Genomic DNA, 219,875 nt, shown 5'->3' on the forward strand with positions numbered 1-219,875 from the left:
TCCTGCCCGCCGTCGGCGCCGGTGTTGGTCACGAGGCGGAAACCCCCTTCCGGGTAGGGCCGGCAGCCTTCCTGCTGCGCCAGCTGTGGCACCAGGCTCATCAGCTTGCCGAGCAAGGGGGCATGGGAAGCGTCGACGTGGGCCATCGACACGATGTGCTGCTTCGGGATGAGCAGGAAGTGGACCGGCGCCCACGGGTGGATGTCGTGGAAGGCGAGGACCTCGTCGTCCTCGTAGACCTTCTTCGAGGGGATCTTGCCTTCGACGATCTTGCAGAAGATGCAGCTGGGGTCCTGGCTCATGGCAGCTGATTGTCGTTGAACCGCAGCCAGCCGCGCAGGTAGCGGTACAGGTACCAGCAGCCGATGATGACCGTGGCGATGAAGCCGGGCAGGACGAACAGCAGGTAGAGCGGCGACGTGACCACCAGCCACAGCAGCGCCCACCAGAAGGTGCGGATCATGTAGCTGTGGTGCCGCGCGTAGAGCGGGTCGGCCTCGTCGGTGCGCTTCACGTAGTTGACGATCACCGCGATGATCGCCAGCGTCCACGCCGTGAACGGCGCCAGGGTGTGCAGGCCGTACAGGACGTGCATCACCGTGCGGTCGCCGGGCGTCTTGTCTTCCAGGGTCGCGTAGTCGGTCTCGGCCATCGCGCTTCTCCTTCGCAGGTTACTCGCCGTTGCCTTCGCGCTCGCGCGCCTTGCGCAGCGCCTTCTCCTCCAGACCGCTCAGGCCCTCGCGGCGCTGGAGTTCCGCGACCACGTCCGCCGGCTCCAGGCCGTAGTGGGCGAGCGCGATCATGCAGTGGAACCACAGGTCGGCGACCTCGCCGACCAGCTTGGCCGGATCGCCGCCGCGATCGAGGTCCTTGGCCGCCATGACGACCTCGGTCGCCTCCTCCCCGATCTTCTTGAGGAAGGCGTCGGGGCCCTTGTGCAGCAGCCGGGCGACGTAGCTCGCCTTCGGGTCGCCGCCGTGGGCGGGCTTGCGGCTTTCGATGACGGCGGCCAGGCGGGCCAGCGGGTCGGTCATGGTTCTACTTGTAGATGGACGACGGGTCTTTCAAGACGGGTTCCACCGCCTGCCAGGCGCCGTCGCGGTAAAGGTGGAAGAAGCAGCTGTGGCGGCCGGTGTGGCACGCGATGGAGGGGTCGTGGCCGTGCTGCGTCACCTTCAGCAGCAGCACGTCGTTGTCGCAATCCATGCGGATCTCGTGCACCTGCTGGACGTGGCCGGACTCCTCGCCCTTGAACCACAGCTTGCCGCGCGAGCGGCTGAAATAGACGGCGCGGCCGGTCTCGGCCGTCTTCGCCAGCGCTTCGCGGTCCATCCAGGCGAACATCAGCACGTCGCCCGTGGCGGCCTCCTGCGCGATGACGGGCACGAGCCCCTGCGCATCCCATTTCACTTCGGCGAGCCAGTCCATGGGGCTATTCTCCCCCAAGGTCCTCAGGTCCTGACGGGGATACCCCGTTCGGCCATCCGCGCCTTCGCCTGCGCGACGGTGTATTCGCCGTAGTGGAAGATGCTCGCGGCCAGCACGGCGTCGGCGCCGCCCTGCTGGATGCCGTCGGCCAGGTGCTCCAGGTTGCCGACGCCGCCGGAGGCGATGACCGGCACCGGCACGGCGTCGCTGACGGCCCGCGTCAGCGCGAGGTCGAAGCCCGACTTGGTGCCGTCGCGGTCCATGCTGGTGAGCAGGATCTCGCCGGCGCCGCGCTGCGCCATCTGGGTCGCCCAGGCCACCGCGTCCAGGCCCGTGTTGCGGCGGCCGCCGTGGCTGTAGACGTCCCAGCCCGGCCCGCGCGCCGCGGCGTCCTCGGGGCTGCGCTTCTTGGCGTCGATGGCCACCACGATGCACTGGGCGCCGTACTTGGCGGAAGCCGCGGAGATCACGTCCGGGTTGGCGAGGGCCGCGGAGTTGAAGCTGGTCTTGTCGGCGCCCGCATTGAGCAGCCGCCGCACGTCTTCGACCGTGCGGACGCCGCCGCCGACCGTCAGCGGGATGAACACCTGCGAGGCGACCGCCTCGATGATGTGCAGGATCAGGTCGCGCCCGTCGCTGGTCGCCGTGATGTCGAGGAAGGTGAGTTCGTCGGCGCCCTGCTCGTTGTAGCGGGCGGCGATCTCCACCGGGTCGCCCGCGTCGCGCAGCTCCACGAAGTTGACGCCCTTGACCACGCGGCCACCGGTCACGTCCAGGCAGGGGATGATGCGTTTGGCGAGCATGGGCCGATTCTAGGCGGGGGCCCTCAGCGGTCCGGCCAGTTCCAGGGCGGGAGGTCGTCCTCGTCGACATTCAGGATGCGCGTCTCCCCCAGCTCCTTCTCCAGCACCACGGAGCGGACGTCGAGGTCCTGCGCGTCCTCCAGCGCCGCGATCAGGCGTGCCGCGTGCGAGACCACCACCACCTGCGAGGACTGCGCGGCATGGGCGATCAACCGCGCCAGCGCCGGCAGCAGGTCCGGGTGCAGGCTCGATTCCGGTTCGTTGAGCACCAGCAGGGGCGGCGGCCGCGGCGTCAGCAGCGCCGCGATCCACAGCACGTAGCGCAGGGTGCCGTCGGAGAGCTCCGCCGCGTCGAGGGGCCGCAGCAATCCCGGCTGGTGCATGCGCACGCCGAACTGGGCGCCGTCGATGCGGACTTCGATCCGCGCGCCCGGGAAGGCGTCGTCCACCGCGGCGTCGAAGGCTTCGCCGTCGCCGATCTCGCGGATGGTGGCGATCGCGGCGGCGACGTCGGCACCGTCATGGCCCAGCACGGTGGTGCGCGTGCCCACCTGCGGCTGCCGCGCCGGCGAATCCGCGTCGGTGCGGAAGTGGTCGTAGAAGCGCCAGCCGCGGATCTGCTCGCGCAGCGCCAGCATCTCGGGCGCCGTGCGCGGGTCGACGAACTCGGCCAGCATGCTGGCGTAGGGAGGCAGCAGGCGGTCGACCGCCTCCCAGCGGCTGCCCTCGCGCGTCTGCAGCAACGCGCCCTGGCGGCGCACCAGCTGGGCGGAGGTCCGCAGCACCGGCCCCGACCACACGGCTTCGGCCTTGATCTCGGGGTCGCGGCTGAACACGGTGGCGGGCACGGGCGGCGGCAGGCCGATGTCGATCGCGTAGCCGAAGTCCTGCGCCGAATCGCCGGCAAACCCGAGCCGCAGGTTCACCGGCTTCGTCCGCCGCCCGCCTTCGACCGGCACGTCGCCGCGGCGCATCGCCGCCGAAAGGCTCTCCGGGCCGGCCCACAGCACCGACGGCAGCCCGCCTTCGCGGGCGAGGGAACGCACGACGCCGCCATACGCCGTCTCCCCGAGCAGCCGCAGGGCGCGGTAGACGCTGGACTTGCCGCTGCCGTTGGGGCCGGTGACGAGCGTGAGCTGGCCGAGCGGCACCCGCAGGTCGCGCAGCGAGCGGTAGTTGGCGATGGCCAGCGTACGCAGCACGCTCGGCCGGGGCGGGCGTCAGCCCTGGAGTTCGTCCGCGCGGGCCTGGGCCTTGGCGAAGTCGAGGTCGCCGGAGTAGATCGCGCGGCCGCAGATCACGCCTTCGATGCCCTCGTCCTCCACCGCGCAGAGCGCCTCGATGTCCTTCATCGAGCCGAGGCCGCCGGAAGCGATCACCGGGATGGTGAGCGCCTGCGCGAGCTTCACCGTCGCCTCGATGTTGATGCCCGAGAGCATGCCGTCGCGGCCGATGTCGGTGTACACGATGGACTCCACGCCCCAGTCCTCGAACTTCTTGGCCAGGTCGACGACCTCGTGGCCGGTCAGCTTGCTCCAGCCGTCCGTGGCCACCTTGCCGTCCTTGGCGTCGAGGCCGACGATGATGTGGCCGCCGAAGGCGGTGCAGGCGTCCTTGAGGAAGCCGGGGTTCTTCACCGCCGCCGTCCCGATGATCACGTAGCGCAGGCCGCCGTCGATGTACTTCTCGATGGTGTCGAGGTCGCGGATGCCGCCGCCCAGCTGCACCGGGATGTCGTCGCCGACCGCCTTGAGGATGGAGCGGATGGCGGCGAAGTTCTGCGGCTTGCCGGCGAAGGCTCCGTTGAGGTCCACCAGGTGCAGGCGCCGGGCCCCGCGTTCCAGCCAGGTCCGCGCCATGGCGGCGGGGTCTTCGCTGAAGGTGGTGGCCTGGCCCATGTCGCCCTGCTTCAGGCGTACGCAGTGGCCGTCTTTCAGGTCGATCGCGGGTATCAGGAGCATGGGAAGGTGCTGCGGTGCGACTGGAGGGAGGGAAAGGGGACCGCTTCCTGGGCGGTCAGGGATTCCAGTGCAGGAAGTTGCGATAGAGGTGGAGCCCCTGGGCTGCGCTTTTCTCGGGGTGGAACTGGGTCGCAAAAATATTATCCCGGGCGACCGCACAGGTAAAGCGCGCGCCGTACTCGGATTCCCCAACACTGTGGCGGGGGTCCGACGGCCGGGCGTAGAAACTGTGGACGAAATAGAACCAGCTTTCGTCCGGGATGCCGTCCCACATCGCATGCGGCCGCGCCTGGCGGACGCGGTTCCAGCCCATTTGCGGCACCTTGTAGCGGCTGCCATCGGGCTGCAGCCGGCCTTCCAGCCGGAAACGGACGACCTCGCCATGCACCAGGCCGAGGCCATCGGTCGGCCCTTCCTCGCTGCGATCGAGCAGCATCTGCATGCCGACGCAGACGCCGAACAGCGGCTTGGAAGCGGCCGCCTCCAGCACCGGCTCCAGCAGGCCCGATTCGCGCAGCTCGCGCATGCAGTCCGGCATGGCGCCCTGCCCCGGCAGCACCACGCGCTCGGCCGCCCGCACCTCTTCGGGGCGGGACGTGACGACGGCGGTGATCGTCGGGTCCTGCGCCGCGACGTGCAGCACCGCCTGAGACACGGAGCGCAGGTTGCCCATGCCGTAGTCCACCACCGCCACCGTCCGACGCGTCAAAGCGATCCCTTCGTCGAGGGAATGGTGCCGGCGGAGCGCGGGTCGAACTCCAGCGCCGCCCGCAGCGCCCGGGCGAAGGCCTTGAACACCGTCTCGCACTGGTGGTGCGCGTTCTCGCCCCGCAGGTTGTCGACGTGCAGCGTGACGAAGGCGTGGTTGCAGAAGCCCTGGAAGAACTCGTAGGCGAGCTGCGTGTCGAACGCGCCGATCATCCCGCTCTTGAACGGCACGTGCATGATCAGCCCGGGCCGGCCGGAGAAGTCGATGACGACGCGGGACAGCGCCTCGTCCAGCGGCACGTAGGCATGGCCGTAGCGGCGGATGCCCTTCTTGTCGCCCACGGCCTTGTACACGGCCTGGCCCAGCGTGATGCCGACGTCCTCCACCGTGTGGTGGCCGTCGATGTGCAGGTCGCCCTTGGCGTCGATCTCCAGGTCGATCAGCCCGTGGCGGGCGATCTGGTCCAGCATGTGGTCGAAGAAGCCGATGCCGGTGGCGAGCTTCGCCTGGCCGGTGCCGTCCAGGTTCACCCGGACGGTGATCTGCGTTTCGGCGGTGTTGCGGGTGACTTCCGCTTTTCGGGGCGCGTTCATAGGGTGGATCGCAGGGCGGCGAGCATCTGCGCGTTCTCGTCGGCCGTGCCGACCGTCAGGCGCAGGCAGTTGGCCAGCAATGGGTGCATTCTAGAAACGTTCTTGACGAGCACCTTGCGCGCCTTCATGCCTTCGAAGCTGCGGTCGGCGTCGGGCACGCGCACCAGCACCATGTTGGCCTCGCTGCGCCAGGCCTTCAGGCCCATGTCCCGCAGCGCGGCCTGCAGCCGCTCGCGCTCGGAGCGGATCTCCGCGGCCTGCGCAGCGAAGACGTCCTCGTGTTCCAGCGCGAAGAGCGCGGTTTCGCAGTTGAGGCTGCTGATGTTGTAGGGCGGCCGAAGCTTGTCGACCTCGTCGACCAGCCGGGCCGGGCCCATCATGTAGCCGATGCGCACGCCGGCCAGGCCGAACTTGCTCATGGTGCGCATCACCAGCACGTGTTCGTGCCGGGTGATGCGGTCCATGTAGCTGCGGGCCGCGAAGGGCTGGTAGGCCTCGTCCATCACCACCAGCCCAGGCGCGGCCTCCACGATCTTCTCGATGACGGCGTCGTTCCAGAGCGTGGCGGTGGGGTTGTTCGGGTACGCGAGGTACACGATGGCGGGCTGGTGCAGCGCCATGGCATCCAGCATCGCGCGCTCGTCGAGTTCCAGGTCGGGCGTGAGGTCCACGCCGACGAACTTCAGGCCCTGCAGCTGCGCGCTCATGGCATACATGACGAAACCGGGCATCGGCGCCAGGACCGTCGCGCCGGGCACGTCGCAGGCCATCGCCAGCAACGAGATCAGTTCGTCGGAACCGTTGCCCAGCATCAGGCCGAAGCCGTCGGGCAGGCCGGCGTGGCGCGCCAGCGCCTTCTTCAGGTCGTCGATGCGGCCGCCGGGATAGCGGTTCAGCGCCACGGCGCCCAGGCGTTCGCCCAGCGCCCGTTGCAGTTCGGGCGCGAGCCGGTGCGGGTTCTCCATGGCATCGAGCTTGACCATGCCGCGGGAGTCCTGGATGGCGTAGGCGTGCATGGACTGCACGTCCTGGCGGATGCGGGTGGCGATCAACTGGTCTAGGCGGGCGCTCATGGCAGGCGGGCCCGCGGGCGCGGGCCGGTCGGAAATTCTCGGGGGATGGCCCCCATCGTACGCTATCGCTTCAGGCGCAGCTCGGCGGCCCGGGCATGGGCCTGCAAACCCTCGCCGTACGCGAGTTCGGCGGCGATCACGCCCAGCACCTGCGCGCCGGCCTGGCTCACCTCGATCAGGCTGCTGCGCTTCTGGAAGTCGTAGACGCCCAGGGGGCTGGAGAAGCGGGCGGTGGTGCTGGTGGGCAGCACGTGGTTCGGGCCGGCGCAGTAGTCGCCCAGCGACTCGCTCGTGTACGCCCCGAGGAAGATCGCGCCGGCATGCCGCAGCAGCGGCTCCCAGCGGTGCGGGTCGGCGCTGGCGATCTCCAGGTGTTCCGGGGCGACCCGGTTGCTGATCTCGCAGGCCTCTTCCATGCTGCGCGTGCGAATGAGGGCGCCGCGGTTGGTGAGCGACGTGGCGATGATCCCGGCGCGCGGCATCTCGGGGAGCATGCGGTCGATGGCCCGCTGCACTTCGTCGATGTACGCGGCGTCGGGGCACAGCAGGATGCTTTGCGCCAGCTCGTCGTGTTCGGCCTGCGAGAACAGGTCCATCGCCACCCAGTCGGCGGGCGTCGTGCCGTCGGCCAGCACGAGGATCTCGCTCGGGCCGGCGATCATGTCGATGCCGACCTGGCCGAAGACCCGGCGCTTGGCGCTGGCGACGTAGGCGTTGCCGGGGCCGGTGACCTTGTCGACGCGCGGCACGGTCTCGGTGCCGTAGGCGAGCGCGGCCACCGCCTGCGCACCGCCGATGGTGAAGGCCCGCGTCGCGCCCGCCAGCCAGGCGGCCGCCAGCAGCAGCGCGTTCTGCGCGCCGGGGTGCGGCACCACCATGATGATCTCGGCCACGCCGGCGACCTGCGCCGGAATCGCGTTCATCAGCACGGACGACGGATAGGCCGCCTTGCCGCCGGGCACGTAGATGCCGACGCGGTCGACCGGGGTGACCTTCTGGCCGAGCAGCGTGCCGTCCGCGTCGCGGTAAGACCAGCTCTCGCCGGACGCCTTCTTCTGCGCCTCGTGGTAGCTGCGCACCCGGCGCGCCGCGTTCTCCAGCGCTTCGCGCTGCCGGGCCGGCAGGCCTTCGAAGGCCGCCTTCATCTCGGCCTGTCCCAGCTCCAGCTCGCGCAGGGAGGTGGCGGCCAGCCGGTCGAAGCGGTTCGTGTACTCCAGCACCGCGGCGTCGCCACGACTGCGCACGTCGGCGATGATGTCCGCCACCACCTTCTCGATCCCGGCGTCCGTGTCCGCCGACCAATGCAGCCGCGCCGCCAGCGCGGCATCGAAGCCGCCCTCGGTGGTCGAGAGGCGCAGGGGTCGGGCGGACAGGGTCATTTCGGGGTGGCGTTGACGGTCTTCGTGAACACGTCGATCAGGTGGCGGATGGGTTCCTGCTTCAGCTTGAGCGCGGCCTGGTTCACCACCAGGCGCGAGCTGATGTCCATGATGCGCTCCACTTCGACCAGGTGGTTGGCCTTGAGCGTGTTGCCGGTGGACACGAGGTCCACGATGGCGTCGGCCAGGCCGGTCAGGGGCGCGAGCTCCATGCTGCCGTACAGCTTGATCAGGTCGACGTGCACGCCCTTGGCGGCGAAGAAGTCGCGCGCGATGGAAACGTACTTGGTGGCGACCTTGAGGCGGGCGCCCTGGCGCACCGCGGACGCGTAGTCGAAGTCGGCGCGCACCGCCACGCTGACGCGGCAGCGCGCGATCTGCAGGTCCAGCGGCTGGTACAGGCCCTGACCCCCGTGCTCGATCAGCGTGTCCTTGCCCGTCACGCCGAGGTCGGCGCCGCCGTACTGCACGTAGGTGGGCACGTCGCTGGCGCGCACCAGGACCACCTGGAGGTCGGGGTTGCTGGTCGGCAGGATCAGCTTGCGGGACTTCTCCGGGTCTTCCAGGACGGTGATCCCGGCGGCTTTCAGGAGCGGCAGGGTTTCGTCGAAGATGCGGCCCTTGGAGAGGGCGAGGGTGATGGCGGGCTTCGCCACGGTGTTCATGCTCACCATTATCCGATGAGATGCCCTGCACCTTTCGGTGCCACCGCGGAACCGGCTTTGCCGGGCCGCTGGTGGCGCCCCCTGGGGGGAGGCGCCGCAGGCGCTTCGGGGGGACCTATTTCACCCGCTCGATGTCCGCGCCCAGCTCGCGCAGCTTGGCTTCCATCTGCTCGTAGCCGCGGTCCAGGTGGTAGATGCGGTCGACCATGGTTTCACCGTCGGCCACCAGGCCGGCGATCACGAGGCTGGCCGAGGCCCGCAGGTCGGTCGCCATGACGATGGCGCCCGACAGGCGCTCCACCCCGTGGGTGATGGCAACCTTGCCGTCGACGTCGATGCGCGCGCCCATGCGCATCAGCTCGCTGACGTGCATGAAGCGGTTCTCGAAGATCGTCTCGGTGATCTTGGAGTCGCCCTCGGCGATGCAGTTGAGCGCCATGAACTGCGCCTGCATGTCGGTGGGGAAGCCCGGGTACTCGGTGGTCTTGAAGCTCTGGGCCTCCAGGCGCCCTTCGGAGCGCACCCGGATGCCGCCCTCGACGGCCTGCACCTCGGCACCGGCGGCCTTGAGCAGGTCGATGACCGCCTCGAGGTGCTCGGCGCGGCCGTCCTTCAGCAGCACGTCACCGCCGGTCGCCGCGACGGCGCACAGGAAGGTGCCGCACTCGATGCGGTCGGAGACCACCTTGTGCGTGGCGCCGTGGAGCTTCTCCACGCCCTGGATGCGGATCTCCGACGTGCCGTGTCCCGTGACCTTGGCGCCCATGGCGTTGAGCATCTCGCCCAGGTCGGTGATCTCCGGCTCCATGGCCGCGTTCTCCAGCACGGTCTCGCCTTCCGCGAGGGCGGCGGCCATCATGAAGTTCTCGGTGCCGGTCACCGTGATCATGTCGGTGCGGATGTTCGCGCCCTTCAGGCGCGTCCAGCCCTTGGGCAGCTTGGCGATCATGTAGCCGTGCTCGATCACGATCTCGGCGCCCATCTTCTCCAGGCCCTTGATGTGCTGGTCGACCGGGCGGGCGCCGATGGCGCAGCCGCCCGGCAGCGACACCGTCGCCTCGCCGAAGCGCGCCAGCAGCGGGCCGAGCGCGAGCACCGCCGCCCGCATGGTCTTCACCATTTCGTACGGGGCCTCGGGGAAATGTAGTTCGCGCGATTCGATCACGACGGTGCCGTCGGGGCTGAACTCGGCCGTCGCACCCATGTTGCGGATGAGCTTGAGCATCGTCGCCACGTCCTGCAGACGCGGGATGTTGCGCAAGGTCATCGTCTCGGGCGTGAGCAGCGCCGCGCACAGCTCCGGCAGCGCCGCGTTCTTGGCGCCCGAGATGCGAATTTCCCCGCGCAGCGGCCGGCCGCCGCGAATCAAGAGCTTGTCCATGGGCGTGTCAGTGTGGGGTTTTGGCCCATTCCTCGGGCGTAAAAGTCTTCATCGACAAGGCATGTACCTCGTCGGTGTGCATTCTCGCACCAAGGGTGGCGTAGACGCGCTGATGCCGCTGGACTGCACGCATTCCGGCGAACTCGGCTGACACGATCACCGCCTGCCAGTGGCGGCCGTCGCCGTCCACCTCGACGTGTTCGCAGTTGAGGCCGGAGGCGATGAGGGCTTGCAGTTCCTGGGCGGTCATGAGCGGGCAGCGTAGGCGGCTTCAGCTGCGGATCTTGTAGCCGATGCGAAGCAGGTGGACGGCGATGGCGCTGACAGCCAGCATCGCGCCCCCCACGATCGCCAGGCTCAGCCAGGGCGACACGTCGCTCACGCCGAAGAAGCCGTAGCGGAAGCCGTCAATCATGTAGAAGAACGGATTGAGGTGGCTCACCTGCTGCCAGAAGGCCGGCAGCGAGTGGATCGAATAGAACACGCCGGACAGGAAGGTCATCGGCATGATCACGAAATTCTGGAAGGCCGCCATCTGGTCGAACTTCTCGGCCCACAGCCCGGCGATGAGACCCAGCGCGCCCAGCATGCCTGCGCCGAGGACGGCGAAGGTGAGGATCCACAGCGGCGCGGCGAAGGTCACCTGCGTGAACCACACGGTGACGAGGAAGACGCCCAGGCCGACGCACAGACCGCGGGCAACCGAGGAGCCGACGTAGGCGATGAACCAGCTCCAGTGCGACAGCGGCGTGAGCAGGATGAAGACCAGGTTGCCCATGATCTTGCTCTGGATCAGCGACGAGGAGCTGTTGGCGAAGGCGTTCTGCAGCACGCTCATCATGACGAGCCCCGGCACCAGGAAGGCGGTGTACTCGATCCTGTCGTACACCTTCACCTGCCCGGACAGCACGTGCCCGAAGATCAGCAGGTACAGCAGCGCGGTGAGCACGGGCGCGGCCACGGTCTGGAAGGCCACCTTCCAGAAGCGCAGCACTTCCTTGTACAGGAGCGTCTGCCACCCCGTCATGCCATAGCTCCTTCGGCGCGGCCCGCGCCCATCACGTCGATGAACACGTCCTCCAGGTCCGCCTTGCGGATCTCGACGTCCTCCACCCGCAGGCCGGCCTGGCGGATCACCGCCAGGTGCTGCTCGATCTCGTGGGCGTCGTGCGCCGGCAACTGCACGATGCGCCCGGTGACGCGCGCCTTGCCTTCGAACTCCGCCGGCAACGGTCCGTCGAGCTTGAAGCGCAGCACGTTGCTCGACGCGGCCTTCAGCAGTTCGCTGGTGCGCTCCAGCGCCACCACCTTGCCGGCCTTGAGCATCGCGATGCGGCTGCAGAGCGCCTCGGCTTCTTCCAGGTAGTGCGTGGTGAGCAGGACCGAGTGCCCCTGGCGGTTCAGCTTGGCGATGAACTGCCACAGGGTCTGGCGCAGTTCCACGTCGACGCCCGCCGTCGGTTCGTCGAGCACGATCACCGGCGGGCGGTGCACCAGCGCCTGCGCCACCAGCACGCGGCGCTTCATGCCGCCCGACAGCTGGCGCATGTTGGACTGCGCCTTGTCCGCGAGCCCCAGGCTGGCGAGCAGTTCGTCGATCCAGTCGTCGTTGTTCTTCACTCCGAAGTAGCCGGACTGGATGCGCAGCGCCTCGCGCACGGTGAAGAAGGGGTCGAACACCAGCTCCTGCGGCACCACGCCGAGCTGGCGCCGGGCCTGCGCGTAGTCCTTCTGGACGTCGTGGCCGCGCACCACCACCCGCCCGGACGTGGCGCGCACCAAGCCGGCGAGGATGCTGATCAGGGTGGTCTTGCCGGCGCCGTTGGGGCCGAGGAGGCCGAAGAACTCGCCTTCCTCGATGTCGAAGCCCACCTGGTCGAGGGCCTGGAAGCTGCCGCGGGGAGTGGAATAGGTCTTGGAGACGGACTGGAAGGAGATGGCGGGCATGGGCAACCGGACATTTTACCGGTCCACCCCGCAGGCGCCCGGCCCGGCGCCAGTGCCCCTACGCCGCCGGCGGCAGCAGTTCGCCGACGCCGTAGAGGCCGGCGAGCTCGCGCAGCCGCGGCGGCAGCTGCGCCACGGAGAAAGTCTTGCCCAGCGCCAGCGCCTCGCGCCGGCATTCCAGCAGCACGGCGAGCGCGGACGAATCGAACTGCCGCAACGCCGACGCGTCGGCCACGGCGTGCCCGGCCGGGTCGGACCGCAGCGCCTGCGCCAGCATCCGGCAACAGGCGGTGGCCGTGGCGTGCGTCAGCTCGGTCGGCAGCACCAGCACGGGCATCAGCCCTTGCGGTTGTTGTTGGCGCGGTTGCGCTCGGACAGCGAGGCGATCAGCCCGTCGACGCCCTTGGCGTTGATCTCCTGCGCGAACTGGCTGCGGTAGGTCTCCACCAGCCACACGCCCAGCACGTTCAGGTTGTAGATCTTCCAGCCCTGGGGCGTCTTTTCCAGGCGGTATTCCAGCTGGATCGGCTCGCCGCGGCCGCGGATCTCGCTGCGCACGACGACGTCCGTGTCGCCGGGCGCGGCGCGCAGCGGCTTCATCGAGACCTGCTCGTCCGACACCTGCGCCAGCGCGCCGGAGTAGGTGCGCACCAGCAGCGTCTTGAACTCCTGCTGCAGCTTCTGGCGCTGGTCGGGCGTGGCCTGCCGCCAGGCCGGACCGACCGCGGAGGACGTCATGCGCTGGAAGTTCACGTTCGGCATGATCTTCGTGTCGACCAGCGTCATCACCCGGTTGATGTCCCCGGACTTCACGGAGGCGTCGCTGCGGATGGCCGCCAGCACGTCGTCGGACAGCCGCTTGATCATCACGTCGGGGGCTTCGTCGGCGGACTGGGCGAACGCCAGCGGGGCGGCGAACAGGCTGGTGGCCAGGAGGCCGGCGGCCAGCTGGACGAGGGAACGTCGTTTCATCTGCATCCTTTTCTGCCGGGCGGACCCGGACTGTTCTTGGAACGCGGCCGTCACGGGGAGTTCAGCCGGCGGGAGCGGCAAGGCAACAGCGTGCAACCGCCTCACTGCGCCGGAGCGCGCTGCGGCGGGCGGGCGCCCGGCGCGGCCGGGGCGTCCGCGGGCGCCGCCGACTCGTCGGGCAGCGGTGGCGGCACTTCGCGGTCGTCCTGGAACCGGTCGATCTCGGCGCGGCGGCGCTGCAGGTAGGCGTCGCGCGTGAAGGAATAGCGGTCGAGCGAAGCCTCGTCCAGCACGTTGCTCACGCGCAGGAGGTTGGAACGCCGGTCGACGATCCGCACGGCGTTGAGCGTGTTGCGGGCGCCGGCGGGGTCGACCTGGCGCAGCAGGTCGCCCTGCCAGTCCACCGGGAGCGCGGCGGTGTCGCGCAGGGTCGAGGGTCCGAGCAGCGGCAGCACCAGGTAAGGGCCGGCGGGCACGCCCCAGCGCCCCAGCGTCTGGCCGAAGTCCTCGCGGTGCTTCTCGATGTTCAGGTCGCTGGCGACGTCGAAGATGCCGAACACGCCGAAGAAGGTGTTGATGTGGAAGCGCGCGACGCTTTCCTCGGCGTCCTGCAGCCGGAACTGCAGCAGGCTGTTGACGGCGGACCAGGCGTCGCCGAGGTTGCTGAAGAAGTTCGACACACCGGTGCGGACCAGCGGCGGCACCGTCTCGCGGTAGAACGTCGCCGTCGGCTTGAGCAGCACGCGGTCGACGCCCTCGTTGAATTCGGTGACCCCGCGGTTGAACGGCTCCCACGGATCCCGCGGGTTGTACGACGCGGACTGCGTGCCGGTGGTGGCGCAGCCCTGCAGCACGGCGAGCGTGAGCGCCAGCAGCAGCGCGGCGGGCGCGCGGCGCGCCTGCGAGCGGACAAGTTTCATTTCTTCTGCGTCCCTGGATTCGTGGCCGGTGGGCCTTCCGCCGCCTTGTTGTAGAGGAACTGCCCGATCAGGTTTTCCAGTACGACCGCGGATTGCGTGGTGGTGATGGTATCGCCGGCGGCCAGCGGCTTGTCGTCAGCGCCCGCCTCGATCCCGATGTATTGCTCACCCAGGAGACCGCTCGTGAGGATCTTCAGCGAGCTGTCCTTGGGGAACTGGTAACGATTTTCCATCGCCAGCCCCACCCGGGCCTGGAAGGACTTGTCGTCGAACGTGATGGATTCCACACGCCCGACGACCACACCGGCGCTCTTGACCGCCGCGCCGGGCTTCAGGCCGCCGATGTTGTCGAACTTCGCGGCCAGGGCATAGGTCGACTGGAAGCTCAGCGACAGCAGGTTGGCCGCCTGCAGCGCCAGGAACACCAGCGCGGCCGCGCCGATGAGCACGAAGAGCCCGACCCAGACGTCGTTCTTGTTCCGTTCCATTTCAGTACTCCAATCTTTCTTCCCAGTGCCGCCGCGGAGCCTGCTCTAGATGCTGAACATCATCGCGGTCAGCACGAAATCGAGGGCGAGCACGGCCAGCGACGCGACGACGACCGTGCGGGTCGTCGCGCGCGACACGCCTTCCGGCGTCGGCTTGGCCTCGTAGCCCTGCAGCACGGCGATGAACGTCACCGCGGTGCCGAACACCAGGCTCTTGATGACGCCGTTGCCGACGTCCTTGAACACGTCGACGCCCCCCTGCATCTGGCTCCAGAAGGCGCCGGGGTCCACGCCGATCAGCATGACCCCCACCAGGTAGCCGCCGAGGATGCCGACGGCGCTGAACACCGCGGTGAGCAGCGGCATCACGATGACGCCGCCCCAGAAGCGCGGCGCCAGGATCCTTTGCACGGGGTCGACGGCCATCATCTCCATGGCGGAAAGCTGCTCGCCGGCCTTCATGAGCCCGATCTCGGCGGTGAGCGACGTTCCGGCGCGACCGGCGAACAGCAGCGCGGTGACCACCGGCCCCAGTTCGCGCACGAGGCTGAGCGCCACCATCAGGCCCAGCGCCTCCGACGAACCATAACGCTGCAGGATGTAGTAGCCCTGCAGCGCCAGCACGAAGCCGACGAACAGGCCGGACACCCCGATGATCGCCAGTGAAAAGTTGCCGAGGAAATGGACCTGGTCACGCAGCAGCTTGCCGCGCGCGAACGTGGGTCCCACCAGGGACAGGAGGCGCAGCAGCAGGCGCGTGGCATGGCCGATGTCGACCAGCTTGCGGCGCGTGGCGAAGCCGACGTCGGCGGGGTTCCACCAGGTCATTTCAGGCCCTCGCTGAAGTCTTCGTTGACCGAGGGACCGGGATAGTGGAAGTGCACCGGGCCTTCCGGCTCCGCGTGCACGAACTGGTGCACCAGCGGGTCGACGGAGCCGCGTACCTCCTGCGGTGTGCCCTGCGCGGCGATCTTGCCGTTCGCCAGGATGATGACGCGGTCGGCGATGCGGAAGGTCTCTTCCAGGTCGTGCGAGACGACGATGCTGGTGATGCCGAGCGTGTCGTTCAGCCGCCGGATCAGTTGCGCGGCGGTGCCGAGCGAGATCGGGTCCAGTCCCGCGAACGGTTCGTCGTACATCACCAGGTCGGGGTCGAGCGCGATCGCCCGCGCGAGCGCGACGCGCCGGGCCATGCCGCCCGAAACCTGGCTGGGCATCAGGTCGCGCGCGCCGCGCAGCCCCACGGCGTTGAGCTTCATCAGCACGATGTCGCGGATCAGGTTCTCCGGCAGCCCGGAGTGCTCGCGCAACGGGAAGGCCACGTTGTCGAACACCGAGAGGTCGGTGAACAGCGCGCCGAACTGGAACAGCATGCCCATGCGGCGGCGCACGCGGTACAGGCCGGCACTGTCCATGCCGCCGACGTCCTCGCCGTCGAACAGCACCGCGCCGCCCTGCGGCCGGACCTGCCCGCCGACCAGCCGCAGGACGGTGGTCTTGCCCCCGCCCGACGCCCCCATGAGCGCAGTCACCTTGCCGCGGGGCACGGTGAAGCTGAGGTCATCGAGGATGCGGCGCTGGTCGTAGCCGAAGCTCACGTTGCGGCATTCGACCAGCGCGCTGGGGTCGGGTTCGGTCATCCGGGGAGGATCGGCCGGGGAGCCGGCCGGGAGCTGAAAGCCACGGATGATAGGTGCTTTGACTCAGGCCGGCCTGAGCCCGGCCGTGCCGGCGGCCGCGCGTGTGGCTTTATCGCGGCAGGTCGGAGAATCCCATGAGGAACTCGTCGACCGAGCGCGCCGCCTGTCGGCCTTCCCGGATCGCCCACACCACCAGGGATTGACCGCGCCGGATGTCGCCCGCGGCGAAGACCTTGGGCACGCTGGTGGCGTAGCCGCCATGGAAATCCGTCGTGGCCCTGGCGTTGCCGCGGGCATCCTTCTCGATGCCGAAGCCCTCCAGGATGGTCTGCACCGGGCTGACGAAGCCCATCGCCAGCAGCACCAGGTCCGCCTTGTATTCCTTCTCGGTGCCGGGGATCTCGACGAACTTGCCGTCCTTCATCTCCACGTGCACCGTCTTCAGGCCCGTGACCTTGCCGTTCGCGCCGACGAACTCCTTCGTGGCGATGGCGAACTCGCGCTGGACGCCTTCCTCGTGCGAGGAGCTGGTGCGCAGCTTGTACGGCCAGTAGGGCCAGGTCAGCGGCTTGTCCTCCTCCTCGGGCGGCTGCGGCATCAGCTCGAACTGCACGACGCTGGCGGCGCCGTGGCGGTTGCTCGTGCCCACGCAGTCGCTGCCGGTGTCGCCGCCGCCGATCACGATGACGTGCTTGCCGTCGGCCCGGATCTGGCCCTTGAGCTTGTCCCCGGCGTTCACCTTGTTCTGCTGCGGCAGGAACTCCATGGCGAAGTGCACGCCGTCGAGGTCGCGGCCGGGCACGGGCAGGTCGCGCGACTGCTCGGCGCCGCCGGTGAGCAGCACCGCGTCGAACTGCTCCTGCAACTGCTTCGGCGCGATCGTTTCCTTCGCCCAGTTGGTGACCTTGGAGCCCTTGGGCAGCTCGCCCACCATGACGCCCGTGCGGATCGTCACGCCTTCGGCCTTCATCTGCTCGACCCGGCGGTCGATGTGGTGCTTCTCCATCTTGAAGTCGGGGATGCCGTAGCGCAGCAGGCCGCCGACGCGGTCGTTCTTCTCGAACAGGGTGACGTCATGGCCGGCGCGCGCCAGCTGCTGCGCCGCCGCCATGCCGGCCGGGCCGGAGCCCACCACCGCGACCTTCTTGCCGGTCTTGATGCGCGCCACTCGCGGCTGCACCCAGCCGTGTTCCCAGGCGCGGTCGATGATCGCGTGCTCCAGCGACTTGATGCCGACCGGCTCGTCGTTGTAGTTCAGCGTGCAGGCGGCTTCGCACGGCGCCGGGCAGATGCGGCCGGTGAACTCCGGGAAGTTGTTGGTGGAGTCCAGCACCGTCCAGGCGTCCTTCCAGTCCTGGCGGTACACCAGGTCGTTGAAGTCCGGGATGACGTTGTTGACCGGGCAGCCCGAGTTGCAGAAAGGCGTGCCGCAGTCCATGCAGCGCGCCGCCTGCACCTTGGCCTGCTGGTTGTCGAGGCCGACGACGAATTCCTTGTAGTGCTTCAGGCGCTCGGGGACGGGCTTGTACCCCTCCTCGATGCGCTCGAACTCCATGAAGCCGGTGACTTTTCCCATAGCTAGCTCTCGTTCTCGGTTGTTCCATCCGGGGGCCACCGCGGAACCGGCTTTGCCGGGCCGCTGGTGGCGCCCCCTTGAGGGGGAGGCGCCGAAGGCGCTTCGGGGGTGGGCCTATTTCGCCGCCACGGGTTCGGCGGGCATCGCCACTTCCTGGTTGGTGCCGGCGCTGGCCAGCTCCACCTCGCGCTCGTACATCTCGGCCAGGGCGCGCTTGTACTCGTTCGGGAACACCTTCACGAACTTCGTGCGGGCGCCGGCCCAGTCGTCCAGCAGTTCGCGGGCGCGGCGGCTGCCGGTCCAGCGGTTGTGGTCTTCCAGCAGCTTCTTGAGCAGGGCCTCGTCGCTCTGGTCGCGGTGCAGCTTGGTCCGGCCGGCCGAAGCCTGCTGTTCGGCGGTGCTGCCCACGCGCTCCAGCGACACCATCGCGGTGTTGCAGCGGCTGGCGAACTTGCCGTCCTCGTCGTAGACGTAGGCGATGCCGCCCGACATGCCGGCCGCGAAGTTGCGGCCGGTCTTGCCCAGGACCACCACGGTGCCGCCGGTCATGTATTCGCAGCCGTGGTCGCCCGTGCCTTCGACCACCGCGGTCGCACCCGAGAGGCGCACGGCGAAGCGCTCGCCGGCCACGCCGCTGAAGAAGGCCTCGCCGGAGGTCGCGCCGTACAGCGCAGTGTTGCCGATGATGATGTTGCGCGTCGCTTCGCCGCGGAAGTCGATGCTGGGGCGCACGATCACGCGGCCGCCGGACAGCCCCTTGCCGGTGTAGTCGTTGGCGTCGCCGATCAGGTACAGCGTGATGCCATGCGCCAGGAAGGCGCCGAAGGACTGGCCCCCCGTGCCTTCCAGCTGGATGCGCAGCGTGTCGTCTGGCAGTCCTTCCGGGTGCACCTTGGTCAGCGCGCCGGAGAGCATGGCGCCCACCGAACGGTTGACGTTGCGCGCCACCTCCATGAACTGCACGCGCTCGCCGCGCTCGATGGCCGCGCGCGACTTCTCGATCAGCACGCGGTCGAGGCTCTTCTCGAGGCGGTGGTCCTGCTCTTCGCAATGGAAGCGGGGCACGTCGGCGGGCACCTTGGGCTGCGCGAACAGGCGGCTGAAGTCGAGGCCGCGCGCCTTCCAGTGGGCGATGCCCTTGCGCGTGTCCAGCAGGTCGCTGCGGCCCACCAGCTCGTCGAACTTGCGGATGCCCAGCTGCGCCATGATCTGGCGCACTTCCTCGGCGACGAAGAAGAAGTAGTTGACGACGTGTTCCGGCTTGCCCTGGAACTTCTTGCGCAGCACCGGGTCCTGCGTGGCCACGCCCACCGGGCAGGTGTTCAGGTGGCACTTGCGCATCATGATGCAGCCCTCCACCACCAGCGGCGCGGTGGCGAAGCCGAATTCGTCCGCGCCCAGCAGCGCGCCGATCACGACGTCGCGGCCGGTCTTCATCTGGCCGTCGGCCTGCACGCGGATGCGCCCGCGCAGGCGGTTCAGCACCAGCGTCTGCTGGGTCTCGGCCAGGCCGATCTCCCAGGGCGAGCCGGCGTGCTTGATCGACGACCAGGGCGAAGCGCCCGTGCCGCCGTCGTGGCCGGCGATCACCACGTGGTCGGCCTTGCACTTGGCGACGCCGGCGGCGATGGTGCCCACGCCGACTTCCGACACGAGCTTGACGCTGATGGACGCATGCGTCGCCACGTTCTTCAGGTCGTGGATCAGCTGCGCCAGGTCCTCGATCGAATAGATGTCGTGGTGCGGCGGCGGCGAGATCAGGCCCACGCCGGGCACGGAGTAGCGCAGCTTGCCGATGTACTTCGACACCTTGCCGCCGGGCAGCTGGCCGCCCTCGCCCGGCTTGGCGCCCTGCGCCATCTTGATCTGGATCTGGTCGGAGGACGCGAGGTACTCCGCCGTCACGCCGAAGCGGCCGGACGCCACCTGCTTGATGCGCGAGCGCAGCGAATCGCCGGCCTGCAGCGGGATGTCGACCTCGACCACGTCCTCGCCGATGATCTGCGCCATCGTCTGGCCGGTCTGGATCGGGATGCCCTTCAGCTCCTGGCGGTAGCGCGCCGGATCCTCGCCGCCTTCTCCCGTGTTGCTCTTGCCGCCGATGCGGTTCATGGCGATCGCCAGGGTCGCATGCGCCTCGGTCGAGATCGAGCCGAGCGACATGGCGCCGGTGGCGAAGCGCTTGACGATGTCCTTGGCGGATTCGACCTCGTCGACCGGGATGGCCTTGGAGGGATCCACGCGGAACTCGAACAGGCCGCGCAGCGTCATGTGGCGGCGGCTCTGGTCGTTGATGATCTGGGCGTACTCCTTGTACGTGTTCCAGTTGTTGGCGCGCGCGCTGTGCTGCAGCTTGGCGATCGCGTCGGGCGTCCACATGTGCTCTTCGCCGCGGTTCCGCCAGGCGTACTCGCCGCCGGCGTCCAGCATGGAGGCGAGCACCGGGTCGCCGCCGAAGGCCGCACGGTGCAGGCGGATCGCTTCCTCGGCGATCTCGAAGACGCCGATGCCCTCGACGCGGCTGGCGGTGCCGGTGAAGTACTTCTCGATCGTGTCGCTGTTCAGGCCGATCGCCTCGAACAGCTGCGCGCCGCAGTAGGACATGTACGTCGACACGCCCATCTTGGACATGATCTTCGACAGGCCCTTGCCGACCGCCTTGATGTAGTTGTAGATCGCCTTTTCGGGGTTCAGGTCGCCCGGCAGGTCCTTGTGGATGGAGACCAGCGTCTCCATCGCCAGGTACGGGTGCACGGCTTCGGCGCCGTAGCCGGCCAGCACCCCGAAGTGATGGACTTCGCGGGCGGAGCCGGTCTCGACCACCAGGCCGGCCGTCGTGCGCAGGCCCTCGCGCACCAGGTGCTGGTGGATGGAGGACAGTGCCAGCAGCGCGGGGATCGCCACCTGGGTCGGCGACACGCCGCGGTCGCTGATGATCAGGATGTTGTGGCCGCTGCGCAGCGCGTCGACCGCTTCCGCGTTGAGCGACGCCAGCTTGGCTTCCACACCCTCGTGGCCCCAGCCCAGCGGATAGGTGATGTCCAGCGTGTAGCTGCGGAACTTGCCGTGCGTGTGCTTCTCGATCTCGCGCAGCTTCTGCATGTCGGCGAAGTCGAGGATCGGCTGGCTCACTTCGAGCCGCATCGGCGGGTTGACCTGGTTGATGTCCAGCAGGTTCGGCTTGGGGCCGATGAAGGACACGAGCGACATTACGATCGCCTCGCGGATCGGGTCGATCGGCGGGTTCGTCACCTGCGCGAAAAGCTGCTTGAAGTAGTTGTACAGCGGCTTGTTCTTGTCGGACAGCACGGCCAGCGGGCTGTCGTTGCCCATCGAGCCGATGCCCTCCTCGCCGGCCTGCGCCATGGGCGACATCAGGAACTTGATGTCTTCCTGCGTGTAGCCGAAGGCCTGCTGGCGGTCCAGCAGCTCGACGTTGTTCTGGGGCGCGTCACCGGCCGTCTGCGACAGGTCGTCGAGGCGGATGCGCAGGTTCTCGATCCACTGCTTGTAGGGCTTGGCGTTGGCGAGGGAGGCCTTGAGCTCCTCGTCGTCGATCATGCGGCCCTGCTCCAGGTCGATCAGGAACATGCGGCCCGGCTGCAGGCGCCACTTGCGCACGATGCGGTTCTCCGGGACCGGCAGCACGCCGGATTCCGAAGCCATGATCACCAGGTCGTCGTCGGTCACGCAGTAGCGCGAGGGACGCAGGCCGTTGCGGTCCAGCGTTGCGCCGATCTGGCGGCCGTCGGTGAACACGATGGAAGCGGGGCCGTCCCACGGCTCCAGCATCGACGCGTGGTACTCGTAGAAGGCCTTGCGGCGCTCGTCCATCAGCGTGTGCTGCTCCCACGGCTCGGGGATCATCATCATCACGGCCTGCGCGAGCGGGTAGCCCGCCATCGTCAGCAGTTCGAGGCAGTTGTCGAAGGTGGCGGTGTCGGACTGGTCGGGGAAGCTGATGGGGTACAGCTTCTTCAGGTCCGCGGCCAGCACCGGCGAGGACATCACGCCCTCGCGCGCCTTCATCCAGTTGTAGTTGCCCTTGACGGTGTTGATCTCGCCGTTGTGCGCGACGTAGCGGTAAGGGTGCGCCAGCGGCCACTCGGGGAAGGTGTTGGTGGAGAAGCGCTGGTGCACCAGGCCCAGCGCGGAGACGCAGCGCGCGTCCTGCAGGTCCTTGAAGTACACGCCGACCTGGTCGGCCAGCAGCAGGCCCTTGTAGATGATGGTGCGGCTGGAGAAGCTGGGAACGTAGTATTCCTTGCTGTGCTTCAGGCGCAGGCGCTGGATGGCGGCGCTGGCCGTCTTGCGGATCACGTACAGCTTGCGCTCCAGCGCGTCCTGCACGATCACGTCGTTGCCGCGGCCGACGAACACCTGGCGGATGATCGGCTCCTTCTTGCGCACGGCGGGCGACATGGGCATCTCGGCGTCGACGGGCACGTCGCGCCAACCCAGCAGCACCTGGCCTTCGGCGCGGATCGCGCGTTCCATCTCCTGCTCGCAGGCCAGGCGGGACGCGTGTTCCTTGGGCAGGAAGATCATGCCGACGCCGTACTCGCCGGGCGGCGGCAGTTCCACGCCCTGCTTCGCCATCTCCTCGCGGTACAGCGCGTCCGGCAGTTGCAGCAGGATGCCGGCGCCGTCGCCCATCAGCTTGTCCGCGCCCACCGCTCCGCGGTGGTCCAGGTTCTCCAGGATCTTCAGCGCCTGGCGAACGATGTTGTGGCTCTTCTCGCCCTTGATGTGCGCCACGAAGCCGACGCCGCAGGCGTCATGCTCGTTGGCGCCCGTGTACAGGCCTTGTTCTTGCAAATGGGCGATCTCGGCAGCCGTCGTCATGGCGCGCACCTCTGGGCGTTCGGGGAAAACCCGAGGGTATCGCAGCGGCCTGCGCTCGCCAAGCAGAATAATTGGGGTCAGATTCCAATTCAGGCCGCCACACTTCGTGTCACTCCTTAATCGGGGACAGATCAACCGCCCTCACGCGCGGCCGTCCCGGCTGGGCGCGGCTCACCCGCCGATCCGTTCGCCGCTGGAGATCAGCCACGTAGTCCGTCTCGCCCAGAGCCCAGCCTCGCAAGGCGGAGTCGGTGAGTGCGCGCTTCTGTTCATCGGACACCCCGGCGCGCACCAGGTCTCCGTAGGCCTGGTCGCGCGCGAACGGCGTGTTGCCCAGCTCCCAATAGAGCGGGTGCGGCGTGATGAGGCGATCGGAACGGCGGCCGATGTAGTGGGCATGGCTGGACCAAGGGTAGTCGGCAGGGTCCGCCACCATCCCGGCGCGCACCGGGTTCAGGTCCATGTAGACCATGCATGCCAACAGGTAGCGCTCCGCCTGGATCAGATTGGACTTGTAGCGGCCTTCCCAGAGCGTGCCCGTCCGCGCCTGGCGCAGGTTGAAGTTGCGGACATAGCGGCGGCCGACCGCCTGCATCATCTGCGGGATGCCCTCCGCGGTCTCCGGCGTGGCGAGCAGGTGGAAGTGGTTGCTCATCAGCACGTAGGCATGGACGGCGACCTGCTGCTTGCGGGCGTGCTCGTCGATGAGGGACAGCAGCAGCTCATAGTCCGCCGGGCTGCCGAAGATCGCCTGCCGGTTGTTGCCCCGCTGGATGATGTGGTGCGGGTAGCCGGGAACCGTCAAGCGCGGGAGGCGTGCCATGCGCGCGATGTTAATTGGAATCTGACCCCGATTCCGACGGCGCGACGCGGCCGGCGACTACACGCCCCGCTCTGCCTCGGCCGCAAGAATGCGGACCCCAGAAGGAGAAGGTCCCATGTCGTTCGCGCTCTACATGCTCGGCTTCATCATCGTCATCGCAGGTCTGGCCTGGGGTGCGATGGTCGCCGGTGTGCCGCAGGTCTACATCCTGATCGGCGCCGTGATCCTGTTCGGCATCGGCATCCTGTCCGCCGTCAAGCGGACGCGTCCGAAGGATCCGCCGTCCGCGCCTCCGGCGCAGTAGGCGCAGCGGGCAGGCCGGGGTAGCGGCGCGCCTCGAGCGCAGCGATGCCGAACTCCGCGAGGATCGCGCGCAAGCGCTCCGCCGCCGCGCGCTTGCGCTGGCCCGTCCAGCGCGCCAGGATCAGCTCGTTCTTGAGCGAGTGCTCCCAGCCGACCAGTTCGGTGACCGTCACCTGGTAGCCCATGGCCTCCAGGTAGAGGCAACGCAGCACGTTCGTGACCTGGCTGCCGATCTCGCGGGTGTGCAGGGGGTGCCGCCACAGCTCCGACAGCGGCGTGCGCGCCAGCGCAATCGCCTTCTGCTCCCGCAGCGCGCTGGCCACCTCGGCCTGGCAACAGGGCACCAGCACCATGAATCTCGCCTGCTTGCGCAGACCGAAGGCGATGGCATCGTCCGTGGCCGTGTCGCAGGCGTGCAGCGCCGTCACCACGTCGACCTGCGCAGGCAGTTGCTGCGCGTCGGCGGCTTCCGCCGCGCTCAGGTGCAGGAAGCTCATGCGATCGAACCCGAGCCGCGCCGCGAGCGCGCGCGACTCCTCCACCAGTTCGGCCCGCGTCTCGATGCCGTAGATGTGGCCATCGCCGCGCGGCCTGAAGAACAGGTCGTAGAGGATGAAGCCCAGGTAGGACTTGCCCGCGCCGTGGTCCGCCAACGTCGGGTGGCCCGCCTGTTCCGGGAGCTCCAGCAGCAGCTTCTCGATGAACTGGTACAGGTGGTACACCTGCTTCAGCTTGCGCCGCGAGTCCTGGTTCAGGCGGCCCTCGCGCGTGAGGATGTGCAGTTCCTGCAGCAGTTCGACGGACTGGCCCGGCCGCAGCCCGAGGTCCTCCGTCCCCTTCTCCCGGCCCTTCATGCGCGGGCTCCCACGTCGAGCGCGTGCCAGCCTTCGGGGCCCAGCCGGCGCAGCGTCTCCATGTTCGCTTCGTAGATGGCGGCAGCGTCCGGGAAGGCCGCCACCGCGCGGTCGATGCTGGCCTCGCGCAGGAGGTGCAGCGTCGGGTACGGTGCGCGATTGGTGAAGTTGGTGATGTCGTCTTCCGCGGTGCCGGCGAACACGAAGCGCGGATGGAAACTCGCGACCTGCACCACGCCTTCGTGGCCGCGCTTGCGCACCAGGCGCTCGGCGCGCCCGGCGAGGTCGAGGAACGCCAGGAAATCGTCCATGCCGTGCGGGATGACCAGCAGCGTGGTGTCACGCTCGGCCGGCGGCCGCGCCAGCAGGTCCTGCAGCTCGCGTTCGAAATCCTCGAGGACCGCGGGCGCTTCCCCGGCGCCGGTCACGGCGAAATGCACCTGGCCCTTGGCGAGCACCGCCTTCGCAAAGGGGCACAGGTTCAGCCCGACCACCGCGCGCTCGAGCCAGCGGCGCGTGTCGGCCACCGCGCGTTCAGGATCGGCCATGGACGGATTTTACGAGGCGCGTCCCGCCGGCGCCGCCGCGCGCTGCGGGTGACCCGCGAGGAAGCGGGAGATCCCCCACGCGATCGCCATGCCGGCCAGGGCGCAGGCCCCGGTCACCCACCAGGTCACGTGCCAGCCGCCCGCGCGCGCGGCGGCCCACGCGGCGACGGGCGGGCCGGCGAACTGCCCGATCGACGACCATTGCTGCATCCAGCCGACCGTGGTGGAGACGGTGCCGTCGTCCGGCGCCACGCGCACGGCCAGGGAAAAGAGCGTGCCGGGAATGAGTCCGCCCACGCTGGAGAAGACCAGCACGCCGGCATAGCGCAACAGGGCCTGCGCGGTTCCCGCTTCGCCCCAGGGGGCGAACGCCACCACCGCGCCGGTGGCCATGGCGACGTAGCCGACCTGCAGCAGTACGGGCGCCGGCACCCCGCGCTGCAGCAGCCGCCCCGAGGCGATGTTGCCGGCCATGTTCACGGCCGCGGCGAGCGCGGTGGCCGGTGCCGCGTAGCCGGTCGCCAGTCCCGCCTGCGCATAGATCGTGGGGAGGAAGCCGATCACCGCGAGCCATTGCGCGGAATACACGGCGAACGCGAGCGATGCCAGCCAGGGACCGCGCGAGCGCACGGTCCGCAGGATGCGGACGCCCGCCCCGCCCGCGCCGGAGGCCGCCGCATTCCGCAGGTCCGCCGCCGCGGGCACCGCCGCCCACAGCACGATGGCCATGGCGAAGGAGAGGCCCCCGAGCAGCCACCACCAGGCGGGCCAGCCGAACGCCACGATGAACGCGGGGCCGGCCAGCAATGCGCCCGCCGTGCCGAACGGCATGTACGCACCCCACAGGCCCAGCATGGAACTCAGGCCCGCCGGTTCCACGAGCCGGCGAATGAGGCCGGGCGCAGGCAAGGAAGCCAGCAGGAATCCGGCCCCCTCCAGCGCGCGCAGGGCGAGCAACGCCTGCGGCGTGGTGGCGAAGGCGCCGAGCACGCTGGCGAGAGACAGCACCAGCAGCCCGGCGATCATCGTGCGGCGGGGACCGAGCGTATCGGCGGCCGCTCCCATCGCCAGCCCCAGCGTCATGCCCGCGAGCTGCACCAGCGAGAGCAGGAAACCCGCCTGCACCAGGGTCACGCCGAGGCTGTCGCCCAGCACCGGCAAGGCGGGCGGCAGCTTGCCGATGTGGAGGGCGGCGCTGATGCCGGCCAGCACGACGACAAGTGCGGCGCGCTGCGTCACTGCGTCGTGGCCAGCAGCCGCCGGCCGGTCAGGCGTTCATGCTCGCGCAGCGCGTAGCGGTCCGTCATGCCGGCGATGTAGTCGGCCACCGCGCGCGGCGTGTCGCTGCGTGCAGCGAACCCGGCCTGCATCTCCGAGGGCTGCGCGAGATAGCGCTCGAACAGCTCGCGCACCACTTCCTGCGCCTGTCCCGTCGTCTCGGTCACGCGCGGGTGCCGGTACAGGTCGCGGAAGAGGAAGCTCTTGAGCTGCGCCGACGCGTTGCGGGTTTCGGGGCTGAAGCAAACGATCGGCGGCAGGGCGCGCACGGCGTCGGCGCTCGCGGGTTGTGCGCGGCGCAAGGCGCTGCCGGAGGCGGCGATCACGTCGTACACCAGCGCGCTCAGCATGCGGCGGATCGCCTCGTACAGCAGGCGCCGCCCCTGCAGGTGCGGGTGGTCACGCCGCGCCTGCTCGCAATGGCGCCCGAACAGCGGCACCTCGGCGACCTGCTCCAGCGTGATCAGGCCGGACCGCACGCCGTCGTCGATGTCGTGCGCGTTGTAGGCGATCTCGTCGGCCAGGTTGCACAGCTGCGCCTCCAGCGAGGGCTGCGTGCGGTCGATGAAGCGGCGGCCGACGCCGCCGGGTTCGTCGCGCTCGAGCCGCTCCGCGTTCGCGCAGGAGCAGTGCTTGAGGATGCCTTCGCGGGTCTCGAAGCACAGGTTGAGGCCGTCGAACTCCGGATAGCGTTCCTCGAGCGCGTCGACCACGCGCAGGCTCTGCAGGTTGTGCTCGAAGCCGCCGTGGCCGGCCATGCAGGCGTTCAGGGCGTCCTGGCCGGCGTGGCCGAAGGGCGTGTGCCCGAGGTCGTGCGCAAGCGCGATCGCCTCCACCAGGTCCTCGTTCAGCCCCAGCGGCCGCGCGATCGAGCGCGCCAGCTGCGCGACCTCGATGGAATGCGTCAGGCGCGTGCGGAACAGGTCACCCTCGTGGTTCAGGAACACCTGCGTCTTGTAGACGAGGCGCCGGAACGCGGTGGAATGCACGATGCGGTCGCGATCGCGCTGGAAGTCGGTGCGCGTCGGCGGCAGCGGCTCGGGGTGCCGGCGGCCGCGCGAAGCCGCCGGGTCGCAGGCGAAGGGCGCAAGGGACATGGCGGCGCGGCTCAGCGCGTGCAGTCGGCGAGCACCTGCCGCACCAGGTCGTCCGGCGCTCCGCGCACGCCGGCGCGGCCCGGCGACTCGATCACCACGAAGCGGATCTCGCCCGCCTCCGACTTCTTGTCCACGCGCATCAGTTCGAGGTAGCGGTCGGCGCCGAGGTCCGGACCACGGGTGGGCAGGCCCGCCTTCGCGACGAGCCGCGTCACGCGGTCCGCGAAGGCCGCGTCGACCAGGCCGAGCCGGCGCGAGAGCTGCAGCGCCATCACCATGCCGCAGCCCACGGCCTCGCCGTGGAGCCACTCGCCGAAGCCGAGGCCCGCCTCGATGGCATGGCCGAAGGTGTGGCCGAAATTGAGGATGGCGCGCAGGCCTGCCTCGCGTTCGTCCTGGCCGACGACGTACGCCTTGATCTCGCAGCTGCGGCGCACCGCGTGCGCCAGCGCCGCGGCATCGCGGCGCAGCAGCGCGTCGATGTTGGCTTCGATCCACCCGAGGAACGCCATGTCGGCGATCGGCCCGTACTTGATCACTTCGGCCAGGCCCGCGGCGAGTTCGCGCTCCGGCAGCGTCGCCAGGGTGTCGAGGTCGCACACCACCCGCGCCGGCTGGTAGAAGGCGCCGATCATGTTCTTGCCGAGGGGATGGTTGATCGCCGTCTTGCCGCCCACCGACGAGTCGACCTGCGCCAGCAGCGTGGTCGGCACCTGCACGAAGGGGATGCCGCGCATGTAGCTGGCGGCGGCAAAACCGGCCATGTCGCCGACGACCCCGCCGCCCAGCGCGAACACCACGGTCTTGCGGTCGCAGCCGTGCGAGAGCAGCGCGTCGAACACCTGGTTCAGCGTCTGCCAGTCCTTGTGCGCTTCGCCGTCGGGCAGCACCGCTTCGTGCACCTGCCGGTAATGCGGGACCAGCGCGGCGCGAAGCTGCGCGGCGTACAGCGGGCCTACCGTGGTGTTGGTGACGATGAGGGCGGCCGCCGCGCGGGGCAGGCCTTCCCATGCCGCCGGTTGCGACAGCAGGCCGGTACCGATGGCGATGTCGTAGCTGCGGTCGCCCAGCGCGATGCGCACCTGCTGGGAGGTTCCGGGGTTCGGGGCTGGCATGCGCCGAGTTTACGGCGCCAGCGGAAGCACGCCGGCCAGCTCCAGCTGCATGACGATCATGTTGACCAGGGTCGGCACCGACGGCCGCCCCGTCTCGATCTGGAAGTGCGCCGCTTCGCGGTACAGGGGGTCGCGTTCCGCGTACATGGTGCGCAGGCGCGCCAGGGGATCGACCACTTGCAGCAGCGGCCGCTGCGTGTCGTGCCGCAGGCGGCGGAACAGTTCGTCGGGCGTCGAGCGCAGGTAGATCACCCGGCCCGCATCCCGCAGGTGGCGCCGGTTGGCTTCCCGCAGCACCGCGCCGCCGCCGGTGGCCACCACCGCGTGCCCGCCCTGGGCGAGCGTGGCGAGCACCTGCTCCTCCACGTCGCGGAAGGCGGCCTCGCCCTCGCGCGCGAAGTACTCGCGGATGCTGCAGCCCAGGCGCTGCTCGATCAGCTGGTCGGAATCGAAGAAAGGCAGCCCGAGCCGCCTGGAAAGCTGGCGCCCGACAGTGGATTTCCCACTGCCGGGCATGCCGACGAGACTGAGGATCAAGGCGGCAGCTGCGCGGACCTTCCGGTCAGCGCGCGGCGCCCACGGCGCGGTCCGTCACCATCTTCGGGGTGATGAAGACCAGCATTTCCTGCTTGTTGGTGGTGCGGTTCCGGTTCTTGAACAGGTTGCCGGCGATCGGGATGTCGCCCAGCAGCGGAACGCGCGCCTCGCTCTCGCTCTCGGCCAGCTCGAAGATGCCGCCGATCACGACCGTGCCGCCGTTCTCCACCAGCACCTGCGTGCGGATGTGCTTCGTGTTGATCGCGATGCCCGCGGCGGTGGTCTCGCCCCGGCTGTCCTTGTTGATGTCCAGGTCCAGGATGATGTTGCCTTCCGGCGTGATCTGCGGCGTGACTTCCAGCTTCAGCGTCGCCCGGCGGAACGCCACCGAGGTCGCGCCGCTGGAGGTCGCCTGCTGGTACGGGAACTCCGTGCCCTGCTCGATCAGCGCCTTGGTCTGGTCCGCCGTCACGATGCGCGGGCTGGACACCAGCTTGCCCTTGCCGTCGGCTTCGAGGGCCGACAGTTCCAGCGCGAGGAAGCGGCTCGCCGAGGATCCGAAGATGGCGACGGCGAAGTTGGCCGGGGCGAAGCCGCCCGCGCCGGCGGAAGGCAGGTTGACGAACTTGGTGTTGTTCTGGTTGAACGTCTCCGCGTCGCGTTCGAGCGAACCCGACTGCGCCGACACGGCGTCGTAGGAGCCGGTGAAGGTGCCGCGCTGGCCGCCGAGCCCGTAGCCGGGCGTGCCGCCGATGGGGTTGCTGGTGCGCAGGTCGACGAAGCCCAGGCGCGCGCCCAGCGACTTGCCGAAGGTGTCCGACGCTTCCACGATGCGGGCCTCGATCAGGACCTGGCGCACCGCGATGTCCAGGCGGGTGATCAGCTGCTGGACCTGTTCGAGCTTGGTCGACACGTCCGTCACGAACAGCTGGTTGGTCCGCGGCTCGGCGATGGCGCTGCCGCGGGCGCTCAGGATCCGCGAGGCGCCGGTGCCGGTCAGTTGGACGGCAACGTCGGCCGCCTTGGTGTAGTTCAGCTGGAAGGCCTGGGTGCGCACCGGCTCCAGGCTCTGGTTCGCGGCGTTGGCTTCGAGCTCCTGCTTCTCGCGGGCGGCGATTTCATCCTTCGGGGCGATCCACAGCACGTTGCCGCCGCGGCGCATGCCCAGGCCCTTGGCCTGCAGGATGATGTCCAGCGCCTGGTCCCAGGGCACGTCCTTCAGGCGCAGCGTGACGGCGCCGGTGACGGAGTCCGAGGTGACGATGTTGAAGTTGGTGAAATCGGCGATCACCTGCAGCAGCGAGCGCACTTCGATGTTCTGGAAGTTCAGCGACAGCTTCTCGCCGCTGTAGCCGGGGCCCTGCGTCAGCTTGTTCGGGTCCTGGCGCTGGGTGCGCACTTCCACGACGAACTGGTTGTCGGACTGGTAGGCGCTGTGCTCCCAGGCGCCGCGCGGCTCGATGACCATGCGCACGCGGTCACCCTGCTGCGCGGTGGTGACGGTGGAGATCGGCGTGCCGAAGTCGGTCACGTCCATCCGGCGGCGCAGGCCTTCCGGCAGCGTCGACTTCAGGAACTCCACCACGAGCTGGGTGCCCTGCTGGCGGATGTCGACGCCGACCTGGTTGCTCGGCAGGTCGACGATGACGCGGCCGGAGCCGTCCGGGCCGCGGCGGAAGTCGAGGTCGCGCAGCGGCTGCGGGTCACGGTTGCGGCTTTCCGCGAAGGCCGGCGCCGCCGGGGCGGGCGTCGTGGCCGCGGCCGACTGCGCCTGCGGGTCGAGGGTGACCAGCAGCGACTTGCCGTCGATCTGCGTGCGGTAGTTGGTGGGCGTCTTGAGGTTCACGACGATGCGCGCACGGTCGCCCGACTGCACCACGTTGACCGAGCGCACGTTGCCGACGTTGAGGTCGACCGCGTTGCGTCCCATCGCGTTGGTGGCGCCGAGCACGTCCAGCGCGATCCGGGGAGGCGACTGGATCACGAATCCCGCGGGCAGGCCCGTGAGGGGTTCGGAGAACTCGACCCGTATGACCTCGACGCCTCCCTGCAGGGAGCCCGCGATGTTCTCGACCTGCGGCGCAGCCTGCGCCGGGGCCGCCCACGCGGTCGCCACGACCGCTGCCGCGGCCAGAAGGGAACGCCAACTCCACTCGTTTTGTTTCTTCATTTGGACTTCTCCTGCAGTTGCAGTGTCGCGGTTCGCTCGATCCATTCGCCGGCTGCGTCCTGTACCAGTTCGCGCAGCACCACCTCGGTCTCGCCGACCTTGGTGATCCGGCCGTAGTTCTGGCCCAGGTAGTTGCCCGGCTTCACCTGGTACAGGAGGTTGTCCACCTTGACCAGGGCCACCGGCTGGCCCTGCTTCATCAGGCTGCCGACCATCGCCATGGCGTCCAGGGGGAAGGCCTCCAGCGGCTCCTTGCGGCGGTTCATCTCGGGGGCCAGCAACGCCGCGCTGGCGGTGCCCGCCTGCTGCGAGTCGCGCTTCAAGGCCGCCGTCAGCTTCTGCGCGCTGAACGGGGACACCGCCGTCTCCTGGGTGTACGCCTGGGGCGTGAACTGCTTGGGTTCCGGGATGGGCTGCACCTGCGGCTTGGTCGCCGCGCGTTCCTGCCGCATCCATTCCTGCAGTTCCTCGTGTTCGCCGAAGCTGCAGGCGGCGAGCACGCTGCACGCGGCCAGCACGATCGGGAGCTTGTGCATCATTTGTTACCGCCCTTCGTCGCCTTGCGCTGCGCGTCCACTTCGTCCTTGTCCAGGTAGCGATAGGTGCGCGCGGTAGCGTCCAGGGTGATCGTTTCATCCCGGCCCGCGGTCATGTCCAGGTTGTGCATCGTCACGATCCGCGAAAGGTGCGCGATGTCGGACGCGAAGGACCCGATGTCATGGAAGCGGCCGGTCACCTTCAGGGTGATGGGCAGTTCGGCGTAGTACTCCTTGACGCTCACGCTGCCCGGGCGGAACAGCTCGAAGGACAGGCTGCGGCCCAGGCCGGCCTGGTTGATGTCGGAAAGCAGCGCGTCCATCTCCGCCTTGCTGGGCAGCTGCTTCTCGAGCTGGGTCACGTACTGCTGCACCTGCTCGCGCTGCTTGCGCAGGGCGTCCAGGTTCACGGCCTGCGCGACCTTCTTCTGGTACTCGGTGCGCAGGGCGACTTCCTTCTGCTGCTCGGTGTCGAGTTCGGTCGCCGAGTCCGTGAGCCAGACGAACCACAGCGCCGCCACGATGGCGGCGGCGACGCCGGCGCACAGGGCCAGCTTGGGCACCAGCGGCCAGGACGCCGGGTCGTTCGGGTTCAGCCCGCGGAATTGCGCCGCGATGCGTTCCTGGAAGGGAACGGCCGGCTGTTGGATTGCTTGCGTAGCCATGTTTCAGTCCGATCCTGCTGGGGTCTGGTGGAGGCTGGCCATCATTTCTTGGCGGGGGCAGGTGTCGCCGCAGCCGGCGCGGCAGCGACGGCCGGGGCGGGGGCCGGGGCGGCTGCCGCGGTCGTCGTCGACGGAGCCGGCGTCGCGGCGACGGGAGCCGCCGCAGCGGGCGCCGCGGCCGGAACGAGGGCCGTCGCGCTGGCCGCGGCGCTCGCGGCTGCGGCCGCCTTCTGGGCCTCGGAAGCGCGCAGCATCTTGACCGTCACGCGGAAATTCGCGACGCGGCGCTGGTCCTTCGAGCTCAGCGCCACGGAGCCGGCCACGATCTCGATCAGCTCCGGCTTGGTCATCCACGGGCTGCCGCTCGCGAGGTTGCGCAGCAGTTCGGACACGCGCTCGTTGGATTGGGCCGTGCCGATCAGCGCCACGGTGTCGCCGCTCTGCTTGAGGCTGTTCACGTACACGCCGTCGGGCAGCAGCCGCACGATCTCGTTGAGCAGGTGCACGGGCATGTTGCGGTCGGCCTGCAGGTCCTCGACCGCCTGCTGGCGCGCCCGCAGGGAGGCGATCTCCGCCTGCAGCGTGGCGATGTCCTTGATCTGCGCGTCGAGCTTCTTGATCTCGGCCGACAGGACTTCGTTGCGCGCCTGCTGGTTGGAGATCTGCGCCCCGTACCAGAGCCAGATGCCGCCGGCGATGACGGCACCGGTCACCGCGGAGGCGCCGAGCCCCGCGTAGAACATCTCGCGGCGCAGCTTGCGTGCCGCCTCGCGGTGCGGCAACAGGTTGATCAGGATCACTGCAGGAACCTCCGCATGGCGAGGCCGCAGGAAGTCAGGTACGACGGCGCTTCGCGGCGGACCTTCTTTTCGCGGACGTTGTCGCCGAACTGCATGCCCTGGAAGGGATCCGCCAGGGCACAGGGGAACGTGGTCTGGGCGGTGATGGCATCGCTCAGGCCGGGCAGCGCGGCCGACCCGCCGGCGACCATGATGTGGTCGACGCGGTTGTGCGGCGTGCTGGTGAAGAAGAACTGCAGCGCGCGGGCGACTTCCTGCGCCATGCTGTCCACGAACGGGCGCAGCACGCCGGCTTCGTAGTCTTCCGGCAGTTCGCCGCTGCGCTTCTTGCTTTCCGCTTCCTCGGCGGAGAAGCCGTACTGGCGCACGATCAGCTGCGTGAGCTGGGCGCCGCCGAAAGCCTGGTCGCGGTCGTACAGGACTTCGTCGTTGCGGATCACCTGCATGCTGGTGGTGGAGGCACCGACCTCGAACAGGGCGACCATGCGGTCCTTGCCCTCGTCCGGCAGGCCGCCGATCAGCCGGCCGGCGGCCAGGCGGGAGGCATACGACTCGACGTCGATGATGATCGGCTTCAGGCCCGCGGCTTCGGCCAGGCCCTGGCGGTCCTGCACCTTTTCCTTGCGGGACGCGGCGATCAGCACCTCCACGTCACCCTGCGACGTCGGACTGGGGCCGACCACGCAGAAGTCGAGGCTCACCTCGTCGAGCGAGAACGGGATGTACTGGTTGGCCTCGGATTCGACCTGGACCTCCAGTTCCGCGTCCGTCATGCCGCCCGGCAGGATGATCTTCTTGGTGATCACCGCCGAAGCCGGCAAGGCCATCGCCACGTTGCGCGTGCGGGTGCCGCTTTTCTTCACCACCCGGCGCATGGCTTCCGCCACCTCGTCGAATTTCTCGACGTTGCCGTCCGTGATCCAGCCGCGCTCGAGCGGCTCGATGGCGCAACGTTCAAGGATGTAGCCGCCATTCTTGGCCAGCCCCAGCTCCACCAGCTTGACGCTGGACGAACTGATGTCCAGGCCCAGAAGGGGGGCGGACTTGCTGCCAAACAGAGAGCCGATTGAGATCAAACCCATCTCCTGAGACGCCTCGTGTCAAGGCGTAACGAACTTAAGATTCCACTTCAATGCTAGCCGTAACATCCTTGTCGCACAAAGGAATTTCCAGAAAGGGACTCCAATCCCGTTGTCAAAAGCCGACGCGGTGAGCTGCCATACTCCGGCGGCTTAAGTCCCGCGCAACAGCCATCCGACGCACGTCACGGAACCGGGCGCCCACCGGTCGGCTCAGAGCAATGCATTTCTATAATGGGCGCGCTCCGGGACGCCCGATGGAGTTTTATGGCTTCCGATCCTTCTCACGACGCTCCCGGCCCCCGCGCGACGCGCCCCTTCTGGCAACGCTTCCTGCTGAAGTTCTTCGGCTGGACCTTCGGCATCGCCTTCGCGCTGGCGGCCGTCGCCGTCACCATCGCCGGCGTCGCCCTGGCGGTGGCGTATCCCAACCTGCCCGACATCACCGACCTGTCGGACTACCGGCCCAAGCTGCCGCTGCGCGTGTACAGCGCCGACGGCGTCCTGATCGGCGAATTCGGGGAGGAACGGCGCAACCTCACCCCCATCAACGAGATCCCCGCCGTCATGAAGAACGCGGTGCTGGCGATCGAGGACGCCCGCTTCTATTCGCACCACGGCGTCGACTACAAGGGCCTGGTGCGCGCCGCGGTTGCCAACCTCGGGCGCGTCAAGAGCCAGGGCGCCTCCACCATCACCATGCAGGTGGCGCGCAACGTCTACCTCTCGTCCGAGAAGACCTTCACCCGCAAGCTGTACGAGGTGCTCCTCACCTTCAAGCTGGAGCACCTGCTGACGAAGGACCAGATCCTCGAGATCTACATGAACCAGATCTTCCTGGGCAACCGCGCCTATGGCTTCGCGGCGGCCTCGGACGCCTACTTCGGCAAGCCGATGAAGGACCTGACCATCGCCGAGGCGGCGATGCTGGCGGGGCTGCCGAAGGCCCCGTCGGCCTACAACCCCATCTCCAATCCCACCCGCGCGCGCTCGCGGCAGCTGTACATCATCGAACGGATGGAGGAAAACGGTTTCATCACGGCCGAGGAAGCCGCCGCCGCCAAGAAGCAGGAATTGCGGGTGCGCTCCGGCCTGCAGGCGATGCCGGTGCGGGCCGAGTACATCGCGGAAACCGTGCGCCAGCTGGTGTACGCCCAGTACGGCGACGAGACCTACACCCGCGGGCTGAACGTGTTCACCACGGTCAAGTCGACGGACCAGGAGGCCGCGTACAAGGCCCTGCGCAAGGGCATCATGGACTACGAGAAGCGCCAGATCTACCGCGGGCCGGAGCGCTTCGTCGACCTTCCCTCCAACCCCAAGGAGCTGGAGGACGCGATCGACGACACGCTGGCCGAGCACCCGGACAACGGCGACGTCCTGGCGGCCGTCGTGCTGGAGGTGTCGCCCAAGAAGATCGTGGCGGTCCGCTCCAGCGGCGACCGTTTCGAGATCGTCGGCGAGGGCCTGCGGGCGGCGCAGTCCGGCCTCTCCGACAAGGCCACGCCCAAGATCAAGATCCGCCGCGGTGCCGTGATCCGCGTGATGAAGACGCCCAAGGACACCTGGGAGATCACCCAGCTGCCCGAGGTGGAAGGCGCCTTCGTGGCGCTCGACCCCCGCGACGGCGCGATCCGCGCCATGGTCGGCGGCTTCGATTTCAACAAGAACAAGTTCAACCACGTCACGCAGGCCTGGCGCCAGCCGGGATCCGGCTTCAAGCCGTTCATCTACTCCGCCGCGCTGGAGAAGGGCTTCGGCCCCTCGACGATCGTGGCCGACAGCCCCCTCTTCTTCGACGCCGGCGTGACCGGCGGCCAGCCGTGGGAACCCAAGAACTACGACGGCAAGTTCGAAGGCCCGATGCCTCTGCACACGGCGCTGGCCAAGTCGAAGAACATGGTGTCGATCCGCATCCTGCAGGCCGTGGGACCGCAGAACGCGCAGGACTGGATCGCGCGCTTCGGCTTCGAGCCCGAGAAGCATCCGCCCTACCTCACCATGGCGCTGGGCGCCGGCTCCGTGACGCCCATGCAGGTGGCCACCGGCTACGCGGTGTTCGCCAACGGCGGCTATCGCGTGAACCCCTGGCTGATCACGCGCATCACCGACCAGAAGGGCAAGGCGCTGGTGGAGAGCCAGCCGCCGCTGCTGAACGAGTCCATGCGCGCCATCGACGCCCGCAACGCCTTCGTGATGAACCGGCTGATGCAGGAGATCACGCGGTCCGGCACTGCGGCACGCGCGCAGCGCGACCTGAAGCGCCCGGACCTGTACGGCAAGACCGGAACGACCAACGACGCCATCGACACCTGGTTCAACGGCTTCCACCCCACGCTGGTGGCGGTGGTCTGGATGGGCTACGACACGCCGCGTTCGCTGGGCGACCGCGAAACGGGCGGCGGCCTGAGCCTGCCGGTCTGGATCTCCTTCATGGAGACGGCGCTCAAGGGCGTGCCGGTGATGGAACCGGCGGCGCCCGAGGGCGTCGTCAATGTGGGCGGCGAGTGGTTCTACGAGGAATACGCGCGGGGCAACGGCGTGGGGAGCCTCGGCCTCTCCGGCGACCTGAACGGCGCGGCCGGCGCGGAGGGTGGACGCCCCCGGGGGTCCTCCGGCGAACAGGCGCCCGGCGTTCCCGGCGACCCGAGCCTGATGAACTCCGACGGCAGGCCGCCCGCGGCCGCCGCGCCCGCCCCGGTGCAGGCGGCGCCCGACGAGCGCCGCAGCATCCTGGACCTGTTCAGGAACTGAAGGCGAGCGGGCGCTTCGCCTGCTCGCTGGCATAGCGGCCCAGGTCGGCGAAGAACTCGTTGCCCGACTTGGTGTCCCGCCACGCCGTGCCGTCGAACCGGTAGTGGAAGCCGCCGGCGCGGGCGGCCATCCAGACTTCCTGCAGCGGCTTCTGCAGGTTGACGATGATCTGGCTGCCGTCCTCGAAGGTGAGCGTGACCATGCCGCCGACGCGCTGGTTGTCCACGTCCGCATCCGTGCTTTCGTTGATCCGGTCGCAGCCCGCCTCGACGCTGGCCAGCAGGGCTTCGGCCCGGTCGAGGTATTCGAGGTCGGTCATTACAATTTCCAGATGCGTGTATCCCAAATTCTAGTCAGCACCGCCCTCGCCGGCCTGCTGCTCGCCGGCTGCGGCCAGCGCGGCCCGCTCTACCTGCCCACGGGCGAAGAGGCGGCCGGCCGCGCCACGCTGCCGCAGACGCTGTCGCCCTCCCGCGCAGCGGCACCCGCGAACGCGAGTTCGGCGCCGGCCGCGGCCACGCCCCCCACCGGCACCGCCGCACCGGTGCGCACGCCATGAACGCCGCCCGGCCCCTCCCCGGCGCGCCGCACGTCCACTACCGCGGCAACGAGCTTTACGTCGAGGACGTGCGCATCGCCGACGCGGCGCGCGCGCACGGCACGCCGCTGTTCCTCTACTCCAAGGCCTCCATGCTGGCCGCGCTGGCGGCCTACCAGCGCGGGTTCGCGGGCCGCCAGGCGAAGGTGTTCTATGCGCTGAAGGCGAACTCCTCGCTGGGCGTGCTGCAGGTGTTCGCGCGCGCCGGCTGCGGCTTCGACATCGTGTCGGGCGGCGAACTCGAACGCGTGCTGGCCGCCGGCGGCCGTCCCGCGGACATCATCTTCTCCGGCGTGGGCAAGACCCGCCGCGAAATGCGTCGTGCGCTCGACGCCGGCATCCACTGCTTCAACGTGGAGAGCGAAGCGGAACTCGACGTGCTCAGCGAGGTGGCGCAGGAGGCCGGCACGAAGGCGCCGGTGAGCCTGCGCGTGAACCCCGACGTCGACCCGAAGACCCACCCGTACATCTCCACGGGCCTCAAGGGCAACAAGTTCGGCATCGCGCACCGCGACGCGCTGCGCGTGTACCGCCACGCCGCGTCCCTGCCCGGCATCCGCGTGGTCGGCATCGATTGCCACATCGGCTCGCAGATCACGGAGGCCGGCCCGTACATGGACGCGATGGAGCGGATCCTGGACCTCGTGGCCGCCGTGGAATCCGCGGGCATCCCGCTGGCCCACATCGACTTCGGCGGCGGTCTCGGCATCAGCTACAACGGCGAGCAGCCGCCCGCGGCGGACGCCCTGTGGAAGCAGTTACTGGAACTGCTCGATGCACGCGGCTACGGCCAGCGCCAGCTGATGGCCGAGCCCGGCCGCTCCCTCGTGGGCAATGCCGGCGTCTGCGTGACCGAAGTGCTGTACCTCAAGCCCGGCGAGCAGAAGAACTTCTGCATCGTCGACGCCGCGATGAACGACCTGCCGCGGCCGGCGATGTACCAGGCTTACCACGCGGTCGTGCCGGTGACGGCCAGCGAAGCGACTGCGAGCAGCTACGACGTGGTCGGGCCGGTGTGCGAGAGCGGCGACTGGATCGCCCGCGACCGCAGCCTGGCGGTGCAACCGGGTCACCTGCTGGCCGTGCTCTCCGCCGGCGCCTATTGCATGAGCATGGCCAGCAACTACAACACGCGGGGACGCCCGGCCGAAGTGCTGGTGGACGGGGCAGCCATGCACGTGATCCGCGAGCGCGAGGACACCGCGGACCAGCTGCGCCGGGAGAAGCTGCTACCTTGAAGCGGTGGCGGTGCGGCCGGGGGCCGCGCCGCGCCGCTTGTGCCAGACGCGCCATCCGAGCAGCACGCCGAGGATGGCCGCATACAGCGCCACCTCGGCGAAATCGTTCTTGCCCGCGCGCATCCAGAAGAAATGCAGGATGGCGAGCGGCGCGATCACGTACACCGCCTTGTGCAGCGCCTGCCAGCGCTTCACGCCCATCGCCTTGACGGCGCGGTTGAAGGACGTGGCGGCCAGCGGCACCAGCAGCACCAAGGCGCTGAAGCCCACCAGGATGAAGGGCCGCTTGGCGATGTCCTTCGCGATCTCCGCGACGTCCAGCCCCTGGTCGAACACCGCGTACCCGAGCAGGTGCAGCACGGCGTAGAAGAAGGTGAAGAGCCCGAGCATGCGGCGGAAGCGCTGCAGCGTCGGCAGGTTGGCCAGCACGCGCAAGGGCGTGACGGCCAGCGTGATGCACAGGAAGCGCAGCGTCCAGTCGCCGGTGGACCGGATCAGGGACTCGGCGGGATTCGCGCCGAGGTTGTCGGTGAACGCCGCGTAGAACAGCCAGGCGAACGGCAGCAGGGAGAGCACGAACACCAGCGGCTTGGCGGCCGGGTGCAGCAGCGCGCGCGCCGGCACCATCTCAGTAGTTCTTCTTGAGGTCCATCCCGGCGTACAGCTGGCCGACCTGCGCTTCGTAGCCGTTGAACATCAGCGTCTTGCGCTTCTTGGCGAACAGGCCGTCCTCGCCGATGCGGCGCTCGGTCGCCTGCGACCAGCGCGGGTGGTCGACGTTGGGATTGACGTTCGAGTAGAAGCCGTACTCGTTGGCCGCGGCCTTGTTCCACGCGGTCTTCGGCATCTGGTCGGTGAAGCGGATCTTGACGATGCTCTTGCCGCTCTTGAAACCGTACTTCCACGGCACCACCAGGCGCACCGGCGCGCCGTTCTGCTTGGGCAGGACCTCGCCGTACATGCCGAAGGTGAGCAGCGTGAGCGGGTGCATGGCTTCGTCCATGCGCAGGCCCTCGACATAGGGCCAGTCGAGAACGCGCGAGCCCACATAGGGCATCGTGGCCTTGTCCGCCAGCGTCACGAACTCGACGAACTTCGCGCTGCCCAGCGGCTCGACGCGGTTGATCAGGTGCGACATGGAATAGCCCACCCACGGCACCACCATCGACCAGCCCTCCACGCAGCGCAGGCGGTAGATCCGCTCTTCCTGCGCGCTCAGCTTCACCAGGTCTTCGAGGCCGATCTTGCCCGGCTTCTTCACCATGCCTTCGACTTCGACGGTCCATGGCGTCGTCTTCAGCGTGTGGGCGTTCTGCGCCGGGTCGGCCTTGTCGGTGCCGAACTCGTAGAAGTTGTTGTAGCTCGCCGCGTCCTTGTACTCGGTGAGCTTCTCCATGGTGACGCCGCCCGGGATCGTGGAGCGCACCACGGTCATCGCCGCGTTCTTGCCGGGCCGCTGCACCTGCTGCGCCAGCGCCTCGCGCTGCGCCCAGGTCGCCAGGCCGGCGCCGGCCACGCCGGTGGCCATCCACTTCAGGAGCCGGCGGCGGTCTTCATAGACCGCGCGCGGCGTGATCTCGCTCGCTATCGGGTGCTGGAAGCCATCGCGGCCGGTGCGGATCAGCATGTCGGTTCCTTTTCAGTGACGCCGGAGTGGATACGCACGCCGGGTGGTTCTGGATGCCATTCGCCGGGACGGCCCCGGAAGTTACAGCTCGCCGTAGCTGTGCAGCCCGGACAGGAACATGTTCACGCCGAGGAAGGCGAAGGTGGTAACCGCCAGGCCGACCAGCGCCCACCAGGCGGACACCGTGCCGCGCAGCCCCTTCATCAGGCGCATGTGCAGCCAGGCCGCGTAGTTCAGCCAGACGATCAGCGCCCAGGTCTCCTTCGGGTCCCAGCTCCAGTAGCCGCCCCACGCTTCGGCCGCCCACAGGGCGCCCAGCACGGTGGCGATGGTGAAGAAGGCGAAGCCGACCGCGATCGACTTGTACATGACGTCGTCGAGCACTTCCAGCGGCGGCAGGCGCTCGGCGATGCGGCGGCGGGCGAACAGGATGCCGCCGACGATCAGGGCCGACACGCCGATGTAGGCAGCCCAATAGCCGCTGCTGCCTTCGGCGCTCTTGCGGAACACCACCGGCTCGAAGCAGAGCACCACGCCCAGCAGCCACAGCGGCGCGAGCTTCCACCAGCGCGTCTCCTCGGCCTGCTGCTTCACGAGGTAGGCAAAAGCCACCATCGCGGCCAGGGCGAAGGTGCCGTAGCCCACGAAGTTGGCGGGCACGTGCAGCTTCATCCACCAGCTCTTGAGGGCGGGCACCAGCGGCTGGATCTCGTGGGCTTCGCGCGCCACGGAATACCACACCAGGAAGCCGACCGCGGCGCTGACCACCAGCATCACGAAGGCGCCGATGGAGCGCGTGCCGTACTGCTCCTCGAAGTACAGGTAGAACGCGGTGGTCATCCAGCAGAACAGGACGAACACTTCGTACAGGTTGCTGACCGGGATGTGGCCGATGTCCGGCCCGAGCAGGTAGCTCTCGTACCAGCGCACCATGGTGCCGATCAGCGCCATGCCGACGGCGACCCAGGCGAGCTTGGAGCCGATCGCCTCCATCGTGGCGGCCTGGCCGCGCGCGAACATGCCGAACCAGTAGAACGCGGTGCTCATGACGAAGAGCACGCTCATCCAGAGGATGGCGGACTGGCTGGAGAGGAAGTACTTGAGCCAGAAGACGCTGTCGGCGCGGGCGAGCTGCCCCTGGTACGACGCGATCCCGAGCAGCGAGAAGGCGGCGACCGCCAGCATCAGCACGCGCAGCGGCCGCCAGAACCATCCCAGCCAGATGGTCGCCGGCACCGCCCCGACGAGGATGCCCTTCTCGTAGACGTCCATGTACTGCGAGTACTGCGCGAAGGCATAGAGCCCACCGGCGGCGACGACGAGCGCGAAGATCCAGTCGAACGCGTTGCGCCGGCTGAAGAAGCCCTCGTGGAGGGTGATGGTCTGGTGGGTGGTGGTGGCGGTATTCATCGCTTGTCTCCGAGCAGCCGGTCCTTCAGGCGCTGGAATTCACGGTCGACGTCCATCAGCTTGCGGTTGGTGGACAGGGCCATGCGCGCCTGCGAGCCCTGCGCGCCGGGGCTGAGCCACACCCAGAGCCGGCGCTCCCGAACATACAGCATGGCGAAAATCCCCAGGATCAGCAAGGCGCAGCCGACGTACACGATCAGCCGGCCCGGCGAACGGGTGACCTGGAACACGCTCGCCTGCACCTGCTTGAAGTCCTGCAGGGCGAAAGCCATGGGCGCCGGGTAGGCGTGCACGTCGCTCAGCGCCAGCACGGCCAGCGACATGAACGCCTGGGTGCGGTCGTCGCGCGGCAGCGGCTGCAGGCCCGCGCGTTCCCGGCTCAGTTGGACCAGTTCGAACAGGGCGCCGTTCAGGATGCGCACCAGCACCTCGCCGGCGCGGGCCCGTTCGCCTTCCGGCACGTTGGCTTCGAGGAAATCGGAGACCGCCTGCAGGCCACCCGCGGGCTTGCCGGGGGCGGCGTCGGCCCCCGCGAACAGGGCCAGCGCCCGCGACGTGGACGCCGTCAGCTGCTGCGCGAGCTCGGGCCGCGCCGGGTCGGTGGCCTGGCGCGCGTAGTTGCGCACCGCCTGCTCGCGCAGCGCCGTGTCGGAAAGCGCGGCGCGCAGGCGGAGGAAGCCGTCCATCGCGCCGTTCTCGTCGGCCGGCACGCGCAGGTAGCGGAAGCTCTCCGCCGGCGTGTCGCGCATCCCCATGAGGAACAGCGGGACGCCTTCGCCGAGGTCGACCGGCAGCATGTAGTTGTGGAACTCGCGCGCCTGGCCGGCGGCGTCGCGCAGCTTGTAGGTGATGCTGGGGCCGACGTTGCGCAGGTTCTTCCTGGTGGTCGTCTTGTTGGCGGCGCCCAGGCGCTCGTCGAGGCTGGAGCGCAGGTCGACCTTGCGCGGGTCCACCGCGCCGCCGCCGTTGGCGTCCGCGATGTTCTCGACGTTGATCACGCGCAGGCCCGTGTATTCGAGGCTCATGCGGTCCGCGCCGCTGCCCTGCCCGCGCGTGAGCGCCGTCGAGCCGCCGATGGTGCCCTCGACCTCGAAGGTCTTGCCGCTGCCGTCCAGGGGCACGGCCTTGAGCTTCACCGAGGAGCCGCCATCGTCGAAGCTCGATTGGTAGATCTCGATGCCGCGGTGGCGCGCCGGGTGGTTCACCTCCACGCGCGCGGGGACCTTCTCGCCCGTTTCGCGGTCGTGGATCACGATCTCGCTGGCGAACAGCTTCGGCATGCCGGTGGAGTAGTACTCCACGATGAACTTCTTCAGCTCGATGGCGAAGGGCAGTTCCTGCAGCACGATGCCGCCCGACTGGTTCAGGATCGCCGTCGAAGACTGCGTGCCCTCGGCCACCAGCAGGTTGCCCCGGAAGGTCGGGTTGCTGGCCGACAGCCGGTGCTGCGCGGGCACTTCCGAGATCATCCCGCCGCCGGCGTAGACCTCCTTGCCGCCCAGCCACATCTGCGCGCGCACGATCAGGTCGCCATCGAGCAGGCCGCCCAGGCAGACCAGCACGATCGCGCTGTGGGCGGCGAGGTAACCGACCTTGTTCACGCCACCGGCCTTGGCGGCCACCATCCAGGCCTCGCCGCGCTGCTGCAGCCGCACCTTCCAACCGCCCTGGGCCAGCGCCTGCCCCACGCGCTGCGCCTCGTCGGCGGGCGACCCGGCCAGCTGCGCCTCGGCACGGTGGTGGAAGGCGAGCAGGCTGTTCTCGCGGATGTTTTCCTTGTACGACTTCAGGTCGGCCAGGATCTTGGGCGTGTTGCGGGCGATGCACAGCGAGGTGCTCACCACCAGGAAGGCGAGGATCAGCAGGAACCACCAGGCGCTGTAGACGGTGTTCAGGCGGATCGCCATGAACAGCTCCGCCCAGAACGGCCCGAACTGGTTCACGTAGTTGGTGACGGGCTCCTGCTGCTTCAGCACGGTGCCGATCACGGAGGCGATGCAGATGACCGTCAGCAGCGCGATGGCGAACCGCATGGAGGACACGAGCTCCACGACACCGCGCAGGGTGTGCGGGGCGTCGTTGCCCGGGCGCGGGCCGGCGGTCGTCGTGTTCATGGGCTCCAGATGTGAAAAGGCGGGCCCTCCTGCGAGGAGCCCGCCTTGGTTAGTGTGCTTGTACGGCGGTTAGTTCAACAGGAACGCGGTCAGCGCAGGCCGGCGATGTAGTCCGAAACCGCGCGGATTTCACGGTCGCTCATCTTGGCGGAGATCTGCGACATCACCGGGCTGTTCTTGCGGATGCCGTCGCGGAAGGCGACCAGCTGGCTGGCGGTGTAGTCGGCGTGCTGGCCGGACAGGCGCGGGTACTGGGCGGGGATGCCGGCACCGTTGGGGCTGTGGCAGCCGGCGCAGGCCGGCAGCTCGCGGCCCTGCAGGCCGCCGCGGTAGATCTTCTCGCCGAGCATCACCAGTTCCTTGTCCTTCGCGAAGCCGGGCTTGGCCTTCTGCGACACCAGGTAGGCGGCGATGTTCTTCATGTCCTGGTCGGTCAGCTGCGCGGCGAAGCCCTGCATGATGGGGTTCGGGCGCTTGCCGTTCTTGAACTCCTGCAACTGCTTGACGATGTATTCGGGGTGCTGCTGCGACAGGCGCGGATTTGCGGGCGTGCCGGAGTTGCCGCCGGCGCCGTGGCAGGCCGCGCACACGGCGGTGTATTTCGCGTCGCCAGCGGCGATGTCCGGCTTGCCCGTGGGCGCCGCCTGCGCCGCGGGGGCGGCGGGCGCCGGCGTGGCGGCGGCGGGGCCCGGGGTCCCGGCGACCGGCGCGGGCGGGGCCACGGTCAGGCCCGAAGCGCCGGGAGCGGCGGCGGTGGCGGCAGGCGCTGCGGGTGCGGCCGGCGCAGCGTTCTGCTGGGCCGAGGTCGAAAGCGCGAACGCGGCCAGCACGGCGGCCAGCAGCAGGGAAGCGGGCGTCTTGATCACGGTGATTGGATTCGTTGGGCGCAAAACCACGGGATTCTACAATGCCCCTCCCTGCCCACTCCCCGCCGCCATGACCTCCCCCACGGGCACACCGCCCCCTGCCTCGCCGCGCGCGGCCCCGCCCGCCTCCGCGGCCGATGCGAAGCAGGCCGTCGCCTGGCTGCACACCGCCCGCTTCCTCACCACCGCGCCGCGGCTGGAACACCTGCCGGAGCCGGGCGTGCCGGAGATCGCCTTCGTCGGCCGCTCCAACGCCGGCAAGTCGACCTGCATCAACACGCTGACGCAGCAGAAACGCCTGGCGTTCGCGTCGAAGACGCCCGGCCGCACCCAGGCGATCAACCTGTTCTCCCTGGGCAAGCAGGGCGTGACCGATGCCGTGCTGGCCGACCTGCCGGGCTACGGCTATGCGGCGGTGCCCAAGGCCGACAAGTTCCGCTGGCAGGAGGTGATGGCCAACTACCTGATGACGCGCGAGTCGCTGCGGGGCGTGGTCATGCTGGTCGACCCGCGCCACGGCCTGACGGAACTCGACGACATCCTGCTGGAAGTGATCCGCCCGCGCGTGGAGCAGGGCCTGAAGTTCCTCGTGCTGCTGACCAAGGCCGACAAGCTCAACCGCGAGGAGCAGACCAAGGCGCTGTCCATCGCGCGACTGCAGACCGGCGGCGGCGAGGTCAGACTGTTCTCCGCCCTCAAGAAAAAGGGCGTGGAGGAAGCCTCGCTGCTCCTCTGGCAGTGGACCCATCCCGAAGCACCCCCATGACCGTCAGCACCTGGCAGCAAGCCCTCCCCCACGGCATCACCCTCAGCTGCCGCGGCGCCGGGGAGCGCGGGCGGCCGGTGCTCCTCTTCCTGCACGGCTTTCCCGAAGCCGCCTTCGTGTGGGACGAACTGCTCGAATATTTCGCCCGGCCGGAGAACGGGGGCTACCGGTGCGTGGCGCCCAACCTGCGCGGCTACGAAGCTTCCTCGCAGCCGGCGGAGGTGGCCATGTACCGGCCCAAGCACCTGGTGCAGGACATCGCGGCGCTGGCGCAGGCCGAAGGCGCGCCGCTCGCCTGCCTCGTGGCGCACGACTGGGGCGGCGCGGTCGCCTGGAACTTCGCCAACCAGCAGCCGGGCCTGGCGCGCCGGCTCGCGATCATCAACTCCCCGCACCCCGGCACCTTCCTGCGCGCGCTGCAGTCCAGCCCGGCGCAACAGCAAGCCAGCCAGTACATGAACTTCCTCGTGCGGCCGGATGCCGAGGCGCTGCTGCGCGAGGACGGCTACCGGCGCCTCTGGAAGTTCCTCACCAGCTGGGGCGACGCCGCCTGGCTGACCGACGAGGTGCGCGCGAAGTACCGCGACGTGTGGGACCGCAGCCTCACCGGCGGCCTCAACTACTACCGCGCATCGCCCCTGCGGCCCGCGACCGCGGAGGATCCGGGGGCCAGTGCCGTCACGCTGCCGCGCGAGATGCTGACCGTGGACATCCCGACCCTGGTGCTGTGGGCGATGGAAGACCCGGCGCTGCTGCCGGAACTGCTGGACGGCCTGGACGGCTACGTGCGCGACCTCACGCTGGAGAAGGTGCCCGGCGCTTCGCACTGGATCGTCCACGAGCAGCCGCAGCTCGTCGCCCGGCGCCTCGCCGCCTTCCTCGGTCAGTAGACGCCGGGCTCGCCGGGCGGGCGCGTCTTGAAGCGCTTGTGGACCCAGTAGTACTGCGCCGGCATGGCGTCGATGTAGCCCTGCAGCCGCTCGTTCATCAGGGCCGTGTCCGCCTCGACGTCCTGCGTCGGGAAGCCGGCCCACGCGTCCAGCACCCGCACCTCGTAGCCCGTCGGCGTCATCCGCGTGACGACCGGCACCACCTTGGCCCGGCCCAGGCGGGCGAAGCGCGAGAGCGAGGGCACCGTCGCCGCCTGCACGCCGTAGAAGGGCACGAAGATGGACTCCTCCGGACCGAAGTTCATGTCCGGCAGCAGGTACAGCAGCTCGCCCGCGCGCAGGGCCGCGACCAGGCCGCGCACGCCTTCGGCCCGCGTCACCGGCTTGGCGGCGCCGAAGCGGTGGCGTCCCTTGAGCACCCAGGCGTCGACGATGGCGTTGGTCTGCCGCGTATAGATGCCGGTCATCGGCCGCGACTGCTGCTGCAGGATCGCCGTGACGCCGGCATCGAGCCCGACGAAGTGCGGGGCGAAGATGATGGTGGGTTCGGTGCCCTCCAGCTCGTGCAGCGCCCCGGTGAGCACCAGGCGCCGCCGCACCACCTCGGGGTCGGCGTGCCACAGCCAGGCTCGGTCCAGCCAGGACTGCGCCACGAAGACGAACACCTCGCGCCCGACCTGGCGGCGCCGAGCCTCCGTCCAGTGCGGGAAGCACAGGCGCAGGTTCACGTCGACCACCTCGCGCCGCTTCCAGACCAGCACGTACAGCGCGACGCCGAGTCCATGCCCGAGCGCGCGCACCCAGGCGAGCGGCAGCGGCGCGATGGCGCGCATGAACAGGATGCCCAGCCGGCTGATCATGCGAGGGCCTCCTGGCGCGGCTGCTTGTAGCGCGCATAGCCCCACAGGTACTGCTGCGCCCCCGCGCGAACCAGGCCCTCCATCGCGGCATTCACCCGGGCGGCGGCCTGCTGCGGGTCGCGCGGCAGCTCGTCGTCGAAGCGCTGCACGTGCACGCGGAAGCCGCGGCCGGCCGGCAGCCGTTCGCCCCAGGCGAGCAGCAGCGCCGCGCCGGTCTGCTGCACCAGGCGCGCCGGCAGCGTCATCGTGTAGGCGTCGCGGCCGAAGAACGGCGCCCAGACACCCAGGCCCTGCGGCGGCACCTGGTCGGGCAGCAGGCCGACGGCTTCGCCCGCCTTGAGCGCGCGCAGCATCTGCCGTACACCGGAGAGCGTGGTCGGCGCCGTGGCCAGGTTGGGCCGGCCCCGTGCCGTGGCGACCAGGTCGCGCAGCCAGGGCTTGCGCGCCGGCCGGTACAGCACGGTGATCGGCCCGAAGCGCCGGGCGTACGCTTGCGCCGTCACCTCGAAGCAGCCCAGGTGTGGCGTGAGGAAGACGATGCCGCGTCCCTGGGCGCGCAGGGCGGCGATGCTTTCCGCGCCCTCCCACTGCACGTCCGGCAACGCGCCGAACCAGAGGGGAGGCACCTCGGCGACCATCTTCCCGGCTTCGGCGACGGCGCGCCGCACCTGGGCGAAGCCGTACCCGGCCTGCGCCGCGTTGGCGAGGAAGCGCCGGCGGTAGGTGGGCGACAGGGCATATGCGAGCCAGCCCAGGCCAGCGCCGAGGCTGTGCAGGAGCGGCAGGGGCCAGCGGGCCAGGAGTTGGAAGAGTCTTTTCACCCGGTTTAGAATCGGTGCGTCGCCGAGTTACGGAACTACTTGCAGGGCGACGTTAAACACCACTGCTAAAGCGTTCGCCCGAGCTCCGGCGGAAGGCAACGCGCCTTCCCATCGACCGACGGAGTGTATTCAAATGGCGAACGACTTCCTCTTCACTTCCGAGTCCGTGTCCGAAGGGCACCCGGACAAGCTGGCCGACCAGGTCTCGGACGCGATCCTCGACGCCATCTTCGCGCAGGACCCGCGCAGCCGCGTCGCCGCCGAAACGCTGGCCAACACGGGCCTGGTGGTGCTCGCCGGGGAGATCACCACCAACGCGCACGTCGACTACATCCAGGTCGCCCGCGACACGATCAAGCGCATCGGCTACGACAACACCGAATACGGCATCGACTACAAGGGCTGCGCGGTGCTCGTCGCCTACGACAAGCAGTCGAACGACATCGCGCAGGGCGTGGACCACGCCTCCGACGACCACCTGAACACCGGCGCCGGCGACCAGGGCCTCATGTTCGGCTACGCCTGCGACGAGACGCCGGTGCTGATGCCGGCGCCGATCTACTATGCGCACCGCCTGGTGGAGCGCCAGGCGCAGCTGCGCAAGGACGGCCGCCTGCCCTTCCTGCGCCCGGACGCCAAGAGCCAGGTGACGATGCGCTACGTCGACGGCAAGCCGCACAGCATCGACACGGTGGTGCTGTCTTCGCAGCACAGTCCCGAACAGAGCGACGGCACGAAGATGAAGGCCTCCTTCGTCGAGGCGGTGGTCGAGGAGATCATCAAGCCGGTGCTGCCCAAGGAGTGGCTGAAGGAAACCAAGTTCCTGATCAACCCGACCGGCCGCTTCGTCATCGGCGGCCCGCAGGGCGACTGCGGCCTGACCGGCCGCAAGATCATCGTCGACACCTACGGCGGCGCCTGCCCGCACGGCGGCGGTGCCTTCTCGGGCAAGGACCCGTCCAAGGTGGACCGCTCCGCCGCGTACGCCGCGCGCTACGTCGCCAAGAACATCGTCGCGGCCGGCATCGCGCGCCAGTGCCAGATCCAGGTGGCCTACGCGATCGGCGTGGCACGCCCCATGAACGTGACGGTCTACACCGAAGGCACCGGCGTCATCCCCGACCACCGGATCGCCGAACTGGTCAACGAATACTTCGACCTGCGCCCGAAGGGCATCATCCAGATGCTGGACCTGCTGCGCCCGATCTACTCGAAGACCGCGGCCTACGGCCACTTCGGCCGCGAGGAGCCGGAGTTCACCTGGGAGCGGACGGACAAGGCACAGGCGCTGCGTGCAGCGGCAGGCCTGAAGTAAGTCCGTCATTCCCGCGGGGGCGGGAATCCCGGGCATGGAAAGAAAAAGGGCCGCGTCGCGGCCCTTTTTTTTTGGACGTCGGCTCAGCGCGCCGCCGTCGTCTCCCGCCCGTAATCCTGCCGCTTCAGCGCGACGTAGCTGGCGCGGTCCATCTCGCGCAGCTGCCTCGGGTAGCGTTCGGTCCCGCTGAACCAGTTGTTGATGCGGCGCTCCACGCGCTGGGCGGCAGGCGCATCCATCGTGTCCAGGTAGGCGTCGATGGCCAGGTAGTAGCGCATCGCGTTGCGCTCCACCGCACCGCGCACGCCGTTGGTGGTGAACCCCACCTTGTTCGCGCCCGCGGTCGCCAGGTAGGCCTGCATGGCGAAGCGGCCGGCGCCGCCGAAGCCGTACGAGTAGCGCATGTGCATGAAGGTCTTGCCGTTCTCCAGCGGCACCGCTTCGGCGCTGATGCGGTAGTCGCGCGTGCCGAACGGTCCCTGGCCGGCGTTCAGCCGCGCCTCGAGGAAGTCCGCGCCTGCCGCCACGTTCTGGAAGTTGAACGCGATCGGGAAGGCCTGGTCGACCGGCTGGTCGGGCTTGCGGGCGATGCGCACCGCGAGCTGGTTGCCGCTGGCCTGGCAGCCCTTCGTGTTGAAGGGCAGCAGCATGATGTCGCACCAGGCGGCGGGGTCCTGCAGCGCCTGCTTCACCTTCTCGTACGGATGGTCGAGGACGGCGTACACGTCGCCCTGCAGCGTGTTGCTGCTCTCCGCCGAATCGATGTGCATCTGGCGGCCGAAGCTGTTGTTGCGCAGCTGTTCGGAGAGCTCGGCATGCCGGGCGCGCAGCGCGGCGGAGTCGGCGTGGGCCGGCAGCGCGGACAGCGCAAGCAGGGAGGCGGCGCCCAGGCTGGCGAGCCAGCGGGCGAGTCGGGGCGATCGCGTCATGCGTGTTTCCTGTGGGGGTCGGCTTCGGCAGGGGCCGCGGCGTCGGTTTCGGTTCCGGCGGCGGGCGTGGTCTCGGACTCGTCTTCCAGGAACGCCTGCACGTCGAGCTGGATGCCCCCCATGAACAGCGAGTGCGGCGCCACCTCGTACAGGTAGCGGCCGCGCGGGCTGAGCACGAGGCGCATGCGCATCTTCGGGTCCGCCACGGCATCCCACGCGCGGATCAGCCGCGTGCGCACCAGGTTGTCCGGGCACTGCAGCGACTTGAGCTTGTGGTAGTTGGAGGAGAGGCTGACCGCGTCGAGGTACCAGGGCGACTGCTTGTTGCGGGCCAGCAGGTTTCCCGACAGGTCGACCTCCAGCGTCAGGACGTCGCCGTCCACCTCGAGCACGAGGTTGCGGCCGAGGAGGCCGCCGTTCGCCTCCCCGTACTTGTACGTGAGGTGGAGGTGGGAGGGCGTCTTGCGCAGTGAGTATTTCATGGGGTTCACCCGATGGGCACAGCGTGAGGCACGCGCCGCGGCCGACATGTAGGACGGTGCTGTGTCCGCCTGTGCGCGCGCTCAGCCACGCGCGGGCCGTCGCGCCGCGCACGACGCGTCCTACACGTGCTGTGGGTGATTGGCGCACGGCGCGGTTGGGCCACCGTCCCAAGATGCGGAGGAACCCTCTTTCCACCCACTACAAGGAGCAAGCCATGGCTGCTGACGAACGCGAAGAACGAGACATGAACCGTGACCCCATCACCGACGAACCGGGTGCGCACCCGATCGGCACGGGCGTGGGCGCGACCGGTGGCGCCGTGGCCGGCGCGGCCGCGGGATCGATCGCCGGCCCGGTGGGCGCGGCGGTGGGTGGCGTGGTCGGCGCCGTCGTCGGCGGACTGGCCGGCAAGGCCGCGGGCGAAGCGATCAACCCGACGGCCGAAGAAGCCTTCTGGCGCGACAACTACGACAAGGAGCCGTACTACGAGTCCGGCCGCACCTTCGACGATTACGGCCCGGCCTACCGCCTGGGGCTGAGCGGCCGCCAGCGCTACGAGGATCCGTGGACCTCGGTCGAGCCCCGCCTCGCCTCCGAATGGGACAGCACGCGCGGCAACTCCACGCTGAACTGGGACCGCGCGAGCCATGCTTCGCAGGCGGCCTGGCGCCGCGCGGATGAACAGGTGCGCGGCAACCTCGGCAGCGGCGGCATGTCGGGCAGCACCGGCTACGGCCAGGGCACCACCGCGGCCGGCATGGGCGCGGCCGGTGCGGTCGGCGCGATGCAGCAGTCCGGCAACAACGACGGCGACCGTGCGGACGTGCTCGACGTGCTGAAGGAACTGGTCGAGTGCTCCAAGGATGGCGAGTACGGCTTCCGCGAATGCGCCGAACAGGCGAAGGACCCTCAGCTGAAGTCCATGTTCCTGCGCCGGGCCGACGACTGCCGGCGCGGCGCGCAGGAGCTCAACGAGCTGGTGCGCCAGTCCGGCGGCAGCCCGGAGGACGGCGGCAGCGCGATGGGCGCCATGCACCGCGGCTGGGTGTCGATCAAGTCCAAGCTGACCACCTACGACGACAAGGCGGTGCTCGAGGAAGCCGAACGCGGCGAGGACAACGCCAAGGCCCGCTACACCAAGGCGCTGCAGAAGAACCTGCCGGCCAACGTGCGGTCGGTGGTGGAGCGCCAGATGCAGGGCGTGCAGCGCAACCACGACGAAGTGAAGCGCCTGCGCGACCAGTTCCGCGGCGCCTGACGACGCAGGGGACGGGCTGCGGCCCGTCCCGCTTGCCGATGGCCGACAAGAGCGCCCTCAAGACGTATCGCGACAAGCGCAACTTCGACGCCACGCCGGAACCGGCGGAAGGCGGCGAGGCGAACGAGGACGCGCGCAGCTTCGTGGTGCAGAAGCACTGGGCCACGCGGCTGCACTACGACTTCCGGCTGGAGCTGGAAGGCACGATGAAGAGCTGGGCCGTTCCCAAGGGCCCCAGCTTCGACCCCAACGACAAGCGCATGGCGATGCCCACCGAGGACCATCCCATCGCCTACAACCGCTTCGAAGGCACCATCCCGGCCGGCAACTACGGCGCGGGCAAGGTGATCATCTGGGACAAGGGCACCTGGCATCCGCTCGAGGATCCGCACAAGGGGTTCCGCGAGGGCAAGCTCAAGTTCGAACTGCGCGGGCACAAGCTGCACGGCAAGTGGACGCTCGTGCGCATGAAGGGGCGCGGCGAAGGCCGGGCCGACCCGTGGCTGCTGATCAAGGAGCGTGACGCCTTCGTCCGCCCCAACACCGAATACAGTGTGGTCGACGAAATGCCCGACAGCGTGCAATCCCTCGCCGACCGCCCCGCCGCGATCGCCGCGCCCGGCGATGCGCCTGACATCGCGACCACGGCCGCTGCGCCCGCCGGGCCGCCCGAAGGCGCGCGGCCGGCCGCGCTGCCGGAGACGCTGCAACCGCAGCTGGCCGTGCTCGTCGACGAAGCACCGGCCGACACGCAGGACTGGCTGTTCGAAGTCAAGTTCGACGGCTACCGCATGCTCGCGCGCGTGGAAGGCGGCGCCATCCAGCTGGTCACCCGCAACGGCAACGACTGGACGCCGCGCCTGGCCGGGCTGGTGAAGGCGCTGCGCAGCATGGACCTGCCCGACGGCTGGTACGACGGCGAGATCATCATGCCGGGCGAGGACGTGCCGGCGGACTTCCAGGCCCTGCAGGGCGCCTTCGACAGCCACCGCACCGAACAGATCGTCTTCTACCTCTTCGACCTGCCGTTCTGCGCCGGCCACGACCTGCGCGACGTCCCGCTGGTGGAGCGGCGGGCCGTCCTGCAGCGCATCGTGGAGCGCAAGCCGCATCCCAACGTGCGCTTCAGCGAAGTGTTCGACGTGCCGGCGAAGCAGATGCTCGACTCCGCCTGCCGGCTGGGGCTGGAAGGCGTGATCGCCAAGCGGCGCGACTCCGCCTACGTCGGCCGCCGCTCCAGCGACTGGATCAAGCTCAAATGCAAGCTGCGGCAGGAGTTCGTGATCGGCGGCTGGACCGACCCGCAAGGTTCGCGCACCGGCCTCGGCTCCCTGCTGCTGGGCGTGCACGGCGACGACGGCAAGCTGCGCTATGCGGGCAACGTCGGCACCGGCTTCAACGAAGCGACCCTGCGCCAGTTGCGCGAGGCGCTCGATGCGGTCGCGCAGGAACGCAGCCCGTTCCAGGGCGGCACCGGCATCCCGCGCGCGGCGCACTGGGTGCGGCCGGAGCTCGTCTGCGAGGTCTCGTTCGGCGAGTGGACGCGCGACGGCAAGATCCGCCACTCCGTGTTCCACGGCTTGCGGACCGACAAGCCCGCGCAGCAGATCGGCCGCGAACCGGTGGTGCATGCGCCGCCGCAGGACGCGCCGGCGAAGGAGCCACGCGCCGGCGCGCGGAAGGCAGGGGCCCCGGCCGCGCCGGCGAAAGCGTCGGCGCCAGCGGCCGCGACCACCCTGCCCGCGAACCTGCGGGTGAGCCATCCGGAGCGCGTCGTCGACCCGCAGAGCGGCATCACGAAGATCGAGCTGGTGCGCTACTACGCGCTGGTGGCGCCGCTGATGATGGAACACCTCAAGGGCCGGCCGATCGCCATGGTGCGCGCGCCCGACGGCATCGAGGGGCAGCTGTTCTTCCAGAAGCACCTGGACCGCTACAAGATGGCCGGCGTGGTGCAGCTGGATCCGGCGATCTTCCCCGGCCACCCCGCCATGCTGGAGATCGCCACGCCCGAGGGACTACTGTCGGCGGCGCAGATGAACGTGATCGAGTTCCACACCTGGAACGGCGTGAAGACGAGGATCGAGACGCCGGACCGCATGACCTTCGACATCGACCCCGGCGAAGGCGTCGCCTGGCCGCAGATCCAGGAGGCCGCCCAACTGGTGCGCGCCATGCTGGAGGAGCTGGGCCTGCCGTGCTTCCTCAAGACCAGCGGCGGCAAGGGGCTGCACCTCGTGGTGCCCTTGAAGAAGCAGTTCGACTGGGACACGGTGAAGGACTACTCGCAGGCCGTGGTGCAGCACATGGCGCGCACGCTGCCGGACCGCTTCGTCGCCAAGAGCGGCGCGAAGAACCGCGTGGGCCGCATCTTCATCGACTACCTGCGCAACGGCTACGGCGCCACCACGGCGTGCGCCTGGTCGGCGCGCGCACGGCCGGGGCTGGGCATCTCGGTGCCGGTCCGCTGGGAGGAGCTCATGTCGCTCAAGGGCGGCAACCACTGGAGCGTGCCCACCGTGCACGAGCGGCTCGACGAAGGCAACACGCCCTGGCAGGACTACGAAGCCAGCCGCGCGCCCCTCGCGGCGGCAATGAAGAAGCTCGGTTTCGAGCCGCGCTGAGTCCTCAGGCGGCCGGGACCCAGGGCAGCCGCAGGTCGATGCGCTCGCCCTCGCGCGACAGCTGCACGCCGTCGGCGGTCGCGAGCGCCTGCAGGTCGCCCCACGCCAGCTTGCGGTAGTTGGGCTCGCCCGCGAAGCCGCGTTCACCGCGGGAGGCCACCACGCGCACGGACACGCGCGCGAACGCGCCTTCGCTGGCGGCCGTGATCTCCAGGTCGGCCGGCGCCGCGGCATGGTCGGTCGCATGGACGATCGCGCCGCTGAGCGCCGCACGGATGCCCGAGCGCCGCACCACGCCTTCCAGCGGCGTGACCTCGTTGCGCAGGGCATAGCCCCGGAAGCCCAGGCTGGTCGCCAGCAGCCCGGCGCATTCGCGCACCGCCGACTCGACCGCGACCGTCACGGCGTCATCGGGTGCCAGCCAGCTCACGACGTCCAGGCTGGAGTTCAGCGCGGCCTTGGCGAAACCGTTGATCTTGCTGGCGCTGTCGTGGACGTGCGCGAGGTCGGGCTCGGGCGCGCGCAGGCGGCGCTCCATCACCTCGTAGATCATGCCGATCGGCTGCAGGTTCACGACCAGGTGGTGCCGCATCGACGGCGCCAGGCGGCGCAACAGTGCATAGCGGGCGGCCTCGGCCTCGGCGGAAGGAAAAGCAGCGCCCACGGGCGCGTTCGGGTCCGGCATCGGCCCAGCGTATTTCAGCGGTGCGGACCTGTCAACGCGAATCGCTGGCTCAACCGAGCCACTCGAGCCCGCGCCGGCGGTCGTGCCTGTCATTGAACGGCAACCGTTGCAGGAGCTGCGGCACTTCGCGGCCCGTCGCGGCCCGGGCCACCAGCAGCGTGCCGGCCAGCGAGGCCAGCACGCGGACCGCCGGCGAGGGGTGCCGCCGCGTCGCGAGCCACAGGCCCAGGCCGGCGGCCAGTGCGAACCAGTGTTCGCCCGGGAGGTTGGGACGTTCGGCGTCGAGGCGCTTGATCCTGTCGAGCAGGCCTTCGTTCATGCGGTTCCTTGCGGTGTGAGTGCCACGCCCGTGCGCGCGATGCGCATCGAGCCGTCCGGCTGCGCGTCGACGAGCCGCCCGTCGTCCAGCCGGTACTCGGTGACGCCGGTGGATTCCCAGTGCTCGCCGTCGGCCAGCGACGCGTCCGGCGCCAGGCGTTCGTACGCGCGGACCTTGTAGGTCCCGCCATCCGATCCCTGCGCCAGGAATGAATCGAGAAGATGCAGCCGCAGCTCCATGTTCACCTCCTTGATGCGATGCACGGATTGTCCCGCGCTCGCGCCGCGCGTGGCGGCCGCATTTGTACAAACTTACAAAGAGGGCCGCGCCGGCTGGCGCGTCAGAACGCGTAGGTGGCCGAGGCGCCGGCGATCCAGTGGCGGCCGGGCGCGGGTTCGAAGAAGCGCCCGTTGCCCTCGTTGACGATCACCGAGCCGGCGTAGGCACGGTCCAGCACGTTGTCGACCCGGATGAACTCGCGCAGGGTCCAGCGGTCCAGCTTCTGCTGCAGGCCGAGGCGCAGGTTCCAGAGGTTGGCCGCGGGCGCGAAGTCGGTGTTGGCGTCGTTCACCGCGATGCGGCCGACGTGGCGGAACTCCACCGCGGCCTCGAAGCCGGTGGGACGGTGCTTCCAGGCCAGTTCCGCGAAGGCGCTGGTCCGCGGGATGCCGGGGATGCGGCGTCCCGCCGGCACCGCGCCGAAACCGCTTGCATACGTCGCGTCGAGCCAGGTGGCCGCCACCAGGAGAGACCAGCCCGTGCCCCAACGTCCGGCGAGGCTGGCCTCGATGCCGCGCCGGCGGGTTTCACCCGCATTGCGGAAAGTGCTGCGCCCACCGGTGTTGCTGGCGACGACGATCTCGTCCTCGGTCCGTGCCTGGAACAGCGCGGCGTTGGCACGCCAGTCCGGCAGCGGCTGCGCCTTGACCCCGATCTCCCAGTGGCGGCTCGCGGCCGGCCGAAGGTCGAAGTTGAGGCCGGGCTGGTTGCCCGGACGGTAGGACAGCTCGTTGAAGGTCGGCGTCTCGAATCCCCTGCCCAGCGACGCATACAGGTTCAGGTCGTCGGTCGCATGGAACACCGCCCCGACCACGGGCGTGCTCGCCGAAAAGCGCGCCCCGCCGCTGTCGTCCGGGTTTCCGCCGGTCACGTAGCGGTCTTCGGAACGGAAGCGCACGGATGCGTGGCGCACGCCTCCCGTCAACGTGAACCGCTCCAGCGACCACTGCGCCTGCAGGTACTGGTCGAAACTGGAGACGCGGTTCTCCTCGTCGCGCCGCAGCGACCCTGCGACACCCAGGCGTGGGCCGATGAAGTTCTGGTAGCCGCGCCGGTGTTCGTCCAGCCTGTCGGCGGCCAGTCCGGCCGTGAGCACGAAGGGCATCCGCAGCCAGCGCGTGCGATGGGTCCACTGCGCGTCGACGCCGCCGAAGGTGCGATCGAGCGCGATGACGCCGCCGGCATGCGTGGCCGCGCCCTGGGGGCCGGGCGGGATCGCCTGGAACTGTTCGGTCGCGCGCCGGCCGCGCCATACCGTGACCTTGGCCGCGTTCGCATCGCTGAAGCGGTGCTCGAGCATCGCGCCGAGCTGCGCCTGCTCCATCGACTTGCGCGTGTCGTACTGCAGGGCCACGGGGGTCGCCCGTCGCGGGTCGGCCTCGTACTCGGCGCGGGTGAGTCCCAGTGGATCCTGCGTGCCGGGCATGTCGACGGCGTTGGCGACCAGCGTGATCCGCGTGTCCGCGCCGGGGCGCCACCGCAGCTTGCCGTTGAAGCCGGTCCGGCGCGCGGCACCGTGCTCGCGCGAGCCGTCGGTGTCGAAGCGCACCGCATGCAGGTGGTAGTTCCAGTCGCCGCTGTCGCCGGCCACCCGCACGTTCTGGCGGCGCGTGCCGAAGCTCCCGGCCGCGACGCCGGCTTCGAGCTGCACGCCGGGCAGGCCGTCGGCCGTGAAGACGCTGATCACGCCGCCCGAGGAGTTGCCGTAGAGCGCCGAGAACGGGCCCCGCAGCACCTCGATCCGGTCCGCCGTGCCGAGGTCGAAGTGCGAGACCTGGCCCTGGCCGTCCGGTGCCGTCGCCGGGATGCCGTCGGCGTACAGGCGCAACCCGCGCACGCCGAAGGTGGCGCGCGCACCGAAGCCGCGCACGGAGATCTGCAGGTCCTGCGCGTAGTTCTGGCGATGCAGCGCGAGCACGCCGGGCACCCGCGCCAGGGATTCGGACAGGTTGATGCCGAGCTGGCCGTTGCGAAGCGTCGCGCCGTCGACCACATCGACGGAAGCCGGCGTGTCGAACGACGCCTGCGGCACGCCCGGCAGGGGCGTGACCACGACCGGCCGCAAAGTGGGATCGCCGTCCGTGGCCTGGGCTGCGGCGGGAAGCGCAGCCAGCAGCGCCAGGGGAAGCAGTGCGAAGCGCCACGGCAGCTGTGGCAGGACGGTGTGCATCGGAGAGGAGGGGCCCACTGGCGGGCCAGGAGGAGATGCGGGCGGCGCCGGCCGGCAGGCCGGCGCCGCGAGACATGTGAAGGTCGATCCGGCCCACGGGAGACCCCGTGGGCCCGGGCTCAATACACCACGATCTTGCCGGTCGGCCGCGGGCTGTGGCAGTCGTTGAAGAAGTACTCGCCCGGCTGGTCGAACACGTGCGTCTGCGACTGCCCCGGCGCCAGGCTGAAGTTGAACCGGCCTTCGAAGAACTGCGTGGCGCACCGCGTGTTGGCGTTGTCCGCCGGATTGGTGAACGTCACCGTGGTGTTGACCGGCACGCGCATGTGCGTCGGCGTCATCGCGTTGACGGCCGTGGACTCGGTGGCGCCCGGGGCGTTGGCGGGGGTCTGCACGCGACCCAGGAACACCGTGTTCGGCGTCGGCAGCGCGCTGCCTTCCACCGCGGTTCCGGAGACCGGCCGCCGCACCTCCGGCGGCTTCGGCGTCGCCGCCTGGGCCACCTGCCCGCCGACCTTGAAGGCCCAGAGGTAGTCGCCGCGGGGCGCCGAATCGCCGTAAGGGATGCTCGTGCCCCCCGCATACACAGCCACGTACTGCTCGCCGTCGACCTCGTAGGTGATCGGGCTCGCGCTGATGGCCGCGCCGGTCTGGAAGCGCCACAGCTCGGTGCCGTCGTCCGCATCCAGCGCCAGCAGGTTGCCATCGGGCTGGCCGATGAAGAGCAGGCCCGAAGCGGTCGAGAGGATGCCGTTGCCGTGCGCCAGCGAATACGGCATGTTCTTCTTCCACTTGACCAGGTTGGTGGCAGGGTCGACCGCCACCACCGCGCCCGTCATGTACTCGCCGGGCGGGCGCAGGCCGTTGCTCGACTCGGTGAGCGAGTGCGCGGCCGCCACGTAGCCCATGCCGGTATACACCAACCCCGTCTTGGCGCTGTACGACATGTGGTTCCAGTTGGCGCCACCGCCGTGGCCGGGGATGGAAAGGATCGGGACGTCCCAGTGGGCGTCATACAGGCAGCCACGGACATAGTTCGGCACGGCACGGTGCGGCAACCCGGGGATCGCGGTGCCCAGCGGCTGGTCGACCACGCACGTTTCCGTCCAGGCACCCTGGCGCGGGAAAGGCTGGGTCGGCCAGCTGGCCTGCCGCGCATCCTGCTTGACCGGCAATTCGTCGATGCCCAGCGGCGCGCTCCCGTCCTTGCGGTCCAGGATGTAGAACATGCCGGTCTTGCTGCCGTAGATCACCACCTTGCGGTTGTCGCCGTTGATCTTGACGTCGGCCAGCACGGGCGACATCACGTTGTCCATGTCCCAGATGTCGTGGTGCACGGACTGGAAGTGCCACTTGTACTCGCCGGTCTTCAGGTCGAGCGCGACGATCGAGTTGGCGAAGAGGTTCTGCCCTGGCCGCGTGGAGCCGTTCTGCGAAGAGCCGCCGCGCACGTTGCCGAAGGTCCAGTACATCAGGCCGAGTTCCGGATCGATGGCCGGATGGATCCACGGCGTCGCCCCGGTGCGGTCGGTTTCGGGCGCGCCGCCCCAGGTGTCGTAGCCCATCTCGCCCGCGCGCGGCACGCCCCAGAAAGAGGTCAGCACCTTGCCCGTGGTGGCGTCGGCGGAGAAGGCCGCGCCGCGGTTGCCGTCGTTCGTGCCGATGTACAGGCGCTTGTCGTGGTAGACCAGCGCCACCTTCTGGATCGTGCCGAGGTAGCTCGCGTCGGTGTTGCTGGTCGGGTACTGCTTGATGAAGACGGGCTGCCCGGTGTCCTTGTTCAGGGCCACCACTCGGTTGCCGCTGGCCACCGTGTAGACGAGACCGAGGTCCTTGGCGACGGCCACGCCGCGGCGCGTGATGTTGCCGTAGGGCGTGGTCCACTTCCACTTGGTCGCGCCGGTCTTGCCGTCGACGGCGATGACGTTGCCCTGCGCGGACTCGATGTAGATCACGCCGTCGACCACCACGGTGGTGCTCTGGTTGTTGCCGGTGTTGATGCCGCCTTCGATGCGGTTCAGCCAGGCGCCGCCCAGGCTGGCGACGTCGCCCTTGTCGATCTGCGCGAGGCGGGAGTAGTTCTGGTTGCCCAGGTTGCCGCCGACCTTCGGGAAGTCCTTGTCGCCGGCGGTGCAGCAGTCCGAGAGGTTCGCGGCAGGCGGGCCGGCGGGCGGCTCGGGTTGCGGCTGCGGAGCCGGGGCGGCGGCGGACGGCGAATCGCTGCCGCCGCAGCCGGCCACGAACAGCGGCGTCGCGACGACGCCGCAGGCGAGCAGCATGGCTGCCATTGCGTTGAGCTTCATGGGAGGGTTCTCCGGTGTTCGGTGGCGGGCTTCACTGGGTGCAGAACGGCGTCAGTCCCATGGCGGACTTGATGCCTTGCACGACGAACTTCTGGAACTCGATGGCGCCGACGCCGCCGAGGTCCGCGGTGAAGGAATGCGCGTTGTGGCCCAGCGTGGTGACCCACGAACGGCCGCCGTCGTAGTACTGGCACCAAGCGACAGGGTGGAAGTCGGCGTGGCCGGGGTGCGGCGCGCCGGTCAGCGGCTTCAGGGTGGAGGTGTCCACCTTGGCGAGGAATTTCACCTTCGTGGGGAAGGGCTCGAGGTTGTACCACTCGTCCTGGAAGGAGAAGCGCACCGGCAGGCCCGCCGTCGACGGGTCCTGCGCGACGATCTCGACGTCGCCCGCGCGGTTCGGCCCGTGGTTGTAGAAGTTCGCGTTCCCCAGCAGGCCTTCGTAGTAGGGCCAGTTGTACTCGGCGCCGAAGGCGTTGTGCAGGGCCACGAAGCCGCCGCCGCGACGCATGTAATTGCGCAGCGCCGTGCGCGCCGCGTCCTGGCTGGTGGCCACGGCACCGTTCCACAGCGTGTCGCGATTGCTGCTGGCGAAGATCACCGCCTTGTAGTTGTTGATGCGGCTCGCCAGGATCGCGACGTCCTCGGTCCAGTCCGCAGTGATGCCCGCTTCCGTCATCATGCGCACCAGGCCGGCCTGCATGATGTTGTCCGGGTTCATGGGCGGGTTCAGGCCGGCCGCCATCGGCGTGCCGAGGTTCGCGTGGCGGGGACCGGCCGTGCGCGAGTAGATCAGCACGCGGTCCGGCGTGGTCGCGAACGCCCCCCAGTCGTGGTAGCACTTCGGATTGGTGCCGCGGCAGACGTTGTAGTAGGTGTCGAAGCTGTCGTCGTCTTCGACCGGCGGCGTCTGCTGCTGCGGCGGCGGGGGCTCGGGTGCCTGCGCGACGGGATCGCTGCCGCCGCCGCCGCAAGCGGCCAGCGCCAGTGCGATGGAAAGGGCGGAGAGGGATGCAAGCCGGAAGGCCAGGTCCTTGAGGGATTTCAAGAGAGTCTCCTTGTGTTGTTGGACAGGAAGCGCAGGGACGGGAGTGCTGCTCCGCAGGGGCCGGGTCGGAGCAGCCGGTGGGGTCGACCGGCCGTGTCGCGGGTTTGCGCCATGCGGCGGCCCGGCCCGGCCCACGGGGGAACGGGGCGCCGGCGGCGCGGTGAGTGGACTCGCCTACTTGCGGATGCGGGCGAGCTCGTCGTTGTAGAGCTTGACGATGGCGGGGTCGTACTGGCCGGCGAACTTCTCCACCACCGGCGCGGCGATCTCGCGCATGCGGGCCTGCTGCTGCGGCGTGAGTTCGTTGAACTGCGCGCCCTTGGCCTGCAGCTCGCCGACGGCCTTGGCCGCGGCGGCGCGGCTGGCCTGGCGCTGGTAGGCGCGCGCTTCGTTGGCCGCCTCCGTCATCCACTTCTGCTCGGTGGGCGTCAGCTGGTCCCAGAACTTCTTGCTCACGAGCACGATGTTGGCCGCGTACACGTGGTTCGTGGCGCTGACGAACTTCTGCACCTCGTAGAACTTGTTCGACAGGATCACCGCGTACGGGTTCTCCTGGCCATCGACTGCCTTGGACTCCAGCGCGCCATACAGCTCGGCGAAGGGCATCGGCACGGGGTTGGCCTTGAAGGCCTTGAAGGTCTCGAGGAACACGGGGTTGGGGATCACGCGCACCTTCAGGCCCTGCAGGTCCTCGGGGCGCGTGATGGGCTGCCGGCTGTTGGTGACGTTGCGGAAGCCCAGGTCCCAGTAGCCCAGGGCCACGAGGCCTTTCTCGGGCAGCCGGGCGATCAGGGCCTGGCCGAGCGGGCCGTCGAGCAGCGCGTCGTCCTGCTCGAAGGAGCCGACCGAGAACGGGAAGTCGACGAGCCCGAACTCCTTGACGATGCCGGCGAGCGAAGTGGTGGCCGGCGCCGACATCTGCTGCACGCCGCCTTGCAGCGCCGACTGCTGCTGCATCTCGTTGCCCAGCTGGCTGGCGGGGAACTCCTGCACCTTCATCTTGCCGCCGCTCTTGGCCGAGAGGATCTCGGCGAAGCGCTTGACGCCGAGGCTGACGGGGTGGTCGGTGTTGTTCAGGTGGCCGAAGCGGAGGACGCGTTCCTGCTGCGCGAAGGCCGGGATCGCCAGGCCCAGGCACAGGCCGGCGGCGGCGAGGGTGCGAAGAAGTCTCAAGGGTTGTCTCCAGGAAGGGCGGGGATCGGATCGCAGCAGATGGTAAGAAATCTGGAAACTGTTTCCATAGTGGAAATCCCTTGCCACTTTTCGCGTCCCTACGCTGCGTGGCGGGCTGGTTGCTCAGCGCAGCCGCGCGCGCAGCGGCACCCCGAGCAGCGTCACGCGGCCGTCGGGACCACTGCGCCAGAGGCGTTCGTTGCCGTTGCCGTCGTCCGCCACGAACAGCACCGACGCACCAAGCCCACGGAAGCCGAGCGGCACCGCATCCCGCGTGCCTGCGGCGAGGTCCGCGACCTGGCGCGTCCCCGCGGCGGTGCCGTCGCTGGTCCACGGCTCGACGCCGCTCGCGCCGTCGGTGGCCGAGAACCACAACTGCCTGCCGATGACCGCGAAGCGCGCCGGCGAGCCGCTTGCGGTGCCGGGCTGCAGGTCCTTGACGAGGACGGTGCCGGCCGCGGTGCCGTCGCTGCGCCAGAGTTCCGCGCCGGTCGCGCCGTCGGTGGCGGAGAAATAGAGCGCGCCCTGCATCGCGACGACCGGGCTCGAGACCGAACCGCCAGGTCCCACGTGGATGTCCTTCACCAGCTGCGTGCCGGACTCGGTGCCGTCGGTGGCCCAGAGCTCGATGCCGTGCACGCCGTCGTCGGCGGCGAAGTAGAGGCGGCCACCGAGCGCGACCAGGTGCGCCGGGCGCGAGGCCCCTTCGCCCGGCCGCAGGTCGCGGACGATCCGCGTTCCTTCGGCGGTGCCGTCGCTGCGCCAGAGTTCGAGCCCGCGCGCGCCGTCGCTGGCGGCGAAGTACACCGCGTCACCCATCGCGACGAGGCCCTGCACCGCGCCGTCCTGGGTGCCGGGGCGGATGTCCTTGACCATCCGCGTGGTGGCGGGCGTGCCTTCGGTGACCCACAGCTCGTGGCCATGTTCCGGCGTGGTGGCGGTGAAGAACATCCGGCGGCCCGCCACGGTGAGTTGCCGCACGACCGCGCGGCCGCCGGCGATGGCGGTCACGGGCGTGGTCGATTTCGCGTCGCCCTGCGTCTTCCACAGCTGGAAGCCGCCGCGGCCGTCCGCAGCGACGAAGTACAGCGCATCGCCGAACACCGTCAGCTCGCCGGGCATGGAACCCTCGGCGCCCGGACGCAGGTCCGCCACCTGCACGGTTCCAGCCGCCGTGCCGTCGGTGCGCCACAGTTCCAGGCCGCTGGCGCCGTCGGTGGCCGTGAAGTAGACGCGCCCGCGGAAAGCGGTCTGCCAGGCGGGGAACGCGCCGCGGAATCCGGGCCGGATGTCCTTGAGCATGCGCGTGCCGGCCGCGCTGCCGTCGGTGATCCACAGCTCCTGGCCGTGTACCGCGTGGAACGCCGCATAGACCATGCGGCTGCCCAGCGGCGCGAAGCCGGTCGGCGAGACGAACGCCAGCGGCTGGCGCTGCTCGGGGACAAGCTCGCGCTCAGGGTCCTGCGCGGCCGCCACGACGGGAAGGCACAACGCCAGCGCCGCAAGCGCGCGGGAAAGGAGGGAATGCAGTTTAGCCACCAAACCACCTCGCAGGGACGGTCACGAGCGGCGGGAACAGCACCATCAGGAACATGATGGCGAATTCCGCGGCCATGAAGGGAAGCACGCCGCGCGTGACGTCGTCCATCCGCATGCGGCCCACGCCCGCGACGACGTTCAGGACGACCCCCACCGGTGGCGTGATCAGGCCGATGGAATTGTTGATGATGAACATCACGCCGAAGTAGACCGGGTCGATCCCGGCAGCAGTGACGACGGGCATCAGCACGGGCGTGAGGATCAGGATGGTCGGCGTCATGTCCATCGCCGTGCCGACCGCCATCACCAGCAGCATGATGGCCATCATCAGCAGGATCTTGTGGTCCATCACCGGCTGCAGCAGCTCCACGACCTTCGACGGCAGGTTCGCGACGGTGATGAGCCACGCACTGACCATCGCGGCGGCCACGAGGAACATGACGAGGGCGCTCGTCTTCGCCGAGTTCACGAAGACCTGCCGCAGCGCGGCGAAGGGCAGCTCGCGGTAGACGACGGTGGCGACGAACAGCGCGTACACCGCGGCGACCACCGCCGCTTCGGTCGGCGTGAAGACGCCCATGCGCAGGCCGACCAGGATGATCACCGGCAGCAGCAGGGCCCAGCCGGCCTCGCGGGCTGCCGCCAGGATCTCGGCAGCCGACTTGCGCGGCGGCGGCGCGATCTTCTCCTTGCGCACGAGCCACGCCCACGTGACCCAGAGCGCGCCGCCGATGAGGAGCCCCGGCACGATGGCCGCCATGAACAGCTTCATGATCGAGACGTTCGCGGCGACCCCGAAGATCACCAGGCCGATGCTCGGCGGGATCACGGGGCCGATGATCCCGGTGGCCGCGATGAGGCCGCCCGAGCGCGCCTTGTCATGGCCGGCGGAGACCATCATCGGCAGCAACAGTGCGGTCAGCGCCGCGGCATCGGCCACTGCCGAACCGGACAAGGCGGAAAGCAGGCAGCCCGCCATGATGGTCACGTAGCCGAGACCGCCACGCACGTGCCCCACGAGCGCCATCGCCAGGTTCACGATGCGCCGCGACAGGCCGCCGGCGTTCATGATCTCGCCGGCGAGCATGAAGAAGGGCACGGCGAGCAGCGGGAAGCTGTCGGCGCCGCCGATCAGGTTCTGCGCCAGGATCTGCGCATCGAACAGGTCGAGCTGCCACATGAGCGCCACGCCGCTGGCGAGCAGGGCGAAGGCGATCGGCATGCCGATCGCGATGGCCAGCAGCAGCGAACCGAGGAACACCGCGATGGTCATGCGCCGCGCTCCAGTTTGCCCGCCGGCAAGTCCTGCCGCGGCGCGAGGACCTGCGCCAGCATGGCGGCTTCTTCCGACTCGCGCACTGCCACCAGCTGGTCGTCCGCCAGCCGGCCGGTCACCAGCTGCACCAGTTCGAGCACCAGCAGGAAGGCCGCACCGAGGGCGAAGACGATGGCGGCGGCGTACACCACCGCCATCGGCAGGCCCGTGACCGGTGCGGCGACGTCCCAGTTGATCTTCGCCTGCGCGACGCTGCCCTGGAACAGCAGCCAGAGCACGTACAGCATGAGCACGTGCGTGATGCCCAGGCAGGCCTTCCTGCCCGCCGGCGGGAGGCGGCCCACCAGGGCATCGACCCCGAGATGCGCGTGTTCGCGCAGCGCCAGCAACGCGCCGAGGAACGTGATCCAGATGAACAGCCAGCGGGAGACCTCCTCGGAGAACGTGATGCCTCCGTTGAAGCCGTAGCGCAGCACCACGTTGCCGAACACCAGCACCACCATCGCGGCAAGCAGCACCGCGATCAGGGCCTCGACGCCCGCCGCGGCGCGGGCCATCCATCGCTTCATGGGGTTCCCTCCACGCGGGCCCGACCCGCGGGCATCACTTCTTGTTCTCGCGGACGATCTCGACCAGCCCGCGCAGCGCGGCCAGGTAGGACTGCGGGCCGAGCCCCTGGACGGTGCCGCGCACGGCGGGGGAGATGATGGAGTGCGAGCGCCACGGCTCCCGCGCGGCGATGTTCGACATGTGCACTTCCACCACCGGGAACGGCATGGCCTTGATCGCGTCGTGCAGGGGCACGCCATGCTGCGTCAGGCCGGCCGGGTTCACCAGGGCCCCGTGCGCGTCGTCGATGTGCTCGTGCAGGAAGTCGATCAGCGCGCCTTCGTGGTTCGACTGCAGGGTCTGCACGGTGACGTCGAGTTCGAGGGCCAGCCGGCCGATGCGCGCATCGATCTCCGCCAGGGTGGTGTGGCCGTAGATGTGCGGCTCGCGGCGCCCGAACAGGTTCAGGTTCGGGCCATGCAGGACGAGGATGTTCATTGCAGATAGGGGCTTTGGCGTGCGCCTTGCGGCGTGCCGAGGAAGGATCGCGGCTGTGGCGCCAGGGCGCCGATGGCACGCATCCTAGGATATATGGAAACTGTTTCCACTATGGAAATCCCTTGCTGCACCGCAAACCGAGTCGATGTATCGTGGCGGCACCGAACCGCAGGGAGAGAAATGGCCGCCACCTTGGAACGCGCCTTCGAGGTGCTCGAATACGTCGCGCGGCATCCGCAGGGCTGCGCGCTGTCGACCCTTGCCGCCGAACTGAACATCCCGCTCAGCGCGTCGCACCGCCTGCTCGCGGACCTGGTGCGCTGCGGCTACATCCGCCAGGACGAACGCAGCGGGCAGTACGTCCTGACCATCAAGATGGTGTCGGTCGCCCTCTCCTACCTGAGCAGCTCCGGCATCGTCGATGTGGCGCAGCCGCTGTTGGAGGAGCTCGCCACCGAGGCCCGGGAACTGGTGCGCCTGGCGGTGGTCGACGGCGACGAACTCACCTTCGTGGCCAAGGCGCAGGGCGCGACGCATGGCCTGCGCTACGACCCGGACATGGGCCTGTCGGTGGCGTTGTCCTGCAGCGCCGCCGGACATGCGTGGCTGTCGACGATGAGCGAGGACGATGCCATGGCGCTGGTGGCGAAGAAGGGCCTCGGCAAGCCGAAGGACTTCGGCCCCAACGCGCCCACGTCGATCAAGGCCGTGATGACGCACGTGAAGGCCGCGCGCCAGCGCGGCTACAGCATGATCAACGAGATGTTCGCCCCGGGCATGACCGCGATGGCCGCCCCCGTCCTGGGCGCGACCGGCGCCGCCATCGGGGTGATCACCATCGCCGGGCCGCTGGTGCGCCTGACGCCGCAGCGCATGGAAGCCCTGGGTCCCACGCTCGTGCGGACGGCGGAAGAAGTGTCGCGCGCGAGCGGCGCGTCGGCGTTGTTCAAGAAGCGGGCGTAAGCCCGGGGACCGCGTGCCCGCGCTGCGGGCCCGCCCTCACTCCACCGTCACGCTCTTCGCCAGGTTCCGCGGCTTGTCGACGTCCGTCCCGCGCGCGCAAGCCGTGTGGTACGCCAGCAATTGCAGCGGCACGACGTGCAGCAGCGGGCTCAGCATGCCGTAGTGCTCCGGCATGCGGATCACGTGCAGGCCTTCGTCGCTCTCGATGCGGGTGTCCGCATCGGCCAGCACGTACAACACGCCGCCGCGCGCCCGGACTTCCTGCAGGTTGCTCTTGAGCTTTTCCAGCAGCGCGTCGTTCGGGGCGACGGTCACCACCGGCATCTCGCTGGTCACCAGCGCCAGCGGACCGTGCTTCAGCTCGCCGGCCGGATAGGCCTCGGCGTGGATGTAGCTGATCTCCTTGAGCTTGAGCGCGCCTTCCAGCGCGATCGGGTAGTGCATGCCGCGGCCCAGGAACAGCGCGTTCTCCTTGTTGGCGAAGTCCTCGGCCCAGCTGATCACCTGCGGCTCCAGCGCCAGCACCGCCTGCAGCGCGGTGGGCAGGTGGCGCATGGCCTTGAGGTGCTCGGCTTCCTGCGTTTCCGTGAGCTGGCCGCGCGCCTGCGCGAGCGCCAGCGTCAGCAGGAACAGGCCGGCGAGCTGGGTCGTGAAAGCCTTGGTCGAGGCGACGCCGATCTCGACGCCCGCGCGCGTGATGTACGCCAGCTTGCATTCGCGCACCATCGCCGAGGTGGACACGTTGCACACCGTCAGCGTGTGCTCCATGCCGAGCGAGCGTGCGTGCTTGAGCGCGGCGAGCGTGTCGGCCGTCTCGCCGGACTGGCTGATGGTGACGACGAGCGAGCGCGGATTCGGCACGCTGTCGCGGTACCGGTATTCGCTGGCGATCTCCACGCTGGTCGGGATCTTCGCGATCGACTCCAGCCAGTACTTGGCGGTGCAGCCGCTGTAGTAGCTGGTGCCGCAGGCGAGGATCAGCACGGAGTCGACGTCCTTGAAGACGCGGTGGGCGCCATCGCCGAACAGCTCGGGCATCACGTGCTCCACGCCCTGCAGCGTGTCGCCGATCGCGCGCGGCTGCTCGAAGATCTCCTTCTGCATGTAGTGGCGGTACGGGCCCAGTTCGGCGGCGCCGCTGTGCGCCTGCACCGTCTTCACCGGCCGGTTCACCGCCTTGTGCGCCTTGTCGACCACCCAGTAGCGCCCCAGCTGCAGGTCGACCAGGTCGCCCTCCTCCAGGTACACGATCTGGTCGGTCACGCCCGCGAGCGCCATCGCGTCGCTGGCCAGGAAGTTCTCTTCCTTGCCCACGCCCAGCACCAGCGGCGAGCCGGCGCGCGCGCCGACCACGCGGTGCGGTTCGTCCTTGCAGAACACGGCGATCGCATACGCGCCATGCAGTTGCGCCACGGCGGCCTTCACCGCGTCGAACAGGTCGCCTTCGTAGAGGCTGTCGACCAGGTGGCAGATCACCTCGGTGTCGGTCTGGCTGGTGAACCGGTAGCCCTTGGCCTTCAAGGCGGCGCGCAGTTCGTCGTGGTTCTCGATGATGCCGTTGTGGACCAGTGCGACGCGGCCGGGACCGGACGCGGCGTTCTCGCCCGGGCCATGGCTGAAGTGCGGATGCGCGTTGTGCACGGCCGGCGCGCCATGGGTCGCCCAGCGCGTGTGGGCGATGCCGGTGCCCCCCTCGATGTGGTCGGCCGCGACCTGCTCCATCAGCTCGGCGACGCGGGCGGTGCTGCGCGCGCGCTTCAGGCCGTCGGCGTAGACGGCGACGCCGCACGAGTCATAGCCGCGGTATTCGAGCCGCTGCAGGCCCTGGACCAGGATCGGGACGATGTTGCGCGTGGAAACCGCGCCGACGATGCCGCACATGACGCACCTCTTGCTGATGGAATGCAGCGACTGTAGGCGCCCAAAGCCGCAAGATGCATGCGAATTTCACCGTGAGATGAACTTTTCTTTCCCGCTTTACCGAAGCTGCAATAAAATTCCGCCGTGGAGCGAGAAATGGAATCCCTTGCCATCGACGGAACCGATCTGGCCCTGCTCCGGCAGCTGCAGGACGACAGCTCCCTCAGCAACCAGGACCTGGCGGGGCGCGTGCACATCTCGCCGGCGACCTGCCTGCGGCGGGTCAAGCGCCTGCGCGATGCGGGCCTGATCGAGCGCGAGATGGCGGTGCTGGCGCCCGCGCGGATCGCCGCCGCGGTGGGCCATGGCATGGAGGCGGTCGTGGAGGTTTCGCTGGACCGGCAGGGCGCCGAGGAGCTGCAGGCCTTCGAAGAGCGCGTGATCGCCGACGACGGCGTGCAGCAGTGCTACCGCGTGTCGCCGGGGCCGGACTTCATCCTCGTGGTCTATGCACGCGACATGCCCGACTACCTGGCGCTGGCGCAGCGCCTGTTCACGAGCGACGCCAACGTGCGCAACGTCAAGGCCTTCTTCTCGGTGCGGCGCGCGAAGTTCAGGCCGCACATCCCCTTGCCGGGCCGCGGCTGACCGCTACTTCTTCGGCGCCTTCCGGGGCCGCGTCCAGCCCGTGATGGTCACCTGCTTCGCGCGTGCGACGGTCAGCGCCTCGGGCGCGGTGTCCTTGCTGACCACCGAGCCGGCGCCCACCGTGCCGCCCCGTGCCACGCGCACCGGTGCCACCAGCACGCAGTTGCTGCCGACATGCACGTCGGCCTCGATGACCGTGCGGTGCTTGTTCGCGCCGTCGTAGTTCGCCGTGATGCTGCCGGCGCCGTAGTTCACGCGCTCGCCCACTTCGGCGTCGCCGAGGTAGGCCAGGTGGTTGGCCTTGGCGCCGCGCGCCATCGTCGAGTTCTTCACCTCGACGAAATTGCCGATGTGCACCTCGGCACCGAGCTTCGCTCCCGGCCGCAGCCGCGCGAAGGGCCCGACCAGCGCACCTTCGCCGATCTCCACCCCCGCCTGCTCGCCGTCGATGTGCGTGAAGGCCTGCAGCACGACGCCGGAGCCGATGCGGGCATTGGCGATGACGCAGTTCGGGCCGATGCGCACGTCGTCGCCGAGGGTCACGTCGCCCTCGAACACGCAGTTGACGTCGATCGCCACGTCCTGGCCGCAGCGCAGCGTGCCGCGCAGGTCGAAGCGCGCCGGGTCGGCCAGCCGCACGCCCTGCTCCATCAGCGCGCGCGCCTGCCGCAGCTGGAAGGCCCTCTCCAGCTCGGCCAGTTGCAGCGGGCTGTTGACGCCGTCGACTTCCACCTGCTCGGACGCGCTCGCGGCGACCACTTCGCAGCCGTCCGCGGCGGCCAGCTGCACGACGTCGGTGAGGTAGTACTCGCCCTGGGCGTTGTCGTTCTTCAGCAGCGACAGCCAGCGCTTGAGGCGCGCGGCCGGCACGGCCATGAAGCCCGTGTAGACCTCGCGGATCCCACGCTGGGCGGCGCTGGCGTCCTTGTGTTCGACGATGGCGCGCACCGCGTCGCCCTCGCGCACGATGCGGCCGTAGCCGGTCGGGTCGGCCATCTCCACGGTCAGCAGGGCCAGCCGCTCGCCGCCGCACTTGTCCACCAGCGCCTGCAGCGTCTGGGGGCGCACCAGCGGGACGTCGCCGTTGAGGATGAGCGCGATGCCGTCGTCGGGCAGGACGGGCACCGCCTGCTGCACCGCATGGCCGGTCCCCAGTTGCGGCTCCTGGCGCACGAAATCCGGCGCGGCGCGCCCGGCCGCGGCCGCGGATTCGCGCAGCCAGGCCTCGACGCCGTCCGCGCCATGGCCGGTGATCACGATGGTGCGCCGCGCCTGCAGCGCCTGCGCGGTGTCCATCACGTGCTGGATCAGCGGCCGCCCGCCCAGCCTGTGCAGGACCTTCGGCGTCCGGCTCTTCATGCGCGTGCCCTTGCCGGCCGCCATCACCACCACATCGACTGCTGTCATTCGCGTACCCTTCGTGATCATGATGAGATCCGTGGACCTCACCCGCATGGGCCGCATTATCCTTGGGCTCACCCTCGCGCTGGCGCTGTCGGCGTGCAGCGCCATCAAGCTGGGCTACAGCAACCTCCCCAACCTCGCCTACTGGTGGCTCGACGGTTACGTCGACTTCAGCGACGAACAGGCCCCGCTCGCGCGCGACGAACTCGCCCGGCTGCACGCCTGGCACCGGCAGCAGGAACTGCCGCAGGTGCTGGACCTGCTCGCCCGCATGGAGCAGTCGGCGGCGGGGGAGGTCAGCGCCGGCCAGGCCTGCAGCTACCTCGGCGAGGTGCAGCAGCGGCTCAAGGCGGTGCAGGAACGCGCCGAGGCGCCCGTGCTGGCGATCGCCGCCACGCTGACCGGGCGCGAGCTGCGCCACGTCCAGCGCAAGTTCCGCCGCAACAACGAGGCCTTCCAGAAGGAATGGATCCACGTGACGCGCGAGGAGCAGGTGTCCAGGCGCTTCGACAAGTCGCTCGAGCGGCTGGAGACCATCTACGGCCGGCTCGACGCCGCCCAGCGCAACCTGCTGCGCCAGCGGCTGGACCAGTCCGTCTACGATCCCGCGCGCAGCCACGCGGAAATGCAGCGCCGCCAGCAGGAACTGCTCACGGTGCTGCGGCGGGTGGCGCAACGCGGCACACCGCAGGACGAGGCGCGCACGCTCCTGCGCAGTTGGTTCGCCCGGATCGAACGGGCGCCGGATCCTGCCTATCGCGCGTACCAGGACACGTTGCGGCAGGAAGGCTGCGACACCTTCGCCGCCGTGCACCAGGCCACGAACGCCGCGCAGCGCGAACAGGCGGTCCGCCGGCTGCGGGCGTACCAGCGCGACCTGCGCGAACTGATGGCGCAGCCGTGAGGGCGGGGTCGGGCGCGGACCTGGCGCTCGTCTGGCGGCTCGGGGCCGCCACCACGCTGATCGTCGGTGCGTTCGCGATGACGGCGCCGGTGCTGGCGGTGCTGCTGCAGCAGGCCGGCGCGTCGGCGGCATGGGGGCCGCCGCGCTGTGGAACACCACCGAGGCGCTGCTCGCCGAACAGGCCCCGGTGGCGATGCGCGGCCGCGTGATGGGGCTCTACCAGACCGCCATGGGCGCAGCGCTGGCGGCGGGGCCTTTCGTGCCGGGCGTCCTGCGTTTACAGGCGCAGGACGTGCTCTGGCTCGCCGTGCTGCTCATGGCGGGTTGCCTGCTGCTCGCGCTCACCGCGCCGGCCCAGGAGCCGGTCGCAGGGGCGCGGGCGGCGACCGGCACGTGGCAGGCGCTGCGCGCCGTGCCGTGGCTCGTGGTGATCGCCTTCGCGGGCGGTGCGTTCGAGGCCGGGCTCGGCGCGATCAGCGCGGCGCACGCCTCCGGCCAGGGCATGAGCCTGCGCGCCGCCGCCAGCGTGGCCGGCGTGATCGGCATCGGCAGCTTCCTCCTGCAGTACCCGGCCGGCTGGGCCGCCGACCGCATCCCCCTGCGGAGCGTGTTCACCGCGGCGGCGATCGGCCTGCTGTTCGCGGGCGTGGCCGTGGGCTTCGCGGGCGAAGCGCCGTGGCTGCTGCCGGGACTGGCCGGCGTCCTGGGCTTCCTGGCGCTGCTCACGCTGGTGGCGGCACGGCGTGTCGCGCCGGCGGCGTGATCAGCGCTCGCCCTTGGAGTGCGACTTGCCTTCGCGCTCGGCCTGCTCGAGCTCGCGCGCTTCGGACTCCGAGCGCGGCTTCGCGGCTTCGGCATCCGACTGGACGTCGGCCTTGTCCAGGTACTCCTTGATGTTCTTCTGGTAGTCGCGGGTGGCGGTGTAGCTGCCCTCGCCTTCCACCTTGCCCGCGTCGCCTTGCTGGCCCTGGGCCTGGCCACGCGACTGGAAGTCGGTGCCGCCGGACTGCTGCTGCTGCGGGTCGCTCTCGCGCTGCGGCTGCTGCTGCAGGATGCGCGGCACGGACGGGTCGTTGGACATGGCTGTCTCCTCGTGGATCGGCGCGCGACAGGGGCGGCACCGGCTGTCCAGCTTAGGAAGGGGCCCCTGGGGCGAATGTCGTCCGCCACGGGGCCGTTCTGTAGTCGCCGGACTACAGAACGGCAGAGCCAGGCCCCAGGTCAGCCTTGCAGCGCCGCCCACATTTCCTTGTCGCGCTCGGCCGTCCAGATGCGCGGGTTCTTGATGCCCTTGGCCTCGTCGTAGGCGCGGCTCACGTCGAAGGGCAGGCAATGCTCGTAGATGAACACGTTGCCGAACACCGGGTCCATGGCCTTGCGCGTGTGCGCCATCGCCGACTTCAGGTCCATGTTCGCGGCCGCCGCTTCCTGGCCGCAGCGATAGAGCGTCTCCACCCAGCGCTTGGTGTAGTCGAGCGCCAGGTTCACCTGCGCGTTGCCCTTCATGGCTTCGCCGCGGCCCGGCACCAATGCCTCGGCCTGCAGTGCGCGCAACGCCTCCAGCGTGGCGGGCCATTCCTCCAGCTGGGCATCGCCGGTGTAGACGCCCGCGTTGTATTCGACCAGGTCGCCGGAGAACAGCACCTTCTCCTCCGCCACCCAGGCGATCGTGTCGCCGCGCGTGTGGCCATGTCCCGGCGACCAGATCTGCACCTTCACGCCGCCGAGGTCGACGGTGAGCTTGCCGGGCACCTCGCCCTTCACCGGGTCGCCGCCGCCGATGACCATGGTGGGCCAGGTCAGGCCCGGCACGCTTTCGGCATTGCGGAACAGGCGGGGGAACCGGTCCATTTCGGACTGCATGTCCTCGGCGCCGCGTTCGACGATCAGCTCGTAGGTGCCCTGGCTGGCGATGACTTCGGTCGCCCCTTCGGCGAAGTACGCGCTCGCGCCCAGCACGCGCACGGCGTGGTAATGGGTGAGCAGCACGTACTTGATCGGCTTGTCGCTGACCGTGCGGATGCGGGCGATCAGGTCGCGCGCCATCGCCGGCGTGGCGGTCGCGTCGCTGACCATGATGAACTGGTCGCCGATGATCACGCCGGAGTTCGGGTCGCCCTCGGCGGTGTAGGCCCAGCAATGCGGGGACAGCTGCTCGAAGGTGATCTTCTTGTCGGCCAGGTCGGCCTGGCTCGCGAACGCTTTGCTCATGGGACTCCTGCTTGCGCGTGGAAGCCGGATTCTACTTAGCGAAACGAATTACGCATTGTTGAACGTGCGCGCCCCCAGCAACCAGCGGGCTGCTTCGTCCACCAGACGGTCCACATGCTGCGTGGCATCGACCACGAGCACGCCCGGCTCACCCGACGGATCCTCCAGCGCGCTGAACTGGCTGGCGACCAAGCTGGGCGGATAGAAATGGTCGGTGCGCGCCGCGACCCGCTCCATCGCCTGGTGCTCCGACAGCGCGAGGTGCACGAAGCGCAGGTCCGCCACCGCGGCCCGCAGGATGTCGCGGTAGCTGCGCTTGAGCGCGGAACAGGTCAGCACCGCACCGTCGCGCTGCAGCCGCAGTTGCGTGGCGAGCTGCCGCAGCCAGTCCGCGCGGTCGGCGTCGGTGAGCGGCGTCCCCTCGCGCATCTTCAGGATGTTGCTCTCGGGATGGAAGTCGTCCCCTTCCACCAGCGGCAGCCCGAGGCGGGACGCCAGCTCGGCGCCGGCCAGGGACTTGCCGCAGCCCGCCACGCCCATGACGACGACGTGGAGCGGCGGGCGGCTTGCGTGCGGTTCGGCCATGGCGGCGATTATGGTCGCCGCCGGGCCTCACGCGGCGTCAGCCCGTGGCGCCGTGGGCGCGCCGGCCGGGGAAGGCGCGGTGCCCGCTGCGCAGCACTTCCCACGCCAGGCGTGCCACGCCGCTGGCCAGCTGGCCCGCCGCGCGCAGGCCCATGCCCAGCGCCATGCGGAGGTCAGCCAGCGGCTGCACGACGAGCGCCATGCAGAAGGCCGGTCGAACCGCGGCCGGCGCCGGAGCCGGCGCGAACACCGGGTCCCACGCGAAGTAGGAAGCCCCGCTGCAGTTCCAGGCCTCGATCACCACGCGCTGGCCGGCCCGCAGGTACATGGAACGGCCGACTTCCAGCACGTGGTCGCCGGAATCGGCGGGGCTGACGCCATGCGGTCCCTCGACCGTCGCCCAGACCCGGCCGTGGGCGATGCGCAGGATGCCGTCGCTGGTCGGGTGGAGCGTGATCGCGCGGCCGCGCGCCAGTTTCCAGGTGCCCGGCAGCGCGGTGGCCGGGGCGGACTGGAGCAGCTGGGTGATGGCGCGTGCGGTCATGGCGATCTCCTTGGGTGATGGCATTTCGGAATGGGATGATCTTTCACGCCCGCTTGGCGGTCCAATGAAATCCCGCTACGCTATTGATTCCCGAACCGCATCAATCGCCCGACGCCCCATGCAGCATTCGCAGACCCACCTGCGCACCCGCCCGATCTCCGCGGGGCACCTGCGCGCCTTCGAAGCCGTGGCCCGCCACCTCAATTTCCGGGCCGCCGCGGAGGAGATGGCGCTCACGCAGTCCGCCGTCAGCCGGCAGATCCAGTCGCTGGAGGAGGAGGTCGGGGTGAGCCTGTTCCTGCGCCACACCCGCGCGGTCGAACTCACGAGCGCCGGCGCGCAGCTGCTGATGGCGGTGTCGCAATCGCTGCCGCGCATCGACGGCGCGGTGCGCCAGATCCGCCAGAGCGCCGGCCGCCGCGCGGTGGCGCTCACCACCTTCGCGTCGTTCGCCTCCATGTGGCTGATCCCGCGGCTGGAGCAATTTCAGCGCGACAACCCGGACATCGACATCCGCATCGACGCCACCGACAACACGCTGGACCTCGAGGTCGCCGACGTCGACATGGCCCTGCGCTACGGTCCCATGAGTTCCATGCCGACCAACGCGGTGCGCCTGTTCGGCGAGCAGCTCACGCCGGTGGTCAGCCCCTGGCTGCTCAAGGGCGGCCACACCATCACCAAGCCGGCCGACGTCGCGCAGTTCACCCTGATCGAGGCGGGCGATGCGCACCACACGCACCTGGAGTGGCTCACGTGGCGCCGCTGGTTCGACGAGCACGGCTTGAGCAAGCTGCAGCCCAAGCGCTGGCTCTACTTCAACTACGCGTACCAGATGGTGCAGGCGGCGCTGACCGGCCAGGGCGTCGTGCTCGCGCGGCTGCCGCTCGTGGCGGAGAGCCTGGCCAACGGCGACCTGATCGAGCCGCTGCCGAAGCTGCGGATGGATTCGCCCATGGCCTACTGGCTGGTCGTCGGCCCGCGCAGCGCCCAGCGGCCGGAGATCCGCGCCTTCTGCGACTGGCTGATGGCGCAGAGCAAGGTCACCCGCCAGACCATCGGCGAGGTGCCCGACCCGGACACCGTGGACGACATCGATTGAAGCTCAGTCGTCGCCCAGGGGGATCGGCCAGACGACGCCCAGCTCGTTCAGCACGGCATCCAAAGCCACGTCGTGCGGTTCCGGCTCGAGGTCGGGCAGGAAGCCGTGCGCGAAGCCCAGGCCGACCGTGTACGGCTTGGGCTGCAGCTGGGCCAGGGTGCGGTCGTAAAAGCCCCCGCCGTAGCCCAGCCGGTAGCCGCCGACGCCGTAGCCGACGCACGGCACGAACAGCAGGGTGGGCACGATCACCTCGGTGTCCTTCGGCTTCGGGATGCCATAGGCGTCCTCTTCCATCGGGCAGCCGGGGAACCATGCGTGGAATTTCAGCGTCTGATGAACCTTGTCGACCACGGGCAGGCCGATGCGGCGCAACTGGGCCTGGTCGGTGAGTTCACCGTCCTCCTTCCAGCGGTGCAACGCCGGCAGCGGATCGAACTCGCCCTTGATCGGCCAGTACGCACCGATGACGGCATCGGTGCGCCCTACCAGCCAGATGCGCATCACGCGCTGCAACAGGTCGGACCGGTGTCCTCGGTCCGGCATGTTCAGGCGTTGCTCGATGAGCTGCTTGCGCAAGACCTTTTTTTCGTCCGACCTGTCCATAATTTCCCGATGAAGTTGAGAACGATTCTGGCATCCCTGACCGTCGCGCTGCTGGGATGCGCCCAGGCGCAGCCCCGCGACGACGTCTTCCTGCAGATGCAGGAGGCTTTCCGGCAGGGCAACAAGGTGCGCCTGGCGCAGCTGCTGCCCCAGGCGCAGGGCCATGCGCTGGAGCCCTGGGCCGCCTACTGGGAGCTGCGCGCCCGCCTGGACACCGCCGCCCCGGCGGAGATCCAGCAGTTCTTCGCCCGCTTCCCCGGCACCTACCAGGAGGACCGGCTGCGCAACGACTGGCTGCAGATGCTGGGACAAAGGCGCGACTGGGACACGTTCCTGCAGGAATACCCGAAGTACCGGATGAAGGACGACCGCGAGGTGCGCTGCTACGCGCTGCTGGCGCAGTCGATCCGTGATCCGAACGCCATTCCCGCCGCTTCCACCGAAGTGCGGCGCCTCTGGCTGGCCCAGCGCGACGCCGACGACGGCTGCACGCTCGCGGCGGCCAGCCTGATGGGCAAGGGCGGGCCGCGCGGGCTGAACACGGCCGACGCCTGGCGCAAGGCGCGCCAGTCGATCGAGGCCAACCGCCCCCGGGCCGCCGCCGCTGCCCTGGAAATGGTCAAGCCGGAAGCGATGCCGCTCTTCAACGAGCTGAACGCGTCGCCGAGCAAGTTCCTGGCCGGCAAGGTCACGGCCATCTCGCGCGTCCGCCGCGAGGTCGTCGGGCTGGCGTTGATCAAGCTGGCGACCACCGACATCGAACAGGCCGCCTCGCAGCTGGAAAACAAATGGGGGCCGCAGCTGCACCCCGAGGAACGCGACTGGATCTGGGGCGTCATCGGCCGCCAGGCGGCGCAACGGCTGCAGCCCGAAGCCAACGGCTATTTCACGAAGGTCGAGCGTGACAAGCACCTGAACGACGAGCTCCTGGGCTGGAAGGTGCGCGCCGCCCTGCGCGCGCCGAAGGGCACCGACTGGCGCAACGTGCTGGAAGCCGTCAACGCAATGGACGATGAGGCGCTGGCGGACCCGACCTGGGTGTACTGGAAGGCGCGGGCCCTGCTCGCCGGCCGACCCAGCGAGGCGCAACGCGCGGATGCGGTGAAGCTGCTCGAATCCATCGCTTCGCCACGCGGCTTCTACGAGCAGCTGGCGATGGAGGACCTGGGCCGCAAGATCACGGTGCCGGCGAAGCCCGCGCCGCTGACCGACGACGAGATCAAGGCCGCACGCCAGCACCCGGCGCTCAATCGCGCGCTGTTCGCCATCGCGCTGGGCCTGCGCTCCGAGGGCGTGCGCGAGTGGAACTACACCACCAACCTGCACACGCCCGGCGGCATGAACGACCGCGAACTGCTCGCGGCCGCGCAGTTCGCCTGCGACCGCCAGGTCTGGGACCGCTGCATCAACACCAGCGAGCGCACGAAGACGGAGTTCGACTTCGAGCAGCGTTTCCCCACGCCCTTCCGCGACGCGGTGGTGCGCCGCAGCCAGGAGATCAGCCTCGACCCCGCCTACGTCTATGGCCTGATCCGGCAGGAAAGCCGTTTCGTCACCGACGCGCGCTCCCACGTCGGCGCCTCGGGCCTGATGCAGGTGATGCCCGCCACCGCCCGCTGGACGGCCCGCAAGATCGGCATGAACAACTTCAACGTGAGCCAGCTGAACGAACGCGACGTCAACATCGCCATCGGCACCGGCTACCTGAAACTCGTGCTCGACGACTTCGCCGGCTCCATGCCGATGGCCGCGGCCGCCTACAACGCGGGCCCCAGCCGGCCGCGCGCATGGCGCAACGGGCCGGTGCTCGAAGGCGCCGCCTGGGCCGAGAACGTCCCGTTCAACGAGACCCGCGACTACGTGAAGAAGGTGCTGGCGAACACCACCTTCTATGCGGCCATGCTCACCGGGCAGCCCCAGTCCCTGAAGGCGCGCCTGGGGGTGGTCGGGCCGCGCGAGGGCTCCCAACCCGCCCCCAACACCGACCTGCCCTAATAGAATTTTTGGATGGGCACCTGGGACACCATCCAACACACCATCGCCGCGGAGTTCTCCGACCTCGGGAGCGCCAGGGAAGTCACGCAGCTCGTGGTGCGGCTCCTGGTGGCCGCCTTCCTGGGCGGGCTCCTGGGGCTGGAGCGCGAACTGCAGGGCAAGGCGGCCGGCATCCGCACGCACATGCTGGTCGCCTCCAGTTCCGCGCTGATCGTCGTGGTGCCGCTGCAGATGGGATTCGAGGGCGACGCCCTCAGCCGGGTCCTGCAGGGGCTGCTGGCGGGCATCGGCTTCCTCTGCGCCGGCGCCATCCTGAAGCTGGAACGCGAGGAACAGGTCACCGGGCTCACCACCGCCGCCAGCGTCTGGATGACGTCGGCCATCGGCATCGCCGCCGGCCTCGGGCGCGAGATGACGGCCGCCCTGGCCACGCTCCTGGTCCTCTTCATCCTGTGGCTGGAAAGGCCGTTGCAGCGCGCCGGGCTCAAGCCGACGCAGAAGCCCGACGACTGAGCATCAATTCCCGCGCGATTCGGCATCAATGGCGCGCCGGGCGGCGGCTAGCATCACGCCCACCTTGGCTACGGAGGGGCATCGATGCTCACGCTCTACATCGGCAACAAGAACTATTCGTCCTGGTCCATGCGCCCCTGGGTGCTGATGAAGCAGGCCGGCATTCCCTTCGAGGAGCGCATGCTGCGCTTCGACAGCTTCGAGGGCGAATCGCGGTTCAAGCAGGAGATCCTGAAGGTCACCCCCACGGGCCGCGTGCCGGTCCTGGTGGATGACGGCTTCGCGGTCTGGGACACCCTGGCCATCGCCGAATACGTGGCGGAGAAGTTTCCCGACCGGCAGCTCTGGCCGCAGGACCCGAAGGCGCGCGCGCGGGCCCGCAGCGTCTGCGCCGAGATGCATTCCGGCTTCGGCGCGCTGCGCAGCCACTGCCCCATGAACATCGAGGCCACGCTGGCGCAGAACGGGGCCATCGTCTGGCGCGACCAGCCGGCGGTGCGCGCCGACGTGCAACGCATCGTGGCGATGTGGACCGAGCTGCTGTCGGAGCACAAGGGCCCCATGCTGTTCGGCGAGTTCGGCATCGCCGATGCCTTCTTCGCGCCGGTGTGCATGCGCATCCGCAACTACGCCCTGCCGGTGCCGGGCCACATCACCGACTACATCCGCCGCGTCTGCGCCCTGCCGGGCGTGAAGGCCTGGATCGACGACGCGCTGCAGGAGCACGACTTCGTCGACTTCGACGAGCCGTATCGCATCAAGCGCTGAAAGCGCGGGGGCTACACTGCCCCCATGCGAATCTTCCGGGTCGGCGGCGCGGTGCGCGATGCCCTGCTGGGGCTGGCGGTGCACGACGAGGACTGGGTCGTGGTCGGCGCCACGCCCGAACAGATGATCGCCGCCGGCTACCTGCCGGTGGGCAAGGACTTCCCGGTCTTCCTGCATCCCGCGACCCGCGAGGAGTACGCGCTGGCGCGCACCGAGCGCAAGACCGGGCGCGGCTACCAGGGCTTCAGCTTCCACGCGGCGCCCGACGTCACGCTGGAGGAAGACCTCGCGCGCCGCGACCTCACCATCAACGCGATCGCGCAGGCGCCGGACGGCGCCCTGATCGACCCGTTCGGCGGGCAGCGCGACCTGCGGCACAAGGTGCTGCGCCACGTCACCGAGTCGTTCCGCGAGGACCCCGTGCGCATCCTGCGCGTGGCCCGTTTCGCGGCGCGCTTCCAGGACTTCACGCTGGACGAGGGGACGCTGGCGCTGATGCGCGCCATGGTGGCGGAAGGCGAAGCCGACCACCTGGTGGCCGAACGCGTCTGGCAGGAGCTCGCGCGCGGCCTGCTGGAAGGCCGGCCTTCGCGCATGTTCGAAGTGCTGCGCGCCTGCGGGGCGCTGCAGCGCGTGCTGCCGGAGTTGCAGGGGGACGCGCACGCGATGGCGGCGGTCGACCTGGCCGCGCAACGTCAGGCCCCCTTGCCGGTGCGCTTCGCCTGCGTGACGCGCGGACTGGGCGACGGCCCGGAAGGTGCCGCCACGCTGAAGGCGTTGTGCACCCGGTTGCGGGTGCCGAACGAGTGCCGCGAACTCGCGGAAGTCGTCCTGCGCGAACAGGCCGCGATCCAGGACAGCGATCCGCTGCCGCCGGCCGGGATCGTCCGGCTGCTGGAGCGCTGCGACGCCCTGCGCAAGCCGCAGCGCTTCGAGCAGGTCCTGCTCGCGTGCGAAGCCGATGCGCGGACGCGGCTCGGGCTGGCAGAGGGAGACTACCGGCAGGGCCGGCGGCTGATGGCGGCGCTGCATGCCGCCCGGTCGGTCGCGACCGCCGAGATCGCGAGCCAGGCCCAGGCCGCCGGCCTGGCCGGCGAGGCGATCGGCGAACGCGTCCACCAGGCGCGCGTGGACGCCGTGGCCGCCGTTCTCTAGCCGAGCAGCGCCAGGGCGGCGTAGTCGCCGACCTTGTCGCCCAGGCCGGCGGGCACCAGTTCGCTGCCGCCCGTCAACGCCGGCAGCTTGCCGCTCACCTGCGCCTGCAGCTGCGGCAGCAGGTAGTCCTTGTTGTTCGTGAACACGCTGCCCCCCAGGCTGATGCGCTGCAGGTCGAGGATCACGATCATGTTGTACAGGGCGCGGCCCATGATGCGGCACAGCTCGTCGACGGTCTTCTCCGCCGCGGCGTCGCCGGCGCGCGCGCGCTGCAGCAGCGTGGCGGCGTCCGCGCCGAACCGGCGCGCCACCGCATTGCCCGCCACGAGCGCCTCGAGGTCGCCGATGTTGCCGCAGCCGCACAGCGCGTCGTCGTTGTCGCTCACGAACATGTGGCCGCCGTGGCCGGCGTTGCCGTTCTTGCCGCGCAGCACGCGGCCGTCCACGCACAGGCCGGTGCCCACGCCGGTGCTCCAGGTGACGTACGCGCAATGCTCGTAGCCTTGCAGCGCGCCCCAGCGCCGCTCCGCCTCCAGCGCGGCGATGCAGTCGTTCTCCACGCGCACTTCGGCGAAGCGCTGGCGCAGCGGTGCTTCCAGCGTCGCCGTCATCCAGTCGTTGGGCAGGCCGCGGGCCGGCCCCGCCATCCCGCCGCAGATGTTGGGCCCGGCCAGTTCCACCAGCCCGGCGCGCAGCACGAACGGCCCGGCCGAGGACACGCCGGCGCGCTGCACGCGGCTGGGATCGATGTTCGCCTCGGCGCAAGCCTCGTCGACCATGCGCATCACCTGGCGCGCGACGGCGTCGTTGGGGCCGGTCTTCAGGGTGGGCTCGCTGCGCCGGGCCAGCAGGTCCAGCCCCGCTCCCGTGTTCAGGCTCACGGCGACCTTGGTGCCGCCGATGTCGATGCAGGCTTTCATGGGTTCACAGCAACTTCGCGATCCCGGCGGCCGCCAGGCTCAGCAGGATGGTGGTGGTGAACGGCAGGAACATCTGCCGCCCGAACAGCTTGAACCGCAGGTCGCCCGGCAGGCGGCCGAAGCCCAGTTTCTGCAGCGCCGGCGAGAACCAGCTGATCAGCAGCAGGGCGAGGAAGACGACGATCATCCAGCGGATCATGGGAGCAGTGTAGGGGCTCCCCACCGCGGCCGGGGCCGCCCGCCGGCGCGCCTCAGGCGACCGGCGTCCACTTCTGCGTGCTGCGCGCCGAGGCCAGCACGGCCTCGATGAAGCGCACGCCGCGCGCGCCGGCTTCCACGTCGGGGAAGTCGGCATCGATCGGATCGGCGGCCTGGCCGCTGCCCTGGGCGCGGATCGCGGCGGCCACGCCGAGGTACACGTTGGCGAAGGCCTCGATGAAGCCTTCCGGATGGCCCGGCGGGATGCGCGAGGCCCGTTTCGCGGCCTCGTGCAGCCAGGGCGCGCCCCGCGTGAGGAGCCGGGGTGCCGCATCGAGCGGGAAGTGCGTCAGCCGGTTCGGCTCCTCCTGCCACCACTCGATCGTGCCGAGCGTGCCGGAGACGCGCAGGCGCAGGCCGTTCTCGAGGCCGGCATTCACCTGCGAGGCGACGAGCACGCCGCGCGCGCCGCCCTGGAAGCGCAGCAGCATGTTGGCGTCGTCGTCGAGTGCGCGGCCTTCGACGAAGGCGGTGAGGTCCGCGCACAGGCTCTCGATGTGCAGTCCGGTCACCGTGGCCACGAGGTTCTCGGCATGCGAGCCGATGTCGCCCAGCGCGCCGGCGCCGCCGCTCTGCGCGGGGTCGCTGCGCCACGCCGCCTGCTTGTTGCCTTCGGCCTCGAGCCGGGTGGCGAGCCAGCCCTGGTTGTATTCGACGACGACCTTGCGGATCTCGCCCAGTTCCCCGCGGCGGACCATCTCGCGGGCCTGCCGCACCATCGGGTAGCCGCCGTAGTTGTAGGTGACGCCGAACACCGTTGCGCGCGAACGCACGGCGGCCACCAGTGCCTCCGCCTGCGCCGCCGTGTGCACCAGCGGCTTGTCGCAGACGACGTGGAAGCCGGCGTCCACGAAGGCCTTGGCCACCGGGAAGTGCAGGTGGTTGGGCGTGACGATGCAGACGACGTCCACGCGGTCGCCGGGCGCGCGCCGCTGCTCGTCCTCGAGCAGGGCCTGCCACGCCGGATGGTTGCGCTCGTCGGGCAGCCCCAGTGCACGGCCCGACGCGAGCGCCCGCTCGGGCGTCGAGGACAGGGCGCCGGCGACCAGTTCGTACTGGCCGTCGAGGGCCATGGCCTGCCGGTGCACGCCGCCGATGAAGGCGCCCTGCCCGCCACCGACCATGGCGTAGCGCAGCTTGCGGACGGCCTGGCTCACTGGTTCTCCCGGGCGAACGCGGCGTCGAAGGCGCCGCTGGCGGCCGCCGGGAAGTCCAGCCGCCGGCAGAAGGCCGCGCTTTCCGTGGCGCCGTGCACGCGGTCCATCCGGCTGTCCTCCCACTCGACGGAGAGCGGCCCGGCGTAGCCGATGTCGTTGAGCGCGACGATGATGGATTCGAAGTCCACCATGCCGCGGCCGACGCTGCGGAAGTCCCAGAAGCGGCGTGCATCGCCGAAGCTGGTGTGGCCGCCGAACACGCCGACGGTGCCGTCGCCCTTGCCCCACCACACGTCCTTCATGTGGGCGTTGTAGATCCGGTCGGGGAAGGTGCGGATGAACTTGACGTAGTCCACGCCCTGGTAGGCCAGGTGGCTGGGATCGAAGTTGAAGCCGAAGCGCCTGTGACCCTTCACGGCTTCGATCGCGCGCTGCGTGGACGCGATGTCGAAGGCGATCTCGGTCGGGTGCACTTCCAGCGCGAAATTGATGTCCTCGCGTTCGAATGCATCGAGGATCGGCGTGAAGCGCCGGCCGAAATCGGCGAAGCCCGCGTCCCAGTATTCCTGGGTCGTCGGCGGGAAGGCATAGGTGGCGTGCCAGATCGACGAGCCGGTGAAGCCGGTGACGGTCTTCACGCCGAACTTCCGTGCGGCCCTCGCGGTGTCCGCAAGTTCCTTCGCGGCGCGCTGGCGCACGCCTTCGGGGTCGCCATCGCCCCACACGTGTTCGGGCAGGATGGACTTGTGGCGCTCGTCGATGAGGTCGCACACCGCCTGGCCGACCAGGTGGTTGCCGATGGCCAGCGAGGTCAGGCCGTGCTGTTTCAGCAGCGCCCACTTGTCGCGCACGTAGGCGTCGCCCTTCAGCGCCTCCTGCACGTTGAAGTGGTCGCCCCAGCAGGCGAGCTCCAGCCCGTCGTAGCCCATGCGCTTCGCCAGCGGCGCGAGTTCGGACAGCGGCAGGTCGGCCCATTGGCCGGTGAAGAGGGTGACGGGTCTTGGCATGTTGCTGCTCCGCTAGCGGTACCAGGTCGCGCAGCATGCAGCGCGACCTCACTTGCGGCAAGGGTCCGGCTTCGCCGGTCCTTGCCGCACTGATCAGGCCACCTTGAAAAGTCGCGCAGCGACTTTTCAAGGTGAATGCCTTAGAACGGGCTGTTCGGGAAGTAGAAGTCCTTCGCGTTCGCCTTGGTGATCAGCACCGACGGGATGATGTTGTTGGCCGGCAGCTTCTGCCCCTTCAGGCGCGCCTCGCCGGTCATCTTGATCGCGTCGTACATGAACTTGGGCGAGTAGGACACGTTGGCCTGGATCAGCGGGTTGCTGCCGTCCATCAGCGTCTTGATCGCGCCCTTGGCGCCGGCGCCGCCGAACACCAGCTTGATGTCCTTGCGCTTGGCCTGCTCGATGGCCTTGAGCACGCCCACGGCCATGTCGTCGTCGGCCGCCCAGATCGCGTCGATCTCCTTGAAGCGCGTCAGGTAGTCCTGCGTCACCTTGAAGGCGTCGTCGCGGTTCCAGTTGCCGTGCTTGGCATCCAGCAGCTTGATGTTCGGGTAGTTCTTCATCACGGCGTTGAACGCGTCCATGCGCTCGTTGTCGAGCGTGGTCGGGATGCCGCGCAGCGCCACGATGTTGCCCTTGCCGTTCAGTGCCTTGGCGATGTACTCGGCGGGGATGCGGCCGAAGGCGGTGTTGTCGCCGGAGACGTAGGCGTCCTGCGCGCTCGTGTCGGTCAGGCCGCGGTCGACCACCGTCACGTAGATGCCCTTGGCCTTGACCTGCGCCACCGGCTTGGTGAGCGCGGCGGACTCGAACGGGAACACGACCAGCGAGGTGATCTTGTTGACGGTCACCAGGTCCTGCAGCTGGTTCGCCTGTTCGGAGGCATTGGCGGCGGTCTTCACGATCACCTGCATGCCCGGGTTCGCCTTTTCCAGGTCCTTCTTGGCCTCGTTGGCCCAGTACACGGCGCCGGCCATGAAGCTGTGGGTGGCGGCGGGCATGGACACGCCCAGGATCTCCTTCTTGGCCTGGGCGAGCGCCGGCGCGGTCGCCAGCATGGCCGCCATGGCCGCGGCGCCCAGCGCCAGCCTGCGGGTCATTTTCGTCATCTTCGTCTCCTTGGGGTTGGAATGGTGGCCTTGCGGCCGGTGGAACAACACGGTTACTGCCCTGCGCTCATCGCCGGCCCCGCTGCAGGAAGGCCACGATGATGATCACGAAACCCTGCACCGCGGCGTTGAGGTACACGCTGATGATGCTGGTGAGGTTGAGGATGTTGCTGATCACGGAAAGCAGGATCGCGCCCACCACGGTGCCGGCCACGCTGCCCGCGCCGCCCTTGAGCGCGGTGCCGCCGACGATCACGGCCGCGATCGCCTCCAGTTCCCACAGGAGGCCGGTGGTCGGCGAGGCGGAGCCGAGGCGCGGCACGTACAGCAGCGTGGCGATGCCGACGCACAGCCCGAGCAGCATGTAGGTGAGGATCTTGACCTTGTCGACGTCGACGGCCGCGTAGCGCGCGACCTGCTCGTTGGAGCCGATCGCCTGCACGTAGCGGCCATACGCCGTGCGGTTCAGGATGAAGCCGCCGGCCAGCGCCACGACGATGAAGATCCACACCGGGTAGGGCACGCCCAGCAGGCTGCCGTAGTACACGGGGCTGTAGACGTCCGCGAGCTCGTTGCCGAGCGTGATGGCGCCGCCGTCGGCGAAGTAGGTGAGGTAGGCGCGGAAGATGCCCAGCGTGCCGAGCGTGACGATGAAGGGCTCGATGCGGCCCTTGGTGATCAGCAGGCCGTGCGCCAGGCCGAACAGCGGCCCCAGCACCAGCGCCACCACCATGCCGATCATGACCACCAGCACCGGCGACTGCACGGTCGCGGCGAAATGGTTCATGACCAGGATCACGCAGCCGGCGATCAGCGCCGCCATCGATCCGACCGACAGGTCGATGCCGCCGCTGATGATCACGAAGCACATGCCCACGGCGATGATGCCGATGAAGGCCGTGCGCGTGAGCACGTTCAGCGCGTTGTCCGCGGTGGCGAACTCGCCATTGAGCAGGGTGCCGGCGATGCACAGCAGCACCAGGCCCACGACGGGGCCCAGGCCGTGCAGCTTGCCCCACAGGGCGGCGGCGCGCGCCGACGGCGCTTCAGCGGGTTCCGGTGGCATGGGCGATCAGTTCCTCTTCGCTCAGTTGGGTGTCCGCGAGCGTGGCGGTGAGCTGTCCGCCGCGCATGACGGCGACCCGGTGGCACAGGCCGATCAACTCGATCAGCTCCGACGAGATCACGATGACGGCACGCCCTTCGCGCGCGAGCCGCTGGACCAGGAAATAGATGTCCCGCTTGGCGCCGACGTCGACGCCGCGCGTGGGCTCGTCGAGCACCACCACGCGCGGCTGCGGCTGCAGCACCTTGGCCAGCGCCAGCTTCTGCTGGTTGCCGCCGGACAGCGCGGACGCCTTCTGGTCGACGTTGCCGGTGCGGATGCCGAAGGCCTGCACCGCCTGCTGCATCGCCTCGCGCTCTCGCGCCGGCTGCAGCCAGGGCCGCGCATAGTCCTTCAGGTTCATCAGCGTGAGGTTCTCGCGCAGGCCGAAGTCGACGTGCAGGCCCTTGCCCTTGCGGTCCTCGCTCAGGTAGGTGATGCCTTCGTTGGCCGCCTCGCCGGGGTTGCGCAGCTTCACCGGCTGGCCGGCGACGACGATGTCCCCGCTCGACGGACGCAGGCCGAGCAGGCCCTCGAAGAGTTCGGTGCGGCCGGCGCCGACCAGCCCCGCGAAGCCGAGGATCTCGCCCGGCCGCACTTCGAAGCTGACGTCGCGCGCCCAGCCCGGCACGGAGAAGCCGCGCACCTGCAGGATGGGGGCGCCCTCCGGCGCTGCCTCCTTGGCCGGGAACAGGTCGGAGATCTCGCGGCCCACCATCAGGTTGGCCATGTCGTGCCGCGTGACCGACGCCGTCGGCCGCCGCGTGACGAAACGGCCGTCGCGCATGACGACGATCTCGTCCGTCACGCGCTCCACTTCGTCGAGCTTGTGCGAGATGTACAGCAAGGTCACGCCTTCGGCCTTGAGCTGCGCCATCAGCGCGAACAGGCGCTGCGTCTCGCCGGGCGTGAGGGTGGCGGTCGGCTCGTCCATGATCAGGAGCCGTGCCTCGCGCGCCAGCGCCTTGGCGATCTCCACCATCTGCTTCTCGGCCACGATCAGCTGGCGCACGCGCGTGTCGGCGCTGCGGTCCAGGCCCACCTGCCGCAGCACGTCGGCCGCGGCCTGGTTCATGGCGGCGTCGTCCAGCAGCCAGCCGCGCTTCTTCTCGTGGCCGAGGAAGATGTTCTGCGCGATGGTCAGGTCTTCGGCGAGATTGAACTCCTGGTGGATCAGGACGATGCCGCGGGCTTCGGCGTCGCGCGAGCTGCGGAAATGCACGGGCTCGCCGTCGACGAGGATGTCTCCGCCGCTGGGCTCCAGGTAACCCGCCAGCATCTTCATCAGTGTCGACTTGCCGGCGCCGTTCTCGCCCAGCAGTCCGTAGATGCGGCCGGGCTCCAGCGCGAAGCTCACGCCGTGCAGCACCTGCACCGGGCCGAAGCTGCGCGAGACCTCGCGGAATTCGACGCGAACGCTCATGCGCGGCTCCCGTGCAGCCGCAGCGATTCCTGCATCGCCAGCGCGCCGGCCCCCACGAGCCCGGCCTGCGGACCGAGCGGCGTGTACTGGATCTCCAGGTGCCGCGTGGAGAGTGCGAGCGAGCGGTGGTAAACGCTCTGGCGCACCGACGCGAGGAACAGCGGCCCGATCTGCGTGACGCCGCCGCCGATGAAGACGTGCGACGGGTTGAAGAAGTTCACCACGGAGGCAAGCATCTGGCCGATCAGGCTGCCGGCGCGCTGGATGATCGCGTTGGCCGCGGCATCGCCGTTGCGGCTGGCCTGGCCGACGTCCATGGCCGTGAGGCGCCCGTTGGCGCGCAGCAGGTCCGCCAGGGCCTGGCTCTCCCCGGCCTGCGCGGCCTCGGTCGCCACGCGCGTGATCGCCGGTGCGGCGGCCATCGCCTCCACGCAGCCGAAGTTGCCGCAATGGCAGCGCGGCCCGGACTGGTCGACGCAGATGTGGCCGACGTCGCCGGCGGAGCCGTTGGCACCGCGGTACACCTCGCCGTGGCAGACGATGCCGCAGCCGATGCCGGTGCCGACCTTGATCACCATGAAGTTCTGCAGGCTGCGCTGCAGCCGCCACAGCTCGCCCAGCGCCATCAGGTTGACGTCGTTGTCGACGAACACCGGCGCACTGAAGGCCTCGCCCAGGTAATCGCGGATCGAGAAGCTGTCCCACTCGGGCATCAGCGGCGGGTTGACGAGCTGCGCGCTCGCGAAGTCCACCGGGCCCGGCACGCCGATGCCGACGCCGATCACGTTCTTCGGCGACAGGCCGCAGCGCGCCAGCAGCTCACGCATCAGGTCGCGCACGCGGGCCAGTACCACGCCGGGGCCGGCGCGCACGTCGGCTTCTTCGCCGTGGTGGGCCAGCACGCCGAGGTCCGGCCGCATCACCGCCACGTCGAGGCTGGTGGCGCCGAGGTCGACGCCGATCACGACGCCGAGCCCGCGCGCGAGCTGCAGGGTTTCGGGACGGCGGCCGCCGGAAGACGGCTGCAGGCCGGTCTCTTCCAGCAGGCCCTGTTCGATCAGGCCGGCGGCCAGGGCGTTGGCCTTGCTCTTGGAGCAGTCCAGTCGGCCGGCCAGCACATGGCGCGAGCTCCCCATCGACCAGAAAACGGTCTGGAGCATGTTCATCTCGGCCGGCGATAACTGGTCCCAGCGACGCACGCGGGTTGTCTCCTGTCCCGGCTATTCCCCCGGGTTGGTTCGGATGCTAGGACCCTGACTTTAGCCGGGCAAGACTGATCTTCGGCCAAAAGCAGGCCGAAGTGTGCGCAAAAGTGGCTGATCCAGGTCGGGTGGCCGGACTCACAGGCGGCCGGTGCGGTCGCCGGTGCGAAAACCGACGGCGTCCCAGAACGCCCCGTGGTGCAGGCCGACGACCTTGAAAAGCTCGCCCATCTCGTGCTCGGCGACCAGGCGCTGCGCCGCGGCCTGCTCCTGCAGGCTGGCGGCTTCCATGCGCTCGCCGATGCCGCAGTTGACGAGGAAGCGGCCCTGGCTGGCGAAGCCCAGGACCCCCAGGCCAGCGTCCTGCGCCGCCACCGCGATGCCGGTGAAGTCGACGTGCGCGGTGATGTCCTTCTCGCCGGGCGCGTCCAGCGGGTCCGGGTCCGCGAGATGCCCCCGGTGGCACATGAGCGTGCCCATGTGCCGCTGCGGGTGGTAGTACTCGGCTTCGGGGAAGCCGTAGTCGATGAAGAAGGCGGCGCCCACCTTCAGGCGCTCGCCCAGCGTGCGGACAAAGGCTTCGGCCTGGTGGTGGATCTCCGTGAGGTAGTCCTGCGTGCCGGTCGGCTCCACCGGCGGCCGCAGGTGCGTGAGCACGTCGGCCCAGGCCAGGCGGCCGTCCGCGATGGTCACGCCGCGTTCGTGCCACACGAGGTTCTTGCGCGCCAGCAGCTTGACCGGCATCGCATCCAGCACCTCGTTGCCGACGACCACGCCTTCCATGCGCTCGGGCAGTTCACTGGCCCAATGCACGCGCGGCGCGAAGGCGGCCAGCGCCTGCTGCTGCCGTGCGCGCAGGCTGGCCGACACCTCCACGACGGTGTAGCGCCGCACCTGGGGGCCGAGGGCCTGCAGCAGCTCCTGCGCCAGCGCGCCGGAGCCGGCGCCGAACTCCCAGAGTTCGTCGGTGCCGGTGCGCTCCAGCGCCTCGCGCAGCTGTACCGCCAGGCACTGCGCGAACAGCGGGCTCATCTCGGGCGCGGTGGCGAAGTCGCTGCCGGAGGCCGGCATCGTGCCGAACTTGCGCGACGCGTTCGCGTAGTAGCCGAGCCCCGGCGCGTACAAGGCCAGGGCCATGTAGCGGTCGAAGGGCAGCCATCCGCCGGCCCGCGCGACCTGCTCGGCCAGCAGCTTCTGCAGCGCGCTCGTTACACTCGTTCCATGCTCGTCCACCCACGGATTGTCCGCCAATGAGCGCCATGCCGGGTCGCACCGTGCTGGTCACCGGTGCCGCGCGCCGGCTGGGGCGCAGCATCGCGCTGGACCTCGCCGCGGCGGGCTGGCGGGTGGCGGTGCACTACCGGGGCTCCGAAGCGCAAGCGCGCGAAACCGCCGAGGCATGCAGGCAGCATGCCGATGCGGACGTGTTCGCGGCCGACCTTTCCGACGCGGCGCAGGCCGGCGCGCTGGTGCCGCAGGTGGTGGCGCGTTTCGGCACGCTCGACGCCGTGGTCAACAACGCCTCCCTGTTCGAGCACGACACGCCGCAGGACTTCAGCGCCGCATCGCTGGCCCGGCACATGGCGACCAACACGGCCGCACCGGTGCTGCTGGCGCAAGCGCTGGCCGCGCATGCCCACGACCGTGCCACGCAGGGCGTCGTCGTGAACCTGCTCGACCAGAAGCTGTGGAACCCCAACCCGGACTTCTTCAGCTACACGCTGTCGAAGGCCGCGCTGGAAGCCGCCACCACGCTGCTGGCGCAAGGCCTGGCCCCGCACCTGCGCGTGGTCGGCGTCGCCCCGGGCCTCACGCTCACCAGCCATCTCCTGCCGCAGGAAAAGTTCGAGCAGCTGCACAAGCTGTCGCCCCTCGGCCGCTCTTCCACGCCGGAAGACGTCGCGCACGCGGTGCGCTTCGCGCTGGAGAACCGCTCGCTCACCGGCACCACGCTGCTGGTGGACGGCGGCCAGCACCTCATGAAGTTCGACCGCGATTTCTCGCTGATGTAGATGACCAAGGCCGGCACCCAGATCCTCACCCTCGAAGGTCTCCGCTTCGATGCCAACCTGGGCATCCTGGAGCAGGAGAAGAACGCGCCGCAGCCGATCCGCGTCGACGCGGAGCTGAACCTCGGCACGCAGCCGCTGCTGCCCGCCGACGACGACATCACGCACGTCCTCGACTACCGCAAGGTGCGGCGCATCATCATCGAGGAGTGCACGGCCGTGCACGTGAACCTGCTGGAGACGCTGATCGGCAAGCTGGCGCACCGCCTGATGCAGCTGCCGGGCGTGCTCGGCGTGCGCGTGCGCATCGCCAAGCTGGAGATCTTCGAGGACTGCGAAGTGGCGATCCGGGTGGAGACGGGGCTCTGGTGAGCAGGAGCCCGGCCGCCGGCGAGCGCGTGAAGACGCTGTTCCAGGTCCTGGCCATCATCGCGCTGGCCGGCATCGTCTTCATGGTGTTCCACAAGGGCTACACCGACTTCAAGGCCCTGGAACGCGCCCATCCCCCCGACAGCTTCTGGCTGGAATACGTGCGCAACCTGTTCCGCAACCTGGCCGGATAGCCCGCCGCGCGCCCGGCGTGCCGCAATGCGAAAATGCCGCCATGAGCGCCGTCTGGATCGAACAGGAAGACCCCTCCCCGCCCGCCGCGGACCGCCGGATCGAGCGCGAGAACCACAAGCTCGAGAAGCGCCTGTGCCGCCTGATGGGCCAGGCCATCGTCGACTACAACATGGTCGAAGAGGGCGACAAGGTCATGGTCTGCCTCTCGGGCGGCAAGGACAGCTACGCCCTGCTCGACATCCTCCTGAAGATGCAGCAGCGTGCGCCGGTGCGCTTCGACATCGTCGCGGTCAATCTGGACCAGAAGCAGCCCGGCTTCCCGGAACACATCCTGCCGGAGTACCTGAAGGCCCTCGGCGTGCCCTTCCACATCGAGGAGCAGGACACCTACTCGATCGTCAAGGACAAGATCCCCGAGGGAAAGACGATGTGCAGCCTGTGCAGCCGGCTGCGCCGCGGCATCCTGTACCGGGTGGCCGACGAACTCGGGGCCACCAAGATCGCGCTGGGCCACCACCGCGACGACATCCTGCAGACGCTGTTCCTCAACATGTTCTTCGGCGGCAAGCTCAAGGGCATGCCGCCCAAGCTGGTCAGCGACGACGGCCGCCACATGGTGATCCGGCCGCTGGCCTACGTGGCGGAGAAGGACCTGGTCCGCTGGGCCGAGGTCCGGCAGTTCCCGATCATCCCCTGCACCCTGTGCGGCAGCCAGGAGAACCTGCAGCGCAAGCAGGTCGGGCTGATGCTGAAGGAGTGGGAGCGCAAGTTCCCGGGCCGCCTGGACAACATGCTGCACGCGCTGCAGAACGTCGTGCCGTCCCACCTGGCGGACGGAACGCTCTACGATTACAAGGGTCTCACCGCAAATGGCGTGGCCAGCGAGGACGGCGACCGGGCCTTCGACCACGAGGAACTGCCCGCCGCCGCGACGCTGCCGACGCTGCAGGTGATCAAGCTGTAAACGGGGCGCGCGGCGCCTCGCGTTGGGAGGTGCCATGCATTCGATCGTCCGCGTCCTGTCCGCTGCCGCACTGGCGGCCGTCCTGGCAGGTTGCGCCACCGGCTACCGGCTGGACAACCAGGTCCAGACCTTTTCCCAGCTGGCGGCCGTGCCGGCACAACCCACCTACCGCTTCGAGCGCAGCCTGTCGCAACAGGCCGACCCTGCGCAGCAGGCCCTGGAAGCGCTCGCCGATCCCGCCCTGCACCGGGCCGGCTTCCGGCGCGACGACGCCGCTCCGCGCTACAGCGTGCAGGTCTCGGCCCGCACCGACCGGACGATCTCGCCGTGGGCCGACCCGTGGGACCGCTGGGGCTGGGGAGGCCTGGGATGGGGCGTCGGGCTGAGCGGACGGCACATCGGCATCGGCTTCGGCGGGCCGTTCCCGCGCCAGGATTCCTACTGGTTCCACCGCGAGGTCAGCGTCATCGTGCGGGAACTGGCGAGCAACCGCGTGGTGTACGAGACCCATGCCGTGAACGACGGGCCGTGGGTGGACAACCGCTCGGTGATCCCGGCCATGTTCGATGCGGCCCTGCAGGGCTTTCCGAACCCGCCGCCCGGGCCGCGCCGGGTGGACATCCAGGTGGGCGCTGCGGCCCGCTGACCGGCACCAAGTTTTTGCGGAAGCCCCCGTCCGGCTCCCTACAATGGGCCGGATGGAAGCCACCCGCATCATTGCCGTCCGGCACGGGGAGACGTCCTGGAACGTCGACGCCCGCATCCAGGGCCAGCTCGACATCGCGCTGAACGACACGGGCCGGTGGCAGGCCCGCCGGGTGGGCTCGGCGCTCAGCGCGGAGCAGCTCAGCGCCATCTACTCCAGCGACCTCGGCCGCGCGCACGAGACTGCCCGGGCGATCGCCGAGGCCGCGGGCATCGCGGTCGTCCCGCATCCGGGCCTGCGCGAGCGGCGCTTCGGCCTGTTCGAGGGCAAGACCTTCGACGAGATCCACACCACCTGGCCCGAGCACGCGCAGAACTGGAAGAAGCGCATCCCGGACTGGACACCGCCCGAAGGCGGCGAGTCGCTGCTGGAGCTGCGCGAGCGCGTGACGCGCACGGTCACGGATCTCGCCGCACGCCATCGCGGCGAACAGATCGCCGTGGTGGCGCACGGCGGCGTGCTCGACACGCTTTACCGCATCGCCACCGGCCAGGAAGTGAATTCCCCCCGGACGTGGCAGCTGCCCAACGGCGCCATCAACCGCCTCCTCTGGACGCCGCAAGGCTTCACCCTCGTCGGCTGGTCCGACACGCAGCACCTCGAGCAACCCGCCGCCGATGAAAACACCTCCTTCTGAGGACCTCAAGCGCCTGGTCGGCGCGCCCGTCTCCGTCCTCGACACGCCGATGCTGGTGGTCGACCTCGACGCCATGCAGCGCAACCTCGGGCGCATGGCGGAATTCGCGCGCAAGCACGGCATCCGCTGGCGCCCGCACGCCAAGATGCACAAGAGCAGCGCCATCGCCAAGCTGCAGCTGCAGGCCGGAGCCGCCGGCATCTGCGTGCAGAAGACCTCCGAGGCCGAGGCGATGGCCGCCGGCGGCGTGTACAACATCTACATCAGCAACGAGGTGGTGGCGCCGGCGAAGCTCGCCCGCGTGGCCGACCTCGCGCACCAGCTGGCCGCCGAACAGGGACAGCTTGCCATCGCCGTCGACAGCGTGGAGGGCATCCGCCGCCTCGCCAACGAGATGAACGACCGCCGCCGCGGCGGCGCGCCCGCCGTGATCGACGTGTTCGTGGAGATCGACGTGGGCCAGGGGCGCTGCGGCGTCACGCCGGGGCAGTCCGCCGTCGACCTCGCGCTGGAAATCCGCAAGCACGCGCCGCTGCGCTTCGCCGGCCTGCAGGCCTACCACGGCCGCGCCCAGCACCTGCGCACGCCGCGCGAGCGGCGCGAAGCCGTCGCCACGGTGGTGCGCGACGTGCGCTTCACCAAGATGCTGATCGAGCAGGAAGGCCTGCCCGTGCCCCTGGTGACGGGTTCCGGCACCGGCAGCATGGTCGGCGAGGCGGCGAGCGGCCTGTACGGCGAACTGCAGGCGGGCTCCTTCCTGTTCATGGATGCCGACTACGCGCGCAACGAACGCGACCCGGCGCAGCCGCAGTTCGAGCATGCCCTGTTCGTGAAGTCGCAGGTCATGAGCTCCGGGCTGCTGCACGCCGTGTGCGATGCCGGCCACAAGAGCCACGCGATCGACTCGGGCATGCCCACCGTGCTGCCGATGGATCCGACCGGCGAGCTCGACTACCTGAACGGCGGCGACGAACACGGCATCCTGAAGCCGGCGCGCGGCAACCAGCGCGTGCCCCGGCTGGACGAAACGGTCTGGCTCATCCCGGGGCACTGCGATCCGACCGTCAACCTGCACAACCACCTGGTGGGCGTCTCCGGCGGGCTCACCCGCGGCAAGGTCGAGAAGATCATCCGGGTTGATGCCAGAGGCGCGCTGACCTGAGGCGCGGGAGAATCGGGACATGAAGCTGTCCCCGAGCCAGGTCATCGTTCTCGCGACGCCGGTCTTCCTGCTGATGATCGCGGCCGAGATCGCGTGGGGCCTCTGGCGCGGTCGCAACACCTACCGCCTGAACGACGCGGTCAACAGCATCAGCCTCGGGATGCTGAGCCAGATCAGCGCGGTGCTCACTCGCCTGTTCCGCATCGGCATCTACACCGCCGTCTATGGCTGGGTGTCGGTCTGGCACAACGACGACTTCTGGACCTCGCCCCTCGGCTGGCTCCTGGCGCTGGTCTTCTACGACTTCTGCTACTACTGGCTGCACCGCGCCGGCCACGAGGTGGCGGTGTTCTGGGCCGCGCACGTGGTGCACCACCAGAGCCAGGACTACAACCTGTCGACCGCGCTGCGGCAGACCAGTTCCGGCGCCCTGCTCGGATGGGTCTTCTACCTGCCGATGGCCATCGCCGGCGTGCCGCCGCTGGTGTTCGGCGTGGTGGCGCTGGTCGACCTGCTGTACCAGTTCTGGGTGCACACGGAACACGTCGGCAAGCTCGGCTGGTTCGACCGCTGGTTCTGCTCGCCGTCCAACCACCGCGTGCACCACGCGGTGAACGACCGCTACCTGGACCGCAACTACGGCGGCATCCTCGTGGTGTGGGACCGCCTGTTCGGCAGCTTCCGGGAGGAAGACGAGAAGTGCGTCTACGGCACGCGCGCGCCGCTGGAGAGCTGGGACCCGCTGTGGTCCAACGCCGAGGTCTACTGGGCGCTGGCGAAGGACAGCTGGCACGCGAAGTCCTGGGCGGACAAGGTGCGCGTCTGGTTCAAGCCGCCCGGCTGGCGTCCCGCCGACGTGGCGGCGCGCTTCCCCAAGCTACCGTTCGCGCTGGAGGAGGTGCGCCGCTACCATCCGCCGATGACGCGCGCCATGGCGTGGTTCGCCGGCGTGCAATTCGCGGCCATCCTCGGCGGCGTCGCCTTGTTCCTCTGGCACGCGGACCAGCTGCCGGTGTCGCAGTCGGCGGTGTGGCTCGCGGCACTGACGGCGTCGCTGTGGGCGGTGGGCGCGGCGATGCAGGGCCGCATCGGCATGGCCATGGTGCTGGTGGTGCAGGCCGCGGCGCTGTCGACGGCCACGGCGGCCCAGGGCTGGATCGAACTGCACCGCGTGTTCAAGCCGCTGGCCATGCTGCTGGCGATCGCCTTCGTGCTGGCGCGCAGCCAGCGGCTGCGGCACGAGCGGCGCCACCACCTGCTCCTGGTCGCCGCGCTGGTGATGTGCCTCGCCGGCGACGTGTTCCTGATGTTCCCCGGCTACTTCATCCCCGGGCTCGCCAGCTTCCTCGTCGGCCACCTGTGCTACACCGCGCTGTTCCGGCAGGATGCGCGCTGGTTCGCCAGCCTGCCGGCGCTGGCCGCCACGCTGCTGGCCGCGGCGGGCATGTATGCCTATCTCCATCCCGCGCTGGGGCCGGTGTTGAAGGTGGCCGTGGCGGCCTACGCCCTGGTCATCGCGCTCATGGCCGCGCAGGCGATCGGCCGCGCGACGGTCCTGCGGGATGCCCCCTCCGTGGCCGTCGCCGCGGGCGCCTTGTTCTTCATGCTGAGCGACACGCTGCTGGCGATCAACCGCTTCGCGCAGCCGCTGCCGATGGCGCAGTTCTGGGTGCTGGCCACCTACTACGCCGCGCAGGTGCTGATCGTGCGCAATGCGCTTTCCGGGGCGGCCGCGGTCACTTCGCCGGCTTCGCCTGCGCCGCCGCCCGCTGCTGCATCCGCTGCGACATGGACTGGATCTCGCGCTTGATCTGCTCGATGCGCGCCAGCGCCTCGGGCCCCGCTTCGCCGCGGTGCGCGCGCAGCTGAAGCTCCAGCGCTTCGACCGTCTTCGCCGTCACCTGCTGCATGTCGCCGAGCATCTCGGCGCGGGGATCGCCCTGCGCCTTCGGCAGGCGCTCCAGCTCCGCGCGTGACGCGCGCAGCGCCGGCAGGTGGACCTTCTCCACCCGCTCCATCAGCTGCTGTTCCGTCATGCGGCCGGCCTTCGCGGCGCGGGCGTCCTGCTCCAGCCCCTCGTGCGCGGACTTCAGCCGGGGCATGGCCTCCTGCACGGCCGCATCGCCGGCGAACAGCGCGCGATGGTTGATGCGTGGCGACGGCGTGGCGAACACGAGCCCCATGACCGCGAGCGCGGCGAGCCCGGCCGCCAGGCCGGCGCGACCGCGAACGGGCGTGTCCTCGCCCGACGCGACGACGGGCACCAGGAGCCACGCCAGCGAGGCCCCCGCCACGAGGCCACCGACGTGCGCCGCGTTGTCGATGCCGGCGCGGGTGAAGCCGTTGACCAGCGCGTAGGCGAGGAACACGCCTTCGCTGGTGAGGATGTTGCGGGTCAGGGCTTTCGGCAGCCGCTCGCGGTGGCGCCGCGATGCGACCACCACGGCGCCGAGCACGCCGAACACCGCGCCGGACGCGCCCACCGAAACGGCCGTCTGCGCGCCGAAATGCAGGCTCGCGGCCGATCCGGCCAGCGCGCTGGCCAGGTACACCAGCAGGAACTGCCCGTTGCCGTACAGGCGGTTCAGGAGCTTGCCGGCGCCCCACAGACCGAGCATGTTCATGCCCAGGTGGATGGCGCCGCCATGCAGGAAGGTGCCGGTGAGCAGGCGCCAGTACTCGTGGTCGCGCGCGACCGCCCAGGCGGAATTGGCGCCCCAGCGGAACAGGTCCGGCGAAGCCGGCGCCATCGGGGACATGCCCCTGGCGACGTTCGCGACCCACACGCCGACGTTCAGCGCCACGACCAGGTAAAGGGCCCAGGTGAGCGGCGTGTGCTGTTCCAGCGCGTCGGCGAACTCCGCCTCGAACCGAGCCTCCGCCTCCCGCGCCTGCACCGCCGCGGCCGCATGCGGGGCGGCGCGCTCCTTGAAGGTTTCGTATGCGGCCTGCGCCGCGATCTCGGCTTGTTGCGGCTTGAGCCCGTTGAGGGGGATGCGGCGCTCGGGCTTCTTGCCGGAGAGCCAGCGCCGCGTCTTCTGCAGCGATTCGGTGGCTTCCGGCGCGAGGGTGAGGACGACGAAGGTGTTGCGCTGCACCGTTTCGACGCCCAGGTCGCGCACATCCCGCCAGGGGACGGTGCGGTTGTTCAGGGCGTGCCCGCTGATGCCGCGCGGCCCCACGCGGATCACCCATTCGCCCAGGAACAGCGGCTTGCCGAACAGCCAGGCAAAGCCGGCGAAGAAGAGGAAGGCGAGCAACGGGCCGACCTTGGCTCCCCCGACGAACGCGAAGAGGAGCGACAGGAAGGCCAGGATCAGGAACACGATCGTGAGGGACCCGATCGTCGAGCGCCAGCTCGCCTTGAATTGCCAGATGCCGTCCTGCCCCATGCCTTCCATCCCATGCTTCCTTGAGGGGCCCATGCACCCCGCTGTTCGAACGACGGATGATGCCGCCCGTGCCTCGCGCCACCTCTGCCTCGAAGGGCTTGCGCGCAAGCGCGGCCTTGGCTAGGGGCGCGCAGCCTAGCTTCCGTCGAACAGTTCCCCGGCGCTCTTCGGCGGCACCACGCCGAGGTGCCGGTAGGCCGCCAGTGTCGCGATGCGGCCGCGCGGCGTGCGCTGCAGGTAGCCCTGCTGGATCAGGTAAGGCTCGATGACGTCCTCGATGGTGTCGCGCTCCTCGCCGATCGACGCCGCCACGTTGTCGAGGCCGACCGGGCCGCCGTCGAAGCGGTGGATCACCGCTTCCAGCAGCTTGCGGTCCATGACGTCGAAGCCCTGCGGGTCCACGTCCAGCATCGTCAGTGCCTTCTGCGCGATGTCGGTGTCGATGCGGCCGGTGCCCTTGACGTCGGCATAGTCGCGCACGCGGCGCAGCAGCCGGTTGGCGATGCGGGGCGTCCCGCGCGACCGCCGGGCGATCTCCGAAGCGCCCTCCGCGTCGATCGGCGCGTTCAGCAGGCCGGCGCTGCGGTGCACGATGCGCGTGAGCTCCTCCGCCGTGTAGAACTCCAGCCGCGCCACGATGCCGAAGCGGTCGCGCAGCGGGTTGGTCAGCATGCCGGCGCGCGTGGTGGCGCCCACCAGCGTGAAGGGCTGCAGGTCCAGCTTGATCGAGCGGGCGGCCGGGCCTTCGCCGATCATGATGTCGATCTGGTAGTCCTCGAGCGCGGGATAGAGGATCTCCTCCACCACCGGCGACAGGCGATGGATCTCGTCGATGAAGAGGACGTCGTTGCGCTCCAGGTTCGTCAGCAGCGCCGCGAGGTCCTTCGGCTTTTCCAGCACCGGGCCGGAGGTCGACCGGAGGTTCACGCCCAGTTCGTTGGCGATGATGTGCGACAGCGTGGTCTTGCCCAGCCCCGGCGGGCCGAACAGCAGCACGTGGTCCAGGGCCTCGCCGCGCTTGCGGGCGGCGCCGATGAAGATCTCCAGCTGCTCACGCGTCTTGGCCTGGCCGACGTACTCGGCGAGGCCCTTGGGCCGCAGCGCGCGCTCCATCGCCTCCTCGGCGGGGGAAGCCGGCGCGGCGGACACGACGCGCTTGTCCGGCGGCGGGGCGAAGTCGTCGACGGAGATGCTCATCGCGCCAGCGCCTTCAGGGCCTGCTTGATGCCTTCGCTCACGCCCACGTCCTTGGGCAGCGACTTCAGCGCGGCCTGCGCCTCCTTGTCGCTGTAGCCCAGCGCCACGAGCGCCTGCAGGATGTCACCCTGGGCATCGTTGACGATCACGGTGCCGATGGTGCCCAGGTCCGCGCCGATCTTGCCCTTGAGTTCCAGCAGCAGGCGTTCGGCCGTCTTCTTGCCGATGCCCGGCACCTTGACGAGGCGGCTGGCGTCCTGCTGCGTGACGGCCTGGCCGATGTCGGCCACGCTCATGCCGCTCAGGACGGCCAGCGCCGTCCGGGGCCCCACGCCGGAGATCTTGATGAGCTGGCGGAAAGCCTCGCGCTCCGCCCCGGTGCCGAAGCCGAAGAGGATCTGCGCGTCCTCGCGCACCACGAAGTGGGTCAGGAGCGACACCTTGTCGCCGAGCCCGGGCAGGTTGTAGAAGGTGCTCATGGGGACGTCGACCTCGTAGCCGACGCCATGGCAGTCCACCAGCACCTGCGGCGGGTTCTTTTCGGCCAGCGTCCCCGTCAATTTGCCTATCATTGCGATCCCTCTCCCGAGGAATTATCAGCTTGATTCTCCGCCACGCCTTCAGCCCCCTCAACAACACCCGCCTGTCCCACCTGTGCGGCCCGATGGACGAACACCTGAGGACGATCGAGGCGGCGCTGCAGGTCCGCATCTCCCACCGCCAGGAACACTTCCGCGTCGAAGGCCCGAAGGCCAAGGCGGAGCGCGCGCTCGACGTGCTGCAGGCACTGTACGAAATGGCGGGCCGCAGCATCGCCAGGGACAAGGTGCAGCTGCTGCTGGCGGGCGAGGGCGCGCCGCTGGTGGAGGACGACGACGGCTCCCTGGTGCTGCACACCCGCCGTACCGACCTGAAGGCACGCACGCCCAACCAGAGCGTGTACCTCGAGAACATCGCCAGCCACGACATCACCTTCGGCATCGGCCCCGCCGGCACGGGCAAGACCTACCTCGCCGTGGCCTGCGCGGTCGATGCGCTGGAGCGCAGTGCGGTGCAACGCATCGTGCTCACGCGTCCCGCGGTGGAGGCCGGCGAGAAGCTGGGCTTCCTGCCCGGAGACCTGACGCAGAAGGTCGATCCCTACCTGCGGCCGCTGTACGACGCGCTCTACGACCTGATGGGCTTCGACCGCGTGACCAAGGCCTTCGAGCGCAACGCGCTGGAGATCGCGCCGCTGGCCTTCATGCGCGGGCGCACGCTGAACAACGCCTTCGTGATCCTGGACGAAGCGCAGAACACGACGCCGGAGCAGATGAAGATGTTCCTCACCCGCATCGGCTTCGGCAGCAAGTGCGTGGTGACCGGCGACATCAGCCAGGTCGACCTGCCCAAGGGCCACCTGTCGGGCCTGGTGGACGCGGAACGGGTGCTCAAGCGCGTGAAGGGCATCGCGCACACCCGCTTCACCAGCGCCGACGTCGTGCGGCACCCGCTGGTCGCGCGCATCGTCGACGCCTACGACGCCGCGCGCAAGTGATGGCGCCGTCGCTGGACCTGTCGCTGCAGTTCGGCACCTTCCCCGGGGCGGCGGAACACCGCCGCGTGCTCACCGCCGCCCGGGTGCGGCGCTGGGTGGCGATGGCGCTCACCGGCCCGGCCGAGATCGCCGTGCGGATCGTCGGCGCGTCGGAAGGGCAGGCCTTGAACCGGCAATACCGGGGCAAGGACTACGCCACCAACGTGCTCACATTCGACTACGCGCGGCAGCCCGTCGTCGCGGCCGACCTCGTGCTGTGCGGCCCGGTGGTGGAGCGCGAGGCGCGCGAGCAGGGCAAGACGCTGGAGGCGCACTACGCGCACCTGCTGGTGCACGGCACGCTGCACGCGCAGGGCTGGGACCACGAGGCGGGCGAGCGCGAGGCGGCGGAGATGGAAGCGCTGGAAGTCCTGTTGCTCGGCGCGCTCGGCCACGCCAACCCGTACTGAGCACGCATGGCCCTGTCCCGCCGCGCCCGGCTCTGGCTGATCGCCGCGGGCGCCGTCATTGCCACCCTGCTGGCGGTGCTGCTGTACCAGAACCTCACGGTGGGCGAGAAGCGCATCCAGCACCAGCTGCCCCGCCTGTACGAGAGCGACGACGCGGAGTTCCGCCGCACCCTCAGCTCGCTGCTCGGCCCGCAGATCGTCGAGGGCAACCACGTGGAGACGCTGCTCAATGGCGACCGGATCTTCCCGGCGATGCTGGCCGCGATCCGCTCGGCGCAGCACACCATCACGTTCGAGACCTACATCTACTGGTCGGGCCGGATCGGGCGGGAGTTCGTGGATGCGCTGACCGAACGGGCGCGCGCGGGCGTGAAGGTGCACGTGCTGCTGGACTGGGTGGGCAGCATCAAGATGGAGCCGGAGCTGCTGGAGGAGATGCGCCGCGCCGGCGTGGAGGTCGAGCGCTTCCACGAGCCGCACTGGAAGAACTGGGAGCAGATGAACAACCGCACCCACCGCAAGCTGCTGGTGGTCGACGGCAGGGTGGGCTTCACGGGCGGCGTGGGCATCGCGGACCAGTGGCTGGGCGACGCCCGCAACCCGGACGAATGGCGCGACACGCACTACCGGGTGACCGGGCCGGTGGTCGCCCAGATGCAGGCGGTGTTCCTGGACAACTGGGTGCGGGCCAACGGGCGGGTGCTGCACGGCGAGGCCTACTTCCCCGCGCTGAAGCCCGCCGGCAACCTGGCCGCGCAGATGTTCAGCAGTTCACCGCAGGGCGGCAGCGACAGCATGCAGCTCATGTACCTGCTGTCCATCACGGCGGCGCGCAAGACCATCGCCTTGTCGAACTCGTACTTCGTGCCCGACGACCTCACCATCCGGACCCTGCTGGATGCGGCCCGCCGCGGGGTGAAGGTCCGCGTGCTCGTGCCCAGCGGGCACATCGATTCGGAGACGGTGCGCAAGGCGTCGCGCGGCAGCTGGGGGCCCATGCTCGAAGCCGGCATAGAGATCGCCGAGTACGCGCCCACCATGTTCCACGTCAAGGGACTCGTCGTCGACGGCACCTTCTCGTCGGTGGGCTCCACGAACTTCGACAACCGCTCGTTCCGCCTGAACGACGAGGCGAACCTCAACGTGCTGGGTGCGGACTTCGGCGGGGTGCAGCTGGAAGTCTTCGAGCGCGACTGGGCGCGCGCCCGCAGGATCACGCTGGCGGACTGGCAGCGCAGGCCGCTGGCCGAACGGTTCTGGGAGCAGCTCGCGTCGCTGCTGCACACGCAGCTCTGAGCAGGACTACCGCACCGTCATCGGGATGGTGACGGGGCCGTCGTTCACCAGGTGCACCTGCATGTCGGCGGCGAACTCGCCGGTCTGCACCACCGGGTGCGCGGCCCGCGCGCAGGCGACGAAATGTTCGTAGAGCCGCCGCCCTTCGTCCGGGGGCGCGGCGCCGGTGAAGCTGGGCCGGTTGCCGCCGCTGGTGTCGGCGGCCAGCGTGAACTGGCTGACCAGCAGCAGCCCGCCGCCGACGTCCTGCACGCTGCGGTTCATCTTGCCCGCCTCGTCGCTGAAGATGCGCAGCTTGAGCAGCTTGGCGAGCAGGCGCTCCGCCTGGGCATCGCCATCGCCGCGTTCGGCGCACAGCAGCACGAGCAGGCCGGGCCCGACCTCGCCGGTCGTCCGGCCCTCCACCACCACCTTCGCCTCGCGCACGCGCTGCACCACGGCCAGCATCAGATCAGGTCCTCTTCGTCGTTGGAATGCGCTTCCACGTTGGTGGGCAGCAGCTGGATCGTCGCCCGGAGGCCCGGCACCGCGCTCATGAGCGCCTGCTCCACGGAAGTCCGCACCGCGGCGGCGCGCCCCAGCGACACGCCGGCCGGCATGTGCATGTGCAGGTCGACGAAGCGGCGCTTGCCCGAGCGCCGCGTCGACACGTGGTCGAAGCGGATCGTGGGGTGCTCGAACTCGGCGAGCGTCTTCTCGATCTGCGCGATCAGCTCGGGCTCGAGCGCGCGGTCCATCAGGCCTTCGGCGGACCGCCACATCAGGTGCACGCCTTCGCGCAGGATATTGAGGGCCACGCCGATCGCGACGACCGGGTCCAGCCAGAGCCAGTCGGTCGCCGCCGCCAGGCCGACGCCGACGATCACGCCCGCCGAGGTCCAGACGTCCGTCAGCAGGTGCCGGGCATCGCCCTCGACCGCGATGGAGCGGTGCGTGCGCGCCGACTGGAACATCGCCCAGGCCAGCGCACCGTTGAACGCCGAACTCACGACCGACAGGACCAGGCCCAGCCCCAGTTGCTGCAGCGGCTGCGGTTCGGCGAGCCGCTGCACGGCCGCCCAGATGATGCCCCCTGCCGCCAGGAAGATCATCAGCCCCTCGAAGCCGGCCGAGAAGTATTCGGCCTTGTGGTGGCCGTAGGGATGGTCTTCGTCCGCCGGGCGCATCGCGATCTTCACCATCACCAACGCGAAGGCGGCGCTCGCGAGGTTGACGAGCGACTCCATGGCATCGGAAAGCAGGCCGACGGAACCGGTCAGCCACCAGGCCAGCGTCTTCAGGCCGATCGTCACGATCGCCACCGCCACCGACCAGCGCAGCAGGACGTGCGGTTCGAGTCGGCGGGCGGCGGCGGCGAGGGACATGCCGGGATTGTGCGGCAGCGCCGCCGCGCGACCGCTCAATGCGGCCGGCCGGGGTAGATCATGAGCGCGGGCTCCACCTGCGCCAGGTGCACGAAGTCCCTGTCGTTGTGCACGAGGAGTGCGCCGTGCTCCAGCGCGAGCGCGGCGATCAGGCAGTCGTTGGGCTTGCGGATGGTGAGCCCGGCGGTGCGTGCGGCGCGGTACAACTGTGCCGCCACCTCGTAAGTGGAGAGCTCCCGCGGCTGGAGGATCAGCGCCGACCAGAGCACCTTGCGCATGCGTTCGTAGTCCGCCTCCGCCCGGATGCCCTGCAGCACCTCCTGGAAGATCACCCCCGTGGTGGCGATCTCCTCGTGTTCGTCGCGGGCCTCGACGAACTGCGTCGCAGCGGTGGAAATTCCCCGCTGCGCATCGATCCACACGCTCGAGTCCAGCAGGAGCATCACTTCTTCCGCGGCCGCTTCGCGGGCGGCGGTGGCATCACCTTGTACGTGGCGATCCCCTGCTCGACGCGGTACTTGCCCGGCGGCTCGCCGGGTTCGGTCTTCGGGTCGTAGCCGGGCCAGAACGTCTCCTCCGTGGCGCTGCCCCAGACATCGCGCAGGCGCGGCCTGCCGGCCCGCGCCACCATTTCGCGCAGAGCGCGGTCGACCACTTCGCGCTTGGTCCGTGCGCCGGAAACCTTCATCGCTTCCGCGACGAGGTCTTCGTCGATGTCGATGTTGGTGATCATGAGGCGAATTGTACATTCGACCCACAAAGCACCCACACCGTCTATCGAAGCGTCACCCGGGCGAATTTCCGCTTGCCGACCTGGACCACGTAGGTGCCCGCGGCGAGCTTCAATCCCTTGTCGCTCACCACGGCGGAGTCCACGCGGACACCGCCGCCATCGATGAGGCGGTTGGCTTCGCTGGTCGACGGCGCCAGGTTGGCCTGCTTGAGCACCTGCGCGATCCCCAGCGGTGCGCCGGACAGCGCGACCTTCGGGATCTCGTCCGGCACCCCGCCCTTGCTGCGGTTCACGAAGTCCTGCTCGGCGCCGTCGGCGGCGGCGGGACTGTGGAAGCGCGCCGTGATCTCCTTGGCCAGGGCCACCTTCGCATCGCGCGGGTTGCGGCCGCCGTCGATTTCGCGCTTCAGTGCGGCGATCTCGTCCTCGCTGCGGAAGCTGAGCAGCGTGTACCAGCGCCACATCAGCGTGTCGGAAATCGACATCACCTTGGCGAACATGGTGTTCGCGTCCTCGGTGATGCCGATGTAGTTGTTCTTGCTCTTCGACATCTTGTCGATGCCGTCCAGGCCCTCCAGCAGCGGCATGGTCAGGATGCACTGCGGCTCCTGTCCGTACTCCGCCTGCAGGTGGCGGCCCATGAGCAGGTTGAACTTCTGGTCGGTGCCGCCCAGCTCGAGATCGCTTTTCAGGGCCACGGAGTCGTAGCCCTGCATCAGCGGGTACAGGAACTCGTGGATGCTGATGGGCGTGCCGGCCTTGAAGCGCTCGTGGAAGTCGTTGCGCTCCATCATCCGCGCGACCGTGTATTTGGCGGTCAGCTGGATCATGTCTCGCGAGCTCAACCGGTCGCTCCACTCGCTGTTGTAGCGAAGCTCGGTACGGCTCGGGTCCAGGATCTTGTCGGCCTGCGCGCGGTAGGTCTCCGCGTTCAGCTTGATCTGTTCCGCCGTGAGCGGGGGGCGGGTGGTGTTGCGGCCGGACGGGTCGCCGATCATCGAGGTGAAGTCGCCGATCAGGAAGATCACCTGGTGCCCCAGGTCCTGCAGCTGGCGCATCTTGTTCAGGACCACCGTGTGGCCGACGTGGATGTCCGGCGCGGTGGGGTCCAGCCCCAGCTTGATCCGCAGTGGGACGCCCGTGGCCTCCGACTTCGCCAGCTTCTGCTCCCACTCGTCCCGCGGGATCAGTTCCTCCGCCCCGCGCAGCGTGACGGCCATCGCCTTGCGCACGCCGTCCGTCACGGGCCACTGTTTTGTAACAACTGCTTGATTCATAAAGGAATTTCTGACGGAAGAGCTAGGAGGGCTGGCTATACTGCGGGTCGCCGATTCTAGAGCGGCAGGGTGTTCGCCATAGGCGCCGCCCGCGCCGACTTGCAGGAAGCCACCTGAGAGACGTGTAGGAGCTGGTCCTACATCCCGGGCAAGAATGGACAAGAAGTGAAGCAAACTTGGATCGCCGCTGGGGAGCGGCTTCTGTCCCGCGCCGCGCACGCGCTGGAACATCATCCCCGCCAGGTCACGGCGCTGGTCGCCGGCCTGATGCTGACCGCCGGTGGCGGCGCGTTCGCCGTCGCTTCGCTGGGCCCGGACCCGTCCACCCTGCCGGTGCGCGAGATCCTGGAAAGCGTGCAGCCGCTGCCCCTGGCGGAGCAGTCGGAGGCGCTGGACATCCACCGCTTCAGCCTGTTCACCGCCGAAGCGGTCCGCTCCAGCGACACGGCCGAATCCCTGCTGGCCCGCCTGGGCATCAACGACCCCGTCGCGGCGGCCTTCCTGCGCAGCGACTGGCAGGCCCGTCCGCAAGTGCTGGGCGCGCCCGGCCGCACCGTCACCGCCGAAGCCACCGACAGCCGCAACCTGGTGCGCCTCACGGTGCGCTGGGCCGCCGACGAGCACAGCTTCCGCCGCCTGGTGGTGGAGCGCCAGCCCTCCGGCAATTTCGCCAGCCGCATCGAAGCCGCCCCCCTGGTGGCCTCGCTGCGCGTGGGCTCCGGCACCATCCGCAGTTCGCTGTTCGGCGCCGCCGACGACGCCGGCATCCCGGACGCCGTGACCCTGCAGCTGGTCGACATCTATTCGGGCGACATCGACTTCCACCGCGGCCTGCGCCAGGGCGACCGCTTCGCCGTGGTCTACGAGACGCTGGAAGCCGACGGCGAGCCGATGCGCATCGGCCGCGTCGTCTCCACCCAGTTCGTCAACGCCGGCCGCCAGCTGCAGGCCCTGTGGTTCCAGGAACCCGGCCAGCGCGGCGGCTATTTCGACTTCAACGGCCGCAGCCTGGAGCGCACCTTCCTGGCCTCGCCGATGGAAGTCTCGCGCGTCACCAGCGGCTTCGCGATGCGCCTGCATCCCATCCACCGCACCTGGCGCGCCCATACCGGCGTCGACTACGGCGCGCCGACGGGCGCCCCGGTCCGCACCGTCGGCACCGGCCGCGTCGAATACGCCGGCGCGATGAACGGCTATGGCAACACGGTCGAGATCGACCACGGCAACGGCAACACCACCCTCTATGCGCACCTGAGCCGCATCGACGTGCGCAAGGGCCAGACCGTCGAGCGCGGCCAGCGCATCGGCGCGGTGGGCTCCACCGGCTGGGCCACCGGCCCCCACCTGCACTTCGAATTCAAGGAACGCGGCGTCCACCAGGATCCCCTGGCCGTCGCCCGCCGCCACCAACCGGCCACGGAGCTGAGCGCCCAGGCCCGCCCGAAGTTCGAGCTGGTCGCGCAATCCATGCGCAACCAGCTGGTGATGGCCGCGTCGGCCAACATGGTGGCTTCCGCGCGCTGAGGCGCCTGTCCGGGCGCTACGATGCGCCCATGGGTGATCTCTTCATCGGCCTGATGTCCGGCACCTCGCTGGACGGGGTGGACGGCGTCGTCGCCGACTTCTCTTCCGGGGTGCGCGTGCTGCGACATGCCAGTGCGCCCTTTCCCGACGAGCTGCGCGCCGTTCTGATGGCGTTGAACGCTTCCGGCCCCGACGAACTGCACCGCGGCTGGCTGGCGGGCAACGGCCTCATGCGCGTCTATGCGGAGGTCGTGCGCGACCTGCTGCAGGGCACCGGGCTGGCGCCGGACGCGATCGCAGCGATCGGCGCCCACGGGCAGACCGTGCGGCACCGGCCCCAGCAGTTCGACGGCACCGGCTACACCATCCAGCTGGCGCAGCCGGCCCTGCTGGCCGAGCTCACCGGCATCCGCGTGGTGGCCGATTTCCGCAGCCGCGACGTGGCCGCCGGTGGGCAAGGGGCGCCGCTGGCGCCGTTCTTCCACCAGGCGCTGTTCGCCAGGCCGGGCCAGACGGTCGGCGTGCTGAACATCGGCGGGATCTCGAACCTCACGGTGCTGCGCGCCGACGGCACGATGCAGGGCTTCGACTGCGGTCCCGGCAACGCGCTGATGGACGCCTGGACCGAGGAGCACACCGGCCAGCCCTACGACGACGGCGGACGCTGGGCCGCCGGCGGTCGCGTGCTGCCGGACCTGCTGGCCTCCATGCTGGCGGAGCCGTACTTCGCGCAGACGCCGCCCAAGAGCACGGGCCGCGACCTGTTCAACGCGCCCTGGTTCCGCGCGCACCTCCAGCGCTTTGCGGGCGCGGCGCCGGCCGACGTGCAGGCCACCCTCACGGAGCTGACCGCCCGGGCCGCCGCGGACGACGTGCGGCGCCATGCAGCCGGACTGGGCAAGCTGATCGTGTGTGGCGGCGGCGCCCTCAACGCGCACCTGATGCATCGCCTGCAGGCGCTGTTGCCCGTCGCGCGGGTGGTCTCCAGCGAAGCCGAGGGCCTGCCGCCGCTGCAGGTCGAAGCGACCGCGTTCGCCTGGCTGGCGCGCAAATGCGTGCGCGGCGAAAAGCTGGAGCTCCAAAGCACCACGGGCGCCCGAGGCGCCCGTGTGCTGGGGGGGATCTACCCGGCCTAGGCCGAGAAGCTCGAACCGCAGCCGCAGGTGCTCTGGGCGTTCGGGTTCTTGATGACGAACTGGGCGCCCTGCAGGTCTTCCTTGTAGTCGATCTCGGCGCCGACCAGGTACTGGTAGCTCATCGCGTCGATCAGCAGGGAGACACCGTTCTTGGTCATCACCGTGTCGTCGTCGTTGGCGATCTCGTCGAAGGTGAAGCCGTACTGGAAGCCCGAGCAGCCGCCGCCCTGCACGAACACGCGCAGCTTCAGGTCCGGGTTGCCCTCTTCCGCGATCAGGTCGGCGACCTTGGCCGCGGCGCTGTCGGTGAACAGCAGCGGTGCGGGCATTTCGGTGGACACGTTCTCGGCAACAGCGCTCATGGACTTTCCTTCGTCAGGGACTTCTCGACAGATGGTAAACCGGCCGGGCAGCCGGCGTCCATCAGGCGCTCTTTGCTGCCAGCTTCAGTAAGGGCTTTTCCTCGCCCTCGGCGGCGCCCTGCACGAGCGGCCGCAACTGACCCGAGATGGTGGCGCCCTGGTGCATTTCCAGGGAGACGTAGGAAACATCGCCCTCGATCCTGGCCTTGGGCTGCAGTTCCAGCAGTTCACGGGCGTGGACCGGGCCGCGCACGGTGCCGTTGATGATCACGTGGTCCGCCGAGATGGCGCCCTGGACCACTGCCTGCTCGGAGATGACCAGCATGCTGCCGGCGTCGTCGGCGCTGGACTGGATGTCGCCGAACACCTCGCCGTCGACGCGCAGGCCTTCGTTGAACTTCATGTTGCCCTCGATGCGCGTGCCCTGCGCAATGAGGCTCTTGATGGGGGGCTGGGACTTCTTGCCGAACATGGGATTCTCCTCAACAACGACTTCGGGACTTACAAGGAAAGGCTCTGCACGGCGCGGCTGGTGGACCCTTCCACCACGCGCGCGGACACATTCTTGACGACGGCCTGGGCGGGGAGGTCGACCATGCCCTCCACCCGGCGGTATTGGCGGAATTGCAACGCCTGCGGACCGCCGGGCAGCTGCATCATCCACGGCTTGCCGTCCAGGGTGCCGGAGAAGCTCACTTCGAGCCGGCCACGGAATTCGGGGGCGTTCTTCACCGGTTGCAGCACCAGCACCTGCCACTTGAGCTGGGTGCCCGACAGCACTTCGGCCTGCAAGCCGCGGATGGCGACCGACTCGGTGCCGCTGGCGGGCATGAGCTTCTCGAAGAAGCCGAGGTCCTCGCGCAGCGTGCGGTTCTCGGCCTCGAGATGCCGGATCTGGGTGGCCAGGCGCTCCTGCGCCGCCCGCTCGACCGTGATGGCGCTGCCGGAGGTGTTGAGGATGGACTGGATGCGGTCGCGCTCGCGCCGCAGGCTCGCGACTTCGTCGCGCAGCTGCGCCACTTCCTCGCCGGAACCGCCGTCGACGCCGGCGAGATCCTTGCCGAGTTCGAAGGCCCAGAGGCTGATGGCGCCGCAGAAGCCGAGCACGATCGCGGCTGCCGCCCACTGCAGGGGCCAGGGCATGGCGCTGCGCACCTTCATCCGGGGTGCGCTGATCGTCAGACGACGCCTGAGCAGCTTGAAACGCATGGATGAGGATGCTGCCCAAAGAACGAAGCCGCAGCAAGTGCGAACTTGTGCGGCTTCGTGTCGGAGAGCGGCGAACGCCTTGTCGGCGGGCGCCCCGTCAGCCTCGGTTAGGAAAGCCGCGGGCGGCTTTCCAACGGAAGCATTAGCGCTTGGAGAACTGCTTGCGGCGGCGGGCGGAGTGCAGGCCGACCTTCTTGCGTTCCACTTCGCGGGCGTCGCGGGTCACGAAGCCGGCGGCGGACAGCTGGGGCTTCAGCGCCGCGTCGTAGTCGATCAGCGCGCGGGTGATGCCGTGGCGCACGGCGCCGGCCTGGCCGGATTCGCCGCCACCGTGCACGTTGCACTGGATGTCGAACGTCTCGCCGTGGCCCGTCAGCATCAGCGGCTGCTTGGCGATCATGATCGACGTCTCGCGGCCGAAGAAGGCCTGGATGTCGCGACCATTGATCGTGATCTTGCCGGAGCCCTTCTTCAGGAAGACACGGGCCACGCTGCTCTTGCGGCGGCCGGTGCCGTTGTTCCATTCACCGATCATGTTCAGATCTCCAGGGGCTTCGGTTGCTGCGCGGTGTGCGGGTGCTCGGCGCCACCGTAGACCTTCAGCTTCTTGATCATGGCGTAGCCCAGCGGGCCCTTGGGCAGCATGCCCTTGACGGCCTTCTCGAGCGCGCGGCCGGGGTGCTTGGCCTGCATTTCCTTGAAGGTCTGCTGGCGGATGCCGCCGGGGTAGCCGGTGTGGCGGTAGTAGACCTTGTCGGTCTCCTTGGCGCCGGTGACGCGCAGCTTGGCTGCGTTGATGACGACGATGAAGTCGCCGGTGTCGACGTGAGGCGTGTAGATGGCCTTGTGCTTGCCGCGCAGTCGGAGGGCAGCTTCGCTGGCTACCCGTCCGAGCACCTTGTCGGTGGCGTCAATCACAAACCACTCGTGCTTCACGTCAGCGGGCTTGGCGCTGACAGTGGTGGTCATAAAGACTCTCGAGTTGCGGTTTGGCGGGCTCTTTTCCACGGTCGGTGTCCCTCTGGCGGGGATCTCTTAGGTGGTTGGCAAGGCGGCTGCCCTGTTTCCGTCGCGGAGCCACTGGAGCGCTGCGGAACCCGGCATTATAGCCAGGGTGCGCCCGCCGTGCTCCGAACCCGCGGCGGGGCCGCCCCCGGGGGTACCATCGAAGCATGTTCAGCTACCGCCACGGCTTCCATGCCGGCAACCACGCCGACGTCCTCAAGCACATGGTGCTGATCGCCGTCCTGAAGCACCTGACGGCCAAGCCGACGGCCCTGACCGTGGTGGACACGCATGCGGGCGCCGGCCTGTACCGGCTGGACGACGACTTCGCCGGCACCTCGGGCGAATCCCTGGACGGCATCGTGAAGCTGCTGGCCAGCCCGCTGGCCGCCGACCCGCCCGGGCTGGTGGGCGAGTACCTCGACATGGTCAGGCGCTTCAACCCCTCCGGCAAGACGAGGATCTACCCCGGTTCGCCCTTCGTCACGCAGGCGCTGCTGCGCAAGGAAGCCCGCGACAAGCTCTGGCTCTTCGAGCTGCACCCCACCGACAGCAAGGCCCTGGCGACGCACGTCGAGCAGCTGGAGGCGGGCCGCCAGGTCGGCATGAAGCGCGAGGACGGCTTCGAGGGCCTGCGGGCGCTGCTGCCGCCGCCGTCGCGCCGCGGGCTGGTGCTGATCGATCCCAGCTACGAGATCAAGAACGACTACGCGCGGGTGGCGGCGTGCATCCAGGAAAGCCTGAAGAAGTTCGCCACCGGCACCTACATGGTCTGGTACCCGGTGATCCCGCGGCCGGAGGCGCACGAGCTGCCGCGCCGCCTGAAGACTCTGTCCAACCAGGCGGGACGGCCCTGGCTGCATGCGGTGCTGAACATCGGGCAGTCGCCGGAGCGGGTGGCCGTGCCCGGGGAAACCGCGCCGCGCCCGGGCCTCACCGCCAGCGGCGTCTTCCTGGTGAACCCGCCGCACACCCTGAAGGCGGAACTGCAGCAGGTGCTACCGGCGCTGCTGGAGGTGCTCGGACGCGGGCGCGGCCAGATGCAGGTCGTCGAAACCGGCGGCTGAAGCCGCTTCACCTGCGGGCCAGCACCATCGTCCAGTAGGTGCCCCATTCGGTGCCGGGCTGCGCGACGCAGGCCACGCCCATGTCGACGTAGCGCGGGTCCATCAGGTTCTCGCAGTGCTCCGGGCTCGCGACCCAGCCCTGCACCACCTCCGCGACGCTGGTGTCGCCCGCCGCCAGGTTCTCGCCGACGCTCTTCCACGGATAGCGGCTGTTCGACACGCGCTGGCTGATGTCCACGCCCTCGGGCGTCCGGTGCGCGAAGTAGTTGCGCTTGGCCATGTCCAGGGAATGGCCCGAGGCGGCGGAGAACAGCGCCGGGTCCCAGCGCAGCGCCGGCGCCGGCGCCATGCGGCGCGTGCCGCATCGCTGGCCGCGGGCCCGCACCTCGTTGACCCGCCGCAGGACCTCCTCCGGCAGCGCGCGGATGCCGCAACTGGCCATCGCCGGACCCGCGCCCATGGCGCGCGTGTCGGGCGCGGCCGGCGCGGCGACGGGTTGCGGCGCCGGCCGCTCGCCGCACGCAGACAGCGTCATGACGAGGCAGAGGATGGCCAGCCGGCGATGCATGGCGCCAGCTTAGCGAGCCCCTTCGTAGCCGGGTGTTTCCGCGCGCCGGCGAAGCGCGCAGAATTGCACGGATGAGGGACATCGTCGAAGACGAGCTGGAAGCCGCGCTGGGCGGCGAATGGCGCGTGCGTCCCTTGCGCAACAGCGGTTTCTGCGACACCTGGGACGCGCGCGGCGAAGGCCACCGCCTCTTCGTCAAGAGCGGCACCGGCGCCGCCATCCCGATGCTGCGCGCCGAGGCGGAAGGACTGCGCGCCCTGCGCGGCACCGGCACCATCCGCGTGCCCAAGGTGCGGGCGTGGACGGAGCGCCCGGGCAGCTGCGTCCTCGCGATGCAATGGCTGGAGCTGGTGCCGCCCGACGCCGGCTTCGGCGCCCGGCTGGGCGAAGCCCTGGCGGCCCTGCACGGCGCGCCGCACGAAGGCTTCTTCGGCTGGCCGCAGGACAACCACATCGGCGCCACGCCCCAACGCAACGCGCCCACCGACGGCGCCACGGGACGCGACTGGTGCGAGTTCTTCGCCAGCGAACGGCTGGGCGCGATGCTGGAACGCCTGGAGGATGCCGTGCTGGCCGGCGCCGTGGAGCGCGTGATCGCGAGGCTGCCCGGCCTCCTCGAAGGACATGCGCCGTCCCCGGCGCTGATCCACGGCGACCTCTGGCACGGCAACTGGGGCATGCTGCCGGACGGCGCGCCGGTGCTGTACGACCCAGCCATCTCCTATTCGGACCCGGAGGCGGAACTGGCCATGATGGACCTGTTCGGCGCCGTGCCGGAAGGCTTCCACGAGGCTTACCGGTCCGCGGGCGGCGTGCGTCCCGATCCCGTCCGCAAGCGGCTGTACCAGCTGTACCACCTGCTGAACCACGTCGTGCTGTTCGGCGGCGCCTACCGCGACCAGGCCCTGTCCGCGGCAGGGTCGCTGGCCTGAGCGCCCGCCCGCCGCCGGACTGGGGCATCATCCGCGTTCAAGGAGTGAGCATGGAGCATCCCGATCCCGAAACCCCGGCCGCGACGGCCGAACCCCGCAACGCCTTCCTGGAAGAGAAGGCCTTCAAGTCCCGCACGGTGCTGCTGTTCGGCGCCATCTCCGACCAGTCCGCGAGCGACATCGCCCGCCGCCTGATCGCGCTGGACGCCGATTCGGCCATGCCGATCGACATGCTGGTGAGCTCGCCCGGCGGCCACCTGGAGTCCGGCGACGCCATCCACGACATCATCCGCTTCATCAGCGCGCCGGTGAACATGATCGGCACCGGCTGGGTGGGCAGCGCCGCGACGCACCTCTACCTGAGCGTGCCGAGGGAGCGCCGCTTCTGCACGCCCAACACGCGTTTCCTGATCCACCAGCCGTCCGGCGGCGCCGGCGGCCCTGCCAGCGACATCGCGATCCACGCGCAGGAGATCATCAAGGCGCGCGAGCGCATCGCCCGCACGATCGCGCGCGAGACCGGACGGCCGCTGGACAGCGTGCTGGAGGACATCGAGCGCGACCGCTGGCTGTCGGCCGAGGAAGCGATCGAGTACGGCCTGGTCGGCCGGATCATTTCCAACAAGGCCGAACTCAAGAAGTAGGTCTTGCTCCCTCTCCCCTTGGGAGAGGGCTGGGGTGAGGGCGCGCTGCGCTCAGCAATCCCTACCAAGGGCCTTGCAGAGCGCCAGCGTGGCCTGCGCCTGGTTCATCGTGTAGAAGTGCAGCCCCGGCGCGCCCCCGCGCGCCAGGCGTTCGCACAGCTGCGCCACGACTTCCTGCCCGAAGGCCTTGATCGACGCGGTGTCGTCGCCGAAGCTCTGCAGCCGCATGCGGATCCAGCGCGGGATCTCCGCGCCCGACGCATCCGAAAAGCGCAGCAGCTGGCTCGAATTGGTGATCGGCATGATCCCCGGGACCACCGGCACGTCCAGGCCCAGCTTGCGCACTTCGTCGACGAAGCGGAAGTACGCGTCCGCGTTGTAGAAGTACTGGGTGATCGCCGAGTCGGCGCCCGCGCGCACCTTGGTCACGAAAGCCTGCAGGTCGCTGTACGGCGACTTCGCCTGCGGGTGCGTCTCCGGATAACAGGCGACCTCGATGCGGAACGCCTTGCCGCTCTCGGCCCGGATGAACTCCACCAGCTCGCTGGCGTACTGGAACTCGCCGCCGCTGCCGTAGCCGCTGGGCAGGTCGCCGCGCAGCGCCACCAGCCGCGTCACCCCCATGGCCTTCAGCTGCGCCAGCTGGTCGCGTACCTTCGCGCGCGTCGCGCCGATGCACGAGAAGTGGCTGGCCGCCTCCATGCCTTCGGCGAGGATCTCGCTGACGGTCGTGAAGGTCCCGCTGTGGGTGGAGCCGCCCGCGCCGTAGGTGACGGAACAGAACTCGGGCTTCAGTGCATAGAGCTGCTTGCGCGCGGCGCGCAGCTTGTCGGCGCCTTCGGGCGTCTTGGGGGGGAAGAATTCGAGGCTGAGGGGAAGCATCAATGGCTCCTCGTCTGGGCATGGAGGAAGAACTCGCGGTTGCCGTCGCCGCCCGCGATGGGGCTGTCGTGCCAGCCGGTCACGGCCAGCCCGAGCGAGGCGCAGGCATCGCGCAGCCGCCGTTCGACCAGCGGATAAAGCGACGCGTCCCGCACCACGCCGCCCTTGCCGACCTGCGCCGGCTGCAGCTCGAACTGCGGCTTGGCCAGCATCAGCAGGTGGCCGCCGGCCTTGAGCAGCGGCGCCAGCGCCGGCAGCACCAGCGTGAGCGAGATGAACGACAGGTCGCCGGTCACGAAGTCGAAGCCGCGACCGACCTGCTGCGCATCCAGTTCGCGGGCATTCAGCTTCTCGATCGCGGTGACGCGCGGGTCCTGGCGCAGGCGCGGATGCAGCTGGCCACGGCCCACGTCCACGCCGGTCACGCGCGCCGCGCCGTGCTGCAGCAGGCAGTCGGTGAAGCCGCCTGTGGACTGGCCGACATCGAGGCACGTCCAGCCGGTGACGTCGAGCCCGGACGCCTTCAGCGCACCTTCGAGCTTCAGGCCGCCGCGCGAGACGTAGCGCGTCTCGGCGGTGTCCAGCAGTTCGACCGGCGCGGCCGGCGGCAGCTCGTCGCCGTTCTTGGCGACGCGCTTCCAGGCGGCGCCGTCGAACCACTGCACGCCGGACGCGATCAGGCGCTGCGCCTGCGAGCGCGTCGCGGCGAGTCCGCGTTCGACGAGGAGCTGGTCGGCACGCATGGAGGGCTTCTGCTCCCTCCCCCGCCGGGGAGGGCTGGGGTGGGGGCATCCCGGATCGGTCGAAGCGCCCCCATCCCGGCCCTCCCCCAAAGGGGGAGGGAGGCATGCATCAATACCGGTACGTATCCGGCTTGTACGGGCCGTTCTTGTCGACGCCGATGTAAGCCGCCTGTTCGTCCGTCAGCACCGTCAGCTGCGCACCCAGCTTGGACAGCTGCAGGCGCGCCACCTTCTCGTCCAGGTGCTTGGGCAGCACGTAGACCTTGCCGGCCTCGTAGGCGTCGGGCTTGGTGAACAGCTCGATCTGCGCGATCGTCTGGTTGGCGAAGGAGGACGACATCACGTAGCTCGGGTGGCCCGTGCCGCAGCCGAGGTTCACCAGGCGGCCCTTGGCCAGCAGGATGATGCGCTTGCCGTCCGGGAAGATCACGTGGTCCACCTGCGGCTTGATCTCTTCCCACTTGCACTGCTTCTCGAGCGCCGCGACGTCGATCTCGTTGTCGAAGTGGCCGATGTTGCAGACGATCGCCTGGTCCTTCATCTTCGCCATGTGCTCGAAGCGGATCACGTCCTTGTTGCCGGTCGTGGTCACGAAGATGTCGCACTTGTCGGCGGCATACTCCATCGTCACGACGCGGTAGCCCTCCATGGCCGCCTGCAGGGCGTTGATGGGATCGATCTCGGTGACCCACACCTGGGCCGACAGCGCACGCAGCGCCTGCGCCGAGCCCTTGCCCACGTCGCCGTAGCCGGCGACCACCGCGACCTTGCCGGCGATCATCACGTCGGTGGCGCGCTTGATGCCGTCGACCAGCGACTCTCGGCAGCCGTAGAGGTTGTCGAACTTGCTCTTGGTGACCGAGTCGTTGACGTTGATCGCGCGGAACTTCAGCAGGCCCTTCTTCGACATGTCCTGCAGGCGGTGCACGCCGGTCGTGGTCTCTTCCGTCACGCCGATGATCTCCTTCGCCTTGCGCGAATACCAGGTCGGGTCTTCCTTCAGCTTGGCGCGGATGGCCGCGTGCAGGATGCGCTCTTCCTCGCTGGAATGCGTGTCGATCAGCGACAGGTCCTTCTCGCAGCGCTGGCCCAGGTGCATCAGCAGCGTGGCGTCGCCGCCGTCGTCCAGGATCATGTTGGGGCCTTCGCCCGCGGTGCCCTTGGCGCCGAAGTCGAAGATGCGGTGCGTGTAGTCCCAGTACTCCTCCAGCGATTCGCCCTTCTTGGCGAACACCGGCGTGCCGCTGGCGGCGATGGCGGCCGCGGCATGGTCCTGCGTGGAGAAGATGTTGCACGAGGCCCAGCGGACCTGCGCACCCAGCGCCTGCAGCGTCTCGATGAGCACGGCGGTCTGGATGGTCATGTGCAGGCTGCCCGTGATGCGGGCGCCCTTCAGCGGCTGGGTCTTCGCGAATTCCTCGCGGATCGCCATCAGGCCGGGCATCTCGGTCTCGGCGATGCGGATTTCCTTGCGGCCCCAGTCGGCCAGGGAAATGTCGGTGATGGCGCTGTCGGCGGGGGCGACGGGCTTGAGGGCGGCGTTCATGGTGGCTCCGGAAGCTGAAGTGGGGGAACCCACGCTTCCGGGAGGGCTCACCGCACGGAAGAGTGGGTGAGCGTCGTTGCAGGTTCGCCGAGCCTCGCGTCCATGGGGACGCTGCAACGCTCCTCGGTTGGCGCGATTTTAACGGAAACCCGCCGGGAGGCCGTCCGTGCCCCACACTCGGGCCGCTTCCCGGTACAAAGGCACACATGGCTTCCTCCGCGCTTCCCGCACCCCCCATCGAGCCCATGCTCGCCAAGATCGCCGAGGCGCTGCCCACGGAAGAAGGCTTCCTGTTCGAGCCCAAGTGGGACGGCTTCCGTGCCCTGGTCTTCCGCGGCGCCGAGCAGACCTACCTGCAAAGCCGCGACCTGCGGCCGCTGAACCGTTACTTCCCCGAGCTGGAGAAGGCGCTGCACGAACTGCTGCCCAGGGGCTGCGTGCTCGATGGCGAGATCGTGGTGGCCGGGCCCGGCGGGCTCGACTTCGACGCGCTGCAGCAGCGCATCCATCCGGCCGCATCGCGCATCGCCAGGCTCGCGAAGGAGACCCCCGCGGGCTTTGTCGCCTTCGACCTGCTCGCGGCCGGTGGCAAGTCGACGATGGAGCTGCCGCAGTCGGAGCGCCGGGAGCGGCTCGAGCGCCTGCTCGGCAAGGCGAAGGCGCCCCTGCACCTGACGCCGGTGACGCGCGACCGCGCGCAGGCCGAGGAGTGGCTGCAGAAGTTCGAGGGCGCCGGCCTCGACGGCGTGATCGCCAAGCTGGAATCCGCGCCCTACCAGCCCGGCAAGCGGGCCATGCTCAAGATCAAGCACGTGCGCAGCGCCGACTGCGTCGTGGCCGGCTTCCGCTGGTACAAGGACCGCGACGATGCGGTCGGGTCGCTGCTGCTGGGCCTGTACGACGACGCCGGCGTGCTGCACCACGTCGGCGTGACGTCGTCGTTCACGATGGCGGTGCGCGAGCAGCTGGCCCAGGAGCTCGCGCCGCTGCGCAGCGGCGTCGAGGACCACCCGTGGCGCGACTGGGCCGGCGCGCAGGTCGGCGACGCGCAGCGCATGCCGGGCGCGCAGAGCCGCTGGAGCGGCGGCAAGGACCTGAGCTGGGTGCCGCTGCGGCCGGAACGCGTGGTGGAGGTGAAGTACGACCACATGCAGGCCAACCGCTTCCGCCATGCCGCCGTGTTCCTGCGCTGGCGGCCGGACAAGCCGCCGCAGGACTGCCGCTACGACCAGCTGGAGGTGACGACACCCTTCGAGCTGGCGAAGGTGTTCGGGGCCTAGGCCTTGCGCCGGAAGCAGCCGCTGGCGTGGTCGTCCACGATGCCGACGGCCTGCATCCACGCATAGACGATCACCGGGCCGACGAACTTGAAGCCGCGGCGCTTCAGTTCCTTCGAGATCTCCTGCGACAGCGGGGTCTCCGCGGGCAACGTCCGGCCGTCGCCCTTCAGCACCTTGCCTTTCGTGAACGACCAGCAGAAGTCGGCGAAGTCCTCCCCCTGCGCCTGCATGTCGTTGTAGATCCGGGCGGCGGCGATCGTCGCCTCGATCTTGGCGCGCGAGCGGATGATGCCGGGGTCGGCCAGCAGCCTCTCTACCTTCCCGGGCGTGAAGCGCGCGACCTTCGCCGGGTCGAAGTCCGCGAAGGCCTTCCGGAAGGCTTCGCGCTTGTGCAGGATGGTCCGCCAGGACAGGCCGGCCTGGAAACCCTCCAGCACCAGCATCTCCCACAGCATGCGCGGGTCGCGCTGCGGCACGCCCCATTCCTTGTCGTGGTACTTCGCCATCAGGGCGTCGTCGCCGTTGGCCCAGGAGCAGCGGTGCGGGGAGGTGTTCGCCATCCCGCCATGGTAGAGCCAGCGCGCCGGCGACTGCGCTATTGCGGCTTGTCCGACTTGGGCCGCAGCCGCGCCGGCACGTGCTCCAGGTTGATGCGCACCCGGTACCAGAGCGACGAAGTCCCGCGCATGCGGTCCACCAGCACGTCGGCGGGCTCCAGGTGCGCGGCCGCCTTCGGGTGCTTCGCCTTCCATGCCTCCGCCGCGGCAACGGCCTCGGCCTCGCGGTCCGCGCGCGCCACCTCGATCACGGGCTTTCGGGTGCGCGCGGTGGAAGGCGGCGCGCGGCGCGGCTCGCCCGCGGCCTTGCGGTAGTGCGGCGGCCAGGGCGCATCGCCCTGCCCTTCGGCCTCGTGCTTCCGCGAGAGTTCCAGCAGCGGCTCCAGCGAGCAGCGCCACTGGTCGATGTCGGCGTGCGGGTCACCGATCGTGCGGAAGCGTCCCGGCATCGTCTTCACGGTGAAGTCGGCCGGATCGCAGGCATCGAGTTCCGCCCAGCTCACCGGCGCGGAGACGCGCGCGTCGGGCTTCGGCCGCACCGAGTAGGCGGACGTGACGGTCCGGTCCTTCGCGTTCTGGTTGTAGTCGACGAAGACCCCCTGCCGCTCCTCCTTCCACCAGGCGCTGGTGGCGAGCCCCGGGGCCCGCCGCTCGACCTCGCGGGCCAGCGCCAGGGCCGCGCGCCGCACCTCGTCGAAGCTCCACTTCGGCTCGATGCGCACCAGCACGTGGATGCCGCGCGAGCCGGAGGTCTTCGGCCAGCCTTTCAACCCGAGGTCGGTGAGCACCTCGTGCACCACCTGCGCGACCTGCCGGATCTGCGGCCATTCGACCCCCGGCACCGGGTCGAGGTCGACCCGCAGCTCGTCCGGGTGCTCCAGGTCCCCGGCGCGCACCGGGTGCGGGTGCAACTCCAGGCAGGCGAGGTTGGCCATCCACGCCAGGTCGGACGCGTGGCGCGGCACCACTTCGCAGGCCGTCCGGCCCGAGGGGAAACGGATCTCCGTCACGTCCAGCCAGTCGGGCCGCTTCCCGGGCGCCCGCTTCTGGAAGAAGAACTCCTCGTGGATGCCGTTCGGGTAGCGCACCAGTACGCAGGGGCGGCCGCCGGCGCCGCGCAAGGCGCCCTCCGCCACGGCCAGGTAATAGTCACGAGGTCGAGCTTCGCCAGCCCCGCCTCGGGGATCAGAAGCTTGGACGGGCTGGTGATGACGACCTCGCGGCCGTCGATCTCCAGTGCCACCTGGTCCTTTGCCTTGGCCATGCGGGACAAGCTACACCGCCACGGCACAATACGGGGTCAGACACAACCGCCATCCATGCGCGGCTGTTCCAGCTGGAGCTCCCCCTTGTCCGCCTCCCCCTTTGGCGCCGAAGTCCGGCGCCGCCGCACCTTCGCCATCATTTCGCACCCCGACGCGGGCAAGACCACGCTGACGGAAAAGCTGCTGCTGTTCTCCGGCGCCATCCAGATCGCGGGCGCTGTGAAGGGCCGCAAGGCTTCGCGCCACGCGACGTCGGACTGGATGGAGATCGAGAAGCAGCGCGGGATCTCCGTGGCGTCGTCCGTGATGCAGATGCTGTACCGCGACCACGTGGTCAACCTGCTCGACACGCCCGGCCACAAGGACTTCTCCGAAGACACCTACCGCGTGCTGACCGCGGTCGACGCCGCCCTGATGGTGATCGACGCGGCCAACGGCGTGGAGGCGCAGACGCGCAGGCTGATCGAGGTCTGCCGCCAGCGCGACACGCCCATCATCACCTTCGTCAACAAGATGGACCGCGAAGTGCGCGAGCCCCTGGACATCCTCGACGAGGTGGAGCGGGAGCTCGGCATGCCCTGCGTGCCCATGACCTGGCCGGTCGGCAAGGGCAAGAGCTTCGGCGGCATCATGAACCTGCGCACGCAGGCCATGACCGTGTTCGAGTCGGGCAGCGAAAAGCGCCCGCAGGACCTCGACACGATCCCGCTGACGGACAAGGACGAACTGCGGCGCCGCTTCGCCGGCGAGTACGACGCGGCCGCCGAAAGCATGGAGCTGGCCGCCGGCGCCTCGCCCGAATGGGACCACGCGGCCTTCCTCGCCGCCAAGCAGACACCGGTGTTCTTCGGTTCGGCCGTGAACAACTTCGGCGTCATGGAGGTGCTGGACGCGCTGGTCGACCTGGCGCCGCCGCCGCAGGCGCGCAAGAGCACGGCCGTCGTCAACCGGCAGCCGGTGGAACGCATCGTGGAGCCGGACGACACCGCCTTCTCCGGCGTCGTGTTCAAGGTGCAGGCCAACATGGACCCTTCCCACCGCGACCGCATCGCCTTCGTGCGCATGGCCTCGGGCAAGTACACGCCGGGCATGAAGCTGAAGGTGCAGCGCACGGGCAAGGAGCTGCGCCCCACTTCCGTGGTCACCTTCCTGTCGCAGCGCCGCGAGGCCGTCGATGAGGCCTACGCCGGCGACATCATCGGCTTCACCACGCACGGCGGCGTGCAGCTGGGCGACACCATCACCGACGGCTCGGTGAACCTGCAGTACACGGGCCTGCCCTTCTTCGCGCCCGAACTGTTCATGGTGGTGGTGCTGAAGAACCCGCTGCGCACCAAGCAGCTCCAGCAAGGCCTCGCCCAGCTCGGCGAGGAGGGCGCGATCCAGGTGTTCCGCCCGCACGTCGGCGGGCCGATGCTGCTGGGCGCGGTGGGCCAGCTGCAGTTCGAGGTCGTGCAGCACCGCCTGAACGCGGAGTACGACTGCGACGTGCGGCTGGAAGGCTGCCCGTACACGGGTGCCCGCTGGATCACGGCCGACACGCCGGCGGAGCTGCGGTCCTTCACCGACGCCTACCCGCAACGCCTGGCGCTGGACGCCGCCGATGCCCTGGCCTTCCTCTGCACCTCGCCGTACGACGTGCGGCTGGCGCAGGAACGCTTCCCCAAGATCCACTTCCACCTGCTGCGCGAGCACGCGGGCCTGGCTTTACAGAAGGCCGCCTGAGGCCCGGACCCCACGGACCGGATGCCCGTGGCAATAATCCCGGCACTCCTTCCCGGATGACGTCATGCAACTGAAACCGCTGTCCCGTTCCCTGGCCGCGCTGGCCGCTTCCCTGCTCCTGCTGGCCAGCTGCGGGGGCGGCGGAGGCGACGGCGACGGCGCCGCTGCCGGCCTGATGCCGGGCGTGCCGCCCGGCGGCTCCGCGGCCTACGCCGGCGTGGCCGGCGATGCCCAGAGCTGCTCGCTCGATCGCCAGAAGAATTTCGTGCGCGCCTACCTCGACGAGGTCTACCTCTGGTACGACGAGATCCCGAGCGTCGATCCGGCGGCCTACAGCAACATCCCGGACTACTTCAACGCGCTGCTGGTGCGGACGCCGGACGCCTCCGGCCAGCCGAGGGACCGGTTCAGCGCCGTCCTGCCGTTGCCCCAGGCGCAGGACCTGCGCAAGTCGCTGGGCCTCGAGCAGGCCTCCGCCGGCACGCTGCTGAAGGCCCACACGAACTTCGTTCCCCTCACGCAGGTGGTCAACAGCGGCACGGGGCGCAAGGTCGGCTACATCCTCTTCAACGACCACGACGTCGGCGCGCAGGACGACCTGATCGCCGCGTTCCGCAACCTGCAGGGACAGGGCGTGCAGGACCTGGTGCTGGACCTGCGCAACAACTCGGGCGGCTACCTGTACATCGCCCTCGCGGCGGCGTCGATGATCACCGGCCCGCAGAACAACGGCCAGGTGTTCGAGCAGCTGCGCTACAACGCCAAGCGCACCCAGCTGACGGCGCAGAGCACGCTGCGCTTCGCCGGCACCGTGCAGTACGGCGAATCGCAGAACCCCGCCGGCACGCCGCTGCCGCAGCTGGCGCTGCCGCGCGTGTTCGTGCTGACGACCGGCGCCACCTGCTCGGCGAGCGAGTCGATCATCAACAGCCTGCGCGGCGTCAACGTGCAGGTCGTGCGCGTCGGCACCACCACCTGCGGCAAGCCGTATGGCTTCCAGCAGAAGAACAACTGCGGCTACGCTTACTTCCCGATCGAGTTCCAGGGCACCAACGCGCAGGGCTTCGGCGACTACACGGGCGGCTTCCAGCCGACCTGCAACGTGGCGGCGAGCGGCACGCCGGGAGACCCCGCCTCGGACACGCTGCTGCAGGGGGCCCTGACCTACATCGACACCGGCGCCTGCCCGGCCGGCACCGCCACCGGCGTGCAGAGCGCGGGCACGCCGGTGCTCGGTGCCAGCGAAGTGCCGCGCCGCCCGGGCTGGGCCGGCCGCCTGCTGCTGCCGCAGCAGCAGCCGCGTTGACGGCGCCGGCGCCCATGCAGCCGCTGCGGGCCTGGCCCGCGGCCGCGCGCGCCCGCATCGCCGGCGTCCTGACGGACATCGACGACACGCTGACGACCGAGGGCGCGGTCACGCCCGACGTGCTGGAGGCGCTCGCCGCGCTGGCCCGCGCCGGCCTGCACGTGATCCCCATCACGGGCCGGCCGGTCGGCTGGAGCGAACCCTTCGCGCGGGCCTGGCCGGTGGACGCGATCGTGGCCGAGAACGGTTCGGTGGCCCTCACGCACAGCGGGCCCGACGCGCCGCTGCGCAAGCTGTACGTGCAGGACGAAGCCGAACGCCGCGAGAACTTCGCGCGCATGCAGCAGGTCGCGCAGCGCATCGCGCGCGAAGTGCCGGGTGCCACGCTGTCGCAGGACAGCGCAGGGCGCGAGACCGACATCGCCATCGACCACAGCGAGTTCACGCACCTGCCGCAGGAGCGGATCGACGAAGTGGTGGCCCTGATGCGCTCCGAAGGCATGAACGCCACTGTCAGTTCGATCCACGTGAACGGCTGGTACGGCGGGCACAACAAGCTGGCCGGGGCGCGCTGGGTGGTGCGCGAACTGCTCGGACGGGACCTCGACGAGGAGCTGGACCGCTGGGTCTACGTGGGCGACTCGACCAACGACGTGCTGATGTTCGAGCATTTCCCGCACAGCGTCGGCGTGGCGAACATCCGCCGCTTCGAGGCGCAGCTGGCGTTCAAGCCGCGGTACGTCACGGAAGGCGAGCGCGGCGCCGGCTTCGCCGAATTGGCCCGGGCGATCCTCTCCGCGCGATAGCGCTCAGGCCACGATGGGCTGCAGCGGCAGCTGCTGCACGCCCGTCCGCTCCGCCATGCGCTTCCAGCACGCCCGCACGTACGCGTTCATGATCCGCCCGTAGGCGGGATGCCAGCGCCAGCCCCACTCCGGATGGAACTGGAAGCCCCAGGCGAAGACGCCCTCGTCGTGCCAGCGGAACGCCTCCACCAGCCCGTCGTCGGAATGCGCCTCGGCCACGAGGTCCTGGCCCAGCACCTTCACGCCCTGCGAATGCAGCGAGCTCACGGGGAAGCGGCCCATCCGCGTGATGCGTTCCAGCGCGCCGCCCGGCGTGCAGGTCACGAAGTGGCGCTCCACATAGGCCTCGTCCAGCGTCTCGTCGGGCTCCTCGTGGTGCTGGAGCATGCCTGGCACCTCGCGCAGCCACTGGTGCAGGCTGCCGCCCATGGCCACGTTGAGGTCGTGCGAGCCGCGGCAGAATCCGAGGACGGGCACGCCGCGCGCCACCGCCATGCGGATCAACGGCTGCGCCAGTGCGTCGCGCTCCTCGTCGAACTGGAATTCCCCGCGCGCCGGCGCCTCGCCGAAGTGCCGCGGATGCACGTTGGTGTCCGACCCGCCGAGCAGGATGCCGTCCACCGTGGCCAGCAGCCCCTCGAGCCGCTCCGGCGGGACGCGCGGGTAGCAGACCGGCTGCAGGCCCATGTTCAAGACCGTGCGCTGGCCGCCCTGGTCCAGCACCGTGTACTGCTGCGTGTGTCCCGCGGGGTTCTGCAGCTCCCGATGGCTCGCCACCACCCACACCAGCGGCGCGCGGGCCGCGGACGCGTCGCTCATTCCTCGTCCCTGCGCTGGCGGTGCTCGCGGCAGGACTGGGCAAAGGCCTCCAGCGTGCGCTGGTAGAACGGATGGCGCTCGTGCTGCCATTCGGGATGCCACTGCACGCCGTAGGCGAACGCCGGCGCGCCCATCACCCGCACCCCCTCGACCAGGCCATCGGGTGCATGCGCTTCGGCCACCAGGCCCTCGCCCAGCCGCCGGATCCCCTGGCCGTGCAGCGAATTCACCATCGCCCGGGTGCCACCGGCCCACTGCGCGAAGGCGCTTCCCTGCTCCAGCAGCACTTCGTGGCGTTCGGCGAACTGCACCGCGAGGTCCTCGTCGTGCGGCTCGCGGTGGTCCATCATTCCGGACTCCTCGTGCACCGTCTGGTACAGGGTGCCGCCGAGGGCAACGTTGATCTCCTGCAGACCGCGGCAGACGCCGAACAGCGGCACGGCACCGGCCAGGCTCTCGCGCACGAGCCGCATCGTCAGCTTGTCGCGGCGCGGGTCCAGCAGGTCGGTGGGCAGCGCGGTCGCGCCGAAATGCGTCGCTTCCACGTTGGAGGGCGAGCCGGTCAGCAGCACGCCGTCCACCAGCGGCAGCAGGCAGGGGATGTCTTCGGCTTCCGCCATGGGGAACAGCACGGGCTGCAGGCCCAGCTGGGTGACGGCCAGCGCATAGCGGTCGGCCAGCACCGTGTAGCCGCCGGGATCGTCCAGGTCGAGGTTGCGATGGCAGGCGGGCAGCCAGACCAGCGGCTTGTGGGGTGCTTTCTTGGCGGGCATGCGAGGGACCTCGCAGCCATGGTGCCAAGCCAGCGGCGGCGCCGAGCGCCGCCGTGGCTCTTCCGGCCGTCAGACGGCGACTACGATCAGTTGGGCTTGGCCAGCCCCAGCTTCTCCACCAGTGCCTTCTCGCGGTTGAAGGTCTCCTGCGCGAAGCGGCGGTACTGCGCCGAGTCCATGTAGTCGGGCAGCATGTCGTAGCGGGCCAGGGCCTGCACGTAGCTGGGATCCTCCATCGCCTTCTTGAAGGCGTCGTGCAGCTTCTTCGCGACGTCGGGCGGGGTGTCCCGCGGCGCGCCGATGCCGAAGGGCGAGTTCTGGACGATGTCGATGCCCAGTTCCTTGAGCGTCGGCGCGTCGGGGAACTTCTCCAGCCGCTTGGCGCCCCAGGTGTTCAGCACGCGCACCTTGCCGGACTGCACCAGCGGCGCAAAGCCGGTCGAATCGGCGGCCGCCATGATGTGGCCGCCGACGATCGCCTGCGACAGTTCGGCGCTGCCCTTGTAGGGGATGTGGTTCAGCTGGATGCCCAGGCGCTGCGCGATCAGCTCGGTGGTCAGGTGCGGGCTGGTGAGCGTGCCGGTCGAGCCGTAGGTCAGCTTGCCGGGATTGGCCTTCGCGTACGCGACGAAGTCGTTCCAGTTCTTGATGGGGCTGTCCGCCGGCACGATGATGCCGAAGGCGTAACCCGTGACGTTGATGACGTAGTTGATGTCCTTGACCGGGTCCCACGTCATCTTGGTGGTGTACGGCAGCCGGAACACGCCCAGCGGGATCTGCGCCAGCGTGTAGCCGTCGGCCGGCGAGGTCTGCAGCAGCTGCGCGGGCAGCGTGCCGCCGGCGCCGGGGCGGTTCTCCACCACCACCGTCTGGCCGAGGATCTTGCCCGCGTTGTCCGCGAGCTGGCGCATGGTGATGTCGGTGGGGCCGCCGGCGGGGAAGGCGATCACCAGCCGGATCGGCTTGTTCGGGAAATTGCTGGACTGGGCATGCACACCCAGACCGGTGGCGGCCAGCGAGGCTGCGGCGATCTGGATGAGTTGGCGACGGCGCATCGTGACTCCTGAATGCAAGGGAACGAAACCCTGCATTGGAGCGCAACCCGCGCCGCCGCGCATCGGGGCGGACCCGCTGCCGGTAACCCGCGTGACAGGTCAGCAGCCGCCCGGGCGGTTGCCCAGCATCGGGATGGAACCGGTGAAGGTGATCGAGCGGCCTGAGCCCTGGGTGGAGACCAGCACCGCGCCCGCGTAGTTCACGCGGTCGTTCGCCCGGTCCACCGTGGCGCCCGTCGTGCCCTCGAGGACGAACTCGACGCCGTTGATGCTGATGAAGGTCGTGCGCACCTGGGGGCTGTCCGGGAGGTAGCGGACGTCGCCGATCATCGTGCGGCCCGCGCCGGCCTGCACCAGTCCCTCGAACTTGAAGCGGCAGGTCTCGGGGTCGGAGCCGATCGGGTTGACCTTGGTCACGTTGTTCAGGCGCAGGTCGGACGTGGAGTACACGCCGTTCAGCGTGGCATCGCCCGCCGCGGAGACGGCGACGCTCGCCGCCTTGCCGGAAGACGAAGGACGGTCCTCGTCGACGATGATGCCCTCGTCGTCGCCGCCGCCGCAGGCGGACAGCAGGGCGAGGGACGCGGACAGCGCGAGGACTGGGAAGGTGCGCATGGCTTGGATCTCCGGGTGTAGAAGGGCACCAAAGGTAGAGGCGCCCGGACGCGGGACGTGTCGGCGAGCCGCCACCGCATCGATGCCCGTCGTCCTACATGCGAAAGGCGCACCGTGCGGGTGCGCAGCCTGGCTCAGCAACCCACCGGCTTGTCGGCGGCCCGCAGCGGGATGGTGCCCGTCAGCGTGAGGGTCCCCATCGTGCCCTCGACGCCGGTGAGGACCGCGCCGTCGAACGTCACCAGGTGGCCCGCGCGGTCGACGCTCGCGCCCGCCGTGCCCGCGAGCCGGAAGTCGAAGCCGTTGATGACGACCTGCACGCGGTGCAGCTGGGCGGTGCCGGGCAGGTACCGGATCTCGCCTTCGAGAACGCGCTGGTCGCCTGCCTGCGGCAGCCCCGCGAACCGGAAACGGCAGGTCTGCGGGTCCCCGCCGAACCGGAACACCGGCGACAGCCAGACGTTCGCGCTCGCGTAGGTGCCGTTGAAGGCGGGGTCCGTCGCGGCGCTGACGGTCACCGCCGCCGGCAGCCCACTGGAACGTGGGGGATGGAACGCGAACGGGTCGTCCTCGTCGAAATCCCCGACGCTCACGCCCACGCTGCCGCCGCCGCAGGCGGACAGCACGGCGGCCAATGCCAGGCAGAGGATGACAGGGCGTCCGCGCAGGTGCATGCCTGCAAGGCTACCGCTTTCACGCGCGTTGCAGGAAGCCTTCGAGGACGTTTACCGTGTGAAGGCCGAGGTCCGCCACCGCGTACCCGCCCTCGAACACGAAGGCGGTCGGCAGCCCGGCGGCGGCCAGGTCCTCGCCCACGCGCAGGTAGTCGGCACTCGCGAGCCGGAAGCCCGAGATCGGATCGCCTTCGAAGGTGTCCAGCCCGAGGGAGACCACCAGGGCCTCGGCGCCGTAGGCCGAGATGCGGCGCAGCGCGAAGTCCATCGCCTTGCGCCAGTCGGCGAACCCGGTGCCCTTCGGCAGCGGCAGGTTGAGGTTGCAGTCGAGGCCGGCACCGGCGCCGCGCTCGTCGGCATGGCCCAGGTAGTACGGGTACTCGGTGAGCGGATCGCCATGCACGCTGGCGAAGAACACGTCGGCGCGTTCGTAGAAGATCGCCTGCGTGCCGTTGCCATGGTGGTAGTCGATGTCCAGCACGGCCACCTTCCGCATCCCGCCGTCGCGCAGGCACTGCGCCGCCACGGCCGCGTTGTTGATGAAGCAATAGCCGCCGAAGAAGTCGTGGCCGGCGTGATGGCCCGGCGGGCGCGTCAGCGCGAAGGCGGAGCGCGCACCGGCAAGCAGTTGCCCGGCCGCCGCCGCCGCGCAGGCGCCGCCCCATCGCGCGGCTTCCCAGGTTCCCGCGGTGAGCGGGGAGCCGGCATCGAAGGAGAACAGGCCCATGCGGGCCGGGAAGCTCGCGGGCAGCACGTCGCTGCGGAAGGTGCGGATCGGCCAGTACGAGGGCAGCGCGTCGCGCCCGGCGTTGCGCGGGTCGAGCGCCACCCACTCGTCCCAGGCGGTCGAAAGGAACTCCAGGTAGCGCCGCGCGTGCACGCGCGCCAGGACGTCGATGCCGATCCCGGGCGCTGCAACGATGTCGCCGATGGCCCGTGCGCGCAACGCCTGCAGCACGAAGTCGGCGCGCTCGGGCACCTCGAAGCAGGGCACCAGCTCGCCGCGGAACATCTCGTGGCGGCCGTGGTGCAGCGGGTGGCGGTCGTTGTAGAAGACCTGCATGCGCGCCATTCTCCCGCAGCGCGCGCCGCGGCTGGGCGGGTCAGTAGCGCAGCTGCCCGCTGCCGTCGATGATGGCAAGCTCCACGAACGAGGAGCCGTTGTGCGACTGGGGCGTGTACTGCGCCTTGAAGTTGCCGAACGCGATCTCGCCGGACGTTTCCATGGCCTGGATGAACGATTCGGTGCTCAGGTTCCTGCCGGCGCGGCGCAGGCCTTCGACCAGCAGGTTGGCGTGGACCCAGCCCTCCAGCTGGCTGGGCGTGGGCCGGGCTTCCGGCATCTTGTCGCCCAGCACCTTCAGGTACTCCCGCACCACCGGCACCGCATTGTTCTTCAGCGACGGCATGATCTGCGCGAGGACGATGCCCCGCGCGCCGGCGCCGAGCTCCTTGTTCAGCAGGTCGACACTGGCGATGGAGAAGCCGTAGTAGTTCGGCCGGCTCGCGCCCTGGTTCATCGCCTTGACGAAGGACGGGAACGTGGTGCCCGCGGTCCCCATGATGACCGCCTGCGGTTCCGCGGCCGCGGCTTCCTTCGCGGCGGCCGCGAAGTCCGGCTGCTTCGGGTCGACCTTCACTTCGGCGGCCAGCTTCACCTGCTCGTCGGCGGCCGCCTTGCGCACTTCCTGCAGCAGCGTCTTGCCGAGCGGGTCGTCCTGGTAGAAGGCCACGACGCGGGTGATGCCGACGTTCTTCAGCTGCGACACAATTCGGCGCGCCTCGTGCGCGTAGCTGGCGCGCACGTGGAACAGGTGGCGGTTGTACTGGGCGCGCATCGAGGTCGCGCCGGTGACCGGGCCGAAGACGATCGTCCGCGACGACTCCGCCAGCGGCAGGATGGCGCCGACCTGCGCCGTGCCGGTGTTGTTGTAGACCACGAAGACCTTGTCTTCCTCGATCAGCTTGCGGGTGTTCTCCACCGCCCGCTTGACGTCGAAGCCGTCGTCGAGCGGCTTGTACGCGATCTTGCGGCCGTGGACCCCGCCCTGCGCGTTCACCACGTCGAAGTAAAGCTGCGAGCCGATCACGTACTCACGCGTCTGCGAGCCCAGCGGCCCGCTCAGCACCGCCGACGTCCCGATGCGGATCTCGCCGGCGGAAACGCCGGCGTCCGAGGACCAGCACGCGAAGGGGGCGGCAACGAGTGCGGCGATGGCGACCAACTTTTTCATGGCAGGACTCCTGTGGCAATTCGTTTATTCACGTAACGAGTTGCTACAGTTTCTGCGCCGTTCCCCGCAGGTGGGGCCGGGAAAACCCGATAGAAAGGGCGCGAGATGCTTCAGTCCGTGAACTAATGGGCGGCCGCCGCCGCCCACCCCGCCCACGTCAGCGGGCCAGCACCGGCGCCAGCACCTTGCCTGTGTGCGTGCCCTTTGCCACCACCGCCTCCGGCGGCGCCGCGGCGACGACCTTGCCGCCGGCGGTGCCGCCATCCGGTCCCAGGTCGATGATCCAGTCGGCCTCGGCGATGACGTCGAGGTCGTGCTCGATCACCACCACGCTGTGGCCGCCGTCCACCAGCCGGTGCAGCACGCGGATCAGCTTCTCCACGTCCGCCATGTGCAGGCCCACCGTCGGTTCGTCCAGCACGTACAGCGTGTGCGGCGCCTTCTGGCCGCGGCGCGTGATGTCGTCGCGCACCTTGGAGAGCTCGGTCACGAGCTTGATGCGCTGCGCCTCGCCGCCGGACAGCGTCGGCGAAGGCTGGCCGAGCGTCAGGTAGCCGAGGCCGACGTCGCGCAGCAGCTGCAGCGGATGGCTGATGTTGGGCATGGACGCGAAGAACTCCACCGCTTCGTCCACTTCCATCTGCAGCACGTCGCCGATGCTCTTGCCCCGCCAGGTGACGGCCAGCGTCTCGGGATTGAAGCGCGCGCCGTGGCACGCCTCGCAAGGCACCTTCACGTCGGGCAGGAAGCTCATCGCGATGGTGCGCACGCCCTGCCCTTCGCACAAGGGGCAGCGGCCTTCGCCGGTGTTGAAGGAGAAGCGACCGGGACCGTAGCCGCGCGCCCGCGCCTCCAGGGTGTCCGCGAACAGCTTGCGGATGGTGTCCCAGAAACCGATGTAGGTCGCCGGGCAGGACCGCGGCGTCTTGCCGATCGGCGTCTGGTCGACCTCGAGCACGCGGTCGATGGACTGGTAGCCGGCCAGCGACTTGCAGCCGACCCATTTCGGGCGCTTGCCGGCGTCGTCGGCATCGCGGCCGGCCTTGGTGGACCGTTGCTGCACCGCGGCCTGCACGTTGTGCAGCAGGACGTCCCGTGCCAGGGTGGACTTGCCGGAGCCGGAGACGCCGGTCACCACGACCAGGCGCCGCAGCGGCACGTCGACGTCCACGTCGTCCAGGTTGTGCAGGTCGGCCCCCTGCAAGCGCAGGAAGTTCGTGGCGGCGCCCGTGTGGTCCGGCCCGGGCAGCGCGGCCGCCTCGGCCATCCGCGCCAGCAGGGACTTCACCTTCTTGCCCCTGGCGACGGGCGCCGGCGCTTCCGCCACGGGGATCCCGGCCGGTTCGCGGCCCTGCATGGGATCGACGAGGCGACGCGACTTCAGCGGGTGCCGCATCGCGTGCAGCAGGTAGCGGCCGGTGAGCGAGCCTTCCGCCTGCGTGACCTCGTCGACGGTGCCCTGCGCGACCACGCGGCCGCCGCGCTTGCCCGCGGTCGGGCCGATGTCGATGATGTGGTCGGCGCGCCGGATCGTGTCCTCGTCGTGCTCCACCACCACCAGCGTGTTGCCCTTGCCGCCCAGCTTGTGCAACGCGTCCAGCAGGATCTGGTTGTCGCGCGCATGCAGGCCGATGGTGGGCTCGTCCAGCACGTAGCAGACGCCCTGCAGGTTGGAGCCGAGCTGCGCGGCCAGGCGGATGCGCTGCGCCTCGCCGCCCGACAGGGTGGGCGCGCCGCGGTCCAGCGTCAGGTAGTTCAGCCCCACCTCCTCCAGGAACTCCAGCCGCGACTGGATCTCGGGGATCAGGTCGCGGGCGATGCCCTGCTCGCGCGCGGTCAGCACGCCGCGGGCCTGCAGGCTCTGCACCCAGCGGCGCACGTCGCGCACCGACAGCGCCGCGATGTCCGCGATGCCGGTCTTGTCGAACCGCACCGCCCGCGCCTGCGCGTTCAGCCGCGTGCCGTGGCAGACGGGGCAAGCCTCGTCAGATACGTCCTCGATCTCCGCCTCCGCGAAGGTCTGCTCGCGGCCCTTGTCCTCCGCCGCGACCAGCGTGTCGTCGAGCGCCTTGCGCTGCTCGCGCGTGAGCTTCACGCCCGTGCCCACGCATTCCGGGCACCAGCCGTGCTTGCTGTTGTACGAGAACAGGCGCGGGTCCAGCTCGGGATAGCTCGTGGCGCAAGTCGGGCACGCGCGCAGGGTGGAGAACACCTCCACCTTGCCGATGCCGTCGTGCTTCGCCACGCCTTCGCTGAAGGCGGTGCGCAGGCCGTCGAGCGGTGCCAGCACGTGGACGATGCCCTTCCCGTGTTCCAGGGCCACCGCCAGCTTCTCGCGCAGCAGCGCCTCGTTGCCCGGGTGGATGTCGAGGTCGCACACCGGCAGCTCGATGGTGTGTTCCTTGAAGCGGTCGATGCGGGGAAAGCCCGTGGTGGGCAGGAAGTTGCCGTCCACGCGCAGGTGCGTGTAGCCGCGCGGCCGCGCCCAGTCGGCCAGTTCCGTGTACACGCCCTTGCGGTTCGTGACCAGGGGCGCGAGCAGGCCGATGTGCTGGCCGCGGTAGCGCTTCATGATGAGCGCCACGATGCTGTCCGGGTTCTGCGGCCGCACCTCCGAGCCGTCGTTCACGCAGTGCTGCACGCCCAGCTTCACGTACAGCAGGCGCAGGAAGTGCCACACCTCGGTGGTGGTGCCGACGGTGGACTTGCGCCCGCCGCGCGACAGGCGCTGCTCGATCGCCACCGTGGGCGGGATGCCGTACACCGCGTCGACCTCCGGCCGTCCGGCCGGCTGCACGATCGAACGCGCATAGGCGTTGAGCGATTCCAGGTAGCGGCGCTGCCCTTCGTTGAACAGGATGTCGAAGGCGAGCGTCGACTTGCCCGACCCCGAAACGCCGGTGATCACGCTGAACTTGTTGTGCGGGATGTCGACGCTGAGGTTCTTGAGGTTGTGCTCCTTGGCGTTGACGATCTGGATGGCGTTCGGCCGCGAAGCCCTATTGGGGTCAGATTCCAGTTTCGGCCGCAGCGCGCCCGGCAGCGCCTCCGACGCGCCCAGCGTGCCGTCGTACTCGCGCAGGGCCTTTGCCGTGTGCGACGTCGGGTGCAGCTTCACTTCCTCGGGCGGGCCTTCCGCCACGAGCAGGCCGCCGCCGTCGCCGCCTTCCGGCCCCAGGTCGACCAGCCAGTCGGCCGCGCGGATCACGTCCAGGTTGTGCTCGATGACGATCAGCGAATGGCCGGCCTCGAGCAGCTTGCGCAGCGCGCGCATCAGCTTGGCGATGTCGTCGAAGTGCAGGCCCGTGGTCGGCTCGTCGAACAGGAACAGCGTGCCCTTCTTCGCCACGCCCTGGCGGCTGTGGGTGGCGCTGCGCGCCGCCTCGGCCAGGAAGCCGGCCAGCTTCAGGCGCTGCGATTCGCCGCCTGACAGCGTAGGCACCGGCTGCCCCAGCTTCACGTATTCCAGGCCGACGTCCACGATGGGCTGCAGCGCGCGGATCACGTCGCGGTCGTTGGCGAACAAGGCGGCGGCTTCGCTGACCGTCAGCTCCAGCACGTCCGCCACGTTCATGCGGCGCGGCGCCACGGCGCCCACCGGCTGCCGCTCGATCGTGATCTCCAGGATCTCCGGCCGGTAGCGCTTGCCGTCGCAGTCCGGGCAGCGCAGGTAGACGTCGGAGAGGAACTGCATCTCGACGTGCTCGTAGCCGGAGCCGCCGCAGGTCGGGCAGCGGCCGTCGCCGGAGTTGAAGCTGAACTTGCTGCCGGTGTAGCCGCGCTGGCGCGCCAGCGGCGCGGTGGCGAAGATCTCGCGGATGCTGTCCCAGGCCCCGACGTAGCTGACCGGGTTGGAGCGCGCGGTCTTGCCGATCGGCGACTGGTCGACGAAGACGACGTCGCCCAGGTGGTCGGCACCGAGCACGCGGTCGTGCGCGCCGGGTGTCTCCGTGGCGCGGCCGAAGTGCCGCAGCAGCGCCGGCGCCAGGATGTCCTGCACGAGGCTGGATTTGCCGGATCCGGACACGCCGGTCACCACCACCAGCCGCTGCAGCGGGAACTCCACGGACACGTCCTGCAGGTTGTGTTCGCGCGCGCCCTCCAGCACCAGGCGCGGGGTGGACTCGGTCACCGCGCGCTTGAAGCCCATGCCGACGTGCTTGCGCGCGCCCAGGTAGGCGCCGGTCAGCGTGTCGGCATTGCGCAGCTGGTCGGTCGTGCCGTCGAAGACGATCTGGCCGCCACGCTCGCCGGGGCCGGGCCCCATGTCGATGATGCGGTCCGCCGCCACCATCACGGCCGGGTCGTGCTCGACGACCACCAGCGTGTTGCCGGCGTCGCGCAGGCGGTGCATGGCCTGCGTGATGCGGTTCATGTCGCGCGGGTGCAGGCCGATGCTCGGCTCGTCCAGCACGAACAGGGTGTTGACGAGGGAGGTGCCGAGCGCCGTGGTCAGGTTGATCCGCTGCACCTCGCCGCCGGACAGCGTGCGGCTCTGGCGGTCCAGCGTGAGGTAGCCGATGCCCACGTCCACCAGGTAGCGCAGGCGCGTGTTGATCTCCTCGAACAGCAGCTTCAGCGCCTGCAGTTCGCCGCCGCCGGCGTGCGCTTCCGCCTCCGGCTCCACGCGGTCGAAGAAGCGCCGCAGCCGCTCGATCGGCAGCATCATCAGGTCGTGGACGGACAGTCCGGGCAGCGCCTCCAGCTGCGCGCGCGTCCACTCCACGCCGACCGGCAGGAAGCGCTTCTCCGGCGGCAGCACGGCGTCCGCGTCGGCCTTGCTGCCCAGGCGCCACAGCAGCGCCTCCGTCTTCAGGCGCGCACCGCCGCAGGCCTCGCATGGCGTGTAGCTGCGGTACTTGGACAAGAGCACGCGGATGTGCATCTTGTACGCCTTGCTCTCCAGGTATTCGAAGAAGCGCTTGACGCCGTACCACTGGCGGCTCCAGTTGCCGTCGCGGTAGTTCGGCGCGCCGTGGATCACCCAGTGCTGCTGCTCCGGCGTCAGCTTGTACCAGGGCGTGTCGCGCGGGATGCCGGCCGATTCGGCGTGCCGCATCATGTCGTCCTGCGATTCGGACCACGCGGGCGTCTGGAAGGTCTTGATCGCGCCCGCGCGCAGCGTGAGCTTGTCGTTGGGGATCACCAGGCCGTAGTCGACGCCGATCACCCGGCCGAAGCCGCGGCAGGTCTCGCAGGCACCGACCGGCGAATTGAACGAGAACTTGGAAGGCACCGGGTCGCCGTAGCGGATGTCGCTGTCGGGGCAGTGCAGGCCGGTGGAGAAGCGCCAGATGTCCCGGGCGTCCTCGTCGCCCGCGTACACCGCGAGACGGCCGCTGCCGCGCTTGAGCGCCACTTCGATCGCCTCGATCGCGCGCGCCTTCTCCACGCCCTGGATGCGGAAGCGGTCCGCCACCACGTCCAGCACCTTGCGCGGCCCGGTCGGCGTCGCGACCTCGCGCTCCGCCTGCACCCGCGTGAATCCGCTGGCCGCGAGCCACTGCTCCACTTCCTCGGGCGTGGTGCCGCCTGGGAGTTCAACCGGGAAGGTCACCACCAGGCGGACGTCGGCGGCCTTCGTGCGCTCCATCAACTGCTCGTAGATGGTCTCCGGCGAGTCGTGCTTCACCGGCTGCGCGGTCTGGCGGTCGAACAGCTGCGCCGCGCGCGCGAACAGCAGCTTCAGGTGGTCGTTCAGTTCCGTCATCGTGCCCACCGTGGAGCGCGACGAACGCACGGGGTTCGTCTGGTCGATGGCGATCGCCGGCGGCACGCCTTCCACGCGGTCGACCGCGGGCTTGTCCATGCGCTCCAGGAACTGGCGCGCGTAGGCGGAGAAGGTCTCGACGTAGCGCCGCTGCCCCTCGGCGTAGAGCGTGTCGAACACCAGGCTGGACTTGCCGGATCCGCTGGGACCGGTCACCACCGTCAGTTCGCCGGTGTGCAGGTCCAGGTCGAGGTTCTTGAGGTTGTGTTGTCTGGCGCCGCGGATGCGGATCGATCCCTGGGACATGGAGGCCTTCTGGTGAGCAAGGCGGAACATTCTAGGGACGTGCCTGCCCCTGCGCCGCGCAGCCCGGCCATACCCTCGTCCTACCACGGGCATGGAAAACGTCCTACAGGAAAAGCTCATCCGTGGTCGGTAAGTTCGGGGCCTCCCTTCCCGGAAACCTGCCCATGGCCGCGTGGAAGAACTGGCTGCACCACAGCAACTTCGAATGGCATTTCCATCCCACCGCCGCCGGGGTGGAGACGGCGCGCCGCCAGCTGCTCGAGGCGCTGGACGACTGCCAGGGTTTCGAGTGCGACCGGCTGCGCTGGAGGCTGCACACGGCCGAACGCGCGCAGGAGCTCTGGCTGCTGAGGGAGTCGGTCTTCCAGGTGGTGGCCGGCCAGCATTGCCAGGCGCAGGCCGCCGAGCGCATCAACCGTCTCGTCCCCGCCTTCCAGACGGTGTTGCCGCCCGGCGTCGTTACCCGGGTGTAACAGACGGTTTACGGGTTCCTCCTCTTGGGGTATGGACGAGCAAGTCTTAGACTTCCTCGCGGCAGTACCACCAAGGTACCCAAGGAGCCCGAAGTGAGGAAGTACATCCTGGCGGCGCTGGCCGCCCTCGCGCCCGCATGGGCGTGTTCGCAGATCCTGATCGGCCAGACGGCCGGATTCACCGGCACCGTGGCCGCCGGCGTGAAGGAGACCACCGATGGCGCCAAGCTCTGGATCGACAGCGTCAATGCCAAGGGGGGCGTGAACGGGCAGAAGGTCGAACTCCTGTCCATGGACGACAAGTTCGATCCCAAGATCGCCGCGGCCAATGCCAAGGTGCTGATCGAGGAAAAGAACGTGCTGGCGCTGTTCCTGGTGCGCGGCACGCCGCACTCGGAGGCCATCATCCCGCTGCTGGACCAGCACGGCGTGCCGCTGGTGGCGCCTTCCACCGGCGCGATGTCGCTGCATCAGCCGATGCGCAAGCACGTGTTCAACGTGCGCGCGACCTACCAGCGCGAAGCCGAGAAGGCCGTGACGCACCTGCACACGCTGGGCATCACGCGCATCGCGGTGATCGTGGCCGACGACTCCTTCGGCGCCGACGGCCTGCAGGGCGCGCAGAACGGCTTCCAGAAGGCGGGCTTCCAGCCGGTGGCCGTCATCAAGGCCGACCGCATGAAGCCCGACTACGCCAAGATCATCCCCGAGGTGACGGGCAAGGAAGCGCAGGCGGTGGTCTGGGTGGCCTCGGGCAACGCCGTGGCCGACGGGGTGAAGGCGCTGCGCGCCGCGAAGTCGGCGGCGCAGGTGGTCACGCTGTCCAACAATGCGTCCGGCGGCTTCATCAAGAGCCTGGGCGACAACGCCCGCGGCGTGATCGTCACGCAGGTGTTCCCTTACGAGCGCTCCTATGCCTATGCGTTCATCAAGGAGGCGACGGCGCTGGCGAAGGAGAAGAGCATCGAGCTGAGCCCGGCGATGCTGGAAGGCTATGCCGGTGCGAAGGTGCTGGTGGAAGGCCTGCGCCGCGCGGGCCCGAACCCCACGCGCGCGAAGGTGCAGGCCGCGCTGGAAGGCCTGAGCAAGTTCGACATCGGCGGGCTGGAGGTGAGCTACTCGGCGGCCGACCGCACGGGCCTGGACTTTGCCGACCTGTCCATCATCGGCAGCGACGGGAAGTTCAAGCGCTGACGGGGGACTCCCCGAACCGCCGCGCCCCTCGGGACATCGTCATTCCCGCGCAGGCGGAAAGCCAGAGCTTCGGGAAAGCCGCCACCTGGCGGCTTTTTCATGCGAAGCGCTGGATCCCCGCCTGCGCGGGGATGACGAAATTCACCTCAACGCGGTGAAACCTTGGCGCGAAGCTCAGTGCTTCTTCTCGCCTTCGGCCGGAGCGGCCGTCTCCACGCCGTGCTTCTCACCGCCCATGTCGACCTTGTCGCCAGCCTTGAAGATGACGAACAGCGAGATGGCGGCGAAGGCGACGAAGCCGATGGCGATCTTCCACATGGGGGTGTGCTCCGGGAAACGGTTGCTTGGGCAAAGGGCCCTCCGCGCGGGAAGGCCCTTCACTCAGTCAACCGCGCGCATCAGTCGCGGGCGTAGATGTCGACGTCCTTGGTTTCGCGGATGAACAGCGTGCCGATCACCACCGTCGCCGCGGCGATGATGATGGGGTACCAGAGGCCGTTGTACATGTTGCCGGTGGCCGCCACGATCGCGAAGGCGGTGGTGGGCAGCAGCCCGCCGAACCAGCCGTTGCCGATGTGGTACGGCAGGCTCATGGACGTGTAGCGGATGCGCGTGGGGAACATCTCCACCAGCATCGCCGCGATGGGGCCGTAGACCATCGTCACCAGGATCACCAGGTACACCAGGATCGCGGTGACCATCAGCTTGTCGATCTTGGCCGGGTCGGCCTTGGCCGGATAGCCCGCCGCCTTCAGCGCGTCGGCCACCTGCTTCTTGAACGCGGCGATGGAGGCCACGCTGGCTTCGTCGAACTTGGAGTTGACGACGTTGCCCACCGGCGCGGTGATCACCGTTTCGCCGATCTTCACCGTCGCGGGCTGGCCCGCCGGGCCGGCGACGTTGGCGTAGCTCACCGAGCTCTGCGCCAGGTAGCGCTTGGCGATGTCGCACGAGCTGCGGAAGTCGATCTCGCGGGCGATCGGGCTGCCCTGGAAGGAGCAGTCGGCCTCCGGCGCCGTGACCACCACCTGGGTGCGGGCCTGCGCAGCGGCGAGGTCGGGGTTGGCGGCCTTGGTCAGCGCGTTGAACACCGGGAAGTAGGTCAGCGCGGCCAGCAGGCAGCCCGCCATGATGATCGGCTTGCGGCCGATCTTGTCGGAGAGCGCGCCGAACACGATGAAGAAGGGCGTGCCGATCACCAGCGCCGCCGCGATCAGCAGGTTGGCGGTGGCGTTGTCCACCTTCAGCGACTGCGTCAGGAAGAACAGCGCGTAGAACTGGCCCGTGTACCAGACCACGGCCTGGCCGGCGGTCAGGCCCACCAGCGCGAGGATCACGATCTTCAGGTTCTTCCACTCGCCGAAGGATTCCTTCAGCGGTGCCTTCGAGGTCTTGCCCTCGGCCTTCATGCGCTGGAACGCGGGCGACTCGGACATCGACAGGCGGATCCACACCGAGATGGCCAGCAGCAGGATCGAGACGAGGAACGGGATGCGCCAGCCCCAGTCGGCGAACGCCTGCTCGCCCATGGCCGTGCGGGTGCCCAGGATGACGATCAGCGACAGGAACAGGCCCAGCGTCGCGGTGGTCTGGATCCAGGCCGTGTACGCGCCGCGCTTGCCGTGCGGCGCGTGCTCGGCGACGTAGGTCGCGGCACCGCCGTACTCGCCGCCGAGCGCGAGGCCCTGCAGCAGGCGCAGGCCGATCAGGATGACGGGCGCGGCGACGCCGATCGTGGCGTAGCCGGGCAGGATGCCGACGATGAACGTCGACAGGCCCATGATCAGGATGGTCACCAGGAAGGTGTACTTGCGGCCGATCATGTCGCCGAGGCGGCCGAAGAAGATCGCACCGAACGGCCGCACCAGGAAGCCGGCGGCGAAGGCCAGCAGCGCGAAGATGAACGCCGACGTCGGGTCGAGCGCGGAGAAGAACTGCTTCGCGATGATCGCGGCGAGCGATCCGTACAGGTAGAAGTCGTACCACTCGAACACCGTGCCGAGCGAGGAGGCGAAGATCACCTTCTTCTCCTCGCCGGTCATCGGGCGGTCGGCGGCTGCGGGAAGCACTGCGGCCATTGCGTTGTCTCCGTTGTGTGGGTAGAGCGGCGCATTCTTCGCCCGCGCTCTGACCCAGCTCTGACGCGAATCCAACACCCGCTTGCGCGGAACTGAACGCACTCTGACGAACTCGGGTGAAACCCGCGCCTTCGCTTTCACGATGTGGGGAGTGCAGGCTTTCGCCGCGCTCGCCCGCAGCCTGCCGTGGCTCAGCGGCGGGTCTGGCCGGCCGGCAGGGCGGCAGCGTGTTCCCAGGCGCCGGACCCGAACCACGCATCGCCTTGCAGGTAGGCGCGCAGCATCGGCAGGCTGTCGAAGCCCCAGAAGAGTCGGCCGTCGACCTCGATGGTCGGCACGCCGAACAGGCCACGGGCGACCGCGGCATCGGTGTTGGCCTTCAGCTCCGCCTTCACGGCATCGCCGGCCGGGTCGCGCCGCGGCTGCAGCAGCGCGCGCGCCTGCTCCAGCCGCCCGGCATCGGCCGCGTCCGCGCCGCCGCGCCAGGCGTGGCGGAACAAGGTCTCCGCCACATAGCGGTTCACGCGGCCGTCCTCGCCGCACGCCAGCGCGAGGCGCAGCAGGCCGAGGGGGTTGAAGGGGTGGGCGGCCGGCAGCTGCAGCGGAATGCCGTGCGCGTGCGCGTGCCACAGCACCTGCCGGTAGGTCCAGTCGCGCTTGGGCGGAATCTCCGCCGGCCCGAGCTGGCCATGGTGCTTGAGCAGGCCCGCGAACAGCAGCGGCCGGTAGTCCACCGCATAGCTCAGTCCCTTCAGCGCTTCGGGCAGCTGCTCGAACGCGAGGTAGGCGTAGGGCGAGATGAAGTCGAAATGGAAGGTGAGTTGCTTCATGCCTGCGCGCGCTCCACGAGAGCCCGCCAGACCCGCCGCCTCTCGGCATCGGAGGCCAGGCCCCAGGCCGCGATCTCGTCGAGCGTGCGGAAGCAGCCTTCGCACCAGCCCGTCGCCGCATCCATGCGGCACACCGAGATGCAGGGCGATGGCACGCCCGCGCCGGCGTCGAGCGCGCGCCACTTCTCCAGCAGCAGTTCGCGCGCCGAATTCATCCGGCCGGCACCTGCACCACGTCGGCCACGGGCGCGCCGGTCAGCTTCTCCAGGTCCTGCGGCCGCAGCTTGAAGACGCCGTGCGGATGCCCGGCGGCGGCCCAGATCTCCTCGAAGCGGAACAGCTCGCGGTCGATCAGCGTCACCGGCGGCTGGGCATGCGCAACGGGCGAGACGCCACCGATGGTGAAGCCGGTCTTCGCCTTGACGAAGTCGGCATCCGCCCGGCCGGTCTTGCCGACGATGGCATCGACCTTCTTCTCGTCCACGCGCCGGTCCCCCGACGTCACGACCAGCACCGCGGCGTCATCGGACTTGCGGCGGAAGATGATGCTCTTGGCGATCTGCCCGACCTGGATGCCGAGGGCATCGGCCGCCTGCTGCGCCGTGCGCGCGGCGTCGTCCAGCATCAGGGGCAGGTGCGCATGCCCCGCCTCCTGCAGCACGCGGGCCACGCGCTGCACGGCTTCCGGAAGGGAGCGGAGTTCGGAACCGCACATGGTCGCGTCAGGCCGGCACGCGCTTGTTGAGCAGGGCCGTCGCCGCGCGCGAGTTCGGCTTGCGGCCCAGGAAGTCGCTGATGTACTGGCCGGCGTCGACCAGCTTGTCGAGGTCGATGCCGGTGTCGATGCCCATGCCGTGCAGCATGAAGACCACGTCTTCCGTGGCGACGTTCCCGGTCGCGCCTTTCGCGTACGGGCAGCCGCCGAGCCCCGCGATGGAGGAGTCGTACTGCCAGATGCCCATCTCCAGGCAGGCCAGCGTGTTCGGCAGGGCCTGCCCGTAGGTGTCGTGGAAGTGGCCGGAGACTTCGTCCAGCGGGTAATGCTTCAGCGCCGCTTCCATCGCCAGCTGCACCTTGCGCGGCGTGCCCACGCCGATGGTGTCGGCCACGCCGCAATGCTGCACGCCGATCTGCTTCATCAAGCGGGCGACCAGCTCGACCCCTTCGGGACTGACGTCGCCTTGGTAGGGGCAGCCGACCGCCACCGAGATGGCCCCGCGCACGTGGATGCCCTTGGCCCGCGCCGCCTCCACCACGGGGGCGAAGCGCTCGATGCTCTCGGCGATGGAGCAGTTGATGTTGCGCTGGCTGAAGGCCTCGCTGGCCGCGCCGAACACCACGATCTCGTCCGGCTTCGACGCGACCGCCGCGTCGAAGCCCTTCATGTTGGGCACCAGCACCGAGTAGCGCACGCCGGGCTGGCGGCGGATGCCGGCCATGACCTCGGCGTTGTCGGCCATCTGCGGCACCCACTTGGGCGACACGAAGCTGGTGACCTCGATCTCGCGCAGGCCCGCGGCCTGCAGCCGGTGCACCAGCTCGATCTTGACGGCCGCCGGCACCGGCGACTTCTCGTTCTGCAGCCCGTCGCGCGGGCCCACGTCGACGAGCTTGACCTTGGCGGGATATTTCATGGCCTCAGTATCCTTTCTTCCGGTCAACCACGCCGGCGATGGGTTCTCCGCGCTCGAAGGCGCGGATCTTGCGCGCGATCTGGGCGATGCTTTCCTCGCGCAGGGTGCGGGCGGAGGTGTGCGGCGTGACGGTCACCTTCGGGTGACGCCAGAACGGATGTTCCTTCGGCAGCGGCTCCGTGCGGAAGACGTCGAGCGCCGCGCCCGCCAGGTGGCCTTCGTCGATGAGCGCGAGCAGGTCCTCGTCGACCAGGTGCGCGCCGCGGGCGACGTTGATCACGTACCCGCCCGGGCGCAGCTTCGACAGGGTGCGGCGGTCCAGGATGTCGCGCGTGTCCGGCGTCAGCGGCAGCAGGTTGACCAGCACGCGCGTGCCCGCCAGGAAGGCGTCGAACTGCTCCGGCCCGGCGAAGCCCTGCACGCCGGGCACCTCCTTGCGGCTGCGGCTCCAGCCGAGCACCGGGAACTCGAAGCCGGCGACCGCCTGCGCCACGCGCTGGCCCAGGACGCCCAGGCCCATCACTCCCACGGGGAAGTCGGCGCGCAGCCGCGGCTTGCGGAAGCCCCACTTGCCCTCCACCTCGTCGCGGCCGTACGCATCGAGTTCGCGGAAGTGCCGGATGAGCGCGTGGCAGACGAACTCCGCCATCTGCACCGACATGCCCGCGTCGTCCAGCCGCACCACCAGCGTCTGCGGCGGGATGCGCAGCTTCATCAGCGCGTCGACGCCGGCGCCGATGTTGAACAGGCCCTTCAGGCCGGGCTGTTCGTCCAGGAACTGTTGCGGCGGCGACCAGACCATGGCGTGGTCGGCGGCCGGCGCGCCGGGACGCCATTCCTCCACCTCGGCCTCGGGCAGGGCGGCCCGCAGGCCTTCGATCCAGGGAGCGGTCTTGGTGTCGCTGCAGCAGACGGTGATGCGCATGCCGCGATTCTGCCTATGCCGCCAGCTTCAGCAGCTCGGCGCCCTCGGTCACCTGGTCGCCGGGCGCGTAGAGCAGCTCAGCGACGGTCCCGTCCCCCGGCGCGACGATGGTGTGTTCCATCTTCATCGCTTCCATCACGGCGAGCGCCTGCCCCTTGCTCACCTTGTCGCCCGCCTTCACCGCGAACGACACCACCTTGCCGGGCATCGGCGCGGTGAGCCGGCCGGCCTCCGCGGCACCCTCGCCCGCGTGCGCGAGCAGGTCCAGCGACACGATCTGCGTCGCCCCGTCGCGCGTGAACACATGGTCCGTCTCGCCGTCCGTGTACACGGTGGCGCGGGTGCGGCGCGGCCCGTACTGCAGCTCGATCGTGTCCGCCTCGCCGCGGAAAGCCAGCGGCGCGGGCTGGCCGTCGAGGGCCAGGATGTGGGCGCCGTCGTGCAGGGTCGTGAGTTCGGCCTTCGCGTGGCGGCCGCCGAACTCGAAATCGAAGCGGCGCAGTGCCGTGCCGTGCGACCGCCAGCCGTCGCGGCGGCTGAACGGGTCGGTGCCTTCCAGGGCACGTTCGTCCAGCAGCGTCCGGGCGACGGCCGCGGCGGCGGCGAGTTCCAGGCCCACGGGCTCCTGCCCGAACAGCACCGCCTGCTCGCGCTGGATCAGGGCGGTGTCCAGATCGGCCTGCGCGAACGAACGGCTGGCCAGCACGCGGCGCAGGAACTGCACGTTGGTGTGCAGGCCGACGATGTGCGTCGCCGCCAACGCCTCGTCGAGGCGGGCGAGCGCCTCGGCCCGGGTCGCGCCGTGGACGATCAGCTTGGCGATCATCGAGTCGTAGAAGGGCGAGATCGCATCGCCCTCGCGTACGCCGTCGTCGACGCGCACCGGCGCGCGTTCGAAGCCAGCGGCCCGCGGCTTGCGGTACACGCGCAACGTGCCGGTGGCCGGCAGGAAGTTGTTGTCCGGGTTCTCGGCGCAGATGCGGGCCTCGATCGCGTGGCCGTGGATGCGCAGGTCTTCCTGCTTCAGCGGCAGCGGCTCGCCGGCCGCGACGCGCAGCTGCCACTCCACCAGGTCCAGGCCGGTGATCGCCTCCGTCACCGGATGCTCCACCTGCAGGCGCGTGTTCATCTCCATGAAGAAGAAGTCCATCTCGCCGCCGCGCTGTTCGACGATGAACTCCACCGTGCCGGCGCCGACGTAGTTCACCGCGCGGGCGGCCGCCACGGCGGCTTCGCCCATGCGGCGGCGCATCGCCTCCGTCATGCCGGGCGCCGGCGCTTCTTCCAGCACCTTCTGGTGGCGGCGCTGCACCGAGCAGTCGCGCTCGAACAGGTACACGCAGTTTCCGTGCGTGTCGCCGAACACCTGGATCTCGATGTGCCGCGGCCGCGTCACGTACTTTTCCACCAGCACGGCCTCGTCGCCGAAGCTGTTGCGCGCCTCGCGCTGGCAGGAGGCGAGCGCCGCCGCGAAGTCTTCGGCCCTCTCCACCGCACGCATGCCCTTGCCGCCGCCGCCGGCGCTGGCCTTGATCAGCACGGGGTAGCCGATGCGGTCGGCCTCGCGCTGCAGCAGGGCCGGGTCCTGCTCCGAGCCGTGGTAGCCGGGTACCAGCGGCACGCCGGCCTTCTCCATCAGCTGCTTGGATTCCGCCTTGAGGCCCATCGCCTGGATCGCCGAGGGCGGCGGCCCGATGAAGACGAGGCCGGCATCCCGGCAGGCCTGGGCGAACGCCTCGTTCTCGCTCAGGAAACCGTAGCCGGGGTGGATCGCCTCGGCGCCGGTCGCCTTCGCGGCCTCGATGATGCGCTCCCAGCGCAGGTAGCTGTCCTTGGGCGCGCTGCCGCCGATGTGCACGGCCTCGTCGCAGGCCTCCACGTGCTTGGCGCGGGCATCGGCATCGGAGTAGACGGCGACGGTGCGCACCGCCATGCGCCTTGCGGTCGCGGCCACCCTGCAGGCGATCTCGCCACGGTTGGCGATCAGGATCTTGCGAAACATCAACCCAACTCCCGCGGCATGGGCCGCCCCTTGAAGAAACCACTCACCGCCTGCAGCACCTTGCGCAGGAACTTGAACAGCACCACCAGCAGGACCACGGCCAGCACGATGCTGACGACCAGCACCACCGCGAAGATGCCGGGGTGCGCGGCGGACAGCCACAGCAGGAAGACCACCAGCCCGTCCTCGGCCAGCGAGAGGATCGTGTTCGAGAACGGCTCCGGCGAGGTGTTCACCGCGGCGCGGGTCGTCATCTTGGTGGCGTGGCTCGTCGCCGCCAGGCTGCCGCCGACGAGCGCCGCGACCCAGCCCATCGCCTGGCTGTCCGCGCCGAGCGCGCCGGCCGCCAGTGCGGCCCCCGCGGGGATGCGGATCACCGTGTGCACGGCGTCCCAGGCCGAATCGACGAAGGGGATCTTGTCGGCGAAGAACTCGACGAACAGCATGAAGCCGCTCGCGCCCAGGACCGCCGGGTGCTGCAGCACCTGCAGGCCGGGCGGAAGGTCCATCCAGCCCATCCAGCCGGCCAGGCCGGTCAGGAACACCACGGCGTAGAGCCGGAAGCCGCTCGCCCAGCCCAGGGCCGCCGCCAGCGCGAGCAGCTGCGGGGTGTCGACGAGGCTGCCCAGGGACTCGAGCACGTCAGGCCCCCGGCAACCAGTTGGGCTTGCGCTTGGCCAGGAAGGACTGCACGCCCTCGCGGCCCTCGTGGCTGGCACGGATGTCGGCGATGGCTTCCACCGTGCGGCGGACCAGCCCGGCGTCGATCGCGTGGCCGGCCACGTCGTGCAGCAGCTTCTTGCAGGCTTTCACGGCCTCCGGGCCGGCGGTCACGAGACTGCGCGCGACCTCCGCCACCTTGCCGTCCAAAGCATCGGCGGCCACGACTTCATGCACGAGCCCGATGCGCTGAGCTTCCACGGCGCCGAAGCGCTCGGCGGTCAGGAAGTAGCGGTGCGCCATGCGCGCACCCATGGCGCGGATCACGTACGGGCTGATCGTCGCCGGGATCAGCCCCAGCTTGACCTCGCTCAGGCAGAACTGCGCCGGCTCCGCCGCGATCGCGATGTCGCAGGCGGACACCAGGCCGATGCCGCCGGCATAGGTGTCGCCGTGCACGCGCGCGATGGTGGGCTTGGGCATCCGGTAGAGCTGCTCGAGCATGCGCGCCAGCCCGGACGCATCGGTCAGGTTCTCGTCGCGGGAATAGCCGGCGATGCGCTTCATCCAGTTCAGGTCGGCGCCGGCGCAGAAGGCCGGGCCGTTGCCGGCTAGCACGACGCAGCGGACTTCGGTGCGCTTCTCCAGCTCGAACAGCACGGCGGTGAGCTCCGCGATCACCTCGTCGTTGAAGGCGTTGCGCAGCTCGGGACGGTTCAGCGTGACGGTGGCCACGCCATGGCCGAAGGAGAGTTCGAGGTGGTTCATCGTGGGGCCTTCAGAGGTGGGACGGGGATCGGCACGGCGTAGCCGTGCCGCGAAAGGAAGGCATCGACCCGGGCGTGCCACACGCCGGGCCAGTGGGCAAACAGCGCATGGCCGTCGCTGCCATGCGGGCCGTACTGCTGGAACTCGGCGGGCGCGCCGCCTTCCGCATAGGCGGCGAACCATCGCCGCGGCAGCTCGGCCCCGAAATAGCGGTCGTTCTCGGCGTACACCCAGAGGACGGGCACCCGGGCATGCCGCCCGTACTCGCGCAGCATGGCCTCCATCCGGTCGGGCCCGCAGGGCTGGCCCGGACGCGCCCGCGGATTGCCGCCGCCGCCACCGGCGAAATTGATGCCGGCCTGCACGCCGGCCAGGTTGGAAGCCGCGAGCGAGAGGGTGGTCACGCCCCCGAAGGACTGGCCGACCAGCAAGGTCTGGTCGGGCCGGACGTCGGGGCGGCCGCGCAGGTGCTCGACGACGGCCTGCACCTGGCGGGCGGCCGCGTCGTAGGCCGGGGCGAAGTCCCGGTGTTCGCAGGGGCCGCTGTCTTCGAGGTCGGGGCCGCCCGTCCTGCCGTAGCCCACCCGGGTGGGCACCGCGACCACGAAGCCGCGCTCCAGGAAGAACGGGACCACCTTGGGATAGCTGGCGCGCCCCAGGGCCTGCCGGGCCTTCGCGTCCGGGCTGCGGCCATGGCTGATGACGACGAGGGGCGCCGGCCCCGTTCGCGCATCGTCCCGGTAGAACAGGACTTCGACCGGCTGCTCCACCGGCTCGCCACGCAGCGTCGTGAAGCGCACGGGGACCCGCAGCGCCTCCTCCACCGGAGCGGCATGCCCCACCGCGCAGGCGGCCAGCAGCAGGAGCAAGGCGGCCGGTCGCATGGTCACATCCGGAACACGCCGAACTTCACGTCCGGGATGGGCGCGTTCAACGCGGCCGACAGGCCCAGTGCGAGCACGCGGCGCGTGTCGGCCGGGTCGATGACGCCGTCGTCCCACAGGCGGGCGCTGGCGTAGTAGGGGTGCGACTGGTGCGCGAACTGCTCCAGCAGCGGCTTCTTGAAGGCGGCCTCTTCTTCCGCGCTCCAGGCGCCGCCCCGGCCCTCGATGCCGTCGCGCTTGACCGTCGCCAACACGCTGGCCGCCTGCTCGCCGCCCATCACCGAGATGCGCGCGTTCGGCCACATCCAGAGGAAGCGCGGCGAGTAGGCGCGGCCGCACATGCCGTAGTTGCCGGCGCCGTAGCTGCCGCCGATGATGATCGTGAACTTGGGCACGTTGGCCGTGGCCACCGCCGTCACCATCTTCGCGCCGTGGCGGGCGATGCCTTCGTTCTCGTACTTGCGGCCCACCATGAAGCCCGTGATGTTCTGCAGGAAGACCAGCGGAACCTTGCGCTGGCAGCACAGCTCGATGAAGTGCGCGCCCTTCTGCGCCGATTCCGAGAACAGGATGCCGTTGTTGGCGACGATCCCGACGGGCATGCCCTCGACGTGCGCGAAGCCGCACACCAGCGTGTTGCCGAAGCGCGCCTTGAACTCGTGGAACTCGGAGCCGTCGACGATGCGGGCGATGATCTCGCGCACGTCGAAGGGCTTGCGCGCGTCGGTCGGGATCACGCCGTACAGCTCGCGGCCGTCGTACTTCGGCGGCACCGGTTCGCGCAGCTGCACCGGGGCCTGCTTGGGGCGGTTGAGGGCGGCGACGGCCTGCCGCGCCAGCGCCAGCGCGTGGGCGTCGTTCATGGCCAGGTGGTCGGCGACGCCGGACAGGCGCGTGTGCACGTCGCCGCCCCCGAGGTCCTCCGCGCTCACCACCTCGCCGGTGGCGGCCTTCACCAGCGGCGGGCCGCCCAGGAAGATGGTGCCCTGGTCCTTGACGATGATGGTCTCGTCGCTCATCGCCGGCACGTAGGCGCCGCCTGCCGTGCAGGAACCCATCACCACCGCCACCTGCGCGATGCCCTGCGCGGACAGGTTGGCCTGGTTGTAGAAGATGCGGCCGAAATGGTCGCGGTCGGGGAACACCTCGTCCTGGTTCGGCAGGTTGGCGCCGCCCGAATCGACGAGGTAGATGCACGGCAGGCGGTTCTGCGCGGCGATCTCCTGCGCCCGCAGGTGCTTCTTCACCGTCATCGGGTAGTAGGTGCCGCCCTTCACCGTGGCGTCGTTGCAGACGATCATGCAGTCGACGCCGCTCACGCGGCCGATGCCGGCGATCATGCCGGCGCAGGGGGCGTCCATGCTGCCGTCCTTCGCCAGGTACATGCCGTGCGCGGCCAGGGGCGCGATCTCCAGGAAGGGCGTGCCCGGGTCCAGCAGCATCTGCACCCGCTCGCGCGGCGGCAGCTTGCCCCGCGCCTCGTGCTTCTTGCGCGCCGCTTCGCCGCCGCCGGCGGAATGCACGGCCACCTGGGCGTTCAGGTCGTCGACCAGGGCCTGCATGGCGGCCACGCTGGCCTGGAAGTCGGCGGACCGGGGGTTCAGCTGGGAGGGCAGGACGGGCATGTCTCTCTTTCTCGCGAAGGCGCTGCGCGACGATAGCGCCAAAGGCGCGAGCTTAGGCAAAGTCGCCGTCGCGCGGCTGACCCACGGGGTGCAAATCCTGCCACTCGCCTACACTCCGCCCCATGGCTTCCCGCAGCACCAGCCGGCCCTCGGCAGCCGTCACACCCATGGCGTTCGCCCGGGCCATCGTGGCGGCGTACCGGCGCCACGGCAAGGACCCGGTGGCCGCCTTGCGACTGGCACAGATCACGCCAGCGCAGCTGCAGAAGCCGGACGGCCGGATGCGCGCGCGGCAGATGGAGACCCTGTCCGCCGCCGCCATGCAGGAGCTGGACGACGAGGGACTGGGCGCCTTTTCGCGGCGTCTCCCATGGGGCAGCTACGGCATGCTGGCGCGCGCTTCCCTCGGCGCCCCGAACCTGGGCGTCGCGCTGAAGCGCTGGTGCCGGCACCATGCGCTGCTGACCGATGACATCCGGCTGGAACTGCAGACCAGCGGCAGCACCGCGCAGCTCACCCTGCACGAGCCCGTTCCGTTGCCGCGCGAAGTCCGCGAGCTGAGCCTGGCCTTCCTGCTGCGCAACGCCCACGGGCTGGCGTGCTGGTACGTCGATTCGCGCATTCCCTTGCTCGCCGCAGCCTTCCCCTTCCCCGCACCGGCACATGCCGACGCGTACCCGCACATGTTCCCCGGGCCGCTGCGTTTCGACGCGCCCGCGGCCAGCATCGCCTTCGATGCGCGCTACCTGCAGTTGCCGCTGCGGCGCGACGAGAAGGCGCTGGCCCGGATGCTGCAACGGGCGCTGTCCATCACCGTGCTGCCCTACCGGCGCGACCGACTGCTGGTGCCGCAGGTGCGGCAGGCGCTCGCCGCGCACCCCGAGCGCGCGCACAGCGCCGAGGCGCTGGCCGGGCTGCTGCACGTGTCCGCGCGCACGCTGCACCGGCAGTTGAAGGAGGAAGGCGCCAGCCTGCAGCAGTTGAAGGACGAGGTGCGGCTGGAGCGCGCGAAGGACCTGTTGTGGCGCACCGACCGGCCGATCAAGCAGGTCGCGGCCGCGGTCGGCTTCCGCAACGAGAAGAGCTTCGCGCGGGCCTTCCGGCAATGGGTGGGGATGGCGCCGGCGGCGTTCCGCGCCACCGCCTGAAGCCGCTCAGGCGAGCGGGCGATGCATCAGCAGCTGGTGCAGCGGGAGCGGCTGGAATCCCAGCCGCCGCAAGGCGTCCCCGCCCAGGTCGTCGCGCTGCAGCTGCGGCACGTGCAGGCTGGCCTCCGGCCACTGCTGCCGCAGCGCACCGATCAGGGCCGGCGTGCCGCCCTGCCCCGGCTCCGTGTCGAGCAGACTGAGCACCGTCACCTGGTCCGGCGCGGTGCCGGCCGCCACCACCTGCGCGCCGTTGCAACGCCAGGCGTGCAGGTGCATCGGCTGCGCCCGCAGCGACACCGACGTGACCTGCAGCGGCAGGTCACCGCGGGCGCGTGCCAGCCCGTCGATCCACGCGAAGGCTTCGTCCAGTCCCACCGGCACCGCGCCGCTGGCCAGGCCGGAAGGGCCGACGCCCTCGCTGCCGTACCCGTGCAACGGCGCGACGCCGGCGAAGCCGCGACCGCGGTACAGGCGCAGGCCACGCTCGTTCTGCGCGAAACATTCGAGTTCCACCCGCCGCTGGCCCTCGCCTTTGGCGCGCGCGATGAAGTCGTCCAAGAGCGCGGGCGCCGCGCCGGTGCCGCGCGCGGCTGGCACCGCGCCCATCACGCCGAGGCGCCAGCTCGCCACGTCGGCGCGCGGCGCGACGAGCGCGAAGGCGAGGATGCCGGCGTCGCCCACCGCGACGCGGCTGCGGCCGATGTCCACGCCCTGGCGCGCGAGGAAGCGCGGCCACAGTTCCAGCGGCTGGCGGAACGGCCCGATCAGGTAGTCCGCGAAGGCCGTGGTGAAGGCCGCGTGCAGGTCGGCGGGCGCGACGTCGGCGGCGGGATGCAAACGAAAGTGCGGCATCCCCGGAGTATCGCGCCGCTACACTGGGCCGCTTTCGCGCATTCACCTTGAAGATCTTCTACGGCTGGCGGATTGCCGCGGCAGGCGCCGGCATCCACTTCCTCCATTCCGCGCTGTTGCTGCAGGCTTTCGGCGCCTACGTCGCGGTGCTGTCCGAGGAGAACGGCTGGAGCAAGACGGCGCTCGCCGGCGGCGCCGCGCTGCAGTCGCTCGAAGGCGCCCTGCTCGGCCCGCTCCTCGGCTGGATGGTCGACCGCTTCGGGCCGCGGCTGCTGGTGCAGGCCGGCATCGTGCTGCTGTCCCTCGGCTTCCTGCTGTTCAGCCAGCTGCAGACCATCGGCGACTTCTATGTCGCCCTCGTGGTGATCTCGGTCGGCGCCAGCTTCTCCGGCTACTTCCCGCTCTCGGTGGCGCTGGTGCACTGGTTCGAGAAGCGCCGGGCCCGCGCGCTGTCCTTCATGAGCCTCGGCCTCGCGCTGGGCGGCGTCGCCATCCCGCTGGTGGGCTGGGCGATGCAGACCTACGGCTGGCGCCGCACCGCGCTCGCGACCGCGGTGATCGTCCTCGTGGCCGGCCTGCCGCTGGCGCGCATCGTCCGGCGCAACCCGGCGGAGGTGGGCGAGACCATGGACGGCCTGCCGCCGCAGCCCGCGCCCGAGCCCACGCTCGGCGGGACGCTGCCGGCGCCCGCGCGCTCCTTCACCGCGCGCGAGGCCCTGCGCACCCGCGCCTTCTGGCTGCTGGGACTGGGACACGGGTTCGCGCTGCTGGTGGTGACGGCCATCAACGTGCATGCCATCTCGCACATGAAGGAGGGGCTGGGCTACACGCTGGCGCAGGCCTCCTTCGTGATCACGCTCATGACCCTGTCGCAGGCCGCGGGTGTGCTGCTGGGCGCCGCGATGGGCGACCGCTGGAACAAGCGGCGCGTGGCGGCGGGCTGCATGCTGGCGCACATGGCCGGACTGCTGATGCTCACCTACGCGGTGCACCCGGTGATGCTCGGCCTCTTCGCCGTCTCGCACGGCGTCGCCTGGGGCTTGCGCGGACCGTTCATGCAGGCGCTGCGGGCCGACTACTTCGGCCTGCAAGCGATCGGCATGATCCTCGGGCTGTCGGCGGTGATCATCGCGCTCGGTCAGGTCGCCGGCCCGATGGTCGCCGGCCTCTTCGCCGACCTCACCGGCAACTACCGCGCCGGCTTCACGGTGCTGGCGCTGGTGGCAGGATCCGGCTCCCTGCTTTTCCTGCTGGCACGCAAGCCGGCCTGAGGCGGTGGTTCACCGCCGAGCTTGCGTGCGCCGGCCGGTGCTCGCGCGCGGCTCCTACACGCGGCGGGATGCCTCTCGCCAATGCTTGGGCCAGACCAACGGAGAACCATCCATGCACGACATCCAGAAGACACTGCTCGCGGCGGTGCTCGCCGCCGTCGCCTCGGCCCCCGTGCTCGCCAAGGGCAACGACAAGCACGACGACCGCCACGGCCACGTGCAGAAGCACGAAGGCAAGCACCACAAGCATGCCGGCAAGCACGGCCGCGGCAACGACGACCGGTACCACGCGTACAGCGGCTACCACGGCGCCGGCTGCCCGCCGGGCCTCGCGAAGAAGGGCAACGGTTGCATGCCGCCGGGACAGGCGAAGAAGGTCGCCGTCGGCTATCCCCTGCCGGCCGGCGCCGTGTACACGATCCCGCGGCACGTGCGGGCGGACCTGCCACCCCCGCCCCCGGGCTACCGCTACGCCGTGGTGCACAACCAGGTGGTGCTCGTCTCGCGCGACCACCTCGTGGTGGACATCATCCGCAGCCTCCTCGGCTGACGTCCAGCACGAACACGTTCCAGGACCCGGCCAGCAGGCGCGCGCGCAGGCCGCCCGCGGCCAGCCTCTCACGTGGCATTCGACCGGAACCAACCGCGTCGGCACCAACAGTCCAGGCGCACGGGCCGCTGTTCGACCGGCCCCGCGCCGTCCTCCCAGTCGTGCCCGACACGAAATGGCCGCCGGGACAGCGCACGAGGGTGGCGCCCAGCTCGACGAAGTCGCGGTCGAACGCCAGCCGCGTGCGCATCATGCCGGGAACTTCAGTCCCACTGCGGCCGCAGCGTGAAACGCGCCTGCAGCGCTTCGCCGGGCGCGAGCCGCGCCCCGCCCAGCGGGCCTTCGCCGTACCGGGGCAGCAGGTTCAGCCAGTCCGTGCACTGGCTGACCGGCTCGGCGCAGAACGCGTCGGCACCGCGCGGGCAGTACAGCACGAAGTAGTCCAGCGGCGCATCGGCCTCCATCACCAGGCTGCGGGCGGGACCGTGCAGGTCCTGCGGCCAGTCGATGCGCGTCGAGCGCTGCCAGCCGGTGAAGTTGTTGTCCAGGTCCAGCTGCGCGAGTTCGACCCCGCGGCGCAGCGCATCGACCGGGCCGCCGCTTTCGAGCGCGACGGGCATCACTTCGGCGTCGCCGCGCCACATCGCTTCGGCGGCACTGTTGACGCGGGTGCCGGGATGGTGCGGGAAGTAGGGATGGTGGCCGATGCCCAGGGGCATGGCGGCGGTGTCGTCGTTGCGCACCTCCATGCGGACCTCGAGCGCGCGCTCCTTCAGCGTGAAGTGCTGCCGCGCCGAGAAGCGCCACGGCCACGCCTCGCTCGCCTCCACCGAAAGCGCCAGCACCGCGCTGTCCGGCCCGGAAGACGCGACCTGCCACGGCCGCAGCCAGCCGATGCCGTGCAGCGGGTGCGGCGCATCCTCGCCCGGATGGTTCGGCGGGAAGCGGATCTCCCGGCCTTCGAAGGCGGCGCGGCCGTCGCGGATGCGGTTGCAGAACGGCACCAGCGGGAAGCTCGCCATGTCCAGCGGGTTGCGGGCGGCCAGTCCCGTGGCCGTGGCGGGACGCAGCCAATGCAGCTGGCGGCGGCGGCGCCCTTCCTGCCAGTGCCGGCTGAACGCCGCGATGGAGCCGCCGGCGTCCGGCGCCAGGACCAGCTGCAATTCGCCGGCCGAGAGCACCACCAGCGGCGTGGTCACGTTCGATTCGTCGGTCATGGACTCCTTCAGTAGGCGAAGCTGCGGTAGGTTTCCTCGCCCTGCACGAGCGCGTCGTCGGGCACCACCGGATTGTGTCGCAGCAGGCTGCGGCCGAGCGGCGAGAGCCGCTCCCATCCGCTTTGCGGAATGCGGATCTGGACCTCCGGACGGAAGTACCACCGCCGGCTGTAGCCGATGACGACCATCGGCCGCGGCTGGTCCGTGAGGTTGGGCGTGCCGCGGTGCACCGCGCGCACGTCGCGGATCATCACGTCGCCCATCTTCATCGGATAGCGGTGCGCGGCGATCGCGCCGGACGCGATGCCGGCCAGCGCCTTCGCCTTGTCCATGCGATGCGTCCCGTGCGTGGTCTCGAACGGGCCGTTGTCCTGGCCGACGTCGCACAACGCGAAGTTCACCGCCAGCTGGAAGGACGGCGTGTCGTTGTTCCCGGTTTCCGGGAACAAGGCCGGCGTGTCCGCATGCCACGGCTGGTAGTCCGACCCCTTCAGCGGCGTGTCCGACGCCAGCTGGCACATCACGGGCTCGGGCCCGGCCACGCGCTCGACGATGGCCAGGATGTCACGGTCCTCGTAGATCTCCGGGTCGGCCCATGCGCCGGTGAAGGGCAGGGTCACGTAGAAGCGCTGCGCACCGCGGCTGGACGCCTGCGTCTCCCTGGCGATCTGCGCCTGGAGCAGCGGCGGGAAGGCGGCCGCCCACAGGGCCAGCTTCTCGCGCGGCAGGTGGTCGCGCAGGACGACCAGGCTGTCGCGGTTGAAGTCGCGGGCGAAGGCGTCGTGTTCGGCGGCGGTGTAGCGCATGGCGGAAGTGGCGTCAGGATGGAAGCACCCATGCTTCCACCCCCGCGGGCCCGGTGCAAGCTCAGCACCGGGAGGCGCGTTCAGCCCGCGATGCGGCCGGCCAGGTCCTGCGCCTGCTTCAGGTGCGCCTGCAGCGTCGGCAGCGTCTTGTCGATGAACGCCTGCAGGTCGCGGTCGGCCACGGTGCTGCGGCTTTGCTGGAAGGCGTTGATCGCGGCCATGTGGTCCTGCACGCCGGTGTTGCGGATGAATTCGCGGTCGAAGGCCGCGCCGGAGAGGCCTTGCAGCATGGTCACCTTCTGCTGCAGCGGGGCGGGCAGCCCCGGGGCGATCCGGTGGCCCTTGCGGCCGACCAGCGCCATCAGCTCGTTGTTGTTGGCGGTGTGGTGGTCCACCAGCATCTGGGCATAGGCGCGCACCTGCGGGTCGGCCGCGCGTGTCAGCGCCACGCGCGACGCTTCGACCTCGTACATGCCGGCGCCGGCGGCCTGCGCCACGAACTGCAGGTCCGCGGCAGACAGGCGGGCCGCGGCGGCGGGCGTGGTCGTGCTCGTGGCGGACGTGCTCGTGGTGGTGGTGACGGCCGCGGTGGAAGCGCCTGCGCCCATGCTGGTCTGCTGGCGCGACGCGCAGCCCGCCAGCGCGAGGGCGGCGACGGCGACGAGGGAGAGGGTGACGTGCGACTTGTTCATCGATGGCTCCTTGCGTGAATGCGACGCTGCGGATGTTCACCGGTGCAGGACGGCACCGACGTAGTGACAAGTCCGTTGGGCGATGTAGGAAACCGCAAGCGCCGCGCATTCCCTGGCTCTGCCGGGCGCGCGGCGCCGCCGCCTACAAACGGCCCGCCAGACAACGCGAGGGCGGCGCGTAGGACGCAGACTATTTGATCGAACGCCGTGCGCATGGTCGCGCAATCGGTGCCGAGAATGGGTCCCATGAAATCACTCGTCGTCTTCTCCCACCTCCGCTGGAACTTCGTCTACCAACGGCCGCAGCACGTGCTGTCGCGCCTGGCGCTGCGATGGCCCGTGATCTTCATCGAGGAACCGATGCCCGGCGCGGGCGAGGACCGGATCGAGTTCATCGACGCCGCGCCCGGCGTCGAGGTGTGGCGCCCGCACGTGCGCGGCGCGGCGCACGGCTTCCATGCCGAGCACAAGGCCGTGCTCCAGCGGCTCGTCGGGCAGGCGATGCAGAAGCAGGGCCTCCGCGACTACTGGATCTGGTTCTACACGCCGATGGCCCTGCCCATGGCCGAGAAGTTGCAGCCCGAGGGCATCGTCTACGACTGCATGGACGAGCTCTCGCTCTTCCGCGGCGCGCCGCGCGAGCTGATCGACCAGGAAACCGCGCTGTTCAAGGCGGCCGACGTCGTGTTCACTGGCGGCCGCAGCCTGTACAACGCCAAGAAGACGCGCCACCGCAACGTGCACTGCTTCCCGAGCAGCGTCGACGCGCTGCATTTCCGTCCCGGCACGGGAGACCACCCCCTGCAGGAGGACCTCCCCGCGCCGCGCCTGGGCTATTGCGGCGTCATCGACGAACGCATCGACCTGGAACTGATCGCCGGCGTGGCGGACGCGCGCCCCGACTGGCAGCTCGTGATGGTGGGGCCCGTGGTGAAGATCGACCCGGCCACTTGCCCGCAGCGTCCCAACGTGCGCTGGCTCGGCCAGCAGGGCTACCAGGACCTGCCTTCCTTCATCAACGGCTGGGACATCTGCCTGCTGCCCTTCGCGCTCAACGAATCCACCCGCTTCATCAGCCCCACCAAGACGCTGGAGTACATGGCGTGCGGCAAGCCTTCGGTCAGCACGGCCATCCGCGACGTCGTGGAGCCCTATGGCCACGTCGTGCCGATCCGCGCCGACGCCGCCGGCTTCGTCGAAGCGAGCGACGCGATCCTGCGGCGGACGCCGGAAGAACGCGCGGTGCATGACCGCGCGGTCGGCGAGATCATCGCGCGCACCTCCTGGGACGCAACGGCCGCGGCGATGGGCGAGTTGATCGCCCGGGCCGAGGCGGCGCGCGAGGCGCAGGAGCTCCCCGCCGTCGCCAGCATCGCCGTCGAACTGGCACGCGCCTCCGGCGCCAGCGCCGCCGCAGGCGCCGCCTGAACCTCCTCCGGCCGGGTCGGCCGCTGGCCGATCCGGCCGACCCGCAGCAGTACCGAGAACCTCCCATGGACAAGATCAGCCAACACCTCGAGCGGGCCGCCGCGGCCACCATTCCCGGCCGCGCCGGGTTCGACTACCTCATCGTCGGCGCCGGCTTCGCCGGCAGCGTGCTGGCCGAAAGGCTGGCCAACGTGCTGGGCCAGCGTGTGCTCATCGTCGACAAGCGCCCGCACATCGGCGGCAATGCCTACGACCGCTACGACGACGCGGGCGTGCTGGTGCACCCGTACGGACCGCACATCTTCCATACCAACTCGGAGGACATCTTCGAGTACCTCTCGACGTTCACGCAGTGGCGGCCGTACCAGCACCGCGTGCTCGCCAGCGTCGACGGCCAGATGGTGCCGATGCCGATCAACCTGGACACCATCAACAAGCTGTACGGCCTGAACCTGACCTCCTTCGAGGTCGAGAAGTTCTTCGAATCGGTCGCCGAGAAGAAGGACGAGGTGAAGACCTCCGAGGACGTCGTGGTCAGCAAGGTGGGGCGCGAGCTGTACAACAAGTTCTTCCGCGGCTACACGCGCAAGCAGTGGGGGCTGGACCCGTCCGAGCTGGACGCCAGCGTCACCGCGCGGGTTCCCACCCGCACCAACCGGGACGACCGCTATTTCGCCGACAAGTTCCAGGCCATGCCGCTGCACGGCTACACCCGCATGTTCGAGAGGATGCTGGCGCACCCGAACATCAAGGTGATGCTGAACACGGACTACCGGGAGATCGCGGACGTGCTGCCGTGGAAGCACATGGTGTACACGGGCCCGGTCGACGAGTTCTTCGACTGCAAGTACGGCAAGCTGCCTTACCGCAGCCTGCGGTTCGAGCACGTCAACATGCCCCGCGAGCGCTTCCAGCCGGTCGGCACGGTGAACTATCCCAACGACTACGGCTACACGCGCATCAGCGAGTTCAAGCACATCACCGGTCAGGAACACCCGACCACCTCGGTGGTCTACGAATACCCTTGTGCCGAGGGCGACCCTTACTACCCGGTGCCGCGGCCCGAGAACGCGGAGCTGTACCGCAAGTACGAGGCCGAGGCGGAAGCCACGCCGAACGTCACCTTCGTCGGCCGCCTCGCGACCTATCGCTACTACAACATGGACCAGGTGGTCGGCCAGGCGCTGGCCGCCTTCCGCAAGCTGCAGGCCGCGCACGACGCCACGCAACGCACCCTCGGCGAGGCCGCGGCCCTGGCGACGACCGCGGCGGCCGGCTGATGCCGCTGGAGCTCTGGGCCGGCCCCGAGTGCACCTTCAACCGCGTCGGCGACCGGTTCAAGGACCAGCTCGCGGCCAGCGGATTCGCCGAGCGGCTGGACGACCTGGACCGGCTCGCGGGGCTCGGGGTGCGGCGCGTGCGCTTCCCGCTGGTGTGGGAACGCACCGAATCCGAGCGCGGGCGCTTCGCCTGGGAGTGGAGCGACCTGCGCATCGCCCGGCTGCGCGAACTCGGGGTGGCGCCGATCGCCGGCCTGGTGCACCACGGCAGCGGCCCGCGCTGGACCGACCTGCTGGACCCGGCCTTCCCTGAACTGCTGGCCGGGTACGCCCGTGCCGCCGCGGAGCGCTATCCGGACGTCGAGGACTGGACGCCGGTGAACGAGCCGCTCACGACGGCGCGTTTCAGCGGGCTCTACGGCTTCTGGTACCCGCACCGGCACGACGACGCGAGCTTCGTGCGCGCGCTGCTGCACGAGCTGCGCGGCACGGTCCTCGCCATGCGCGCCATCCGCGAGGTGAACCCGCGCGCGCGGCTGGTGCAGACCGAGGACCTCGGGTTCATCACGAGTGCGCCTTCGCTGGCCGACCAGGCGGCGTTCGAGAACCTGCGGCGCTGGCTGACGTTCGACCTGCTCACGGGCCGGGTCGGCCCGGGCCACGGACTCTGGGACTACCTGCGGACCGCCGGCGGCGCGACCGAGGCGGAGCTCCTCTTCTTCCGCGATGCGCCGTGCCCACCGGACATCGTGGGCATCAACAGCTATCTCACCAGCGAACGGCACCTGGACGACCGGGTCGACCTGTACCCGCCGCACTACCTGGGCGGCAACGGCCGCGACCGCTATGCCGACATCGAGGCCGTGCGCGTGCTCGGCGCCATCGTCGGCAGCTTCGAGGCGCGCCTTCGCGAGACCGCGCAGCGCTATGGCCTGCCGGTCGCCATCACCGAGGTGCACCTCGGCTGCACGCGCGAGGAGCAGCTGCGGTGGCTGCACCATGCGTGGCGCGGCGCCGAGGCGGTTCGGGCCGAAGGGCACGACATCCGTGCGCTCACCTGCTGGGCGGCTTTCGGCAGCCACGACTGGAACAGCCTGGTGACGCGCGACGACGGGCACTACGAGCCCGGCCTGTGGGACGTCCGCTCGGACCCGCCCCGCCCCACCGCGCTGGCCGCGCTGGCGCGCGAGCTGGCCACCGGCCAGGCGCCGACCCATCCCGTGCTCGACGCGCCGGGCTGGTGGCAGCGGGAAGACCGCCTCGCCTACCCTGCGCACGGCGACGTGCAGGCGGCGCGCGTGCGCGGCCGGCCGCTGCTGATCACCGGCGCGACGGGCACGCTGGGCCAGGCCTTCGCGCACGCCTGCCGCTCGCGTGGCCTGCCGTACCACCTCCTGCACCGCGCGGAGCTGGACGTGGGGGACCCGGCCAGCGTGGAAGCGGCGCTGGAGCACTGGCAACCCTGGGCCATCGTCAACACCGCCGGCTTCGTGCGGGTGGACGACGCCGAGGACGACGGGCGCCAGTGGCGCGAGAACGTGACGGGGCCCCAGCTGCTGGCGCAGGCGTGCGCGCGCGAGGGCGTGCGCCTCGTGACCTTCTCCAGCGACCTGGTGTTCGACGGCCTCCACACGGCGCCGTACATCGAGCGGGACATGCCGCGTCCATTGAATGCCTACGGCCGCGCCAAGCACGAGGCGGAACGGCGCGTGCTCGCCTTGGCGCCCGGCGCGCTGGTGGTCCGCACCGCCGCCTTCTTCGGGCCGCACGACCGCCACAACTTCGTCACCTGCGCGCTCGGGGCGCTGCGGCGCGGCGAGCGCTGGCAAGCCGCGCAGGACCAGTGGATCTCGCCCACTTACGTGCCGGACCTCGTGAGCGCCACGCTCGACCTGCTCGTGGACGGCGAGTCCGGCATCTGGCACCTGGCCAACCGGGGCGTGGTGAGCTGGGCCGACCTGGCGCTGATGGCCGCCGGGGCGGCACGCCTGGACACCACGCTCATCGAGCCGGTCCCGGGGAACGCCCTCGGCCAGCGTGCCGTCCGTCCGCGCTACGTGCCGCTGGCCAGCGAACGCGGCGTTATCATGCCCGTGCTCGAGGACGCCCTGGGACGCTACCTTGCCGAAGCCGCCGCGCACGCCGCGCGGTCCACCGAAGCCCCTGCCCTGCCATGACCCTTTCGTCCCTTCCCTGCGTCGTCGTCGCCGGCGGCGCCGGCTACATCGGCTCGCACATGGTCCGCATGCTCTCGGAGTGCGGCTACCACGCGGTCGTGGTCGACAACCTGGCCACCGGCCACGCGGAGGCCGCACGTGACGCCACCTTCCGCCAGGGCGACATCGGCGACGCCGCGTTCATGGAGCCGCTGCTGCGCGAGTTCCGCCCGCAATGCGTCATGCACTTCGCGGCGGCCAGCCTGGTCGGGGAGTCGATGACGGCGCCGGCCAGGTACTGGCGCAACAACCTCGTGCAGACGCTGGGCCTGCTGGACACGATGCTCGCCTGCGACATCCGGCAGTTCATCTTCTCCTCCACCGCGGCCGTCTACGGCAACCCGGTCGAAGTGCCGATCACCGAGCAGCATCCGCAGCGGCCGATCAACCCCTACGGCAACAGCAAGCTGGCGGTGGAGACGGCGCTGCAGGACTACGCGCGCGCCTACGGGCTGCGCTCGATCACGCTGCGCTACTTCAACGCGGCCGGCGCGCATCCGGACGGCACGCTGGGCGAGCGGCACGAGCCCGAGACGCACCTGATCCCGCTGGTGCTGCAGGTGGCGTCGGGGCGCCGTGCGTTCATCTCGCGCTTCGGCTCGGACTTCCCCACGCCCGACGGCTCCTGCGTGCGCGACTACATCCACGTGCAGGACCTGTGCACCGCACACCTGCTCGCGTTGAAGAAGCTGGAGGAAGGTGCCGTGACCGCCGTCTACAACCTGGGCAACGGCAACGGACACTCGGTCAACGAGGTGATCGAGGCCGCGCGCCGCGTGACCGGCCACCCGATCCCGCTGCGCGACGATCCGCGCCGCGAAGGGGACCCGCCGGTGCTGGTGGCGGACGCGACCCGGGCGCGGCAGGATCTCGGCTGGATCCCCCAGTACCCCGACATCGAGCAGATCATCGCCCACGCCTGGCAGTGGGAGCAGAAGGGAATGGGGCACGGCTGAGGCCGACGGCCCTGTGGCGGCGCTGGCTCGGGCACTCAGGGCACCAGCTGCTTCCCCTGGTGCCCGGCGCCGTTGTACTTCTCCAGCACCGATTGCGCCACCTGCCGTTCCGCGCCGCTGCGGCAAAGCGCCACGCAGGCGCCGCCGAAGCCGGCGCCGGTGAGGCGCGCGCCGAACACGCCCGGCTCCGCCTGCAGCCAGCGCACCAGCAGGTCGAGTTCCGGCGTGGAGACGGAATAGTCGTCGCGCAGGCTGAAGTGCGATTCGTTCATCAGCTTGCCGAAGGCGACCGGGTCCGTGCACCCGGCGGCTTGCAGCACGCGCGCGTTCTCGGTGAACACGTGCCGCGCCCGCCGCAGCAGCAGCGGCGGCAGCACCGCGAGTTCGCCTTCCCGCTGCACGTCGCGCAGGGAGGCCACGCCCAGCATCCGCGCCGCCGCCTCGCATTCGCTGCGGCGCTCGTTGTACCCGCTGCCTGCCAGCGTCCGCGGCACGCCCGAATCCAGCACCAGGACCGTGCTGCCCGGCGGCAGCGGCACGTCGCGCCGCTCCAGCGACCGCGTGTCGATCAGCAGCGCGCGGTCGGTGCCGGCCAGGCTGGAGGCCATCTGGTCCATGATCCCGCAGCGCACGCCGGCGTATTCGATCTCCGCGCGCTGCGCGAGCTGCGCGACCTGCACGTCGTCGAAGGGCAGGTCCAGCAGCGTGCGCAGGCAGCGCAGCGTCGCCACCTCCAGCGCCGCGCTCGACGACAGCCCCACGCCGATCGGCACCTCGGAGTGGACCTCGATGTCGAGGCCCGGCACGTCCGCGCGTTCGGCCCGCGCGAGGGCGAGGCAGCCGAAGACGTAGCTGGCGAAGTGTTCGGCGGGGGGCGCGTCGAAGCCGAATGACACGCTCTGCCCGAGCTCGGCCGCATGCAGGTTGAACCGGTCCGTGCCATTGCGCCACATGGCCACCCGCGTGCGCTGCGCGATCGCCACCGGCAGCACGAAGCCGTCGTTGTAGTCGGTGTGTTCGCCCAGCAGGTTGACGCGCCCCGGCGCGTCGGCGACGGCGTCCGCCGGCCTCTCGTGCAGCGTCATGCGATCCTCGCTTCCACCTGCTGCAGCTCGCGCGCCTTCTCCTCCGGCAGCGCATCCATGGCGAAGAAGCCGGCGGCGAGTTCGGTTCCGGCCAGGTACTTGAGCCGGTCGCGCGTGCGGTAAGGCGGCCACAGCTGCGCGTGCAGGTGCGACTCGGGGTGCGGCCGGCCGTCGGTGGGCGCCTGGTACCAGGCCATCAGGTAGGGGAAGGGGCGCTGCCACAGGCCGTCGAACTTGAGCAGCACGGTCTTCAGCGCGCGCGCGAGGTCGGCGCGCTCCGCATCGCCCAACTGCGCGAAGCCCTCTACAGGCCGGGTCGGCGCGATCCACACTTCGTACGGATAGCGCGCGCAGGCCGGCACGAAGGCGACCGCGTGCGGCCCTTCGTAGAGCATGCGGGCGCCGTCGCGCCGCTCGGCCTCGATGTGCATCTCCAGCACCCCGCGGCCATGCTTCGCAAGGTGCTCCTCCGCCACCTGCTGCATGCGCGCGGGCACCGGCGGCACCACGGGATAGGCGTAGATCTGTCCATGGGGATGGTGCAGCGTCACGCCGACTTCGGCGCCACGGTTCTCGAAGGGCAGCACATACCGGATCGCCTCCTCCGCGCCGAGGCGTGCGGTGCGGTCGCCCCACACCTGCAGCAGCAGTTCGATGTGGTCCAGCGACAAGGCGCCCAGCGACGACCCGCGGTCCTGCGTGAACACCACGACCTCGCAACGGCCGTGCGCCGGCGCCGTCGGCACGATCAGCTGCGGCGGCGCGGGCACGGAGCCGCCCAGCGACGGGAAGCGGTTCTCGAACACGGCGATGTCCCAAGGCCCCTCCGGCACCTCGGTCGGGTTCGACGGGTCGGTCATCGGCGCGAGCGGGTTGTACTCGGGCGGCGGCAGGAAGGTGCGGCCCTGCCGGTGCGCCGCATACGTCACCCATTCGCCGCGCAGCGGGTGCCAGCGCAGGTGGGCGCCACCGGCCAGCGGGTCGCGGAACGGGCTGGGGGCGGCCAGGCCCGGCGGCAGCGGCCGCCGCGCATAGAGCGTCATGCGGCGGCCGTCCGGTTTCGTCAGCTCCAGGGCGTGCATCAGGCGGCCCCGGGGATGAAGGTGCGGGACATCGAGGTCACCTTGCGGATGCGCTCCAGCGGGATCTTCGGCGTGCGGTCCGCATGCAGCAGCCCGTTGGCCTCCTGGAAGGTGTCGGCGAACTGCGTGTAGCAGAAGCCCGAGAACAGCGCCGTGTGGACGATCGTCTCCAGCAGCTGCTCGTACATGCGCGCGAAGGCCTCGGCGTCGCCGATCTCCGTGTAGCCCCAGGTCTTCTTCACGCCCTCCTCGGCCTGCGCCTGGTAGGTGATGCCGCCGAACTCGGTCAGCATGATCGGCTGCCCCTGGTGCGGGTAGCCGTCGAGCGTGAGCACGCGGCCGCCGGGACGGCGCCGGTCGAACAGCTTCTCGGTCTCGATCTCCGGGCCATAGCGCTGGCGGATGTGCTCCAGGTTGGAGTCGTAGTCGTGGATGCCGATGATGTCGGTGGCCGAGGACTCCCAGCCGTCGTTGCCGATGACCGCGCGGGTCTGGTCCAGCGTCTTGGTCAGGTGGTAGAGCGCCTCCACGGCATGGCGGTGGGCCTGCACCGACGGCAGCTCGGGCACGCCCCACGATTCGTTGAACGGCACCCACACGATGATGCAAGGGTGGCTGTAGTCGCGATCGATCGCCTCGGTCCATTCGCGCACGGTGCGCTTGATGGCCGTGCGCGTGAAGCGGTAGGCGGAAGGCATCTCCTCCCAGACCAGCAGCCCGAGCCTGTCGGCCCAGTACAGGTAGCGCGGGTCCTCGATCTTCTGGTGCTTGCGCACGCCGTTGAAGCCCATCGCCTTGGCGAGTTCCACGTCCTTGCGCAGCGCGTCGTCGCCCGGCGCCGCCAGCAGCGTATCGGGCCAGTAGCCCTGGTCGAGCACCATGCGCAGCACGTAGGGCCGGCCGTTGAGCATGAAGCGGTCGCGCAGGACGTTCGCCGAGCGCAGCGCCGTGTACGACTGCACTTCGTCGACCATCTCGCCGTTCTTCCACAGCCGCAGCCGCGCGTCGATCAGCGTCGGCCGCTCCGGGCTCCACAGCAGCTCGTTGCGGAAGTCGTCGATGCCGGGGTCGGACAGCACCACGAAGCGGTCGACCTCGCCATCGACCACCCGGTAGCGGTCGCGGGCCAGCAGGCGTTCGCCGTGGCGCAGTTCCAGTTCCAGCGACAGGTCGTCGTCCACCTGGCCGCCCACGCGTGCCTCGACGCCGATCGCGAAGCCCTCGAGCCGCGGGGTCCAGCGCACCTTGTCGATGTAGGTGTGCGGCACGCGCTCGATCCAGACCGTCTGCCAGATCCCCGTCGTGCGCGGATACCAGATCGAATGCGGCTCGAGCTGCCAGTCCTGCTTGCCGCGCGGCTTGGTCAGGTCGTGCGGGTCATCCTCCGCCCGCACGGTGATGGTCTGGCGGCCGTCGGCCTTCAGCATGTCGGTGATGTCCGCGAAGAACGGCGTGTGCCCGCCCTCGTGCGTGGCCGCCAGGTCGCCGTTGACCCACACGCGGGCGGCATAGTCGACCGCGCCGAAGCGCAGGATCACGCGATCGTTGCCCGGCTTCAGCTCCACGTCGCGCTCGTACCAGCAGGCCTTGTGGAAGCCGCGGTCGCCGATGCCGCTGGCCTTGCTCTCCGGCGGATACGGCACGGTGATCTGCAGCGGCCATTCGGTCACGTCCGCGGGCGTCGCGAGGGCGGCATCGTTGTCGAAGCAGAAGCGCCACTTGCCGTTGAGGTTGATCCACTGGGCGCGCTGCAGTTGCGGGCGCGGATAGCCGTGTTGCAAAGCCTGACCTCCGGGGGAATGCATGGAGCGGACAAGCTTTGCGCGACGCGGCCTGCGTCCATGTCGGACAAGGGCCCGAATCGCCTCGCGGGGCGTGGCGCGCGGGCTAGTGGACGTGGCCGCCGGGCGCGGCGTAGCCCTCGCACTCCTGCCGCAGGCCGCGCAGCAGCGCACGGTGGCGCTCGTGCAGGGCGACGACCTTGCCGTTCACGCGTGCCGGCTCGCGCACGCTCCACAGCGCATGCGTGAGTTCCACCCGGCTGATCAGCAGCTCGGTCCAGCCGTAGCCCAGGCGCGGCAGGCCCGTGGCCAGCAGCTGCATGCGGTCGAAGGCGTCGGAGAGGTTGCGGTACAGATCCGGGTCCCAATGGCCTTGCAGCAGGTCCTGCAGGCCCGCCTCGTAGCCCGCAAGCTCGGCCGCCAGCTGCGCGGCGATGCAGGCTTGTTCGGGAGAGTGGGAGCGCGACATCGGCCGGCCACTTTACAGAGCGGATACACGGCCCGCAACGTGCTCGGCCGTTCCCGACCAAACTACCCGGCCATGCAGGGAATGTTCACGGGCGCCCGCCGGCGCTGCGCGCGTGCAGCGGGAACAGTCCCGCCAAGTCCTCCAGCGCCTGCTCCACATCGTGGTATTGGATGAAGATGCCGCCGGCGCCTTCCCAGAGATGGCGGTACTTGAGGTTGTCGTCGACGAGCACGTCGCCGTGCGCGCAATGGTCGCGCTTGTCGGCGGCCAGCGTGGTGATGATCTTCGTGCCGGGGAAGTGTTCGGCGGCCCAGCGCACCTTCTGTGCCGCGGCCCAGTTGCCGCGCGGCAGGCCGGTGAGGATCACGGGATGGAGGTGGCGCACCGCGGCGAAGAGCTCGGTCGCGCCGGGCATCAGCGGCAGCTTGCCGAAGAAATCCGGCGTCTGTGCGAGGCGTGCCCAGAACCGTCCACGCCCGTGCCGCGCCTCGTACGCCTTGGGCGTCATGCCGAGCACCTGCTCCGCGCCGCGGTCGAAATCCGCCAGCACGCCATCGCAATCCAGGTACAGCCGTCGATCCACCATGGCGCCATGGTGCCGCATCGGCCGGGGCGACCGGGCCGGGCGCCTTGAATCTCCCGGGTGGGACGCCGCCCTTTCACACGTCAGCCTGGTCCGGCAGGGGCCGGACCGGTGGCCTGCAGGTCTGAGGCAGTCGTGCGCCGCGCCGGCGCGCGGCTTCAGCCGCAGCGGGCGGCGGTCACGCGGCCTGCGGCATCGAGTTGCAGGTTCAGGCGGCCGCCGTCGAACTCCAGCGTGACCGCCTGGCCCGGCCGGATGGCGCGCACGCGGGTGGCCGAAGCACGGGCGCGCGCTTCCTGCGCCAGCGCCTCGGTGTACGCCTGCCCCACCGCGAAGCGGGCGGCGTCGGCCTGGCAGGTGCCGCCCGGCGCCGGGGCGGGGGAAGGTGCGGGCGATGGCGACGGCGCGGCGGGCGGCTGGGCACACGCGGCCAGCGCCACCGCAAGCAGTGCGCCGCAGGGGATCTTCAGATTCGGCATGGGGAGGTCCTGGTGATGTTGCAGCGTCAGTCCGCCAGCGGCAGGCGCACGGTGAACGTGCTGCCGCGGCCCGGACCATCGCTGTGGGCCATGATCGTGCCATGGTGCAGTTCGACCAGCCGTCGCACCAGCCACAGGCCGATGCCGAGACCGCCCTGGCCGCCGTGCGCCATCTGGCTGCCCTGCGCGAAGAGGTCGAACACCTGCGGCAGCACCTCGGCCGCGATGCCGCTGCCGTTGTCGGTGACCGCGATGCGCGCCCGGCCCGCGTCGCGGCGCACCTGCACGTCGATGCGCCCGCCTCGCGGCGTGTACTTGCTGGCGTTGTTCACCAGGTTGCTGAACACCTGCGCGAGGCGCGTGAGGTCGCCGCGCACCACCAGCGGTTCCGGCGGCAGGTCGAGCGCGAGCACGTGGCCCGCGGCGTCCACGGACGGCTGGCTGGCCTCGATGGCGTGGTTCAGCACCTGCTCCACGTCGAGCCGCTCGGTGCGCAGCTCCAGCTTGCCGCGGCTCACGCGCGAGACGTCGAGAAGGTCGTCGACCAGGCGCACCAGGTGCGTGAGCTGCCGCTCCATCATGTCGCGCGTGCGGGCGGCCGGCGGCGGCAGCTCGCCCACCCGCCGCAGGATCTCGAGGCCGGTGCGGATCGGGGCCAGCGGATTGCGCAATTCGTGCGCCAGCGTGGCGATGAATTCGTCCTTGCGGCGGTCGGCCTCCACCACGTCGGTGATGTCCGTCGACACGCCGCAGACGGCGTAGACCCGCCCCGCCTCGTCGTACAGAGGGAACTTGCTGGAGCGGAAGGTGACGTGCTGGCCCCGCAGCAGCACGCGCTCCTGCACGAGCACGGGCTCGCCCGACGCCGCCACCTTCTCGTCGTTGGCCCGCATCTCGGCGATGTGCTCCGGCCCGAACAGCTCGGCATCGGTGACGCCCTGCGTCTGGTCGGGGGCCAGTCCGTGCAATGCACGCCAGGCCTGGTTGGACAGGATGTAGCGGCCCTGCAGGTCCTTGGCGTAGACCAGCGCCCCCGCACCCTCGATGACCGATTCCGTCAGGCGTTGCGCCGCGCGCAGCCGGCTTTCGGCCACCATCTCGGTGGTGACGTCGCGCGCCGCGCAGATGCCGAGGCGCGGCACGCGCATCCCTTCGGCTTCCGCGAACACGATCTGCAGGCGGATGTGCAGCCAGCGCACCGCGCCGCTCGGCACCAGCGCGCGGACGTTGATGGCGAGGTGGCCGTTGCCGGCGGGGTCGAGCGTGCGGGCGATCTCGCGCAGGTAGCGGTCGCGGTCTTCCGGATGGATGCGGTCGAAGATCGCCTGCCGCGGCACCACCATGTCTTCGTCGCCCAGTTCCAGCAGGCGCGCGAGCTCGGCGGAGATGTGGTTCTCGTTGGTGAAGTAGTCGATCTCGGCCATCACGAGCCCGGCCGCCTGCACGCCCATCTCCAGCTTCAGGCGGCTCGCCTCGCGCTGCGCTTCGGCGGCCTTGCGTTCGGTGATGTCGCGCGCGATGCCGAGCAGGCCGACGAGCGTGCCGTCGGCGTCGCGCAGCGGCATCTTCCGCGAATGCCACTGCGTCAGCCGCCCATCGGTCGTGCGGAGCGTTTCCTCCAGCTCGGTGGCCTGCCCGCGGTCCATCACTTCGCGGTCGGTCGCCATGATGCGCCGCGCAAGCTCCTGGTCGTGCATGAACTCCAGGTCGGTGCGGCCCAGCACCTGTTCGGCCGTGCACGCCACCGCGGCCAGCGTCGCGGGGTTGGCGAAGTGGTACCGGCCCTGCAGGTCCTTGGCGAAGATGACGTCGTCCGTCGCCTCGGCAATGGCGCGCACGAGCAGGCCCGGGTCGCCGAACAGGCTGGTGCCGGAAGGGTCGGTCATGGTCGTTGCATTCTCATGCACAAGCGTGGCGCGGGGTGGCGCCGGTTCAGGGTGCGTTCATGGGATGTTGCCTAAGCTGACTCCATACACCAACCACTGGAGGTACCTCATGCGATCCACCGTCCGCAACCATTTCGCCGCCCTCATGATGCTCGTCCCCGCGGCTGCCGTCCTGGTCGCCGCACCGGCCCAGGCACAGCAGCGCGCGGTCGTGGCCCAGCCCGCCATCCGCGCCTTGGGCCTCAATTCCAACGCCGGCCTGGCACCGGGCGCCGTGCTGCGCGTGCAGCTGGTCGCCACGCCGGGTGCCCGCCAGGCCGACGTCGTGCTGGCCGACGGCGTGCGTGTCGCGCTGGCCGAGCAGGACGCCGGCAATTATGTCGGCACCCACACCATCCGGCGGGCCGACCGCATCGATCCGCTGCAGCTGATCGCGGCGCATGCCACTTTCGGCGGACGCACGGTCGTGCAGAACTTCAGCTTTCCGGCGTCGTTCCAGGCCCTCGCGATGGGCGGGCCGGCCGTCGCCGTGCCGACCGTGGCCATCGAACAGTTCACGGTCCGGCCGCAGGGCCGGCTGGTTCCCGGACGCGAGCTGCGCTTCCGCCTCGAAGGCGCCGCCGGCGGCCGGGCCTCGCTGGACATCCCTGGCGTGGTGAGCGACGTCGCGATGCGCGAGACGCGCCGCGGCGTCTACGAAGGCACGTACACCGTGCGCCGCCGCGACGACCTGCGGGCGTTCGACGCGGCGGTGGCCACGCTGCGGGTCGGCGGGCAGCGCGCGACCGCGCGGGTGGACCTGCCGGAAGCGCGCGCGGACCGCCGCGACGAGCAGGCGCCGCGCGTGACGCAGCTGGCGCCGTCCGACGGCGCACGCGTGGCCGAGCGCGGCCGCACCTTCATTCAGGCCCGGCTGAGCGACGACGGCAGCGGCGTCGACCCGGCGTCCGTGCGCCTGCTGGTGGACGGACTCGACGTCACGCGCAACGCCCGCATCGCGGCCGACGAGATCGGCTATCGCGAGGAACTGGGCCGGGGCCGGCACAGCGCCGAACTCGTCGTGCGCGACCGTGCAGGCAACGTGACGCGCACCGCCTGGACCTTCCAGGTGGTCTGACGCAACGCGACCGTGGGAGGCACGGTCGCCGCCCGGCGACGAGCGGCGGCCGCTGCTGCAAATCTCACGGCCGCCGCCATCTTTACGCTGGCGGCACACCGCCGCCAGGCTGGCGCGGAGCATCATTCCCTCGGGCCTGGGTGCACAGGCTCAGGATCTCTCGATTGGGGCTGCCGCAAGGCGGCCCCTCTTTTTTTGCGGCACGATCGCCGCATGCGCACCGGCATCGACTTCAGTTCCTGGCAGGCCCTGTTCACCACGCTGCTCGGGCTGGGCGTGGTGACGCTGGTGATGGTGGGCATCCGCCTGCTCGTGATGCAGACGGTGCAGCGCCGGCGCGAACGCGAGAACCGGCAGATCAACGAACGCCTGCGCACGCTCATCGCCGCGTACAAGACGCTGGGCGGCTCCTTCACGGGGGACCTGTCGGTGGACCCGACGCACCTGCGCACCGCGCGCGAACGGGGCGCTGCCGAAGCCAGCGAGACCGGCGGCGAACGGCGCCGGCGCATCCGCGATGCCGTGGAGGCCGCGCTCTCCGACGTCATCCTGCTCGGGACCGCGGAGCAGGGGCGACTGGCCGTCGCGGCGGCGACGGACCTCGTCGCGGGCCGCAAGGTCGAGACGGCGGAGCTGGTGGTGTCGCTCCGCAACTTCATCCGCGAGGCCCTGGATCTGGAAGCGGTGCCACCGCTGCACATCCCGCGCCAGGGGCCGAGCCGGAGCGTCGGCGCGGCAGGGCGCAGCGGCGCGCGCAGTCCGGGTGGGGAAGGCCGAGGCGCCGGAGGCGGCCGTGGCGGGGCGGGAGGCGGCGGTGCGGAAGGGCTTGGCGGCATGGCGATGGGCGCGGGTGCGGTCGGACGTTCGCGCGACGAGCCGCCCTGATCACCCGGCCGTTCCTACGGCAGCCGCCACGTTCGTCCGATACGGACGGAAAGCGGCCGTTCCAAACTGCCTCGTACACAGTCGCCGGCCACGGCCGCGCATCACACAACCGAACTGTACGGAGCACCTCATGAACAAGACCTCCCGCACACGAGCCCTCTTCCTGGCCGGCGCCATCGGCCTCGCCGGCGCGGCCCAGGCCGACGCCATCTTCTACCCCGACGGCACGATGGTGGACCTGGGCGAAAACGGCGCCGAAACCCTGGCACTGGACAGCACGCCTTCCATCGACACGAGCGTGCTGGGCGGCCCGGCGGCCGACGTGACCACGACCACCACCACGACCGTGGTTCCTTCGACCAGCTACGTCTACGTGCAGCCGAACATCCACTTCGACCGGCACGCGGTGGTGTCGCAGCTGCGCCATGGCCATGCCGCGTCCGGCACCCACGTGATGGGCAACCGCCACGCCGCTGCCGCGACCTTCGACGTGCCGGCGCGCGCCGGAGAAGCGAGCACGATGACCGGCGGCGCACCGAACGTGGTCACGGACAACCAGGCCTTCGTGGTGGGCAGCCGACACATCCCGTACAGCGCCATCACGGTCGGCGAGCCGTACTACGTGATGTCGTTCTGACGGCGCACGAACGGCAAGGGCCCGGCCTGCCGGGCCACACTTCCCCGATGCACACCGCGAGCGAAGCCTTCCGCAAGGCCAGGCCAGGGCCCTTCGTCATCGGCTGGAAGCTGGACCGCGAGGAGCGCGAGCTGCTGCTCGCCCGCTTCCCTCCCGCTTACGCGCGGCCCATCGCCGACCACGTCACCCTGCGGCCGCGCGTGCACGCGGGCACGGTCCTGCCGCCGGCGGTGCGCGCGGTCATCGTGGGGCGCGCCGACGACGGGCAGGGCCTCGAAGCGCTGGTCGTCCACGTGGATGGCAGCACGGAGCGGCCCGGCGGCGGCACGTACCACGTGACCTGGTCCCTGGAAGCGGGACGCAAGGCGGTGGAGAGCAACGACGTGATCGCCGCGCGTGGATGGCAGCCCGTCGACCCGCCGGTCGCCTTGCAGCTGGTGCCCGCGCGCTTCCGCTGACTTCAAGCGCCCGTCGCCGCCGGCTGCGCTTCGGCCGGCGCGGGGTCCATCACCTGCTGCGACTTGCCCTCGCCGATGCGCGCGCGGCGCGACTGCTGGATCACGTCGTGGACGAAGCGCAGCTTCTTCAAGGCGCCGGGCGAAAGCGCGAACGGATACGCGTCTTCCTGTCCCAGGCTGCGGTTCAGGCTGTTGACCAGCAGCGTGATCGGCACCCACTGCTGTACCAGCTCGTCGAAGTCCGGGCTGCGGGTCTCGAAGGGATTGGTGACCTCCTCGAGTTCTTCCTCGCCTTCGCCGGGGAGCGTGATGCGGGTGTTGTAGCCGGCCGCGGTCTCCAGCAGGTCGACCATGTGGAGGTAGTGCGTCCACGTCTCGGCCCAGTCCTCCCATGGATGCGAGGTGGCGTACGCGCTGACGAAGCTGTCCTGCCAGCCCTCGGGCTGCCCGCCGGATTCGTAGTGGGCCTGCAGCGCCTGCTGGTAGTCGACCGATTCGTCGCCGAAGATGGCGCGGCACGCCTCCAGCCGGCCGCCGTCGCGGATCAGCACGTCCCAGTAGTAGTGGCCGATCTCGTGGCGGAAGTGGCCGAGCAGCGTGCGGTACGGCTCGTGCAGCGCGACGCGGCGGGCGACGCGCTCGTCGTCGTCCGCTTCCGCGACGTTGATCGTGATCAGGCCGTCGGCGTGCCCCGTCATGACCTGCCGGCCCGGCTGGTCCTCCAGGAACTCGAAGACCAGGCGCTCGGGCTCCTCGATGCGCGGATCCGGCGACAGCAGCCCCAGCCGCACCAGCGTGTAGAACAGCCGCCGCTTGGCGATCTCGATGCGGGTCCAGCGCTGCAGGTTCTCGGGGGTGGAAAGGTTGGGCAGCACGCGCGTGAGGCGGCAGCTCGCGCAGAGGGGGTTCGGGTCGTCGGCGGGCACGGCGAAGTTGCAGGTGCCATGGTCCAGGCGGGTCTGGCACAGGCGGTACCTCCGCGGGGCCTTGCGGGGCTTCTTCGCGTACGGCCGGTACACCCCCTCCTCGCCTTCGACTTCCTCGATGGGCGCCAGGTTCATGCGGTCGGGCAGGAAAGCCAGCCGGCTGCTGCAGCTGAGGCATTGCACGTTCTCGAAGAACAGCGGCTGGCCGCATTTCTGGCAAAGGAAGGTGCGCATGGATCTCGGTCGTTGTCGTTGGGGCTCGCGCAGCACGCGCGAGGTCGAAGCTTAGGCGCTGCACGCGACCGGCGGGGTGGGGCACGCCCGGCTCGCGGCGTCGTCCGCAGCCGACAGCGAGGTTGGCCGCGGCCAGCAAAAAAGGCCAGCGCCGTGAGGCGCTGGCCCAAGGGAGGGGAGTCCAGCGGGGATCAGTTGCGGTCGGCGCGGGCGGCACGCGTGGAGCCACCGCCACCAGCGGCTGCGCCGCTCGAACTGCCCATGTCGCTGCTGCCGGACGCGCCGGTACTGCCGGCCATGCTGCCGCTGCCCGTGCTGCCCGACATCGAGCCGCTGCCCGTCGTCGCGCTGCCGGCCCCGAGGGCCGTGCCGGAAGAACCCGACGTGCTGCCCGTATCGGTGCTCGCGCCGGCGGTGCCGGACGCACCGGTGGTGCCCGTGCCGCTGCTGTTGGTGGCGCCGGCCGTGCCCATGCTGCTGCCGGTGGAGCCGGCGGTGCCGGCACCGACGCCGCTGCTGCCCGCCGCGCCGGCGGTGCTGCCCGCCGTGCCCGACGAACCGCTGGCGCCGCCGGAGGATTGGGCCACGGCGACGCCGCCGAAGGCCAGGGCGGCGGCGGCCGCAAGGACGGAGAGGGTGGTCTTGGTCGATTTCATGAGGGGTCCTTCCAGTGAGTGATGCTGCGAGTGGTGTTCGAGAGTGACGGCGTGGTGACCGCGTCACAGGGACACCTTAGGTGGGGCCCGGCGGCGCCCGGGTGGGGAGACCGCGTCTGGCGCCGTAGGCCCGAGGGCGACACGCGCGTAGGACACGCGGGCACGCGTAAACGGCTGTGCTTCCTGCCAGCCCATGCGTGAAGGGCGCACCGGCCGAGGCATGGCGCCATGCGTGCTCCTGCAGGAGAACGCAGTCCCATGTCGGACAAAAGAAAAAGCCAGCGGCGGCCGCTGGCTTGTGGACGGGACGTGGGCGTCAGTTGGGGTCCGCGCGCGGGGGCTGCATGTCGGAGCCGCCCGAGGTCGCGCCCCCCGACGAAGCCTCGCTGCCCGCACCCAGCGTGGTGGTGCTGGACCCGTCCGTGCCGGCCGAGCCCCTGTTGCCCATGGCCTGCGTGTTCACGCTGCCCGAAGACGGGTCCTGGGTGCCGGAGGCGCCGAGCGAGCCGTTGCTGTTCACGCTGGAGTCCGCGCTGTTCAGCGTCGTGCCGCTGTTCAGGCTGGTGCTGCTCCCGGTCTGGCTGCCGCTGGAATCGCCGGCCGACTGCGCGACGGCAACGCCGCCGAACGCGACCGCCGCGGCGGTGGCGAGGATCGAGAGGGTGTGCTTCGTGGATCTCATCAGGTCTTCCTTTCCATGCTGGGGAGCCCGGCCGCTCGCCGGGGGCGTGCATGACAGGTGGGGAGCCTCCGGGGGCCCCAAAGTGCGACACCGGCGGTCGGTCCGTAGGACATCCCGGCGCGGCGTTGCAGCGGTGAAGCAAGTCGCTATACCGCGCCGCGCGCCGCTGCCTTATGCTTCCGTGCATGAGCCTGGAGATCAAGGTCGAACACCGCGAGGGCTACTCCGTCGTCCGCGTGGAGGGCGAGCCCACGCTGGGCCAGTTCCTGTCCTTCCTGCAGCTCATCGGCGTCGAGACGTCCGGCTGGGCGGCGAAGCGCGTCATGTTCGACCTGCGCGGGGTGCGCACGCTGACCACCTTCACCGAACACTTCGCGGTGGGGGAAGAAGTGGCCCGCCAGCTGAAGCACCTGCACCGCATCGCCTCCGTGGTGCCCGCGGACCGCATCACGCGTGCCAGCGAAAAGACGGCGCGGCAGTCCGGCGTGAACCTCATGGTCTTCACCGACGAGGCCGAAGCGGTCGCCTGGCTGCGCGACTGAGGCCGCGCGCGGCCGCCGTCTATACTTGCGTTCCGCTCCGGGGTGCGACCGGCAGGTGCCGGCCGCTGAGATGGCGATGGGCCAAACCCGTGAACTTGATCCGGTTCGTACCGGCGTAAGAAGAGCCATGCACCCCTCCCCTTCCCAGCCCCTGCTCCGCGTCGGCATCGCCGGCGCCGGCCTGCTCGGGCGCCTGCTGGCGCTGCAGCTCTCGCGGGCCGGGCACGAGGTCCACGTCTTCGATCCCGCCGCGCACGCGGAAGCCCGGGGCGCCGCCGGCTGGACGGCCGCCGGCATGCTGAGCCCGCTGGCGGAACTCGAATCGGCCGACGCCAACGTCTTCCGCCTGGGCTGGCGCTCGCTGGAACTGTGGCCGCGCCTGCTGGAGGCGCTGCCGCTGCCGGTGGAGTTCCGGCAGGACGGCAGCCTGCTGCTGGCGCACCGCGGCGACGAAGGCGCGGCGCGGCGGGTCGTCGACCTGCTGCGGTCCAAGGCCGGCGCGATCGGCGACCACAGCCTGCAGCCCCTGGACGCCGCGGGATTGCGCGAACTCGAACCCTCCGTGCAGGGGCCGGCCCATGCCTGGCTGTTGCCGCGGGAAGGCCGCATCCACACCGTGCAGGCGATGCAGGCGCTGGCCGCCGGCGCGACCCGCGTGCAATGGCACTGGGGACGCGCCGTCACGCGAGCGGAAGCCGGTACGTTGGCCACCGACGCCGGCGAACAGCGCTTCGACCACGTGTTCGACGTGCGCGGCACGGGCGCGCGCCCGCAATTGCCCGTGCGCGGCGTGCGGGGAGAGATCTTCTGGCTGCAGGCACCGGGCCTCGGGCTGCAGCGGCCGCTGCGCCTGCTTCATCCGCGCCACCGCGTGTACATCGTGCCGCGCGCCCCCGACCTCGTGGTGGTCGGCGCCAGCGAGATCGAAAGCGAGGATCGCTCGCCGGTGTCGGTGCGCAGCACCGTGGAACTGCTGGCCGCGGCGCACAGCGTGGTGCCCGAACTCGCGGAAGCGCGCGTGGTGCACAGCGAGTCCAACCTGCGCCCCGCCCTGCCCGACAACCTGCCGCTGCTGCAGCAGGAGGAGGGGCTGACGCGCATCAACGGCCTTTTCCGCCACGGCTGGCTCATCGCCCCGGCGCTGGTGGAAGAGGCGCTTCGCGAGTGGACGCCATGAGCAAGACGATCACGGTGAACGGCGAACCGCGCAGCCTCCCCGACGGCGCCACGCTGGCGGACCTGGTCGCCGACCTGGGGCAGCCGCCGCAGGCGCTGGCGACCGCCGTCAACGGCGAGTTCGTCCCGCGTGGCGCGCGTGCGGGCGTCCACCTGGACGACGGCGACGCCGTGTTCACTTTCCAGCCCATCACAGGAGGTTGACGCATGACGCTGCGCATCGGCGACACCACACTCACCAGCCGCTTCTTCCTCGGCACCGCGGGCTATCCGTCGCCGCAGGTGCTGCAGGAGGCCATCGCCGCGTCGGGCACGCAGGTGGTCACGCTGGGGCTCAAGCGCCAGCTGGCGGCCGGCAACGCGACCAACGACTTCTACCGCATCATCCGCGCGAGCGGCGCCCGCCTGCTGCCCAACACCGCCGGCTGCCGCACGGCGCGCGAGGCCGTGACGCTGGCGCAGATGGCCCGCGAGATGTTCGACACGCCCTGGATCAAGCTGGAAGTCGTCGGCGACGACTACACGCTGCAGCCGGACCCGTTCGAGCTCGTGGAAGCCGCGCGCACGCTGGCGCGCGACGGCTTCGAGGTGTTCCCGTACTGCACCGACGACCTGGTGACCTGCCGCCGCCTGCTGGACGCGGGTTGCCGCATCCTCATGCCCTGGGGCGCACCCATCGGCTCCGGCCAGGGCCTGCTGAACCCCACCGCCCTGCGCACGCTGCGCGCGCGCCTGCCCGACGTGCCGCTGGTGGTCGACGCCGGCATCGGCTCGCCGCGCGACGCGGTGCAGGCGATGGAACTGGGCTACGACGCCGTGCTGGTGAACTCCGCGGTGGCGCAGGCGCACGACCCGGTGCGCATGGCGCAGGCCTTCCGCCTCGGCGTCGAGTCCGGCCGCATGGCGTACGAAGCCGGCATCATGGCGCGCCAGGAAATGGCGGTGCCCACCACGCCGGTCACGGGACAGCCCTTCGTGCTGTGAAGGTCGCCACCTTCAACGTCAACGGCGTGAAGGGGCGGCTGCCGCGGCTGCTGGAGTGGCTGGCGGAGACGGCGCCGGACGTCGCCTGCCTGCAGGAGATCAAGACGGGTGACGCGACCTTCCCGATCGCACCGATCCGCGCGGCGGGCTACGACGCGGTCTGGCACGGCCAGCGCTCGCACCACGGCGTCGCGATCCTCTCGCGCGTGGGCACGCCGGTGGAAGTGCGGCGGGGCCTGCCGGGCGACGACAGCGACCTCGCCTCGCGCTACGTCGAGGCGGACGTCGGCGGGCTGCGCATCGCCTCGGTCTACCTGCCGAACGGCAACCCGGTGCCCAGCCCCAACTTCGACTACAGGCTGCGCTGGATGGAGCGCTTCATCGCCTACGCGCAGGACCTGATGGCATCGGGATTGCCGGTGGTGCTGGCCGGCGACTTCAACGTGGTGCCGACCAACGCGGACATCTACAACGCCGGCAGCTGGCGCTTCGACGCCGTGCTGCAACCCGAGACGCGCGAGAAGTGGGCGCGGCTGATGGAGCAAGGCTGGGTCGATGCCACGCGCCACCTGCACCCGAAGGAGCGCATCTACACGTTCTGGGTGAACGAGGCGGCGTTCCGCCGCAACGCGGGCTTCCGCATGGACTTCCTTCTGCTGTCTCCCGCGCTGGTCGCTCGCCTGCAGGCCACCGGCGTCGACGCGGAGCACCGGGGGCGCGAGAAGCCCAGCGACCACGCGCCGGCATGGATCCGGCTGGCGCCCTCCAACGGCTGAGTCGCCGCGCGGGACGCCGGAGACGGCTGCCGTCCGACAGGCTGCCCGACGCCCGCCGGCTAGCATGGCTTGGACTCAGACCCCATAACGACATGCCATGGATGACATCGAAGCCCTCAGGACGGAGGTGCAGCACCTGATCGCAATGCACACCGCCTCGTACGTGACGCTCACTTCGCTGGTGGCGACGCATCCGCACCCCGAACACTTCCAGCTGCACCTGATCTCGGCGCTCGAGGGCGTCCTGGGATCGGAGCGGCTCGCGAAGTGGACGGACGACCAGAAGCAGATCGTGCGGCGCGTCGTCGAGACCTTCCAGAACGTGAAGCCCGCCGACCCGATCGACCCGCTGAAGGCCGCGCTGGGCGACCGCGATCCGCGCCAGCGCTGAGCGCTCAATCGGCCAGGAACAAGGCCTGCAGGTCGGACAGGAAGTCGAAGCCGCGCTCGGTCGGCTTCACGCGCGCCAGGTCGCGCTCCACCAGGCCTTTCGCCTGCGCTTGCTCCAGCGGCTTCGCGATGGCGGACAGCGGCAGGCCGGTGCGCTCGACGAAGTCCTGCAGCAGGAAGCCGTCCTTCAGCCGCAGCGCGTTGAGCATGAACTCGAACGGCAGGTCGCCGCGGGCGACCTCATCGTCCTGTGCCACGGCGTTGCCGGCCAGCGCGTTCTCCATGTACAGCCGGGGCTCGCGAAAGCGGACCTGCCGCACGATGCGGTGCGGGAAACTCAGCTTGCCGTGGGCGCCGGCGCCGATGCCCAGGTAGTCGCCGAACTGCCAGTAGTTCCAGTTGTGCCAGCAGCGGTGGCCGGGCTTGGCGTACGCCGAGACCTCGTAGCGCTCCAGGCCCGTCGCCGCGGTCATCTCGGTGATGCGGTCGAGCATGGCGTAGGCGAGGTCGTCCGGCGGCGTCACCGGCGGGAACTTGGCGAAGTAGGTGTTGGGTTCGATCGTCAGGTGGTAGATCGACAGGTGCGGGGGCGCCAGCGCGAGCGCCTGGGTCACGTCGGCCTCGAGCTGGTCCAGCGTCTGGCCGGGCAGCGCGTACATCAGGTCGAGGTTGAAGGTCTCGAAGGCCGTGGCCGCTTCGGTGACGGCGGCGATCGCCTGCGCGCCGTCGTGCACGCGGCCCAGCGCCTTCAGGTTCGCGTCGTCGAAGCTCTGCACGCCCACAGACAGCCGCGTCACGCCGGCGGACCGGAAGGCACGGAACCGGTCCTTCTCGAAGGTGCCGGGGTTCGCCTCCAGCGTCACCTCGCAGTCGGCCGCGAGCTTCAGGCGGGCGCGGATGTCCGAGAGCAGCCGCTCGATGCCCTGCGGCGAGAACAGGCTGGGCGTGCCGCCGCCGATGAAGATGCTGTGGACCTGGCGGCCCCACACCAGGGGCAGCGCCTGTTCCAGGTCGGCGCGGAGTGCGTCGAGGTAGCGTGCCTCGGGGAGTTCCCCCTGGTTCTCGTGCGAGTTGAAGTCGCAATAGGGGCACTTGCGCAGGCACCAGGGCAGGTGCACGTACAGCGACAGCGGCGGCAGCGCCGGCAGCTGCAGCGTCCCGGGGCGCAGGTAGTGCTGGACGTCCTTCATGTCAGAGCCAGCGGTCGCGAATGAGCTGCACCATCTGCTGCGCCGCCTGGCCGCGGTGGCTGTGCGCGTTCTTCACTTCGGGCGGCAGCTGCGCGAAGGTCTGGCCGAAGGCGGGGATGAACATCACCGGGTCGAAGCCGAAGCCGTTGCGGCCCACCGGCTCGCGCGTGATCTGGCCGACGGCGCGGCCGACCGCGATCAGGGGTTCGGGATCTTCCGGCGAACGCACAGCGACCAGCGTGCTGACGAGCGCGGCGCGGCGGTTGCCCACGTGCTCCATCTGCTCCAGCAGCGCCTTCACGTTCCAGTCGTCGCCCTTCGGATAGCCGAACTGCGTCGCGTAGTACGCGGTGTCCACGCCCGGCAGGCCGCTGAACGCGTCGACGCACAGGCCGGCGTCGTCCGCCAAGGCGGGCAGCCCCGTGTGCGCCGAAGCATTGCGCGCCTTGGCCAGCGCGTTCTCGACGAAGGTGCGGTGCGGCTCGTCCGCTTCGGGCACGCCGAGCTCGCCCTGGCGCACCAGCTGCACGCCGAGCGAAGCGAACATGGCCTGCAGCTCGGCGAGCTTGCCGGCATTGTTGGAAGCGAGGACCAGTTTCACGGCGCCTTCAGCGCGGCCGCTTGCAGCGCGACGAGTTCGGCGATGCCCTTCTCGGCCAGGCGCAGCAGTTCGTCCATCTCCGCGCGCGTGAAAGCGGCGCCTTCGGCCGTGCCCTGCACTTCGACGTAGTGGCCGGCGCCCGTCATCACGACGTTCATGTCGGTGTCGCAGGCGACGTCCTCGACGTACTCCAGGTCCAGCAGCGGCGTGCCGTCGACGATGCCCACCGAAATGGCCGCGACGGGACCCGTCACCGGCGACTCGGCCAGCTTGCCCCCGGCCAGCAGCTTGTTCACCGCGTCCTGCGCGGCGACGAAGGCACCGGTGATCGCCGCCGTGCGCGTGCCGCCGTCGGCCTGCAGGACGTCGCAGTCCAGCGTGATGGTGCGTTCGCCCAGCTTCTTCAGGTCGAACACGGCCCGCAGGGACCGGCCGATCAGGCGCTGGATCTCCTGCGTGCGGCCGCTCTGCTTGCCGCGCGCCGCCTCGCGGTCGCCGCGGGTGTGCGTGGCGCGCGGCAGCATGCCGTATTCGGCCGTCACCCAGCCCTCGCCGCTGCCGCGCTTGTGCGGCGGCACGCGCTCTTCGACGGAGGCGGTGCACAGCACGCGCGTGCCGCCGAACTCGATGAGCACGGAGCCTTCGGCGTGGATGGTGAAGCCGCGCGTGATGCGCACGGGACGGAGCTGGTCGGGCGCGCGCCGGCCGCTGCGTTGGAAAGTCGTCATCCCGGGATCATAGGCAAGCCCGAAAGGGCCCGCCCGGGGAAGGTCAGGCCTTCTTGGCGGCCGAGCGCCGGATGGCCTCGTTGATCTCGGCGATGGAGCGCTCGATGGCCGCGTCGTCGAGGTCGTCCACCAGCGTGTCGAGCACGCCGGCCTGGATGGTGGAGGCGAAGACGCCGTCCGAGATGCTGTCGGTGGAGATGCCGCGGGTGGACTCGTAGGTGTCCGGCGTCTCCCACTCCATGGCGATCACCGTGACGTTGTCCGAGTGTTCGCCACCGTTGCGCAGGGCGCCCTCGACGAGGTCGGGCACCGCTTCGGCGACGGGCTTGGCGCTCAGTTCGCGCACGATGTCGACGTCTTCCAGGCTGCCCCACAGGCCGTCGGAGCACAGCAGGATCTTGTCGCCCTGCTGCAGCTGCACCGGCCCCGTGACGTCGAACACCGGCTTGGTCGGCGAGCCGAGGCAGGTGAAGAGGATGTTGCGGTTGATCCGGTCCATGCGGATCACGCCGGCGTTCTGCTGTTCCAGGTAGCTGTGGTCGCGCGTGCGCGTGAGCAGCTCGTTCTCGCGCACGACGTACAGGCGCGAGTCGCCGCAGTGCACCCAGGTCGCGTGCTGGCCCTGCACGATCGCCGCGACCAGCGTGGTGCGCGGCGTGTCGAGCATGCCCTTTTCGCTGGCGTAGCGGATGATCTGGTGGTGCGCCGCCATCAGGGCGACGGACAGGAACTCGGTGACGTCCTTGACGATGGGACGCGCTTCCTTCTGGTACAGGGCGGAGATGGTCTGCAGCGCCAGCTGCGCGGCGACTTCGCCCTCGGGGTGGCCGCCCATGCCGTCGGCCAGCAGGAACAGCCCGGACTCGCGCGTGTAGCAATAGCCCATGCGGTCCTCGTTCTTCTCGCGACCGCCCTTGCGGCTGATCTGGAAGACCGAGAATTTCACTTGGCTTTCACTCCGCCGAAGCCCGTCTTCTTCATGCTTTTCTTGGTGTCCGTCACCATGTTGTCGAACTGGAGACGCATCTTCTCACCGACGGAGAGCTTCGTATAGCGCCGTTCGCCTTCCCGGCTCAGCTCCTTCTGGAGCGCGAACACCGATTGCGGGCGGGACAGCGGATCGAGCGACATGCACCATTCCACCACCTCGATCAGGTTGTCGGAATAGACACCGCGCAAACGCGACAGGGCAAGCGACAGGCGGTCCTTTTCCAGTCGCTGCGGCGCGTCATTCGGGGGGTAGCCCTGCATGCACGCGTAGATGCAGGCGCCGATGGCGTAGATGTCCGTCCAGGGGCCCATCGACGAGTCGCGGCGGTACATCTCCGGCGCGGCGAAGCCCGGCGTGTACATCGGGCGGATGAAGTTGCCTTCCTTGGACAGCACTTCGCGGGCGGCGCCGAAGTCGATCATCACGGCGCGGTTGTCGTCGGTGATGAAGATGTTCGCCGGCTTGATGTCCAGGTGCAGCATCTTGTGCTGGTGCACGATGCGCAGCCCGCGCAGGATCTCGTCGAACAGCGACCGGATGGTCGACTCGCGGAAGACCTTCTGCTTCTTCAGCTCGCGGGCGGTGATGATGAAGTCCTGCAGGGTCGCGCCCTCCAGGTAGTTCATCACCATGTAGACGGTCTCGTTCTCGCGGAAGAAGTTCAGCACGCTCACCACGGAGCTGTGCGAGATCTGGGCCAGCGAGCGGCCCTCTTCGAAGAAGCTTTTCAGGCCGAGGCGGTACAGGGAGAGCTTTTCGGGCGCGACCTGCGGCAGCAGCTCGCCCGGCGGGCGGGTGGCCAGGGAGGACGGCAGGTATTCCTTGATGGCGACCTGCTGGCCCTCGTTGTCGACCGCCAGGTAAACGACGCCAAAGCCGCCGGCGGAGAGCTTGCGCACCACCCGGTATCCGCCGATCACGGTGTCCGGCGGCAAAGGGGCCGGTTTCAGCTTTGACATAATTTGAAGAATGGGGCGCCGCGGCGCCCCTGGCTGACTCTGAAATCCCCTCAACGAACCTCGAGAATCCTCTGCATGCCAGTTTACAGCATGACCGGTTACGCCTCGGCGCAACAAAGCCCGGGATCGGCACCGGCCGGCACGGATGGCGGCAAGTCTGCAACACCCTCCCGGCTCGGGCTGGAGATCCGCTCCGTCAACAGCCGCTTCCTGGACCTGTCCTTCCGCCTCGGCGAGGAGCTGCGGGCCCATGAACCGGCCCTGCGCGAGCTGATCACCGCCCGCATCAAGCGCGGGAAGGTCGAAGTGCGGGCCAACGTGGAGGGGGTGGGCGCGGAAACCGTGCGCGAACCCACCATGGGCACCCTGCAGCGCCTGGGCGCGCTGCAGGACACGGTCAAGACCTGGCTGCCGACGGCGGCTTCGCTGTCGGTGGCCGAGATCCTGCGGCTCGCCTCGGCCGACGAGACGTCGACGGTGGACTGGACCGAGACCCTGAACCAGGTGGCGGCCCAGGCGCTGAAGGACCTGGTCGCCGCCCGCGAGCGCGAAGGCGCCCGGCTCGCCACCATGCTGCTCGGGCACCTGGAGCAGCTGCGCGCGCTCGCCGCGCAGGCCAAGCCGCTCGTGCCGCAGCTGGTGGAGCAGCAGCGCCAGCGCTTCCTGGAGCGCTGGAAGGAAGCGATGGCGCTGTCCGAAGGCACGGCGACGCCCGAAGCCGCGCAGGACCGGGCGCTGACCGAAGCCACGGCCTTCGCGATCCGCATCGACGTCGCCGAGGAACTGACCCGGCTGGCCGCGCACCTCGACGAGATCGAGCGGCTGGTGAAGAAGGGCGGCGAAGTCGGCAAGCGGCTGGATTTCCTGATCCAGGAACTGCATCGCGAAGCCAACACGCTGGGGTCCAAGTCCGCGCTGCTGGAGCTCACGAGGATCTCCGTGGACATGAAGGTCCTGATCGAGCAGATGCGCGAGCAAGTGCAGAACATCGAATAGCCCGCTTCCGGCGGCCAATACAATCCGGCATGGATTACCCCGGCAACCTCTTCGTGGTGGCCGCCCCGAGCGGGGCCGGCAAGTCCAGCCTGGTCAAGGCGCTGCTGGAGCTCGACGCCCGCGTCCAGCTTTCCGTCTCGCACACCACGCGCTCGCCGCGCGGCCAGGAAAAGCATGGCCGCGACTACTTCTTCGTCTCCGAAAGCGAGTTCGACCAGATGGTGCTGGCCGATGCCTTCGTCGAGTGGGCCAACGTGCACAAGCGGCGCTACGGCACGTCGAAGAAGGCGATCGAGGACCGCATCGCGCACGGTGCCGACGTGATCCTGGAGATCGACTGGCAGGGCGCGCTGCAGATCAAGCGCATCTTCACCAACGCGGTCCTGGTCTTCATCCTGCCCCCGAGCTGGGAAGAGCTCCGGTCGCGGCTGGAGCGGCGGGGCGAGGATGCTCCCGACGTCATCGAGATGCGGCTCGAGAACGCGAAGATGGAACTGGCGCAGGCAAGGGAATTCGACTTCGTTATAATCAACGAGTTATTTGAGCGCGCGCTTTTTGACCTCAAAGCGATCGTGCACGCCCAGCGGCTGAAGTACACGTCCCAGCGCCGCGCCCGCGCGGACACCTTCCAAGCCCTCGGCATCTAGCCCCCACACCGGAGAGACCATGGCCCGCATCACCGTCGAAGACTGCCTCGCGAAGATCCCCAACCGTTTCCAGCTGGTGCTGGCCGCGACCTACCGCGCCCGCATGCTGAGCCAGGGCCACGCGCCCAAGATCGAAAGCAAGAACAAGCCGGGCGTGACCGCGCTGCGGGAGATCGCCGAAGGCAAGATCGGCCTGGAGATGCTGAAGAAGGTTCCGGGCTGAGGTTTTCCTCGGCTCGCTGAGAAAAGCACCCTTTCGGGTGCTTTTTTTTCGCCATCGGCAGCAGGGCGGGCCGACTGCGCGCGATCTCTCTCGATGCCGGCCGTGCCATGGATCGCCGGCGTGATGAGGTTGGGGGTTGGGGGTCCGACCGCAGGGACGATTCGCGCTACCTGATACCTGGTGCACCTGACCGCTCGTCCGCATTGGAGGCTCTCACTCTCCATGGCCGCGGATTGCGCGAGCCTGGACCGGAGGGCGGGCCCCCGGCCCCCAACCTCGCCCTGGACGCCGGATCACCCCGGACAGCAAGCTCAAATACAGCAACAAGTCCCGCCACGAACGCCTTGCCCCTATCATGGGCCCATGAGCGCGGTGCTCCACCCGACTTCGGGAAGTGGAAAGCGGCCCAGCAGCCCGATCCTCCCCTCCCCCGCCGCGGCCAACGCCGCCGCGGCGAGCTTTGCCGCGCTGACCGCGCGCCTGGACTACCTGGGCGCCGAGGACGTCGACCTGGTCCGCAAGGCCTACCGCTTCGCCGACGAGGCGCACCTGGGCCAGATGCGCGCCAGCGGCGAGCCCTACATCACCCACCCGATCGCCGTGGCGGCGCAATGCGCCGAGTGGAAGCTGGACGCCCAGGCCCTGATGGCGGCGCTGCTGCACGACGCGATCGAGGACTGCGGCGTCAGCAAGTCGGAGCTGATCGAACGCTTCGGCGTCGCGGTGGCCGACCTGGTGGACGGCCTCACCAAGCTCGACAAGCTGCAGTTCAACACGCGCGAGGAAAACCAGGCCGAGAGCTTCCGCAAGATGCTGCTCGCGATGGCCCGCGACGTCCGCGTCATCCTGGTCAAGCTGGCCGACCGCACCCACAACATGCGCACGCTCGAAGACGTGCCGCGCGAGAAGTGGCACCGCATCGCCAGCGAGACGCTCGACATCTACGCGCCCATCGCGCACCGCCTCGGCCTGAACACCACCTACCGCGAACTGCAGGAACTCTCGTTCCGCTACCTGCGGCCGTGGCGCTACGCGACGCTGTCGAAGGCCGTGGGCAAGGCGCGCAGCCGCCGCCGCGACCTGATCCAGAAGGTGCAGCGCGACGTCGAAAGCGCTTTCGAGACCGCCGGCATGCGGGTGCGCATCGCGGGCCGCGAGAAGACGCTCTTCTCCATCTACAAGAAGATGGACGAGAAGCACCTGAGCTTCGCGCAGGTCACCGACATCTACGGTTTCCGCATCATCGTGCCGACGGTGACGGACTGCTACACGGCGATGGGCCTGCTGCACCAGCTGTACAAGCCGGTGCCGGGCAAGTTCAAGGACCACATCGCGATCCCCAAGATCAACGGCTACCAGTCGCTGCACACCACGCTGGTGGGCCCGTCGGGCGTGAACGTCGAATTCCAGCTGCGCACCGAGGCGATGCACCTGGTGGCGGAATCCGGCGTGGCCGCGCACTGGCTCTACAAGGCCAGCGTGCCGCAGGACGAAGGCACCGAACGCCTGGGCACCAAGTGGCTGCAGTCGCTGCTGGACATCCAGAACGAGACGCGCGACGCCGCGGAGTTCTGGGACCACGTCAAGATCGACCTGTTCCCGGACGCGGTCTACGTGTTCACGCCGAAGAGCCAGATCATGGCGCTGCCGCGCGGCGCCACCGTCGTCGACTTCGCGTATGCCATCCATTCGGACGTCGGCGACCACACCGTGGCGGCCCGCATCAACGGCGCGCAGGTGCCGCTGCGCACCGAGCTGAAGAACGGCGACGTTGTGGAGGTCGTGACCGCCCCGGTGTCGACGCCCAACCCGGCGTGGCTCGGCTTCGTGCGCACGGGGCGCGCGCGCTCCAAGATCCGGCACCACCTGAAGACGCTGGCGCATGCCGAGTCGCAGGAGCTCGGCGAGAAGCTGCTGACGCAGGCGCTGCGCGCCGAAGGCGTCGAGAAACTGCCGCCGGACGACGAGACCTACCACGCGATCTGGGACAAGCTGCTGCGCTTCACGGGCAACCGGAGCCGCGCGGAGCTGCTGACGGACCTGGGCCTGGGCAAGCGCATCGCCGGCATCGTCGCCAAGCGCCTGATGACGATGCTGGCCGAACGCGGCGAACGACCCGATGCCGTGCTCCTGAGCCGCGAGCGCTTCACGGCGCACGAGAACGTGTCGCAAGGCGGGCTGACGCTGGACGGCAGCGAGAACGCCTCGGTGCAGTTCGCCAGCTGCTGCCGCCCGGTGCCCGGCGACCCGATCCTGGGTTACCTGGGCCGCGGCGAAGGCCTGGTCGTGCACACCACCGATTGCGCGGTCGCCAAGCGGCTGCAGCACAAGGACGCCGAGCGCTTCATCGGCGTCGAATGGAGCGACGAGCCGCTGCGCGCGTTCGAGACCGGCGTGCTGGTCACCGTGGCCAACGGCAAGGGCGCCCTGGCGCGCGTGGCCGCCGCGCTGGCGAACGCGGAGGCGGACATCACCCATGTCGACATGGACGACGAGCGCGCGCAGGACGCGACCGACCTGCGTTTCGTCGTTTCCGTGCGCGACCGCGCCCACCTCGAGTCGGTGCTGCGCAACCTCAAGCGCACGCCGAGCGTGATGAGCGCGCGGCGCATCCGCCCGGGCGGCTGAGCGCGCTCAGTGCGGCGGCGGGTACGCCACCTTCAGCACTTCCACTTCCTTCGCGCCGGCCGGCGTCACCAGCTTCACGACATCCCCTTCGCGCGCCTTGAGCAGGGCGCGGGCGATCGGCGAGATCCAGCTCACCTGGCCCGCGGCGCTGTCGGCCTCGTCGATGCCCAGGATGGTGACGGTGCGCTCGGCGCCGGTGTCCTCCTCGGCGTAGGTGACGGTCGCGCCGAAGAACACCTGGTCGTGGCCGTGGTGCAGCGAAGGGTCGGTCACTTCCGCGATCTCCAGCCGCTTGGTGAGGAAGCGGATGCGGCGGTCGATCTCGCGCAGGCGCTTCTTGCCGTACAGGTAGTCGCCGTTCTCCGAGCGGTCCCCGTTGCTCGCCGCCCAGTGGACCACCTCCACCACCTTGGGACGCTCGTCGTCGATCAGCTGCAATAGTTCGGCACGCAGGCGCGCGTAGCCGGCCGGCGTGATGTAGTTCTTGCCGCCCGGGGGCAAGGGAGGCAGGCCGCCGCCTTCCTCCTCGTCGTCGCCGTCGGTTTCGCGGGTGAACGCCTTGCTCATGCGGGCAGCATAGCGGCGTCTCCTCCAATCTGGGTAGGCGCCGGCGGCGGTCCTTGCCCAGAATCCGCGGGATCGCTGCAGCTCCCTTTGCGCCGCCACCGTGAAGCCCCCCGAAGAGCCCACCTCCACCCTCGAAACGGCACGCTCGCGCGTGCCGACCTTGCGGCGCTCGCTCGTCGCCGTGCTGCCGTTCGGCGCGCAGGGCGATGACCCCGGCCTGCGCCTGCTGGGTTCGGAGCTGGCGGACGTCCTGCGCGAACAGCTCGGACGCGACCCTGCCATGCAGGCCATCCTGATCAGCTCCGACTTCCTCGCGAAGGCGCCGCCGCATGCCATCGAACTGATCTGCCGCGAACTCGGCGTCGGCTACGTGATCACGGGCAAGTGCCACTTCTTCGGCGAAGGCGCCTCGCTCTACGTCGAACTCGCCGACACGCGCCAATGGCACATCCGCTGGGCGAATTTCTATCGCGGCCAGGCGCACGCGCTGCTCGCCGGCGAAGGCGAGCTCATGACCGGCATGGTCCAGGCGCTGCGGCGCACGCTCGCCGAACACCCTCCGCGCTGAGGCCGTTCTCCTGTTCGGGGGATGCCCGCACTAGGCGCATTCCCTAGCATGGCCGCTGTCCAGAGAGGATGCAACACCATGGCCAGCTACTTCGTCACCTCCAGCGCGCAGTCCGACGGCCGCCATACGGTGCACGACCGGGACCGCTGCCCGCCGTCCCGCTTCGCCCTCGGCGGCATGGAGTACCTCGGCGAGTTCGGCGACGCGCAGCAGGCGGTCGTCGTCGCGCGCGTACGCTACGCCCATGCGCGCGGCTGTCCGTGCTGCGATCCGCGGGCTCCCCTGGCACCGCTGGCGCCGCGGCACGCCACCCAGGCCTGAGCGCACCGCGCCGGACTTCCGGCGGCGCCCAACGTCCTCGTCCGCGGGGAAGCGTCGGCCCCGTCCTACTTCATCAGTTCACGCGCTTGCCCAGACTGGGCGCGCATGCCGCTCAACCCCGTCGACATCCTGCTGGTCGTGATCGTGCTGGTCGGTGCCGTCACCGGGTGGTCGCGCGGCTTCGTGTTCTCGGCGCTCGACCTGCTCACCTTGGCCGCCAGCCTGGCCGTCGCCTTCGTGGGCTGGCGCCATGCCACCGACCTGGTGGCCGGCTTCGCCCCCGCGCTGGGGGTCTGGATCGCGCCCCTCGCCTTCGTCGGCATCTTCCTGCTGGTGCACCTCGTGCTCGGTACGCTGGTGCTCCGGCTGGCGCTGCGCCTGCCGCAGGCACTGCACCGCAACGTGGGCAACCGGCTGCTGGGCCTGCTGCCCGGCACCGTCAACGGCGCGATCCATGCCGTGGTCGCCGCCGTGCTGCTCCTGACGCTGCCGCTGGGCGCCCGCGTGGGCACCTGGTCGCACGAGAGCGCGCTGGCGCCGCGGCTGGCCGCGCCCGCCGAATGGGTCGAGGTGCAGCTGTCGCCCATCTTCAACCCCGCGGTGCAGCGGACGCTGCAGGCGCTGGTGGTCCAGCCGGAGTCCCGCGCCAGCATCCCGCTCGGCTACCGGCTCGCCAGCGCGCCGCCGCGGCCCGACCTGGAAACCCGCATGCTGGAACTGGTCAACGCCGAACGGCGTGCCGCCGGCCTGCAGCCGGTGCGGCCCGACCCGGAACTCACGCAGGTGGCGCGCGCGCACAGCCGCGACATGTTCGCCCGCGGCTACTTCGCGCACGTCTCGCCGGACGGCAAGGACCTCGGCGACCGCCTGCAGGCCGCGCGCGTCGGCTACCTCACGGCCGGCGAGAACCTGGCGCTGGCGCCGACGCTTGCCAGCGCGCACACCGGCCTCATGCACTCGCCCGGCCACCGCCGGAACATCCTGCGGCCGCAGTTCGGCCGGCTCGGCATCGGCGTGCTCGACGGCGGCCGGCGCGGACTGATGGTCACGCAAGCCTTCCGCAACTGACCGATGAAGGCCATGGAAGCCCTCGCCCGACACCCGCCGACCCGCGCGAGGCCGCGGAGTCGGCCGGCCTCGTCTACGTCACCGACGAGGAGCGGGGCATCCGCCGCGAGCGCAAGGGCGACGCGTTCGTCTACTACAAGCCCAACGGCGATCCCGTCACGGACGAGGCGACGCTGGAGCGCGTGCGCAAGCTGGCGATCCCGCCGGCGTACGTCGACGTGTGGATCTGTCCCCGGGCCAACGGCCACCTGCAGGCCACCGGCCGCGACGCGCGGGGCCGCAAGCAGTACCGCTACCACCCGCAGTTCCGCGAGCTGCGCGAGAGCACCAAGTACGAGCACATGATGGAGTTCGCGCGCGCCCTGCCGGCGATCCGCGCGAAGCTGGCCGAACACATGGCCCTGCGCGGGCTGCCGCGCGAGAAGGTCCTCGCCACGGTGGTCCACCTGCTGGAGACCACCCTGATCCGCGTCGGCAACGACGACTACGCGAAGACCAACAAGAGCTATGGCCTCACGACGCTGCGCAACCCGCACGTGAAGGTCGACGGATCGGAACTGCGCTTCCAGTTCAAGGGCAAGAGCGGCAAGACCTGGCGGCTGCAGGTGAAGGACCGGCGCATCGCCAGGATCGTGCGGGCCTGCCAGGACCTGCCGGGGCAGCGCCTGTTCCAGTACAAGGACGAGAACGGCGAAGTGCGCGAGGTGACTTCGGCGGACGTCAACGCCTACCTGCGCGAGGTGACCGGCACCGACATCACGGCCAAGGACTTCCGCACCTGGGCCGGCACCGTGATGGCCGCCCTGGCGCTGCAGGAGTTCGAGGCCTTCGACACCCAGGCCGCGCAGAAGAAGAACCTGAAGGCGGCCATCGAGCGGGTGTCGTCGCGGCTCGGGAACACGCCGACCATCTGCCGCAAGTGCTACATCCACCCCGAGGTGCTCAACGCCTACGTCGAGGGCAACCTGCTGCTGGAGATCAAGGACCAGGTGGAGGAGGAGCTGCGCGAGGACCTCGCCACGCTCAGGCCGGAGGAAGCCGCGGTGCTGGCGATGCTGGAAAGCCGCCTCCAGCGCACGCTGGAGGATTCGCTCAAGGACAGCCTCGCCGCCGCCGGCAAGGCGAAGCCTGCCGCGAAGAAGACCCGCAAGCCAGCGAAGAAGAAGGCGGCCGCGGCCTAGCCCGGGTGCCGGGCCGCCCGCACCTTCACCAGCACCCGCAGCACTTCGGCCACGCTCCACGCCTGCGCGACGCAGCCGCGCGGGGTGAACGGCGGCTCCGCATCGAAGATCTCGCTGATCGACCCGATGCACGCCTCGCCGAGGTGCGCCGCGAAGCCGTCGACGAGGTGCTCGATGCCGCGGTTGTCCTCGGGATGCACCTTCAGCCAGGCATCCGCGAACGGCCCGGCCAGCCAGCCCCAGACCGTTCCCTGGTGGTAAGCCGCATCGCGCGCGCGCAGGTCGCCGTCGTAGCTGGCCTTGTAGTCGGGGTGGCCGGGTGCGAGCGAGCGCAGGCCCACCGGCGCCAGCAGCAGCCGGTGGGCCACCTCCATCACGCTGCGCCAGCGCTCCGTGTCCAGCACGGGGTTCGGCAGCGCGATGGAGAACAGCATGTTCGGCCGGATGGCCGGATCGTCGCCCGCTTCGCCGTCGACCACGTCGAACAGGCAGCCGGTCTGCGGATTCCAGAAGCGGCCATTGAAGCTCTCGTGCACGCGCTGCGCGTGCCGGGCCATCTCGGCGCTGCGCTCCTCGTCGCCCTCTTCCCGCAGCCAGCGTTCCAGCAGGCGCAGCGCGTTGTAGAACAGCGCGTTCAGCTCCACCGCCTTGCCGCGCCGCGGCGTCACCACCCAGCCTTCGACCTTCGCATCCATCCAGGTCAGCTGGTAGCCTTCGGCGCCCTGCCGCAGCAGGCCGTCGCGCGGGTCGACGCCGATGTTGAAGCGCGTGCCGCGCAGGTGGTGCTCGACGATGGCGACGAAGGTGGGCAGCGCCTGGCGCAGCGTCAGCCGGTCGCCGGTCACCGAGACGTAGCGGTCCATCGCGTGGAAGAACCACAGCGTGGCGTCGGCCGTGTGGTACAGGCCTTCGTTCTGCCCCTCGGGGAACATGTTGGGGATCAGCCCGTCGCGCACGTAGTGCAGGAAGGTCCGCAGGATGTAGCCCGCCTCGGCGTGCCGGCCGGTGGCGAGCGTCAGCCCCTCCAGGCTGATCATCGTGTCGCGGCCCCAGTCGGTGAACCAGTGGTAGCCGGCGATCACGGTGCGGGCCTGGTCGCCTTCCGCCTGCGCCCGCGCGGCATCGGCCTGCCGGCTGAAGGGCGAGATGATGAACTGGTCCGCCGCCAGCACCAGTTCGGCGGCGCGGCCGCTGCGGGCATGCGGGTCGGCCTGCTCCAGCAGGCGCTCGCGCCGGTGGAACTCGGCCTGCACGGCCTGCTGCGGGGTGAGGGCCTGCACCGTGTCCCAACCTTCGGTGGACGCGATCAGCGTGCACTCTTCGCCGGGCGCGAGCTCGGCGCGGAAGCGGCCGGGCGTCCAGACCCGCCCGCGCGACGGGTAGCCGCGCGAGGCTTCGACGCGGTAGAAGAACTCGTCGTAGGCGCCGCCTTCCAGCACCAGTTCCGTGTCGCGGCCGTGCAGCATCATGCGCAGCGGCGGCAGGTGCGCGTCGCGCTGCGAATGCACCTCGAAGCGCCGGCCCAGCACGTGCAGCCGGCAGTCCTCGTCGCAGGGCTCCGACACCGGCATCTCGTGGCCCCGGAAGTTCAGGCGCGGCCGCAGGATCAGGCGCACGCCGTGGTGGCCGCCCGTCATCCGGTAGTTCACGTGCACCGTGTTCTGGCCGTACGGCAGCAGGATGCGTTTCTCGACGGCGACGTCGCCGACGCGGTAGCGCCAGACCGGCAGGCCCATCTCCAGCCGGAACTCGGTCAGGATCTCCGGCAGCTGGTAGGGCGTGTCGGCCCGTTCCTCGCCGGCCAGCCGCACCACGCGCTTGTCCGGCATCTGCAGCCATTCGCCGAGGTGGCTCAACATGACCGTGCGGCCGATCGGCGTGGGCAGCGCGGCGATCAGGAGACCGTGGTAGCGGCGGGTCGCGACGCCGGCGATCGAGCCGGAGGCATAGCCGCCCAGTCCGTTGGTCACCAGCCACTCGCGCGTGAGCAGGCGCTCTGGCTCCTCGGTGTTGCCCGGCCAGGGCATCGTGTTCAGGATGGCTTCAGCCAACGTCTTCGTCCTCCAGGGGATGCGGCACCAGCACCGCGGTCGCGTGCGCGGGCAGCCGCCAGCTGTGTTCGCCGTCGGGCTCGGCCATGCCGTTGCCCTGGTAGCGGGGGTCCTCGCTGTGCCACAACAGCTTCCAGCGGCAACCGGCGGGTGGTGCCAGCAGCGGCTCGGGCATCGGCACGAGCGGCAGCGTGGCGCCGAGGTTCGTGACGACCAGCCGGTCGTCGCCATCGGGCGCCAGGAACCGCAGCAGGAAGGCCTCGGGCCCCAGGACGGCCCCGTGCATTCGGCCGGCGTCCTGCGCCGAGAACACCGGGTCTTCGCGGCGCAGGCGCAGCAGGTCGCGGTGCAAGTGCAGGACGTGGGCGTTGCGCTCGCGTTCCGCGTGGTCCAGCTGGCAGGCCCGGAAGGTCGCCTCGTCGGCGGGGACCGCGAGCAGCCGCGCGCCGTGCGGGTTGCCGATGTTCGGGAACTGCGCGAGGAACTCGTGCCGTCCCTTGCGCACCAGCTCGTCGAGTCCGTCCTCGTGCGAAGCGAAATACAGGAAGGGCGCACTGGCCGCGAACTCCTGCCCCTGGAACAGCAGCGGCGTGCCGGGGGCCAGCAGCAGCAGCGCGGTGAGCGCGCGCAGCCGGCCGGGCGAGGTGAGCTGGTGCAGTCGCTGGCCCCTGGCGCTGTTCGCCACCTGGTCGTGGTTCTGCAGAAACTGGATGAAGGCATGCGCCGGCAGGTCCAGCGACGGATGGCCGCGGCGCTTCTTCTGCCAGGCGTAGTACTGGCCCTGGTACAGGAAGCCCCACTTGAGCGCGGAGACGAGCTCCTGGGGCGTTCCCCGTGTCTCCGTGTAGTAGGCCTCGCAGGCGCCGGTGGCCGCGACCGTGGCGCTGTGGTGGAAGTCGTCGTTCCAGAGCGCATCGAGCCCCTGGCCGCCGGCGTCCGGGGCTCGTGCGAGTTCGGCGTGCTGCGGCTCGTTCTCCGCCGAGATGTAGATGCTGCGCCGCCCCGCCGCCGCCCGCGCGGCCCGCGTGATGTCGGCCACGATGTGCGTCGTGCTGCTGTCGAACAAGCACTGCGTCGCGTCCAGTCGCAGGCCGTCGAAGTGGAACTCGTCGATCCAGTAGGCGGCGTTGCAGGTGAAGAATTCGCGCACCGGCGCGCTGTTCTCGCCGTCGAAGTTGATCGCGTCGCCCCACTCGTTGACGTATTTCCTGCTCAGGTACCAGGGCGAAAAGCGCGGCAGGTAGTTGCCGCTCGGCCCGAAGTGGTTGTAGACGACGTCGTGGATCACGCCCAGGCCCAGCGCATGCGCGCGGTCGATGAAGCGGCGCAGGTCGTCCGGCGTGCCGTACAGGCGCGTGGGCGCGAACAGGTTGACGCCGTCGTAGCCCCAGCCGAACGGTCCGTTGAATTCGTTGACCGGCATCATCTCGATGACGGTGACGCCGAGGTCGCGCAGGTACGGCAGGTGCGCCTGCGCCGCCGCATAGGTGCCCACCGGCGTGAAGGTGCCGATGTGCATCTCGTACAGCACCTGGCCCTTCGCGGTCACGCCGTGCCACGCGCCGTCGGTCCACTCGAAGGCCGACGGATCGACGACCTCCGAAGGTCCGTGCGGACCCTCGGGCTGCCGGCGCGAGGCGGGATCCGCGAAGGCCTCCCCACCGTCGAGCCGGAAGCGATACCGCGTGCCCGGCAGCGCCCTCTCCACCACGCCGCTGAAGTAGCCGCCGGCCTCTTCGCGCAGCGGCACCGACCCGCCTGCCTCCACCTGCACCTCCACTTTGCGGGCGGCCGGCGCCCACACGCGGAAGTGCGTGCCTTCGGAAGGCCGGTACTCGGCTCCGATGGGAAGACGCCGCGGGCTGGTCATCGTGGAGAGGGTCTGCAGGGCACGCGGAAATTGTGCAGTGCAGAACGCGGTTCGTGGGTCGATCGCAATGTCCGCCTGCAACCTCACGCAATGCAGGACCAGTCGTGCATCATGGAGCGCATCCAGGACAGGAGACAACGATGGGCCACCCTCATGCGCCGAGCCGTCGCGGCTTCCTCGCGGCTGCGCTTGCACTCTCCGCGCCCTGGGCCGGCGCGCAGTCTTATCCGAACAAGCCCATCCGCATGATGGTGGGCTACGCCGCCGGCGGCGGCGTCGACGCCCTTGCGCGCATGCTGGCGCAACGGCTGGCCCCGTTGCTGGGCCAGCAGGTGGTGGTGGAGAACCGCGCCGGCGCCTCCGGGATGATCGCGGCCGAAGCGGTGGCCAAGTCGGCGCCCGACGGCTACACGCTCGGCATGGGCGAGAGCGGCATGCTCATCAGCTCACATCTGCAACCGCGCGCCGGCTTCGATCCATTGCGCGCGTTCGCGCCGATCGCGGGCACCTTCATCGCGCCGCTGCTGATCGTGGCGAACAACGACACCGGCCTGGGTTCGCCCAGGGAACTGATCGCGCTGCTCAAGGCGAACCCGGGCAGGCTGTCGTACGCGACGTCGGGCGTGGGCACCGTGCACCACCTGGGCTTCGAGCTGCTGAAGGCGCAGACCCGGACCTTCGCCGTGCACATCCCCTACCGCGGGGCCTCGCAGATCCTCCCCGACGTGATCAGCGGCCAGGTGCCGCTTGCCGTCGTCAGCGCGGCGGGCGGACTGGCGCAGGCGAAGTCCGGACGGGTGCGGGCGGTCGCGATGATGAACCGCGCCGTGCTGCCGGGTGCCGAGAACGTGCCCGCCATGGCCGACGCGCTGCCCGGCTTCGACGTGGCGCCGCGGTTGATGCTGCTGGCCCCCGCGGGGACGCCGCCGGCGATCGTGGACCGCCTCCACGAAGCGGTGCGGTCGGTGCTGGAAAGCCCGGAGTTCGCCCGGGCAGCGGCACAGCAGGGTGCCATGCCGGCCTACATGGCGCCGGCCGCCTTGGCGGCGGACCTGGTCCGGGAGTCGGCCAGCTGGGCGCGCCTGATCAGCGCCCAGAAGATCGTGGTGCAGTGAGTGGCGCCTCGGCGTCCGGCGAGACGGGCGACCGGCGCTCGCGCCCGGCATTCCTCAACGAGCTGAAGAGGAAAGTGCCCTGGTGCAGGTCGACCCCCGCATACCACTGGCAATAAGCGGTGTCGCCACTGGCGGCGCGCACCACCATCGGCGGGCCGCCCGTCTGCAGGCGGACCACGTCGCCCGCTTCGAAAACCGGTTCACTTTCCACACCGGGATTCTGCCCTCCTGCCGCGGCCATGTCATCGCGGTGGCGTAGGACAGGGCCGGAAACCTCTCCAGCCGCCCGCCCGCGTGGCTAGGCACCCTGCTCCGCCACCCAGCGCACCAGGGCTTCGCTGTCGCTCTTGTCGAAGACGGCATCGGCACCCAGCCTTTCGCAATGCCACCGGATGCCGTCGGTGACGTAGCTGCTGAACACCACGACCTTCTTCGCCGCGGAAGCGGCACGTGGGATCACGCCGAAGCCGGAGCCCTGGTCCAGGACGAGGTCGATGATGGCGACGTCCCAGTCATCCGGGTGCTCGGCCAGCCACGACTTCGCTTCGGCTTCGGTGATGGCCGTGGCGACGATGGCCGAACCGCCGGCTGCGGCGAGGCGTTCCCGCAGCAGCACCTGCATGTCGTGCCGGTCTTCCACCAAAAACACCCGTGCGGCCACACAGCCTCCAACAGCATGCACAAGCTCGTCCCGTCGCGTCCGCGGCGATTCAGCGCGTGCCGATCGTGGCCACCGCCTTGGCGAACACGACGTCGCACAGCAGGCGCAAGGCCCGCACATGCTCCTGGCCGGCGTCGAGCGCCTGTTGCGTGACGGTACCCGCCGCATAGCCGGTCGCCAGCTGCTCGAGCGTGCGCTCCGCTTCCAGGAGAGCCCGGTGCGCTTTGAGCCAGTCCTGCAGCGTTGTTGAATTCGCGACCATCCAGGCACTCTCCGTCAGGCGGCCCGGCGGGGCCGCGCGAGGGATTGTGCACGAGGATGGCGCCCTCGCCGGCAAGGCGCCGGCGAGCCGGGTCAGTTCGTGGTCTTCTTGTTCGGCGCGCCGCCGGTCATGGTGCTGGCCTCGCCCGCGCGGTCCGGCACGTTGGTCGTGGCCGCGGCGCTGCCCTTGGTGGCGGCCTTGCCGCCCTTGGCCGACTTGCCGGCCTTGGTCTTGCCGGACGTGGTGGTGGCGTTGCTCGTCTTGGCGTTCGGCGCGCCGCCCGTCATGGTGCTCGCCTCTCCGGCGCGCTGCGGCGTGTTGGTGGTTTCCGCGGCCTGCTGGGCGTGGGCGGCGCCGGTGGCGAACGCGGCGGCGATGGCGATCTGGATGAGGTTCTTGACCATGCGATGTCTCCGGTGGTGATGTGTCAGCGCTGTTTGCGCAGCCCCCCAGTAGGCGCCTGCCATCGCGGCGAACGGTAGGACCGTGGCGGCTGTCGCGGTAGGAACACGGCCGCAGGTGCCCGGGGTCACGAAGGGGCCCGTCGCAGGGCAGTGCACGCGCAAGCTGCTGTAAATTGCTGCTTCGACCAGCGATCCAGGCAGCCGAGGCCACCCAGACCGCGTTTCTGTACGGAACCGCGCCTGCCATGCTCAACGCCTGCGAAGTCATCGTGCCCGGGATGTACTGGTACTACCAGAGCGTGGGCAGTCCCCCGCGCCTGGTGGAAGTCACGCGCACACCCGAAGGCCTGGTGGCCAATCTCGACGCCACCGATGGAGGGGACGGCCCGGTGCTGCTCGCCCGCCTGGACGGCGCCTTCGAAGGCCCGGTGCGGCCCGCCCAAGGAACGCCGCGGTGAGCCGGGAGTTCGCACCGGACGAACAGTTGCCGGTGTACCGGACGCGCGATGCCGTCGCGACGCTCACCGCCATGCGCGACCTGGTCGCGGACCTCGAGTCCGGGGCGATCGCCGAAGCCCTGTTCCGCGTCGAGCATCACGACGGGACGCGCTTCACCTACCACCTGAGCTATGCGACGCCGGCCCAGCGGAATGCCACCCTGCTCCTGATGCTGACGCTGCGTGCCGAGCTGCAGGGCGCCGCCTGAGGCGCGCCAAAGAACAAGGGCCTACGTCCGTGAAGACGTAAGCCCTTGATTTGACTCGCAAATTTTGGTGCGGCTGGCAGGATTCGAACCCACGACCCCTTGGTTCGTAGCCAAGTACTCTATCCAACTGAGCTACAGCCGCGAAGCCCCGGAGTATAGCAGCACTCGCGGGGGCCTTTCCGGCGCGGCTAGATCGCCCCGGCGGCGCGCAGCCGGTCCAGATCGGCATCGCCCCTTCCGAGTTCGCGCAGGATGGCCTCGGTGTGCTGTCCCACGGCGGGGATCGCGTCCATGCGGTAGTCGAAGCCATCGTGCACGCCCGGCGGCAGCAGGGCCGCCAGCGGTCCGGCCGGCGAAGCGACCTCGGCCACGCGGCCACGGGCCCGCAGCTGCGGGTGGTTCCACAGTTCGCCGACCTCGTTGACGTGCGCGTTGGCGATCTGTGCCTCGTCCAGCCTGGCGATCACCTGCTCGGCGGAAAGCCGGCCGAACGTGGCGAGGATCACGGCCTGCAGTTCGGCCCGATGGGTGTTGCGCTGGCTGTTGGTTGCGAAGCGCGCGTCCGTGGCCAGGTCCGGCTGCAGCAGCACCTTGTCGCAGAACAGCTTCCACTCGCGCTCGTTCTGCAGCCCGAGCATCACGGTCTTGCCGTCGCCGGCGGCGAAGGGACCGTAGGGATAGATCGTCGCGTGCGCGGCACCGCTGCGCGGCGGGGGCGACGCGCCGCCATAAGCGTAGTACATGGGGAAACCCATCCACTCGCCCAGCGCTTCCAGCATGGAGACGTCGACGTGCGAGCCGCGGCCGGTCTTCTGCCGCTGCAGCAGCGCGGCGAGGATGCTCGAATAGGCGTACATGCCGGCGGCGATGTCGGCGATGGAGATGCCGGCCTTGCTCGGTTCCTGCGGCGTGCCGGTCACGGAAAGCAGCCCCGCCTCGCTCTGGATCAGCAGGTCGTAGGCCTTCTTGTCGCGATAGGGCCCGTCGTTGCCATAGCCGGAGATGTCGCACACCACCAGCTTCGGGTGCCGCGCGGAGAGTTGGGCATACCCGAGACCCATGCGCTCCGCCGCGCCCGGCGCGAGGTTCTGCACCAGCACGTCCGCCCGCGCCACCAGGTCCTGCAGGACCTGCATCGCCTCCGGGTTCTTCAGGTCGAGCGTGAGGCTCTCCTTGGAGCGGTTCACCCAGACGAAGTGCGAGGCCAGGCCTTGGGCACGCTCGTCGTACGCGCGCGCGAAGTCCCCGCTGCCGGGCCGCTCCACCTTGATCACGCGCGCGCCCAGGTCGGCGAGCTGGCGCGTGCAGAACGGCGCCGCGATCGCATGCTCGATGGAGACGACGGTGACGCCGTCGAGGGGCCGTCCCATCAGAAGGACCTCGGCAGCCCGAGCAGGTGCTCGGCCACGTACGAGTAGACGAGGTTCGTCGAGATCGGCGCGACCTGGTACAGGCGCGTCTCGCGGAACTTGCGCTCCACGTCGTATTCGTGCGCGAAGCCGAACCCGCCGTGGGTCTGCAGGCACACGTTGGCCGCTTCCCACGAGGCCTTGGCCGCGAGGTACTTGGCCATGTTGGCCTCGCCGCCGCACGGCTGGCCGGCGTCGAACAGCGCGCAGGCCTTGAAGCGCATCAGGTTCGCGGCCTCCGTCTCGATGTAGGCGTCGGCGATGGGGAACTGCACGCCCTGGTTCTGCCCGATCGGCCGGTTGAAGACCACGCGGTCGGTGGCGTAGCGGCGCGCCTTGTCGACGAACCAGTAGGCGTCGCCGATGCATTCGGCGGCGATCAGCGTGCGCTCCGCGTTCAGGCCAGTGAGGATGTAGCGGAAGCCCTGCCCTTCCTCGCCGATCAGGTTCTCCACCGGGATCTCGAGGTTGTCGAAGAACACCTCGTTCGTCTCGTGGTTCACCATGTTCCCGATCGGCCGCACCGTCATGCCGCGGCCGATGGCCTGGTGCAGGTCGACCAGGAAGATGCTCATGCCTTCGCTCTTGCGCCTGACCTCGGCCAGCGGCGTGGTGCGCGCCAGCAGGATCATCAGGTCGGAATGCTGGATGCGCGAGATCCACACCTTCTGCCCGTTGACGACGTAGCGGTCGCCCCTGCGGACCGCGGTGGTCTTGAGCTGCGTGGTGTCCGTGCCCGTGGTGGGCTCCGTCACCGCCATCGACTGCAGGCGCAGCTTGCCGCTGGCGATGCCGGGCAGGTATTGCTGCTTCTGCTGCGCCGAACCGTGGTGCAGCAGCGTGTTCATGTTGTACATCTGGCCGTGCAGCCCGCCCGCGTTGCCGCCGGAGAAGTTGATCTCCTCCACGATGACCGACGCCTCGGCCAGCCCGAGGCCGGAGCCGCCGTACTCCGCGGGGATCAGCGCCGCCATCCAGCCGGCTTCGGTGAGGGCGTCGACGAAGGCTTCGGGGTAGCCGCGCTCGCGGTCGACCTTCTGCCAGTAAGCAGGGTCGAAGCGGCCGCACAGCGCGCGCAAGGCTTCGCGCATTTCCTGGTGGGCATCGGGGGTGGGAATCTGCGTCTTCATGGGGTCAACCGAAGGTGGCTTCCGCCTGCATCGTGAGCCAGCCCTCGTGGTCCTGCGCCCAGAGGCGCGCGCTGCGGCCGTCGGCCGCGGGTTCACCGTGGACGCGGAAGGGATGCAGGTCGAAGGTGGGGCGCACGGCCTTGAACGAGAAGCTGCGCAAGGGCGCGGAAGTGTGGCGGCGTGCCAGGTCGACCAGCAGCGTGGCGATCAGCGGGCCGTGGACGACCAGGCCCGGATAGCCCTCGACCTCCGTCACGTAGCGCCGGTCGTAGTGGATCCGGTGCCCATTGAACGTGAGCGCGGAATATCGGAACAGCAGCACGTCGTCCGGGACGATCTCGCGCGACCAGGTGCCCGGCACCGGTGCCGCCTGCGGCGGCGGCACCGGGTCCCCCGGGCGGGCGGCGGCGCGGTAGACGATGTCGTGCTCCTCGGTGAGCGCGACGCCCTGCGTGTTGGAGATCTCGTGTTTCACCAGCACGAACACCAGGTCGCCCGTGCGGCCGCTCTTGTGCGTGACGGAGGCGATGGTGGACGTGCGCCGGATCGCGTCGCCGACGCGCAGCCGCGCATGCCATTGCAGGCGACCTCCCGCCCACATGCGGCGCGGCAGCGGCACCGGCGGCAGGAACCCGCCGCGCCTGGCGTGGCCGTCGGGCCCGAGCTCGCTCTGCCGGTGGCCGGGCAGGAAATAGATCCAGTGCCAGAGCGGCGGGAGCGCGGTGCCGGCCGTGGGCAGGGGATCGTCGCGGTCCAGCGTCGCGGACAGGTTGCGCACGGGCGCGGCGGTCACCTCGTCGTGCAGCGTCTCGCTGCGGCCTTGCCAGCTGCGCAACGTGTCCAGCAGCTCGGGCGTGAGGTCGGTGGGATCGGGCATGGCACGATTAAACCAGCGCCGGCGCTGCTGTCCGCCGCGAACCCGGGAGGCCACGCTTACGGCCACGGCTTAGGGCGGTTACGCAAAAGCGGCGATGACGGCGCGGATGACAGGCGTAACAATAAGACACGACCTTCCGTCGACTGTTTCCGCCGGATCATGTTCTCTGTCTACCTGCATTCCCGCCATTGCGACTTCGCGGAAACGACACGCGTGCCCGAGGCCGCCTACCTGGGACGGCGCATCCGCCGGTCCACCCTGAAACTGGCAGCTTGCGGCTGCGACCGACCCGTGCTGGCGCGGATCACCCGCGCTTTCTGGATGCGGTTCGTGCCCCGTTTCCGCCACTATCTTTGCCGCGGTTGCGGAGACCGCGTCTTCCGCCCGAAGGTCCGGCCGCGCAGCGGCTATCCCTCGGTCTACCTGCCCGCGTCACGCTGAACGCGGCACCTCGCCACGCCGCGTTCACGACGTCTGGCGGCTGCCGGCGAACTCCTCGATGAAGTCGGCGAGCTGCCGGCTTTCCGCCTTGTGGAAGACGGCATCCGCGCCGAGGGTGCGGCAATGGCGGCGGATCACGTCCGTCACGAAGGCGCTGAACACGACCAGCGTGCCGCACTCCGGCCCCTGCTTCAGCCTGCGCACGATGCTGAAGCCGTCGCCCTGTTCGAGCGTGAGGTCGACGATCGCCAGGTCCCAGCCGCCGGTGTGGGCCTGCACCCAGCCGATCGCCGCTTCTTCCGAGGCCGCCACCCCGACGACCTCCGCGTCGGTGACGGAGCACACCAGGTCCTGGAGCGCGGCGCGCATGTTGACGGCGTCCTCGACGAGGAACACCCGCAGCGGAGTCGGCGCATCGCTTTGCATGGTCTGGGACTGGGCGCGTCGAAGGGAACTGGCAGGCCATTTGGCGCGCGGACGTCCAGGCTCTGCTGTACGCATGTTCCTACGCCCATGTAGGCGTGAAGGCGATGCGCCAAGTAGTTCACGCGAGTGCGTCCACGCCGAAACCTATGGTCTTACATGGATCACCGCAGGGCGGTGCGCAGGCTCCAGAGCCGCAAGGCCACGTGGATCTCGAGGGCGCGGACCGCATCGTTCCAGTCACCCAGCAGGCCCTCGATCGTCGCGAGCCTTTGCCGCACCGTGTTGACGTGGATGTCCAGCCGGCGGGCGGCGTCCTTCGCGTTCTGGTTGCAGTCGAAATAGCACAGGAGCGTCGCCGCGAGTTCCGAGTTGCGCTTGTGGTCGTGCGTGAGCAGCGCGCCGATGGTGGCGTCCAGGAAGGCCGCCAGCCCCGCCTGGTCCTGCGTCTCGAACAGCGTGGCGTACAGCGTCATCTCGGCCTGGGTCACGAGGCGCCCCTGCACGCCCATGCGCGCCAGCACGGGCAAGGCGCGGCGCAGCGCCAGGTAGGCGGCCGGCAGGTCCGTCGCCTGCGCGAGCGGGCGCGACAGGATGCCGCGGCAGCCGCCTTCGCCGCCCGCTTCCGCCAGGGCCCGGCGCACCTCCGCCGCGCGCGAGGCAGGACACAGGAGGGTCAGCACGCCGTCGATGTCGTCGAACACGGCACCGGCGGCGAGCTTGCCGGCCCGCAGGCGGCGCGCCGCGTGGCCGGCCTCCAAGTCGTCCCATTCCACCAGCACCAGCTGGCTGGGCTGCGTGAGGTCCACGCCGAAACCCTGCGCGCGCTCGCACAGCAACCGCAGGTCGTCTTGGCGCGGGGACACCAGGCCGCGCAGCAGCGCCGACAGGTCGCGCCGATGCGAAGCTTCCATGCGCTCGCGCGAGAGCAGCACGATGCCGATGAAGGTGCTGCTGCGCTCCAGGTTGCGGATCGCCATCGCGTCCAGGTCGCCCGGCGCGAAGAACAGCACCGAACCGAGCACGTCGTTGCCGCCGATCACGGCATTGACGCGGCAGGTCTCGCCGGCCTCTTGGTACGCGACCACCGAACGTCCCAGCTGGCGGCTCTGGCGCGCGGCCTGCGCCAGCGCGGCACTGTGGCGACCGTTGGGCGCGTACGTGGCGGCCCCGCACCCCGCATATTCCGCGGCCGTGCCCTGGCTGATGACCTGCGCGGCTTCATCGAGCACCAGGACGCTGCCGCCCATCAGCGCCGCGATCGCCTGGCACAGGTCGGACAGGGAAGCGCCGCGCGCCAGCAGCGACGTCATCTGCTCGTGCGCTTCGGCCGCGCGCTGCACGCTGCGCGCATGGCGCTCCAGTTCCGCCCGCGCCGCTTCGGCGCTGGCCAGCGCCGCCTTCGCCTGCTCGAAAGCCATCGCGTTCTTCACGGCGACGGCGGCGTGCGTAGCCAGCGTGCTCAGGATGGAGATGCTCTGCGCCGTGTGCGTGCGGTGGTAGCGGTCGGCGACGAACAGCAGGCCGATCACCTCGTCCTCCCACAGCAGCGGCACGCCGGCGACGGCGGCGATGCCTTCGTCGCGGAAGCTCGCGTCCAGCGCCTCGTCGTGCGGGAAGCGCTTGTCGTGCAGGTAGTCCGGCGTGGTGAACGGAAGCCGGGTCTCGACCACCACGCTCACGATGCCCAGGCCGCGGCCCGCGACCATGTGGCCGGTGCTCTGCGCCAGCGCCCCGTCGGCGGCCACGACATGGAAGGCGCCGAGCGCGGCGTCGTAGGTGGAGAGCCAGGCCACCTGCGAACCGAGCAGCTTGCGCGAACGCGAGACCACGGCGTGCAGCAGTTCGTCGAGGTTCAGCCGGCTGGAGAGGTCGCGCGCCGACTCGATCACGGCGAGCATGCCGCTTTCGCGCTGCTGCCACACCTCCAGCCGGTTGCGCACCGCCATGCCCATGCGGATGCGTTCGGCGAGCCCCGCCTTGGCGGGAAGGTCGTCCGGCAGTTCGCCGGCCTGCGCCAGCAGGGCCGCGAATTCCTCGGGCGACGCGCCCTGGTGCAACAGGTCGACCAGCTCGCGGAGCATCGCTTCCGCCACGTCCGCCTCGACGACGCCTGCCATGCCTGTCTCCTTCCAACGTCCACGTTTGCCAGGGCCGCAGGCTAGCAGAGGGCACCGCCCGCGCCCTCGTGGTTCGCCCTCGAAACCGCCGCGGGCACGCCCACCGCAAGGGTTTTCCCGCGGTCATCCGTGCACATAAGCCACCCGGCCGCGATGTGCGCGCGACACATTTTTTTCGCGCCTGCGCTCCACGACAGTCTGCGCATGCCCATCGTCGATTCCCTCCGGCCCGCCCCCGGCCTGCGCGTCCTGGTCACCGCCGGCGCCAGCGGCATCGGTGCCGCCATCGCCCGCGCCTACTGCGACGCCGGCGCCCAGGTGCACGTCTGCGACATCGACCGCTACGCGCTCGACCGCCTGGTCACGGAAAAGCCCGGCATCACCTCCAGCATGGCCGACGTCGCCATCGAGAAGGACGTCGACCTGGTCTTCGACGACGTCCTCGGCACCCTCGGCGGGCTGGACGTCCTGGTGAACAACGCCGGCATCGCGGGCCCCACCGGCGCCATCGAGAGCCTGGATGCGAGCCACTGGGAACGCACCATCGCCGTCAACCTGCACAGCCAGTTCCTGTTCGCGCGGCGCGCGGTGCCGCTGCTGAAGCAGTCGCGCGCCAACCCCTGCGTGATCGCCATGAGCTCGGTGGCCGGCCGCCTCGGCTACGCCTACCGCACGCCGTATGCCGTCACCAAGTGGGCGATCGTCGGCCTGGTGAAGTCGCTCGCCATCGAGCTCGGGCCCGCCGGCGTGCGCGCCAACGCGATCCTGCCCGGCACCGTCGAAGGCGAGCGCATGAACGGCGTGATCTCCGCGCGCGCCGCGGCGCTGGGCATCGGCGTCGACGCCATGCGCGAGGAGTACCTGCAGAAGATCTCCCTGCGCCGCATGGTCACCGCCGACGACGTCGCGGCCATGGCGCTGTACCTGAGTTCCCCTGCCGCCTGCAACGTGACCGGGCAGGCCGTCAGCGTGGACGGCAATGTCGAATACCTCTGAGAAGCGCAACGCGCCCCTTCCTTCAACCCCTGGAGACACCATGAACATGCACCGCCCCTTCCGCGTGGCCGCCGTCGCGGCCGCCTGCCTCGCCTCCGGCCTCGCATCGGCGCAGGTCAAGATCGCCGTCGTCGAGACCCTGTCCGGCCCGAACGCGGCCTCGGGCCTGATGTACCGGCAATCGGCGCGCTACGCCGTGGACCGCATCAACGCGGAAGGCGGCTGGAACGGCCAGCCGGTGCAATTGCTGGAGTACGACAACCAGGGCGGGCCGGCCGGCGCGGCCGACAAGCTGAAGGCGGCCATCGCCGACGGCGTGCACGTCGTGGTGCAGGGCGCCTCGTCCGCGGTGGGCGGCCAGATCACCGAGGACGTGCGCAAGCACAACCTGCGCAACCCGGGCAAGGAGATCGTCTACCTGAACGTCGGTGCCGAGGCGCTGGAACTCACCGGCGACAAGTGCCACTTCCACCATTTCCGCGTGGCCGGCAATCCGCAGGTGCGCGTGAAGGCGCTGGTGCTGGCGATGAAGCAGGCCAACGCGCTGGGCAACAAGGTCTATTCGATCAACCAGAACTACTCCTGGGGCCAGGACATGGAGAAGTCCATCGTCGAAAGCGCCGGCCTCGGCGGCTACGAGGTGGTCGAGAAGACGCTGCACGACACCAACAAGATCCAGGACTTCTCGCCCTACGTCGCCAAGATCGCCGCGACCAAGGCCGAGACGGTGATGACGGGCAACTGGTCCAACGACCTGCTGCTGCTGATGAAGGCCACCAAGGCCGCCGGCCTGAAGGCGCGCTTCGGCACCACCTTCCTCGACCAGCCGGGCAACATCGCCAACGCCGGCGACCTGGCCGTGGGCCACTTCGTCGCGCATCCCTTCAACGCCGAAGCCGGCGGCGCCGAGGGCGAGCGCTTCGTCAACGACTACAAGGCGAAGATGGGCCGCGCGCCGGTCGCGACCGATCCGCAGACGGTGTTCGGCCTCATGATGGTCGGCGACGCGCTCAAGCGCACCCCGGCGCAGGGCGGCGCGCTCAACGTCAACGCCTTCGCCCGCGCCATGGAAACCGCGAAGATCCGCACGCCCCTGGGCGAGATCAGCATGCGCGCGGCCGACCACCAGGCGCTGCTGCCGATCGTGGTGTCCACCGTGTCCAAGGACGCCAGGTACAAGGTGGACGAGACCGACATGGGCTTCAAGCCGGTGAAGGTGTTCAGCGCCGCCGAGGCCGCGGTGCCGCCGCAGGCCAGCTGCAAGATGCAACGCCCGTCCTGACGCGCGCGCATGGAGACGTTCCTCGTTTCACTGCTGAACGGCGTCATCTACGGGCTGCTGCTGTTCATGGTGTCCGCCGGGCTGACGCTGATCTTCGGGATGATGGGCGTCCTCAACTTCGCGCACGCCTCGTTCTACATGCTGGGCGCGTACTTCGCGTATGCGCTGAACCCGGTGCTCGGCTTCTGGGGCGCGCTGGCGGCGGCGCCGCTGCTGGTGGGCTTCGTCGGCGTGGTGGTGGAGCGCTGGTTCCTGCGCCGGGTGCACCACCATGGCCACGCGCACGAGCTGCTGCTGACGTTCGGGCTGGCCTTCATCATCGCGGAGGTCATCAAGCTGTTCTTCGGCAACTACCCGGTCGACTACCGCGTGCCGAAGATGCTGGACTTCGCGGCCTTCCGCATCGGCAGCGCCGACTACCCGTTCTACCGCGTGCTGATGGGCGGCGTCGCGCTGGCGATGTTCGGCCTGATCCACCTGCTGCTCACGCGCACCCGCGCCGGCATCATCGTGCGCTCCGCCATCTACAAGCCCCGCATGGTCGAGGCGCTGGGCCACAACGTGCCGGTGGTGTTCATGGGCGTGTTCGGCGTCGGCGCCGCGCTCGCGGGGCTGGCCGGTGCGGTGGCCGGCGCGTTCTACACGACCAGCCCGAACATGGCGCTGGAACTCGGCGTCATGGTGTTCGTGGTCGTCGTGGTCGGCGGGCTGGGCTCGCTCGGAGGCGCCATGCTGGCCTCGCTGCTGATCGGCGTGATCACCTCCATGGCCGTCGCCGTCGACGCGACGCTGGCGGACTTCTTCGCGCTGTTCGGCGGCCGCGCCTGGGCCGAAGGCATCGGCGGCCTGCTGTCCCTCAAGGTGTCGAGCCTCGCCGCGACCATCCCCTTCGCCCTGATGTTGCTGATCCTGCTCGTGCGCCCCAGCGGCCTGCTGGGCGAAAAGGCCTGAACCCGTGAACCGACGATCCCTCTCCACGGCCCTCGGGCTGGGCGTGCTGCTGCTGGTGGCGCTGCCCTTCCTCCTCTCTCAGGGCCTGCTGAACGCGGCGATCCAGATGCTGATCGCCGCCCTCTTCGCCTGCGCGTACAACGTGCTGTGCGGCCAGGCCGGCATGCTGTCCTTCGGCCATGCCGCGTACTTCGGGGTCGGCGCGTTCGCGACGATCCACGCCATGAACGCGTTCGCGGGCACGGGCCTGCTGCCCACGCCGCTGCTGCCACTGGCCGGCGCGGCGGCCGGGCTGGTCATCGGCGCCATCGCGGGCTGGTTCGCGACGCAGCGCACCGGCACCTACTTCGCGATGATCACGCTGGCGATCGCCGAACTGCTGCACTCGCTGGCGCCGCACCTGAAGTCGCTGTTCGGCGGCGAGGCGGGCGTGTCCGGCATGCGGATGCCGTCGCTCGGCGTCACGTTCGGCTCGACGACGCAGGTGTACTACCTGGTGCTCGCCTGGGTGCTCGCCTGCCTCGCGCTGCTGTACTTCTTCACCCGCACGCCGCTCGGCCGGCTGGCCTTGGGCCTGCGCGAGAACAGCCACCGGCTGGCCTTCCTCGGCTACGACGTGCACAAGCTGGGCGTGATGGTGTTCGCGATCTCGGCGATGTTCTCCGGCATCGCCGGCGGGCTGCAGGTCCTCAACAACGAGGCCGCCAACTACGTGGTGTTCGATGCGGCGGTCTCGGCCGCCGTGGTGCTGAACACCTACATCGGCGGCACCAAGGTGTTCCTCGGCCCGGCACTGGGCGCCGCGCTGATGACCTTCTTCGGCTACGCGGTGTCGGACCTCACCCGTTCCTGGCTGCTGTACCAGGGCGTGCTGTTCGTGCTGGTGATGATGTTCATGCCCGACGGCCTGGCCGGCCTGGCGACGAAGGCCGCCGCATTGCGGCGCCGGCATGGTGGCGCGGCGCTGCTGCCGGTCCTGCTGGTGGCGTTGGCCGCGGGCGCCGCATGTTCGGCCGGCGTGGCCGGCATCGTGGAGTCGCTGCACCGCACCTTCTCGCCGGACGGCCGTGCACCCGTGCCGCCGCTCGCCTGGGCCGGCGCCATCGCGCTCTTGGCCGCCGGTGCCGCGCTGGTCTGGACGGTCCGCCGGCTGCTCGCGCGCCTGGAAGGCCGCGCCGATCGCCCGGCGGCCGCGCTGCCCGCCGCCGAAGGGGAGCCGGCATGACCCAGGGCATCCTTTCGCTGCGCGGCCTGCGCAAGTCCTTCGGGGACACCGAGATCATCCGCGGCGTCGACCTGGACCTGGTGCCCGGCGAGCGCCATGCGCTGATCGGCCCGAACGGCGCCGGCAAGTCGACGGTGTTCCACCTCGTCTCCGGCCACCTGAAGCCCAGTGGCGGCAACGTGGTGTTCGACGGCCGTGACATCACCGGGCAGTCGCCGCAGGCCATCAACCGGCAGGGGCTGGCGCGGTCCTTCCAGATCACCAACATCTTCCCGAAGCTCACGGTGTTCGAGAACCTGCGCCTCGCGGTGATGCGGCCCCACGGCCTGCAGTACAACGTCTGGAGCCTGGTCGACCGGCATCCCCGGGCCCGCGAAGGCGCGGAGCGCCTGCTGGAACAGGTGCGGCTGCAGCATCGCGCGCAGACGATCGCCGGCGAGATGTCGTACTCGGAGCAGCGCTCGCTGGAGATCGCGATGACGCTCGCCTCCGACCCGAAGGTGATCCTGCTCGACGAGCCCATGGCCGGCATGTCGAACGAGGAGACCGCCTACACCGCCGACCTGATCCGCGAAGCCTGCCGTGGCCGCACGCTGCTGATCGTGGAGCACGACATGAAGGTCGTGTTCGCCCTGGGGGACCGCATCAGCGTGCTGGTCTACGGCCAGGTCATCGCCACCGGGACGCCCCAGGAGATCCGCGGCAACGCCGCCGTGCGCGAGGCCTACCTGGGCGAGGAGGTGGCCGCATGAGCGCCCTTCTTTCCGTGCGCGACGTGCACGCGCACTATGGCAAGAGCCACATCTTGCACGGGGTCGACCTGCAGGTGGGCGCCAACGAGGTGGTGAGCCTGCTCGGTCGCAACGGTTCGGGCCGCTCCACCACCATGAAGGCGATCATGGGCCTGGTCCCGCCCACGCGCGGCAGCATCCGCCTGCGCGAGCGCGAGCTGGCCGGCGCCCGTCCCTACGCCATCTGCCGCGCCGGCATCGCCTACGTGCCGGAGGAGCGCGAGGTGTTCGCCAACCTCACCGTCGACGAGAACCTGCGCATGGGCGAGCAGCCGGCCGTGGCGGGCGCCACGCAGTGGACGGCGGAGCAGATGTTCGACTACTTCCCCCGGCTGAAGGAGCGGCGCAACACGCGCGCCGGCAGCCTGTCGGGCGGCGAGCAGCAGATGCTGACCATCTGCCGCTCCCTGCTGGGCAACCCCCTGGTGATGCTGGTCGACGAGCCGACCGAGGGTCTGGCGCCCAAGATCGTCGCCGCGGTGGCCGACTGCATCCGCGACATGCACCGGCGCGGCGTCTCCGTGGTGCTGGTGGAGCAGAAGCTGGCCATTGCGCTCAAGGTTTCCACGCGCGTCTGCGTGATGGGCCACGGCCAGATCGTCTTCGAGGGCACGCCGCAGCAGCTGGCCGCCGACGAGCAGCTGCAGGCCGAGTGGCTCGCCGTCTGAAACCGATCCACGAGAAGGAACTCTCATGAGCAAGCCCGCCGACAAGGTGATCATCAGCTGCGCCGTGACCGGCTCGGTGCACACGCCCGCGATGTCGCCCTACCTGCCGCTGACGCCGGACGACATCGCGCAGCAGGCGATCGAAGCCGCTGAAGCCGGCGCCGCCATCCTGCACCTGCACGCGCGCGACCCCGCCGACGGCCGGCCCACGCCGGACCCGCGCGTCTTCGACCGCTTCGTGCCGCGCATCCGCGACGCGACCGACGCCGTCATCAACATCACCACCGGCGGCAGCACGCGCATGACGCTGGAGGAGCGGCTGGCCTATCCGCTGCGGGCCAGGCCCGAGATGTGCTCGCTGAACATGGGCTCGATGAACTTCTCCATCCATCCCGCCGCGCGCAAGATCAAGGAGTGGAAGTACGACTGGGAGAAGCCCTACGTCGAGGGCATGGAGGACCTGATCTTCCGCAACACCTTCCGCGACATCAAGCAGGTGCTGAAGGTGCTGGGCGACGACTGCGGCACGCGCTTCGAGTTCGAGTGCTACGACCTCGGCCACCTCTACAACCTGGCGCACTTCGTGGACGAAGGCCTGGTGAAGGGGCCGCTGTTCATCCAGTCGATCTTCGGGATCCTCGGCGGCATGGGCCCCGACCCGGAGAACCTGGTCGTGATGCGCACGACGGCCGACCGGCTGTTCGGCCGCGACAACTACCGCTTCTCCGTGCTCGGCGCCGGGCGCCACCAGATGCCGCTGCTCACGATGGCCGCCGTCATGGGCGGCAACGTGCGCGTGGGCCTGGAGGACAGCCTCTATCTGGGCAAGGGCCAGCTGGCGAAGTCCTGCGCGGAGCAGGTGCGCAAGATCCGCCGCATCCTCGAGGAGCTCTCGCTGGAAGTGGCGACACCCGACGAGGCGCGCGCGATGCTGGGCCTCAAGGGCCGCGACGCCGTGACGATCTGAACCAAGGAAGAAAGGGAACCATGAGGAAGTTGTTGCAGGACAGGGTGGCGATCGTCACGGGCGCCGGCGGCGGGCTGGGCCGCGCGCACGCGCTGGAACTGGCGCGGCACGGCGCGCGCCTGGTGTTGAACGACCTGGGCGGCGAACAGGAAGGTTCGTCCTTGCAGAAGGTCGCCGAGGAGATCCGGCGCGCCGGCGGCGAGGCCATCGTCGACGGCGGCGACGTGCGCGACTTCGCGCGGATGCAGGCGATGGCCGGCAAGGCGCTGGCGCGGTGGCAGCGGATCGACATCCTGGTGAACAACGCCGGCATCCTGCGCGACAAGTCGTTCGCCAAGATGGACCTGGACGACTTCCGGCTGGTGCTCGACGTCCACGTGATGGGCGCGGCGAACTGCACGAAAGCGGTGTGGGACACCATGCGCGCGCAGAAGCACGGCCGCATCGTGATGACGACGTCGTCGTCCGGCCTCTACGGCAACTTCGGCCAGGCCAACTACGGCGCCGCCAAGATGGCGTTGGTCGGGATGATGCAGACGCTGTCGCTGGAAGGCGAGAAGCACGGCATCCGCGTCAACTGCCTGGCACCCAGCGCCGCCACCGGCATGACGCAGGGCATCCTGCCCGAGCACGCGCTGGCCGGCCTGCGGCCCGAGAAGGTCAGTCCCGGCCTGGTCGCGCTGGTGGGCGACGACGCGCCCACGCGAATGATCCTGCTGGCCGGCGCCGGCAGCTACGAGTGCGCGCACGTGACGATGACGCGCGGCATCCATGCCGACGGCGCGGACGCGGCCGAGCAGGTTTGCCGCCGACTGGACGAGATCCGCGACCGGCGCGGCGAAAGCGTGCCGGGCTCCGGCTGGGAGCAGTATCAGCTCGAGCTTTCCAAGGCCGGGCTGGGCATGGACGACGCGCACACACAGGTGCTCGCGCCGGTGTGAAAGGGTGACATTGGTGGGCGCCGTGCGCGCCGCGAGACTGGTGCCGGGCCGGCCATGCATGGCCCGGCGTCGTGAAGAACCACAGGAGACAACATGCAAGAGACAAACGCTTCCAGGGGCGGCACGCCCTGGATCACCGCCGCGGCCGCGCTCGCGGCCATCACCGTCGTGGCTTGCGGAGGCGGCGGCAGCGACCCGGTCGCGCAGCCCCCTGCGCCGCCGCCAGCCCCGGTGCAGATGGCCTGCGCCGACCTCGCCGGCCTGGCCATCCCCGCGGCCGAGATCGCCCTGCCGACGTCCGGCGGCACCGTCACCTCCGCCGTGGTCGTGCCGGCGGCCGGCACCGGCGCGAACCTCGTGCCGGAACATTGCCTGGTCAACGCCAGCCTCGCGCCGGTCGATCCCGCGGCCACCCCCATCCTGCTGCGCGTCGCGCTGCCCACCACCTGGAACGGCAAGGCGCTGATGTTCGGCGGCGGCGGCTTCGACGGCACGATCCCCGCCATCACCGGCAACATCTCCAACGGCCCGACCGACCAGCCGCGGCCCATCGGGCGCGGCTACGCCACCTTCGCCAGCGACTCCGGCCACCAGGCCAACGAGTACGGCTCGCAGGACGGCCGCTGGGGCCTCAACGACGAGGCCGTCGCCAACTTCGGCGGCGATGCCCTGAAGAAGACGCGCGACGCCTCCATGTTCGTGATCAAGAAGCGCTATGGCACGGCGCCGGTGAAGTCGTACTTCGCCGGCGGCTCCACCGGCGGCCGCGAAGCGCTGACCTCCATCCAGCGCTGGCCCGCGGACTGGGACGGCGCGATCGCCTGGTACCCGGCGTGGAACGACGCCGGCGCGCTGCTGGCGGGCTGGAAGCTCACGCGCACGCTGGCCCAGGCCGGCGCCTACCCGAACCAGGCCAAGCGCGGCGTGGTCTACAACGCGGCGCTCGAAGCCTGCGACGCGCTCGACGGCGTGACGGACGGCCTCATCAGCAACCAGAACGCGTGCAACGCGAGCTTCGATCCGATGACGGCGACCGTCGGGGGACAGCCGCTGCGTTGCGCGGGCGGCGGCGACACGGGCAACAACTGCCTGTCGGACGTGCAGATCGCGGCGCTCGAGTCCATGAACCGCGACACGGTCTTCAACTTCCCGCTGGCCAGCGGCGAGACGCGCTACCAGGGCGTCAACGTCTGGGGCGCGGACCTCGGCATGCTCACGCCGGCGGCGGTGCAACCGGTGGTGACCTTCCTCGCACTGGGCACGACGCAGCCGGCCATGCCGATGCCGCGCACCGCGCCCTACGTCAGCGTGCTGGTCGACCAGTGGATCAAGTACTCGGTGACGCGCGACGCGAACTTCGATTCGCTGACGCTGGACCCCGAGAACCCGGGGCCCTACGCCGGCCGCATCAGCGACCTCAGCCAGCAGCTGGACACCAAGACCGACATCTCCGGCTTCCAGGCGCGCGGCGGCAAGCTGCTGCTGGCGCACGGCACCGCGGACATCCTGGTCAGCACGCGCGCCACACAGGAGTACTACAGGCGGCTGCAGGCGCAGTTCGGCCAGGCCAAGCTGGACACGTTCGCGCGCTACTACGAGGTGCCCGGGCTCGGGCACGCGATCAGCTCCGTGTTCAACGCCGCCTGGGATTCGCTGACCACCCTGGAGCAATGGGTGGAGAAGGGCACCGCGCCCGGCCCGCAGGTGACGACCGATACCGTCGGCGTCCCCGGCCGCACCCGCCCGATGTGCGACTACCCGAAGTGGCCGCGCTACAACGGCAGCGGCGACGTCAACGCGGCCAGCTCTTTCACCTGCGTGTTCTGAGCCGGCACCGGCCAAGGAGGCGAACATGACCCTGGGTACACGGCTCAAGGCGGCGCTGGCCGCGGGGGTGGTCCTGCTGGCGGGATGCGGCGGCGGCGGTTCGTCGCAGCCGGCGCCCGGCGGCGGCGGCGGCGGCGGTGGCGACGCGGCCACGCCGCCGGCGATGCAGCGCGCCACCGCTTTCGGGCCGGTGGTCGGCACCGACGATGCGGCCACCAGCGGCACGCTGCAGTGGAAGGGCGTGCCCTATGCGAAGGCGCCGGTCGGCGCCCTGCGCTGGATGCCGCCCGTGGACCCCGACCCGTGGACGGAAGCGCGCAGCACGCAGGCCTTCGCCAGCGCCTGCGCGCAGTCGGGCCGCCTGTACGGGCCGGGGCAGAACAACCGCTACGACGCCACGATCGGTACCGCGCTCGGCACGACGGTCGGCTCCGAGGACTGCCTCTACCTGAACATCTGGGCGCCCGCCGGCGCGGCCGCGTCGCCGCGCCCGGTGATCGTCTGGGTGCACGGGGGCAGCAACATCACCGGCTACACCGCCGACCCGGTGTACGACGGCGCGAACCTGGCGCGGACCGCCGACGTCGTGGTGGTTTCGGTCAACTACCGCCTCGGCGTGCTCGGCTTCCTCAACGCGCTGCAGCTCAAGACCGGCGACCCGCTGGTCGATTCCGGCAACTTCGCGCTGCTGGACCTCATCAAGGCGCTGAAGTTCGTGCAGGGCAACATCGCCGCGTTCGGCGGCAACCCCGCCAACGTCACGCTGATGGGCCAGTCGGCCGGCGCCGTGAACGTGCTGGCATTGCAGGCGTCGCCCGTGGTGCGCGCGGCGAGCCCGCAGCTGTTCCACCGGCTGGTCGAGATCAGCGGCGGCATCTCCACGCCCAACACCGTGCCGCCGGGCGTGATCGCCACCATCTACCCCGCGGCCATCTGGGCGCAACAGGGTGCGACGCTGCTGCAGTACGCGCTGGTGAACGACGGCACGGTGCCGGACCTCGCCGCGGCCGCGACCTACGTCGCCGGACGCAGTCCCGCGGAGATGGCCGCCTACCTGCGCAGCAAGTCGCCGGATGCGCTGTTGTCCATCGTACGCACGCAGTTGCCCGCGCTGGGCCTGCAGAACTCCAACCCGATCCCGGACGGCAACGTGCTGCCGCTCGACCCGATCATGGAAATCCGGGCCGGCCGCTACCTCAAGGTGCCGGTACTGGCGGGCATCACCCGCGACGAGACCAAGCTCTTCCCCAGCCTCTTCCCGCTGATGGGCCTGCCGAGCGGCCGCCTCCTGACCGACACGCAGGTCTTCCACATGGCCTTCGGCTACAACCCGAACGCGGCACCGGCCACGACGCTGGCCGAGTGGATCCCCGCGCAGTACCTGCCGGTGACGGCGGCGGGCACGGGCTTCAACTTCTGGGCGGACATCCTGAACCAGTTCTGGTTCATCCCCGGACGCGACGACCTGCTCAACTCCCTGAGCCTGCAGCAGTCGCAGGTGTGGCACTACCGGTTCGACTGGGACGAGCAGCCGGCCCCGTTCAACGACATCTTCGGCGCCGCGCACGCCTTCGACCTGCCGTTCCTTTTCGGCAACTTCGGACCCTCGCTGTACGCGAATTTCACCAACAGTGAGGCCAACCGGGCTGGACGGGAGCAGCTGGCGGAGGCCATGATGAAGAGCCTGGGCGCTTTCGCGCGCAGCGGCGACCCGAACAACGCCGCGCTGGGCGTCCGCTGGCAGCAGTGGCCGCGCAAGGTGGTGTTCGACGCAAGCCTGAGCGCGAAGCAGATCACGGCGCAGTAGACGCCGACCGCGCGCACAGGCCGTTGGGACGGGCCGGCCCTGCCGGCCCGAGGAGGAGATGCGATGACGAGAGCATTGTTCGCGCCCGCCCACTGGGTGCTGGGGCACCTGCCCACCGGCGTCAGCGTCGCGGGCGGATGCGCCCTGGTCGTGGCGCCGGCCATGGTGGCCCTGTACGCGCACGAAGCGCTCACGCCGCAAGCCCTGCAGGTCGTGGTGGCTGCGCTGTGCGTGCTCGCCGTGTACGGCGTGCTGGCGCTGCGCACCTTCGCCGCCGCCGACATCGGGCAGATCGTGCGCATCACGGACCGGCTCGCCAGCGGCGAACTGATCGACAACGTGCGCGCCATGCAGCCGGGCACCACCGATGCGGGCCGGCTGTGGGAATCGGTGCTGCGCATGAACACCACGCTGGGGCACATCGTCCGCCAGGTGCGCACCAGCGCAGATGCCGTGGTGGCCGGCTCGTACACCATCGCCGAAGGCAACGCGCAGCTGGCGCAGCGCACGCAGGAACAGGCCGTGTCGCTGGAAGAGACCGCCAGCGGCATCGAGCACCTCGCCTCCGGCGCGCGCCGCAACGCCGAGAGCTGCGACCGCGCCAACGATCTCGCCGGCCAGTCCCGCGAAGTCGCCGCGCAAGCCTCCAGCCAGATGCAGCAGGTGGCGGCGACCATGGACCGCATCTCGGCGAGCTCGCGGCGCGTGGCCGAGATCCTGGGCGCGGTCGAGGGCATCGCCTTCCAGACCAACATCCTCGCGCTGAACGCCGCCGTCGAAGCCGCGCGGGCCGGCGACCAGGGCCGCGGCTTCGCCGTCGTGGCGGCGGAAGTGCGCACCCTGGCGCAGCGCAGCGCGCAGGCGGCCAAGGAGATCAAGTCGCTGATCGACGAATCGGTGGGCAACGTCGCGGCCGGCCAGCAGCTGGTGGACGCCGCGGAGCACACGATGGGCCAGGTGGTGGAGAGCGTTGCCGCCGTCACGCAGGAGCTGGGCGCGATCGCGCGGGCCTCGCGCGACCAGAGCGCCGCCGTGCAGGAGATCAACCAGGCCATCGCGCAGGTGGATGCGGTCACGCAGCAGAATGCCGCGCTGGTGGAGGAGGCGGCCGGCGCGGCCGAATCCTTCCAGCACGAAGCAAGGCAGCTGGCCGACGTGGTCGGCCGATTCAAGACGGACCGCAACGACGACCGCGGCCGCGTCATCGCGCTGGTCAAGCAGGCCGTGGAGCACGTGCGCCGCTTCGGCGTGCGGCGCGCCTGCGCCGACTTCAACGACCCCCGCGGGGACTTCGTGCGCGGCGAGGATTACGTCTTCGCGCTGGCCGGCGACGGCACGCAGCTGGCCTTCGCGCCGGACCCCAACGTGGTCGGCCGCAACAACGTCGACGACATGGACGCGGACGGCAAGGTGGTCGGCCGCGAGATCCTGAAGGTGGCGAAGGACCCCGGCTTCGGTTGGGTGGACTACCAGTTCGTCAACCCGAAGACCGGGCAGACGGAACCGAAGTCGGTCTACGTCGAAGGGGCGGACGGCATCGTGCTCGGCTGCGGGATCTACCGCAACCGCGCCGGCCAGGCGCAAGCCCAGCAGCACCAGGTGCTGCGCATCCCCGCGGCGCCACACGCGCCGATGCGCCTGGGCAGGTAGGCGGAATCCTTAACGGAGGCGCGCATTGCAGTAGGATGGGCCCCCCACCGATGCATCCGCCACCCCTCCAAGAGGTTCGCCACCTCCTCGCCACCGGCGGGCTCCAGCCTGCCCTCGCCTACCTCAACCAGCGCGTGCCGCACCGCTTCACGGCCGTCTACAAGGTCGAAGGCGGCGTGATGCGCAACATCGCGATCGTCGACAAGCAGGGCGAAGTGGTCCCTGAGCACCTGCTGGAGGTGCCCTTCGCCTCCAGCTACTGCCAGTTCGTGCTGC

At 69.8% G+C, this 219,875-nt stretch carries 223 protein-coding genes, 1 tRNA gene, 1 pseudogene and 2 riboswitches (2 of these 227 only partly in view); of the genes and pseudogenes, 81 read left to right on the forward strand and 144 right to left on the reverse strand.

The window, feature by feature from the left end:
- The 25 genes from IM787_RS01945 to IM787_RS02065 form a co-directional block, all read right to left on the reverse strand.
- Window positions 1-302: the 5' portion of a histidine triad nucleotide-binding protein gene (locus IM787_RS01945; protein ID WP_193674942.1), read on the reverse strand. 58 nt of this gene lie to the left of the window's left edge; the window shows 302 of its 360 coding nt (coding positions 1-302); the start codon lies at window positions 300-302; the stop codon falls past the left edge of the window.
- Window positions 299-652 (reverse strand): DUF4870 family protein, encoded by a 354-nt coding sequence (locus IM787_RS01950; RefSeq protein WP_193674943.1) that lies wholly within the window; start codon window positions 650-652, stop codon window positions 299-301. Before IM787_RS01950 ends, IM787_RS01945 begins: the two co-directional genes overlap by 4 nt.
- A gap of 19 nt (window positions 653-671) precedes the next feature.
- A complete protein-coding gene (locus IM787_RS01955; RefSeq protein ID WP_193674944.1) occupies window positions 672-1,034 on the reverse strand; it encodes a phosphoribosyl-ATP diphosphatase in 363 nt (120 codons plus the stop codon).
- A gap of 4 nt (window positions 1,035-1,038) precedes the next feature.
- Entirely contained in the window at window positions 1,039-1,428 is a 390-nt protein-coding gene (gene hisI / locus IM787_RS01960) for a phosphoribosyl-AMP cyclohydrolase (protein ID WP_193674945.1), read from the reverse strand.
- 23 nt (window positions 1,429-1,451) lie between these two features.
- On the reverse strand, window positions 1,452-2,231 hold the full coding sequence (hisF, locus tag IM787_RS01965; RefSeq protein ID WP_193674946.1) for an imidazole glycerol phosphate synthase subunit HisF: 780 nt from the start codon (window positions 2,229-2,231) through the stop codon (window positions 1,452-1,454).
- A 23-nt stretch (window positions 2,232-2,254) separates the two neighbouring features.
- Entirely contained in the window at window positions 2,255-3,433 is a 1,179-nt protein-coding gene (locus IM787_RS01970; RefSeq protein ID WP_193674947.1) for an AAA family ATPase, read from the reverse strand.
- Window positions 3,434-3,451: 18 nt separating this feature from the next.
- Window positions 3,452-4,192, reverse strand: a complete 741-nt coding sequence (gene hisA, locus IM787_RS01975; protein WP_193674948.1) for a 1-(5-phosphoribosyl)-5-[(5-phosphoribosylamino)methylideneamino]imidazole-4-carboxamide isomerase — start codon at window positions 4,190-4,192, stop codon at window positions 3,452-3,454.
- Between the two features lie 55 nt (window positions 4,193-4,247).
- Entirely contained in the window at window positions 4,248-4,901 is a 654-nt protein-coding gene (gene hisH, locus IM787_RS01980) for an imidazole glycerol phosphate synthase subunit HisH (RefSeq protein ID WP_227494037.1), read from the reverse strand.
- Window positions 4,898-5,494: an imidazoleglycerol-phosphate dehydratase HisB gene (hisB, locus tag IM787_RS01985; protein ID WP_193674949.1), complete on the reverse strand. Its 597-nt coding sequence runs from the start codon at window positions 5,492-5,494 to the stop codon at window positions 4,898-4,900. The genes hisH and hisB overlap by 4 nt, the downstream gene beginning before the upstream one ends.
- Window positions 5,491-6,567 carry a histidinol-phosphate transaminase gene (gene hisC / locus IM787_RS01990; RefSeq protein ID WP_193674950.1) on the reverse strand — a complete coding sequence of 359 codons (1,077 nt, stop codon included), beginning with the start codon at window positions 6,565-6,567 and terminating at the stop codon, window positions 5,491-5,493. Before hisC ends, hisB begins: the two co-directional genes overlap by 4 nt.
- A 62-nt stretch (window positions 6,568-6,629) precedes the next feature.
- On the reverse strand, window positions 6,630-7,946 hold the full coding sequence (gene hisD, locus IM787_RS01995; protein ID WP_193674951.1) for a histidinol dehydrogenase: 1,317 nt from the start codon (window positions 7,944-7,946) through the stop codon (window positions 6,630-6,632).
- Window positions 7,943-8,611, reverse strand: a complete 669-nt coding sequence (hisG, locus tag IM787_RS02000; protein ID WP_193674952.1) for an ATP phosphoribosyltransferase — start codon at window positions 8,609-8,611, stop codon at window positions 7,943-7,945. Before hisG ends, hisD begins: the two co-directional genes overlap by 4 nt.
- Window positions 8,612-8,726: 115 nt before the next feature.
- Entirely contained in the window at window positions 8,727-9,992 is a 1,266-nt protein-coding gene (gene murA, locus IM787_RS02005; protein ID WP_193674953.1) for a UDP-N-acetylglucosamine 1-carboxyvinyltransferase, read from the reverse strand.
- A 7-nt stretch (window positions 9,993-9,999) separates the two neighbouring features.
- Window positions 10,000-10,242 (reverse strand): BolA family protein, encoded by a 243-nt coding sequence (locus tag IM787_RS02010; protein WP_193674954.1) that lies wholly within the window; start codon window positions 10,240-10,242, stop codon window positions 10,000-10,002.
- Between the two features lie 21 nt (window positions 10,243-10,263).
- Window positions 10,264-11,019, reverse strand: coding sequence for an ABC transporter permease (locus IM787_RS02015; protein ID WP_193674955.1), 756 nt, complete (start codon window positions 11,017-11,019; stop codon window positions 10,264-10,266).
- On the reverse strand, window positions 11,016-11,939 hold the full coding sequence (locus IM787_RS02020; protein WP_193674956.1) for an ABC transporter ATP-binding protein: 924 nt from the start codon (window positions 11,937-11,939) through the stop codon (window positions 11,016-11,018). The genes IM787_RS02015 and IM787_RS02020 overlap by 4 nt, the downstream gene beginning before the upstream one ends.
- Before the next feature lie 58 nt (window positions 11,940-11,997).
- Window positions 11,998-12,270, reverse strand: coding sequence for an STAS domain-containing protein (locus IM787_RS02025; RefSeq protein ID WP_193675496.1), 273 nt, complete (start codon window positions 12,268-12,270; stop codon window positions 11,998-12,000).
- Window positions 12,271-12,275: 5 nt separating this feature from the next.
- A complete protein-coding gene (locus tag IM787_RS02030) occupies window positions 12,276-12,917 on the reverse strand; it encodes an MlaC/ttg2D family ABC transporter substrate-binding protein (protein ID WP_435531134.1) in 642 nt (213 codons plus the stop codon).
- A gap of 95 nt (window positions 12,918-13,012) precedes the next feature.
- Entirely contained in the window at window positions 13,013-13,831 is an 819-nt protein-coding gene (locus tag IM787_RS02035) for an MlaA family lipoprotein (protein ID WP_193674958.1), read from the reverse strand.
- A complete protein-coding gene (gene mlaD / locus IM787_RS02040) occupies window positions 13,828-14,319 on the reverse strand; it encodes an outer membrane lipid asymmetry maintenance protein MlaD (protein ID WP_193674959.1) in 492 nt (163 codons plus the stop codon). The genes IM787_RS02035 and mlaD overlap by 4 nt, the downstream gene beginning before the upstream one ends.
- Window positions 14,320-14,364: 45 nt before the next feature.
- The gene (gene mlaE / locus IM787_RS02045; protein WP_193674960.1) at window positions 14,365-15,147 is read right to left on the reverse strand and encodes a lipid asymmetry maintenance ABC transporter permease subunit MlaE; all 783 of its coding nucleotides are present in this window, start codon (window positions 15,145-15,147) and stop codon (window positions 14,365-14,367) included.
- On the reverse strand, window positions 15,144-15,959 hold the full coding sequence (locus tag IM787_RS02050) for an ABC transporter ATP-binding protein (protein ID WP_193674961.1): 816 nt from the start codon (window positions 15,957-15,959) through the stop codon (window positions 15,144-15,146). Before IM787_RS02050 ends, mlaE begins: the two co-directional genes overlap by 4 nt.
- Before the next feature lie 109 nt (window positions 15,960-16,068).
- The gene (locus IM787_RS02055; protein WP_193674962.1) at window positions 16,069-17,535 is read right to left on the reverse strand and encodes a glutamate synthase subunit beta; all 1,467 of its coding nucleotides are present in this window, start codon (window positions 17,533-17,535) and stop codon (window positions 16,069-16,071) included.
- A 114-nt stretch (window positions 17,536-17,649) separates the two neighbouring features.
- Window positions 17,650-22,380, reverse strand: coding sequence for a glutamate synthase-related protein (locus IM787_RS02060; protein WP_193674963.1), 4,731 nt, complete (start codon window positions 22,378-22,380; stop codon window positions 17,650-17,652).
- Window positions 22,381-22,489: 109 nt separating this feature from the next.
- Entirely contained in the window at window positions 22,490-23,203 is a 714-nt protein-coding gene (locus IM787_RS02065; protein WP_193674964.1) for a transposase, read from the reverse strand.
- 115 nt (window positions 23,204-23,318) lie between these two features.
- On the opposite strand from IM787_RS02065, the gene IM787_RS02070 reads away from it, so the two are divergent.
- Complete coding sequence (locus IM787_RS02070) at window positions 23,319-23,507, forward strand: hypothetical protein (RefSeq protein WP_193674965.1); 189 nt, start codon at window positions 23,319-23,321, stop codon at window positions 23,505-23,507.
- Here the strand turns inward: IM787_RS02070 and IM787_RS02075 are convergent.
- From IM787_RS02075 to IM787_RS02125, 11 genes and pseudogenes are all read right to left on the reverse strand, one after another.
- On the reverse strand, window positions 23,458-24,360 hold the full coding sequence (locus IM787_RS02075) for a class I SAM-dependent methyltransferase (RefSeq protein ID WP_193674966.1): 903 nt from the start codon (window positions 24,358-24,360) through the stop codon (window positions 23,458-23,460). The genes IM787_RS02070 and IM787_RS02075 overlap by 50 nt on opposite strands.
- Window positions 24,357-24,908, reverse strand: a complete 552-nt coding sequence (locus tag IM787_RS02080; RefSeq protein ID WP_193674967.1) for a DUF1415 domain-containing protein — start codon at window positions 24,906-24,908, stop codon at window positions 24,357-24,359. Before IM787_RS02080 ends, IM787_RS02075 begins: the two co-directional genes overlap by 4 nt.
- A 9-nt stretch (window positions 24,909-24,917) precedes the next feature.
- On the reverse strand, window positions 24,918-26,147 hold the full coding sequence (locus IM787_RS02085; RefSeq protein WP_193674968.1) for an MFS transporter: 1,230 nt from the start codon (window positions 26,145-26,147) through the stop codon (window positions 24,918-24,920).
- Window positions 26,144-27,283: a deoxyguanosinetriphosphate triphosphohydrolase gene (locus IM787_RS02090; RefSeq protein ID WP_193674969.1), complete on the reverse strand. Its 1,140-nt coding sequence runs from the start codon at window positions 27,281-27,283 to the stop codon at window positions 26,144-26,146. Before IM787_RS02090 ends, IM787_RS02085 begins: the two co-directional genes overlap by 4 nt.
- 11 nt (window positions 27,284-27,294) lie before the next feature.
- Complete coding sequence (aroB, locus tag IM787_RS02095; protein WP_193674970.1) at window positions 27,295-28,398, reverse strand: 3-dehydroquinate synthase; 1,104 nt, start codon at window positions 28,396-28,398, stop codon at window positions 27,295-27,297.
- A gap of 9 nt (window positions 28,399-28,407) precedes the next feature.
- Window positions 28,408-28,935, reverse strand: a complete 528-nt coding sequence (locus tag IM787_RS02100; protein WP_193674971.1) for a shikimate kinase — start codon at window positions 28,933-28,935, stop codon at window positions 28,408-28,410.
- 25 nt (window positions 28,936-28,960) lie between these two features.
- The gene (locus IM787_RS02105) at window positions 28,961-31,105 is read right to left on the reverse strand and encodes a type IV pilus secretin PilQ (protein WP_193674972.1); all 2,145 of its coding nucleotides are present in this window, start codon (window positions 31,103-31,105) and stop codon (window positions 28,961-28,963) included.
- On the reverse strand, window positions 31,102-31,644 hold the full coding sequence (locus tag IM787_RS02110; RefSeq protein WP_193674973.1) for a pilus assembly protein PilP: 543 nt from the start codon (window positions 31,642-31,644) through the stop codon (window positions 31,102-31,104). The genes IM787_RS02105 and IM787_RS02110 overlap by 4 nt, the downstream gene beginning before the upstream one ends.
- Complete coding sequence (locus IM787_RS02115; protein ID WP_193674974.1) at window positions 31,641-32,306, reverse strand: type IV pilus inner membrane component PilO; 666 nt, start codon at window positions 32,304-32,306, stop codon at window positions 31,641-31,643. Before IM787_RS02115 ends, IM787_RS02110 begins: the two co-directional genes overlap by 4 nt.
- A 194-nt stretch (window positions 32,307-32,500) precedes the next feature.
- A pseudogene (locus IM787_RS02120) lies at window positions 32,501-33,106 on the reverse strand (PilN domain-containing protein); the annotation flags it as partial.
- Window positions 33,103-34,182, reverse strand: a complete 1,080-nt coding sequence (locus tag IM787_RS02125) for a pilus assembly protein PilM (protein ID WP_193675497.1) — start codon at window positions 34,180-34,182, stop codon at window positions 33,103-33,105. The gene IM787_RS02125 and the pseudogene IM787_RS02120, both read right to left, overlap by 4 nt.
- Before the next feature lie 270 nt (window positions 34,183-34,452).
- Here IM787_RS02125 and IM787_RS02130 point away from each other — a divergent pair, with 270 nt between their 5' ends.
- The gene (locus IM787_RS02130; RefSeq protein WP_193674976.1) at window positions 34,453-36,939 is read left to right on the forward strand and encodes a penicillin-binding protein 1A; all 2,487 of its coding nucleotides are present in this window, start codon (window positions 34,453-34,455) and stop codon (window positions 36,937-36,939) included.
- Here the strand turns inward: IM787_RS02130 and cyaY are convergent.
- Window positions 36,929-37,258: an iron donor protein CyaY gene (gene cyaY, locus IM787_RS02135; protein ID WP_193674977.1), complete on the reverse strand. Its 330-nt coding sequence runs from the start codon at window positions 37,256-37,258 to the stop codon at window positions 36,929-36,931. The two genes, IM787_RS02130 and cyaY, sit on opposite strands and share 11 nt — an antisense overlap.
- 12 nt (window positions 37,259-37,270) lie before the next feature.
- Here cyaY and lptM point away from each other — a divergent pair, with 12 nt between their 5' ends.
- Window positions 37,271-37,498 (forward strand): LPS translocon maturation chaperone LptM, encoded by a 228-nt coding sequence (gene lptM / locus IM787_RS02140; RefSeq protein ID WP_193674978.1) that lies wholly within the window; start codon window positions 37,271-37,273, stop codon window positions 37,496-37,498.
- Complete coding sequence (lysA, locus tag IM787_RS02145) at window positions 37,495-38,775, forward strand: diaminopimelate decarboxylase (RefSeq protein ID WP_193674979.1); 1,281 nt, start codon at window positions 37,495-37,497, stop codon at window positions 38,773-38,775. The genes lptM and lysA overlap by 4 nt, the downstream gene beginning before the upstream one ends.
- Here lysA and msrQ read toward each other — a convergent pair.
- The 5 genes from msrQ to IM787_RS02170 all read right to left on the reverse strand — a co-directional run bounded on the left by msrQ (window position 38,767) and on the right by IM787_RS02170 (window position 44,654).
- Window positions 38,767-39,402: a protein-methionine-sulfoxide reductase heme-binding subunit MsrQ gene (gene msrQ / locus IM787_RS02150; RefSeq protein WP_193674980.1), complete on the reverse strand. Its 636-nt coding sequence runs from the start codon at window positions 39,400-39,402 to the stop codon at window positions 38,767-38,769. The genes lysA and msrQ overlap by 9 nt on opposite strands.
- A gap of 1 nt (window position 39,403) precedes the next feature.
- Window positions 39,404-40,402, reverse strand: coding sequence for a protein-methionine-sulfoxide reductase catalytic subunit MsrP (msrP, locus tag IM787_RS02155; RefSeq protein ID WP_193674981.1), 999 nt, complete (start codon window positions 40,400-40,402; stop codon window positions 39,404-39,406).
- 81 nt (window positions 40,403-40,483) lie between these two features.
- Window positions 40,484-41,812, reverse strand: a complete 1,329-nt coding sequence (gene ccsB, locus IM787_RS02160; RefSeq protein ID WP_193674982.1) for a c-type cytochrome biogenesis protein CcsB — start codon at window positions 41,810-41,812, stop codon at window positions 40,484-40,486.
- Entirely contained in the window at window positions 41,809-43,926 is a 2,118-nt protein-coding gene (locus IM787_RS02165) for a cytochrome c biogenesis protein ResB (protein WP_193674983.1), read from the reverse strand. The genes ccsB and IM787_RS02165 overlap by 4 nt, the downstream gene beginning before the upstream one ends.
- Window positions 43,927-44,015: 89 nt before the next feature.
- Entirely contained in the window at window positions 44,016-44,654 is a 639-nt protein-coding gene (locus IM787_RS02170) for a c-type cytochrome (protein WP_227494088.1), read from the reverse strand.
- A 208-nt stretch (window positions 44,655-44,862) separates the two neighbouring features.
- On the opposite strand from IM787_RS02170, the gene yihA reads away from it, so the two are divergent.
- Together yihA and IM787_RS02180 are read left to right on the forward strand one after the other, a co-directional pair.
- A complete protein-coding gene (gene yihA / locus IM787_RS02175; protein ID WP_193674984.1) occupies window positions 44,863-45,558 on the forward strand; it encodes a ribosome biogenesis GTP-binding protein YihA/YsxC in 696 nt (231 codons plus the stop codon).
- The gene (locus IM787_RS02180) at window positions 45,555-46,448 is read left to right on the forward strand and encodes an alpha/beta fold hydrolase (protein ID WP_193674985.1); all 894 of its coding nucleotides are present in this window, start codon (window positions 45,555-45,557) and stop codon (window positions 46,446-46,448) included. Before yihA ends, IM787_RS02180 begins: the two co-directional genes overlap by 4 nt.
- Here IM787_RS02180 and IM787_RS02185 read toward each other — a convergent pair.
- Window positions 46,442-47,308, reverse strand: coding sequence for an LpxL/LpxP family acyltransferase (locus IM787_RS02185; protein ID WP_193674986.1), 867 nt, complete (start codon window positions 47,306-47,308; stop codon window positions 46,442-46,444). The two genes, IM787_RS02180 and IM787_RS02185, sit on opposite strands and share 7 nt — an antisense overlap.
- A complete protein-coding gene (locus tag IM787_RS02190) occupies window positions 47,305-48,129 on the reverse strand; it encodes a lysophospholipid acyltransferase family protein (protein WP_193674987.1) in 825 nt (274 codons plus the stop codon). Before IM787_RS02190 ends, IM787_RS02185 begins: the two co-directional genes overlap by 4 nt.
- A gap of 133 nt (window positions 48,130-48,262) precedes the next feature.
- On the opposite strand from IM787_RS02190, the gene metK reads away from it, so the two are divergent.
- Window positions 48,263-49,444, forward strand: a complete 1,182-nt coding sequence (metK, locus tag IM787_RS02195) for a methionine adenosyltransferase (RefSeq protein ID WP_193674988.1) — start codon at window positions 48,263-48,265, stop codon at window positions 49,442-49,444.
- 83 nt (window positions 49,445-49,527) lie between these two features.
- Here the strand turns inward: metK and IM787_RS02200 are convergent, their stop codons facing one another.
- Together IM787_RS02200 and IM787_RS02205 are read right to left on the reverse strand one after the other, a co-directional pair.
- Window positions 49,528-50,373, reverse strand: coding sequence for a hypothetical protein (locus IM787_RS02200; protein WP_193674989.1), 846 nt, complete (start codon window positions 50,371-50,373; stop codon window positions 49,528-49,530).
- Window positions 50,370-50,855: a hypothetical protein gene (locus IM787_RS02205; protein WP_193674990.1), complete on the reverse strand. Its 486-nt coding sequence runs from the start codon at window positions 50,853-50,855 to the stop codon at window positions 50,370-50,372. Before IM787_RS02205 ends, IM787_RS02200 begins: the two co-directional genes overlap by 4 nt.
- Before the next feature lie 245 nt (window positions 50,856-51,100).
- Here IM787_RS02205 and IM787_RS02210 point away from each other — a divergent pair, with 245 nt between their 5' ends.
- Together IM787_RS02210 and ligD are read left to right on the forward strand one after the other, a co-directional pair.
- Window positions 51,101-52,114 carry a PA2169 family four-helix-bundle protein gene (locus IM787_RS02210; RefSeq protein ID WP_227494039.1) on the forward strand — a complete coding sequence of 338 codons (1,014 nt, stop codon included), beginning with the start codon at window positions 51,101-51,103 and terminating at the stop codon, window positions 52,112-52,114.
- A gap of 38 nt (window positions 52,115-52,152) precedes the next feature.
- Window positions 52,153-54,738 (forward strand): DNA ligase D, encoded by a 2,586-nt coding sequence (ligD, locus tag IM787_RS02215; protein ID WP_193674992.1) that lies wholly within the window; start codon window positions 52,153-52,155, stop codon window positions 54,736-54,738.
- A 4-nt stretch (window positions 54,739-54,742) separates the two neighbouring features.
- Here the strand turns inward: ligD and IM787_RS02220 are convergent, their stop codons facing one another.
- The 11 genes from IM787_RS02220 to IM787_RS02270 form a co-directional block, all read right to left on the reverse strand.
- Complete coding sequence (locus IM787_RS02220) at window positions 54,743-55,423, reverse strand: hypothetical protein (protein WP_193674993.1); 681 nt, start codon at window positions 55,421-55,423, stop codon at window positions 54,743-54,745.
- Between the two features lie 49 nt (window positions 55,424-55,472).
- On the reverse strand, window positions 55,473-55,742 hold the full coding sequence (locus IM787_RS02225) for a hypothetical protein (protein ID WP_193674994.1): 270 nt from the start codon (window positions 55,740-55,742) through the stop codon (window positions 55,473-55,475).
- Window positions 55,739-56,005, reverse strand: coding sequence for a hypothetical protein (locus tag IM787_RS02230; protein ID WP_193674995.1), 267 nt, complete (start codon window positions 56,003-56,005; stop codon window positions 55,739-55,741). Before IM787_RS02230 ends, IM787_RS02225 begins: the two co-directional genes overlap by 4 nt.
- 77 nt (window positions 56,006-56,082) lie before the next feature.
- Window positions 56,083-58,191 (reverse strand): TonB-dependent receptor family protein, encoded by a 2,109-nt coding sequence (locus IM787_RS02235; protein ID WP_193674996.1) that lies wholly within the window; start codon window positions 58,189-58,191, stop codon window positions 56,083-56,085.
- A 119-nt stretch (window positions 58,192-58,310) separates the two neighbouring features.
- Window positions 58,311-60,494: an outer membrane protein assembly factor BamB family protein gene (locus IM787_RS02240; protein WP_193674997.1), complete on the reverse strand. Its 2,184-nt coding sequence runs from the start codon at window positions 60,492-60,494 to the stop codon at window positions 58,311-58,313.
- Between the two features lie 31 nt (window positions 60,495-60,525).
- The gene (locus tag IM787_RS02245; protein ID WP_193674998.1) at window positions 60,526-61,539 is read right to left on the reverse strand and encodes a ThuA domain-containing protein; all 1,014 of its coding nucleotides are present in this window, start codon (window positions 61,537-61,539) and stop codon (window positions 60,526-60,528) included.
- A gap of 174 nt (window positions 61,540-61,713) precedes the next feature.
- Window positions 61,714-62,712, reverse strand: a complete 999-nt coding sequence (locus tag IM787_RS02250; protein WP_193674999.1) for a TRAP transporter substrate-binding protein — start codon at window positions 62,710-62,712, stop codon at window positions 61,714-61,716.
- A 123-nt stretch (window positions 62,713-62,835) separates the two neighbouring features.
- Complete coding sequence (locus IM787_RS02255) at window positions 62,836-64,251, reverse strand: ELWxxDGT repeat protein (RefSeq protein ID WP_354004337.1); 1,416 nt, start codon at window positions 64,249-64,251, stop codon at window positions 62,836-62,838.
- A complete protein-coding gene (locus tag IM787_RS02260; RefSeq protein ID WP_193675001.1) occupies window positions 64,244-65,524 on the reverse strand; it encodes a TRAP transporter large permease in 1,281 nt (426 codons plus the stop codon). The genes IM787_RS02255 and IM787_RS02260 overlap by 8 nt, the downstream gene beginning before the upstream one ends.
- Window positions 65,521-66,096, reverse strand: a complete 576-nt coding sequence (locus IM787_RS02265; protein ID WP_193675002.1) for a TRAP transporter small permease — start codon at window positions 66,094-66,096, stop codon at window positions 65,521-65,523. Before IM787_RS02265 ends, IM787_RS02260 begins: the two co-directional genes overlap by 4 nt.
- 34 nt (window positions 66,097-66,130) lie before the next feature.
- Entirely contained in the window at window positions 66,131-66,574 is a 444-nt protein-coding gene (locus IM787_RS02270; protein ID WP_193675003.1) for a type II 3-dehydroquinate dehydratase, read from the reverse strand.
- Window positions 66,575-66,754: 180 nt separating this feature from the next.
- Between IM787_RS02270 and IM787_RS02275 the strand changes: the two genes are divergently transcribed.
- On the forward strand, window positions 66,755-67,537 hold the full coding sequence (locus tag IM787_RS02275; RefSeq protein ID WP_193675004.1) for an IclR family transcriptional regulator: 783 nt from the start codon (window positions 66,755-66,757) through the stop codon (window positions 67,535-67,537).
- Between the two features lie 36 nt (window positions 67,538-67,573).
- Here IM787_RS02275 and glmS read toward each other — a convergent pair whose 3' ends face one another.
- A complete protein-coding gene (gene glmS, locus IM787_RS02280) occupies window positions 67,574-69,418 on the reverse strand; it encodes a glutamine--fructose-6-phosphate transaminase (isomerizing) (RefSeq protein ID WP_193675005.1) in 1,845 nt (614 codons plus the stop codon).
- A gap of 135 nt (window positions 69,419-69,553) precedes the next feature.
- Between glmS and IM787_RS02285 the strand changes: the two genes are divergently transcribed.
- Window positions 69,554-70,045, forward strand: a complete 492-nt coding sequence (locus IM787_RS02285) for an Lrp/AsnC family transcriptional regulator (RefSeq protein ID WP_193675006.1) — start codon at window positions 69,554-69,556, stop codon at window positions 70,043-70,045.
- 3 nt (window positions 70,046-70,048) lie between these two features.
- Here the strand turns inward: IM787_RS02285 and glmU are convergent, their stop codons facing one another.
- Window positions 70,049-71,452, reverse strand: a complete 1,404-nt coding sequence (gene glmU / locus IM787_RS02290) for a bifunctional UDP-N-acetylglucosamine diphosphorylase/glucosamine-1-phosphate N-acetyltransferase GlmU (protein ID WP_193675007.1) — start codon at window positions 71,450-71,452, stop codon at window positions 70,049-70,051.
- A 19-nt stretch (window positions 71,453-71,471) separates the two neighbouring features.
- Between glmU and IM787_RS02295 the strand changes: the two genes are divergently transcribed.
- Both IM787_RS02295 and IM787_RS02300 read left to right on the forward strand, forming a co-directional pair.
- Window positions 71,472-72,353, forward strand: coding sequence for a DUF6279 family lipoprotein (locus tag IM787_RS02295; RefSeq protein WP_193675008.1), 882 nt, complete (start codon window positions 71,472-71,474; stop codon window positions 72,351-72,353).
- Between the two features lie 31 nt (window positions 72,354-72,384).
- Window positions 72,385-73,116 (forward strand): MFS transporter, encoded by a 732-nt coding sequence (locus IM787_RS02300; protein ID WP_227494090.1) that lies wholly within the window; start codon window positions 72,385-72,387, stop codon window positions 73,114-73,116.
- Here IM787_RS02300 and IM787_RS02305 read toward each other — a convergent pair whose 3' ends face one another.
- The 4 genes from IM787_RS02305 to IM787_RS02320 all read right to left on the reverse strand — a co-directional run bounded on the left by IM787_RS02305 (window position 73,117) and on the right by IM787_RS02320 (window position 75,693).
- Window positions 73,117-73,434 (reverse strand): hypothetical protein, encoded by a 318-nt coding sequence (locus IM787_RS02305; protein ID WP_193675010.1) that lies wholly within the window; start codon window positions 73,432-73,434, stop codon window positions 73,117-73,119. It lies immediately after the preceding gene.
- 140 nt (window positions 73,435-73,574) lie between these two features.
- The gene (locus tag IM787_RS02310) at window positions 73,575-74,564 is read right to left on the reverse strand and encodes an MBL fold metallo-hydrolase (protein WP_193675011.1); all 990 of its coding nucleotides are present in this window, start codon (window positions 74,562-74,564) and stop codon (window positions 73,575-73,577) included.
- Between the two features lie 48 nt (window positions 74,565-74,612).
- Window positions 74,613-75,149 carry a gluconokinase gene (locus IM787_RS02315; RefSeq protein WP_227494040.1) on the reverse strand — a complete coding sequence of 179 codons (537 nt, stop codon included), beginning with the start codon at window positions 75,147-75,149 and terminating at the stop codon, window positions 74,613-74,615.
- Window positions 75,150-75,186: 37 nt separating this feature from the next.
- A complete protein-coding gene (locus tag IM787_RS02320) occupies window positions 75,187-75,693 on the reverse strand; it encodes a DUF2917 domain-containing protein (protein WP_193675012.1) in 507 nt (168 codons plus the stop codon).
- Window positions 75,694-75,811: 118 nt separating this feature from the next.
- On the opposite strand from IM787_RS02320, the gene IM787_RS02325 reads away from it, so the two are divergent.
- On the forward strand, window positions 75,812-76,795 hold the full coding sequence (locus tag IM787_RS02325) for a LysR substrate-binding domain-containing protein (RefSeq protein WP_193675013.1): 984 nt from the start codon (window positions 75,812-75,814) through the stop codon (window positions 76,793-76,795).
- Between the two features lie 3 nt (window positions 76,796-76,798).
- Here IM787_RS02325 and IM787_RS02330 read toward each other — a convergent pair whose 3' ends face one another.
- Window positions 76,799-77,398, reverse strand: coding sequence for a 5-formyltetrahydrofolate cyclo-ligase (locus IM787_RS02330; protein ID WP_193675014.1), 600 nt, complete (start codon window positions 77,396-77,398; stop codon window positions 76,799-76,801).
- 9 nt (window positions 77,399-77,407) lie between these two features.
- Between IM787_RS02330 and IM787_RS02335 the strand changes: the two genes are divergently transcribed.
- The 4 genes from IM787_RS02335 to IM787_RS02350 all read left to right on the forward strand — a co-directional run bounded on the left by IM787_RS02335 (window position 77,408) and on the right by IM787_RS02350 (window position 81,829).
- Window positions 77,408-79,393: a lytic transglycosylase domain-containing protein gene (locus IM787_RS02335; protein ID WP_193675015.1), complete on the forward strand. Its 1,986-nt coding sequence runs from the start codon at window positions 77,408-77,410 to the stop codon at window positions 79,391-79,393.
- 12 nt (window positions 79,394-79,405) lie between these two features.
- The gene (locus IM787_RS02340; protein ID WP_193675016.1) at window positions 79,406-79,906 is read left to right on the forward strand and encodes an MgtC/SapB family protein; all 501 of its coding nucleotides are present in this window, start codon (window positions 79,406-79,408) and stop codon (window positions 79,904-79,906) included.
- Window positions 79,907-79,990: 84 nt separating this feature from the next.
- Complete coding sequence (locus IM787_RS02345; protein WP_193675017.1) at window positions 79,991-80,674, forward strand: glutathione S-transferase family protein; 684 nt, start codon at window positions 79,991-79,993, stop codon at window positions 80,672-80,674.
- Between the two features lie 24 nt (window positions 80,675-80,698).
- On the forward strand, window positions 80,699-81,829 hold the full coding sequence (locus tag IM787_RS02350; RefSeq protein ID WP_193675018.1) for a multifunctional CCA addition/repair protein: 1,131 nt from the start codon (window positions 80,699-80,701) through the stop codon (window positions 81,827-81,829).
- Here the strand turns inward: IM787_RS02350 and IM787_RS02355 are convergent.
- From IM787_RS02355 to IM787_RS02395, 9 genes are all read right to left on the reverse strand, one after another.
- Window positions 81,826-82,749, reverse strand: a complete 924-nt coding sequence (locus tag IM787_RS02355) for an ROK family protein (protein ID WP_193675019.1) — start codon at window positions 82,747-82,749, stop codon at window positions 81,826-81,828. The two genes, IM787_RS02350 and IM787_RS02355, sit on opposite strands and share 4 nt — an antisense overlap.
- Window positions 82,750-82,753: 4 nt before the next feature.
- The gene (locus IM787_RS02360) at window positions 82,754-82,948 is read right to left on the reverse strand and encodes a DUF2905 domain-containing protein (protein ID WP_193675020.1); all 195 of its coding nucleotides are present in this window, start codon (window positions 82,946-82,948) and stop codon (window positions 82,754-82,756) included.
- 52 nt (window positions 82,949-83,000) lie between these two features.
- A complete protein-coding gene (locus IM787_RS02365) occupies window positions 83,001-84,131 on the reverse strand; it encodes a Gfo/Idh/MocA family protein (protein WP_193675500.1) in 1,131 nt (376 codons plus the stop codon).
- Between the two features lie 29 nt (window positions 84,132-84,160).
- Complete coding sequence (locus tag IM787_RS02370; RefSeq protein ID WP_193675021.1) at window positions 84,161-85,171, reverse strand: sugar phosphate isomerase/epimerase family protein; 1,011 nt, start codon at window positions 85,169-85,171, stop codon at window positions 84,161-84,163.
- Window positions 85,172-85,311: 140 nt separating this feature from the next.
- Window positions 85,312-86,280 (reverse strand): substrate-binding domain-containing protein, encoded by a 969-nt coding sequence (locus tag IM787_RS02375; RefSeq protein ID WP_193675022.1) that lies wholly within the window; start codon window positions 86,278-86,280, stop codon window positions 85,312-85,314.
- A 67-nt stretch (window positions 86,281-86,347) separates the two neighbouring features.
- Window positions 86,348-87,346, reverse strand: a complete 999-nt coding sequence (locus tag IM787_RS02380) for an ABC transporter permease (protein ID WP_193675023.1) — start codon at window positions 87,344-87,346, stop codon at window positions 86,348-86,350.
- Complete coding sequence (locus IM787_RS02385; RefSeq protein WP_193675024.1) at window positions 87,327-88,808, reverse strand: sugar ABC transporter ATP-binding protein; 1,482 nt, start codon at window positions 88,806-88,808, stop codon at window positions 87,327-87,329. Before IM787_RS02385 ends, IM787_RS02380 begins: the two co-directional genes overlap by 20 nt.
- The gene (locus IM787_RS02390) at window positions 88,805-89,974 is read right to left on the reverse strand and encodes an ROK family protein (protein WP_193675501.1); all 1,170 of its coding nucleotides are present in this window, start codon (window positions 89,972-89,974) and stop codon (window positions 88,805-88,807) included. Before IM787_RS02390 ends, IM787_RS02385 begins: the two co-directional genes overlap by 4 nt.
- 174 nt (window positions 89,975-90,148) lie before the next feature.
- On the reverse strand, window positions 90,149-91,243 hold the full coding sequence (locus IM787_RS02395; protein ID WP_354004338.1) for a class I SAM-dependent methyltransferase: 1,095 nt from the start codon (window positions 91,241-91,243) through the stop codon (window positions 90,149-90,151).
- Window positions 91,244-91,260: 17 nt separating this feature from the next.
- Here IM787_RS02395 and IM787_RS02400 point away from each other — a divergent pair, with 17 nt between their 5' ends.
- The 8 genes from IM787_RS02400 to IM787_RS02435 are packed head-to-tail and all read left to right on the forward strand — an operon-like array spanning window position 91,261 to window position 97,862.
- Window positions 91,261-92,022: an SDR family oxidoreductase gene (locus IM787_RS02400; protein WP_193675025.1), complete on the forward strand. Its 762-nt coding sequence runs from the start codon at window positions 91,261-91,263 to the stop codon at window positions 92,020-92,022.
- A complete protein-coding gene (locus tag IM787_RS02405; RefSeq protein ID WP_193675026.1) occupies window positions 92,023-92,391 on the forward strand; it encodes a dihydroneopterin aldolase in 369 nt (122 codons plus the stop codon).
- Complete coding sequence (locus tag IM787_RS02410; protein WP_193675027.1) at window positions 92,388-92,582, forward strand: hypothetical protein; 195 nt, start codon at window positions 92,388-92,390, stop codon at window positions 92,580-92,582. The genes IM787_RS02405 and IM787_RS02410 overlap by 4 nt, the downstream gene beginning before the upstream one ends.
- Before the next feature lie 41 nt (window positions 92,583-92,623).
- Window positions 92,624-93,547, forward strand: a complete 924-nt coding sequence (ttcA, locus tag IM787_RS02415; RefSeq protein ID WP_193675028.1) for a tRNA 2-thiocytidine(32) synthetase TtcA — start codon at window positions 92,624-92,626, stop codon at window positions 93,545-93,547.
- 34 nt (window positions 93,548-93,581) lie between these two features.
- On the forward strand, window positions 93,582-94,193 hold the full coding sequence (locus IM787_RS02420) for a DUF4136 domain-containing protein (RefSeq protein WP_193675029.1): 612 nt from the start codon (window positions 93,582-93,584) through the stop codon (window positions 94,191-94,193).
- 52 nt (window positions 94,194-94,245) lie between these two features.
- On the forward strand, window positions 94,246-94,890 hold the full coding sequence (locus IM787_RS02425) for a histidine phosphatase family protein (protein ID WP_193675030.1): 645 nt from the start codon (window positions 94,246-94,248) through the stop codon (window positions 94,888-94,890).
- The gene (locus IM787_RS02430; RefSeq protein ID WP_193675031.1) at window positions 94,871-96,052 is read left to right on the forward strand and encodes a DSD1 family PLP-dependent enzyme; all 1,182 of its coding nucleotides are present in this window, start codon (window positions 94,871-94,873) and stop codon (window positions 96,050-96,052) included. Before IM787_RS02425 ends, IM787_RS02430 begins: the two co-directional genes overlap by 20 nt.
- Window positions 96,053-96,071: 19 nt before the next feature.
- The gene (locus IM787_RS02435; protein WP_193675032.1) at window positions 96,072-97,862 is read left to right on the forward strand and encodes a lysoplasmalogenase family protein; all 1,791 of its coding nucleotides are present in this window, start codon (window positions 96,072-96,074) and stop codon (window positions 97,860-97,862) included.
- Here the strand turns inward: IM787_RS02435 and IM787_RS02440 are convergent.
- The 3 genes from IM787_RS02440 to ruvA all read right to left on the reverse strand — a co-directional run bounded on the left by IM787_RS02440 (window position 97,789) and on the right by ruvA (window position 101,213).
- Entirely contained in the window at window positions 97,789-99,453 is a 1,665-nt protein-coding gene (locus IM787_RS02440) for a rhomboid family protein (protein ID WP_193675033.1), read from the reverse strand. The two genes, IM787_RS02435 and IM787_RS02440, sit on opposite strands and share 74 nt — an antisense overlap.
- 126 nt (window positions 99,454-99,579) lie before the next feature.
- Window positions 99,580-100,641, reverse strand: coding sequence for a Holliday junction branch migration DNA helicase RuvB (gene ruvB, locus IM787_RS02445; RefSeq protein WP_193675034.1), 1,062 nt, complete (start codon window positions 100,639-100,641; stop codon window positions 99,580-99,582).
- Window positions 100,638-101,213: a Holliday junction branch migration protein RuvA gene (gene ruvA / locus IM787_RS02450; RefSeq protein ID WP_193675035.1), complete on the reverse strand. Its 576-nt coding sequence runs from the start codon at window positions 101,211-101,213 to the stop codon at window positions 100,638-100,640. Before ruvA ends, ruvB begins: the two co-directional genes overlap by 4 nt.
- Window positions 101,214-101,242: 29 nt before the next feature.
- On the opposite strand from ruvA, the gene IM787_RS02455 reads away from it, so the two are divergent.
- The 3 genes from IM787_RS02455 to IM787_RS02465 are packed head-to-tail and all read left to right on the forward strand — an operon-like array spanning window position 101,243 to window position 103,923.
- On the forward strand, window positions 101,243-102,178 hold the full coding sequence (locus tag IM787_RS02455; protein WP_193675036.1) for a PhoH family protein: 936 nt from the start codon (window positions 101,243-101,245) through the stop codon (window positions 102,176-102,178).
- Window positions 102,175-102,627: an rRNA maturation RNase YbeY gene (ybeY, locus tag IM787_RS02460; RefSeq protein WP_435531135.1), complete on the forward strand. Its 453-nt coding sequence runs from the start codon at window positions 102,175-102,177 to the stop codon at window positions 102,625-102,627. Before IM787_RS02455 ends, ybeY begins: the two co-directional genes overlap by 4 nt.
- Window positions 102,628-102,633: 6 nt before the next feature.
- Complete coding sequence (locus IM787_RS02465) at window positions 102,634-103,923, forward strand: phospholipase D-like domain-containing protein (RefSeq protein WP_193675038.1); 1,290 nt, start codon at window positions 102,634-102,636, stop codon at window positions 103,921-103,923.
- A gap of 6 nt (window positions 103,924-103,929) precedes the next feature.
- On the opposite strand, the gene dtd is transcribed toward IM787_RS02465, so the two are convergent.
- From dtd to tyrS, 5 genes are read right to left on the reverse strand one after another with little or no spacing between them, the layout of a single operon-like run.
- On the reverse strand, window positions 103,930-104,370 hold the full coding sequence (gene dtd, locus IM787_RS02470) for a D-aminoacyl-tRNA deacylase (RefSeq protein WP_193675039.1): 441 nt from the start codon (window positions 104,368-104,370) through the stop codon (window positions 103,930-103,932).
- Window positions 104,370-105,287, reverse strand: coding sequence for a cation diffusion facilitator family transporter (locus IM787_RS02475; RefSeq protein ID WP_193675040.1), 918 nt, complete (start codon window positions 105,285-105,287; stop codon window positions 104,370-104,372). The genes dtd and IM787_RS02475 overlap by 1 nt, the downstream gene beginning before the upstream one ends.
- 35 nt (window positions 105,288-105,322) lie before the next feature.
- The gene (gene vapC, locus IM787_RS02480) at window positions 105,323-105,730 is read right to left on the reverse strand and encodes a type II toxin-antitoxin system VapC family toxin (protein ID WP_193675041.1); all 408 of its coding nucleotides are present in this window, start codon (window positions 105,728-105,730) and stop codon (window positions 105,323-105,325) included.
- Entirely contained in the window at window positions 105,730-106,020 is a 291-nt protein-coding gene (locus IM787_RS02485) for a type II toxin-antitoxin system VapB family antitoxin (protein WP_193675042.1), read from the reverse strand. The genes vapC and IM787_RS02485 overlap by 1 nt, the downstream gene beginning before the upstream one ends.
- Before the next feature lie 41 nt (window positions 106,021-106,061).
- On the reverse strand, window positions 106,062-107,297 hold the full coding sequence (gene tyrS, locus IM787_RS02490) for a tyrosine--tRNA ligase (RefSeq protein ID WP_193675043.1): 1,236 nt from the start codon (window positions 107,295-107,297) through the stop codon (window positions 106,062-106,064).
- Between the two features lie 165 nt (window positions 107,298-107,462).
- Here tyrS and IM787_RS02495 point away from each other — a divergent pair, with 165 nt between their 5' ends.
- Window positions 107,463-108,821 carry a M23 family metallopeptidase gene (locus IM787_RS02495; protein ID WP_354004339.1) on the forward strand — a complete coding sequence of 453 codons (1,359 nt, stop codon included), beginning with the start codon at window positions 107,463-107,465 and terminating at the stop codon, window positions 108,819-108,821.
- A 29-nt stretch (window positions 108,822-108,850) separates the two neighbouring features.
- Complete coding sequence (locus IM787_RS02500; protein ID WP_193675044.1) at window positions 108,851-109,957, forward strand: anhydro-N-acetylmuramic acid kinase; 1,107 nt, start codon at window positions 108,851-108,853, stop codon at window positions 109,955-109,957.
- Here IM787_RS02500 and erpA read toward each other — a convergent pair.
- The 5 genes from erpA to rplM form a co-directional block, all read right to left on the reverse strand.
- A complete protein-coding gene (gene erpA / locus IM787_RS02505) occupies window positions 109,954-110,319 on the reverse strand; it encodes an iron-sulfur cluster insertion protein ErpA (protein WP_193675045.1) in 366 nt (121 codons plus the stop codon). The two genes, IM787_RS02500 and erpA, sit on opposite strands and share 4 nt — an antisense overlap.
- 61 nt (window positions 110,320-110,380) lie before the next feature.
- A complete protein-coding gene (locus tag IM787_RS02510; protein ID WP_193675046.1) occupies window positions 110,381-110,791 on the reverse strand; it encodes a bactofilin family protein in 411 nt (136 codons plus the stop codon).
- A gap of 29 nt (window positions 110,792-110,820) precedes the next feature.
- The gene (locus IM787_RS02515; protein WP_193675047.1) at window positions 110,821-111,528 is read right to left on the reverse strand and encodes a DUF6776 family protein; all 708 of its coding nucleotides are present in this window, start codon (window positions 111,526-111,528) and stop codon (window positions 110,821-110,823) included.
- A 142-nt stretch (window positions 111,529-111,670) separates the two neighbouring features.
- The gene (gene rpsI, locus IM787_RS02520) at window positions 111,671-112,063 is read right to left on the reverse strand and encodes a 30S ribosomal protein S9 (RefSeq protein WP_193675048.1); all 393 of its coding nucleotides are present in this window, start codon (window positions 112,061-112,063) and stop codon (window positions 111,671-111,673) included.
- A gap of 2 nt (window positions 112,064-112,065) precedes the next feature.
- Window positions 112,066-112,497, reverse strand: coding sequence for a 50S ribosomal protein L13 (rplM, locus tag IM787_RS02525; RefSeq protein ID WP_193675049.1), 432 nt, complete (start codon window positions 112,495-112,497; stop codon window positions 112,066-112,068).
- Between the two features lie 203 nt (window positions 112,498-112,700).
- Between rplM and IM787_RS02530 the strand changes: the two genes are divergently transcribed.
- On the forward strand, window positions 112,701-113,600 hold the full coding sequence (locus IM787_RS02530) for a 23S rRNA (adenine(2030)-N(6))-methyltransferase RlmJ (RefSeq protein WP_193675050.1): 900 nt from the start codon (window positions 112,701-112,703) through the stop codon (window positions 113,598-113,600).
- 7 nt (window positions 113,601-113,607) lie between these two features.
- Here the strand turns inward: IM787_RS02530 and IM787_RS02535 are convergent, their stop codons facing one another.
- Window positions 113,608-114,168, reverse strand: a complete 561-nt coding sequence (locus IM787_RS02535) for a CAP domain-containing protein (protein ID WP_193675051.1) — start codon at window positions 114,166-114,168, stop codon at window positions 113,608-113,610.
- A gap of 71 nt (window positions 114,169-114,239) precedes the next feature.
- Between IM787_RS02535 and IM787_RS02540 the strand changes: the two genes are divergently transcribed.
- Together IM787_RS02540 and IM787_RS02545 are read left to right on the forward strand one after the other, a co-directional pair.
- On the forward strand, window positions 114,240-115,100 hold the full coding sequence (locus tag IM787_RS02540; protein ID WP_193675052.1) for a fructosamine kinase family protein: 861 nt from the start codon (window positions 114,240-114,242) through the stop codon (window positions 115,098-115,100).
- Window positions 115,101-115,150: 50 nt separating this feature from the next.
- The gene (locus tag IM787_RS02545) at window positions 115,151-115,744 is read left to right on the forward strand and encodes an ATP-dependent Clp protease proteolytic subunit (RefSeq protein ID WP_193675053.1); all 594 of its coding nucleotides are present in this window, start codon (window positions 115,151-115,153) and stop codon (window positions 115,742-115,744) included.
- A 51-nt stretch (window positions 115,745-115,795) separates the two neighbouring features.
- On the opposite strand, the gene metF is transcribed toward IM787_RS02545, so the two are convergent.
- The 3 genes from metF to ahcY form a co-directional block, all read right to left on the reverse strand.
- Window positions 115,796-116,629, reverse strand: a complete 834-nt coding sequence (metF, locus tag IM787_RS02550) for a methylenetetrahydrofolate reductase [NAD(P)H] (protein WP_227494041.1) — start codon at window positions 116,627-116,629, stop codon at window positions 115,796-115,798.
- Window positions 116,626-117,369, reverse strand: coding sequence for a TlyA family RNA methyltransferase (locus IM787_RS02555; RefSeq protein ID WP_193675055.1), 744 nt, complete (start codon window positions 117,367-117,369; stop codon window positions 116,626-116,628). Before IM787_RS02555 ends, metF begins: the two co-directional genes overlap by 4 nt.
- A 109-nt stretch (window positions 117,370-117,478) precedes the next feature.
- Window positions 117,479-118,915 (reverse strand): adenosylhomocysteinase, encoded by a 1,437-nt coding sequence (gene ahcY / locus IM787_RS02560; RefSeq protein ID WP_193675056.1) that lies wholly within the window; start codon window positions 118,913-118,915, stop codon window positions 117,479-117,481.
- 61 nt (window positions 118,916-118,976) lie between these two features.
- Window positions 118,977-119,046: riboswitch (S-adenosyl-L-homocysteine riboswitch) on the reverse strand.
- A gap of 75 nt (window positions 119,047-119,121) precedes the next feature.
- Here ahcY and IM787_RS02565 point away from each other — a divergent pair.
- On the forward strand, window positions 119,122-120,195 hold the full coding sequence (locus tag IM787_RS02565) for an ATP-dependent DNA ligase (RefSeq protein ID WP_193675057.1): 1,074 nt from the start codon (window positions 119,122-119,124) through the stop codon (window positions 120,193-120,195).
- On the opposite strand, the gene IM787_RS02570 is transcribed toward IM787_RS02565, so the two are convergent.
- Window positions 120,192-120,755 carry a DNA-3-methyladenine glycosylase I gene (locus IM787_RS02570; RefSeq protein ID WP_193675058.1) on the reverse strand — a complete coding sequence of 188 codons (564 nt, stop codon included), beginning with the start codon at window positions 120,753-120,755 and terminating at the stop codon, window positions 120,192-120,194. The two genes, IM787_RS02565 and IM787_RS02570, sit on opposite strands and share 4 nt — an antisense overlap.
- 35 nt (window positions 120,756-120,790) lie before the next feature.
- Window positions 120,791-121,873, reverse strand: coding sequence for a DNA polymerase domain-containing protein (locus IM787_RS02575; RefSeq protein ID WP_227494042.1), 1,083 nt, complete (start codon window positions 121,871-121,873; stop codon window positions 120,791-120,793).
- Window positions 121,874-122,101: 228 nt separating this feature from the next.
- On the opposite strand from IM787_RS02575, the gene IM787_RS02580 reads away from it, so the two are divergent.
- The 3 genes from IM787_RS02580 (at window position 122,102) to IM787_RS02590 (ending at window position 125,854) form a co-directional block, all read left to right on the forward strand.
- Window positions 122,102-123,742 (forward strand): peptide chain release factor 3, encoded by a 1,641-nt coding sequence (locus IM787_RS02580; protein ID WP_435531136.1) that lies wholly within the window; start codon window positions 122,102-122,104, stop codon window positions 123,740-123,742.
- 64 nt (window positions 123,743-123,806) lie between these two features.
- The gene (locus IM787_RS02585; protein WP_193675060.1) at window positions 123,807-125,048 is read left to right on the forward strand and encodes a S41 family peptidase; all 1,242 of its coding nucleotides are present in this window, start codon (window positions 123,807-123,809) and stop codon (window positions 125,046-125,048) included.
- Window positions 125,049-125,062: 14 nt separating this feature from the next.
- Window positions 125,063-125,854 carry an HAD-IIB family hydrolase gene (locus tag IM787_RS02590; RefSeq protein ID WP_193675061.1) on the forward strand — a complete coding sequence of 264 codons (792 nt, stop codon included), beginning with the start codon at window positions 125,063-125,065 and terminating at the stop codon, window positions 125,852-125,854.
- A gap of 3 nt (window positions 125,855-125,857) precedes the next feature.
- Here IM787_RS02590 and IM787_RS02595 read toward each other — a convergent pair whose 3' ends face one another.
- The 8 genes from IM787_RS02595 to uvrA form a co-directional block, all read right to left on the reverse strand.
- A complete protein-coding gene (locus IM787_RS02595; protein ID WP_193675062.1) occupies window positions 125,858-126,673 on the reverse strand; it encodes a gamma-glutamyl-gamma-aminobutyrate hydrolase family protein in 816 nt (271 codons plus the stop codon).
- Complete coding sequence (locus IM787_RS02600; RefSeq protein ID WP_193675063.1) at window positions 126,670-127,446, reverse strand: gamma-glutamyl-gamma-aminobutyrate hydrolase family protein; 777 nt, start codon at window positions 127,444-127,446, stop codon at window positions 126,670-126,672. Before IM787_RS02600 ends, IM787_RS02595 begins: the two co-directional genes overlap by 4 nt.
- An 86-nt stretch (window positions 127,447-127,532) precedes the next feature.
- Entirely contained in the window at window positions 127,533-128,501 is a 969-nt protein-coding gene (locus IM787_RS02605; protein ID WP_193675064.1) for a Bug family tripartite tricarboxylate transporter substrate binding protein, read from the reverse strand.
- Window positions 128,502-128,600: 99 nt separating this feature from the next.
- A complete protein-coding gene (locus IM787_RS02610) occupies window positions 128,601-129,116 on the reverse strand; it encodes a hypothetical protein (protein WP_193675065.1) in 516 nt (171 codons plus the stop codon).
- A gap of 134 nt (window positions 129,117-129,250) precedes the next feature.
- A complete protein-coding gene (locus IM787_RS02615) occupies window positions 129,251-129,790 on the reverse strand; it encodes a hypothetical protein (RefSeq protein WP_193675066.1) in 540 nt (179 codons plus the stop codon).
- 19 nt (window positions 129,791-129,809) lie between these two features.
- Window positions 129,810-130,853, reverse strand: coding sequence for a histone deacetylase family protein (locus IM787_RS02620; protein WP_193675067.1), 1,044 nt, complete (start codon window positions 130,851-130,853; stop codon window positions 129,810-129,812).
- Between the two features lie 40 nt (window positions 130,854-130,893).
- A complete protein-coding gene (locus IM787_RS02625) occupies window positions 130,894-132,024 on the reverse strand; it encodes an ABC transporter substrate-binding protein (protein WP_193675068.1) in 1,131 nt (376 codons plus the stop codon).
- Window positions 132,025-132,181: 157 nt separating this feature from the next.
- Window positions 132,182-138,040 (reverse strand): excinuclease ABC subunit UvrA, encoded by a 5,859-nt coding sequence (gene uvrA / locus IM787_RS02630; protein ID WP_193675069.1) that lies wholly within the window; start codon window positions 138,038-138,040, stop codon window positions 132,182-132,184.
- 164 nt (window positions 138,041-138,204) lie between these two features.
- On the opposite strand from uvrA, the gene IM787_RS02635 reads away from it, so the two are divergent.
- Both IM787_RS02635 and IM787_RS02640 read left to right on the forward strand, forming a co-directional pair.
- Window positions 138,205-138,513 (forward strand): hypothetical protein, encoded by a 309-nt coding sequence (locus tag IM787_RS02635; RefSeq protein ID WP_193675070.1) that lies wholly within the window; start codon window positions 138,205-138,207, stop codon window positions 138,511-138,513.
- 93 nt (window positions 138,514-138,606) lie between these two features.
- On the forward strand, window positions 138,607-139,707 hold the full coding sequence (locus tag IM787_RS02640; RefSeq protein WP_193675071.1) for an ABC transporter substrate-binding protein: 1,101 nt from the start codon (window positions 138,607-138,609) through the stop codon (window positions 139,705-139,707).
- 174 nt (window positions 139,708-139,881) lie between these two features.
- Here the strand turns inward: IM787_RS02640 and IM787_RS02645 are convergent, their stop codons facing one another.
- From IM787_RS02645 to IM787_RS02700, 12 genes are all read right to left on the reverse strand, one after another.
- A complete protein-coding gene (locus tag IM787_RS02645; RefSeq protein WP_193675072.1) occupies window positions 139,882-140,025 on the reverse strand; it encodes a hypothetical protein in 144 nt (47 codons plus the stop codon).
- Between the two features lie 80 nt (window positions 140,026-140,105).
- Window positions 140,106-141,785, reverse strand: coding sequence for an MFS transporter (locus IM787_RS02650; RefSeq protein WP_193675073.1), 1,680 nt, complete (start codon window positions 141,783-141,785; stop codon window positions 140,106-140,108).
- 191 nt (window positions 141,786-141,976) lie between these two features.
- The gene (locus IM787_RS02655; RefSeq protein WP_193675074.1) at window positions 141,977-142,615 is read right to left on the reverse strand and encodes a 2-hydroxychromene-2-carboxylate isomerase; all 639 of its coding nucleotides are present in this window, start codon (window positions 142,613-142,615) and stop codon (window positions 141,977-141,979) included.
- Window positions 142,612-142,830 carry a DUF1289 domain-containing protein gene (locus tag IM787_RS02660; RefSeq protein WP_193675075.1) on the reverse strand — a complete coding sequence of 73 codons (219 nt, stop codon included), beginning with the start codon at window positions 142,828-142,830 and terminating at the stop codon, window positions 142,612-142,614. Before IM787_RS02660 ends, IM787_RS02655 begins: the two co-directional genes overlap by 4 nt.
- Window positions 142,827-143,330: a YbaK/EbsC family protein gene (locus tag IM787_RS02665; protein WP_193675076.1), complete on the reverse strand. Its 504-nt coding sequence runs from the start codon at window positions 143,328-143,330 to the stop codon at window positions 142,827-142,829. The genes IM787_RS02660 and IM787_RS02665 overlap by 4 nt, the downstream gene beginning before the upstream one ends.
- Before the next feature lie 7 nt (window positions 143,331-143,337).
- A complete protein-coding gene (locus tag IM787_RS02670; protein ID WP_193675077.1) occupies window positions 143,338-144,249 on the reverse strand; it encodes a hydroxymethylglutaryl-CoA lyase in 912 nt (303 codons plus the stop codon).
- A gap of 4 nt (window positions 144,250-144,253) precedes the next feature.
- Window positions 144,254-145,174, reverse strand: coding sequence for a 2-hydroxyacid dehydrogenase (locus tag IM787_RS02675; RefSeq protein WP_193675078.1), 921 nt, complete (start codon window positions 145,172-145,174; stop codon window positions 144,254-144,256).
- 13 nt (window positions 145,175-145,187) lie between these two features.
- Window positions 145,188-147,176: an acetyl/propionyl/methylcrotonyl-CoA carboxylase subunit alpha gene (locus IM787_RS02680; RefSeq protein ID WP_193675079.1), complete on the reverse strand. Its 1,989-nt coding sequence runs from the start codon at window positions 147,174-147,176 to the stop codon at window positions 145,188-145,190.
- Complete coding sequence (locus tag IM787_RS02685) at window positions 147,176-147,817, reverse strand: DUF4126 domain-containing protein (RefSeq protein ID WP_354004340.1); 642 nt, start codon at window positions 147,815-147,817, stop codon at window positions 147,176-147,178. Before IM787_RS02685 ends, IM787_RS02680 begins: the two co-directional genes overlap by 1 nt.
- 1 nt (window position 147,818) lies before the next feature.
- A complete protein-coding gene (locus tag IM787_RS02690) occupies window positions 147,819-148,604 on the reverse strand; it encodes an enoyl-CoA hydratase/isomerase family protein (RefSeq protein ID WP_193675081.1) in 786 nt (261 codons plus the stop codon).
- Window positions 148,601-149,488 (reverse strand): alpha/beta hydrolase family protein, encoded by an 888-nt coding sequence (locus IM787_RS02695; protein WP_193675082.1) that lies wholly within the window; start codon window positions 149,486-149,488, stop codon window positions 148,601-148,603. The genes IM787_RS02690 and IM787_RS02695 overlap by 4 nt, the downstream gene beginning before the upstream one ends.
- A 2-nt stretch (window positions 149,489-149,490) precedes the next feature.
- Window positions 149,491-151,113 carry a carboxyl transferase domain-containing protein gene (locus tag IM787_RS02700; protein ID WP_193675083.1) on the reverse strand — a complete coding sequence of 541 codons (1,623 nt, stop codon included), beginning with the start codon at window positions 151,111-151,113 and terminating at the stop codon, window positions 149,491-149,493.
- Between the two features lie 122 nt (window positions 151,114-151,235).
- Here IM787_RS02700 and IM787_RS02705 point away from each other — a divergent pair, with 122 nt between their 5' ends.
- Window positions 151,236-152,261 carry an AraC family transcriptional regulator gene (locus IM787_RS02705; RefSeq protein WP_193675084.1) on the forward strand — a complete coding sequence of 342 codons (1,026 nt, stop codon included), beginning with the start codon at window positions 151,236-151,238 and terminating at the stop codon, window positions 152,259-152,261.
- Between the two features lie 6 nt (window positions 152,262-152,267).
- Here IM787_RS02705 and IM787_RS02710 read toward each other — a convergent pair whose 3' ends face one another.
- The gene (locus IM787_RS02710; RefSeq protein WP_193675085.1) at window positions 152,268-153,113 is read right to left on the reverse strand and encodes a GNAT family N-acetyltransferase; all 846 of its coding nucleotides are present in this window, start codon (window positions 153,111-153,113) and stop codon (window positions 152,268-152,270) included.
- A gap of 47 nt (window positions 153,114-153,160) precedes the next feature.
- Between IM787_RS02710 and IM787_RS02715 the strand changes: the two genes are divergently transcribed.
- Together IM787_RS02715 and IM787_RS02720 are read left to right on the forward strand one after the other, a co-directional pair.
- On the forward strand, window positions 153,161-154,384 hold the full coding sequence (locus IM787_RS02715) for an MFS transporter (protein WP_193675086.1): 1,224 nt from the start codon (window positions 153,161-153,163) through the stop codon (window positions 154,382-154,384).
- 112 nt (window positions 154,385-154,496) lie between these two features.
- A complete protein-coding gene (locus tag IM787_RS02720) occupies window positions 154,497-154,934 on the forward strand; it encodes a hypothetical protein (RefSeq protein WP_193675087.1) in 438 nt (145 codons plus the stop codon).
- 263 nt (window positions 154,935-155,197) lie between these two features.
- On the opposite strand, the gene IM787_RS02725 is transcribed toward IM787_RS02720, so the two are convergent.
- The 3 genes from IM787_RS02725 to IM787_RS02735 all read right to left on the reverse strand — a co-directional run bounded on the left by IM787_RS02725 (window position 155,198) and on the right by IM787_RS02735 (window position 157,649).
- A complete protein-coding gene (locus IM787_RS02725; RefSeq protein ID WP_193675088.1) occupies window positions 155,198-156,151 on the reverse strand; it encodes an aldose 1-epimerase in 954 nt (317 codons plus the stop codon).
- An 8-nt stretch (window positions 156,152-156,159) separates the two neighbouring features.
- Window positions 156,160-156,957: a phytanoyl-CoA dioxygenase family protein gene (locus IM787_RS02730; protein WP_193675089.1), complete on the reverse strand. Its 798-nt coding sequence runs from the start codon at window positions 156,955-156,957 to the stop codon at window positions 156,160-156,162.
- An 80-nt stretch (window positions 156,958-157,037) separates the two neighbouring features.
- Window positions 157,038-157,649, reverse strand: a complete 612-nt coding sequence (locus IM787_RS02735) for a DUF4142 domain-containing protein (RefSeq protein ID WP_193675090.1) — start codon at window positions 157,647-157,649, stop codon at window positions 157,038-157,040.
- A gap of 246 nt (window positions 157,650-157,895) precedes the next feature.
- On the opposite strand from IM787_RS02735, the gene IM787_RS02740 reads away from it, so the two are divergent.
- The 4 genes from IM787_RS02740 to galE all read left to right on the forward strand — a co-directional run bounded on the left by IM787_RS02740 (window position 157,896) and on the right by galE (window position 163,529).
- Window positions 157,896-159,077: a glycosyltransferase gene (locus IM787_RS02740; protein ID WP_193675091.1), complete on the forward strand. Its 1,182-nt coding sequence runs from the start codon at window positions 157,896-157,898 to the stop codon at window positions 159,075-159,077.
- A 65-nt stretch (window positions 159,078-159,142) separates the two neighbouring features.
- A complete protein-coding gene (gene glf, locus IM787_RS02745; protein ID WP_193675092.1) occupies window positions 159,143-160,357 on the forward strand; it encodes a UDP-galactopyranose mutase in 1,215 nt (404 codons plus the stop codon).
- Complete coding sequence (locus tag IM787_RS02750) at window positions 160,357-162,534, forward strand: sugar nucleotide-binding protein (RefSeq protein ID WP_193675093.1); 2,178 nt, start codon at window positions 160,357-160,359, stop codon at window positions 162,532-162,534. Before glf ends, IM787_RS02750 begins: the two co-directional genes overlap by 1 nt.
- Window positions 162,531-163,529 carry a UDP-glucose 4-epimerase GalE gene (gene galE, locus IM787_RS02755; RefSeq protein ID WP_193675094.1) on the forward strand — a complete coding sequence of 333 codons (999 nt, stop codon included), beginning with the start codon at window positions 162,531-162,533 and terminating at the stop codon, window positions 163,527-163,529. The genes IM787_RS02750 and galE overlap by 4 nt, the downstream gene beginning before the upstream one ends.
- 35 nt (window positions 163,530-163,564) lie before the next feature.
- Here the strand turns inward: galE and galK are convergent, their stop codons facing one another.
- The 7 genes from galK to IM787_RS02790 form a co-directional block, all read right to left on the reverse strand.
- Entirely contained in the window at window positions 163,565-164,614 is a 1,050-nt protein-coding gene (gene galK / locus IM787_RS02760; RefSeq protein WP_193675095.1) for a galactokinase, read from the reverse strand.
- Window positions 164,611-165,696, reverse strand: coding sequence for a galactose-1-phosphate uridylyltransferase (gene galT, locus IM787_RS02765; protein ID WP_193675096.1), 1,086 nt, complete (start codon window positions 165,694-165,696; stop codon window positions 164,611-164,613). The genes galK and galT overlap by 4 nt, the downstream gene beginning before the upstream one ends.
- Complete coding sequence (locus IM787_RS02770; protein WP_227494043.1) at window positions 165,696-167,477, reverse strand: glycoside hydrolase family 2 protein; 1,782 nt, start codon at window positions 167,475-167,477, stop codon at window positions 165,696-165,698. The genes galT and IM787_RS02770 overlap by 1 nt, the downstream gene beginning before the upstream one ends.
- Window positions 167,478-167,583: 106 nt before the next feature.
- Window positions 167,584-167,946, reverse strand: coding sequence for a hypothetical protein (locus tag IM787_RS02775; protein ID WP_193675098.1), 363 nt, complete (start codon window positions 167,944-167,946; stop codon window positions 167,584-167,586).
- An 85-nt stretch (window positions 167,947-168,031) separates the two neighbouring features.
- The gene (locus tag IM787_RS02780) at window positions 168,032-168,532 is read right to left on the reverse strand and encodes a 5' nucleotidase, NT5C type (protein WP_227494044.1); all 501 of its coding nucleotides are present in this window, start codon (window positions 168,530-168,532) and stop codon (window positions 168,032-168,034) included.
- Window positions 168,533-168,687: 155 nt separating this feature from the next.
- Complete coding sequence (locus IM787_RS02785) at window positions 168,688-169,008, reverse strand: I78 family peptidase inhibitor (RefSeq protein WP_193675100.1); 321 nt, start codon at window positions 169,006-169,008, stop codon at window positions 168,688-168,690.
- A gap of 26 nt (window positions 169,009-169,034) precedes the next feature.
- Window positions 169,035-170,894 (reverse strand): PAS domain-containing protein, encoded by a 1,860-nt coding sequence (locus tag IM787_RS02790; RefSeq protein ID WP_193675101.1) that lies wholly within the window; start codon window positions 170,892-170,894, stop codon window positions 169,035-169,037.
- 109 nt (window positions 170,895-171,003) lie between these two features.
- Between IM787_RS02790 and IM787_RS02795 the strand changes: the two genes are divergently transcribed.
- From IM787_RS02795 to IM787_RS02810, 4 genes are all read left to right on the forward strand, one after another.
- Entirely contained in the window at window positions 171,004-172,011 is a 1,008-nt protein-coding gene (locus IM787_RS02795; protein WP_193675102.1) for a hypothetical protein, read from the forward strand.
- A gap of 213 nt (window positions 172,012-172,224) precedes the next feature.
- Window positions 172,225-172,896: a hypothetical protein gene (locus IM787_RS02800; RefSeq protein WP_193675103.1), complete on the forward strand. Its 672-nt coding sequence runs from the start codon at window positions 172,225-172,227 to the stop codon at window positions 172,894-172,896.
- A gap of 130 nt (window positions 172,897-173,026) precedes the next feature.
- Window positions 173,027-173,533 (forward strand): hypothetical protein, encoded by a 507-nt coding sequence (locus IM787_RS02805; RefSeq protein WP_193675104.1) that lies wholly within the window; start codon window positions 173,027-173,029, stop codon window positions 173,531-173,533.
- Between the two features lie 47 nt (window positions 173,534-173,580).
- Window positions 173,581-173,991, forward strand: a complete 411-nt coding sequence (locus IM787_RS02810) for a hypothetical protein (RefSeq protein WP_193675105.1) — start codon at window positions 173,581-173,583, stop codon at window positions 173,989-173,991.
- 2 nt (window positions 173,992-173,993) lie between these two features.
- Here IM787_RS02810 and IM787_RS02815 read toward each other — a convergent pair whose 3' ends face one another.
- The 3 genes from IM787_RS02815 to IM787_RS02825 form a co-directional block, all read right to left on the reverse strand.
- Entirely contained in the window at window positions 173,994-175,151 is a 1,158-nt protein-coding gene (locus IM787_RS02815; RefSeq protein ID WP_193675106.1) for a zinc-binding metallopeptidase family protein, read from the reverse strand.
- A gap of 191 nt (window positions 175,152-175,342) precedes the next feature.
- Window positions 175,343-175,807 (reverse strand): hypothetical protein, encoded by a 465-nt coding sequence (locus IM787_RS02820; RefSeq protein WP_193675107.1) that lies wholly within the window; start codon window positions 175,805-175,807, stop codon window positions 175,343-175,345.
- Window positions 175,808-176,123: 316 nt separating this feature from the next.
- A complete protein-coding gene (locus IM787_RS02825) occupies window positions 176,124-176,489 on the reverse strand; it encodes a hypothetical protein (RefSeq protein WP_193675108.1) in 366 nt (121 codons plus the stop codon).
- 185 nt (window positions 176,490-176,674) lie between these two features.
- Between IM787_RS02825 and IM787_RS02830 the strand changes: the two genes are divergently transcribed.
- The 6 genes from IM787_RS02830 to IM787_RS02855 all read left to right on the forward strand — a co-directional run bounded on the left by IM787_RS02830 (window position 176,675) and on the right by IM787_RS02855 (window position 180,358).
- The gene (locus IM787_RS02830) at window positions 176,675-177,031 is read left to right on the forward strand and encodes an STAS/SEC14 domain-containing protein (protein WP_193675109.1); all 357 of its coding nucleotides are present in this window, start codon (window positions 176,675-176,677) and stop codon (window positions 177,029-177,031) included.
- Between the two features lie 28 nt (window positions 177,032-177,059).
- Window positions 177,060-177,170, forward strand: a riboswitch (TPP riboswitch).
- On the forward strand, window positions 177,159-178,208 hold the full coding sequence (locus IM787_RS02835; protein ID WP_193675110.1) for an FAD-dependent oxidoreductase: 1,050 nt from the start codon (window positions 177,159-177,161) through the stop codon (window positions 178,206-178,208). It overlaps the preceding riboswitch by 12 nt.
- Window positions 178,205-178,411, forward strand: a complete 207-nt coding sequence (gene thiS / locus IM787_RS02840; RefSeq protein WP_193675111.1) for a sulfur carrier protein ThiS — start codon at window positions 178,205-178,207, stop codon at window positions 178,409-178,411. Before IM787_RS02835 ends, thiS begins: the two co-directional genes overlap by 4 nt.
- Window positions 178,412-178,414: 3 nt before the next feature.
- Window positions 178,415-179,191: a thiazole synthase gene (locus tag IM787_RS02845; protein WP_193675112.1), complete on the forward strand. Its 777-nt coding sequence runs from the start codon at window positions 178,415-178,417 to the stop codon at window positions 179,189-179,191.
- Complete coding sequence (gene xth, locus IM787_RS02850) at window positions 179,188-179,967, forward strand: exodeoxyribonuclease III (RefSeq protein WP_193675113.1); 780 nt, start codon at window positions 179,188-179,190, stop codon at window positions 179,965-179,967. The genes IM787_RS02845 and xth overlap by 4 nt, the downstream gene beginning before the upstream one ends.
- A gap of 97 nt (window positions 179,968-180,064) precedes the next feature.
- Window positions 180,065-180,358, forward strand: a complete 294-nt coding sequence (locus IM787_RS02855) for a hypothetical protein (RefSeq protein ID WP_193675114.1) — start codon at window positions 180,065-180,067, stop codon at window positions 180,356-180,358.
- Between the two features lie 4 nt (window positions 180,359-180,362).
- Here IM787_RS02855 and hemW read toward each other — a convergent pair whose 3' ends face one another.
- Genes hemW through IM787_RS02880 form a run of 5 tightly spaced genes read right to left on the reverse strand, consistent with a single transcriptional unit; the run spans window position 180,363 to window position 184,826 of the window.
- Window positions 180,363-181,547, reverse strand: coding sequence for a radical SAM family heme chaperone HemW (gene hemW / locus IM787_RS02860; RefSeq protein WP_193675115.1), 1,185 nt, complete (start codon window positions 181,545-181,547; stop codon window positions 180,363-180,365).
- 1 nt (window position 181,548) lies between these two features.
- Window positions 181,549-182,148 carry a non-canonical purine NTP pyrophosphatase gene (locus IM787_RS02865; protein WP_193675116.1) on the reverse strand — a complete coding sequence of 200 codons (600 nt, stop codon included), beginning with the start codon at window positions 182,146-182,148 and terminating at the stop codon, window positions 181,549-181,551.
- Window positions 182,145-182,876: a ribonuclease PH gene (gene rph / locus IM787_RS02870; protein WP_193675117.1), complete on the reverse strand. Its 732-nt coding sequence runs from the start codon at window positions 182,874-182,876 to the stop codon at window positions 182,145-182,147. Before rph ends, IM787_RS02865 begins: the two co-directional genes overlap by 4 nt.
- A 43-nt stretch (window positions 182,877-182,919) precedes the next feature.
- Window positions 182,920-183,822, reverse strand: a complete 903-nt coding sequence (locus IM787_RS02875; RefSeq protein WP_193675118.1) for a PP2C family protein-serine/threonine phosphatase — start codon at window positions 183,820-183,822, stop codon at window positions 182,920-182,922.
- Entirely contained in the window at window positions 183,819-184,826 is a 1,008-nt protein-coding gene (locus tag IM787_RS02880) for a serine/threonine protein kinase (protein ID WP_193675119.1), read from the reverse strand. The genes IM787_RS02875 and IM787_RS02880 overlap by 4 nt, the downstream gene beginning before the upstream one ends.
- A 75-nt stretch (window positions 184,827-184,901) precedes the next feature.
- On the opposite strand from IM787_RS02880, the gene IM787_RS02885 reads away from it, so the two are divergent.
- The 4 genes from IM787_RS02885 (at window position 184,902) to IM787_RS02900 (ending at window position 189,320) form a co-directional block, all read left to right on the forward strand.
- Window positions 184,902-185,822, forward strand: a complete 921-nt coding sequence (locus tag IM787_RS02885; RefSeq protein ID WP_193675120.1) for a YicC/YloC family endoribonuclease — start codon at window positions 184,902-184,904, stop codon at window positions 185,820-185,822.
- Between the two features lie 29 nt (window positions 185,823-185,851).
- Window positions 185,852-186,469 carry a guanylate kinase gene (gene gmk, locus IM787_RS02890; RefSeq protein WP_193675121.1) on the forward strand — a complete coding sequence of 206 codons (618 nt, stop codon included), beginning with the start codon at window positions 185,852-185,854 and terminating at the stop codon, window positions 186,467-186,469.
- A 19-nt stretch (window positions 186,470-186,488) separates the two neighbouring features.
- Window positions 186,489-186,692 carry a DNA-directed RNA polymerase subunit omega gene (gene rpoZ / locus IM787_RS02895; RefSeq protein WP_193675122.1) on the forward strand — a complete coding sequence of 68 codons (204 nt, stop codon included), beginning with the start codon at window positions 186,489-186,491 and terminating at the stop codon, window positions 186,690-186,692.
- 363 nt (window positions 186,693-187,055) lie between these two features.
- Window positions 187,056-189,320, forward strand: coding sequence for a RelA/SpoT family protein (locus tag IM787_RS02900; RefSeq protein WP_193675123.1), 2,265 nt, complete (start codon window positions 187,056-187,058; stop codon window positions 189,318-189,320).
- 6 nt (window positions 189,321-189,326) lie between these two features.
- Here the strand turns inward: IM787_RS02900 and greB are convergent, their stop codons facing one another.
- Window positions 189,327-189,887, reverse strand: coding sequence for a transcription elongation factor GreB (gene greB / locus IM787_RS02905; RefSeq protein ID WP_193675124.1), 561 nt, complete (start codon window positions 189,885-189,887; stop codon window positions 189,327-189,329).
- A 100-nt stretch (window positions 189,888-189,987) separates the two neighbouring features.
- On the opposite strand from greB, the gene IM787_RS02910 reads away from it, so the two are divergent.
- The 4 genes from IM787_RS02910 (at window position 189,988) to IM787_RS02925 (ending at window position 193,025) form a co-directional block, all read left to right on the forward strand.
- The gene (locus tag IM787_RS02910) at window positions 189,988-190,455 is read left to right on the forward strand and encodes a hypothetical protein (RefSeq protein ID WP_193675125.1); all 468 of its coding nucleotides are present in this window, start codon (window positions 189,988-189,990) and stop codon (window positions 190,453-190,455) included.
- Between the two features lie 78 nt (window positions 190,456-190,533).
- Window positions 190,534-190,776: a hypothetical protein gene (locus tag IM787_RS02915; RefSeq protein WP_193675126.1), complete on the forward strand. Its 243-nt coding sequence runs from the start codon at window positions 190,534-190,536 to the stop codon at window positions 190,774-190,776.
- Window positions 190,777-190,881: 105 nt separating this feature from the next.
- Window positions 190,882-191,844: a CvpA family protein gene (locus IM787_RS02920; protein ID WP_193675127.1), complete on the forward strand. Its 963-nt coding sequence runs from the start codon at window positions 190,882-190,884 to the stop codon at window positions 191,842-191,844.
- Window positions 191,845-192,026: 182 nt separating this feature from the next.
- The gene (locus tag IM787_RS02925) at window positions 192,027-193,025 is read left to right on the forward strand and encodes a DNA topoisomerase IB (protein WP_435531137.1); all 999 of its coding nucleotides are present in this window, start codon (window positions 192,027-192,029) and stop codon (window positions 193,023-193,025) included.
- On the opposite strand, the gene IM787_RS02930 is transcribed toward IM787_RS02925, so the two are convergent.
- On the reverse strand, window positions 193,022-195,076 hold the full coding sequence (locus IM787_RS02930) for an amylo-alpha-1,6-glucosidase (protein WP_227494045.1): 2,055 nt from the start codon (window positions 195,074-195,076) through the stop codon (window positions 193,022-193,024). The genes IM787_RS02925 and IM787_RS02930 overlap by 4 nt on opposite strands.
- Window positions 195,069-196,946, reverse strand: coding sequence for a malto-oligosyltrehalose trehalohydrolase (treZ, locus tag IM787_RS02935; RefSeq protein ID WP_193675128.1), 1,878 nt, complete (start codon window positions 196,944-196,946; stop codon window positions 195,069-195,071). The genes IM787_RS02930 and treZ overlap by 8 nt, the downstream gene beginning before the upstream one ends.
- Window positions 196,947-197,086: 140 nt before the next feature.
- Here treZ and IM787_RS02940 point away from each other — a divergent pair, with 140 nt between their 5' ends.
- On the forward strand, window positions 197,087-198,061 hold the full coding sequence (locus IM787_RS02940) for a tripartite tricarboxylate transporter substrate-binding protein (protein WP_193675129.1): 975 nt from the start codon (window positions 197,087-197,089) through the stop codon (window positions 198,059-198,061).
- Here the strand turns inward: IM787_RS02940 and IM787_RS21735 are convergent.
- The 4 genes from IM787_RS21735 to IM787_RS02960 form a co-directional block, all read right to left on the reverse strand.
- Window positions 198,033-198,302 carry a YodC family protein gene (locus IM787_RS21735; RefSeq protein ID WP_193675130.1) on the reverse strand — a complete coding sequence of 90 codons (270 nt, stop codon included), beginning with the start codon at window positions 198,300-198,302 and terminating at the stop codon, window positions 198,033-198,035. The two genes, IM787_RS02940 and IM787_RS21735, sit on opposite strands and share 29 nt — an antisense overlap.
- Before the next feature lie 57 nt (window positions 198,303-198,359).
- On the reverse strand, window positions 198,360-198,701 hold the full coding sequence (locus IM787_RS02950; protein ID WP_193675131.1) for a response regulator: 342 nt from the start codon (window positions 198,699-198,701) through the stop codon (window positions 198,360-198,362).
- A gap of 70 nt (window positions 198,702-198,771) precedes the next feature.
- Window positions 198,772-198,984 (reverse strand): hypothetical protein, encoded by a 213-nt coding sequence (locus IM787_RS02955; protein ID WP_193675132.1) that lies wholly within the window; start codon window positions 198,982-198,984, stop codon window positions 198,772-198,774.
- A gap of 92 nt (window positions 198,985-199,076) precedes the next feature.
- On the reverse strand, window positions 199,077-199,388 hold the full coding sequence (locus tag IM787_RS02960) for a hypothetical protein (RefSeq protein ID WP_193675133.1): 312 nt from the start codon (window positions 199,386-199,388) through the stop codon (window positions 199,077-199,079).
- A 245-nt stretch (window positions 199,389-199,633) separates the two neighbouring features.
- Here IM787_RS02960 and IM787_RS02965 point away from each other — a divergent pair, with 245 nt between their 5' ends.
- Both IM787_RS02965 and IM787_RS02970 read left to right on the forward strand, forming a co-directional pair.
- On the forward strand, window positions 199,634-199,846 hold the full coding sequence (locus tag IM787_RS02965; RefSeq protein WP_193675134.1) for a hypothetical protein: 213 nt from the start codon (window positions 199,634-199,636) through the stop codon (window positions 199,844-199,846).
- Window positions 199,843-200,094, forward strand: a complete 252-nt coding sequence (locus IM787_RS02970; RefSeq protein ID WP_193675135.1) for a hypothetical protein — start codon at window positions 199,843-199,845, stop codon at window positions 200,092-200,094. Before IM787_RS02965 ends, IM787_RS02970 begins: the two co-directional genes overlap by 4 nt.
- 65 nt (window positions 200,095-200,159) lie before the next feature.
- Here IM787_RS02970 and IM787_RS02975 read toward each other — a convergent pair.
- From IM787_RS02975 to IM787_RS02990, 4 genes are all read right to left on the reverse strand, one after another.
- Window positions 200,160-200,236, reverse strand: a tRNA-Arg gene (locus tag IM787_RS02975).
- Window positions 200,237-200,282: 46 nt separating this feature from the next.
- Window positions 200,283-201,464: a CaiB/BaiF CoA transferase family protein gene (locus IM787_RS02980; RefSeq protein ID WP_193675136.1), complete on the reverse strand. Its 1,182-nt coding sequence runs from the start codon at window positions 201,462-201,464 to the stop codon at window positions 200,283-200,285.
- Window positions 201,464-202,633 carry an acyl-CoA dehydrogenase family protein gene (locus IM787_RS02985; RefSeq protein ID WP_193675137.1) on the reverse strand — a complete coding sequence of 390 codons (1,170 nt, stop codon included), beginning with the start codon at window positions 202,631-202,633 and terminating at the stop codon, window positions 201,464-201,466. Before IM787_RS02985 ends, IM787_RS02980 begins: the two co-directional genes overlap by 1 nt.
- A 4-nt stretch (window positions 202,634-202,637) precedes the next feature.
- Entirely contained in the window at window positions 202,638-203,510 is an 873-nt protein-coding gene (locus tag IM787_RS02990) for an HTD2 family dehydratase (RefSeq protein WP_193675138.1), read from the reverse strand.
- Window positions 203,511-203,669: 159 nt separating this feature from the next.
- On the opposite strand from IM787_RS02990, the gene IM787_RS02995 reads away from it, so the two are divergent.
- Window positions 203,670-203,951: a hypothetical protein gene (locus IM787_RS02995; RefSeq protein WP_193675139.1), complete on the forward strand. Its 282-nt coding sequence runs from the start codon at window positions 203,670-203,672 to the stop codon at window positions 203,949-203,951.
- Window positions 203,952-203,975: 24 nt separating this feature from the next.
- Here the strand turns inward: IM787_RS02995 and IM787_RS03000 are convergent, their stop codons facing one another.
- Both IM787_RS03000 and IM787_RS03005 read right to left on the reverse strand, forming a co-directional pair.
- Entirely contained in the window at window positions 203,976-204,377 is a 402-nt protein-coding gene (locus IM787_RS03000; RefSeq protein ID WP_193675140.1) for a response regulator, read from the reverse strand.
- A 161-nt stretch (window positions 204,378-204,538) separates the two neighbouring features.
- Window positions 204,539-206,494, reverse strand: a complete 1,956-nt coding sequence (locus tag IM787_RS03005; RefSeq protein ID WP_193675141.1) for a helix-turn-helix domain-containing protein — start codon at window positions 206,492-206,494, stop codon at window positions 204,539-204,541.
- A gap of 204 nt (window positions 206,495-206,698) precedes the next feature.
- Here IM787_RS03005 and IM787_RS03010 point away from each other — a divergent pair, with 204 nt between their 5' ends.
- From IM787_RS03010 to IM787_RS03065, 12 genes are all read left to right on the forward strand, one after another.
- Window positions 206,699-207,490, forward strand: a complete 792-nt coding sequence (locus IM787_RS03010) for an SDR family oxidoreductase (protein WP_193675142.1) — start codon at window positions 206,699-206,701, stop codon at window positions 207,488-207,490.
- 46 nt (window positions 207,491-207,536) lie between these two features.
- Window positions 207,537-208,772 carry a branched-chain amino acid ABC transporter substrate-binding protein gene (locus IM787_RS03015; RefSeq protein WP_435531142.1) on the forward strand — a complete coding sequence of 412 codons (1,236 nt, stop codon included), beginning with the start codon at window positions 207,537-207,539 and terminating at the stop codon, window positions 208,770-208,772.
- A 9-nt stretch (window positions 208,773-208,781) separates the two neighbouring features.
- Window positions 208,782-209,723, forward strand: coding sequence for a branched-chain amino acid ABC transporter permease (locus IM787_RS03020; RefSeq protein WP_193675144.1), 942 nt, complete (start codon window positions 208,782-208,784; stop codon window positions 209,721-209,723).
- A gap of 4 nt (window positions 209,724-209,727) precedes the next feature.
- A complete protein-coding gene (locus IM787_RS03025; protein WP_354004341.1) occupies window positions 209,728-210,948 on the forward strand; it encodes a branched-chain amino acid ABC transporter permease in 1,221 nt (406 codons plus the stop codon).
- The gene (locus IM787_RS03030) at window positions 210,945-211,700 is read left to right on the forward strand and encodes an ABC transporter ATP-binding protein (protein WP_193675145.1); all 756 of its coding nucleotides are present in this window, start codon (window positions 210,945-210,947) and stop codon (window positions 211,698-211,700) included. The genes IM787_RS03025 and IM787_RS03030 overlap by 4 nt, the downstream gene beginning before the upstream one ends.
- Window positions 211,697-212,407, forward strand: a complete 711-nt coding sequence (locus IM787_RS03035) for an ABC transporter ATP-binding protein (protein WP_193675146.1) — start codon at window positions 211,697-211,699, stop codon at window positions 212,405-212,407. The genes IM787_RS03030 and IM787_RS03035 overlap by 4 nt, the downstream gene beginning before the upstream one ends.
- Window positions 212,408-212,432: 25 nt before the next feature.
- A complete protein-coding gene (gene kce, locus IM787_RS03040; protein ID WP_193675147.1) occupies window positions 212,433-213,374 on the forward strand; it encodes a 3,5-dioxohexanoate:acetyl-CoA acetone transferase in 942 nt (313 codons plus the stop codon).
- Between the two features lie 20 nt (window positions 213,375-213,394).
- The gene (locus IM787_RS03045) at window positions 213,395-214,315 is read left to right on the forward strand and encodes an SDR family NAD(P)-dependent oxidoreductase (protein ID WP_193675148.1); all 921 of its coding nucleotides are present in this window, start codon (window positions 213,395-213,397) and stop codon (window positions 214,313-214,315) included.
- A 93-nt stretch (window positions 214,316-214,408) separates the two neighbouring features.
- Entirely contained in the window at window positions 214,409-216,142 is a 1,734-nt protein-coding gene (locus tag IM787_RS03050; protein WP_193675149.1) for a tannase/feruloyl esterase family alpha/beta hydrolase, read from the forward strand.
- 25 nt (window positions 216,143-216,167) lie between these two features.
- Entirely contained in the window at window positions 216,168-217,949 is a 1,782-nt protein-coding gene (locus IM787_RS03055; protein ID WP_193675150.1) for a carboxylesterase/lipase family protein, read from the forward strand.
- 63 nt (window positions 217,950-218,012) lie between these two features.
- Window positions 218,013-219,599, forward strand: a complete 1,587-nt coding sequence (locus tag IM787_RS03060) for a methyl-accepting chemotaxis protein (RefSeq protein ID WP_193675151.1) — start codon at window positions 218,013-218,015, stop codon at window positions 219,597-219,599.
- A gap of 50 nt (window positions 219,600-219,649) precedes the next feature.
- Window positions 219,650-219,875, forward strand: the 5' portion of a protein-coding gene (locus IM787_RS03065) for a GAF domain-containing protein (RefSeq protein WP_193675152.1). 221 nt of this gene lie beyond the right edge of the window; 226 of the gene's 447 nt are visible here — the first part of the coding sequence; it begins with the start codon at window positions 219,650-219,652; its stop codon lies beyond the right edge, outside the window.

The sequence above is a fragment of the Ramlibacter pallidus genome (assembly GCF_015070875.1).
Taxonomy (GTDB): domain Bacteria; phylum Pseudomonadota; class Gammaproteobacteria; order Burkholderiales; family Burkholderiaceae_C; genus Ramlibacter; species Ramlibacter pallidus.

What these genes read in the sequence shown, in the direction of transcription:
- IM787_RS02370 (WP_193675021.1), bottom strand. Translation starts at nt 85,171, where the DNA reads ATGCCAAGACCCGTCACCCTCTTCACCGGCCAATGGGCCGACCTGCCG.
- dtd (WP_193675039.1), bottom strand. Translation starts at nt 104,370, where the DNA reads ATGCTGGCCGTGGTGCAGCGCGTGCGCGAGGCGAAGGTGGTGGTGGAG.
- IM787_RS02645 (WP_193675072.1), bottom strand. Translation starts at nt 140,025, where the DNA reads ATGTGGAAGATCGCCATCGGCTTCGTCGCCTTCGCCGCCATCTCGCTG.
- metK (WP_193674988.1), top strand. Translation starts at nt 48,263, where the DNA reads ATGGCGAACGACTTCCTCTTCACTTCCGAGTCCGTGTCCGAAGGGCAC.
- IM787_RS02380 (WP_193675023.1), bottom strand. Translation starts at nt 87,346, where the DNA reads ATGCCACCGGAACCCGCTGAAGCGCCGTCGGCGCGCGCCGCCGCCCTG.
- IM787_RS02055 (WP_193674962.1), bottom strand. Translation starts at nt 17,535, where the DNA reads ATGGGAAAAGTCACCGGCTTCATGGAGTTCGAGCGCATCGAGGAGGGG.
- lptM (WP_193674978.1), top strand. Translation starts at nt 37,271, where the DNA reads ATGCGTGTATCCCAAATTCTAGTCAGCACCGCCCTCGCCGGCCTGCTG.
- hemW (WP_193675115.1), bottom strand. Translation starts at nt 181,547, where the DNA reads ATGAAGGACGTCCAGCACTACCTGCGCCCCGGGACGCTGCAGCTGCCG.
- IM787_RS02995 (WP_193675139.1), top strand. Translation starts at nt 203,670, where the DNA reads ATGTTCTCTGTCTACCTGCATTCCCGCCATTGCGACTTCGCGGAAACG.
- IM787_RS02940 (WP_193675129.1), top strand. Translation starts at nt 197,087, where the DNA reads ATGGGCCACCCTCATGCGCCGAGCCGTCGCGGCTTCCTCGCGGCTGCG.
- IM787_RS02030 (WP_435531134.1), bottom strand. Translation starts at nt 12,917, where the DNA reads ATGCAGATGAAACGACGTTCCCTCGTCCAGCTGGCCGCCGGCCTCCTG.
- IM787_RS02235 (WP_193674996.1), bottom strand. Translation starts at nt 58,191, where the DNA reads ATGCACACCGTCCTGCCACAGCTGCCGTGGCGCTTCGCACTGCTTCCC.
- IM787_RS02325 (WP_193675013.1), top strand. Translation starts at nt 75,812, where the DNA reads ATGCAGCATTCGCAGACCCACCTGCGCACCCGCCCGATCTCCGCGGGG.
- IM787_RS02655 (WP_193675074.1), bottom strand. Translation starts at nt 142,615, where the DNA reads ATGAAGCAACTCACCTTCCATTTCGACTTCATCTCGCCCTACGCCTAC.
- IM787_RS02725 (WP_193675088.1), bottom strand. Translation starts at nt 156,151, where the DNA reads ATGACCGACGAATCGAACGTGACCACGCCGCTGGTGGTGCTCTCGGCC.
- IM787_RS02805 (WP_193675104.1), top strand. Translation starts at nt 173,027, where the DNA reads ATGAACAAGACCTCCCGCACACGAGCCCTCTTCCTGGCCGGCGCCATC.
- IM787_RS02695 (WP_193675082.1), bottom strand. Translation starts at nt 149,488, where the DNA reads ATGCGACCGGCCGCCTTGCTCCTGCTGCTGGCCGCCTGCGCGGTGGGG.
- rpsI (WP_193675048.1), bottom strand. Translation starts at nt 112,063, where the DNA reads ATGATCGGTGAATGGAACAACGGCACCGGCCGCCGCAAGAGCAGCGTG.
- IM787_RS02075 (WP_193674966.1), bottom strand. Translation starts at nt 24,360, where the DNA reads ATGAAGGGCCGGGAGAAGGGGACGGAGGACCTCGGGCTGCGGCCGGGC.
- IM787_RS02570 (WP_193675058.1), bottom strand. Translation starts at nt 120,755, where the DNA reads ATGGCGAACACCTCCCCGCACCGCTGCTCCTGGGCCAACGGCGACGAC.
- mlaD (WP_193674959.1), bottom strand. Translation starts at nt 14,319, where the DNA reads ATGGAACGGAACAAGAACGACGTCTGGGTCGGGCTCTTCGTGCTCATC.
- IM787_RS02365 (WP_193675500.1), bottom strand. Translation starts at nt 84,131, where the DNA reads ATGGTCGGTGGCGGGCAGGGCGCCTTCATCGGCGGCGTGCACCGGCAG.
- vapC (WP_193675041.1), bottom strand. Translation starts at nt 105,730, where the DNA reads ATGCTCCTGCTGGACTCGAGCGTGTGGATCGATGCGCAGCGGGGAATT.
- IM787_RS02820 (WP_193675107.1), bottom strand. Translation starts at nt 175,807, where the DNA reads ATGAAATCGACCAAGACCACCCTCTCCGTCCTTGCGGCCGCCGCCGCC.
- hisA (WP_193674948.1), bottom strand. Translation starts at nt 4,192, where the DNA reads ATGCTCCTGATACCCGCGATCGACCTGAAAGACGGCCACTGCGTACGC.
- IM787_RS02185 (WP_193674986.1), bottom strand. Translation starts at nt 47,308, where the DNA reads ATGATCAGCCGGCTGGGCATCCTGTTCATGCGCGCCATCGCGCCGCTG.
- IM787_RS02650 (WP_193675073.1), bottom strand. Translation starts at nt 141,785, where the DNA reads ATGGCCGCAGTGCTTCCCGCAGCCGCCGACCGCCCGATGACCGGCGAG.
- ruvA (WP_193675035.1), bottom strand. Translation starts at nt 101,213, where the DNA reads ATGATAGGCAAATTGACGGGGACGCTGGCCGAAAAGAACCCGCCGCAG.
- IM787_RS02020 (WP_193674956.1), bottom strand. Translation starts at nt 11,939, where the DNA reads ATGCCCGCCATCTCCTTCCAGTCCGTCTCCAAGACCTATTCCACTCCC.
- IM787_RS02070 (WP_193674965.1), top strand. Translation starts at nt 23,319, where the DNA reads ATGTCGTTCGCGCTCTACATGCTCGGCTTCATCATCGTCATCGCAGGT.
- IM787_RS02475 (WP_193675040.1), bottom strand. Translation starts at nt 105,287, where the DNA reads ATGTCCCTCGCCGCCGCCGCCCGCCGACTCGAACCGCACGTCCTGCTG.
- greB (WP_193675124.1), bottom strand. Translation starts at nt 189,887, where the DNA reads ATGAGCAAGGCGTTCACCCGCGAAACCGACGGCGACGACGAGGAGGAA.
- IM787_RS02500 (WP_193675044.1), top strand. Translation starts at nt 108,851, where the DNA reads ATGGGTGATCTCTTCATCGGCCTGATGTCCGGCACCTCGCTGGACGGG.
- IM787_RS02605 (WP_193675064.1), bottom strand. Translation starts at nt 128,501, where the DNA reads ATGCGCCGTCGCCAACTCATCCAGATCGCCGCAGCCTCGCTGGCCGCC.
- IM787_RS02105 (WP_193674972.1), bottom strand. Translation starts at nt 31,105, where the DNA reads ATGAAGAAACAAAACGAGTGGAGTTGGCGTTCCCTTCTGGCCGCGGCA.
- lysA (WP_193674979.1), top strand. Translation starts at nt 37,495, where the DNA reads ATGAACGCCGCCCGGCCCCTCCCCGGCGCGCCGCACGTCCACTACCGC.
- IM787_RS02165 (WP_193674983.1), bottom strand. Translation starts at nt 43,926, where the DNA reads ATGAACACGACGACCGCCGGCCCGCGCCCGGGCAACGACGCCCCGCAC.
- ahcY (WP_193675056.1), bottom strand. Translation starts at nt 118,915, where the DNA reads ATGAACGCCGCCCTCAAGCCCGTCGCCCCCGCCGACAGCGCCATCACC.
- IM787_RS03045 (WP_193675148.1), top strand. Translation starts at nt 213,395, where the DNA reads ATGAGGAAGTTGTTGCAGGACAGGGTGGCGATCGTCACGGGCGCCGGC.
- IM787_RS02660 (WP_193675075.1), bottom strand. Translation starts at nt 142,830, where the DNA reads ATGAATTCGGCGCGCGAACTGCTGCTGGAGAAGTGGCGCGCGCTCGAC.
- IM787_RS02340 (WP_193675016.1), top strand. Translation starts at nt 79,406, where the DNA reads ATGGGCACCTGGGACACCATCCAACACACCATCGCCGCGGAGTTCTCC.
- IM787_RS02635 (WP_193675070.1), top strand. Translation starts at nt 138,205, where the DNA reads ATGGCCGCGTGGAAGAACTGGCTGCACCACAGCAACTTCGAATGGCAT.
- IM787_RS02710 (WP_193675085.1), bottom strand. Translation starts at nt 153,113, where the DNA reads ATGCCGCACTTTCGTTTGCATCCCGCCGCCGACGTCGCGCCCGCCGAC.
- IM787_RS02355 (WP_193675019.1), bottom strand. Translation starts at nt 82,749, where the DNA reads ATGAAAGCCTGCATCGACATCGGCGGCACCAAGGTCGCCGTGAGCCTG.
- IM787_RS02620 (WP_193675067.1), bottom strand. Translation starts at nt 130,853, where the DNA reads ATGCAGGTCTTCTACAACGACCGCCACCCGCTGCACCACGGCCGCCAC.
- treZ (WP_193675128.1), bottom strand. Translation starts at nt 196,946, where the DNA reads ATGACCAGCCCGCGGCGTCTTCCCATCGGAGCCGAGTACCGGCCTTCC.
- IM787_RS02690 (WP_193675081.1), bottom strand. Translation starts at nt 148,604, where the DNA reads ATGAACCACCTCGAACTCTCCTTCGGCCATGGCGTGGCCACCGTCACG.
- IM787_RS03055 (WP_193675150.1), top strand. Translation starts at nt 216,168, where the DNA reads ATGACCCTGGGTACACGGCTCAAGGCGGCGCTGGCCGCGGGGGTGGTC.
- IM787_RS02985 (WP_193675137.1), bottom strand. Translation starts at nt 202,633, where the DNA reads ATGAAGACGCAGATTCCCACCCCCGATGCCCACCAGGAAATGCGCGAA.
- ttcA (WP_193675028.1), top strand. Translation starts at nt 92,624, where the DNA reads ATGAGCGCCGTCTGGATCGAACAGGAAGACCCCTCCCCGCCCGCCGCG.
- hisG (WP_193674952.1), bottom strand. Translation starts at nt 8,611, where the DNA reads ATGAACACCGTGGCGAAGCCCGCCATCACCCTCGCCCTCTCCAAGGGC.
- rpoZ (WP_193675122.1), top strand. Translation starts at nt 186,489, where the DNA reads ATGGCCCGCATCACCGTCGAAGACTGCCTCGCGAAGATCCCCAACCGT.
- IM787_RS02350 (WP_193675018.1), top strand. Translation starts at nt 80,699, where the DNA reads ATGCGAATCTTCCGGGTCGGCGGCGCGGTGCGCGATGCCCTGCTGGGG.
- IM787_RS02885 (WP_193675120.1), top strand. Translation starts at nt 184,902, where the DNA reads ATGCCAGTTTACAGCATGACCGGTTACGCCTCGGCGCAACAAAGCCCG.
- IM787_RS02545 (WP_193675053.1), top strand. Translation starts at nt 115,151, where the DNA reads ATGGAGCATCCCGATCCCGAAACCCCGGCCGCGACGGCCGAACCCCGC.
- mlaE (WP_193674960.1), bottom strand. Translation starts at nt 15,147, where the DNA reads ATGACCTGGTGGAACCCCGCCGACGTCGGCTTCGCCACGCGCCGCAAG.
- IM787_RS02535 (WP_193675051.1), bottom strand. Translation starts at nt 114,168, where the DNA reads ATGCATCGCCGGCTGGCCATCCTCTGCCTCGTCATGACGCTGTCTGCG.
- murA (WP_193674953.1), bottom strand. Translation starts at nt 9,992, where the DNA reads ATGGACAAGCTCTTGATTCGCGGCGGCCGGCCGCTGCGCGGGGAAATT.
- IM787_RS02200 (WP_193674989.1), bottom strand. Translation starts at nt 50,373, where the DNA reads ATGACGCGATCGCCCCGACTCGCCCGCTGGCTCGCCAGCCTGGGCGCC.
- erpA (WP_193675045.1), bottom strand. Translation starts at nt 110,319, where the DNA reads ATGAGCGCTGTTGCCGAGAACGTGTCCACCGAAATGCCCGCACCGCTG.
- glmS (WP_193675005.1), bottom strand. Translation starts at nt 69,418, where the DNA reads ATGTGCGGCATCGTCGGCGCGGTTTCCACGCGCAACATCGTCCCGATC.
- glmU (WP_193675007.1), bottom strand. Translation starts at nt 71,452, where the DNA reads ATGACAGCAGTCGATGTGGTGGTGATGGCGGCCGGCAAGGGCACGCGC.
- IM787_RS02740 (WP_193675091.1), top strand. Translation starts at nt 157,896, where the DNA reads ATGAAATCACTCGTCGTCTTCTCCCACCTCCGCTGGAACTTCGTCTAC.
- IM787_RS02815 (WP_193675106.1), bottom strand. Translation starts at nt 175,151, where the DNA reads ATGCGCACCTTCCTTTGCCAGAAATGCGGCCAGCCGCTGTTCTTCGAG.
- IM787_RS03015 (WP_435531142.1), top strand. Translation starts at nt 207,537, where the DNA reads ATGCACCGCCCCTTCCGCGTGGCCGCCGTCGCGGCCGCCTGCCTCGCC.
- hisI (WP_193674945.1), bottom strand. Translation starts at nt 1,428, where the DNA reads ATGGACTGGCTCGCCGAAGTGAAATGGGATGCGCAGGGGCTCGTGCCC.
- IM787_RS02515 (WP_193675047.1), bottom strand. Translation starts at nt 111,528, where the DNA reads ATGCGTTTCAAGCTGCTCAGGCGTCGTCTGACGATCAGCGCACCCCGG.
- IM787_RS02980 (WP_193675136.1), bottom strand. Translation starts at nt 201,464, where the DNA reads ATGGGACGGCCCCTCGACGGCGTCACCGTCGTCTCCATCGAGCATGCG.
- IM787_RS02780 (WP_227494044.1), bottom strand. Translation starts at nt 168,532, where the DNA reads ATGGTGGATCGACGGCTGTACCTGGATTGCGATGGCGTGCTGGCGGAT.
- galE (WP_193675094.1), top strand. Translation starts at nt 162,531, where the DNA reads ATGACCCTTTCGTCCCTTCCCTGCGTCGTCGTCGCCGGCGGCGCCGGC.
- IM787_RS02590 (WP_193675061.1), top strand. Translation starts at nt 125,063, where the DNA reads ATGCAGCCGCTGCGGGCCTGGCCCGCGGCCGCGCGCGCCCGCATCGCC.
- IM787_RS02220 (WP_193674993.1), bottom strand. Translation starts at nt 55,423, where the DNA reads ATGCCGGACCCGAACGCGCCCGTGGGCGCTGCTTTTCCTTCCGCCGAG.
- kce (WP_193675147.1), top strand. Translation starts at nt 212,433, where the DNA reads ATGAGCAAGCCCGCCGACAAGGTGATCATCAGCTGCGCCGTGACCGGC.
- IM787_RS02390 (WP_193675501.1), bottom strand. Translation starts at nt 89,974, where the DNA reads ATGAACATGCTCCAGACCGTTTTCTGGTCGATGGGGAGCTCGCGCCAT.
- yihA (WP_193674984.1), top strand. Translation starts at nt 44,863, where the DNA reads ATGACCTCCCCCACGGGCACACCGCCCCCTGCCTCGCCGCGCGCGGCC.
- IM787_RS02540 (WP_193675052.1), top strand. Translation starts at nt 114,240, where the DNA reads ATGAGGGACATCGTCGAAGACGAGCTGGAAGCCGCGCTGGGCGGCGAA.
- IM787_RS02595 (WP_193675062.1), bottom strand. Translation starts at nt 126,673, where the DNA reads ATGAGCGACGCGTCCGCGGCCCGCGCGCCGCTGGTGTGGGTGGTGGCG.
- ligD (WP_193674992.1), top strand. Translation starts at nt 52,153, where the DNA reads ATGGCCGACAAGAGCGCCCTCAAGACGTATCGCGACAAGCGCAACTTC.
- IM787_RS02345 (WP_193675017.1), top strand. Translation starts at nt 79,991, where the DNA reads ATGCTCACGCTCTACATCGGCAACAAGAACTATTCGTCCTGGTCCATG.
- IM787_RS02680 (WP_193675079.1), bottom strand. Translation starts at nt 147,176, where the DNA reads ATGTTTCGCAAGATCCTGATCGCCAACCGTGGCGAGATCGCCTGCAGG.
- IM787_RS02585 (WP_193675060.1), top strand. Translation starts at nt 123,807, where the DNA reads ATGCAACTGAAACCGCTGTCCCGTTCCCTGGCCGCGCTGGCCGCTTCC.
- IM787_RS02795 (WP_193675102.1), top strand. Translation starts at nt 171,004, where the DNA reads ATGCGATCCACCGTCCGCAACCATTTCGCCGCCCTCATGATGCTCGTC.
- IM787_RS02915 (WP_193675126.1), top strand. Translation starts at nt 190,534, where the DNA reads ATGGCCAGCTACTTCGTCACCTCCAGCGCGCAGTCCGACGGCCGCCAT.
- IM787_RS02785 (WP_193675100.1), bottom strand. Translation starts at nt 169,008, where the DNA reads ATGCCGAATCTGAAGATCCCCTGCGGCGCACTGCTTGCGGTGGCGCTG.
- IM787_RS02790 (WP_193675101.1), bottom strand. Translation starts at nt 170,894, where the DNA reads ATGACCGACCCTTCCGGCACCAGCCTGTTCGGCGACCCGGGCCTGCTC.
- IM787_RS02050 (WP_193674961.1), bottom strand. Translation starts at nt 15,959, where the DNA reads ATGACCGAACCCGACCCCAGCGCGCTGGTCGAATGCCGCAACGTGAGC.
- IM787_RS02315 (WP_227494040.1), bottom strand. Translation starts at nt 75,149, where the DNA reads ATGGCCGAACCGCACGCAAGCCGCCCGCCGCTCCACGTCGTCGTCATG.
- IM787_RS02260 (WP_193675001.1), bottom strand. Translation starts at nt 65,524, where the DNA reads ATGACCATCGCGGTGTTCCTCGGTTCGCTGCTGCTGGCCATCGCGATC.
- IM787_RS02530 (WP_193675050.1), top strand. Translation starts at nt 112,701, where the DNA reads ATGTTCAGCTACCGCCACGGCTTCCATGCCGGCAACCACGCCGACGTC.
- IM787_RS02510 (WP_193675046.1), bottom strand. Translation starts at nt 110,791, where the DNA reads ATGTTCGGCAAGAAGTCCCAGCCCCCCATCAAGAGCCTCATTGCGCAG.
- IM787_RS02205 (WP_193674990.1), bottom strand. Translation starts at nt 50,855, where the DNA reads ATGAAATACTCACTGCGCAAGACGCCCTCCCACCTCCACCTCACGTAC.
- IM787_RS02625 (WP_193675068.1), bottom strand. Translation starts at nt 132,024, where the DNA reads ATGAAAAAGTTGGTCGCCATCGCCGCACTCGTTGCCGCCCCCTTCGCG.
- hisC (WP_193674950.1), bottom strand. Translation starts at nt 6,567, where the DNA reads ATGAGCGCCCGCCTAGACCAGTTGATCGCCACCCGCATCCGCCAGGAC.
- IM787_RS02900 (WP_193675123.1), top strand. Translation starts at nt 187,056, where the DNA reads ATGAGCGCGGTGCTCCACCCGACTTCGGGAAGTGGAAAGCGGCCCAGC.
- thiS (WP_193675111.1), top strand. Translation starts at nt 178,205, where the DNA reads ATGAGCAAGACGATCACGGTGAACGGCGAACCGCGCAGCCTCCCCGAC.
- IM787_RS02225 (WP_193674994.1), bottom strand. Translation starts at nt 55,742, where the DNA reads ATGAACGAAGGCCTGCTCGACAGGATCAAGCGCCTCGACGCCGAACGT.
- IM787_RS02060 (WP_193674963.1), bottom strand. Translation starts at nt 22,380, where the DNA reads ATGACGACGGCTGCCGAGATCGCCCATTTGCAAGAACAAGGCCTGTAC.
- IM787_RS02035 (WP_193674958.1), bottom strand. Translation starts at nt 13,831, where the DNA reads ATGAAACTTGTCCGCTCGCAGGCGCGCCGCGCGCCCGCCGCGCTGCTG.
- IM787_RS02425 (WP_193675030.1), top strand. Translation starts at nt 94,246, where the DNA reads ATGGAAGCCACCCGCATCATTGCCGTCCGGCACGGGGAGACGTCCTGG.
- IM787_RS02800 (WP_193675103.1), top strand. Translation starts at nt 172,225, where the DNA reads ATGCGCACCGGCATCGACTTCAGTTCCTGGCAGGCCCTGTTCACCACG.
- IM787_RS02400 (WP_193675025.1), top strand. Translation starts at nt 91,261, where the DNA reads ATGAGCGCCATGCCGGGTCGCACCGTGCTGGTCACCGGTGCCGCGCGC.
- IM787_RS01955 (WP_193674944.1), bottom strand. Translation starts at nt 1,034, where the DNA reads ATGACCGACCCGCTGGCCCGCCTGGCCGCCGTCATCGAAAGCCGCAAG.
- IM787_RS02405 (WP_193675026.1), top strand. Translation starts at nt 92,023, where the DNA reads ATGACCAAGGCCGGCACCCAGATCCTCACCCTCGAAGGTCTCCGCTTC.
- IM787_RS03000 (WP_193675140.1), bottom strand. Translation starts at nt 204,377, where the DNA reads ATGCAAAGCGATGCGCCGACTCCGCTGCGGGTGTTCCTCGTCGAGGAC.
- IM787_RS02090 (WP_193674969.1), bottom strand. Translation starts at nt 27,283, where the DNA reads ATGTCCCTTGCGCCCTTCGCCTGCGACCCGGCGGCTTCGCGCGGCCGC.
- IM787_RS03030 (WP_193675145.1), top strand. Translation starts at nt 210,945, where the DNA reads ATGACCCAGGGCATCCTTTCGCTGCGCGGCCTGCGCAAGTCCTTCGGG.
- IM787_RS02275 (WP_193675004.1), top strand. Translation starts at nt 66,755, where the DNA reads ATGGCCGCCACCTTGGAACGCGCCTTCGAGGTGCTCGAATACGTCGCG.
- ccsB (WP_193674982.1), bottom strand. Translation starts at nt 41,812, where the DNA reads ATGAATACCGCCACCACCACCCACCAGACCATCACCCTCCACGAGGGC.
- cyaY (WP_193674977.1), bottom strand. Translation starts at nt 37,258, where the DNA reads ATGACCGACCTCGAATACCTCGACCGGGCCGAAGCCCTGCTGGCCAGC.
- IM787_RS02110 (WP_193674973.1), bottom strand. Translation starts at nt 31,644, where the DNA reads ATGATGCACAAGCTCCCGATCGTGCTGGCCGCGTGCAGCGTGCTCGCC.
- IM787_RS02705 (WP_193675084.1), top strand. Translation starts at nt 151,236, where the DNA reads ATGGCTTCCCGCAGCACCAGCCGGCCCTCGGCAGCCGTCACACCCATG.
- tyrS (WP_193675043.1), bottom strand. Translation starts at nt 107,297, where the DNA reads ATGAATCAAGCAGTTGTTACAAAACAGTGGCCCGTGACGGACGGCGTG.
- IM787_RS02305 (WP_193675010.1), bottom strand. Translation starts at nt 73,434, where the DNA reads ATGTCCAACGACCCGTCCGTGCCGCGCATCCTGCAGCAGCAGCCGCAG.
- IM787_RS02775 (WP_193675098.1), bottom strand. Translation starts at nt 167,946, where the DNA reads ATGTCGCGCTCCCACTCTCCCGAACAAGCCTGCATCGCCGCGCAGCTG.
- IM787_RS02465 (WP_193675038.1), top strand. Translation starts at nt 102,634, where the DNA reads ATGGCCCTGTCCCGCCGCGCCCGGCTCTGGCTGATCGCCGCGGGCGCC.
- IM787_RS02440 (WP_193675033.1), bottom strand. Translation starts at nt 99,453, where the DNA reads ATGGAAGGCATGGGGCAGGACGGCATCTGGCAATTCAAGGCGAGCTGG.
- IM787_RS02065 (WP_193674964.1), bottom strand. Translation starts at nt 23,203, where the DNA reads ATGGCACGCCTCCCGCGCTTGACGGTTCCCGGCTACCCGCACCACATC.
- IM787_RS02825 (WP_193675108.1), bottom strand. Translation starts at nt 176,489, where the DNA reads ATGAGATCCACGAAGCACACCCTCTCGATCCTCGCCACCGCCGCGGCG.
- glf (WP_193675092.1), top strand. Translation starts at nt 159,143, where the DNA reads ATGGACAAGATCAGCCAACACCTCGAGCGGGCCGCCGCGGCCACCATT.
- IM787_RS02430 (WP_193675031.1), top strand. Translation starts at nt 94,871, where the DNA reads ATGAAAACACCTCCTTCTGAGGACCTCAAGCGCCTGGTCGGCGCGCCC.
- IM787_RS02965 (WP_193675134.1), top strand. Translation starts at nt 199,634, where the DNA reads ATGCTCAACGCCTGCGAAGTCATCGTGCCCGGGATGTACTGGTACTAC.
- IM787_RS03010 (WP_193675142.1), top strand. Translation starts at nt 206,699, where the DNA reads ATGCCCATCGTCGATTCCCTCCGGCCCGCCCCCGGCCTGCGCGTCCTG.
- hisF (WP_193674946.1), bottom strand. Translation starts at nt 2,231, where the DNA reads ATGCTCGCCAAACGCATCATCCCCTGCCTGGACGTGACCGGTGGCCGC.
- IM787_RS02730 (WP_193675089.1), bottom strand. Translation starts at nt 156,957, where the DNA reads ATGCGCTACACCGCCGCCGAACACGACGCCTTCGCCCGCGACTTCAAC.
- IM787_RS02955 (WP_193675132.1), bottom strand. Translation starts at nt 198,984, where the DNA reads ATGGTCGCGAATTCAACAACGCTGCAGGACTGGCTCAAAGCGCACCGG.
- galT (WP_193675096.1), bottom strand. Translation starts at nt 165,696, where the DNA reads ATGCACGCCCTGGAGCTGACGAAACCGGACGGCCGCCGCATGACGCTC.
- IM787_RS02615 (WP_193675066.1), bottom strand. Translation starts at nt 129,790, where the DNA reads ATGCACCTGCGCGGACGCCCTGTCATCCTCTGCCTGGCATTGGCCGCC.
- IM787_RS02665 (WP_193675076.1), bottom strand. Translation starts at nt 143,330, where the DNA reads ATGTGCGGTTCCGAACTCCGCTCCCTTCCGGAAGCCGTGCAGCGCGTG.
- IM787_RS02420 (WP_193675029.1), top strand. Translation starts at nt 93,582, where the DNA reads ATGCATTCGATCGTCCGCGTCCTGTCCGCTGCCGCACTGGCGGCCGTC.
- IM787_RS02285 (WP_193675006.1), top strand. Translation starts at nt 69,554, where the DNA reads ATGGAATCCCTTGCCATCGACGGAACCGATCTGGCCCTGCTCCGGCAG.
- IM787_RS02265 (WP_193675002.1), bottom strand. Translation starts at nt 66,096, where the DNA reads ATGAAGCGATGGATGGCCCGCGCCGCGGCGGGCGTCGAGGCCCTGATC.
- IM787_RS03005 (WP_193675141.1), bottom strand. Translation starts at nt 206,494, where the DNA reads ATGGCAGGCGTCGTCGAGGCGGACGTGGCGGAAGCGATGCTCCGCGAG.
- IM787_RS02080 (WP_193674967.1), bottom strand. Translation starts at nt 24,908, where the DNA reads ATGGCCGATCCTGAACGCGCGGTGGCCGACACGCGCCGCTGGCTCGAG.
- IM787_RS02830 (WP_193675109.1), top strand. Translation starts at nt 176,675, where the DNA reads ATGAGCCTGGAGATCAAGGTCGAACACCGCGAGGGCTACTCCGTCGTC.
- hisD (WP_193674951.1), bottom strand. Translation starts at nt 7,946, where the DNA reads ATGACCCTGTCCGCCCGACCCCTGCGCCTCTCGACCACCGAGGGCGGC.
- IM787_RS02015 (WP_193674955.1), bottom strand. Translation starts at nt 11,019, where the DNA reads ATGACGGGGTGGCAGACGCTCCTGTACAAGGAAGTGCTGCGCTTCTGG.
- IM787_RS03020 (WP_193675144.1), top strand. Translation starts at nt 208,782, where the DNA reads ATGGAGACGTTCCTCGTTTCACTGCTGAACGGCGTCATCTACGGGCTG.
- rph (WP_193675117.1), bottom strand. Translation starts at nt 182,876, where the DNA reads ATGACGACTTTCCAACGCAGCGGCCGGCGCGCGCCCGACCAGCTCCGT.
- IM787_RS02385 (WP_193675024.1), bottom strand. Translation starts at nt 88,808, where the DNA reads ATGAGCGTTCGCGTCGAATTCCGCGAGGTCTCGCGCAGCTTCGGCCCG.
- IM787_RS02810 (WP_193675105.1), top strand. Translation starts at nt 173,581, where the DNA reads ATGCACACCGCGAGCGAAGCCTTCCGCAAGGCCAGGCCAGGGCCCTTC.
- msrP (WP_193674981.1), bottom strand. Translation starts at nt 40,402, where the DNA reads ATGCTGATCCGCACCGGCCGCGATGGCTTCCAGCACCCGATAGCGAGC.
- IM787_RS02555 (WP_193675055.1), bottom strand. Translation starts at nt 117,369, where the DNA reads ATGCGTGCCGACCAGCTCCTCGTCGAACGCGGACTCGCCGCGACGCGC.
- IM787_RS02115 (WP_193674974.1), bottom strand. Translation starts at nt 32,306, where the DNA reads ATGGCTACGCAAGCAATCCAACAGCCGGCCGTTCCCTTCCAGGAACGC.
- IM787_RS02855 (WP_193675114.1), top strand. Translation starts at nt 180,065, where the DNA reads ATGGATGACATCGAAGCCCTCAGGACGGAGGTGCAGCACCTGATCGCA.
- IM787_RS02010 (WP_193674954.1), bottom strand. Translation starts at nt 10,242, where the DNA reads ATGACCGCCCAGGAACTGCAAGCCCTCATCGCCTCCGGCCTCAACTGC.
- IM787_RS02720 (WP_193675087.1), top strand. Translation starts at nt 154,497, where the DNA reads ATGCACGACATCCAGAAGACACTGCTCGCGGCGGTGCTCGCCGCCGTC.
- IM787_RS02735 (WP_193675090.1), bottom strand. Translation starts at nt 157,649, where the DNA reads ATGAACAAGTCGCACGTCACCCTCTCCCTCGTCGCCGTCGCCGCCCTC.
- IM787_RS02295 (WP_193675008.1), top strand. Translation starts at nt 71,472, where the DNA reads ATGATGAGATCCGTGGACCTCACCCGCATGGGCCGCATTATCCTTGGG.
- hisB (WP_193674949.1), bottom strand. Translation starts at nt 5,494, where the DNA reads ATGAACGCGCCCCGAAAAGCGGAAGTCACCCGCAACACCGCCGAAACG.
- IM787_RS02485 (WP_193675042.1), bottom strand. Translation starts at nt 106,020, where the DNA reads ATGATCACCAACATCGACATCGACGAAGACCTCGTCGCGGAAGCGATG.
- IM787_RS02565 (WP_193675057.1), top strand. Translation starts at nt 119,122, where the DNA reads ATGGCTTCCTCCGCGCTTCCCGCACCCCCCATCGAGCCCATGCTCGCC.
- gmk (WP_193675121.1), top strand. Translation starts at nt 185,852, where the DNA reads ATGGATTACCCCGGCAACCTCTTCGTGGTGGCCGCCCCGAGCGGGGCC.
- IM787_RS02360 (WP_193675020.1), bottom strand. Translation starts at nt 82,948, where the DNA reads ATGATCCGCTGGATGATCGTCGTCTTCCTCGCCCTGCTGCTGATCAGC.
- IM787_RS02610 (WP_193675065.1), bottom strand. Translation starts at nt 129,116, where the DNA reads ATGCGCACCTTCCCAGTCCTCGCGCTGTCCGCGTCCCTCGCCCTGCTG.
- IM787_RS02750 (WP_193675093.1), top strand. Translation starts at nt 160,357, where the DNA reads ATGCCGCTGGAGCTCTGGGCCGGCCCCGAGTGCACCTTCAACCGCGTC.
- msrQ (WP_193674980.1), bottom strand. Translation starts at nt 39,402, where the DNA reads ATGGTGCCGGCGCGCGCGCTGCTGCACCCGGCCGCCAAGCCGCTGGTG.
- IM787_RS02435 (WP_193675032.1), top strand. Translation starts at nt 96,072, where the DNA reads ATGAAGCTGTCCCCGAGCCAGGTCATCGTTCTCGCGACGCCGGTCTTC.
- IM787_RS01950 (WP_193674943.1), bottom strand. Translation starts at nt 652, where the DNA reads ATGGCCGAGACCGACTACGCGACCCTGGAAGACAAGACGCCCGGCGAC.
- IM787_RS02210 (WP_227494039.1), top strand. Translation starts at nt 51,101, where the DNA reads ATGAACCGTGACCCCATCACCGACGAACCGGGTGCGCACCCGATCGGC.
- IM787_RS02310 (WP_193675011.1), bottom strand. Translation starts at nt 74,564, where the DNA reads ATGAGCAAAGCGTTCGCGAGCCAGGCCGACCTGGCCGACAAGAAGATC.
- IM787_RS02270 (WP_193675003.1), bottom strand. Translation starts at nt 66,574, where the DNA reads ATGAACATCCTCGTCCTGCATGGCCCGAACCTGAACCTGTTCGGGCGC.
- IM787_RS02675 (WP_193675078.1), bottom strand. Translation starts at nt 145,174, where the DNA reads ATGCGCATCACCGTCTGCTGCAGCGACACCAAGACCGCTCCCTGGATC.
- ruvB (WP_193675034.1), bottom strand. Translation starts at nt 100,641, where the DNA reads ATGAGCATCTCCGTCGACGACTTCGCCCCGCCGCCGGACAAGCGCGTC.
- IM787_RS02240 (WP_193674997.1), bottom strand. Translation starts at nt 60,494, where the DNA reads ATGAAGCTCAACGCAATGGCAGCCATGCTGCTCGCCTGCGGCGTCGTC.
- IM787_RS02880 (WP_193675119.1), bottom strand. Translation starts at nt 184,826, where the DNA reads ATGTCAAAGCTGAAACCGGCCCCTTTGCCGCCGGACACCGTGATCGGC.
- IM787_RS02180 (WP_193674985.1), top strand. Translation starts at nt 45,555, where the DNA reads ATGACCGTCAGCACCTGGCAGCAAGCCCTCCCCCACGGCATCACCCTC.
- uvrA (WP_193675069.1), bottom strand. Translation starts at nt 138,040, where the DNA reads ATGTCCCAGGGATCGATCCGCATCCGCGGCGCCAGACAACACAACCTC.
- galK (WP_193675095.1), bottom strand. Translation starts at nt 164,614, where the DNA reads ATGACGCTGCACGAGAGGCCGGCGGACGCCGTCGCCGACGCGCCGGGG.
- IM787_RS02920 (WP_193675127.1), top strand. Translation starts at nt 190,882, where the DNA reads ATGCCGCTCAACCCCGTCGACATCCTGCTGGTCGTGATCGTGCTGGTC.
- IM787_RS02845 (WP_193675112.1), top strand. Translation starts at nt 178,415, where the DNA reads ATGACGCTGCGCATCGGCGACACCACACTCACCAGCCGCTTCTTCCTC.
- IM787_RS02960 (WP_193675133.1), bottom strand. Translation starts at nt 199,388, where the DNA reads ATGGTCAAGAACCTCATCCAGATCGCCATCGCCGCCGCGTTCGCCACC.
- IM787_RS02330 (WP_193675014.1), bottom strand. Translation starts at nt 77,398, where the DNA reads ATGGACAGGTCGGACGAAAAAAAGGTCTTGCGCAAGCAGCTCATCGAG.
- IM787_RS03035 (WP_193675146.1), top strand. Translation starts at nt 211,697, where the DNA reads ATGAGCGCCCTTCTTTCCGTGCGCGACGTGCACGCGCACTATGGCAAG.
- aroB (WP_193674970.1), bottom strand. Translation starts at nt 28,398, where the DNA reads ATGCCAGCCCCGAACCCCGGAACCTCCCAGCAGGTGCGCATCGCGCTG.
- IM787_RS21735 (WP_193675130.1), bottom strand. Translation starts at nt 198,302, where the DNA reads ATGGCCGCGGCAGGAGGGCAGAATCCCGGTGTGGAAAGTGAACCGGTT.
- IM787_RS02600 (WP_193675063.1), bottom strand. Translation starts at nt 127,446, where the DNA reads ATGCCCGCCAAGAAAGCACCCCACAAGCCGCTGGTCTGGCTGCCCGCC.
- IM787_RS03050 (WP_193675149.1), top strand. Translation starts at nt 214,409, where the DNA reads ATGCAAGAGACAAACGCTTCCAGGGGCGGCACGCCCTGGATCACCGCC.
- IM787_RS02670 (WP_193675077.1), bottom strand. Translation starts at nt 144,249, where the DNA reads ATGAAATATCCCGCCAAGGTCAAGCTCGTCGACGTGGGCCCGCGCGAC.
- IM787_RS02375 (WP_193675022.1), bottom strand. Translation starts at nt 86,280, where the DNA reads ATGACGAAAATGACCCGCAGGCTGGCGCTGGGCGCCGCGGCCATGGCG.
- IM787_RS02335 (WP_193675015.1), top strand. Translation starts at nt 77,408, where the DNA reads ATGAAGTTGAGAACGATTCTGGCATCCCTGACCGTCGCGCTGCTGGGA.
- rplM (WP_193675049.1), bottom strand. Translation starts at nt 112,497, where the DNA reads ATGACCACCACTGTCAGCGCCAAGCCCGCTGACGTGAAGCACGAGTGG.
- IM787_RS02130 (WP_193674976.1), top strand. Translation starts at nt 34,453, where the DNA reads ATGGCTTCCGATCCTTCTCACGACGCTCCCGGCCCCCGCGCGACGCGC.
- IM787_RS02320 (WP_193675012.1), bottom strand. Translation starts at nt 75,693, where the DNA reads ATGACCGCACGCGCCATCACCCAGCTGCTCCAGTCCGCCCCGGCCACC.
- IM787_RS02990 (WP_193675138.1), bottom strand. Translation starts at nt 203,510, where the DNA reads ATGCCCGATCCCACCGACCTCACGCCCGAGCTGCTGGACACGTTGCGC.
- IM787_RS03060 (WP_193675151.1), top strand. Translation starts at nt 218,013, where the DNA reads ATGACGAGAGCATTGTTCGCGCCCGCCCACTGGGTGCTGGGGCACCTG.
- IM787_RS02835 (WP_193675110.1), top strand. Translation starts at nt 177,159, where the DNA reads ATGCACCCCTCCCCTTCCCAGCCCCTGCTCCGCGTCGGCATCGCCGGC.
- IM787_RS02700 (WP_193675083.1), bottom strand. Translation starts at nt 151,113, where the DNA reads ATGCCCGTCCTGCCCTCCCAGCTGAACCCCCGGTCCGCCGACTTCCAG.